169 protein-coding genes, 3 pseudogenes and 1 other annotated feature are annotated in these 192,227 nt (G+C 63.7%); of the genes and pseudogenes, 79 read left to right on the forward strand and 93 right to left on the reverse strand.

Annotated features, from left to right (window positions below):
• Positions 1-88 precede the first annotated feature (88 nt).
• From VSX60_RS02120 to VSX60_RS02135, 4 genes are all read right to left on the reverse strand, one after another.
• Complete coding sequence (locus VSX60_RS02120; RefSeq protein ID WP_327622488.1) at positions 89-622, reverse strand: hypothetical protein; 534 nt, start codon at positions 620-622, stop codon at positions 89-91.
• A 395-nt stretch (positions 623-1,017) separates the two neighbouring features.
• Positions 1,018-2,361: an NAD-dependent dihydropyrimidine dehydrogenase subunit PreA gene (gene preA, locus VSX60_RS02125; protein ID WP_327622490.1), complete on the reverse strand. Its 1,344-nt coding sequence runs from the start codon at positions 2,359-2,361 to the stop codon at positions 1,018-1,020.
• A gap of 11 nt (positions 2,362-2,372) precedes the next feature.
• Positions 2,373-3,737: an NAD(P)-dependent oxidoreductase gene (locus VSX60_RS02130; RefSeq protein ID WP_327622492.1), complete on the reverse strand. Its 1,365-nt coding sequence runs from the start codon at positions 3,735-3,737 to the stop codon at positions 2,373-2,375.
• A 186-nt stretch (positions 3,738-3,923) separates the two neighbouring features.
• Positions 3,924-5,561, reverse strand: coding sequence for a CHASE domain-containing protein (locus tag VSX60_RS02135; RefSeq protein ID WP_327622493.1), 1,638 nt, complete (start codon positions 5,559-5,561; stop codon positions 3,924-3,926).
• 195 nt (positions 5,562-5,756) lie between these two features.
• On the opposite strand from VSX60_RS02135, the gene VSX60_RS02140 reads away from it, so the two are divergent.
• The 3 genes from VSX60_RS02140 to VSX60_RS02150 all read left to right on the forward strand — a co-directional run bounded on the left by VSX60_RS02140 (position 5,757) and on the right by VSX60_RS02150 (position 7,856).
• Complete coding sequence (locus VSX60_RS02140) at positions 5,757-6,140, forward strand: hypothetical protein (RefSeq protein WP_327622494.1); 384 nt, start codon at positions 5,757-5,759, stop codon at positions 6,138-6,140.
• A 165-nt stretch (positions 6,141-6,305) separates the two neighbouring features.
• Positions 6,306-6,953, forward strand: coding sequence for an SCO family protein (locus VSX60_RS02145; RefSeq protein ID WP_327622495.1), 648 nt, complete (start codon positions 6,306-6,308; stop codon positions 6,951-6,953).
• 33 nt (positions 6,954-6,986) lie between these two features.
• Positions 6,987-7,856 carry a F510_1955 family glycosylhydrolase gene (locus VSX60_RS02150; protein WP_327622497.1) on the forward strand — a complete coding sequence of 290 codons (870 nt, stop codon included), beginning with the start codon at positions 6,987-6,989 and terminating at the stop codon, positions 7,854-7,856.
• Positions 7,857-7,949: 93 nt separating this feature from the next.
• On the opposite strand, the gene VSX60_RS02155 is transcribed toward VSX60_RS02150, so the two are convergent.
• Genes VSX60_RS02155 through VSX60_RS02195 form a run of 9 tightly spaced genes read right to left on the reverse strand, consistent with a single transcriptional unit; the run spans position 7,950 to position 15,202 of the window.
• Positions 7,950-8,735, reverse strand: a complete 786-nt coding sequence (locus tag VSX60_RS02155; RefSeq protein WP_327622499.1) for an SDR family NAD(P)-dependent oxidoreductase — start codon at positions 8,733-8,735, stop codon at positions 7,950-7,952.
• A 22-nt stretch (positions 8,736-8,757) separates the two neighbouring features.
• Complete coding sequence (locus VSX60_RS02160) at positions 8,758-9,138, reverse strand: DUF423 domain-containing protein (RefSeq protein WP_327622500.1); 381 nt, start codon at positions 9,136-9,138, stop codon at positions 8,758-8,760.
• A 31-nt stretch (positions 9,139-9,169) separates the two neighbouring features.
• Entirely contained in the window at positions 9,170-9,571 is a 402-nt protein-coding gene (mnhG, locus tag VSX60_RS02165; protein ID WP_327622501.1) for a monovalent cation/H(+) antiporter subunit G, read from the reverse strand.
• Positions 9,568-9,924, reverse strand: coding sequence for a cation:proton antiporter (locus VSX60_RS02170; protein ID WP_327622502.1), 357 nt, complete (start codon positions 9,922-9,924; stop codon positions 9,568-9,570). Before VSX60_RS02170 ends, mnhG begins: the two co-directional genes overlap by 4 nt.
• Entirely contained in the window at positions 9,921-10,394 is a 474-nt protein-coding gene (locus VSX60_RS02175) for a Na+/H+ antiporter subunit E (protein WP_327622503.1), read from the reverse strand. Before VSX60_RS02175 ends, VSX60_RS02170 begins: the two co-directional genes overlap by 4 nt.
• On the reverse strand, positions 10,391-12,049 hold the full coding sequence (locus VSX60_RS02180; RefSeq protein WP_327622504.1) for a monovalent cation/H+ antiporter subunit D: 1,659 nt from the start codon (positions 12,047-12,049) through the stop codon (positions 10,391-10,393). The genes VSX60_RS02175 and VSX60_RS02180 overlap by 4 nt, the downstream gene beginning before the upstream one ends.
• 2 nt (positions 12,050-12,051) lie before the next feature.
• Positions 12,052-12,429 carry a Na+/H+ antiporter subunit C gene (locus VSX60_RS02185; protein ID WP_327622505.1) on the reverse strand — a complete coding sequence of 126 codons (378 nt, stop codon included), beginning with the start codon at positions 12,427-12,429 and terminating at the stop codon, positions 12,052-12,054.
• Positions 12,429-12,848 carry a Na+/H+ antiporter subunit B gene (locus VSX60_RS02190; protein ID WP_206455351.1) on the reverse strand — a complete coding sequence of 140 codons (420 nt, stop codon included), beginning with the start codon at positions 12,846-12,848 and terminating at the stop codon, positions 12,429-12,431. The genes VSX60_RS02185 and VSX60_RS02190 overlap by 1 nt, the downstream gene beginning before the upstream one ends.
• Positions 12,845-15,202, reverse strand: a complete 2,358-nt coding sequence (locus VSX60_RS02195) for a putative monovalent cation/H+ antiporter subunit A (RefSeq protein ID WP_327622506.1) — start codon at positions 15,200-15,202, stop codon at positions 12,845-12,847. Before VSX60_RS02195 ends, VSX60_RS02190 begins: the two co-directional genes overlap by 4 nt.
• Positions 15,203-15,628: 426 nt before the next feature.
• Between VSX60_RS02195 and VSX60_RS02200 the strand changes: the two genes are divergently transcribed.
• Positions 15,629-17,740 carry a S9 family peptidase gene (locus VSX60_RS02200; protein ID WP_327622507.1) on the forward strand — a complete coding sequence of 704 codons (2,112 nt, stop codon included), beginning with the start codon at positions 15,629-15,631 and terminating at the stop codon, positions 17,738-17,740.
• A 44-nt stretch (positions 17,741-17,784) separates the two neighbouring features.
• Here VSX60_RS02200 and VSX60_RS02205 read toward each other — a convergent pair whose 3' ends face one another.
• The 4 genes from VSX60_RS02205 to VSX60_RS02220 form a co-directional block, all read right to left on the reverse strand.
• On the reverse strand, positions 17,785-18,717 hold the full coding sequence (locus tag VSX60_RS02205) for a cytochrome c (protein WP_327622508.1): 933 nt from the start codon (positions 18,715-18,717) through the stop codon (positions 17,785-17,787).
• Between the two features lie 46 nt (positions 18,718-18,763).
• Positions 18,764-19,222: a c-type cytochrome gene (locus VSX60_RS02210; protein ID WP_327622509.1), complete on the reverse strand. Its 459-nt coding sequence runs from the start codon at positions 19,220-19,222 to the stop codon at positions 18,764-18,766.
• A gap of 211 nt (positions 19,223-19,433) precedes the next feature.
• Positions 19,434-20,036 carry a superoxide dismutase gene (locus tag VSX60_RS02215; protein ID WP_327622510.1) on the reverse strand — a complete coding sequence of 201 codons (603 nt, stop codon included), beginning with the start codon at positions 20,034-20,036 and terminating at the stop codon, positions 19,434-19,436.
• Positions 20,037-20,177: 141 nt separating this feature from the next.
• The gene (locus tag VSX60_RS02220; RefSeq protein WP_327622511.1) at positions 20,178-21,041 is read right to left on the reverse strand and encodes a branched-chain amino acid aminotransferase; all 864 of its coding nucleotides are present in this window, start codon (positions 21,039-21,041) and stop codon (positions 20,178-20,180) included.
• A gap of 378 nt (positions 21,042-21,419) precedes the next feature.
• Between VSX60_RS02220 and VSX60_RS02225 the strand changes: the two genes are divergently transcribed.
• The 3 genes from VSX60_RS02225 (at position 21,420) to VSX60_RS02235 (ending at position 23,484) form a co-directional block, all read left to right on the forward strand.
• Entirely contained in the window at positions 21,420-21,671 is a 252-nt protein-coding gene (locus VSX60_RS02225) for a hypothetical protein (protein ID WP_327622512.1), read from the forward strand.
• Between the two features lie 263 nt (positions 21,672-21,934).
• Positions 21,935-22,597 carry a haloacid dehalogenase type II gene (locus VSX60_RS02230; protein WP_327622513.1) on the forward strand — a complete coding sequence of 221 codons (663 nt, stop codon included), beginning with the start codon at positions 21,935-21,937 and terminating at the stop codon, positions 22,595-22,597.
• A gap of 185 nt (positions 22,598-22,782) precedes the next feature.
• Complete coding sequence (locus VSX60_RS02235; protein ID WP_327622514.1) at positions 22,783-23,484, forward strand: L,D-transpeptidase; 702 nt, start codon at positions 22,783-22,785, stop codon at positions 23,482-23,484.
• Between the two features lie 90 nt (positions 23,485-23,574).
• Here the strand turns inward: VSX60_RS02235 and VSX60_RS02240 are convergent, their stop codons facing one another.
• Positions 23,575-23,814 (reverse strand): TM2 domain-containing protein, encoded by a 240-nt coding sequence (locus tag VSX60_RS02240; protein ID WP_327622515.1) that lies wholly within the window; start codon positions 23,812-23,814, stop codon positions 23,575-23,577.
• A gap of 126 nt (positions 23,815-23,940) precedes the next feature.
• Complete coding sequence (locus VSX60_RS02245; protein WP_327622516.1) at positions 23,941-25,605, reverse strand: helicase HerA-like C-terminal domain-containing protein; 1,665 nt, start codon at positions 25,603-25,605, stop codon at positions 23,941-23,943.
• 169 nt (positions 25,606-25,774) lie between these two features.
• Here VSX60_RS02245 and VSX60_RS02250 point away from each other — a divergent pair, with 169 nt between their 5' ends.
• From VSX60_RS02250 to VSX60_RS02290, 9 genes are all read left to right on the forward strand, one after another.
• Positions 25,775-26,149 carry a DUF2267 domain-containing protein gene (locus VSX60_RS02250; protein ID WP_327622517.1) on the forward strand — a complete coding sequence of 125 codons (375 nt, stop codon included), beginning with the start codon at positions 25,775-25,777 and terminating at the stop codon, positions 26,147-26,149.
• Between the two features lie 189 nt (positions 26,150-26,338).
• The gene (locus tag VSX60_RS02255; protein ID WP_327622518.1) at positions 26,339-28,054 is read left to right on the forward strand and encodes an HWE histidine kinase domain-containing protein; all 1,716 of its coding nucleotides are present in this window, start codon (positions 26,339-26,341) and stop codon (positions 28,052-28,054) included.
• 142 nt (positions 28,055-28,196) lie between these two features.
• Positions 28,197-29,642 carry a methylmalonyl-CoA mutase subunit beta gene (locus VSX60_RS02260; protein ID WP_327622519.1) on the forward strand — a complete coding sequence of 482 codons (1,446 nt, stop codon included), beginning with the start codon at positions 28,197-28,199 and terminating at the stop codon, positions 29,640-29,642.
• Positions 29,639-31,804, forward strand: a complete 2,166-nt coding sequence (gene scpA, locus VSX60_RS02265; protein ID WP_327622520.1) for a methylmalonyl-CoA mutase — start codon at positions 29,639-29,641, stop codon at positions 31,802-31,804. Before VSX60_RS02260 ends, scpA begins: the two co-directional genes overlap by 4 nt.
• Before the next feature lie 66 nt (positions 31,805-31,870).
• Complete coding sequence (locus VSX60_RS02270) at positions 31,871-32,092, forward strand: AbrB/MazE/SpoVT family DNA-binding domain-containing protein (protein WP_327622521.1); 222 nt, start codon at positions 31,871-31,873, stop codon at positions 32,090-32,092.
• On the forward strand, positions 32,089-32,475 hold the full coding sequence (locus tag VSX60_RS02275; RefSeq protein ID WP_327622522.1) for a type II toxin-antitoxin system death-on-curing family toxin: 387 nt from the start codon (positions 32,089-32,091) through the stop codon (positions 32,473-32,475). Before VSX60_RS02270 ends, VSX60_RS02275 begins: the two co-directional genes overlap by 4 nt.
• Complete coding sequence (locus VSX60_RS02280; protein ID WP_327622523.1) at positions 32,472-33,524, forward strand: magnesium transporter CorA family protein; 1,053 nt, start codon at positions 32,472-32,474, stop codon at positions 33,522-33,524. Before VSX60_RS02275 ends, VSX60_RS02280 begins: the two co-directional genes overlap by 4 nt.
• 86 nt (positions 33,525-33,610) lie before the next feature.
• Complete coding sequence (locus VSX60_RS02285; protein ID WP_327622524.1) at positions 33,611-35,560, forward strand: putative bifunctional diguanylate cyclase/phosphodiesterase; 1,950 nt, start codon at positions 33,611-33,613, stop codon at positions 35,558-35,560.
• A 214-nt stretch (positions 35,561-35,774) separates the two neighbouring features.
• Positions 35,775-36,419 carry an N-acyl amino acid synthase FeeM domain-containing protein gene (locus VSX60_RS02290; protein ID WP_327622525.1) on the forward strand — a complete coding sequence of 215 codons (645 nt, stop codon included), beginning with the start codon at positions 35,775-35,777 and terminating at the stop codon, positions 36,417-36,419.
• Between the two features lie 28 nt (positions 36,420-36,447).
• Here VSX60_RS02290 and pqqE read toward each other — a convergent pair whose 3' ends face one another.
• From pqqE to pqqA, 4 genes and pseudogenes are all read right to left on the reverse strand, one after another.
• Positions 36,448-37,590: a pyrroloquinoline quinone biosynthesis protein PqqE gene (gene pqqE / locus VSX60_RS02295; protein WP_327622526.1), complete on the reverse strand. Its 1,143-nt coding sequence runs from the start codon at positions 37,588-37,590 to the stop codon at positions 36,448-36,450.
• Positions 37,587-38,620, reverse strand: a pseudogene (pqqC, locus tag VSX60_RS02305) (pyrroloquinoline-quinone synthase PqqC). Before pqqC ends, pqqE begins: the two are co-directional and overlap by 4 nt.
• Positions 38,617-39,531 (reverse strand): pyrroloquinoline quinone biosynthesis protein PqqB, encoded by a 915-nt coding sequence (gene pqqB, locus VSX60_RS02310; protein ID WP_327622660.1) that lies wholly within the window; start codon positions 39,529-39,531, stop codon positions 38,617-38,619. Before pqqB ends, pqqC begins: the two are co-directional and overlap by 4 nt.
• Positions 39,532-39,573: 42 nt before the next feature.
• A complete protein-coding gene (pqqA, locus tag VSX60_RS22530; RefSeq protein ID WP_206455397.1) occupies positions 39,574-39,651 on the reverse strand; it encodes a pyrroloquinoline quinone precursor peptide PqqA in 78 nt (25 codons plus the stop codon).
• A gap of 205 nt (positions 39,652-39,856) precedes the next feature.
• Here pqqA and meaB point away from each other — a divergent pair, with 205 nt between their 5' ends.
• The 4 genes from meaB (at position 39,857) to VSX60_RS02330 (ending at position 43,036) form a co-directional block, all read left to right on the forward strand.
• Positions 39,857-40,867 (forward strand): methylmalonyl Co-A mutase-associated GTPase MeaB, encoded by a 1,011-nt coding sequence (meaB, locus tag VSX60_RS02315; RefSeq protein WP_327622529.1) that lies wholly within the window; start codon positions 39,857-39,859, stop codon positions 40,865-40,867.
• A 104-nt stretch (positions 40,868-40,971) separates the two neighbouring features.
• Positions 40,972-41,778, forward strand: coding sequence for an NYN domain-containing protein (locus VSX60_RS02320; protein WP_327622531.1), 807 nt, complete (start codon positions 40,972-40,974; stop codon positions 41,776-41,778).
• Positions 41,779-41,978: 200 nt separating this feature from the next.
• Positions 41,979-42,494, forward strand: coding sequence for a hypothetical protein (locus VSX60_RS02325; protein ID WP_327622533.1), 516 nt, complete (start codon positions 41,979-41,981; stop codon positions 42,492-42,494).
• The gene (locus VSX60_RS02330; RefSeq protein ID WP_327622535.1) at positions 42,491-43,036 is read left to right on the forward strand and encodes a hypothetical protein; all 546 of its coding nucleotides are present in this window, start codon (positions 42,491-42,493) and stop codon (positions 43,034-43,036) included. Before VSX60_RS02325 ends, VSX60_RS02330 begins: the two co-directional genes overlap by 4 nt.
• A 13-nt stretch (positions 43,037-43,049) precedes the next feature.
• On the opposite strand, the gene VSX60_RS02335 is transcribed toward VSX60_RS02330, so the two are convergent.
• Entirely contained in the window at positions 43,050-44,102 is a 1,053-nt protein-coding gene (locus tag VSX60_RS02335; protein WP_327622536.1) for an asparaginase, read from the reverse strand.
• Positions 44,103-44,180: 78 nt separating this feature from the next.
• Between VSX60_RS02335 and VSX60_RS02340 the strand changes: the two genes are divergently transcribed.
• Positions 44,181-44,927 (forward strand): DUF3750 domain-containing protein, encoded by a 747-nt coding sequence (locus VSX60_RS02340; RefSeq protein ID WP_327622537.1) that lies wholly within the window; start codon positions 44,181-44,183, stop codon positions 44,925-44,927.
• On the opposite strand, the gene VSX60_RS02345 is transcribed toward VSX60_RS02340, so the two are convergent.
• Positions 44,906-45,157: a hypothetical protein gene (locus VSX60_RS02345; protein ID WP_327622664.1), complete on the reverse strand. Its 252-nt coding sequence runs from the start codon at positions 45,155-45,157 to the stop codon at positions 44,906-44,908. The two genes, VSX60_RS02340 and VSX60_RS02345, sit on opposite strands and share 22 nt — an antisense overlap.
• Here VSX60_RS02345 and VSX60_RS02350 point away from each other — a divergent pair.
• The gene (locus tag VSX60_RS02350; protein ID WP_327622538.1) at positions 45,041-45,322 is read left to right on the forward strand and encodes a type II toxin-antitoxin system RelE/ParE family toxin; all 282 of its coding nucleotides are present in this window, start codon (positions 45,041-45,043) and stop codon (positions 45,320-45,322) included. The genes VSX60_RS02345 and VSX60_RS02350 overlap by 117 nt on opposite strands.
• A gap of 18 nt (positions 45,323-45,340) precedes the next feature.
• Positions 45,341-45,634, forward strand: a complete 294-nt coding sequence (locus tag VSX60_RS02355; protein ID WP_327622539.1) for a HigA family addiction module antitoxin — start codon at positions 45,341-45,343, stop codon at positions 45,632-45,634.
• 69 nt (positions 45,635-45,703) lie between these two features.
• Here VSX60_RS02355 and VSX60_RS02360 read toward each other — a convergent pair whose 3' ends face one another.
• Together VSX60_RS02360 and pcaD are read right to left on the reverse strand one after the other, a co-directional pair.
• Positions 45,704-46,762, reverse strand: a complete 1,059-nt coding sequence (locus tag VSX60_RS02360) for a 3-carboxy-cis,cis-muconate cycloisomerase (RefSeq protein WP_327622540.1) — start codon at positions 46,760-46,762, stop codon at positions 45,704-45,706.
• Positions 46,759-47,565 carry a 3-oxoadipate enol-lactonase gene (gene pcaD / locus VSX60_RS02365; RefSeq protein ID WP_327622541.1) on the reverse strand — a complete coding sequence of 269 codons (807 nt, stop codon included), beginning with the start codon at positions 47,563-47,565 and terminating at the stop codon, positions 46,759-46,761. The genes VSX60_RS02360 and pcaD overlap by 4 nt, the downstream gene beginning before the upstream one ends.
• A gap of 168 nt (positions 47,566-47,733) precedes the next feature.
• Here pcaD and VSX60_RS02370 point away from each other — a divergent pair, with 168 nt between their 5' ends.
• A complete protein-coding gene (locus tag VSX60_RS02370) occupies positions 47,734-48,684 on the forward strand; it encodes a carbohydrate kinase family protein (protein ID WP_327622542.1) in 951 nt (316 codons plus the stop codon).
• 131 nt (positions 48,685-48,815) lie between these two features.
• Here the strand turns inward: VSX60_RS02370 and VSX60_RS02375 are convergent, their stop codons facing one another.
• A complete protein-coding gene (locus VSX60_RS02375) occupies positions 48,816-49,601 on the reverse strand; it encodes an outer membrane protein (RefSeq protein WP_327622543.1) in 786 nt (261 codons plus the stop codon).
• Between the two features lie 604 nt (positions 49,602-50,205).
• Between VSX60_RS02375 and VSX60_RS02380 the strand changes: the two genes are divergently transcribed.
• Positions 50,206-50,781: a c-type cytochrome gene (locus VSX60_RS02380; protein ID WP_327622544.1), complete on the forward strand. Its 576-nt coding sequence runs from the start codon at positions 50,206-50,208 to the stop codon at positions 50,779-50,781.
• 111 nt (positions 50,782-50,892) lie between these two features.
• Here the strand turns inward: VSX60_RS02380 and VSX60_RS02385 are convergent, their stop codons facing one another.
• Positions 50,893-51,804 (reverse strand): class I fructose-bisphosphate aldolase, encoded by a 912-nt coding sequence (locus VSX60_RS02385; protein WP_327622545.1) that lies wholly within the window; start codon positions 51,802-51,804, stop codon positions 50,893-50,895.
• Positions 51,805-52,115: 311 nt separating this feature from the next.
• Here VSX60_RS02385 and VSX60_RS02390 point away from each other — a divergent pair, with 311 nt between their 5' ends.
• A complete protein-coding gene (locus tag VSX60_RS02390; RefSeq protein ID WP_327622546.1) occupies positions 52,116-52,490 on the forward strand; it encodes a hypothetical protein in 375 nt (124 codons plus the stop codon).
• Positions 52,491-53,655: 1,165 nt separating this feature from the next.
• Positions 53,656-55,152 carry a methyl-accepting chemotaxis protein gene (locus VSX60_RS02395; protein ID WP_327622547.1) on the forward strand — a complete coding sequence of 499 codons (1,497 nt, stop codon included), beginning with the start codon at positions 53,656-53,658 and terminating at the stop codon, positions 55,150-55,152.
• A 298-nt stretch (positions 55,153-55,450) separates the two neighbouring features.
• On the opposite strand, the gene VSX60_RS02400 is transcribed toward VSX60_RS02395, so the two are convergent.
• The 5 genes from VSX60_RS02400 to VSX60_RS02420 all read right to left on the reverse strand — a co-directional run bounded on the left by VSX60_RS02400 (position 55,451) and on the right by VSX60_RS02420 (position 61,823).
• Positions 55,451-55,987: a sarcosine oxidase subunit gamma gene (locus VSX60_RS02400; RefSeq protein WP_442873041.1), complete on the reverse strand. Its 537-nt coding sequence runs from the start codon at positions 55,985-55,987 to the stop codon at positions 55,451-55,453.
• 145 nt (positions 55,988-56,132) lie between these two features.
• The gene (locus VSX60_RS02405) at positions 56,133-59,114 is read right to left on the reverse strand and encodes a sarcosine oxidase subunit alpha family protein (RefSeq protein WP_327622549.1); all 2,982 of its coding nucleotides are present in this window, start codon (positions 59,112-59,114) and stop codon (positions 56,133-56,135) included.
• Positions 59,111-59,401 (reverse strand): sarcosine oxidase subunit delta, encoded by a 291-nt coding sequence (locus VSX60_RS02410; protein ID WP_327622550.1) that lies wholly within the window; start codon positions 59,399-59,401, stop codon positions 59,111-59,113. Before VSX60_RS02410 ends, VSX60_RS02405 begins: the two co-directional genes overlap by 4 nt.
• A gap of 17 nt (positions 59,402-59,418) precedes the next feature.
• Positions 59,419-60,672: a sarcosine oxidase subunit beta family protein gene (locus VSX60_RS02415; RefSeq protein ID WP_327622551.1), complete on the reverse strand. Its 1,254-nt coding sequence runs from the start codon at positions 60,670-60,672 to the stop codon at positions 59,419-59,421.
• A 242-nt stretch (positions 60,673-60,914) separates the two neighbouring features.
• The gene (locus VSX60_RS02420) at positions 60,915-61,823 is read right to left on the reverse strand and encodes a hypothetical protein (RefSeq protein WP_327622552.1); all 909 of its coding nucleotides are present in this window, start codon (positions 61,821-61,823) and stop codon (positions 60,915-60,917) included.
• A 302-nt stretch (positions 61,824-62,125) separates the two neighbouring features.
• Between VSX60_RS02420 and rpsU the strand changes: the two genes are divergently transcribed.
• Both rpsU and VSX60_RS02430 read left to right on the forward strand, forming a co-directional pair.
• Positions 62,126-62,350 (forward strand): 30S ribosomal protein S21, encoded by a 225-nt coding sequence (rpsU, locus tag VSX60_RS02425; RefSeq protein WP_327622661.1) that lies wholly within the window; start codon positions 62,126-62,128, stop codon positions 62,348-62,350.
• 199 nt (positions 62,351-62,549) lie between these two features.
• A complete protein-coding gene (locus VSX60_RS02430) occupies positions 62,550-63,464 on the forward strand; it encodes a tetratricopeptide repeat protein (protein WP_442873038.1) in 915 nt (304 codons plus the stop codon).
• Between the two features lie 104 nt (positions 63,465-63,568).
• Here VSX60_RS02430 and VSX60_RS02435 read toward each other — a convergent pair whose 3' ends face one another.
• Positions 63,569-65,341 carry a hypothetical protein gene (locus tag VSX60_RS02435; RefSeq protein WP_327622555.1) on the reverse strand — a complete coding sequence of 591 codons (1,773 nt, stop codon included), beginning with the start codon at positions 65,339-65,341 and terminating at the stop codon, positions 63,569-63,571.
• A 176-nt stretch (positions 65,342-65,517) separates the two neighbouring features.
• On the opposite strand from VSX60_RS02435, the gene VSX60_RS02440 reads away from it, so the two are divergent.
• On the forward strand, positions 65,518-66,048 hold the full coding sequence (locus VSX60_RS02440) for a DUF992 domain-containing protein (RefSeq protein ID WP_327622556.1): 531 nt from the start codon (positions 65,518-65,520) through the stop codon (positions 66,046-66,048).
• 114 nt (positions 66,049-66,162) lie between these two features.
• Here VSX60_RS02440 and VSX60_RS02445 read toward each other — a convergent pair whose 3' ends face one another.
• From VSX60_RS02445 to VSX60_RS02465, 5 genes are all read right to left on the reverse strand, one after another.
• Complete coding sequence (locus VSX60_RS02445; RefSeq protein WP_327622557.1) at positions 66,163-67,563, reverse strand: NAD(P)(+) transhydrogenase (Re/Si-specific) subunit beta; 1,401 nt, start codon at positions 67,561-67,563, stop codon at positions 66,163-66,165.
• 14 nt (positions 67,564-67,577) lie between these two features.
• Positions 67,578-67,994: a proton-translocating transhydrogenase family protein gene (locus VSX60_RS02450; protein ID WP_327622558.1), complete on the reverse strand. Its 417-nt coding sequence runs from the start codon at positions 67,992-67,994 to the stop codon at positions 67,578-67,580.
• The gene (locus VSX60_RS02455; protein WP_327622559.1) at positions 67,994-69,157 is read right to left on the reverse strand and encodes a Re/Si-specific NAD(P)(+) transhydrogenase subunit alpha; all 1,164 of its coding nucleotides are present in this window, start codon (positions 69,155-69,157) and stop codon (positions 67,994-67,996) included. The genes VSX60_RS02450 and VSX60_RS02455 overlap by 1 nt, the downstream gene beginning before the upstream one ends.
• A 209-nt stretch (positions 69,158-69,366) precedes the next feature.
• Positions 69,367-69,591: an aa3-type cytochrome c oxidase subunit IV gene (locus VSX60_RS02460; RefSeq protein WP_327622560.1), complete on the reverse strand. Its 225-nt coding sequence runs from the start codon at positions 69,589-69,591 to the stop codon at positions 69,367-69,369.
• 220 nt (positions 69,592-69,811) lie between these two features.
• Positions 69,812-70,336 carry a regulatory protein RecX gene (locus VSX60_RS02465; RefSeq protein ID WP_327622561.1) on the reverse strand — a complete coding sequence of 175 codons (525 nt, stop codon included), beginning with the start codon at positions 70,334-70,336 and terminating at the stop codon, positions 69,812-69,814.
• Between the two features lie 667 nt (positions 70,337-71,003).
• Between VSX60_RS02465 and VSX60_RS02470 the strand changes: the two genes are divergently transcribed.
• Complete coding sequence (locus VSX60_RS02470; RefSeq protein WP_327622562.1) at positions 71,004-71,849, forward strand: isocitrate lyase/PEP mutase family protein; 846 nt, start codon at positions 71,004-71,006, stop codon at positions 71,847-71,849.
• 44 nt (positions 71,850-71,893) lie between these two features.
• On the opposite strand, the gene VSX60_RS02475 is transcribed toward VSX60_RS02470, so the two are convergent.
• Positions 71,894-75,358, reverse strand: a complete 3,465-nt coding sequence (locus tag VSX60_RS02475; protein ID WP_442873039.1) for an indolepyruvate ferredoxin oxidoreductase family protein — start codon at positions 75,356-75,358, stop codon at positions 71,894-71,896.
• A 404-nt stretch (positions 75,359-75,762) separates the two neighbouring features.
• Here VSX60_RS02475 and VSX60_RS02480 point away from each other — a divergent pair, with 404 nt between their 5' ends.
• Entirely contained in the window at positions 75,763-76,380 is a 618-nt protein-coding gene (locus VSX60_RS02480; RefSeq protein ID WP_327622563.1) for a TRAP transporter small permease subunit, read from the forward strand.
• Positions 76,373-78,190 (forward strand): TRAP transporter large permease, encoded by a 1,818-nt coding sequence (locus tag VSX60_RS02485; RefSeq protein WP_327622565.1) that lies wholly within the window; start codon positions 76,373-76,375, stop codon positions 78,188-78,190. Before VSX60_RS02480 ends, VSX60_RS02485 begins: the two co-directional genes overlap by 8 nt.
• A 122-nt stretch (positions 78,191-78,312) precedes the next feature.
• Here VSX60_RS02485 and VSX60_RS02490 read toward each other — a convergent pair whose 3' ends face one another.
• Together VSX60_RS02490 and VSX60_RS02495 are read right to left on the reverse strand one after the other, a co-directional pair.
• The gene (locus tag VSX60_RS02490) at positions 78,313-78,714 is read right to left on the reverse strand and encodes a hypothetical protein (RefSeq protein WP_327622566.1); all 402 of its coding nucleotides are present in this window, start codon (positions 78,712-78,714) and stop codon (positions 78,313-78,315) included.
• 9 nt (positions 78,715-78,723) lie between these two features.
• A complete protein-coding gene (locus tag VSX60_RS02495) occupies positions 78,724-79,647 on the reverse strand; it encodes a DcaP family trimeric outer membrane transporter (protein WP_327622567.1) in 924 nt (307 codons plus the stop codon).
• Between the two features lie 282 nt (positions 79,648-79,929).
• Here VSX60_RS02495 and VSX60_RS02500 point away from each other — a divergent pair, with 282 nt between their 5' ends.
• Complete coding sequence (locus VSX60_RS02500) at positions 79,930-80,910, forward strand: helix-turn-helix transcriptional regulator (protein ID WP_327622568.1); 981 nt, start codon at positions 79,930-79,932, stop codon at positions 80,908-80,910.
• Between the two features lie 107 nt (positions 80,911-81,017).
• Here the strand turns inward: VSX60_RS02500 and VSX60_RS02505 are convergent, their stop codons facing one another.
• Complete coding sequence (locus tag VSX60_RS02505) at positions 81,018-82,136, reverse strand: TRAP transporter substrate-binding protein (RefSeq protein ID WP_327622569.1); 1,119 nt, start codon at positions 82,134-82,136, stop codon at positions 81,018-81,020.
• 199 nt (positions 82,137-82,335) lie between these two features.
• Entirely contained in the window at positions 82,336-83,442 is a 1,107-nt protein-coding gene (locus VSX60_RS02510) for a TRAP transporter substrate-binding protein (protein WP_327622570.1), read from the reverse strand.
• 280 nt (positions 83,443-83,722) lie between these two features.
• Between VSX60_RS02510 and VSX60_RS02515 the strand changes: the two genes are divergently transcribed.
• On the forward strand, positions 83,723-84,484 hold the full coding sequence (locus VSX60_RS02515; RefSeq protein WP_327622571.1) for a gamma-glutamyl-gamma-aminobutyrate hydrolase family protein: 762 nt from the start codon (positions 83,723-83,725) through the stop codon (positions 84,482-84,484).
• Positions 84,485-84,653: 169 nt separating this feature from the next.
• Here VSX60_RS02515 and VSX60_RS02520 read toward each other — a convergent pair whose 3' ends face one another.
• The 5 genes from VSX60_RS02520 to VSX60_RS02540 all read right to left on the reverse strand — a co-directional run bounded on the left by VSX60_RS02520 (position 84,654) and on the right by VSX60_RS02540 (position 89,321).
• On the reverse strand, positions 84,654-85,742 hold the full coding sequence (locus VSX60_RS02520) for a diguanylate cyclase domain-containing protein (protein WP_327622572.1): 1,089 nt from the start codon (positions 85,740-85,742) through the stop codon (positions 84,654-84,656).
• A gap of 226 nt (positions 85,743-85,968) precedes the next feature.
• Positions 85,969-87,069: a nickel/cobalt transporter gene (locus VSX60_RS02525; RefSeq protein ID WP_327622573.1), complete on the reverse strand. Its 1,101-nt coding sequence runs from the start codon at positions 87,067-87,069 to the stop codon at positions 85,969-85,971.
• Positions 87,051-87,722 carry a DUF1007 family protein gene (locus VSX60_RS02530; protein ID WP_327622574.1) on the reverse strand — a complete coding sequence of 224 codons (672 nt, stop codon included), beginning with the start codon at positions 87,720-87,722 and terminating at the stop codon, positions 87,051-87,053. The genes VSX60_RS02525 and VSX60_RS02530 overlap by 19 nt, the downstream gene beginning before the upstream one ends.
• 83 nt (positions 87,723-87,805) lie before the next feature.
• Positions 87,806-88,309: a L,D-transpeptidase gene (locus VSX60_RS02535; RefSeq protein WP_327622575.1), complete on the reverse strand. Its 504-nt coding sequence runs from the start codon at positions 88,307-88,309 to the stop codon at positions 87,806-87,808.
• A gap of 94 nt (positions 88,310-88,403) precedes the next feature.
• A complete protein-coding gene (locus tag VSX60_RS02540) occupies positions 88,404-89,321 on the reverse strand; it encodes a LysR family transcriptional regulator (protein WP_327622576.1) in 918 nt (305 codons plus the stop codon).
• A 536-nt stretch (positions 89,322-89,857) separates the two neighbouring features.
• Here VSX60_RS02540 and odc2 point away from each other — a divergent pair.
• The 3 genes from odc2 to VSX60_RS02555 all read left to right on the forward strand — a co-directional run bounded on the left by odc2 (position 89,858) and on the right by VSX60_RS02555 (position 94,329).
• Positions 89,858-90,991, forward strand: a complete 1,134-nt coding sequence (gene odc2, locus VSX60_RS02545; protein ID WP_327622577.1) for an ornithine/lysine decarboxylase — start codon at positions 89,858-89,860, stop codon at positions 90,989-90,991.
• A gap of 144 nt (positions 90,992-91,135) precedes the next feature.
• Positions 91,136-91,771: a GNAT family N-acetyltransferase gene (locus VSX60_RS02550; RefSeq protein ID WP_327622578.1), complete on the forward strand. Its 636-nt coding sequence runs from the start codon at positions 91,136-91,138 to the stop codon at positions 91,769-91,771.
• 140 nt (positions 91,772-91,911) lie between these two features.
• The gene (locus VSX60_RS02555; RefSeq protein ID WP_327622579.1) at positions 91,912-94,329 is read left to right on the forward strand and encodes a PAS domain-containing sensor histidine kinase; all 2,418 of its coding nucleotides are present in this window, start codon (positions 91,912-91,914) and stop codon (positions 94,327-94,329) included.
• 25 nt (positions 94,330-94,354) lie between these two features.
• Here VSX60_RS02555 and VSX60_RS02560 read toward each other — a convergent pair whose 3' ends face one another.
• On the reverse strand, positions 94,355-95,332 hold the full coding sequence (locus tag VSX60_RS02560; protein ID WP_327622580.1) for a WD40 repeat domain-containing protein: 978 nt from the start codon (positions 95,330-95,332) through the stop codon (positions 94,355-94,357).
• Complete coding sequence (locus tag VSX60_RS02565; RefSeq protein WP_327622581.1) at positions 95,332-96,432, reverse strand: CobW family GTP-binding protein; 1,101 nt, start codon at positions 96,430-96,432, stop codon at positions 95,332-95,334. Before VSX60_RS02565 ends, VSX60_RS02560 begins: the two co-directional genes overlap by 1 nt.
• A 150-nt stretch (positions 96,433-96,582) precedes the next feature.
• Between VSX60_RS02565 and VSX60_RS22535 the strand changes: the two genes are divergently transcribed.
• Positions 96,583-96,885, forward strand: a complete 303-nt coding sequence (locus tag VSX60_RS22535) for a BrnT family toxin (protein WP_442873040.1) — start codon at positions 96,583-96,585, stop codon at positions 96,883-96,885.
• On the forward strand, positions 96,821-97,099 hold the full coding sequence (locus VSX60_RS02570; RefSeq protein ID WP_327622582.1) for a BrnA antitoxin family protein: 279 nt from the start codon (positions 96,821-96,823) through the stop codon (positions 97,097-97,099). Before VSX60_RS22535 ends, VSX60_RS02570 begins: the two co-directional genes overlap by 65 nt.
• A gap of 35 nt (positions 97,100-97,134) precedes the next feature.
• Here the strand turns inward: VSX60_RS02570 and VSX60_RS02575 are convergent, their stop codons facing one another.
• On the reverse strand, positions 97,135-98,019 hold the full coding sequence (locus VSX60_RS02575; RefSeq protein WP_327622583.1) for a hypothetical protein: 885 nt from the start codon (positions 98,017-98,019) through the stop codon (positions 97,135-97,137).
• A gap of 248 nt (positions 98,020-98,267) precedes the next feature.
• On the opposite strand from VSX60_RS02575, the gene VSX60_RS02580 reads away from it, so the two are divergent.
• Positions 98,268-98,930, forward strand: a complete 663-nt coding sequence (locus VSX60_RS02580; protein WP_327622584.1) for a Fe2+-dependent dioxygenase — start codon at positions 98,268-98,270, stop codon at positions 98,928-98,930.
• A gap of 53 nt (positions 98,931-98,983) precedes the next feature.
• Here VSX60_RS02580 and VSX60_RS02585 read toward each other — a convergent pair whose 3' ends face one another.
• Positions 98,984-99,337, reverse strand: a complete 354-nt coding sequence (locus tag VSX60_RS02585) for a hypothetical protein (protein ID WP_327622585.1) — start codon at positions 99,335-99,337, stop codon at positions 98,984-98,986.
• A gap of 277 nt (positions 99,338-99,614) precedes the next feature.
• On the opposite strand from VSX60_RS02585, the gene VSX60_RS02590 reads away from it, so the two are divergent.
• A complete protein-coding gene (locus VSX60_RS02590) occupies positions 99,615-100,070 on the forward strand; it encodes a MerR family transcriptional regulator (RefSeq protein ID WP_327622586.1) in 456 nt (151 codons plus the stop codon).
• A 22-nt stretch (positions 100,071-100,092) separates the two neighbouring features.
• Here the strand turns inward: VSX60_RS02590 and VSX60_RS02595 are convergent, their stop codons facing one another.
• Complete coding sequence (locus tag VSX60_RS02595; protein ID WP_327622587.1) at positions 100,093-100,884, reverse strand: creatininase family protein; 792 nt, start codon at positions 100,882-100,884, stop codon at positions 100,093-100,095.
• A gap of 131 nt (positions 100,885-101,015) precedes the next feature.
• Between VSX60_RS02595 and VSX60_RS02600 the strand changes: the two genes are divergently transcribed.
• From VSX60_RS02600 to VSX60_RS02615, 4 genes are all read left to right on the forward strand, one after another.
• Positions 101,016-101,489 (forward strand): MarR family winged helix-turn-helix transcriptional regulator, encoded by a 474-nt coding sequence (locus VSX60_RS02600; protein ID WP_327622588.1) that lies wholly within the window; start codon positions 101,016-101,018, stop codon positions 101,487-101,489.
• Positions 101,490-101,601: 112 nt separating this feature from the next.
• Entirely contained in the window at positions 101,602-102,621 is a 1,020-nt protein-coding gene (locus tag VSX60_RS02605) for a LacI family DNA-binding transcriptional regulator (RefSeq protein ID WP_327622589.1), read from the forward strand.
• Positions 102,622-102,665: 44 nt separating this feature from the next.
• Complete coding sequence (locus VSX60_RS02610) at positions 102,666-103,649, forward strand: 2-hydroxyacid dehydrogenase (protein ID WP_327622590.1); 984 nt, start codon at positions 102,666-102,668, stop codon at positions 103,647-103,649.
• A 90-nt stretch (positions 103,650-103,739) separates the two neighbouring features.
• Complete coding sequence (locus VSX60_RS02615; RefSeq protein WP_327622591.1) at positions 103,740-104,183, forward strand: hypothetical protein; 444 nt, start codon at positions 103,740-103,742, stop codon at positions 104,181-104,183.
• 15 nt (positions 104,184-104,198) lie between these two features.
• Here VSX60_RS02615 and VSX60_RS02620 read toward each other — a convergent pair whose 3' ends face one another.
• The 4 genes from VSX60_RS02620 to VSX60_RS02635 form a co-directional block, all read right to left on the reverse strand.
• Positions 104,199-104,888: a GNAT family N-acetyltransferase gene (locus VSX60_RS02620; RefSeq protein ID WP_327622592.1), complete on the reverse strand. Its 690-nt coding sequence runs from the start codon at positions 104,886-104,888 to the stop codon at positions 104,199-104,201.
• Positions 104,885-105,805, reverse strand: a complete 921-nt coding sequence (locus VSX60_RS02625; RefSeq protein ID WP_327622593.1) for an alpha/beta hydrolase — start codon at positions 105,803-105,805, stop codon at positions 104,885-104,887. Before VSX60_RS02625 ends, VSX60_RS02620 begins: the two co-directional genes overlap by 4 nt.
• A gap of 444 nt (positions 105,806-106,249) precedes the next feature.
• Entirely contained in the window at positions 106,250-106,609 is a 360-nt protein-coding gene (locus VSX60_RS02630) for a cell division protein ZapA (RefSeq protein ID WP_327622594.1), read from the reverse strand.
• 20 nt (positions 106,610-106,629) lie between these two features.
• Complete coding sequence (locus tag VSX60_RS02635; protein WP_327622595.1) at positions 106,630-106,908, reverse strand: DUF4164 domain-containing protein; 279 nt, start codon at positions 106,906-106,908, stop codon at positions 106,630-106,632.
• A gap of 236 nt (positions 106,909-107,144) precedes the next feature.
• Between VSX60_RS02635 and tkt the strand changes: the two genes are divergently transcribed.
• From tkt to VSX60_RS02660, 5 genes are all read left to right on the forward strand, one after another.
• Positions 107,145-109,166: a transketolase gene (gene tkt / locus VSX60_RS02640; RefSeq protein ID WP_327622596.1), complete on the forward strand. Its 2,022-nt coding sequence runs from the start codon at positions 107,145-107,147 to the stop codon at positions 109,164-109,166.
• A gap of 158 nt (positions 109,167-109,324) precedes the next feature.
• The gene (gene gap, locus VSX60_RS02645; RefSeq protein WP_327622597.1) at positions 109,325-110,335 is read left to right on the forward strand and encodes a type I glyceraldehyde-3-phosphate dehydrogenase; all 1,011 of its coding nucleotides are present in this window, start codon (positions 109,325-109,327) and stop codon (positions 110,333-110,335) included.
• Positions 110,336-110,539: 204 nt separating this feature from the next.
• A complete protein-coding gene (locus VSX60_RS02650) occupies positions 110,540-112,348 on the forward strand; it encodes a potassium/proton antiporter (RefSeq protein WP_327622598.1) in 1,809 nt (602 codons plus the stop codon).
• 113 nt (positions 112,349-112,461) lie between these two features.
• Positions 112,462-113,658, forward strand: coding sequence for a phosphoglycerate kinase (locus tag VSX60_RS02655; RefSeq protein ID WP_327622599.1), 1,197 nt, complete (start codon positions 112,462-112,464; stop codon positions 113,656-113,658).
• Positions 113,659-113,788: 130 nt separating this feature from the next.
• Positions 113,789-114,514 carry an SGNH/GDSL hydrolase family protein gene (locus tag VSX60_RS02660; protein ID WP_442873042.1) on the forward strand — a complete coding sequence of 242 codons (726 nt, stop codon included), beginning with the start codon at positions 113,789-113,791 and terminating at the stop codon, positions 114,512-114,514.
• Here VSX60_RS02660 and VSX60_RS02665 read toward each other — a convergent pair.
• The 4 genes and pseudogenes from VSX60_RS02665 to VSX60_RS02680 form a co-directional block, all read right to left on the reverse strand.
• Positions 114,497-116,542 carry a sensor histidine kinase gene (locus VSX60_RS02665; protein ID WP_327622601.1) on the reverse strand — a complete coding sequence of 682 codons (2,046 nt, stop codon included), beginning with the start codon at positions 116,540-116,542 and terminating at the stop codon, positions 114,497-114,499. The genes VSX60_RS02660 and VSX60_RS02665 overlap by 18 nt on opposite strands.
• A 381-nt stretch (positions 116,543-116,923) precedes the next feature.
• A pseudogene (locus VSX60_RS02670) lies at positions 116,924-118,971 on the reverse strand (catalase); the annotation flags it as partial.
• Positions 118,972-119,308: 337 nt separating this feature from the next.
• Positions 119,309-119,563 (reverse strand): DUF2188 domain-containing protein, encoded by a 255-nt coding sequence (locus tag VSX60_RS02675; protein ID WP_327622602.1) that lies wholly within the window; start codon positions 119,561-119,563, stop codon positions 119,309-119,311.
• Between the two features lie 132 nt (positions 119,564-119,695).
• A complete protein-coding gene (locus tag VSX60_RS02680; RefSeq protein WP_327622603.1) occupies positions 119,696-120,706 on the reverse strand; it encodes a ligase-associated DNA damage response exonuclease in 1,011 nt (336 codons plus the stop codon).
• Between the two features lie 132 nt (positions 120,707-120,838).
• Between VSX60_RS02680 and VSX60_RS02685 the strand changes: the two genes are divergently transcribed.
• The gene (locus VSX60_RS02685) at positions 120,839-121,684 is read left to right on the forward strand and encodes a DMT family transporter (protein ID WP_327622604.1); all 846 of its coding nucleotides are present in this window, start codon (positions 120,839-120,841) and stop codon (positions 121,682-121,684) included.
• Between the two features lie 37 nt (positions 121,685-121,721).
• Here the strand turns inward: VSX60_RS02685 and VSX60_RS02690 are convergent, their stop codons facing one another.
• Positions 121,722-122,711 carry an NAD(P)/FAD-dependent oxidoreductase gene (locus VSX60_RS02690; RefSeq protein ID WP_327622605.1) on the reverse strand — a complete coding sequence of 330 codons (990 nt, stop codon included), beginning with the start codon at positions 122,709-122,711 and terminating at the stop codon, positions 121,722-121,724.
• A gap of 148 nt (positions 122,712-122,859) precedes the next feature.
• Here VSX60_RS02690 and VSX60_RS02695 point away from each other — a divergent pair, with 148 nt between their 5' ends.
• The gene (locus VSX60_RS02695; protein WP_327622606.1) at positions 122,860-125,394 is read left to right on the forward strand and encodes a ligase-associated DNA damage response DEXH box helicase; all 2,535 of its coding nucleotides are present in this window, start codon (positions 122,860-122,862) and stop codon (positions 125,392-125,394) included.
• 8 nt (positions 125,395-125,402) lie between these two features.
• On the opposite strand, the gene VSX60_RS02700 is transcribed toward VSX60_RS02695, so the two are convergent.
• The 4 genes from VSX60_RS02700 to VSX60_RS02715 all read right to left on the reverse strand — a co-directional run bounded on the left by VSX60_RS02700 (position 125,403) and on the right by VSX60_RS02715 (position 128,392).
• Entirely contained in the window at positions 125,403-125,702 is a 300-nt protein-coding gene (locus VSX60_RS02700; RefSeq protein ID WP_327622607.1) for a type II toxin-antitoxin system RelE/ParE family toxin, read from the reverse strand.
• Positions 125,695-125,979, reverse strand: coding sequence for a ribbon-helix-helix domain-containing protein (locus tag VSX60_RS02705; RefSeq protein WP_327622608.1), 285 nt, complete (start codon positions 125,977-125,979; stop codon positions 125,695-125,697). Before VSX60_RS02705 ends, VSX60_RS02700 begins: the two co-directional genes overlap by 8 nt.
• A 68-nt stretch (positions 125,980-126,047) precedes the next feature.
• Complete coding sequence (locus VSX60_RS02710) at positions 126,048-126,896, reverse strand: universal stress protein (RefSeq protein ID WP_327622609.1); 849 nt, start codon at positions 126,894-126,896, stop codon at positions 126,048-126,050.
• A gap of 11 nt (positions 126,897-126,907) precedes the next feature.
• Entirely contained in the window at positions 126,908-128,392 is a 1,485-nt protein-coding gene (locus VSX60_RS02715) for a SulP family inorganic anion transporter (RefSeq protein ID WP_327622610.1), read from the reverse strand.
• Positions 128,393-128,476: 84 nt separating this feature from the next.
• Positions 128,477-128,530 (reverse strand) — a sequence feature (sul1 is cis-regulatory element that is thought to sense ions involved in sulfur or methionine metabolism; They are found in Alphaproteobacteria).
• Between the two features lie 140 nt (positions 128,531-128,670).
• Here VSX60_RS02715 and pdeM point away from each other — a divergent pair.
• Positions 128,671-129,390, forward strand: coding sequence for a ligase-associated DNA damage response endonuclease PdeM (pdeM, locus tag VSX60_RS02720; RefSeq protein ID WP_327622611.1), 720 nt, complete (start codon positions 128,671-128,673; stop codon positions 129,388-129,390).
• Positions 129,391-129,406: 16 nt separating this feature from the next.
• Here pdeM and VSX60_RS02725 read toward each other — a convergent pair whose 3' ends face one another.
• From VSX60_RS02725 to VSX60_RS02740, 4 genes are all read right to left on the reverse strand, one after another.
• A complete protein-coding gene (locus tag VSX60_RS02725; protein ID WP_327622612.1) occupies positions 129,407-129,922 on the reverse strand; it encodes a DUF3429 domain-containing protein in 516 nt (171 codons plus the stop codon).
• An 11-nt stretch (positions 129,923-129,933) separates the two neighbouring features.
• Positions 129,934-130,827 carry a TIGR02186 family protein gene (locus VSX60_RS02730; protein ID WP_327622613.1) on the reverse strand — a complete coding sequence of 298 codons (894 nt, stop codon included), beginning with the start codon at positions 130,825-130,827 and terminating at the stop codon, positions 129,934-129,936.
• A gap of 2 nt (positions 130,828-130,829) precedes the next feature.
• Positions 130,830-131,753, reverse strand: a complete 924-nt coding sequence (locus tag VSX60_RS02735) for a sulfite exporter TauE/SafE family protein (RefSeq protein ID WP_327622614.1) — start codon at positions 131,751-131,753, stop codon at positions 130,830-130,832.
• Between the two features lie 129 nt (positions 131,754-131,882).
• On the reverse strand, positions 131,883-135,635 hold the full coding sequence (locus tag VSX60_RS02740) for a peptidoglycan-binding protein (RefSeq protein ID WP_327622615.1): 3,753 nt from the start codon (positions 135,633-135,635) through the stop codon (positions 131,883-131,885).
• A gap of 237 nt (positions 135,636-135,872) precedes the next feature.
• Here VSX60_RS02740 and VSX60_RS02745 point away from each other — a divergent pair, with 237 nt between their 5' ends.
• The 4 genes from VSX60_RS02745 to VSX60_RS02760 all read left to right on the forward strand — a co-directional run bounded on the left by VSX60_RS02745 (position 135,873) and on the right by VSX60_RS02760 (position 139,922).
• Positions 135,873-136,406, forward strand: a complete 534-nt coding sequence (locus VSX60_RS02745) for a MerR family transcriptional regulator (protein ID WP_327622616.1) — start codon at positions 135,873-135,875, stop codon at positions 136,404-136,406.
• Positions 136,407-136,647: 241 nt separating this feature from the next.
• On the forward strand, positions 136,648-138,444 hold the full coding sequence (locus tag VSX60_RS02750; RefSeq protein WP_327622617.1) for an acyl-CoA dehydrogenase C-terminal domain-containing protein: 1,797 nt from the start codon (positions 136,648-136,650) through the stop codon (positions 138,442-138,444).
• Between the two features lie 22 nt (positions 138,445-138,466).
• Positions 138,467-138,721, forward strand: a complete 255-nt coding sequence (locus VSX60_RS02755; protein ID WP_327622618.1) for a hypothetical protein — start codon at positions 138,467-138,469, stop codon at positions 138,719-138,721.
• Entirely contained in the window at positions 138,714-139,922 is a 1,209-nt protein-coding gene (locus tag VSX60_RS02760) for an acetyl-CoA C-acetyltransferase (RefSeq protein ID WP_327622619.1), read from the forward strand. The genes VSX60_RS02755 and VSX60_RS02760 overlap by 8 nt, the downstream gene beginning before the upstream one ends.
• Before the next feature lie 85 nt (positions 139,923-140,007).
• On the opposite strand, the gene VSX60_RS02765 is transcribed toward VSX60_RS02760, so the two are convergent.
• Positions 140,008-140,787, reverse strand: a complete 780-nt coding sequence (locus tag VSX60_RS02765; RefSeq protein WP_327622620.1) for an EAL domain-containing protein — start codon at positions 140,785-140,787, stop codon at positions 140,008-140,010.
• A 160-nt stretch (positions 140,788-140,947) separates the two neighbouring features.
• On the opposite strand from VSX60_RS02765, the gene VSX60_RS02770 reads away from it, so the two are divergent.
• The gene (locus VSX60_RS02770; protein ID WP_327622621.1) at positions 140,948-143,155 is read left to right on the forward strand and encodes an FAD-dependent oxidoreductase; all 2,208 of its coding nucleotides are present in this window, start codon (positions 140,948-140,950) and stop codon (positions 143,153-143,155) included.
• Positions 143,156-143,437: 282 nt separating this feature from the next.
• Positions 143,438-144,520: an SH3 domain-containing protein gene (locus VSX60_RS02775; protein ID WP_327622622.1), complete on the forward strand. Its 1,083-nt coding sequence runs from the start codon at positions 143,438-143,440 to the stop codon at positions 144,518-144,520.
• 73 nt (positions 144,521-144,593) lie between these two features.
• On the opposite strand, the gene VSX60_RS02780 is transcribed toward VSX60_RS02775, so the two are convergent.
• Positions 144,594-145,973, reverse strand: coding sequence for an L-serine ammonia-lyase (locus tag VSX60_RS02780; protein WP_327622623.1), 1,380 nt, complete (start codon positions 145,971-145,973; stop codon positions 144,594-144,596).
• 195 nt (positions 145,974-146,168) lie between these two features.
• On the reverse strand, positions 146,169-147,212 hold the full coding sequence (locus VSX60_RS02785; protein ID WP_327622624.1) for a YihY/virulence factor BrkB family protein: 1,044 nt from the start codon (positions 147,210-147,212) through the stop codon (positions 146,169-146,171).
• Positions 147,213-147,477: 265 nt separating this feature from the next.
• Between VSX60_RS02785 and VSX60_RS02790 the strand changes: the two genes are divergently transcribed.
• Entirely contained in the window at positions 147,478-148,122 is a 645-nt protein-coding gene (locus VSX60_RS02790) for a S24 family peptidase (RefSeq protein ID WP_327622625.1), read from the forward strand.
• A gap of 55 nt (positions 148,123-148,177) precedes the next feature.
• A complete protein-coding gene (locus VSX60_RS02795) occupies positions 148,178-148,882 on the forward strand; it encodes a thermonuclease family protein (protein ID WP_327622626.1) in 705 nt (234 codons plus the stop codon).
• A gap of 61 nt (positions 148,883-148,943) precedes the next feature.
• Here VSX60_RS02795 and VSX60_RS02800 read toward each other — a convergent pair whose 3' ends face one another.
• Positions 148,944-150,974 carry a glycosyltransferase gene (locus VSX60_RS02800; protein WP_327622627.1) on the reverse strand — a complete coding sequence of 677 codons (2,031 nt, stop codon included), beginning with the start codon at positions 150,972-150,974 and terminating at the stop codon, positions 148,944-148,946.
• 71 nt (positions 150,975-151,045) lie between these two features.
• On the opposite strand from VSX60_RS02800, the gene VSX60_RS02805 reads away from it, so the two are divergent.
• From VSX60_RS02805 to VSX60_RS02815, 3 genes are all read left to right on the forward strand, one after another.
• The gene (locus tag VSX60_RS02805) at positions 151,046-151,918 is read left to right on the forward strand and encodes a transporter substrate-binding domain-containing protein (protein ID WP_327622628.1); all 873 of its coding nucleotides are present in this window, start codon (positions 151,046-151,048) and stop codon (positions 151,916-151,918) included.
• A gap of 183 nt (positions 151,919-152,101) precedes the next feature.
• On the forward strand, positions 152,102-152,437 hold the full coding sequence (locus VSX60_RS02810; RefSeq protein ID WP_327622629.1) for a c-type cytochrome: 336 nt from the start codon (positions 152,102-152,104) through the stop codon (positions 152,435-152,437).
• A 40-nt stretch (positions 152,438-152,477) separates the two neighbouring features.
• A complete protein-coding gene (locus VSX60_RS02815; protein WP_327622630.1) occupies positions 152,478-152,846 on the forward strand; it encodes a hypothetical protein in 369 nt (122 codons plus the stop codon).
• A 74-nt stretch (positions 152,847-152,920) separates the two neighbouring features.
• Here the strand turns inward: VSX60_RS02815 and VSX60_RS02820 are convergent, their stop codons facing one another.
• The gene (locus VSX60_RS02820) at positions 152,921-153,604 is read right to left on the reverse strand and encodes a phosphoribosyltransferase (RefSeq protein WP_327622631.1); all 684 of its coding nucleotides are present in this window, start codon (positions 153,602-153,604) and stop codon (positions 152,921-152,923) included.
• Between the two features lie 254 nt (positions 153,605-153,858).
• On the opposite strand from VSX60_RS02820, the gene VSX60_RS02825 reads away from it, so the two are divergent.
• Genes VSX60_RS02825 through VSX60_RS02835 form a run of 3 tightly spaced genes read left to right on the forward strand, consistent with a single transcriptional unit; the run spans position 153,859 to position 158,320 of the window.
• Entirely contained in the window at positions 153,859-154,698 is an 840-nt protein-coding gene (locus VSX60_RS02825) for a universal stress protein (protein ID WP_327622632.1), read from the forward strand.
• A gap of 31 nt (positions 154,699-154,729) precedes the next feature.
• Positions 154,730-157,108: a phosphoketolase family protein gene (locus tag VSX60_RS02830; protein ID WP_327622633.1), complete on the forward strand. Its 2,379-nt coding sequence runs from the start codon at positions 154,730-154,732 to the stop codon at positions 157,106-157,108.
• Between the two features lie 27 nt (positions 157,109-157,135).
• Positions 157,136-158,320 carry an acetate/propionate family kinase gene (locus VSX60_RS02835; RefSeq protein WP_327622634.1) on the forward strand — a complete coding sequence of 395 codons (1,185 nt, stop codon included), beginning with the start codon at positions 157,136-157,138 and terminating at the stop codon, positions 158,318-158,320.
• A 196-nt stretch (positions 158,321-158,516) separates the two neighbouring features.
• Here the strand turns inward: VSX60_RS02835 and VSX60_RS02840 are convergent, their stop codons facing one another.
• On the reverse strand, positions 158,517-159,260 hold the full coding sequence (locus VSX60_RS02840; RefSeq protein ID WP_327622635.1) for a hypothetical protein: 744 nt from the start codon (positions 159,258-159,260) through the stop codon (positions 158,517-158,519).
• 521 nt (positions 159,261-159,781) lie between these two features.
• On the opposite strand from VSX60_RS02840, the gene VSX60_RS02845 reads away from it, so the two are divergent.
• On the forward strand, positions 159,782-161,803 hold the full coding sequence (locus VSX60_RS02845) for an O-linked N-acetylglucosamine transferase, SPINDLY family protein (RefSeq protein WP_327622636.1): 2,022 nt from the start codon (positions 159,782-159,784) through the stop codon (positions 161,801-161,803).
• Positions 161,804-161,908: 105 nt separating this feature from the next.
• On the opposite strand, the gene VSX60_RS02850 is transcribed toward VSX60_RS02845, so the two are convergent.
• Complete coding sequence (locus tag VSX60_RS02850; RefSeq protein ID WP_327622637.1) at positions 161,909-162,721, reverse strand: cephalosporin hydroxylase family protein; 813 nt, start codon at positions 162,719-162,721, stop codon at positions 161,909-161,911.
• Positions 162,722-163,104: 383 nt separating this feature from the next.
• On the opposite strand from VSX60_RS02850, the gene rfbF reads away from it, so the two are divergent.
• From rfbF to VSX60_RS02875, 5 genes are all read left to right on the forward strand, one after another.
• Entirely contained in the window at positions 163,105-163,878 is a 774-nt protein-coding gene (rfbF, locus tag VSX60_RS02855) for a glucose-1-phosphate cytidylyltransferase (protein ID WP_327622638.1), read from the forward strand.
• Entirely contained in the window at positions 163,869-164,933 is a 1,065-nt protein-coding gene (gene rfbG, locus VSX60_RS02860; RefSeq protein ID WP_327622663.1) for a CDP-glucose 4,6-dehydratase, read from the forward strand. The genes rfbF and rfbG overlap by 10 nt, the downstream gene beginning before the upstream one ends.
• Entirely contained in the window at positions 164,930-165,460 is a 531-nt protein-coding gene (gene rfbC, locus VSX60_RS02865; RefSeq protein ID WP_327622639.1) for a dTDP-4-dehydrorhamnose 3,5-epimerase, read from the forward strand. The genes rfbG and rfbC overlap by 4 nt, the downstream gene beginning before the upstream one ends.
• Positions 165,457-166,767, forward strand: coding sequence for a glycosyltransferase family 2 protein (locus tag VSX60_RS02870; RefSeq protein WP_327622640.1), 1,311 nt, complete (start codon positions 165,457-165,459; stop codon positions 166,765-166,767). Before rfbC ends, VSX60_RS02870 begins: the two co-directional genes overlap by 4 nt.
• A gap of 169 nt (positions 166,768-166,936) precedes the next feature.
• Positions 166,937-168,163 carry a class I SAM-dependent methyltransferase gene (locus VSX60_RS02875; RefSeq protein WP_327622641.1) on the forward strand — a complete coding sequence of 409 codons (1,227 nt, stop codon included), beginning with the start codon at positions 166,937-166,939 and terminating at the stop codon, positions 168,161-168,163.
• Between the two features lie 56 nt (positions 168,164-168,219).
• Here the strand turns inward: VSX60_RS02875 and VSX60_RS02880 are convergent, their stop codons facing one another.
• The 3 genes from VSX60_RS02880 to VSX60_RS02890 are packed head-to-tail and all read right to left on the reverse strand — an operon-like array spanning position 168,220 to position 171,471.
• The gene (locus VSX60_RS02880; protein ID WP_327622642.1) at positions 168,220-169,470 is read right to left on the reverse strand and encodes a glycosyltransferase; all 1,251 of its coding nucleotides are present in this window, start codon (positions 169,468-169,470) and stop codon (positions 168,220-168,222) included.
• 53 nt (positions 169,471-169,523) lie between these two features.
• The gene (locus tag VSX60_RS02885) at positions 169,524-170,597 is read right to left on the reverse strand and encodes a radical SAM protein (protein WP_327622643.1); all 1,074 of its coding nucleotides are present in this window, start codon (positions 170,595-170,597) and stop codon (positions 169,524-169,526) included.
• 16 nt (positions 170,598-170,613) lie between these two features.
• Complete coding sequence (locus tag VSX60_RS02890; protein WP_327622644.1) at positions 170,614-171,471, reverse strand: NAD-dependent epimerase/dehydratase family protein; 858 nt, start codon at positions 171,469-171,471, stop codon at positions 170,614-170,616.
• Positions 171,472-171,905: 434 nt separating this feature from the next.
• Here VSX60_RS02890 and VSX60_RS02895 point away from each other — a divergent pair, with 434 nt between their 5' ends.
• The 4 genes from VSX60_RS02895 (at position 171,906) to VSX60_RS02910 (ending at position 176,510) form a co-directional block, all read left to right on the forward strand.
• On the forward strand, positions 171,906-173,036 hold the full coding sequence (locus VSX60_RS02895; RefSeq protein ID WP_327622645.1) for an FkbM family methyltransferase: 1,131 nt from the start codon (positions 171,906-171,908) through the stop codon (positions 173,034-173,036).
• The gene (locus VSX60_RS02900) at positions 173,033-173,758 is read left to right on the forward strand and encodes an FkbM family methyltransferase (protein WP_327622646.1); all 726 of its coding nucleotides are present in this window, start codon (positions 173,033-173,035) and stop codon (positions 173,756-173,758) included. Before VSX60_RS02895 ends, VSX60_RS02900 begins: the two co-directional genes overlap by 4 nt.
• 691 nt (positions 173,759-174,449) lie before the next feature.
• The gene (locus VSX60_RS02905) at positions 174,450-176,153 is read left to right on the forward strand and encodes a B12-binding domain-containing radical SAM protein (RefSeq protein WP_327622647.1); all 1,704 of its coding nucleotides are present in this window, start codon (positions 174,450-174,452) and stop codon (positions 176,151-176,153) included.
• Between the two features lie 165 nt (positions 176,154-176,318).
• The gene (locus VSX60_RS02910; protein WP_327622648.1) at positions 176,319-176,510 is read left to right on the forward strand and encodes a hypothetical protein; all 192 of its coding nucleotides are present in this window, start codon (positions 176,319-176,321) and stop codon (positions 176,508-176,510) included.
• A gap of 862 nt (positions 176,511-177,372) precedes the next feature.
• Here VSX60_RS02910 and VSX60_RS02920 read toward each other — a convergent pair.
• From VSX60_RS02920 to VSX60_RS02970, 11 genes are all read right to left on the reverse strand, one after another.
• On the reverse strand, positions 177,373-178,911 hold the full coding sequence (locus tag VSX60_RS02920) for a class I adenylate-forming enzyme family protein (protein WP_327622649.1): 1,539 nt from the start codon (positions 178,909-178,911) through the stop codon (positions 177,373-177,375).
• A 141-nt stretch (positions 178,912-179,052) separates the two neighbouring features.
• Positions 179,053-180,243: an acyl-CoA dehydrogenase family protein gene (locus tag VSX60_RS02925; RefSeq protein WP_327622650.1), complete on the reverse strand. Its 1,191-nt coding sequence runs from the start codon at positions 180,241-180,243 to the stop codon at positions 179,053-179,055.
• 10 nt (positions 180,244-180,253) lie between these two features.
• Entirely contained in the window at positions 180,254-181,135 is an 882-nt protein-coding gene (locus tag VSX60_RS02930) for a nitrilase-related carbon-nitrogen hydrolase (RefSeq protein ID WP_327622651.1), read from the reverse strand.
• A gap of 79 nt (positions 181,136-181,214) precedes the next feature.
• The gene (locus tag VSX60_RS02935; protein WP_327622652.1) at positions 181,215-182,105 is read right to left on the reverse strand and encodes a glycine betaine ABC transporter substrate-binding protein; all 891 of its coding nucleotides are present in this window, start codon (positions 182,103-182,105) and stop codon (positions 181,215-181,217) included.
• 38 nt (positions 182,106-182,143) lie between these two features.
• Positions 182,144-182,866 (reverse strand): ABC transporter permease, encoded by a 723-nt coding sequence (locus VSX60_RS02940; RefSeq protein ID WP_327622653.1) that lies wholly within the window; start codon positions 182,864-182,866, stop codon positions 182,144-182,146.
• The gene (locus tag VSX60_RS02945) at positions 182,856-184,004 is read right to left on the reverse strand and encodes an ABC transporter ATP-binding protein (RefSeq protein WP_327622654.1); all 1,149 of its coding nucleotides are present in this window, start codon (positions 184,002-184,004) and stop codon (positions 182,856-182,858) included. The genes VSX60_RS02940 and VSX60_RS02945 overlap by 11 nt, the downstream gene beginning before the upstream one ends.
• Before the next feature lie 22 nt (positions 184,005-184,026).
• A complete protein-coding gene (locus tag VSX60_RS02950) occupies positions 184,027-184,677 on the reverse strand; it encodes an ABC transporter permease (protein WP_327622655.1) in 651 nt (216 codons plus the stop codon).
• Between the two features lie 187 nt (positions 184,678-184,864).
• Positions 184,865-187,288 carry a GcvT family protein gene (locus VSX60_RS02955; RefSeq protein WP_327622656.1) on the reverse strand — a complete coding sequence of 808 codons (2,424 nt, stop codon included), beginning with the start codon at positions 187,286-187,288 and terminating at the stop codon, positions 184,865-184,867.
• Between the two features lie 57 nt (positions 187,289-187,345).
• Positions 187,346-188,878 (reverse strand): trimethylamine methyltransferase family protein, encoded by a 1,533-nt coding sequence (locus VSX60_RS02960; RefSeq protein ID WP_327622657.1) that lies wholly within the window; start codon positions 188,876-188,878, stop codon positions 187,346-187,348.
• Positions 188,875-190,248 carry an MmgE/PrpD family protein gene (locus VSX60_RS02965; RefSeq protein WP_327622658.1) on the reverse strand — a complete coding sequence of 458 codons (1,374 nt, stop codon included), beginning with the start codon at positions 190,246-190,248 and terminating at the stop codon, positions 188,875-188,877. The genes VSX60_RS02960 and VSX60_RS02965 overlap by 4 nt, the downstream gene beginning before the upstream one ends.
• Positions 190,249-190,426: 178 nt before the next feature.
• On the reverse strand, positions 190,427-191,386 hold the full coding sequence (locus VSX60_RS02970; protein WP_327622659.1) for a GlxA family transcriptional regulator: 960 nt from the start codon (positions 191,384-191,386) through the stop codon (positions 190,427-190,429).
• A 183-nt stretch (positions 191,387-191,569) separates the two neighbouring features.
• Between VSX60_RS02970 and VSX60_RS02975 the strand changes: the two are divergent.
• Positions 191,570-191,897 (forward strand): annotated as a pseudogene (locus VSX60_RS02975) (transposase); the annotation flags it as partial.
• Between the last annotated feature and the right edge of the window lie 330 nt (positions 191,898-192,227).

Raw genomic sequence — 192,227 nt, forward strand, 5'->3', positions numbered from 1 at the left:
CAAATCTGATGAAACAGCCTTTCCCATGAAGCACCTCCTGCTCACAGAGAATCAAACCGAACATCAAATGGGAACCCGTCGATTCAAATTATTCGCCGGATGCTCTAGCGCTTTCGATTGCGTCGGAGGTCTGCCCTCGCAATTCCGCCAAGTCGGCTCGCGCGACCGTCACAGCGCCCTCCAATCCCAGCCACAAGGCAGCGAATTCCCGCCGCACGGCGCCGCGCGAGAGGTTTCCTTCGGAGGCCTCGATCCGGCTGAGCGGATAACGCAAGGCGCCTACGGCCCTGCGCAAATCCGGGGACACGTCGGCGGATAGAACCTGGCGAATCTCCGACATGATCGATGAAGCGGCAAGCATGATTTCGCCAGCGCTTTTGCCCTGAAGTCTGGCCTCGTCATTTTCGCTACTGTCGTCGGCCGCAGGCGAAAACCGCAATTGGATCACCGCGGTTTTTTCCTTGGCAATCTCCAGCCGACTCAGCGGGGCAGAGCCCCCGTCATAAAGTTTGCGGGCAAGCTCCAGCGAAACCAATTGCGAATCGTAGGAAAAAGCCGCGAACACAAGAGTCAGGGATGCGAAGATAAAGCTGCCGACTAGGAGTCGTAGATTGATCGACATCACCGCGATAATTCCGCCCGCTCCAACAAACCCGAACGGTCTTCCGAGAGGAAGCTTCCGAACAGCGGCGACTATGGAGCGCTCAAGTTACCGGGGGGTTACGCCACAGTCGGCGTAGTCAGCATATCCCGCTGTTTTTTCATTATCTTCACCTGCGGGTAGCGCTGGCGCCAGCATTTGCCGCGACATATTGCAATTTTCGAATTTTTTTGGGCGACTTGGATCACGATGAAAGCCGATCGATGCTATCCGATGTCATGAACCCATCGATTCCCGTCAGTTAGCGCACAATGCAGGTGGAAGACCGGTTTCACTTTCCTCATTTCGCGCGAGCGAGCGGCGGTCGATCCTGCGGCCTGATGCCGCAAGTCTGGTCGCACTCGGGGGAGCTCGGTCTACTCCGCGGCGTCGGGAAGATTGACCGGTTTCGGTGCGAACTGCATCGTTTCTTTCGCCATCGGATTGTTCGGGTGGTTCGTCCAGTTGCCGTATTCGTCCGGGATCGGCTTCTTCGTGCGCGGGTCGGTACCGGCGATCTGCTCCATGGTGATGCAGTTCTCGACCGGGCAGACATTGACGCACAGATTGCAGCCGACGCATTCGGCGTCGATCACCTCGAAATGCCGCTTGCCGTCCACCATCGCCGTGATCGCCTGATGCGACGTATCCTCGCAGGCGATGTGGCAGCGACCGCACTGGATGCACAAATCCTGGTCGATCCGCGCCTTGGTGACGTAGTTGAGATTGAGGTATTGCCAGTCGGTGACGTTGGGAACGGCCCGACCACGGAAATCCTCGATCGTGGCGTAACCGTTCTGATCCATCCAGTCGGACAGGCCCGACGCCATTTCCTTGACCACCTTGAAACCATAGGTCATCGCCGCCGTGCAGACTTGCACCGTGCCGCAACCGAGCGCGATGAATTCGGCCGCGTCGCGCCAGTTGGTGATGCCGCCGATGCCGGAAATCGGCAGGCCGCGCGTCTCGGCGTCGCGGGCGATTTCGGCCACCATGTTGAGCGCGATCGGCTTGACCGCCGGGCCGCAATAGCCGCCATGCGAGCCCTTGCCGTCGATTGTCGGCGTCGGAGCAAAATTATCCAGGTCGATCGAGGTGATCGAGGAGATCGTGTTGATCAACGAAACCGCGTCGGCGCCACCCTTCTTCGCGGCCCTGGCCGGAAAGCGGACGTCGGTGATGTTCGGCGTCAGCTTGACAATGACAGGCAGCGTCGAATGCTGTTTGCACCAGCGCGCCACCATCTCGATATATTCGGGCACCTGACCGACGGCCGCGCCCATGCCGCGCTCGCTCATCCCGTGCGGACAGCCGAAATTCAGCTCCACCCCGTCAGCGCCGGTCTCCTCGACCAGTTTCAGGATCTTCCGCCACGGCGCCTCTTCGCAGGGCACCATCAGCGAGACGATCATCGCCCGGTCCGGCCAGTTGCGTTTGACCCGGGCGATCTCCTCCAGATTGACGTCGAGCGCCCGATCAGTGATCAGCTCGATATTGTTGAGGCCGAGCAGCCGGCGGTCCGGCCCCCAGATAGCGCCATAGCGCGGACCGTTGACATTGACGATCGGCGGATCCTCGCCGAGCGTCTTCCACACGACGCCGCCCCAGCCCTGCTCGAAGGCGCGCTGGACGTTGTATTCCTTGTCCGTCGGCGGCGCCGAGGCGAGCCAGAACGGATTGGGCGAGGAAATGCCGAGGAAGGAGGTGCGAAGATCAGCCATGCTTTTGTTCCCTATGCCTTCGCGCCGACGAACGTCCGGTGGATCGCCTCAGCCGCCACCTTGCCATCCTCAACCGCAACCACGGTCAGGTCGTCGCCCCCCGAAATGCAGTCGCCGCCGGCCCATACGCCGGGCAGCGACGTGCGCCGGTCGGCATCGACCTTGATGCGGCCGAGCTCGAGCTGGATGCCTCCCCCTTCGCCATCGATACCATCCGGCAGGAAGCTCTGGCCGATCGCCTTGAAGACCTGGTCGGCTTCGAGCGTCACCGTCTCCCCCGTCCCCACCAGCCGGCCGTCCTCGGTGCGGGTCCGCTCCAGCTCGATCCCGGTGACATGGCCGCCCTCAGCCAGAATCCGCTTCGGCTGCAAATTGCAGCGGATCGCAATGCCGCGGGTCTGCGCGATCTCCTGCTCGTAGCGGGAAGCATTCATGGCTTCTTGGCCCCGACGATAGGCGATGGTCACCTCCTGGGCGCCGAGGCCCTTGGCTTGCACGGCCGCGTCGATCGCCGTCATGCCGCCGCCGATGACGACAACTCGGCGCCCGATCGGCAGCGAGGCGAGATCGGTGGTCTGGCGGAGTTCGGCAATCCAGGCGACGGCGTCGGCCGAACCCGCTTGGCTCTCGCCCTCGGTGCTGAGCGCGTTGACGCCGGCAAGGCCGAGGCCCAGAAAGACCGCGTCGAAGTCCCGGCGTAGGTCGGCGAGATGGATATCGCGGCCGAGCGCCTTGCCGGTTTCGAGCGAGATGCCGCCGATATCGAGGACGAAATCCACCTCGCGCTGAGCAAAGCCCTGCGTCGTCTTGTAGGCGGCGATGCCGTATTCGTTGAGACCGCCGGGTTTTTCCCGGGCATCGTAGAGCGTCACGTCATGGCCGTGCATGGCGAGGCGATGGGCGCAGGACAGGCCCGCCGGTCCGGCCCCGACGACGGCGATCCGCTTGCCCGTGGAGGCGGCGCGGGTGAAGGGATGCGCGCTCTTCTCCATCAAAATGTCGGTGGCGAAGCGCTGCAAGAGCCCAATTTTGACCGGCTTGCCCTCGGCGATCTCGCGCACACAGACTTCCTCGCAAAGCGTCTCGGTGGGACAGACGCGGGCGCACATGCCACCGAGAATGTTCGACGACAGGATTGTCTTGGCCGCGCCAGTCGGATTGCCTGCTTGAATCTCGCGAATGAACAGCGGAATGTCGATCGAAGTCGGGCAGGCTGTCATGCACGGCGCGTCGTAGCAAAAGTAACAGCGGTCGGCCTCGACCACCGCCTCGTGCTCCTCGAGCGGCGGGTGGAGGTCGGAAAAATTCGCTTTCAGCGTGTCGGCATCAAGGCGCTTCGCGCCGATATCGGGCCGGATCGGTCGGGCTTCGTTCATCGCGGACAGTCCCTCCAGCCAGTCACCATCGGCGACCGCGCGAGAGGCGCCCTCCCCGGTCAGCCTGATCGAGGAAGAGAATGATCCGAGTTTTTCACAAGGTCAAATTTTTTATCGTTTGGTCAAAAACCACGCCCGTCCGGCCGGCTTTCCGACGGTCGACGGCACCCGCGCGCAAGGTCCGTCTCACGCGGTCGTTTCAGCCTTGCGCAATGCCTCGTCCGTCCACGGGAAAGCGATCCGGATGCCGAGCCGATTCGCCCCCGGCCGCCGTGTGATCGTACCGCCGAGTTCGCCGGTGACGTTGATGTTGATGAGACGGGTCCCGAAGCCGCTTCGCGGCGCCAGCGACGGAGTTTCGGCGATGCCGAATTCGCACCAGTCAATCGTCACCTCACCGCCCACGAGCGCCCATCGAACCGAAAGGCTTCCGTGCAACGTAGCGAGGCCACCATATTTCAGCGCGTTGGTGGCCAGTTCATGGAAGGTCAGCCCCAACGCCTGGGCCTTCGTCTCGCTGACCTCGATGTCCGGTCCGCTGATATCGCAAGCTTCCAGCCGATCGCCGAACACCTGGCGCAGCTCTCCCGCCAAAAGATCGCCAATCTTGGCCCGCTTCCACTGCGAGCGGGTCAATATCTCCTGGGCCGACGCCATCGCGCCGAGCCGAGCCGCGTAGGACTCCAGAAAATCGTCCACCCCCTTGGCGCCGCGGGCGGTCTGGCGAGCAATCGCCAAGACCCGCGCGATCGAGTTCTTGATGCGATGGTTCATCTCCGACAGCATCAGATCCTTCTGGGCGAGATTGCGCTCGCTTTCGGCGTGCAGTGCCGCGACCGCTTCGGACCGTCGCGCCTGCGCCAAGGTCAGCAGCGCCAGAAGGACGGCGAGCAACAATCCCGCGAGCGCAAGGACAACCGCGGGAAGGACCGAGCCGATTCTCTGGAAATCAGCCGTGGGAGTCAGCCGGAAAATCCAGTCGCGACCCGCAACTTCGAGATTCCGCACCACCGCGAACTTCTCGTTGCGACTCGCGTCGGCATCGACGCGCGATGTGAATATCCGAGATCCTGGCGCCATCTCGCCGTCGAACGCCTCGACGAGCACCGGTAGGCGCGGGCTTTGCTGAAGCGCGGCGGAAAACAGATCGCCCAACCGGAAGGGCGCGTAGACGAAGCCTTGTGTCTCACCGACGGCGCCCGCCGCCTGCGCCGCTTCAGAGAAAAACGGCAGATAGATCAGAAAGCCGACCTGAGGGTTCTCGTCGATCTCCTGAACCAGGCTGACCGGAGCGGTAGCGCTCGCCTCGCCGGTGCTCGCCGCCCGCTGCATGGCTTCGCGGCGACTTGCGTCGGAAAACATATCATAGCCGAGCGCGGCGCGATTGCGTTCGTCCTGCGGCTCCAGCAGCACGATCGGAGTACGCTCGGTCTGGTCGGTCGCGGGCCAGATGTCGGCCACATCACCGTAATTCCTGCTCAGGGTTGCGCGGGCGGCCGCGTCGTCCTGCGTCGGGACGGTCAACGCGAAACCAACGCCCTGAATCCCGTCGAACCGTTCCGTCAGATCAACCTTGTCGAGGAATCGGGAGAATTTTTCCCGCCCGACCTGCTGACCCTCGACGACGAGAAAGGCGTGAGTGGCATGCAGCAGCGACAGATGCATCTGCAGACGGGCGGAGATCCGCGCCATGGCATCGTCCGCGACGCCCACAAAGCGCAGACGATCGGCGTCGCCACTCGCCTTCCAGACATGGCCAGCCAGCGCGAGACCCAAGGTCGTCACGATGGCAAACGCCAAAACCGAAAGGATACGTGTCCTCAAGCAGAGCCGCCGTTCGATCGTTTCATGCTCCCCCGCTCCGGGCCATAGCAGTGCGCCTGCCATTTGTCTCGCTCGCAGACGACGGGCTTGAACAATGATGATTCGCCGTCCACCGGTGGACGGGCGCGGTGGCCGATACGGCAACATCGAACGCCGCCCGTGCCGAGGCTGCCGACCGGCCAATTCAGGGGCGGAGTGGCTGCGGATCCGGCGTGCGTTGGCATCGGGCGCGCGAAGGGCTATATCGGCGTCATGTCGGCTCTTCGTCGGATCCTCGTCTTCACGCTTTTCCTGACCTTCGCGTTGGGAACGCCCGGCTATGGAATGCCGCCGGGCGACATGGCGGACAATGCCCTGACGGTCACGAGCGGCGCCACGACGCCGGATACATGCGACACGTGCGCGAATGACATGGCGAAATCGGTCTGCGTTTCTCCGTGCCTAGTCGTCGGCGTCCTGTCTTGTGCTGACGATTGTCTGCCGGCGGGGGCGGAAGAAGTTCCCGGTTGGATGCCCGAGCGGCCGACGCCCGACGCCATCGCCGCGCCAGACCCTTTCCCTCCTAAACTCTTCGCATAAGACGAAGCGATCGCCGCAGCCGCGGCGGTCGATGTCGACGCCCCGATGCGCCCGACGGCCCGCGATTTTCGTTGCCGTTCGGATCGTCGGCCCGACCTGATCCGGACATAGGAAACTCAGATGCGATCCATCCTTCGCCAAGCCCTGGCGGCAGGGCTTTTCGTCATGATGTCCGTGCCGCCTGCGGCAACCGCGCATTCATTGGACGATCTCCAGGCGCAACTCGGCGAGAACGAGCAATATTTTGAGCCGAGAAACGAGCCCGCTCCCGACTTTTCGCTTCAGGACGCGGCAGGAAATACGGTTCGCCTCAAGGATCTTCGTAACCAGGTCGTGGTGCTGAACTTCGTCTATACGCAGTGCCCGGATGTTTGCCCTCTTCATGCCGAGACGATCGCTCGCGTGCAGAAGATGGTGAACATCACCCCCATGAAGGATCGCGTGACTTTCGTCACGGTAACCACCGATCAGGTCCGCGATACGCCCGATATTCTCCGAAGCTATGGCGATGATCATGGGCTTGATCCGGCAAACTGGCGGTTTCTCACCAGTGGACCGGAACGACCGGAACAGACTCGCAAGCTGGCGGAAGCCTTCGGTCACAAATTCAAAGTGACGGAGGATGGCCTTCAGCTCCACGGCATCGTTACCCACGTCATCGATCAGAACGGCGTTTGGCGAGGAAATTTTCACGGCCTGGCTTTCCAGCCGGTCAACCTCGTCAGCTTCGTCAACGCACTGACCAACGATCGGGATTTGCATGACAAGCCCGCCGATCCTTCCTGGTGGACGACGTTTCGTTCGCTGTTCTGACCTCATCCCCCTGCAACTCGAATAGGAACTCCAATGAAAAACCGTACGACATCATTCCTCGCCATGGGCGCTCTCGCCGCCGTGGCCGTGGCAGGCTCCGGTTGGTCGAGCAGCCAGGCCCAGAGCATGCCAATCGCCGAGGTCTCACATATCCATGGCATTGCCGTGAATCTGTCCGACCCGTCCCGGCTTTACCTGGCAACCCACGACGGTGTGTTCCTTACCTCTCCCGACGGCACGGCCGAGAAGGTATCGAGCAACACAGACGACTATATGAGCTTCACCTCGCATCCCTCCAACGCGAACACCTTCTTCGCGAGCGGTCACCCAAAAACAGGCGGAAATTCGGGCTTTCTCGTATCGCGTGACGGCACGAGTTCCTGGGAACAGGTCTCCCCTGGCGTCAACGGGCCGGTCGACTTCCACGCCATGACCGTCAGCCCCGCCGATCCGAACGTGCTCTACGGCCTTTACGGCGAGATCCAGACAAGCGCGGATGGCGGCAAGACCTGGGAGGTGGTCGGCGCACCGCCCGCCGACATCTATGGCTTGGCGGCGTCGGTCTCAGATCCGAAAACGGTCTACGCGGCCACCGGCCAGGGCGTAATGGTCAGCCGCGATGGCGCCAAGACCTGGGAGCCGAGCGGGCCTGCCGGACAGCCGGCGAGTTTCGTCAAAGCAGCCCCGGACGGAACCGTCTACGCCTTCGTGGTCGGCTCCGGTCTGGTCAAGCTGGCGAAATCCGCAAGCGAGTGGGAGCCGATCACCGACCGTTTCGGGAACCGTATCCTCATCCACTTCGCCGCCGATCCGAGCAATCCCGACAATCTGTTCGCTGTCACCCAGCAGAGCGAAGTGATCGTCAGCAATGACGGCGGCAAGAGCTGGAAGCCGCTCGGCTGAACCAGCCCCCAAGCCGCCGGACGATTCACGGCGGCTAGGCTGCGTCCGCCGGGCGGCCGAGGAAAATGGCGGAGCGCTCGCGGGCGCTCCGCCTCAGCCCATGAACTGGCCGCCATTGACCTCGATCACCTGGCCGGTGATGTAGCCTGACAGCTCCGGGCTGGCGAGAAACAGATACGCCGGCGCGCAATCCTCGGCGGTGCCAAGGCGCTGCATCGGAATCGTCGCGGCTGTCGCCTCCAGCTTTTCCGGCGTCGAATAGCGGCGATGGAAGTCGGTCATGATCGTGCCGGGCGAAACCGCATTGACGCGGATGTTGTCCGGCGCGAGTTCCTTGGCGAGTGCCCGTGTCCAAGTCGAGATGAAGGCCTTGGAGGCCGAATAGAGCGATGAGCCCGGGCTGCCGCCGATGGTCGCCGCGACCGACGATGTGTTGACGATCGCGGGAGCTTCGGCGGCCTTCAGCGCCGGAAGGAGCTTCGTCGTCAACGCCACGACGGATCGGACGTTCAAGTCGAGGACGTGATCGTATTGCGCCCGGTCGACGTCTCCCGCCGCCACCCGGCCGCCCATCGTGCCGGCATTGTTGACGAGAACGTCGATCCGGCCGCCGACTTTGGCGAGGATCGCCTCAGCCAGGCGCTCGCCCCCCTCCGGGTCGGCAAGATCGGCGGTCAGCAGCGTCAAACGCTTGCGATCCTCTGCCGGTAAATTCGCGAGCAAGTCCTTTTCCGCATGTTCCAGACTGCGTCCCGCATGGGCAACGACATCGGCGCCCGCAGCGAGAAACGCCCGCGTGGCCGCCGCGCCAATGCCGCGTCCCGCACCGGTGATGACGACGGTCTTTCGGGCAAAGAGCGCTCGATCGAAACCATTCATGGGGATTCCTCCAATTTCGATTTCATAGTGCCGGCGGCGTCGACCGCTGCCGTGCCATTCCCACAGCGATACCAGCGATTGCCGTCACCAGCCACGCCCCGATCAGGATCATACCTCCGAGCGGCGCGGCATTGGCGAACAACCGCTCGCTCCACACGACCCGCGCCGCCAGATCGCCGGAAAACAACAGCGTTCCGGCGATGGTCAGCATCCCCGCAATGGCCGACAGGTGCGGCATCATCGGCCGCAACACAGCCAGCGCCAGCAATGCCGGCGCGTGAACCAGCGCGATCGCCGCCGCGATGGCGACAAGCCGTGTGTCGCCGCCATGGGCGGCCAAGGCGGCGCCGGCCACTCCGGCCGCGCCGAAGAGGCCCGCAAAGACGATCAGCAGCGCCGTCACGCGGCGGCATCCGTCGAGCGACCGAGCGGCATCATTGGCTCTCGCCGACGCTGGTGACCGGGCCTTGCGGCGGTGGCGCTTTCGCGACTCCCAAGGTCGGATCGACAGGAGGCATCTCGTCGAGGACGGAGCCCTCCCACATCCGATAGCCCACCGAATAGGAGGCCTTGGCCAGGAGATGGGCCGAGATTGGCGCGGTCAACAGGAAGAACACTACGGCGGCGAGCGCCCTGAGCACGACCGGCGTCTCGTCCGCGGTGATTGCGAGGGCGATCAGCAGCATGGCCGAGCCGACCGAGCCCGCCTTCGAGGCGGCGTGCATCCGCGTGTAGATATCCGGCAAACGCAGAATGCCGAGCGCGGCAACGGCAGCGAAAGCGGAGCCGGCAAGGATCAGGAGACTAGCGATGATGGTCGAGATGTCCGCGATCATGTCTTTTCGCCCGCTCTGGCTGCATTTGCGGCAGCCTGCAACTGCTCCACCCGCTCTTCCTCGGTCTTGCCCCGCGCCATGATGAACCGCGCCAACGCGACGGTCGCGAGAAAGCCGACGAGGCCGAGGGCGATCGCGATATCGATGTAGAGTGTGAAGCCGGTGTCGATGCCGATGACCGCGATGAAGCCGATTGCGACGCTGGTCAGCATGTCGAGGCCGAGCACCCGGTCGGGCAGCGTCGGCCCCATGACGATCCGGGTCACGGTGATCAGAAAGGCCGCACTGAGTAACACCAGGGCGACAGAGAGCGAAATATCGAGAGACCACCGGGCGAATTCGTGAAGGCTCATCGAAACGCCTCCAGGATCTTGCGCTCGAAACCGCCGGCGATATCCGCCTTCGTGGCTTCGGGATCGGAGCAGTCGATCGCGTGGACATAGAGGGTGGAGCGATCCTCCGAGACGTCGACGGACAGGGTGCCGGGCGTCAGGGTGATCATGTTGGCCAGGAGCGTGATCTCGAAGTCGCGGTCGACCTTCAGCGGATAAGCGAAGATGCCGGGCTTGAGGTCGGGCTTCGGTGTCAGCACCAGCACGGCCACCCGCCAGGCGGACATCAGCAGTTCATAGACGAACAGCAGGAACAGCGTGAGGATGCGGCCGGCCCGGCCGACATAGCCGACGGTGCCGACCTGCTCGCGGATCAGATACAGCGCCGCCGCGCCCAGCACGAAGCCGAAGACGAGGTTGAGCAGGGTGAACGAGCCCGAGATGATGACCCAGATCAGTGCCAGGATGAGGTTGAAGAGCGAGAGCCTCACGATCCGCCTCCGAAGACCGAGGAGAGATAGGCCGCGGGATCGATGACGCCCGCCGCCGCGCCGTCGGTCAGCCGCGCCAGCCACTCCGGCCAGACGCCGGCGGCGATGACGAAGCTGATGAGCCCGAGCATCGGGACCAGCGACAGCGCCCTGCCCGGCCCGGGCGCCTGGAACGTCTCGGCTTCGATGCGCGCGGCCTCGCTCTCGCTGGCCGCCGACTGGATCGCCGGCAGCGGTCGCCAGAAGGCCAGCGCGAAGACACGCGCGCTGGCGATGGTCAGCAGGAAGCCGGACAGAAGGATGGTGGCCGCCAGCCAAGGCATGTCGGCGGTGATCGTGGCGCGGACCAGTGCGACCTTCGGCCAGAAACCGGAAAAGGGCGGCAGGCCGGACACCGCGAACAGGAGCATCAACACCAACGCGGCGAACAGCGGGTGGCGGTGCCACAGTCCGCCCATCTCCGCCAGCGATGACGAGCCGGCCAGATACGCCGCGGTTCCGGCCGCCAGATAAAGTCCGGTCATGACGACGATCGAGTGAAGGGCGTAATAGATCGAGCCGGACAGCCCGGTCTGAAGCACCGCAGCCGCCGGCGCAGGCTCGACCACCGAAAGAGCGCTGGAAACAGCAGTCATCGAGGGCACCGCCAGCCCCGCGAGAATCGTGCCGATGCCGGCGATGACGACGTAGTTCAGAAGCCGCCGGAGATCGGTCTGCGCCAGCGCGCCGAGTGCCCCGACGAGCATGGTCAACCCCGCGATCCAGGCGATTACCGATGCGAGGCCGGCCCGCTCCGGCGGAAACAGCATCAGCAGCACGCGGATCATCGCGTAGACGCCGACCTTGGTCAAAAGCCCGGCGAACAGCGCCGACACCACGAAGCGCGGCGTGTGGTAAGAAGCGGGCAGCCAGGAATTGAGCGGAAACGCCGCGGCCTTCAGCGAAAACGCCACCAGATAGAGCACGGCGAGGGTGTAGACCGCGCCGTCATCCGGCATCTCGGCGGCCTTTGTGGCGATATCGGCCATGTTGAGCGTGCCGAAGATGCCATAGAGATAGCCGGTGGCGATCAGGAACAGCGTCGTGCCGACGAGATTGAGCATGCAGTATTTGGTCGCGCCGTCGAGCTGTTCGTGCTCGGAGCCGAGGATCAGGAGCCCGAACGAGCCGATCAGAAGCACCTCGAACCAGACATAGAGGTTGAAGATGTCGCCGGTCAAAAAGGCGCCCGAGACACCGCCCATCATCAGGAACAAAAACGGATAGAAGCCGTAGCGCCGTTCCGTCGCGCTGATCGAGGCCACGGCGTAGATCGCACAGGCGAGCGCCACGAAACCGGCGACGCTGACGAACAGCGCGCCCATCAGATCGACCGTGAAAGCAATGCCGAAGGGCGGTTTCCAGCCGCTCATCATCATCGTCTGCGGCCCCTCTGCGGCGACCTTGACGAGGAGCGCGACGTCGATGCCGAAGAGAAGCACGAAGCCGGGGATCGCCAGCCACGGATGCCAGTCGATGCGTTTTCTCAGCATCAGGAGGCCGGCTCCGAAAATGAAGCAGGTGACGACCGGCAGCACAACAAGATAGTCGGACGCCGCGACCGCACCCTTCACCATGGCTTCGGCCTTGAGGACCTCGATGTTTCCGATAGCCATGGTCAGTAGCCGAGGGGCGGCAGCCCCTGGTCCTTGGGTTCGGCGAGGCGCATCTCGTCGGTGTTGTCGGTATTGAGATCCTGATAGGCGCGATAGGCCAGCACCAGCAGGAAGGAGAAGAAGGAGAAGGAGATCACGATCGCGGTCAGGATCAGCGCCTGCGGCAGCGGGTTGGCGATCGCGCTTTCCGGTATCTTGAGATCATCCGGGATGATCGGCGGCGCGATCGGTCCGATGCGCCCGGCGGTGAAGATCAACAGATTGACGCCGTTGCCGAGCAGGACGACGCCGAGCAGCATGCGGATGATGTGCTTCGACAAGAGCAGATAGAGCGATGTGCCGAACAGGCAGGCGACGACGAAGCTGAGCGCGGTTTCCATCAGTCGCTCTCCCTCTCTTCGAGGGCCAGGGCGATGGAACTGATCGCTCCGACGACGACGAGATAGACGCCGATGTCGAAGAACAGCGGCGTCGACAGGCCGACATCGCCGCCGAGGATCGCCGGAAACGCCCACAGGCCGGTCAGGAACTTGGCGCCGACGAAGAGTGACGCCACGCCGGACAAGACCGCCATCATCAGGCCACTGGCCGCGATCGCCATCGGGTGGAAATACAAAGCCCGGCGGACCGGTGCAACGCCACAGGCGATGCCGTAGATGGCGAAGGCCGACGCGGCGATCAGCCCGCCGATAAAGCCGCCTCCTGGCTCGTTATGCCCGCGCAGCAGCACGAAGATCGAAAACAACACCATCAAGGTCGTCAGATAGGGGATGGTGAAACGGAAGATGACCGTCCTCATGGCGTCTGCTCCGTCGGATCGGGGTAGCGCTCGCCCTTACGCCCGACCCTAACGCGGATCAGCGCCAGGATGGCCAGGCCCGCCGTCATGACGACGGCGATCTCGCCCATCGTGTCGATGCCGCGGAAGTCGACGAGGATGACGTTCACGATGTTGCGCCCGTGGGCGATGGTGTAGCTGTAGCGCTCGAAGAAATCCGACAGCGAGGCGTCGAAGGGGCGCTGGGTCACCGCCAGCAGGAACAGGCCGAAGCCGGCCCCGCCAGCGATGGCCAGAACGGCGTCCGGCAGGGACTCGCGCAGCGGCCGGTGATCCGCCGCGGACAGCCGTAGCCGGGTCATCACCAGGGCCAGGATGACCACCGACAGCGTTTCGACCATGAATTGCGTGAAGGACAGATCCGGCGCGCCGAGCAGCATGAAGATCAGCGCCACAGCGAAGCCCTGAATGCCCAGAGAGACGATGGCGGTCAAGCGGTTCTTGGCGATGACAACGGCAAAGATGCCGAGGACCACGAGCCCGAGGACGGTCCACTCGTAGAAGGCCAGAGTGGGGAAGTCCGGCATGGCCGGAAAGGCGTCCATATAGATCATCGGCCCGAACAGCGCCGCGATGATCAGCACGACGGTGACCGTCATATAGATGTCGAGACGGCCCGATTGCAGGAAATTGGTGATCGCGAAGGCCCCGCGCAAAAGCCCCCGCATCGCCTGGTCGAACCCCTTGTCCGGACCCCAGCCGATCGCGGCGAGAAGATTTGCCAGGCCGGAGCGGAGCTGCGCCGCGAAAACATACAGCGTGATGCCGAGCGCGATGGTCAGCAGCGACAGCATGAAGGCAAGGTTCAGATGCGGCACCCAGCCGATCTCGATCGCGACCGGCTCACCCAGCGCGGCCGAGGCCATCGGGCTGGAGAAATTGGCGTGATAGGCACCATAGAACAGCGCGCCGAGGAGACCGAGGACGCCGAGGGTCAGGGGACCGAGCCAGATCGTCGGAGCCCCCTCGTGAGGATGATGGATCGTCTCCGGCATCCGGCCGACGAACGGCTTCAGCGCCACGACGAAGGCGGCCGCGAACATCAGCGCGTTGCCCGCGATCGCCGCGATCATCAGCGCGATGTGCCAGGGGTCGCCCTGTTCGAGCGCCGCATAGATCTCTTCCTTGGCGAGGAAGCCGACGAAGGGCGTGATCCCGCCCATCGACAAAGCGCAGAGCATCGCCGCAGTGAAGGTGACCGGCATCGCCCGGCCGAGCCCGCCGAGACGGTCGATCTCGCGCGTGTGCGCCCCGTGGTCGATCGATCCGGCGACCATGAACAGGCCGCCCTTGAACAGCGAATGGGCGATCAGATAGAGCACCGCGCCGGTGATCGCGGCCTCGGTGCCGACGCCGATCAGCATGACCAGAAGGCCGAGCGAGGCAACGGTCGTATAGGCGAGCGTGATCTTGATGTCGCTGGCGCGGATCGCCAGCAGCGCCCCGACGACCAGCGTCACCGACCCGAATAGCGGCAGGATCGTCGTCCACAGCGCGGTATCGCCCAAGGCCGGATGGAAGCGCAGCAACAGATAGACGCCTGCCTTCACCATCGTCGCCGAATGCAGATAGGCCGAGACCGGCGTCGGGGCTTCCATGGCGTTGGGCAGCCAGACGTGGAACGGCATCTGCGCCGATTTGGTGAAGGCGCCGGCGAGCACGAGAATCAGGATCGGCACGTAGAAAGCGCTGTCGCGCAACGCGTCGCCGGCGGCGAGCACCTCACTCATCGAGGACAGGCCGAGCAACTCCCGGATCACGATCAGGCCGGCGAGCAGCGCCAGCCCGCCGCCGCCAGTGATCACCAGCGCCTGAATCGCGCCGCGCCGCGCCGCCTCGCGATGGTGATCGAAGCCGATCAACAGGAACGAGGTGATCGACGTCAGTTCCCAATAGACGAACAGGGTGATGAGATCGTCGGCCACGACGAGCCCCAGCATCGCCCCCATGAACATCAGGATGAATGAGAAAAAGCGGCCCTGGTCCTTATGGCCGGCCAAATAACCGCCGGAATAGAGCACGATCAGCGTGCCGATGCCGGTGATCAGGAGCGCGAAGGTCGAGGACAGGCCGTCGATCCGGAAGGAAAACCGCACGTCGAACGATGGGATCCAGTCGAACCCGAACAGCAGTACGTTGCCGTCGGCGACGGCCGGCAGCGCCTGCAGGAAGAACAGGAAGGCGAGTGCCGGGGCGAGTGCCAGCGGCCAGCAGGCGTGCTGCTTGAAAAGACGGGTGAGGATCGGAGCCAAAGCCGCGGCGATGAACGGCAGGGCAAGCGCCAAAAATCCTGTCGTTGCCTCGATACCCGTCATCCGCGGCGCGTACTCCATCCCTCGCCTGTCGCCACCTCGCATTCGCGACGCGCCGTCCCGACTCCCTCATACGGAGAGCAGCCTTTGTGGGCAAGACTGGTTCGCCCGAAGCCTGATCCGCACCCCGTTTCTAGTATAGTGGTATGCCATACGCCACAGAAAATATCCGTGCAGCACGCGAAAAGTGTGACCCTGCCGGTATCGCATAGGCGTCAGTGATTCGGCCCGCCGACCTCGCACCCTTGGCGCCGCTGCCCACCCGGCCACGGATCGACGGCCCCGGATGGGACACGGTGCGTCAAGTCATTGGGCAACCCACGCCGCGTGCGGTTTGGCCTCTACGTCATTCTTCGCTACTATTGCGCGAAACGTCGTCCTCTTTTTCCAGCGTTCGATTCTCCCAGCCCTTCCCGCAAGTCAGGCCTGATGACAAACTCCTCCACAGCCGAATTGAAACCCACTCCCCCCCTCGCCGAGCGGCGCCCCCGGACCGACGTCCGGCATGGCCGCGAGCGCTCCGACGACTACGCATGGCTGCGGGCCGACAATTGGCAGGATGTGTTCAAGGATACGAGCGTCCTGGATAGCGAAATCCGCGAACATCTCATTGCCGAGAATGCCTATCAGCAGGAGGTGATGGCCGGCACCGAGGCGCTCCGCGGAGCGCTCGTCAAGGAAATGCGCGGGCGAATCAAGGAGGATGATTCGTCGGTGCCCGCCCCGGAGGGAGAATGGGCCTACGGCGCTTCCTTCGAGACCGGAGCGGAATATCCGCGCTTCATCCGGCGTCCCCGCTTCGGCACCGCGGCTCAAGAGACGGTGCTTCTCGACGGGCAGGCGGAGGCCGCCGATCGCGCCTATTTCTCGCTCGGTGGCGTCAGCCACTCGACCAACCATCGCTGGCTCGCCTGGACCTGTGACGACAAGGGGTCGGAATTCTACACCGTCTCGATCCGCGACATGGAGACCGGTGAGGACCTGCCGCTGCGGATCGAGGACACCAGCGGCGGCACGGTCTGGTCGGCCCGCTCGAAGGGCTTCTTCTATACGCGCCTCGACTCCAACCATCGTCCGAGCCGGGTCTATTTCCATCGCCTGGGAACCGACCCGCTCGACGACGCGCTGATCTACGAGGAGACCGACACCGGCTTCTTCATGGGCGTCGACAAGACCCAGTCGGGCGAATTCGTTGTCATCGACATTCACGACCACGAAACCTCCGAATGCTGGCTGATTCCCGCCAACAACGCGGCGGCCGAACCCCGCCTGCTGGCGCCGCGCGAAACCGGCATCGAATACAGCGTCGACGAGGGCAACGGCACCCTTTACATCCTGACCAATTGTGACGACGCTCGGGATTTCAAGATCGTCACGGCGCCGACCGACGCATCACGGCGCTCGGACTGGACCGATTTCGTCGCGCATGAAGATGGCCGTCTCATCCTCGGCCACATGGTGCTCAAGCGTCACCTGATCTGGCTCGAACGTCGGGACGGCCTGCCGCGGATCGTCGTCAAGCGGCTGTCGGACGGCGAGGAGCATGCGATCGCCTTCGAAGAGGAAGCCTATTCGCTCGGGCTGGCCGGCACGTACGAGTTCGACACCGACACCATCCGTTTCACCTATTCGTCGCTGACGACGCCGAACCAGACCTTCGACTACGATGTCGAGACCCGCGAGCGCACTCTGCTGAAGACGCAGGAGGTTCCCTCCGGCCACGACCCGGCCGACTACGTGACCCGGCGCATCTTCGCGCCGGCCAAGGACGGCGAACTGGTGCCGATCTCGCTGCTCTACCATAAGGATACACCGCTCGACGGCACCGCGCCCTGCCTGCTCTACGGCTATGGCTCCTATGGCATCGCCATCCCCGCCAGCTTCAGCACCAATGCGCTGTCGCTGGTCGATCGCGGCTTCGTCTACGCCATCGCCCATATCCGCGGCGGCAAGGACAAGGGCTTTGCCTGGTACGATGCCGGGCGGCGGCGCAACAAGGCCAACACGTTCACCGATTTCATCGCCTGCGCCGACCACCTCGTCGCCGAAAATTACACCCGGCATGAGCGGATCGTCGCCAATGGCGGCTCGGCCGGCGGCATGCTGATGGGCGCCGTCGCCAACATGGCGCCGGACAAATTCGGCGGCATCATCGCCGTGGTGCCCTTCGTCGACGTGCTCAACACCATGCTCGACGACACGCTGCCACTGACGCCGCCGGAATGGCCCGAATGGGGCAATCCGATCCTGTCGGGCGAGGACTACGAGATCATCGCGTCCTACAGCCCCTACGATAACGTCAAGCGGCAGGCCTATCCGCCGATGCTGGTACTGGCCGGGCTCACCGATCCGCGCGTCACCTATTGGGAGCCGGCCAAGTGGGTGGCGCGGCTACGCGAGGTGAAGACCGACGACAATCCGGTCATCCTGCGCACCAACATGGATTCGGGCCATGGCGGCGCCTCCGGCCGCTTCTCCAAGCTGGAGGAAGTGGCCTATATCCACGCCTTCGCGCTCAAGCTGATGGGCAAGGACGGGTAGTCCGCCGCCGCCCCACGATCAGGCGCGCGCCGGAACTGTCCGGGCTATTTGCCGGCGCTCTCAACCGCCGGCACGGCCTTTAGATAGGCCGCGATCGCCTCGCGATCCGTCGCGGGCAAACGCGCGATATTCTCCTGCACCGCCACCATCGCGCCGCCGACGGAATCGAAATCCGGCGTGAAGCCGCTTTCCAGATAATAGACGATGTCGGACGCCGACCAGGACCCGATCCCGCCCTTCGACGGGGTGATATCGGGAATACGCCCCTTGCCCTCCGGGTTCGGCGCGCCCGTCAGCCAGGCATCCGTATCCAGTCCGCCGACGCCGCCAAGGCCCCGCGGTGTATGGCACTGGCCGCAATGGCCGGGGCCTTCCACGAGATACTGCCCGGCGCGGGCCGCGTCCGAGGCGTTCTCGCCTAGATCAACGACCGGCGCCGCATCATCGAGGAAGAAGAGCTTCCACAGACCGATGCCGCGGCGGATATTGAACGGAAAGGCGAGATCGCTCGGCGGCGCTTGTCCCACGATCGGCGGCAGCGTCTTCAGGAAGGCCCAAAGATCGGCGACGTCGCCGGGCTTCATCTTGACATAGGAGGAATAGGGAAAGGCCGGATAGAGATGCTCGCCTTCTGGATCGACGCCGCGCTGCATGGCGTTGGCGAAGTCGGCAAGGCTCCAGCCCCCCACCCCGTCGGTCGGATGGGGGGAAATGTTGGGGGCGTAAAAGGTGCCAAAGTCCGTCTTCAGCGGATCTCCGCCGCCAAGATCGAGCTTCGCAGCGGCCTTTGCCTTCGACGGGGCATGGCAGGACGCGCAGCCGCCGGCCCAGAACATCCGTTCGCCCCGCACTGCGTCGCCGGATTGCTCGGGCGGCAACGTCGCCGCATCGAGCGGGTCGGGCATCGTCAGCAGATAGAAGCCGCCGGCGCCGAGGACGACACCGACCAGGACGGTGGTCAGGATGCGGTTGAGCATGTCGCCAGTGTCCGTCCCGCGCCGCGCCCCTTGCGGCTACGCGCCGTTATTTGTCCTTCTTGATGCGGAAGTCCTCGTGGCAGCTCTTGCAGTTCTCCGCCACCATGGCGAAGCTCTGCTTGAAGGCGTCGATATCCTGCGGATCGGCAGAGATCGCGGTCGCCGAATCCTTCTCGAATTTCGCGACGGCCGCCTGGAATTCTTGGGGTTTTTCCCAGATCGCCGGAGCCGCCTCGGTCTCCTCGCCGGTCTTGCTGTCCTCGGGAAAGAGCGTGCCGAACTTTTCAGCGGCCTGGTGGAAGGCCTGGAATGCCTCGGCTGCCTTGGCCGGATCGAACTCCGCCTCGCCTTTGAGCATCTGGCCCGACAGTTTGGCGGCCTTGCCGTTGCCTTCCATCAGTTCCTGCCGCTGCTTGATGGGTTCGGCATTTTGGGCAAGCACAGGCAGCGCGAACGCGGCCGCTGTCGTCGTCGCAAGGACAAGTGCGAGAGTTCTGATCTGCATTAATTCGTCTCCCGGAAGTTCATCCGCGTCTGCGGACAAGCAAGAAATATTTGAAAGCAACTTGCGGCCTGGCGCAATCGGACTTTGGTTCGGCCCCTTTCACAAAAACGTCAACGCTGCAGCTCATGGAAAAGACCCCGCAAGCTGTGCGTCTGCGGGGCCTTGATCTATCTCGCTGCCGCCATTGCGGCCAGGAGGCAGAGAACCTGCTTTAACCGGTAACGGCCTCGTAGCGCTCCAGAACGTAGTCCCAGTTGATCAGATTATCGACGAACGCTCCGAGATATTTCGGCCGGGCGTTGCGGTAGTCGATGTAGTAGGAGTGCTCCCAGACATCGACGCCGAGAATCGGCTCGGCGCCATGCACCAGCGGGTTCTCGCCGTTCGGCGTCTTCATGATCTCAAGCTTGCCGTTCTTGACGGCGACCCAGGCCCAGCCCGAACCGAACTGGCCGGCGCCGGCGGCCTCGAAATCGGCCTTGAACTTGTCATAGCCGCCGAGATCGGAGTCGAATGCCGTCTGAAGCTTGCCCGGCAGGCTCTTGCCGCCGCCGCCTGGCTTCATCCACTTCCAGAAATGGATGTGGTTGTAATGCTGGCCGGCATTGTTGAAGAGCGCCTGGTCGCTGCCGTGCGATTTCTTGACGATCTCCTCGAGCGACAGATCGGACATTCCTGCCTTTTCGGCCAGTTCGTTGCCCTTGGTCACATAGGCATTGTGGTGCTTGTCGTGGTGATATTCGAGCGTTTCCTTCGACATGTACGGGCCGAGCGCGTCGTAGGCGTAAGGAAGCTCTGGAAGGGTGAATGCCATTTGGTGCGTCTCCTTCTGGTTGGTTAGGTCTTGAGCGCAACGGGCAGACCCGGCGAGGGTTGCCCGAAACGTCAAAATTCAGCGAGGGGGAAGTTAGGGCCGACGGTTGCGTTTGCCACCGGTCGGCGTTCCAGTAAACGCTCAGCCCGCCGAGCGGGCGAATGACAAATACAGCTCACGCGCCGCCTCGTAGACGGGCCCGGGCTGGAGTTCGCGCCCCTCGATTCCGACCACCGGCACCACCTTGGAGTGGTTGCCGGTTGAGAAGATTTCGTCGGCATCGAGAAATTGGGCCACCGTCAGCGACGCCTCGACCACTTCCCTGCCCTCCTCGCGCAACAGCCCGATCACCCGCTGCCTTGTGATCCCGTCGAGGAAACAGCCGTTGGGAACCGGCGTGAACATGGTCCCGTCCTTGACCATGAAGAGATTGGACGTTCCCGTCTCCGCGACGTTGCCGAGCATGTCGAGCACCAGCGCGTTGTCGAAGCCGCGCGACTTCGCCTCCATGATCGCTCGGCCGTTATTGGGGTAGAGACATCCGGCCTTGGCCAGCGTCGGCATGGTTTCGGGCGTCGGCCGGCGAAACGGCGAGACGCCCAGCGAAAATCCCGAGGGCGCGATCATCGGCGCTTCATAGAGACAAAGGCAGAAGCGCGTCGTCTCCGGGTCGGCCGGAACGCCCATGTAGCCGCCATCCTCGGCCCAGTACATCGGCCGGATATAGACGGCGGTCTTGCCATCGAACCCTTCAAGCCCCTCGCGGGTCAGGCGCACGATTTCCTGCGGTGTCACCGTCGCCTTCAGGCCGAGCGCCTGGGCCGAGCGGTTGACGCGCTCGCAGTGCCGATCGAGGTCGGGCGCGAGGCCATCGAACCACCGCGCGCCATCGAACACGGTGCTGCCGAGCCACATCGCATGGCTGCGCGGGCCGATGAGACCAGGGTTGCCGTCATGCCACTCGCCGTCGATGAAAGTCCGCGTGCGAGTCATTTTCTGTGGCATGGCGAAGCTCCAAATTGGGCGGACGGGGACTGCACGGCGACACGATTGCCGCCAAGGCGGACTACCTACGCGTGGGAGAAGAGTATCCGTTCTGCGCTAGCGACGGCCTGGCAGCAGAGTCAACCGCTCGATAACGAAATCCATGAAAATGCGGGAGAGAACATTACGACCGCAGAAACGATTGAACCATACAATCATCGTGGAAAGGCAAATTGATTCGCCGTGCTTGAAGGAATCGAGCACGCGCCATCGCGGGGGCCGGCAATGAGGACAAGATTTCTTCGCGATCTGCATGATCAGCGCCGCTGGTGTCGCCGTCGCACGCGCCTGAGACCGGTGAAACTCGTAACGCGGTGTCACAGGTTTCTGGACGATGGAATGGTGGTTGATATATCCGATGGTGGGCTCCGCGTGCGCCGTTATTCAGGAAATCATCTGCCGTCGCAGCTGGCGATCTACGATCAGTCCGATCGAGTCTTTCGCCCAGTCGTTGTTGCGTGGCGACGGGGCGACGAAATCGGACTGCGGTTCACCGACAGCATGATTCCGGCCACCCCGCCCGAAATTGAGCGCCTGTCGGGTCGCTCGGATTGGAACGACGTCTATATCCTAAAAGGACTTCCTCTTTGAGGTGCTCTGGATGCTGACCGCCAAGTCTAGCGCGGCAAAATAAGCTGCGCCGTTTCCGGCACATCGTGGTCGTTGAGGTCCGCGGGTTACCCTGAGCGTGGACGCGGCGTGCCGGCCGGATACCCGACCATCGGCCCAGCGAAGAAGGCCCGGCTCTCGATCGGATTATCGCCGACGGCAGCGGCGACGCTTCCAATTGCCGCGACGGGTCCATATGACCGTCCAAAGCCAGAGCGTCCGCTTACACGATCAGGGAGACCCCATTGCATTCCGTCTATGTCTTCGACGCCTATGGCACGCTGTTCGACACCGGTGCCGCCGTCTCCCGCCATGCCGGTGACCTGGGAGAATCGGGCCGGCTTCTCTCCGAGATCTGGCGCCGCAAGCAGCTCGAATATTCCTGGGTCCGCGGCCTGATGGGACGGGCCGAACGGGATTTCTGGCAGCTGACGGAAGACGCCCTCGACTACGCCTTCAAAAAGGTCCCATCGGCGGACCCGGCGCTGCGCGACAAATTACTCGAGGCCTATCGCGACCTCGACGCGTTCGAGGAAGTGCCGGGGACCCTCAGAGCGCTCAAGGAGCGGGAGGCACGCCTCGCGATTCTGTCCAATGGCTCGCGCGAGATGTTGAAGCGAGCGGTGCGCTCGGCGGGAATCGAGGATCTGTTCGACGCGGTCTTCTCGGCCGAAGACTGCGGGGCCTACAAGACCGCCCCGGCCATGTACGAATTGGTGACGACACGCTTTCGGCTCTATCCGGACGCCGTGTCGTTTCAGTCATCCAATCGCTGGGACATCGCGGGGGCCACGCAATTCGGCTTCAACACCGTCTGGATCAACCGTGGCGGTGAGCCGGACGAGTATCTGGATCTGGCGCCGAACGCCGTCCTTGCGGACCTTCGCAGCCTGCCGAATCTCGTCTGATCATAGCTCGCCAGGTCATAATCGCACTTGGACGGACGCAGGTCTGTTCGCGGCTATCGCCGAGGGGCGATCAAACGGATGTGATCGAAATGGAACCGAACAACTTGGAAAGTGTTCGCACGGTAACAACAATTTACGGCTTTCTCTCGTAGGGTGGCGGCCGACAAAAAAAACAGGCTGGATAGATGACGAATAACGGCAACTCCCTCTTCACGCGTCGCAAACTGCTCCTCGGATTCGGGCTCGGCGCAGCAGCGGTCGCGACAGGCTGTACCACCGGACCGCGCGCCAAGGTGTCGGTGGCACCCTATCCCGTGGAGCGCGGGATCGAACCCAAATATGTGTCGATGTACGGGCCGGTGGTCGACGATGGATACCGGATTCCGGCCGTCGATCTGAAGCGCGTCGATCCGAAATTCTATCGTCAGGAAGTCGCTGATCCGACCGGCGAAGCGCCCGGGACAGTGGTCGTCGATACCGCGAATTATTTTGCATATGTGGTGATGCCGGGTGGTCGCGCGATGCGCTACGGCGTCGGCATCGGACGGGCGGGCTTTTCCTGGAGCGGCCGGGCCAAGGTCCAGTGGAAGAGAAAATGGCCGACCTGGACGCCACCCAGGGAGATGATCGCCCGCGAGCCGAGCCTCGCCAAATATGCGGACGGCATGGAGCCGGGTCTCGCCAATCCGTTGGGCTCGCGCGCGCTCTACATTTTCCAGGGTGGTAAGGACACGCTCTACCGTCTGCACGGGACGCCGGAATACTGGACGATCGGGACAAATTCCTCGTCGGGCTGCATCCGCTTCATGAACCAGGACGCGATCGATCTTTATGATCGTGTCAAGTCCGGCTCGCCGCTGGTCGTCACCCAGATCGGCATGGTCTGACCGGGCTATCCTGCGATCATTCCATTCGAAGGGGCGGGAGATTCTCTCGCCCCTTTTTTGTTGCGGGATCGGCTTTGTCGCAGGTCGGTATTACCGCAGGCGATCGCGCTCACGCTCCATATGGTCGACGCGGCTTTCGAGATTCTCTTCGCGCACCATACCGGGAATGAGGAACAGGTCGATCAGCTGGCCGATGCCCATAAGCCCCAGGGTGAGAAGCCATAAGAGACCGGTCCACGGCCGTCCGAGATAGAACCGGTGCAGGCCGCAGATCGCGCCGAAGCCCAGCAGCCACAAAATGTAAGAAGCGAGCGTCGACTTCCGGTTCATGGATCTTCCTTCGCAACGGTTAGCCGGGGCGAAAATGGGGTGTCGCCGGGTCGTTGGAAAGGTCGCCGGGTCATTGAGTCCTCAACGTGGCGCCGGGCGGCGCCTGAGATCTACAGTCGTGCCCGCTCAGCGACCGCGTTTGAAGCCGCCGAGCACGCCGCGCAGGATCGCCCGCGTCACGGTCGAGGCGACGGTTCGGCCTACCTGCTTCATCACTGTTTCGGTCAGCGTCTGCCGTTGGTAGCCGGACGAACGACGCCGCCGCTTCGGCGCCGACCGCCGGCGCGGCGCTTTATCATCGTCGTATTCCTCGACTTCCTGGGTATCGTCGCGCCCGCCACCGCCGAGCCCGAAATCGGGAAGCTGAAAGCCGGTTCGCGTGCGCCGCCCTTCCGCCGCCTCCGCCCGCCGCGTCGATTCACCCTCGCGGCTCGCCTTCTCCGTCTCGGCTTCGAGCCGACGTTGCTCTTCTTCCTGCCGAAGCTCGGCCTCGGCCCGGCCAACCAGCATCTCATAGGCCGACTCCGGGTCGATCGCCTGATCATACTGCCCCGCGACCGGGCTCTTGGCGATGATCGCGTCGCGCTCCGCGTCGTTGAGCGGACCCAGACGCGCCGAGGGCGGACGGATCAGCGTGCGCTCGACCATCGACGGCACGCCTTTTTCGCCCAATGTCGACACCAACGCCTCGCCGACGCCGAGTTGGGTAATCGCCTCATAGGCGTCGAATTCCGGGTTGGGGCGGAAGGTCTCGGCCGCCGTCTTCACCGCTTTTTGTTCGCGAGGCGTATAGGCACGCAGCGCGTGCTGGACGCGATTGCCGAGCTGGGCCAGCACGCCGTCCGGCACGTCGAGCGGATTCTGGGTGACGAAATAGACGCCGACACCCTTGGAGCGGATCAGCTTGACCACTTGCTCGACCCGGTCGACGAGGATCTTCGGGGCGTCGTCGAATAGCAGATGCGCCTCGTCGAAGAAGAAGACCAGCTTCGGCTTCTCGGGGTCACCGATTTCGGGCAACTCCTCGAACAGTTCCGACAGCAGCCACAAGAGGAAGGTCGCATAGAGGCGCGGATTCATCATCAGCTTGTCGGCGGCCAGCATGTTCACGATGCCCCGTCCGTCGCGGTCGGTGCGCATCAGGTCGGTGATCTTGAGCGCCGGTTCGCCGAAGAAACTTTCGGCGCCCTGCTGTTCGAGCACCAACAGCGAGCGCTGGATCGCGCCGACGGAGGCTTTGGCGACATTGCCGTAAAGCTTGGAGATGTCGCCGGCATTTTCCGAAAGATGCGCCAGCATCGCCTGCAAATCCTTGAGGTCGAGCAGCAACAGCCCCTCCTCGTCGGCGATCTTGAACGCGATGTTGAGAACGCCTTCCTGGGCGTCCGACAGGTTCATCAGGCGCGAAAGCAGCAGCGGCCCCATCTCGGAGATGGTGGTGCGGATCGGGTGACCCTTCTCGCCGAAGATGTCCCAGAACACCACCGGGTAGAAGTCGTTGTAATACGGGTCCAGGCCGATTTTTTCCGCCCGCTCCACCAGGAAGTCCTTGGCCTCGCCGCGCATGGAAATGCCCGACAGGTCGCCCTTGATGTCGGCACAGAAAACCGGCACGCCCGCTTCCGAGAAACCTTCAGCGAGGATCTGCAACGTCACCGTCTTGCCGGTTCCGGTCGCACCGGTGACCAAGCCGTGGCGATTGGCGAGCTTGAGGTCGAGATACTCGCCCTTCTTGATCGCGTCCTGCGGGTCACGGCTGCTCCCCAGAAAAATCCGACCTGTTTCCTGCATCCAGCATCCCTCGCTCATTGACCATTGGGGTTATAGCCGGCCAGCGGCTTGGAACAAGCGCGGCGAGCGATAAGCGCGCGTTCGTCGATTGCGTCGGCGATCAGGCTTTGCCAAGCTTTGCAGCAACCGGCCCCCTCTTTCCGAGGCGCGGCGGCAGGAGGAGATGTCCATGGACGAGCTGTTGGCGAAAATCGCGGCGGAGACGGGTCTTGAGTCATCCACCGCCAAGGTCGCGATCGGTCATATCCTGACCTATCTCAAGGCCGAAAGTGACGATCCCGCCGTCGGCAAGATGATTGCCGAAACGCCGGGGGCTTCGGACGCGATCGCTACGACCGGTGGCGACGACGAGGGTGGTTTCCTTGGCGCCGCGATGGGCGGCGGCATCATGGGGCTCGGTTCGAAGCTGATGGGGCTCGGCCTCGACATGGGTCAGATTCAGATCGTCGCGCGCGAACTCGCCGCCTTCGCGAAAGCCCATTCCGATCCCGAAACCGTCGATCGCGCACTGGCGTCGGTGCCCGGATTGTCGTCCTTCGTCTGACCGCGGCATCGGAAACTCTGCCAGGCTTTCACCGCATCGACCAATCTCGCCAAAAGCACTCATCCCACCAAACGGTTATGGAATACCGGCCGAGACTGACGTATGGTCGTGGGATAAACGCAGGGGTTCGTTACCAGCAGGGGCCGTGGCGCAGATCGAGGATCCAAGTGCCGCGGAATATTGTCACTGATGAGTGTCGAAGCGGACGTCGCTCGCTCGCTGCCCGACAGGCTGCGATCTTTCCTGTCGTCGCCCAGACGGGCGCGATGGGCGATGCTTTCGCGCGCCATGCGGAGACCGCCTCTCCTCGCCCATCTCGTGCTGTTTGCTCTGATCGTCCTCATTCCCGCGCTGCTGTTCAGCGCGTTTCTGGTGCTGCAGTTCTCCGAACAGCAACGTGAAATCGCGGCCGCGCAAGTGAACGATACGGCCGAAATCGTCTCCAACGCCGTCGATCGGGATATTTACGGCATGATCACCAGCGGCAAGGTGCTGGCCTCCTCGCCGTCTCTGGTAAACGGACAACTCGCCGGCTTTCACGAGCGAACAGTAGCCGCTCTCAGAACTACCGAGACCAATGCCGAGTTGATCGACCCGGCGCTTGGAGTCGTCGTTTCGACGCTGGAGCCTTATCCCCCCGCGCCGAGGAAGAGCGAGTATACAAAGACCATCGAGCAGGTGTTCAAGACCCGTCGGCCGCTGGTCTCCGGCGTGTTCTTCGGCGCGCGGGCCGACCGCTTCATGTTCCATGTCGCGGTCCCGGTGATGCGGGATCAGACGGTCACCTATGTGCTGGTGATCAACAAGGCCGCCGATGCCCTCGACGCCGTCATCGCAAATCGGAACCTGCCGCGCGAATGGTCCGCGATCATCAAGGACGCCGAAGGCCGGCGCGTTTTTGCCGCGGTAACCAGCGAGGGACGGATGGAAGCCCAGCAAGGGATTTCCTACGACAACCCGTCGATCATGGAAACGCTGGGCGCGCGAATGAGCAACGATCTCATCGAGGCGTCGACGGTCTCCAGCCTGTCCAACTGGACGACCACCGTCGCCGTGCCCAACGCCGTCATCGTCCGACCGGCACTCAGATCCTGGATACTTTTGATGAGTGCCGGGATCCTGCTTCTGCTGTTCTCGATCATGCTTGGCATCATTTTCGGCCGACGCATTGCGGCGCCGATCCTGCAATTGTCGCAGCAGGCCGAGGCGATCGGCAAGGGCGAACCGGCAATGCCGTTTGCGACCGACATCGCGGAGATCGGCGCGGTCTCGAAGGTTCTGGCGCAGGCCTCGCGCGAGCGCCGCGAGGCCGAGGAGCAGAACCGCTTTCTCATGCGCGAGATGACCCATCGCGCCAAGAACCAGTATGCGCTCATCGCCGCCATCGCCCGGCGCGCCGCAAAGGAGAGCGCCAATACCAAGCAGTTCCTGGACACGCTATCGGAGGCGTTGAGCTCGCTGGCGCGGTCCGCCGACTTGCTCGCCGGTAGCGGCTGGGAAAGCGCCATGCTGGCCGACCTCGTTGACAGCCAACTCAAGGCGTTCGGCGCCGGCGGCGAGCAAATCGAACTGGACGGCCCCGCCATTCGCCTCAATTCGACCGCAGCACAGACGATCGGGCTCGCACTGCACGAATTGGCGACAAACGCGGCCAAGTACGGCTCGCTCTCGGTTGCCGATGGAACCGTGAAAATATCATGGTCGATCGCCGAGAAGTTCGAGCTTATCTGGCGTGAAATCGGCGGCCCAACGGTCGTCGAACCCAAACACGCCGGATTCGGCACACTCATCACCCAGAAGATGACATCGCGGGGCTTGGGCGGGGCGGTCGAGATGAACTACGCCCCGGCCGGCGTCGTCTGGAAGCTGGTCGCGCCCAAAGATGCCGTCATCGCGTGCGACTAGAGCATGGAACGCCCCGTGCAGGGGACGTGAGCCGAAGGCTGCATTTCGCCGACGCCGGAGAGGCGCTATTGAGGCGGGTGCCAAAGGTCGCTTTTGGGACCGCTGCGAAGGCGAAATGCGGCGCGGCCTACAGGGAGGTGCAATGACGGCGCTGACAATCGAGACGATCGATTTTCCTCAAGCTGACGATGCCGCATGGCGGAGCCTGGTGGAAAAGGGCCTGAAGGGTCGGGATTTCGAGTCGCTTGCCGCGCGGGCCGAGGACGGTTTTACCTACGGCCCCCTGCACGACCGCAAGCGCGACGCGTCTGCGCTCGCATGCTCGACGGGCGGGCGATGGGCGGTATTCCAGCGCGTTGATGATTCCGACGCCGCGCGCGCCAATACGCAGGCGCTGGCGGATCTGGAAGGCGGGGCCAATGGTCTGTCTTTGGTTTTCGCCGGGTCGGCATCGGCACACGGATTCGGACTCCCGATGGAAGGCGAGGCAATCGCCCGCGCGCTCGCCGGCGTGAAGCTGGAGATGATCTCGCTGCGGATCGAGCCGCATATGGACGCGCGGCGCGCCATCGAGACGATCCGCACGCTGGCCAAAGATCGCGGCCAGGATTTCGAGACGCTTTCCCTCGACCTGTGTCTCGACGCGATCGGTCCGTTTGCCTTTACGGGAAGCTTTCCCGGTCCCGAAAGTGATTTTCGGGCGCATTCGGGCCGTGCCACGAAGTCGCTACGCGCGAGCGGCTTTCGCGGCCGTATCGCCGAGGCGGACGGGCGCGTCTTCCATGACGCGGGCGCAACCGCCGGGCAGGAACTCGGCGCCGTGCTGGCGACGGCGCTCTATTACCTCAGGGCGATGCTCGATGCCGGCCTCGGCCTCTCCGATGCGGCGGCGGCGATCGGCTTCACCCTGGCAGTCGATCAACGGCAGTTCGAGCAGACCGCGAAACTGCGGGCCTTGCGTCTTCTCTGGGCCAAATTGCTGGAGGAATGCGGCGATTCGGCCCCGCCCGCTGCCCGCATCCACGCCGAGACCTCCTGGCGCATGATGGCGGCCAAAGACCCGCACACCAACATCCTGCGTTCGACGATCGCCGCCTTCGCGGCCGGAACCGGCGGCGCCGACAGCCTGTCCGTTCTGCCATACACCGCCCCGCTCGGCCTTGCCGATCCTGCCGCGCGACGACTGGCCCGCAATATCCAGATCATCCTGCAGGACGAATCCGGTCTGGCGCGTGTGACAGATCCGGCGGCAGGTTCCGGCGGCATCGAGGCACTTACCGACCTGACCGCGGAGGTCGCCTGGAGCGAATTTCAGAAGATCGAGGCGGAAGGCGGCATCTTCGCGAGCCTCTCCGCCGGCGTCCTGCAAAATCGCATTCTGGACGCGCGAGCGGCCAGGGCCGTCCAACTCGCGGAGGGGAAAACCGTCATCGTCGGCGCCAACCTCTACCCGCTCGATGAGGAGCGACATCACGTTCTCCTGGGGCAGGCCCCCGGCGCCGAGCCGCCGCCACAGCCGACTGGGCAAACCCGCTGCGAGCCGCTGCGCCCATACCGAACCAGCGAGACCGTGGAGGCATCGGCGTGACCAAGGTTCCTGATTTCACCCGCATCGCGTGGAGCCGGCCGACGCAGCCCGCCCTCGCGAAGACGCTTGGCGAGTCCTTCGAGACGCCGGAGGGAATCCCGATCGCGGAGGCCTATGGCGCCGAGGATATCGCGGACCTGCCGTTCCTGGACACCTATCCGGGCATCGCTCCATACGTGCGTGGCCCCTACCCCACCATGTATGTCGAAAAGCCCTGGACGATCCGGCAATATGCCGGTTTCTCGACAGCGCAGAAGTCGAACGCCTTCTATCGCCGCAATCTCGCGGCCGGACAGAAGGGCCTGTCGGTCGCCTTCGATCTCGCCACCCACCGCGGTTACGATTCCGACCATCCGCGTGTCGCGGGCGACGTCGGCATGGCCGGCGTCGCGATCGATTCGATCATCGACATGCGTCAGCTCTTCGACGGCATTCCGCTTGACGAAATGAGCGTCTCGATGACGATGAACGGCGCGGTGCTGCCGGTTCTGGCGCTCTACGTCGCGGCGGCTGAGGAGCAGGGCGTCGCCCAGAAGGATCTATCGGGGACCATTCAGAACGACATCCTGAAGGAGTTCATGGTCCGCAACACCTATATCTACCCGCCCAAACATTCGATGCGGATCATTTCGGACATCTTCGCCTACACCTCGAAGCACATGCCGAAATACAACTCGATTTCGATTTCCGGCTATCACATGCAGGAAGCCGGGGCGACGGCGGATCTGGAACTCGCCTATACCATCGCTGACGGCATCGAATATGCCCGGGCGGGCGTCGCGACGGGTCTCGACATCGATCACTTCGCCCCCCGCCTGTCGTTCTTCTGGGCGGTGGGCATGAACTTCTTCATGGAGGTCGCCAAGCTCCGCGCGGCGCGGCTGATCTGGGCCGCGCTCATGCAGAAGAACTTCGCGCCGAAGGATCCGCGCTCGCTGTCGCTGCGCACCCATTGTCAGACCTCGGGCTGGTCGCTGACGGCCCAGGATGTCATGAACAACGCGGTCAGAACCTGCGTCGAGGCGATGGCAGCGACGCAAGGCCATACCCAGTCGCTGCACACCAACTCTTTCGACGAAGCGCTGGCGCTGCCGACCGACTTTTCCGCCCGGATCGCCCGCAACACCCAGCATGTGCTGGCCCGCGAATCCGGCACCACATCCCCGATCGATCCCTGGGGCGGTTCGGCGTATGTCGAACGGCTGACGCATCTGCTCGCGGAGAAGGCCCTTGCCCACATCGCCGAGGTTGAGGAGATGGGCGGCATGGCTGCGGCCATCGAAAAGGGCCTGCCCAAACTCAGGATCGAGGAAGCGGCAGCCAGGACCCAGGCACAGATCGATTCCGGCGCCCAGACCGTCGTCGGGGTCAACAAATTCCTCAATGATGTCACCGACGACATCGACGTGCTCTCCGTCGACAACGCCGAGGTGCGGCGCCAGCAGATCGAAAAGCTCAAGCGCCTCAAGGCCGAGCGCGACGACACCGCGACGCATGCCGCCCTGGCGGCGCTGACGGCGTCGGCCGAGCGTGGCGACGGCAATCTCCTGGAACTGTCGATCGCCGCGGCCCATGCCAAGGCGACCGTCGGCGAAATGGCTGGGGCGCTGGAAAAGGTATTCAGCCGGCATGTCGCGACGACGAAGGTCATCGCCGGCGTCTACAAAAGGGAGGCCGGCGCGATGGCGGGGCGGATCGAACATATCCAGGCGATGAGCGCGGCTTTTGCCGAGGCCGAGGGCCGCCGGCCGCGCATTCTTGTCGCCAAGATGGGCCAGGACGGCCACGATCGCGGCCAGAAGGTCATCGCCTCGGCCTTCGCCGATCTCGGCTTCGACGTCGACATCGGCCCGCTATTTCAAACGCCCGAGGAAGCGGCCCGCCAGGCCGTCGAGAACGACGTCCACATCGTCGGCGCCTCGTCGCTGGCGGCCGGGCATCTGACCCTCGTTCCGGCGTTGAAGGCGGCGCTGGAAGCGGAGGGACGCGGCGACATCATGATCGTCGTTGGCGGCGTCATCCCGCCGAAGGACGTCGACACCCTCAAGGCGGCCGGGGCCGCCGCCATCTTCCTGCCGGGAACGGTCGTCGCCGAAGCGGCCGAGGACTTGCTGCGAGCCCTTTCCCGTCACCTTGGCCATGAGAAGGCGGCGGCCGAATAGTCTCTTGCCACTCCCTTGGTTCAACATTAGTTATAACGCCAGAACCTGGAGATCGGAGGCATTGCCATGAACACCGTCATTCGCAAGATCGGCAATTCCGAAGGTGTGATCCTGCCCAGGGAGGTGCTGGAACAGGCGGGATTTGCCACCGGCGACTCTCTTGAAATCGTCCGGACTCCCGATGGCGTTCAATTGGTTCGGGCAGATTCGCCCTTCGGCCGTCAGATGCGTTCGGCCCGCGAGGGGATGCAGAAATATCGTACTGCCCTGCGTGAACTGGCGAAATGACCATTGAGTGGTTGAGCCGGGAGGTCGTGGAGGCCATTCACTACGAACAATTGTCGGAGCATGGCGGGCTCGCCGGGATCAGAGACGAGAACGCGCTGGAAGCTGCACTGGATCGGCCGCTGAATAAGGCGGCTTATGATGAGCCCGACCTTTTCGATCTTGCCGCCGCCTATTTGTATGGCATCGCTCGCAATCACCCTTTCAGCGATGGCAACAAGCGGACCGCCTATCTCGCCGCCTACGTCTTTCTCGACATTAACGGCTACGACATCACCGCCGACAACGGCATGGTCTACCAGTTCGTCATGGATGTCGCGGCTGGCGCCGTCGGCGAGGACAGCGCCGCGCGCTGGTTCCGCGATTTCACGGAAAAGCGTCGATGATCGAGGCCTATGTCCCGAGCGGTGCCAGAATGCACGCGGTCCGGGCATCGCCCGACGCAATCCCGACCGAGGCTGTCTGGATCGACCTGCTCGATCCGCATCCAGACGAAATCGCCGCCGTCGAACAGTTATGCGGCATCGACGTGCCGACCCGCGAAGAAATGGTCGAGATCGAGGTGTCGAGCCGGCTCTATTCCGAGGACGACGCCGACTTCATGACGGCCTCGGTCGTGTTCGGGTTGGACGGCGGCAAGCCGTCTTTCGCCCCGGTCACCTTCATGCTCGCCGACCGCCGGCTGATCACGCTGCGCTATAGCGCGCCGAAAAGCTTTGCAATCTACGCGACCAAGCTCTGCCGCGAGACACCGCGCCATGGTGGCGCTGCGGACAGCGGCGCCCAGCCCGGCGCCGCCGAAAAGCCGGCCGTCAGCCGCGGCGATCGGCCGCCGTCGGCGGACACGATCCTGATCGGGCTTCTCGAGACAGTGATCGACCGGGTCGCGGACCTCCTCGAGACCATCTCGGCGGACCTGGACAGCATCGGCGAGGACATCTTCTCCTCTTCGGCGCGCAAGAAGCCGACCGGCACCAAGGATTTCAAATCGCTGCTGCGGCGCATCGGAGCGGCCGGCGACCTCACCTCCCGCGCGCGGGAGGGCCTGGCGACGCTCGATCGCCTGCTCCCGTTTCTTCAGCTTGCCCTCGACCGCCGCAAATCCAGCGCCAAAGACGCCAAGCCGCGCGTGAAGGCGATGGCAAGGGACGTCCATTCGCTCAACGACTTCGTCACGTTCCTGTCCAACAAGACAACATTCCTGCTCGACACCACGGTCGGCATGATCTCGATCGAGCAGAACGCCATTATCAAAATCTTCTCGGTCGCCGCCGTCGCCTTCTTGCCGCCAACCCTGATCGCCTCGATCTACGGCATGAATTTCCGTTTCATGCCCGAACTCGGCTGGACCTTCGGCTATCCTGCCGCGCTCGCGCTGATGGTGGTCTCGGCGATCGTTCCAATGCTGTTCTTTCGGTACAAGAACTGGCTGTAGCCCAGCAACCCTGAGTGGTAAAATCTAGCATAAATTTGTTTTTAATCGTCACACTGTATTCTGGATTCCTTCGGTTGATTGGAGCGATGGTGCAGTTCGCGATTAAGAGGCTTCAGGCGATCCAGGCTGGCAGGCGCCCCGATCGTTACAAACAGATGCTCTTCGCCGACGCTGGCAATTTTGCTCGCGGGTGCGCCTTTACGCTTGTCGCTTGCATTGCGACGGCGATACAGACCGATATGCCGAGCGTCTGGGCAATCTTTGCCGCATTGAGCTTGGTAACGACCGTCCGCGTATCAGCGATCTATTATGGCGCACGGCGTGCCGACGACGACCGCGAGTCCGTCGCTATCGCGAAGCGCTTTTACGAGGTGACAGGCGTCATTCACGTCCTTCTCATCGGCGTTTGGCCGATGGTGATTTTCGCAGCTGACCAAACCTATGTCGCAGCCGAACTTTTTTCGTTCGCGACAGCCTTGTGTTTTATGACAGGCCTCGTTGGACGAAATTACGCCTCCAGAAAGCTGGTTGTCCTGCAGTTGTCGGCGGCCGGTGTCCCTATGTCCCTCGGACTCGCTTGGCAGATGGACGCATGGCACCTCCTTTTCGCTGCCCTTTTCGTGATGTTCTGCATGACCTTGCTTAGGATCGCGGACGGAATGCGGGGAATGATGGAAGAGACCGTTGCGGTTGCCGAGCAAAACTTTCATCTCGCTCACATCGACGGCCTTACCGGCTTGCCGAACAAGGGCCAGATGGTCCGTATTCTCGATACCGCGATCCATCACGGGGAGGCGATTGCGTTGCATTTCGTCGATCTCGACCGTTTCAAGCGCTTGAACGACACTTACGGTCACGCATTCGGGGATCGCGTCCTGGCCATCGCCGCGCGTCGCATGGAGGAGGTGAGCGAGGATGAGACTGTCGTATCCCGATTTTCCGGCGACGAGTTCGTGATCCTGCAGCATCTGAACGGCGAACCGCGGCAGGAAGCGACCCGCTTCGCCAATCTTCTGATCACCGCGTTAGCGAACCCGCTCTCGATCGACGGAATATCGGTCACATCGAAATGCAGCGTCGGCACCGCGCTCTTTCCCGGCGACGCTCGAACAACCGCCGAGTTGCTTCAGCGCGCAGATCTTGCGCTTTATAAATCGAAGTCCGCGGGACGCGGGAGGCACTCGCGATTCGACGCCGAGATGGAGAGCGTCGAAATCGAACGCATGAGGATCGAGTCAAATCTGCGCAGAGCGCTCGATGCAAACGAACTGACATTTGTATTTCAACCCATCGTCAATCCCCAATACGGCCGCATCAGCACATGTGAGGCCCTCTTGCGTTGGGATGATCCCGTCCATGGCGCGATTTCCCCGGCGGTTTTCTTGCCAATCGCCGAGGAAAGCGGCCTTATGCCGGCAATCACCGATTATACCATCGACATGGCATGCGCGGCGGTCGCTACTTGGCCCCCCAATAAACGGGTTGCCGTCAATATTTCACCGAGCCAGTTGAATCGCGACGACATCGTCGATGTCATACTTCGATCTGCGGCCCGCCACTCGGTCGCCCCATCGCAGCTTGAGGTCGAGATAACCGAAAATATCTTTCTCGATCGCGATCCGGAAATTTTTCGACGGCTCGATATCTTGCACGCAACCGGGATCAGACTGTCCCTTGACGACTTCGGGACCGGCTATTCAAATCTCGAATATATCACTCGGCTACCCCTCGATAAGGTCAAGATTGACCGGCGTTTCATACGAGAGGCGCTTGAGAACAACAGGGAGCGCGCCTTGCTCCGTGGCATTCTCGGCTTGGTCGAATCCATCGGACTTGGCGTAGTGGTGGAGGGCGTCGAGCGAACCGATCAACTGGAATTTCTCACTGCAGAACTACCGTCAGCGGAGATTCAGGGCTTCATTTACGGCCCTCCGTTGCGCCCCAAGATGATCCGGGATCTGCTCCTGGCCGGCCGGCCGCCCGTCCAATCGGAAAGTAACACGGCAGCCGCGAGCGCCCTCCAAACGCTTTGTTAACCCTTACCAAACATTTATTGCATCGTTACAATTTTCGCTATCGTGAATGACAAATAATTAAGCTAGACTGCCTTTGCTATTTGTAGAGGCGCAACAAATGTCCAGATTTTCGCGACGAATATCCCGCGACCCCGATAGCAATAATACCGATATCCTTGCGATAACCGATTATCATATCGCAAATAATACAAAGAGTCGGGATGATATATATCGATTGCGTTATCGATCCTACCGTAGGGAAGGAATAATATCAGAAAATTCAAGACAGTTCTTTTTCGATAAATATGATTTCGACCCCAATGCTGTTGTCTTCGGAACTCATATCAATGACTACCTTGCCGGATCAATCCGCATTCATCTGCTTTCCAAAGAGAACCCTACAAGTCCTGCGTACGACACCTATCACGATATTCTGAGTCCGCTTCTGCGGAATGCCGAAACGATGATCGATCCGAGCCGGTTCGTAATTGACCCGGAGGCCCGAACAACGCCACTCTTGCCATTCTCTGTGATCAGGCTGGCCTGTATGATGGCCGAGCATTTCGAGTCCGATTGGATGCTCGCCACCGTTCGGCCCGAGCACGCGGCGTTCTATAAGCGTTTCTGCTCGTTAGAACCGATGTCCGAGCTGCGTCCCTATCCCGGACTGAGCTGTCCACTCATGCTGCTCGGGGCACGCAACAAAGATGTCCAGGATCATGTGTTCGCGCGGTATCCGATCTTTTCGTCCACCCTTGCTGAGCGCCTTGCCTTGTTCGGTACCGAGCGGGCGATCGAGCGCTTCGGCATGGGTCCGGCCAACGATAGCGACGACAATTCTCCCCAACTTCTCCGAGAGCACTCGTCCGGACAATTGTAACGAGCGGGCAGTGCGATCTGCCTGGCTCTCATCTTTTCCGAAACCCGCGATAGGTCGCCGCGCCGGGATCGGCAACCGTCGAGGCCTCGGTCGTGGCGATCTCGCCGAGCCGTTCGTGGAAATCGGATTTGACGCAGGCGGGGTCCGCGTTCGCCGGGTCGCCGGTCAGCGCCAGCGCCTGGCAGCGGCAGCCGCCATAGTCGACATGCCGGCGCTCGCAGGAACGGCAAGGCTCCTTCATCCAGGCCGTGCCGCGATAGGCTTCGAAGGCCGGCGACGACGCCCAGATATCGGCGAGGGAATGGTCCCTCACCGACCAGAATTCCAGATGCTCGATCGTCTCGGCCGCGTGGCAGGGCAGCGCCTTGCCGGCCGGCGTCACACTCAGCGTGCGTGCCCCCCAGCCGCCGTTACAGAGCTTGGGATATTTCGCGTAGTAGTCCGGGAAGACGGCGTCGATGACGAGGGTGCCCTTCAGCCGCTCACGCGCGGCCTCGACCTCCCCGATCGTCCGGTCGACGTCCTCACGCGCGGGCATCAGCTGCGCCCGGTTCTTCAGCGCCCAGCCGTAATATTGCGTATGTGCGATCTCCAGCCGCTTGGCGCCGAAGGCGACGGCCTTGTCGATCATGTCCGGCACCTGATGGATGTTCATCCGGTGGATCACTGCGTTGAGGGTCAGCGGGAAGCCGCGCGCGACCACCGCGCGGGCGAAGACCTCTTTCTTCTCAAAGCCCCCCTTGTAGCCCGCCACCCGTTCGGTCACGCCGGCGTCGGCGCCTTGCAGCGACAGCTGGATGTGGTCGCAGCCGGCTTCGAACAGGGCGTCGAGCTGCGCCTCCGAAACGCCGATCCCCGAGGTGATCAGATTGGTGTAGAGCCCGACCTCGGCGGCGTGGCGGGTCAGTTCGACGATGTCCTTGCGGGCGGTTGGTTCGCCGCCGGACAGATGGATATGGATGACTCCGAGTTCGGCCGCCTCGGTGAAGACCCGCTTCCAGGTCTCGGTGTCGAGCTCGGACGATCGCGTGTCGAGCTCGAGCGGGTTCGAGCAATAGGTGCAGCGCAGCGGGCAGCGGTGGGTCAGCTCGGCCAACAGGCCCAGCGGCGGCTGCGGCACCGGCCGCTCTGCCCTTTCGGCGGCGGGCTCGGGAAAGACCGCCTCGTTCATAGCGTCACCATCTGCTTGTCGCGAAGGTCGATGAGGAAACTCTCGACATCCGGTCGGATCGTCGCTTCGTCCGCCGTAAACGCCTCCGTCAGCTGTCGCAGGATATCGCCGAACGTGGTCTTGCCATCCACCCGCTTGAGGATTTCCGTCGAAACCTGATCGGCGTTGAAGATGCGTTCCGGCCCGACCAGGATGAACTGGCCGCGCGTCTTGTCCTCGCGAAAGCGAACGCCATGCGGCAGTTTGGGCACCGTATCGTCGGCGATCGCGGTCATGCCGCTCCGCCCTCCTTCCGTAACCCTTCGCCCGGACGCCAGGCGTCCGGTGGGGTCAGTCCCGGCTCGACGTAGGCAAAATGCAGGGCATCGAGCTGTGCCCAGAGCACCTGGCACTTGAACCGCAAGGCGTCGAGGACGGCGCGCTGTTCCTCGGGCCGTCGGGCATTGTCGAGGCAATAGGCGAGCGCGAAATCGGAATCGCGCTTGGCCTGGACCGGCCGTTTGTCGAAATAGGTCAGCGTTTCCTTCGAGATGAAGTCGTAATGCTCCAGCATCCCCCGCACGCGAGTGCCAATGACATTTGGCGAGAATAGTTCAGTCAGCGACGAGGCGATGGCTTCCAGCAGCGTCCCCTCCTGGACGAAATGGACATAAGCATCGACCGCAAAGCGCGTACCGGCAAGAATGCCGACGCCGGATTCCACATAGGCGCGATCGAGACCGACGCCGTCGGTGAGCGCGATCCATTTCTCGATGCCGCCGCGCTGCCCCTCCTCGCCGTCATGGTCGATGATCCGCTGGCGCCATTCGCGCCGCAGTTCGGCAGTCTGCAGCCGGGCGAGAATGTAGGCATCCTTCACCGGGATCTGCGACTGGTAATAATAACGGTTGAGCGCCCAAGCCTGCACCTGCGTCTTTGTCAATTCGCCGTTCTGCAATCGCTGCTGAAACGGATGCAGATGGTGATAGCGCTCCGCTCCAATCCGCCGCAGCGCCGCCTCGAAATCCTCGCGTCCCATCATGGCTTTCATGGCACGATCTCCATCCCGTCTTTCGCCACCTGCCAACCGGCAGCCTCCACCATTTGCCGCTCCCTGGAATCCTCGATCAGGATCGGATTGGTGTTGTTGATGTGAATGTAAGTGCGGCTTGCGATTTTGAGCCCGTCGAAGGCCGCCAGGCTGCCGCCCTCGCCGGTGATCGGCATATGGCCCATCCGGCGACCGGTCTTCTGGCCCACACCGGCCTTGGCCATCTCGTCGTCGGTGAACACGGTGCCGTCGAACAAGAGTGCGTCGGCCTCCCTGACCCTGTCACGCAGCCGATCGGGGACAGTGGCGCAACCGGGGATGTAATAAGCCGTCTTGCCGTTTGCCGTCAGTCGGACACCGATCGTCATCTCGCCTTCCTCGCCGACATCGACCTCGCCTTCTTCCAGGTAGAGCGGCACTTTGCCGGGAACGGGGAACACCTCGACTTGAAGTCCCGGCACCGGCTCGAACGTCGCCCCCATCATCACCGGCCGTCTCGTCACATGCGCGGGATCGAGAACCGAAAAGATCGGGTTGTCGGCGATGACGCCGAGAACGCCAGCTGTCCCGTAGAGCGGAAACGACTGTTTCTCGCGCAAGGTCAAAAGGCCGGCGACATGATCGACATCGCCGTTGGTCACCAGGACCGCGCCGATGGGCGAGGCCCGCCGCTGATCCGCGGACGTCCCGGCGGCTGGCTGCAATGGTGGTGATCGCAAGATCTGCTCGCGCAGATCCGGCGATGCGTTGATCAGCAGCCAGTTGCGTCCGTCGGCGGTCGCGGCGATGGAGGATTGCGAACGCGCCGACACGCGGCTGTCGCCGGTCCAATAGAGCCGGCAGACATCGCACAGGCAATTCCATTGCGGATAGCCGCCGCCAGCGGCCGAGCCCAAAACGAAAAGCCGCAGGCGGGCCTCGACCCGCCCGCGGCTGTCAGGTGCTGCCACCGATTAGAATTCGATTGGCATATAGCCGTTGATTTCCATCGCAAGGCAGACTTCCGTGAGAACAGGTTTGTTCCAGGCCATGGTACTTCTCCCAAAGCATGGCGGCTGGCGATACCCGCAAAGCCGCCTTTAATCGTTGCCCACCATCGAAGGCTAGCAAACATGGCGTTCCTTCGGTAGTCATTGCCGTTCACAAGCCCCTTTTCCGGCACGAGATCGGGAGGTTTTCCCACATCCTCGACGGCGCCCGATCGGGGGCACCGACAGCCCGACCACACCGGTGATCATGACCCCTTTGCCCGATCCCGACGACCTGGCCGACCGCATCCGCAAAGGCGAGCGCGCCGCGCTGAGCCGCGCCATCACCCTGGTCGAATCGACCCGGCCCGAGCACAGGGGCGTCGCCGCCGCCGTCCTCGATCGGCTCGCCCCCGACACCGGCGGCGCGATCCGTATCGGCGTCAGCGGTGTTCCCGGCGTCGGCAAGTCGACGCTGCTCGATGCCTTCGGCTCGATGCTGACGGCCAGGGGGCACAAGGTCGCAGTGCTGGCAGTGGACCCGTCCTCGGTGCGTTCCGGCGGCTCGATCCTCGGCGACAAGACGCGAATGGCGCGCCTCGCCGTCGACAAGAACGCCTTCATCCGCCCCTCCCCCTCCTCCGGCACGCTCGGCGGCGTCGCGGCGAAGACGCGCGAGACGATGCTGCTTTGCGAGGCGGCGGGGTTCGACGTCGTCATCGTCGAGACGATGGGCGTCGGCCAGGCCGAGGTCAGCGTCGCGGACATGGTCGATCTCGTCCTGTTGTTGATGATCGCCGGCGGCGGCGATGAGCTTCAGGGCATCAAGAAGGGCATCCTCGAAGTCGCCGACATCATCGCCATGAACAAGGCCGACGGCGACAATGCCGGGCCGGCGCGGGCCGCCGCCGCCGAAATCCGCTCCGCTCTCAACATTCTGGCGCCGCGTTCGGCAGCCTGGACCGTCCCGGTGCTCGCCATCTCCGGCATGACCGGCGCCGGCCTCGACGATCTGTGGACCGACATCGAGCGCTTCCGCGACATCCACCGTCGCGACGGCTCATGGGACGACCGACGGGCCGAGCAGCAGGTGCGCTGGCTCTGGACCAGCCTCGACGAGGGCCTGCGCCGGCGCATCCTGTCCGGGGCGCGCTGGCGCGCCGAAATCGCCGCCGGGGAAAAGGCCGTGAGGAAAGGCGAACGGGCGCCGAGCGCTGTCGCCGAAGCCATCCTCGACCGGTTGGGACTGCCGGCCGAACCGACGGACACGCAAAACTGACGGCGGTCGATATTGGCCGGCACGACGGATCTTGCGGCTGGCGCCTGTCAGCGCCCATGCTCCGCCATAGATCCGTCGAGGACGAACGAGGGAAAACCACTACCATGTCTGCTTCAAGACCCGACAAGACCGATCGGCTGGCCGTGCTGATCGATGCCGACAACGCCTCCTCGCGCATCGCCGACGGGCTGTTCGAGGAGATCGCCAAGATCGGCGAGGCGAGCGTCAGGCGCATCTATGGCGATTTCTCCAGCCAGCGTTCCAAGGGTTGGGCGGACGTCCTGTCGCGCCACGCGATCATCCCGCAGCAGCAATTCGCCTATACGACCGGCAAAAATGCCTCCGATATAACCCTCGTCATCGACGCCATGGACCTTCTCCACAGCAGCCGCTTTGACGGCTTCTGCCTGGTCTCGTCGGACAGCGACTTCACCCGGCTCGCCGCCCGCATCCGCGAACAGGGCGTCGACGTCTACGGCTTCGGCGAGCAGAAGACGCCGGAAAGTTTCCGGCAGGCGTGTCGGCGCTTCATCTACACCGAGAATCTGTTGCCCGGGCGGGCCACGGCGGAGAAGGATAATGGCGACGCGCCGCCACTGGCCAAGCCGCAGCAGGCGGCGGACCTTCTCAAGCGGGTGATCGAGCAGATGGACACCGAGGATGGCTGGGTGAATCTCGGCAGTTTCGGCAAGCAGCTTCTGAACCTGTCCTCAGATTTCGATCCGCGTACCTACGGCTTCAAGAAATTAAGCGATCTGGTCCGCTCGACCAAACTGTTCGAGGTCGACGACCCGGAAGGCGGCAGCGTCGAAATCCGGCTGAAGCCGCAGGCGGCGGAAAAGCCCCGCGCCACCCGCTCCCGCAGACCGGCTAGCCGTCCCCCAAGCCAGCCAAAAAGCGACTACAGCTAAGCCTCGACCTCGATCGAACGCCGGGCCGACCGAGGCCTCGCCTCAGCGCAGGATCGCCCGCTGAAGCCTTACATAGGAGGCCCAATCCCCACACGGGCCCATATTACCTTACGTAGCGTTGAAATTTTAATTGCAATTTTTTGAGAACATGTGATGATACCGCCAAGCTCATTAACGAGGCCGCATCAGAGATGCCTGCTATGAATTTTTTATTCAGATCGTCATTTCTTTTTCTGGCCGCCTATTCTTCTGTCAGCTCCAGTAGCGCGCAAGAATCAAATTTTAGTATGTATTTTCAGGGGTCAGAGTCTGCTATTTTTGAAGCCTTAGACAATATAGAAGAAAGTGATTCCAGCGCAATGAAGCAAGAATGGAAATTTCTTGCGCCACCAGGGGAGTACTCGGAAGAACTTATCCGAAACGCTAAGCGGTTTTGCCCGGAGTGCGAGGAGATTCCGGAAGCGCCACCCTGCGAAGAAGAATTCACAACCGGCATCCAGTTGAGAGCCTCAAGTGACGAAATTTCTGGATTATTTCGCGATGAACTTTCTCCTTCTCCAATGCCCCAAAACGGTCGATTAAAGCTTTATACGGAGTTTCCCGTAGATATCCCGGATTCGTTTTATGGGCAGGTAGTTTCCGAAATTCCTTCAGCCGCTGCGCAAATTTGTCCGGACTGCGAAGATGTAGGCGGCGGCGGAGGGGAATGCGAATGAATGAGCATCATTTTCGAGAAAATATTTCTCTAATCCTTACATTTTTTATATTTGTCTTGTTTATTTTTGTATTTTCATATTTTTTCCTACTTCTCGGTTGGCAGAACATCGTTAAAGTTGACTCTGCACTACCCGAGTGCTCGTCGCCTATCGCAACATCTGAACAAGCAGCACTTTGCAAAAATAGACATAATATGAAAATTAAGGAGTATAGATCAAGTAGATTTAAATTTGAAACTGACCATAGTGCTTCCGTTTATTATTGGCAAAGATTTTCTACAATAGTATCTTTCTTTATATTTACTTCTCTCATATGTGCTGGTGTTTTTTTTGCATATATTGAATTTGATAAAGGAAAAGGTGGGGAAAATAAATTTAAAGTATCCGCAGATGGGTTGGAAATTAGTTCAGAAATAATCGGTCTTATAATATTGTCTATGTCTCTTATATTCGCATATATATATATCGACAGGATTTATCCTATTAATGATCCATCGCGGGGAGACGGCGTCGAGGCCGTTGATGTAGTTAAAGATAAGTAGGCGGAAGACGCGTCTATTGTCCCCATTGCGTCTGCGAACTCTCAACAGATGTTATTATTAGCGAGGAAGGAATTGAGACTCGTACCGCGCCGACCGTGATCTTTTCCCAGTTGCGCAACGTCTTCGACGCCAGCGTATCGAAGCGTCCGGCCAGCGCCGCGTCGTCGCGGCGAAGCGCCTTACCGATGACAGCGGCGACCAGCGCCTCGCTCGCCCGCGTCCCGCCGTCATCGATCTTCAGCGCAAAGCCAAGGCCGAGATCCGGCAGGGCGCCGCAGAAAACGCCCTCGGCCCCGGTCTTGGCGAACACCTGGCCGGGCGCGGCCTGCATCAGCTTCTCACAGGCGCGGCCAGTGCCGGACATCTCCCAGGGCGCGGCCATGCAGGCCTCGATCAGCCGGCGTCCCGCCGCCGCGCGCTCCGGGGCAATGCCCTCACCGCTGACGAGCTTGGCGAAGCCATGCGCGAAACTTTTGAGCGGCGCGGCATAGGTCGGGATCGAGCAGCCATCGGTGCCACAAACATCGTCGCCAAGTTCAGTGCCGGTCAGATCCTCGATCGCGGCCTTCGCCCTTTGCTGCACCGGATGATCCGCCCGGACATAGCCACGCGGGTCCTCGCCCTGGTGCACCGCCGTGCAGAGAAATCCGGCATGCTTGCCCGAGCAATTATTGTGCAGCACCGTCGGCTCGCCGCCCCGCCGGGCGAGATCGAGCGCGACGGGCAGATCGAACGGCCAGTGGCAGCCGCATTCGAGTGCGCGGCCGTCGAGCCCGCCCTTTGCCAACATGGCGGCTGCAAGCGTCACATGCCCCTCTTCGCCGGAATGGGAGGCGCAGGCGAGCGAAAGTTCCCGGTCGCCGAAGCCGAATGCGTCTGCCGCGCCAGTCTCGATCAGCGGGATCGCCTGGAACACCTTGATCGCCGAGCGCGGAAACACCGGCCGCGCGATATCGCCGGCTGAGGCGACGACGGCCCCGGCGCCGTCGACCAACGCGAAGGCGCCGCGATGGACGCTCTCGACCAGATCGCCACGGGTCACTTCCACGAGAACGGGGTTTTCCATCACGCACCTTGGTCCTACAACTGCCTTGAAGTGGGCGCTCTAGCAGCCGTTCCGCTTTCCCGCCACCGTCAGGACCCGATGCATCTGTTGAAATGGCTCTCCGTCGTCGTCGTGGCGGTCTATCTCCTGCCCACAGCGCTCGCCGCGCTTCTCTGGTGGACGAGCGAACGTCCCCTCTCCTGGCGCCAGGCCGACTGGAGTTCGGCGTCGCTCCTCCCGATAGCCAGCACCAACGGGGACGCGGCGCTCTACATTCTCGCCGCGCGCACCGGCGGCCTCAAGGGCGCGCTGGCCGATCACTCATGGATCGTCATCAAGGACAAGGGCGCGAGCGCTTACGAGCGTTGGGACAAGGTCGGCTGGGGGACACCGGTTCGGCGCAACAGCCAGCCTGCCGACGGGCGCTGGTATTCGAACGATCCCCGGGTCGTCGTCGGGATCACCGGCGCGCGGGCCGAAGCCTTGATCCCCAAGGTGCGCGCTGTGATCGCCGCCTACCCTTATGCCGAGCGTGGCGGCTACGCCCTCTTTCCCGGCCCGAACTCCAATACCTTCGTCGCCCATGTCATGCGCGCCGTCCCCGGCATCGACGCGACGCTACCGGCGGCGGCGGTCGGCCGCGACTACCCGTCCGAGGGGCGCTTCCTCTCGATCGACCCCGACCGCCAGGAACTGCGCCTGTCGCTCTGGGGCTATGCCGGCATCGTCGCAGGCTGGAAATCGGGGCTGGAGGTGAATTTCCTCGGCCTCGTCGCCGGCATCGATCCGTGGCGGCTGGCGGTCAAAGTGCCGGCCTTCGGGACCTATGCGCTGCTGGGGGCGTGATTATTTGCACCGTCGACTGTCAGAAAGCGATGATCTGCATTGGCAATCGCATGATCATTTGAGACTATTTGACAAGTGACAATTGTCGGCGCACACTGCCGACCCATGCACGGATGATTGCCAGCTTTCGACACAAAGGACTCCGACGCTTTTACGAGACCGGCGATGCGCGCGGCGTTCAGGCCGATCAGGTCAGACGCATTCGCCGCGTCCTGTTCGCGCTTGATCATGCCACCTCGCCGGAAACCTTCGAAGGTCTGCCGGGAATGCGTCTGCATCCTCTCAAGGGCCAGCTTGCCGGATTTTGGAGCGTGAGCGTGTCCGGCAATTGGCGGATCGTGTTTCGGTTCGACGACAGCCGGCCCGTCGATCTCGATTATCTGGATTACCACTGACGACTGGAGAAACTGACCTTGCCCCTCTACGACCCGCCCCACCCCGGCGAAATGGTGCGCGAGGAGTGCCTTGCGCCGCTCGGCCTGAGCGTCACGGAGGCTGCCCGCGTGCTCGGCGTCACTCGGCAGGCGTTGAATAACGTCGTCAACGAGAAAGCCGGGATCAGCCCTGAAATGGCGATCCGGCTCGAAAAGGCGTTTGGAGGCGAGGCCGATTTCTGGTTGCGGCTGCAAACCGCGTTCGATCTGGCGCAGGCCCGGCGACGGGAAGGCAGCATTGCCGTCGACCGCTATGTCCCGGAAAGCGCATAGCCGATTCAGCCGCGCCTTACGGAAGGCTTCCGGGCGTTTCCAACCATCTGCCTCGTCAAACGCCCATCTTCATTCCTCCCTTAGCGACAGCTGCCCGAGCAAGTCCTCCGCCGTCCGCGTCGCCGCCCCCGCGGCCAGGGCCATCTGCGGCAACAGCATCCATTCCAGCGTCCAGGCCGCGCCGGAGCGCTCGTTCTCATGCACCAACGCATGGTGCAGGCCGGAGACCAGCGTCGCGTTGAAGCGCGCCAGCGTCACCAAAACCTCCGCGCCGACCGGGTTCAGCTTGTGCGGCATCACCGACGAGCCGCCGCCGCCGGAAAGCGTCAGTTTCCCGACCTCGCTCTGCAGCGCCAGCGCCGCATCCTGCCCGAACTTGCCGAGCGCGCCGGTGATCAGCGACAGCCAGTGACCGAACTCGGCGATTCCGTCGCGTTCCGAATGCAGCGAAGCTGCGGCTGGCCAGAGGCCGAGCGCGTCCGCCACCCGCTGGACGATCGCCTCGCCCTTGTCGCCGAAATCCGCGCGGTCGCCGACGGCGCCGCCGAGCCGCAGGGCAAAGGCGCGCGGCGCGATCTCCTCGCGGCGAAGGCGACAGCGCACCAGCGGATCGGCCCAGGAGGCGAGCTTGCGCGAAAAAGGCGTCGGCCGCGCCGCCTGCATTCGGGTGTGCGCCATCACCTCGCGGTCGCCGGCCTCGATCCCCCATTGCGCGAAGGCATCGACCAGTGCTTCCAGCCGCCGGTCGAGCACCAACGACACCGCTTGCATGCGCATCGCCATCGCCGCGTCGATCGCATCCTGACTGGTCGCGCCCTTGTGCAAGCCGGCGGCAGCGGCCGGGTCGAGCCCGGCGCGCAATTGCTGAAGCAACGCGGGTACGACGACGCCATCCCGCGCCGTTCCCACGGCAAGGGCCGCGAGGTCGGGGGTGAATTCGTGTGTCCAGGCGCGAATCGCGGTGACCGCTGCCGGCGCGATCAATCCCTCCGCCGCCTCGGCCTCGGCGAGCGCGACCTCGAAGGCCAGCATCGCCTCGAGCTCCGCCGCCGCGGTGAAATAGGAATCGAGTTCCTCGTCGCCGAGCAGCGCGCCCAGAAACGAATGGGAGAAGACCGAGGCCGTCACCGGCCGGTCGCCGTGCTGAATACTTCCGCGGCAAAATCCGCGATCAGACCCGCCGTAACCTCCGGCTGCTCGATGCAGGGCAGATGACCGGCGTCCTTGACGATCTCGAAGCGCGAACCGGCAATCAGATCGGCGGTCGAGCGCATCAGATCCGGCGGGGTCGAGCCGTCCTGATCGCCGACGACGCACAGCACCGGCAGATCGATCTTCGCCGTCGCCTCAGTGTAATCGGCGTCACGCAATGCGGCGCTGCTGCCGAGATAGCCGGGCAGCGGAGTGCGCAAAAGCATGTTCGAATAGCCGACGAAATCGGGATTGGGCGGGCGGCGGAATTGCGGCGTAAACCAGCGCTCGAGGATCTGTTCGGAAATCGACCCGATTCCGTCCTTCTCGATCGCGGCGATGCGTTGGTCCCACAGTTCGGTCGTGCCGATTCGGTGCGCCGTATCCATCAGCACCAGTCCCTTGGCAAGAAGGGGATGGCGATGGGCAAGGCCTTGCGCGATCATGCCGCCGATCGACAGGCCGATGACGAGCGGGTTCGTCACGCCGAGATGGTCGATCAGGCCTTTCAGGTCGTCGACATGGGTGTCCATGGCGTAGGGCGCGGGCGTCGCCTCCGACAGGCCATGGCCGCGCTTGTCGTAGCGCACGATCTGACACGCGCCGGCGATGCGCTCGACCACAGCGTCCCAGATCCGGAAATCGGTGCCCAGCGAGTTGGCGAAGACCAGCGTCGGCCCGTCCGCGTTTCCCTCGACCCGATGGTGGATGACGATGCCGTTGACGCGCTGAAATGGCATGGATGCGGTTTCCTCCCCGATTGGACGCCGTCGATCATAGGCGTCAGCGCGCGCTATGAAAGGGTCGCGGTAGCTTTGTGCAAAGTGCGGCGCCATCTTCCCCGCTTCGGCCTTTCCTGATAGCGGCATTTGAAACCGAACGCTGGATATGGTCCGGGAGATTTCGCCATGTTTCTCAGTTGCGGCGACGCGCTGTTCGATCTGTTCGCCGAACCCGACGCGGATGTGGCGAAGATCGCCCTGTCCGGACGGGTCGGCGGTTCGCCGCTGAACGTCGCGCTGGGCCTGGCGCGCCTCGGCCATCCGGCCGGCTTCTTCACCAAGGTCTCGAGCGATCTCTTCGGAACGCGCATCCGCAGCTTCATGGCGCGCGAAAATATCGACCAGCGCTTCCTCATTCCGACCGACAGGAACACGACGCTGGCGATGGTCTCGCTCGGCGCCGACGGCTCGCCGGCCTATATCTTCTATATCGACGGCACCGCCGACCGCTCGATCGAGCCCGCCGAAGTGCCGGCGACGTTTCCCGAGGCGCTCGAGGCGATCCATCTGGCGTCCTACTCCACCGTGACCGATCCGACCGCCTCGGCGCTGGCCCATCTCGTGCGGCAGGAATCGGCCCGGCGGTTCATCTCCTACGATCCCAATATTCGCGCCTCGATCGAACCCGATCTCGACATCTGGCGGCAAAAAGTCGCCGAACTGGTGCCTTTCGCGGCCTTGGTGAAGGCGAGCGAAGAAGACCTCGATCTCCTCTATCCCGGTCGGGCTCTCGATGCCGTGATCGACGATTGGGTTGCCGCGGGCGCGGAGATGGCCGTGGTGACGCGCGGCGAGCGCGGCGCGATCGCCGCGACAAGCTCGGGCGTCAAAGCCTCGGTCGGCGGACGACAGATCATCGTTGCCGACACGGTCGGCGCCGGCGACACGTTTCAGGCGGCGCTCCTGGCCGGCCTGAAGGAACGCGGTCAACTCTCTCGCGCGGCGCTCAAGGCCGCCGACCAAGCCGGCATCGAGGAATTGCTGAGCTTCGCCGTCGACGCCGCCGCAGTGACCTGCTCGCGCCGCGGCGCCGACCTGCCGCGGCGCGCCGATCTGGATCTTCCGCCGCTCGCCTGAAAGCGTTTCTCGCGCGGCCTCAACTTTCAAGGCAGTTCTCGGAAACCAAAAAAGCCCGCCGGATCGCATGATCCGACGGGCTTTAGTCTGAAAGCCGGACGCTTGACGCGCCCGACCGACGGCAGAACGCCTTAGTTGAAGCGATAGGACGCCTTCGCCCAGATCGTGTGGAAGTCGAGATCGTTGTCGTTCGACTCCGAGGTGAAGTTCACCGTGTTGGTACCGTTGGTCCCGGTGATCGTCTGATCGTTCGAGCCGAGATTGGTGTAGAGGTACTCGACGCCGAACGAGATGTTCTGGGTGGCCATCACGTCGACACCGCCGCCGACCGCATAACCGACATCCGCGTCGTCGCCATCCTGCGTAAACGTATAGCCGGTGAAGGCGCCGCCGCTCGGCGCAGTCATCGTATTGTCGACGCCGGCATAGGCGAGACCGCCCGTACCATAGAGCAGGACGCTGTCCATGGCGTAGCCGAGACGAGCGCGAACCGTACCGAGATAGTTGATCTCGCTATTGGACGTGAAGGTCGAGCCGCCCGGCGTGGTGTAGGACCGGTTGGTCTCCGCATCGATGTAGTTGATGTCGGCGACCGCGCCGATGACGAAGTTGTTCGGCATCTGGTAGTCGTAGCCGATATGCGCGCCGCCGATGAAGCCGGCGTTGTTATCGTCACCGTTAAAGGTGCCGTTGCCGAAAACACCGGTGTTGTTGGTGTCGAAGCGCGCGCCATCGTCATCGCCACTGAAGGCGACGCCAGCCTGGCCACCGATGTAGAGGCCGGTCCACGTGCTAGTCGTAGCGACCTGCTCGATCATCATCGGTGCCGGCGCAGGGGCTTCCTCATAGACCGGGTCGGCGGCGAGCGCCGGGGTGACGAACGCCGTCGAGGCGAGAAGCAATGCAAAGCGTTTCATAACTGTACTCCATTCTGTCGCAGTCGCGACTCTCTTCCCGACGCCACGTCCGCGTGGCGCCCGGATTTCCCGACCCGGCTGGCGGGTTCGGGAGTTGATATGGTCCGTCTCCGTGCCGGAAAAATGGCAGGAATAGGTTCTCCTCCGTCGTGTTGCCGATCCGCAACGCGAATTCCGATCGGGCCCGACGTCGTGAATTATTCGTAACCTTCGGTCGTTGATTTCCTCTTAAAATCGATGGTTTACGCCAAGTTCGGCCTGACCTGGGGCGCTTAACAAACATGGCAAAGTTGTGTCGGATAGAATTCCTAGCGAATAGACGCGCGGGTTACCCGAAGGAAATCGAATTGCGCCTTGTCACGATCTGAAGCCCCGAATGCCGACGTATGAATCCCTCGTCAGTCCGCTCGCATCGCGCAATGGCAGCAGCCGAAAAATTCCATTTATACTGACAGACGGCGCGGACCGGGCGTGTTGCAATCCTTCGCAACGACGATGAATATTGAATTCTGCGGAGAAAGAACGCTGCGGCCCCGCCTCACCCGATATATAATTCATCCCGTCAACCCGCGTTAATTACGGCTCACATTTGCGTTAGCCGCGCGTGATCACCGCCGGCCCCGAAACCGCACGCACCGCCGCGGCCACACAAGCGCCGCCCCTTTCAAATGATTGCTATTGTGCGGCGCGCCTTTATATTCCCGCTAAGAAGAGCACAGCACTGCATGGAGGACTTATGCGTAATCTGATTTTGGCCGCTGGCACGATCTTGACGCTGACCATGGCGTCGGGAGCGACGGCCCAGACCGTCGGCGACGCGGACGCCGGCAAGAAGGTCTTCAACAAATGCCGAGCGTGTCACGCCGTCGGTGAAGGCGCCAAAAACAAGATCGGCCCGGAACTCAACAGCTTGGTCGGTGAAAAGCCTGGGGCAGTCGAGGGTTACAGTTTTTCGCCCGCCTTCCAGGAATGGGCAGCTGACAAGCCCGTGTGGAATGAAGCGCTGCTGACAGAGTGGCTCAGCGACCCCCGCGCTGTCGTGAAGGGCACCAAGATGGCCTTTCCCGGGCTGAAGAAGCCGGAAGATCTGACCAACGTTATCGCCTATCTCGCCGGCTTCGACGAAGAGGGCAAGGACCGCGATCCGGCCGAAGCGCTCGCTGCTGCGGCCGCGCAATAGGCTTTCGACGCCATTCTCGCACCAATCGAATATGACGGCCGCCCAAGGGCGGCCGTTGTCGTTTCAACCCGGCGTCCGCTCTACGCCGGGCCGAAGCGTTGTCGCCATCGATCAGGCGTAGACGTCCATTACCTGGTTCAGCAGTGCGATCGCCTCTTCCTTGCTGCGCTGGAACGAATTGCGGCCGATGATCGATCCGTTGCCGCCGCCGTCCCGGATGGCGCGGACCTCGTCCAGGAGCTCGTCGGTGTTCTTCGCCGCGCCGCCGGAAAAGACGACGATTCGTTTGCCCGCAAAGGCTGCCTGCATGATGTGGCGGACGCGGTCGGCGGCGGCTTCCCGCGGGATGGCGTGCTTCTCGTAGATCGGCTTCGCCGCGTCGAGGTCGATATGGGCGGTCGGCAGTTTCACCTTGATGATGGTCGCGCCCATCAATGCTGCCATATGCGCCGCATAGGCGATGATATCGAAGCCGGTTTCACCCTCCTTGGAAACCTTGCCCCCACGCGGATAGGACCAGACGACGGTCATCAGCCCGCGCGACTTCGCCTCGAGACTGATCTCACGCAGTTCCTCCATCATGTCGTAGGAGTGGTCGGATCCCGGATAGATGGTGAACCCGACGCCGACGCAGCCCAGCCGCATCGCGTCTTCGACCTTGCCGGTCAGCGCCTGGTCGCTGCCACCAACGAGGGAATTGCCGCTGTTGAGCTTGAGAATCAACGGCACTTCGCCGGCGAACGTGTCGGCGCCCTGCTCCAGAAGCCCGAGCGGCGCGGCATAGCCCGAAACGCCGGAATCGATCGCCAGTTCGTAAAGATAATGCGGGTCGTACGCGACCGGGTTGGGGGCGAAGCTGCGCGCCGGTCCGTGCTCGAAGCCCTGATCGACCGGCAGGATCACCACCCGTCCGGTCCCCGCCAGCCGGCCATGCATCAGGAGCCGTGAAAGATTGCTCTTCAGGCCCGGGGTCTCGCCCTCGTACCAGGACAGGATGTTCCGGACGGTATCTGTTCTCAGCATTCACTTGCTCCTTTGCCTCGCCGGCGGGCATCAAGAGCCTCGCCGCTTCCCATGGCTTTCTTCTGGGGCGCCGGCGCGGCGCCGTCCAGATGCATGACGGCGCCCGCGCATATTAAAATCGGTTGAAGGACCCCGCGGTGCGCGATCATGCCTTTATCCGCATCCGTTCTGCGTGGCCGTCACTCAGTTTTGCCGAGCCTTTACTCAATTGAACCAATCGTCGGTTTCCGCGTTTCCTCAAGGTGGAGGTAATCACTATGACACGCGGTGTTTCGGCATTCCCATCGCCATTCGGGGTCGATTCAGACTTGATGTTCGCCGGAATCGGCGTTGCGCAGCGTTCTCTTACGCCCGGCCATCCGGACGCCTCCGCCGCTCCCCGAGCGCGGGCCAAGCTAGCTTTCCCTGTACACCCTCGAATGCGCAGGTCAGGGCAAAAGGCAGCGGCTCAACAACGGACGGCCACCCCGTTCATTCACCACACCCCGTTCCGCCTAGGGCCGGCCGAATGGGTCCCGCAAACCGTCAAGCTCGGTCGTCGTGGTTTCCACCTGCGATCTCGTCCAGCCGATGAGGCCGGTTTGGAAGATGACGGCGTGCGTCAGAGCGAGAGCATCCTCATTCCGACCGTGATCGTCGGCGTCATTCTCGCCCTGGCGAGCTACTTCTTCAATTTTATCGGCTGACACACCGGCGCTCGCTCCCCGCAGGCCCGAGGGGTGCAGGCATACTCCTGGTGCCCGGCGCACGGTGGTAGCCGTGAAAAGTGGCCATCACGAAGGCCAGTGCGGTTGATCTGTTGTTTCAGGTCGGCGGTGACGGACCGAATCAACTTTCCCCCTCAAAGCGTATGCCGCTCGCGATGCGCGGTCTCTGTTGCATGCTTTCGGCCGCGATTTGCGTGGCCTGGCGCAAGGGGATTTCCCTGCGACATCTTGCCGCTGCGTAAGGAGTCCGATGACGGCATGGAAACCGCCATCGGCCCGTGCTTACCGTTCATTCGGGGAGCCTTTCCCTGCGAAAGGGGCGACTCTCCGCTTCAGGATTTACCTAATTGTCATTTAGTATAAGCGTCACATTGAAATATAATGAAAATAAATTATTGAGGCGACAGTCGGTATTTCTCCAAAAATAACGGATTGGTAACCAATATCTCTGATGTTCCGGCTCCATCGAACGGTGTCGCTACCGACCCCTTCCCTAAGGGTGCCCTAGCTTCGCGCCGATCGATTGAAATGAGGAAAAGCATCCGGACTATGTCGCCCCTTATGCGGCGCTTTCTCCCTACGCCCTCCTCGCGACATGAGCCTCATCTGGCGCACGATGCGCCCAGGTGAATTAAATTTAGGAACTCGGCGCAATCGTTCCGATGGCGCCAAAAAATAAGAAATCCCGCATTTTCGAGGGGCGCAGGCTATGTTGAAAAGTATCAAGAACAAGATGACTCTGCTGGGAGTCTTGGTTTTCCTTCTTGTGTCCGGAACGGCCGCGACCGGTTTCTGGATGACGGGGCAGCTCCGCGATGGGCTGGAAGAGACACTAAGGTCGTCCCAAGTCCTGCGGAACCATATGCAGGCGGACATGATGCATGACGCGCTGCGATCGGACGTCCTTGCATCTGTTCTCGCCGCGGATCCATCGGCGAATATCGACTTGGAAACGGTAAAGGCAGACGTTGCCGAGCATACCGGAATCTTTTACCAGGCTATCGCTGAAAACGGCGAGCTCGCGCAGGATCCGGAAATTCGCAAGAGTTTGGACGACGTCAAAGTGCCTATGGAGGAATATACGGCTCTCGCCGTCGACTTAACCACACTGGCCGCGAGGAATCCCACGGCAGCGATGTCGAGAATGGGCGTATTCCAGGAGCAGTTCTCGATCCTTGAGAATGCGATGGCGCACGTCGCGGAAGTAATTGAATCGGAGGCCGTTGCGGCATCGCAACGGGCGACAGCCAGTGCGGCGATCGGACGTAATTTAATGGGTACGGCGGTCGGTATTGGAACGTTGTTCGCCTTGGGTCTGACATTCTTTGCCCGGCGCTCGGTCGTCACGCCGATCCAGGAATTGGCCAGCGACATGCAGCAGCTGGTCGAGGGCCGGACGGACGTTTCGCTCAAGGGCGCCAATCGCAAAGACGAGCTCGGCGAGATTGGGCGCGGCGTGCTTGCCTTCCAGGAAGTCGTGACAGCACGGGCGCGCCGTGACGCAGACGAGGCCGAGGAGCGCCGTCGGCAGGAGATGGACAGCGCAGAGCGGGAGACGGCGACCCGGCTCGAACAGTCCAAGGCGCAAAGTTTCGTGGTCGAGAACCTGTCGCATGGGTTGGAGAATCTTTCTCAAGGAGATCTCACGGTCCGACTGGATCGCTCGTTCGCACCGGAATTCGAGCCCATTCGCATCAAGTTCAACGACAGCGTCGGCAAGCTGGAAGGCGCGATCGGCAATGTGGTGACATCGATCGGATCGATCCGGTCGGGCCTTTCGGAGATCAACACGGCCTCGAACGATCTGGCGCAGCGCACCGAGCAGCAGGCGGCGAACCTGGAAGAGACGGTTGCGGCGCTGGGCGAAGTGACGACGGCGGTGAACGAGACGGCCGACGGCGCCGGCAAGGCGCAGACGGCGGCCAGTACCGCCCGCGGCAAAGCCCAGAAGGGCGGCGAGATCGTCGGCCAGGCGGTCGCGGCAATGAGCCAGATCGAAAAGTCCTCCGAGCAGATCAACCAGATCATCGGCGTGATCGACGAGATCGCCTTCCAGACCAATTTGCTGGCCTTGAACGCCGGTGTCGAGGCGGCGCGGGCCGGCGAGGCCGGCAAGGGCTTTGCGGTGGTCGCCCAGGAAGTGCGCGGGCTGGCCCAGCGCTCGGCCGAAGCGGCGAAAGAGATCAAGACGCTGATCGCGACCTCGCGCAGCCAGGTGGAGAGCGGCGTCGAGCTGGTCACCGCGTCTGGCAAGTCGCTGGACGAGATCGTCGCCGAGGTGAGTTCGATGGCCGAGCTGATCGCGACGATCGCGGTGAGCGCCAAGGAACAGGCGACCAGCCTCAGGGAAGTCTCCGGCGCGGCCGATCAGATGGACAAGGTGACGCAGCAGAACGCGGCGATGGTGGAAGAGGCGACGGCTGCGAGCCAGACCCTGACCAACGAGACCGAGGAACTGGCGAGCGCGATGGCGCAGTTCAAGACCGGCTCGGCCGGCCAGACCTCGCGGTCGCGTTCCAATCCTGCCCAATCTGGCCGTTCCGCCACGCCATCGCGCGGCGTGCCGCAGATGAAGACCACCGGCACGGGCGGCGCCGCCCGTGCCGAACAGACCAACACCGACAGCTGGGAAGAGTTCTGAGCCCGGCCAAGACGGGACACCTCAAGCCGAACNCCAGGCCTCGCGGTCGGGTGGCAACGCCGCCGCCAACCGGGCACGGCCGGGCACGCCATCGCGCGGCGTACCGCAGATGAAGACCACCGGCACGGGCGGCGCCGCCCGTGCCGAACAGACCAACACCGACAGCTGGGAAGAGTTCTGAGCCCGGCCAAGACGGGACACCTCAAGCCGAACGCTTGACCGTTAGCGACAACGCCGCGTGTTCGTCAGAACGCGCGGCGTTTCCATATCCTGGACCCGCCCCGTGCTGCCATCGCGATCAAACCGCCGGCGAACCCGCCGCCTCGGCCAGAAATGTCCAGGCGTAATCGGAGAAGCTTCGCCAGCATTCGATCTCGAAGCGCTGCTCACCGGTCCGCCACAGGACGATCTCCGTCTTCGAGAGGATCGTCCGGCTCGCCGCCCCGACCGGAAAACTGCCAAGCCGAATGTCCTGCGGGCAGCCCGCCGCGATCACCGCCTCCGCCGCCGGTCCTTCGACCGCGATTGCGACATTGCGGTGCGACACGTCGACAACCGAGATGCCGGCGACGTCTGCAAGCCTTGCCGGCAACGGTTCGACCTCCGCCGCGTCAACGTCGGCGAGCACCAGCCACTCGTCGGGACCGAGCCAGAGGGCCGAAAGGCCGTTCGCGGTCGCGGTCGTCTTCGGACGGCTAGGAAGCGCCACGCCGAGCCTGGCTTCCACCGCCTTTAGCGATTGCGCGTCGGCGCGCAGGCTGAGGCGTTGGCGCGGGGCGATCGGCGTCAGCGTCACGCCCGGCCCGCTCGCATAGCGCCCGTCCAGCGGCGACATGCGCTGCAGGCTCGGCGAGGTGGTCACAGCGGCGGACGCTGCCGTCGCGGCAGTGGGCGGCGCGGTTTTCCTGGCCGCAGCCTTGGTCGGCTTTTTCGCCTTCGATGCCACGCCAATCGGTGTTTTCTTCGATGCCGTCTTGCGCTCAGCCATGCAGCCGCTCCCCTTCCGGATCGAAGAACACCGTGTCCGTCACCTCTACCGCGATCGTCTCTTTCGGCATCGGAACATAGAGCGTGCGGCCGATCAGGTTGCGGCCGTCCTTGACCAGCGCCAGCGCGATCGAACGTCCCATCGCGTCGGAGTGATAGGCCGAGGTGACATGGCCGAGCATGGTCATCGGCACGGCCTCGTTCGGATCGGCGACGATCTGCGCGCCTTCCTCCAGAACGGTCAGCGGGTTCGCGGTCTTGAGGCCGACGAGTTGTTTGCGGCCGGGGGCCAGGAGATCGGACCGCTCCAGCCCGCGCTTGCCGACGAAGCCCGTCTTCTTCTTCGACACCGCCCAGGCGAGCCCCGCGTCGGCCGGCGTCACCGTGCCGTCGGTCTCCTGGCCGACGATGATATAGCCCTTTTCAGCTCTGAGAACGTGCATGGCCTCGGTGCCATACGGTTCGGCACCAAGACCGCGACCATGCTCGCGCAGCCTGTCCCAGACAGCGCGGCCGTAATCGGCCGGCACGTTGATCTCGTAGCCGGTCTCGCCGGTGAATGAGACGCGGAACAGCCGGCAGGCAACGCCCATGACGGTGCATTCGGCCACCGACATGTGCTTGAAGGCGTCCGGCGAAATATCCAACCCCTCGACGAAGGGCGCGACGGTCTCCCGCGCTTTCGGCCCCTGCACGGCGATCACCGCCCATTGCTCGGTGACCGAGGTCGTCCAGACTTTCAGATCCGGGAACTCGGTCTGCCGGTAGTCCTCCATCAACTCGAGCACGCGCGGCGCGCCGCCGGTCGTGGTGGTCACGTGATAACGGTCTTCGCCGATCCTGGCGACGATGCCGTCGTCGATGATGAAGCCGGCCTCGTTCAGCATGATCGCATAGCGGCACTTGCCGATGGCCAGGCTTGCCAGCGGCGTCGCATAGATCACGTCGAGGAACTTCGCCGCGTCCGGCCCGACCACCTCGATCTTGCCCAGGGTAGAGGCGTCGAAGAGGCCCGCCGCCTCGCGCACCGTCCGGCATTCGCGGCCGACGGCGGCGTGCATGTCGGCGCCTTTCGGAAAATACCACGCCCGCTTCCAGAGGCTGACGTCCTCGAACACCGCTCCTTCGGCCTCGGCGCTGTCGTGGATCGGCGTCTTCCGGGTCGGATCGAACAGCGGCCCCTTGGCGAAGCCGGCGATGGTGCCGAACGTGACCGGCGTGAACGGCGCGCGAAACGTGGTCAACCCGACCTCTGGCATCGGACGGCTCAGTGCTTCGGCGGCAACGCCGATGCCATGGATGTTCGACGTCTTGCCCTGGTCGGTCGCCATGCCGGTGGTGGTGAAGCGCTTGATGTGCTCGACCGAGCGGAAGCCCTCGGCGACGGCGAAGCGGATGTCCTTGGCCGTCACGTCGTTCTGGAAGTCGATGAAGGCCTTGACGAATTTTCCAGCGCCGGCGGCAGGCGTCGCCCCCGCCATACCGCCGCCGAAGGGCGCTGCCCCCTCGACCGCAACCGCTACCGCTGTTCCGGCCTTGCCGGTCGCCGCGACGCTGCCAGCATTGCGGGCCGATCCGATCGTCTTCGCCAGATCGAAATCGCCCGCCGCCGCGCCGACACTGACGCAAGCCTCGGCCGACTCCGCCGGGACATAGGCCTGGAGCGCCGGATCGAAGGCGAGTTTGCCGCGCGACTGGGAGAACAGATGCACCGAGGGCGTATAGCCGCCCGACATCAGCAGCGCGTCGCAATCGAAGCGACGATTGTCCTGGCCCGAGCGCAGCTCCTCGACAGTGAAGCCCGTAATGCGCCTGGTGCCACGCACGGTCTTGATCTCGTAGCCGGCGAGAACCTCGATCCCGAGCACCCGTGCCTCGGCGGTGATGTCGGCGGGCGGTTCGGCCCGCAAATCGACGATGACCGGCACGGCGACGCCGGCCCGTTTCAGATCGATCGCCGCCGCATAGGCCGCGTCATGGGCGGTGAAGACCGCAACGTGGCGGCCCACCGCGACGCCGAAATGGTTGAGATAGAGCCGCGCCGCCCCGGCCAGCATGATGCCCGGCCGGTCATTGTCGGGAAACACCAGCGGCCGCTCGATCGATCCCGTCGCCAGCACCACATTCTTCGCCCGCACCTGCCACAGCCGTTCACGCGGCAGCGCCGGGTCGGGCTCGGACAAATGGTCGGTGACCTGCTCGGCCAGCGCCAGCATGTTGTGGTTGTAATAGCCGAAGGCCGTCGTGCGCGGCATCAAGCGAACATTGGCCATGCCCGCGAGCCGGGCGACGACGCCGTCGACCCAGTCCATCGCGGCGAGCCCGTCGATGGTCGTATCGCTCTCGCCCTTCAGCCAGCCGCCGAAGCTCGCCCCTTCGTCGCACAGGAGCACGCTCGCGCCCGCCTCACCGGCAGCCAGCGCAGCCGCGAGCCCGGCCGGGCCACCACCCGCGACGAGCACGTCGACATGTTCGAAACGGTTGGCATAATGCTCGGGGTCGGGTTTCTCGGGCGCACGCCCAAGGCCGGCAGCGGCCCGGATATAGGGCTCATAGACCCGGTGCCAGAAGGCCTTCGGCCACATGAAGGTCTTGTAGTAGAAGCCGGCGGTCAGGAAGCGCGAGAATATCCCGTTGGCGCCGCCGATGTCGAAGCCGAGCGAAGGCCAGCGGTTTTGGCTGATAGCTTCGAGCCCGTCATAGAGCGGCTGCATGGTCGCGCGGATATTGGGCTGGCGGCGGGCGTCGTCGCGGCAAATCTCGACCAGCGCGTTCGGCTCTTCCGGACCGGAACCCAGGATGCCGCGCGGCCGATGATATTTGAACGAGCGACCGGTGAGATGCACGCCGTTGGCGAGGAGTGCCGAGGCAAGCGTGTCGCCCTCCAGCCCCACATAGCGTTGGCCGTCGAAGCGGAACTGGATGCGGCGAGCGCTGTTGAGGCGGCCGTGCTCGGGAAGCCGGAAGCGGCTCATCGTCCACCCTCCCCGACATCGGGCTTCGGCGCGCCGGCTTCGTAGAAAGCGAGGAATTTGTCCGACACCGAATGGCGCGCGGCGTTGAAGAAGCGCCCGCAGCCATGGATGTGGCGCCAGCGTTCGAAGACGACGCCGCGATTATTCGTACGCAGGTAGAGCGCCTCGGCGACGGCGCGTCCCGGTTTCCCGTCTGCGGCCGGTCGCGCGATATGCGCTTCGCCGGCGTGGCGGAACTCGAGCTCTGGTCGGTTTTCCTGGCAATAGGGGCAATGGATCAGCAGCATGGAAACGATCCCTGCGGTCAGTGCGCGACGGCGGCGGCTGCCGCCTCGTCGATGAAGCGGCCTGTCTCGAAGCGGTCGAGGCTGAAGGCGGCGTTGATCCTGTGCGGCTCGTCACGGGCGATGGTGTGGGCGAAAACGTGGCCGGAGCCGGGCGTCGCCTTGAAGCCGCCGGTACCCCAGCCGCAATTGACGTAGAGCCCTTTTACCGGCGTCTTCGACAGGATCGGCGAGCGGTCGGGCGTCACGTCGACGATGCCGCCCCAGGAACGCAGCATGCGCATGCGGCGGAACATCGGAAACATCTCCGAAATCGCGTCCACCGTATGGTTGAGGATGTGCAGGCTGCCGGTCTGCGAATAGGACGGATACTGGTCGGTGCCGGCGCCGATGACGAGTTCGCCCTTGTCGGATTGTGAGACATAGGCGTGGACGGTGTTCGACATGACCACGCAGGGAAAGCAGGGCTTGACCGGTTCCGACACCAGCGCCTGCAGCGGAAAGCTCTCGATCGGCATCCGGACGCCGGCCATGTCCATGACCACCGAGGTGTTGCCGGCCGCGACGACGCCGATCTTCCTTGCGCCGATGAAGCCGCGTGTGGTCTCGACGCCGGCCACGGATCCGTCGGCGCTACGCCTTATGCCGGTGACGGCGGTATTCTGGATGACGTGGATACCGCGCGCCGACGCCGCCCGTGCATAGCCCCAGGCGACAGCATCATGGCGAGCGGTGCCGCCGCGCCGCTGCAGCGCGCCGCCCACCACCGGGTAGCGCGTGTCCCTCGAGATATTCAGCGGCGGGCAGTACGCCTTGCACTCTTCCGGCGTCAGCCACTCGTTGTCGACGCCGTTCAACCGGTTGGAGTGGACATGGCGCTTGGCGACCTGCACGTCGTGGACATTGTGCGACAGCATCAGGACGCCGCGCGGGGAAAACATGACGTTGTAGTTGAGGTCCTGGCTCAGCCCTTCCCACAGCTTGACCGCATGGTCGTACATGGCGGCCGACTCGTCGTAGAGATAATTGGAGCGGATGATCGTGGTGTTGCGGCCGGTATTGCCGCCGCCGAGCCAGCCCTTCTCGATCACCGCGATATCGGTGATGCCGTGTTCCTTGGCGAGATAGTAGGCAGTGGCGAGGCCGTGGCCGCCGGCCCCGACGATGACGACCTCGTATTGGCGGCGCGGCTCGGGCGATGCCCACTGCTCACCCCAACCGGAATGGCCGCGCATCGCCTCGCGCGCAATGGCAAAGGCCGAAAATTTCCGCATCTTTCGCCTCGCGTCCTAAAACCTGGCGTCATTCGACGACGGCTCGCTCTGATGTAGCGCTCCGCCGCCGCCTCCGGCAACCCGCCCCGACCCTGGACCTTCAGCGGTCATCGCGTCTTCATCGATGTTTACCGAGGATGGGGCGTCACCATGCTCGAATCGCGACAACCGGTGACGCACAGTCGAAGCAGGTACGGCACACTGCGCCCGCCTGCTTCGACCATTCAAACTGCGTTTCCGGATTAGACCCGGCTGGCGATATGCAATCCTCTTGGGCGCCCGAGGAGACCTCCGAGTGCGCCCACGATCAGACCGAGAGCCAAGGCGACGAATGCCGCGAACGAGGCGGCGGCCACTGCGCGGGCCGCCGCATCAGCGGCGACCCGGGCCTCCCGCTTGGCGCTGTCGTAAGTCTGCTGGAGTTGCTGAAGCCGCTGTTCCGCCTCTGCCAGCGGGACTCCCGCCTGTTGCGCGATGGCCCGGCTCGCGGCCTGACGCTGGTCTTGAGTCGCTTGCTCGCCAAGGCCGGTGAGAACGGTTGCGACCATTGTCGCGCTATCCGGCGCAACCGGCGTCGGCTCGACTGCGGCCGGCAGCCCCTCACCCTCTCCGGCTGGCTCGATCGTGGCCGGCGGCACAGCGCCGGCACGCGGGCGCAACGCCTCGTCCGCCGCGCGGTTCAACGATCTGTCGGACATCGTATCAGGAGACAGCGCGGACGACGCCTGCGCCAAACCCTGGATCGAGCCACCGATCGCACCGAAGGCGGCACCGAGGACGGCCGAGGCGCCGCTGGTCAACAAAAAGACGACCAGAAGCGTCGACGTCGCCCAGGTGACAACGCCATGGAGGATCGCATCGGTTTTGGACGAGCTGCCGGCAAGTCGGCCGGCGGCATAGGCACCGACGAAGAGGCCGGTCAGCACGACGGCGACGGTCCACAGGCCGCCGACGGATGCAAACGTGTTGCCGTCGAAGCTCTCCGCTCCGTTCGGATCGATGGTGGCAAGGCCGATGCCGAGCCCGAGCAAGCCCAGCATGAATTGGATGGCGAGGGCCAACAACGCACCGGCGATGATCGCGCCCCAGGATATCCGCCTGAGGCCGTCCGTCGCGACGACCGCCGCGCGCTCCCGTCTGATCTCGTTCATGTGTTGAATAGCCTCCTGCCAGTGTCTCGCGCGACCGCGCCCCGCTGCCGGGCAGCCGTCGCGCGACACCCTATCATCGAATGCGCGTGAAACCGCGCGGCGGCGGCAAGGTTCCCTTCCCCACCCGCTCGCATCGATATGCTCACGACCGCGGCGAGCACCGGACCTTGTGGCCCCTTCCCAGTCCCTCGACAAAGTCCTTCCAACCTGCTATGGGCCTGCCGGATTTCGCGGAATTGCTTCCAAGTTATCGATCTATTGTTCAAACTACCGCCCACCACACGTCAGAAATGGAACATCCAGTGCTGGTATCTGTCCGCGACAACAACGTCGACCAGGCTCTCCGTGCCCTCAAGAAGAAAATGCAACGCGAGGGAATCTTTCGCGAAATGAAAATGCGCAATTTCTTCGAAAAACCCTCGGAGAAGCGGGCCCGGGAAAAGGCCGAGGCGGTCCGCCGCGCCCGCAAGCTGGCGCGCAAGCAGGCCCAGCGCGAAGGTCTGGCGAGCGGCGGCCGCAGTCACTAGGGCATCGGCGACAATAGCGGCGCGCTGCGCCATTCTTTCGGCGATTTGAGGTTGTAACGGAGGCGGTCGAGGCGCGAGTCTGCCGCCTCTTTGCGTATGGGTCAGCAAGAGTCCATAAGATCAATCCGGGCCATGCGGTCCGGGCCGGTCAGATGGCCGATGACCGGCCTGATTCGTCTCTCGAGGGAATAATTCATCGATGCCGCAGCCTCTGAGCCTTGTCACCCGTGCGTTCGCACGCGGTCCGATTACACGCCCCACGGTGATCGAACCGGGGGGGCGAGTCGCAAAAACAACTTGGCGCACCGCTGCGGTGCTCGGCCTGATGACGGTTCTCGCTGCGTGCCAGTCGACATCGGACGGACCGGCCGTCACGGCGATCGCCCTCGATCAAAATCAGGGGCTTGACCAGAACATCGCCTCGCTGACCCAGACCGTCAGTGCCAATCCCCGCGATCCGGAAGCCCTCAACGTTCGGGGTACGGCCTATGGGCGCGCCGGCAAATACGACGCCGCGATCCAGGATTTCACGACCGCCCTCCAGCTCGACCCGAATTTCTATCAGGCCTACGCCAACCGCGCGCTCGTCTACCGCCAGATCAACCAGCAGGCGAAGGCCGTCCAGGACTACAGCGCGGCACTCCAGATCAATCCGAATTACGATTCGGCTTATATCGGACGCGGCAACGTCTACCGGGTCGCCGGCCGCAATCGTGAGGCGCTCATCGATTTCCAGCGGGCGATCGACCTGAACACCACCGATCCGCGCGCCTATCACAACCGCGGCCTGCTCTATCAAATCGACGGCCAGCACAAACAGGCGATCGAGGATTTTTCGACGGCGATTTCGTTGCAGGCCACAGCGCCCGAGCCCTATTCCGGGCGCGGCGTCTCCTATCTCGCGCTCGGCGACGAGGAAAACGCCTTCACCGATTTCAACACGGCGCTGAAGCTCGACGACAAGAAGGCCGAGTACTGGACCAACCAGGCGCTGGTCTACGAACGCAAAGGCGACCGTGGACGGGCCTTAAAGTCCTATTCCCGTGCCGCGCAGCTCGATCCGAAATACCAGCCGGCCAAGGACGGCATGGCGCGCACCAGAGGCGGCGCCTGAGCCGGATGGGCAACGCCGGCTCGCCGCCCAGCCCGCTCAGAGCGGCTGGCCGCACGTTTACGCGACAACCTCTGGGGCGTCCGAGGCATCGTCCGGAGGACCGGTCAGCGGTCGTCGAGGGCCATCGCCTCTCGCAGCACCTTGACGTGCTCCGGGCCGTGACCCGAGCGATAAGCGTCGGCGATCTCGCCGGACAGGAGTTCGGCCTCGACGTCGCAGTCCCAATAGAGGGTGTGGGTAAAGAAGCGGGTAGCGCCCGGGAACACCGGGTTCGGCCGGCGTATCCGCACGGGACGATCGCGGATGCCGAGGCCCATGCCGGGTTCCGCCTGACTTCCCTCCGCCGCCGGCTTGCCCTGTACCGGACCCGATACGATGTCGCCCCGCCATACCCGGAACGGCGAATGACGGTCGTAGATGTTCGTCCAGCGCGTGGCGGCGAACATGGCCGCGTGGTGAGGAAGACCGTCAGGCGCAACTTTTGCCACATTTCTCGCATGCGCGCCGTCGTCGCCTGGTTGGTATCGAAAATCGCATGTACCTGGTCCATTCGACAACGGCGGCGACGTCGCAATCTGCCGTTCCTCAACGAGCTTCTGGAGGCGATCCACATCCCGCGCGAGCAGAAATTCGGCATGGGTCAACGGACAGCCCAGGGTGATAAAATCGCTGATCCGCCAAGTAAGCGGACCGTCATCGGAAGAGGCCGCGCTCTCAGCGGCCATGGCTCGCGAAACCGCGCGCTGTAATTCTCGATAGGTCGAAAGCACGGCCTCATCGTGCAGGTCCGGTCCTGTCTCCAGAAACGTAACAAGATCTCCGAGCGCACTGTGGACGGGTTGTTCCATCGGACGGTCACGGCTCGGGCCAGCCTCCAACCAGAAAAGCCGGAGAAGATCATAAGCGATGATCGAGCCCAGGCTGTGGCCCACGACGACGATGCGCTCATATCGTTCGGGCTCCTCGAGTCCCTTTTGGTCCGACTCGCCCGCCCCCTCGCCTTCCTTCGGCGTCGCCGGCGGGGCTTCGCGGTGAAGCGCCCGCAATAGAGCAAGCCCCCGCTCGCGGATTTCCCGCCGCTTTTGCACCGTATCGGGTTCAGACCGCACGTAGCGAGCCACATCGCCGAGATACGGCACGACGAGCTGATGGACGAGGATGCCGATCGCACTCGACAGCAGGAGCATGACCACGCTCACGGTCAAGATCGACTGCCAGGGTAGAAGAAATCCAATGCCCACGAAGGCAAAGGCGGCAGCCAGTAGGATAAAGCCCCCAGACAAAACCGTCCTGCGCTTCTCCCGCAAGAGTCGTTTCGCCAGGACATAAAAAAGTCCGCCGGACACGACCGCGCCCACGACGACCCCGGTCTCGGTCTTCGTCGTCCAGCCGGCTTCCGCAGAGGAGCCATTTGCAACGTCGACTGTCGTTTTCACCAGCCCAGAACTGAACACGCCGAACAGACCCTCGGCCGCCAAGGCGACCGTCAGGAGCGTGACTACCCACAGCCACACCCACGCCCACCACACATCGCTCGGCACGTGGTGCGGCCAGCGCAACAGCAGTCCAAAGATCCAGGCCCGCAGGTGCTGCAGGGTCGTTCCCTGCATGATGTCGGCCCAGTAGAATTCGTAAAAGTCTGTCCGCACACCATTGTCGGCCGAGGTGGTGATGCGGGACAGTTCGGCCGATCCGGTACGGGAATCGGGCACGACCCAGTACTTCCTGCATTCACCCGCCTTCCTCCGGTCGGCGACCCACACCGCTTCAACGAAGGAGCGCAACGTCGCCATCGGCCGTTGCTCGCCCATGCCATGGATGACCACCACTGCCTGCCGATGTTTCGCCGCCCCGGCCTCTTCCGTCGCGTCCGTCATTCGAGCCACCCCGCATATTCTTACGTTAGGTAATCATGATTTTGCGCGCCCGGCAATCGCCCGGGCAGCGGATTTGGCCCGGGCTGCCCCGAAAAGACCACATCCCGGGCACGGAACCTCCCGCCCTCCCGGGACTTCCTTCCCCCGAAGTGGATAACCCACGAAAGGACCATCCCATGAAAACCATTTTATCCTCGCTGGCGCTTGCCGCCGCCTTCGCCACGACCCCGCTGCTTGCCTCGGGCGCATCGGCCGAGACCAAGGTCGGCGTCCTTGGCTGCAACAGCGACGGCTCGACCGGTTTCATCGTCGGCTCGACCGACAACCTGGTCTGCGAATTCACGCCCGCGGAAGGCGGCGCGCCTGAACTCTATGCGGCGACGCTCGACAAGTTCGGCCTCGACGTCGGCGTCACCGGCCGCACCGTGATGACCTGGGCGGTCGTCTCGGCGGACGGCACCCTGTACACCCCCAACAGCCTGGCCGGCACCTATGTCGGTGCGACGGCTGACGCGTCCGTCGTTGTCGGCGGCGGGGCCAGCGTTCTCGTCGGCGGCAACAACGACAGCTTTTCGCTGCAGCCGGTGAGCGTGCAGGCCCAGGAAGGCATCAACGCAGCCATCGGCGTGGCGAAGTTCACGCTCGCGCCCGCCGTTGCCGTGGCCACGCCGCCGGCCGCCGTGGTCGTCGTTCCGCAGCCGAAATAACGCGGTCGTCGCTAACGCCGCCGCAGAAACGAAAAAGGCCTGCCACACCCGGCAGGCCTTTTTCATGACAGGGAAACAGCGGGGACGATGCCCTCGGCCGATCGGCGTTGGTGGTCAGTCGGCAAGCGCCTTGACGATGTCCTCGACCATCTTCTTGGCGTCGGAGAACAGCATCATGGTGTTGTCCTTGTAGAACAACGTATTGTCGATGCCGGCATAGCCCGAAGCTAGCGAACGCTTGATGAACAGGCAGGTCTTTGCCTGATCGACATTGAGGATCGGCATGCCGTAGATCGGCGAGGCCTTGTCGTCGCGCGCCGACGGGTTGGTCACGTCGTTGGCGCCAATGACGAAGGCGACGTCGGTCTGGGCGAATTCCGAATTGATGTCCTCGAGCTCGAACACGTCGTCATAGGGCACGTTGGCTTCAGCCAGGAGAACGTTCATGTGCCCCGGCATGCGGCCCGCCACCGGATGGATGGCGTATTTGACCTCGACGCCCTCGTCCTTGAGCTTGTCCACCATCTCGCGCAGCGCGTGCTGAGCCTGCGCCACCGCCATGCCATAGCCCGGCACGATGATGACCCGGCCGGCGTTCTTCATCAGATACGCCGCGTCCTCGGCCGAACCCTGCTTGACCGTGCGATCGCCGAGATCGTCGACGCCCGCCGGCCCGCTCTCACCCCCAAAGCCACCGAGAATGACCGAAATGAAGGACCGGTTCATGCCCTTGCACATGATGTAGGAGAGGATCGCGCCGGAAGATCCGACCAGCGCGCCGGTGATGATCAATGCCAAATTTTGCAACGTAAACCCGATACCGGCGGCTGCCCAACCCGAATAGGAGTTCAGCATCGAGACGACGACCGGCATGTCGGCGCCGCCGATCGGAACGATCAGCAACACGCCGAGCGCCAGCGCGACGATAACGATGAGCCAGAACAGCACGTGGCTCTGGGTGATCGCGAAGGCCACGACCAAGGCGACCATCGCCACGCCAAGGGCGATGTTGATGACGTGGCGTTGCGGCAGCATGATCGGCTTGCCGCTCATGCGTCCGTCGAGCTTCAGGAAGGCGATGATCGAGCCGGTGAAGGTGATAGCGCCGATGGCGACGCCGATCGACATTTCCACCAGTGCCTGGGCATGGATGTCGCCAACCGTGCCGATGCCGATGGCTTCCGGCGCGTAGAGCGCCGCGGCGGCGACCATCACGGCCGCCAAGCCGACGAGGCTGTGGAAGGCTGCGACGAGCTGCGGCATCGCCGTCATCGGGATGCGCTTGGCGGTCACCGCGCCGACGCCGCCGCCAATGGCGATGCCGAGGACGATCAGCACCAGCCCGCCGAAGGACGGGCCGGCCAGAAGCAGCGTGGTGAGGATGGCGATCCCCATGCCCACCATGCCGTACAGATTGCCCTGGCGGCTGGTGGTCGGGTGCGACAGGCCCCTCAGCGCCAGGATGAACAGGACGCCGGAGACGAGATAAAGGAAGGCGGCAAAATTCTCGGACATGATCTGCTACCGCCTCACTTCTCTTTTTTCTTGTACATTGCCAGCATGCGCTGGGTGACGAGGAAGCCGCCGAAGATGTTCACCGAAGCCAGAACCAGCCCGATGAATCCGAAGGTCGTGGCCATTCCCGACGCCGAGATGCCGACGGCCAGAAGCGCGCCGACGATGATCACCGAGGAGATGGCGTTGGTCACCGACATCAACGGCGTGTGCAGCGCCGGGGTCACCGACCAGACGACGTAGTAGCCGACGAAGATCGCCAGCACGAAGATCGCCAGATGGAAGACGAAGGGGTCGATTCCGGTCGCTGCGCCGACCGCTTCAGTGATGCCGGAGCTCATCAGCCCTTCCACACCGGAGCGGGCCTCGCGAATGGCGGCACCAGCCTCGTTCAGCTGCTGCAGCGTGTTGCGAATGGTCTCGTTTTCCATCACGCCTCTCCCTTGGCCGTCTCGGCTGCGCCGTTATCGCCGGAGCCCGCGGCCGGCTCCTTGGCGAAATTCGGATGCACCACCTTGCCGTCGCGCGTCAGCAGCGTCGCCTGCACCAGCGGATCCTCGAAATCGATCTTCAGTGCCTTGGTTTCCTTGTCGATCATCGTCTCCAGGAAACTCGAAAGGTTCTTGGCGTAGAGCAGCGACGCACTGGCGGCGATCCGGCCCGGAACGTTGAGATGGCCGACGATCTTCGCCGGCCCCATCTGCACGACCTTGCCGGCTTCGGCGCCCTCGACATTGCCGCCGCGCTCGACGGCGAGGTCGACCACAATCGAACCCGGCTTCATCGATTCGACCATCGCCTTGGAGACCAGCCGAGGCGCTGGCCGGCCAGGAATCAGGGCGGTGGTGATGACGATGTCCTGTTTGGCGATGTGCGACGCGACGAGTTCGGCCTGTTTGGCCTGATACTCTTTCGACATCTCCTTGGCGTAACCGCCGGCCGTCTCCGCCGCCTTGAACTCCTCGTCCTCGACCGCGATGAATTTGCCGCCGAGCGACTCGACCTGTTCTTTTGCAGCGGGCCGCACATCCGTCGCGGTCACCGCGGCGCCGAGACGCTTGGCCGTGGCGATCGCCTGGAGACCGGCAACGCCGGCGCCCATGACGAAGACGCGCGCGGCGGGAACGGTCCCGGCCGCGGTCATCATCATCGGAAACGCCCGGTCGAATTCATACGCCGCGTCGACCACGGCCTGGTATCCGGCGAGATTGGCCTGGGACGACAGGATGTCCATGGATTGCGCGCGGGTGATGCGCGGCATGAATTCCATGGCGAAGGCGAGGATGCCGGCCTCGGCCATCGCCTTGACCTCCTCGTCGCGACCATAGGGGTCCATCGTCGCGATCACCACCGCGCCCGATTTATAGGTCTTCAGTTCAACGGGCGAAGGCCGGCGCACCTTGAGAACGATATCGGCATTGGAGGCGTCCTTCGCCGTGCCGATCGCGGCGCCAGCCGCCTTGAACGCATCGTCGGTGACGCGCGAGCGCTCCCCGGCCCCCGCTTCCACGGTGACGTTGGCGCCCAGACCCGTCAGCTTCTTCACGGTATCGGGCGACGCCGCGACCCGGGATTCCCCGTCGTCGCGTTCCATTGGCACGAACAATTTCAACTTGGAACGCCTCCCCTCAAACCTTTAGCGCCCTGCGTCCATCCGGATGCGCAAAGGCCGCTTCATGTCGAATCGCTGGATGATTCTATCCGACGATCTTATCCGAAAATCGGTTGCAATCACCGGGTGCATCTTATGGCCACGCTTGGCATGGCCATAAATTCCTGCCGTCTCTCCCGCCGGCAGGCCGCCTATCGAGCGACGAAATAGGCGATCGCCAGGAGCACGACAAAGCTCAGGATACCGCCGAGAAACCCGCCGCCCAGCATCAGGCCCACGGTCATGCCGACGAGAATGGCGACCGAGACGATCGTGCCCCATTTGAACATCGCGAGAAACAGAGCATAGGTCCGCTCGTGCTCCGGATAGTCCATATCGGCCGGATTGGTGGTGTCGTAATTCGGCAGTTCGGCCACGTGACGGCTCCCTTGTCGTCCTGTTTCTTCGGCACATACACGATATCGCGCGGAACTGGCAATGCCGCACGGACGCCTCATTCCAGCGATGCGACCATGTGAAAGCGGCTGCGGCCACGGTGGCAGCCCCGTGGAACGTCACTTGTGTACGGCGTCGGGCGCGCTGCTTGGCCGCGCCCGCGTTCAGGAGATGCGGGCGCGCGTGAATCTACCAATCCGCTCAGTGAACGGCGCCTTCACCATCGATCACCGCCGCGGCGTCGGAAAAACCGAATCCGGCCCGCACCATCGCCGCTACGTCACGGTCGCGCCTCTCGGTGCGCTCCCGCAGACGGTACGGACCAAGCCGCCGCCGCTTCGCGTAGGCGGCAGCCGCGTCGCGTTCGCTGGTGTCGTCCTTGGCCAGCAGCATCTCGACGAGGTCGCGGCCGACGCCCTTTTCCGAGAGCTTCGCAGCCGCCATGCGCTTGGACGTCCCGCGCCGGCGCAGGCTCGCCAGGCGCGCCTCCGCGAACGCCTGGTCGTCGACGAGTTTCAACTCGACGAAGCGGGCTACCGTCGCGTCGATGAGATCGCCATAGACGGCGGGGTCCTCGCCAAGTGCATGGGAACGCCGCATCACCTTGCGCTCCAACACCCGGCGCAAATTTGCCGTGGTCGAGGCATAGCGTTCGAGATAATGCGCCGCCGCCCGGAATAGCCATTCGGGCGTGACCGGCTTCGGCTTGAAAGGCCGCTTGTCCATGCCGTTTCTATACGAAGCCCGGCTGTTCTGGCGCAATGGGTCTGGCGCACCCGCATCGTTCTAAAAGGGAGAAGCGATTTTCGGATGAAAGGTGCCGCCCGTCAAAGACGACAGCGCCGCTCCGAGCTTCCCGGACAGGGGGCTAGGCGCGGCGCACCGTGACTTCAGGCGATGGCTGAATTTCTGCTTCGTTCAGCGCGAATTACCAGCCGCGTGCAGACCGGATTTTTCGGCCGCGTCGAGGCGCCGCAATTGCTCGCGCAGCGGTGCCGGTATGCGTTCGCAGACGACGAATGTGGGGAGATTCCGCAAATGGCGCGAAACCTCTGCCTGGCGACGTCGATTGACGATCGTTCTTGCCAGTTCAGACATTGAAATACCTTTCCCCTGCCGGATATGACTGGGTTGTGTTGCTGACTAAACAACTCCCAAACGCCGCAAAAGTTCCGAAACGCCGCCGAAAACGTCCTTGCGACGCAACGTCACATCCGCGAAGTGGCCGAAACGGCATTCCGCCGCTCGCGCGAATGCAAACCTGCGGGTCGAGATCGACAGAAACGGCCGTCTCTGCGTAAGGTTCAGCTTGCATGATCGCGGATGATCATGCGGGCTTCCCGCCGACTTTGCTTGAGTCGCGACATCATCCGAAACGGCAATGGGCACCTGCATGACGTCCTTGTCCCGCCGACATCAGACCTTTCAGGACCTCCATCAGGCGGGCTGTTTCGTCATACCCAATCCTTGGGATGCCGGTTCGGCCCGCATGATGGCCGCTGCGGGCGCCAAGGCACTCGCCACCACGTCGGCCGGCTTCGCCTTCACGCTCGGCCGGCCAGACATGGGCCATGTGACGCGCGACGAGGCGCTCGCCCATGCCGAAACGATCGTCGCGGCGTCCGACCTGCCGGTCTCGGGCGATCTCGAAAACGGCTTTGCCGACGATCCCGGCGACGTCGCCCAAACGGTTCGTCTGGCTGCCGAGGCCGGCCTGTCGGGCGGCTCCATCGAGGATACGCGGATGGCGCCGGGAAACCCCGCCTACCCGTTCGACCTCGCCGTCGACCGCATCCGCGCCGCGGCCTCGGCCGTCTCCGCGCTGGGCCGCCCCTTCGTCCTGTGCGCCCGTGCGGACGGCGTGATGAACGGCAGTTACGACCTCGACGAGGCGATCCGCCGCATAAAGGCTTTCGAGACGGCGGGCGCCGATCTTCTCTACGTCCCGGCGCCGCCCGGGATCGATGAACTGCGCCGGGTGCTCGGTGCCGTGTCGAAGCCGGTCAACGCACTCGCGGCCGGACTGCTGCAGCGTCTCTCCGTCGCCGAATTCGCCGCGCTCGGCGTCCGCCGCATTTCGCTCGGCTCGACGCTTGCCCGCGTCACCCATGCGGCGATCCGCGATTGCATGCGCGAAATCGTCACAGAGGGCCGTTTCGCCGGCCTGGAAGCGGCCGTCGCCGGGGCGGAGATCGATGCGATGCTCAAGGCGGGCGCCGGCGAGACCGACGCGATCTGACAGGGCGGGAGAACCAGCACGTCGCGGATATGCTCGTCCGCCCCCTACTCCGCCGCCTCAGCCACGCGCTCCACCCCCATAAACGCGGCCTCGGCCTCCTTACGCCGCGTTTGGGCCTCTACCGCGAAGCTCCGGCGAACGATGCCGAACCCCTTGAGCGTCTCCGGCCAGCGCGCCAATGCCACAGCCGCTTCGTAATTGCCCGACGACAGCCTCGCCAGGATGCGATCGAGGCTTGCTTCGTAGAGCGCCCGGTCGGTGCGCTCGGCCCTGCGCTCGGCGGAGAAACGGAACGGATCGAAGGGCGTCCCGCGCAGCCGCTTCATCGCCGCCAGGAGCTTGAAGCCGATCATCATCCTCGGGCCAAAGGCGCGTTTTTTCGGCCGGCCGTTCGGCCCGTCCTCGCCCATGATCGGCGGCGCCAGATGGAACTCCAGCCGGTCGTATCCAGAGAACCGCTCGCCGAGTTGCGCGGCGAAGCCGCCATCGGTGTAAAGCCGCGCCACCTCGTATTCGTCCTTGACGGCCATCATCCGATAGAGCTGCCGCGCCGCCGCGTCCGTCAGTTCACTGCGGTTCGGCGTGACCTTGGCCTCGGCGGCCCGGATCGCCGCGACGCGGTTTCGATAGATCTCGGCATAGGCGTCGTTCTGATAGGCGGCGAGTTCCTTTTCCCGCCGCGCGATCGCTTCGTCCAGGGTTTCGGAAAGCCGCCTGTGGTCGAGTCCGGACGACGCCGCGTACTCGGCCTCGGTCGCCGGGCTGTTCGCCGGATCGTAAGCAATCGCCCGCCCCCATTCAAACGCGTCGAGATTGGCCTCCACCGCGACGCCGTTCATCTCCAGCGCCCGTCGGATCGCGGCGCGCGAAACCGGCAGCGCGCCGGTCTGCCAGGCCAAGCCCAGCATGAGCATGTTGGCAAATATGGCGTCGCCGAACAGCGCGACCGCGATCTTGTCGGCATCCGCCACATGGGTGCGCTCAGTGCCAGCCGCCTCGCTCAAGGCCGTCAGCAGCCGCCGCGTCGGAAACGAGAAATCGACATTGTGGGTGAATTCACCGGACAGCGTCTCGTGGCTGTTGACGACCACGTCGGTCGCCCCCCGGCTGATCGCCGAGCGGACCTTGGCGGACGCGGCCGTCACCATGTCGCAGCCGATGATCAGCCGCGCGTCGCCCGCCGCGATCCGGATCGACTTGACGTCGTCCGGGGTCGGCGCGATCCGCACATGGCTCATCACTGCCCCGCCCTTTTGCGCCAGCCCAGCCATGTCGATGATGCCGGCGCCCTTGCCGTCGAGATGCGCTGCCATGCCGATGATCGCGCCGATGGTGACGACGCCGGTGCCGCCGACACCGGTGATGATCACCCCCATCGATCGATCGAGTTCGGCGAAAGCGGGCTCCGGCACGTCGGGAGCGGCGGCCTTGCGACGCTCGCCCTTCTGCAACTGGCCGCCGTGGACCGTCACGAAGGACGGGCAGAACCCCTCAAGGCAGGAGAAATCCTTGTTGCAGGCCGACTGGTCGATCTGCCGTTTGCGGCCAAACTCGGTTTCGACCGCCGTCACCGCGACGCAATTGGACTGGACGCCGCAATCGCCGCAGCCTTCGCAGACCCGCTCGTTGATGACGACGCGCCGGTTCGGATCGGGAAATTTGCCGCGCTTGCGGCGGCGGCGCTTTTCGGCGGCACAGGTCTGGTCGTAGATCAGCACCGTCAGCCCCTCGGTCGCGGCCAGGTCGCGCTGCACCGCATCGAGGTCGGAGCGGTGATGGATCGTCGCACTCGCCGGCAGTCGCGGATCGCCCCGGTGCTTGTCGGGATCGTCGGAGACAATCGCAAGCTTCCTGGCGCCCTCGCCGGTTATCTGATTGGCGATCGCCGCGACGGTCAGCCCGCCCTCATGCGGCTGCCCGCCGGTCATCGCGACGGCGTCGTTATAAAGGATCTTGTAGGTGATGGTGGCGCCAGAGGCCGCCGCCGCCCGCAGCGCCAGCGCGCCGGAATGGTTGTAGGTGCCGTCGCCGAGATTCTGGAAAACGTGGCCGCGGGTAGAGAAATGGTGCTCGCCGACCCAATTGGCGCCCTCGCCGCCCATCTGGGTGAAGCCTTCCGTCGCGCGATCCATCCACAGCGCCATGTAGCTGCAGCCGATACCGGCATAGGCGCGCGATCCCTCCGGCACCCGCGTCGAGGTGTTATGCGGACAGCCGGCGCAGAAATACGGCGTGCGGACGGCGATCTCGGACATCTTCGCGGACGTGCTGGTCAGGGTTTGGAGGCTTGCGACCCGCGCGACGAGTTGCTCTTGCGGCGTGCGGGCGAGGACCCGGCGGCCGATCGCGACGGCGATGTCGTTGGAGTCGAGCGATGCCTTCGGCGAAAACAGCGTCGCACCCTGTTCGTCGACTTTGCCGACAATCGCGGGTGCATTGGCCGTGCCGTAGAGAATTTCCTTGATCTGCGGCTCGACCAGGCCGCGCTTTTCCTCGACCACGATCACCTGCTCGAGCCCGTCGGCGAAACGGCGGATAAAATCGGCGTCGAGCGGCCAGGGAACGCCGATCTTGCCGAGCCTGATGCCGAAATTTGCCGCCGCGACCTTGTCGATCCCGAGGCTCGACAGCGCCTGCTCGACGTCGAGCCAGGATTTGCCCAGCGACAGAATGCCGATCTTCGGGCTCCGCCCCCCCGAATGGGCGATCCGGTCGAGCCGGTTCGCGGCGAGAAACGCGCGCGCGGCCGGCAGCTTGAAGTCGTGGAGCAGCGCCTCCTGCTCCAGCGGGTGGGCTGCACGGCGGATATTGAGACCGCCCGGCGGCATGGCGAAGTCGGGCAGGCTGACGGCGACGCGATCGAAATCGGAGCGCACCGTTGCGGTCGATTCGATGTTGTCCTTGACGCATTTCATCGCCGTCCACAGGCCCGAGAAGCGCGACAGGGCGAAGGCAATGAGGCCGTAGTCGAGGATTTCCTGGACGCCGGCCGGGTTGAAGATCGGGATCATCGCGTCGACGAAGGCGAACTCCGACTGATGCGCCGTGGTCGAGGATTCGCAGGTGTGATCGTCGCCCATCAGCGCGAGGACGCCGCCGTTCCTCGACGTACCTGCCAGATTGGCGTGGCGGAACGCATCGCCGGACCGGTCGACGCCCGGCCCCTTACCGTACCAGATGCCGAAAACGCCGTCGTGGCGACCCTCACCGCGGATTTCGGCCTGCTGCGTGCCCCATAGTGCCGTCGCTGCCAGATCCTCGTTCAAACCCGGCTCGAAGACGATCTTGTGCCGCTCGAGCACTGCTTTCGCGCGGGCGAACTGCTGGTCGAGGCCGCCGAGCGGCGAACCGCGGTAGCCGGTGACGTAGGCCGCCGTATCGAGCCCGGCGAGCCGGTCGCGCTCCGCCTGCATCAGCGCCAGACGCACGATCGCCTGCGTCCCGGAGAGGAAAACGTTCGGAACGGTGAGATCATACTTGTCGTCGAGCGAAACCGAGCGGTCGATCATGGAGCGAATGTCCTCCCAAGGAGGATGCGAGCCACGCCTGCGGCCGTCATCCCAAGCGCTTTGTCTTCCTTACCGTTTTGAGGCGCGAGGGGGCCGACGTCAAAGGTTTTTCCTCACGTTCCCGTGACGAACCGGCTGTGGCGCGCAACGATCCTACTCCTCGACGCGGTGACCGTGGCTGTCCGGTGGAGGTGAAGCGCGGCGCGACGCGGCTCGCGCCCTTGCACAAGGCCCCGAAATTACTTAACCACGACCGACTTCCCGGCGCCGGAACTGCTGGCCCGAACTTGCGGATCGCGGCGCCATCGGCGCTGTCCGGAACGGGATGACATGGCGTTCTTCGCCGCGTTCGAACCGCGAGCGCGACCGAAGCATCCGGGGGCACCAGGGGAGGATCGTGCCGGATGTCGGCTCTCATGGCTTTTTCGCGCGGCATCGACTGGCTGACGACCTTTCTTGGTCGCGCCGTCTCTTGGCTCATCCTCGTCGCGGTTCTCGTCAGCGCCGGCAACGCCGTCATGCGCAAGGCATTCGACATGAGCTCCAACGCCTGGCTCGAACTGCAATGGTACCTGTTCGGTGCGGTTTTCCTCCTGGCCGCGGCCTGGACGCTCAAGGTCAACGAGCATGTGCGCATCGACGTCGTCGCGGCGCATCTGTCGAAACGAACGCGCGACTGGATCGATCTGGTCTGCCACGTCCTGTTCCTGCTGCCTTTCGCCGGGCTGATGGTCTATCTCGCCATTCCTTACGTCCAGCTCTCCTACCGCCAGCAGGAGGTGTCGGCGAATGCCGGCGGACTGATCATCTGGCCGGCCAAGGCGCTGATTCTCGCGGGCTTCATTCTCCTTCTCGCCCAGGCGCTCTCCGAGATCATCAAACGGATCGCCGTCCTCCGCGGCGTAATCGAGGAACCATCGCCACACCACGATCTACCGCCCGCTGTCGAGGATGTTCTCGAGATGGAAGACGAAGGAATCCAGGCCACTCGCGACGACCAGCGGGTGCGGCGCGATGATTGAGTTTCTCGCGCACAACCTCGCGCCGATCATGTTCGTCAGCGTTATGGCGATGCTGCTGCTCGGTTACCCGGTCGCCTTCACCCTCGCCGCGGGCGGCCTGTTCTACTTCGTCATCGGTGTCGAGTTCTCCGAACTGTCGCCGCAGATCACGCTGTTCTGGACCCTGCTCGGCGCGCAGCCGGATCGGGTCTTCGGGATCATGTCGAACGACACCCTTTTGGCCGTGCCGTTCTTCACCTTCATGGGATTGGTTCTCGAACGCTCGCGCATGGCCGAGGATCTGCTGGAGACGATCGGGCAACTCTTCGGCCCGGTGCGCGGCGGCCTCGGTTACGCCGCGGTCCTCGTCGGCGCGCTGCTGGCCGCCACCACCGGCGTCGTCGCCGCCTCTGTCATCGCCATGGGGCTGATCTCGCTGCCGATCATGCTGCGCTACGGCTACGACCGGTCCTTCGCCACCGGGACGATCGCCGCCTCCGGCACGCTCGCGCAGATCGTGCCGCCGTCGCTGGTGCTCATCGTCATGGCCGACCAGCTCGGTCGCTCGGTCGGAGACATGTATGTCGGCGCGCTCTATCCGGCGCTGCTGATGATCGGGCTGTATCTTCTCTACACTTTCGCGGTGACGATCATGCGGCCTGACGCAGCACCGGCACTCCCGCCTGAGGCGCGCACACTCGGTGGCGGCGTCTGGTCGCTGATCGCCATTCTGCTCGCGGCGGTCATCATTACCGTCGTGACCTGGTACACGGTCTTCGCCGGTTTTCGCGACGAAGTCCGCGATGTCTGGGCGGTGACGACGGGTGTCGGCGTCGCCTACGCCGTCGCGCTGTTGAACCGCGCTTTCGGCCTCGGCCTGTTGTCGCGGCTGGCCCAGCAGGTGGTCATCGTGCTGATTCCGCCGCTGGCGCTGATCTTTCTCGTTCTCGGCACCATCTTTCTCGGCATCGCCACCCCGACCGAGGGCGGCGCGATGGGCGCGACCGGCGCACTGGCCATGGCTTTCAGCAAGGGTCGGCTCACGCTCAAGGTTCTGACGCAGGCACTGGAGTCCACGGCCAAGCTATCCGCATTCGTCCTCTTCATTCTGATCGGGGCGCGCGTCTTCGGCCTGACCTTTTACGGCATCAACGGCAATATCTGGATCGAGGAGTTGCTGCTGGCGATCCCCGGCGACGAATACGGCTTCCTGATCGCCGTCTCGATCCTTATCTTCATTCTCGGCTGCTTCCTCGATTTCTTCGAGATCGCCTTCATCCTGATCCCCTTGCTCGCTCCCGTCGCGGAGACGCTCGGCATCGACCTGATCTGGTTCGGCGTGCTGATCGGCATCAACCTGCAGACCTCCTTCCTGACGCCGCCCTTCGGCTTCTCGCTGTTCTATCTGCGCTCGATCGCGCCATCCGGCGCATGGTTCGACAAGGTCTCCGGCCGCACTATCGACGGGGTGAGTACCCCGGCGATCTACAAGGGGGCGCTGCCGTTCATCCTCATCAACGCGTTGATGATTGCCATCGTCATGGCGTTTCCGGGGTTGGTCACGCGGTACAAGGGAGACGTCAGGCCGCCGATGGACCCGGCGGAATTCCGCCTGCAAATTCCCACTTTCGGCGGCGAAGGAGGCATGAGTCTGCCTCCGCTCGGCGGCAACTCGGGGTCGGGGCAGTCCAACAATGCGTTCGGCCTGCCGCCGCTCGGATTGCCCGGCACCGCCTCAGGGACGGCGTCGGCGCCCGACGCGACCGCCCCCGCGCCGCCGACCGAAGGAAACGCACCTGTCGATCTGTCGCAACCGCCCGCGTTCCAATAGGTCTGTCGGCGGGACAGCGGACAAGGAAAAGGCCCGGGACGGTTTGTCGTCCCGGGCCTATTTTCGACAGCGTGAACACCACCGGCACCAACCGGCGGCGACAGTCCCGCCCCGGGGTCGTGCTAGAAATCCATTTGCACGGAGGCCTGCAGCCGGACAGCGTCGTCGTTGGCGCCGCTGGCATCCTGCCGATCGCCCCAGATCACTTCGCCCCCATAGGTGATACCCTCGATCGGCTTCCAGAACAGCGAGCCATGCACGGTGTCGACGCTCTCCAGATCGGTGGGCGCGAAGGTGTCCATGAACTCCGTGCGGCCGAAGACGAGGCCGGCGGAAAGCTGCTCCGTCAACTGCTGGCTGAGGCCGGCGGTGACGCCATAGGCTTCGATCGTGTTCACGTTACCGGCCGCGTCGACGAAGGCGTCCTGCCCGAAGCCGTTGACGAGGTAGCGTCCGACGCCATCCCCATAAGTAAACGAGCCCAGCAGCTTGCCGCCCTCCCAAATACCCGCGTTGCCGGACACATTGACGCCTCAGCCAAGCTCGTCGTCGCCGATGCTGTTCGGCGAACCGAGATAGCGGCCGACGCCGGCCAACTTGATCAGCCCCCAGTCGTCGGCATAGGTCAGCGCGGCGGTAACGTCTGGCGCGACATCGACGCCGGCGCGAATACCGAGATTGATGCTTTCGGAAATCGGCCCCGCCGCGTTGCGGCCGCTGAATTCGGAGTTCTCCACCGAAGCGGAAAATTTCAGCCTATCGTAGATCGGCGTCGTATAACGAAACTGAGCCTGGCGGATGAAAGGAATACCGGCAGGACCGTTGAAGTCGACAGTCGTCGGGTAGCTTTCGATCGGCATGAAATTGCTCCAGGTCTGGCCGACCAGAACCGGACCGACGGTGCCATAGGCATGGCGCAACCGGAACGGGCTCGAATTGGAGAACACCTCGTTGCCTCCACCGCCGAAGAAATCGCCTTCCACATGGGTCTTCAGCGGCCCCCAGGCGGTCGGCGTACTGGTCTTGACGGCAAGCCGGCTCTGACGGGCATGGGCCCGGAAGCGCTGCTCGTCGGGCCCCGACGTGGAGATGGCTTCGGGGACGAACACGTCGCCGGTGGCTTCGTCGACGTCATAGATGAAATCGCCTTTGACATAGCCGGAGATCTCGACCTCGGTGTCGGTGCCGGGCAACAGGAAGGTGCCCAGCTTGCTGCCCGGCCTGAAGCCTGCGCTCTTGTTGGCTTCGACGTCCTTTCGGGTCCCCGCCTGCTGCGTCTCCAGCTGCTCGATCCGCTTGGCCATCGTCGCCATCTGCGCCCGCATGGCGCGGATCTCGTCGGCGCTGCCCGCCGCGGCCGTTTGCATGGGAAACAGCGCGAACAGCGCTGCCGCGGCAACGGATGTTCTCGCCCAGGTCATGATCCCTCTCGTCTCGTCCTTCGTCTGGCCGTACATTGGAATTTCCCTTCCCCTCCGATTGACGCCGACAACGGCCAAGCGACCGATTTCGCAGCGAAACCGAGCCTAGGAACGGAGGATCGATGTCGTCTTTGCCCGCAGGCGACAAAGTCATTGTCTTGTCGCGCCAGACGCCACAGCCGTAACCGCCCGCTCGACGCTGCGATCAAAATGCAACACGGTCGTGTGAGCGGCATCCGATCGGCGCTTACGGTGTGTTAGCTTCGGACGATCGGAGTTCGCGACGGCAATGGATGCAGATCGCGGGAGGGCTGGCCCATGTCTCGTGTGGTATTCGATTCGTCACAGGTCGAACCTCGGCGACAATTCGAGCTTTTCTACCAGAACGTCCGCAGCAACGTGATCTGTGTGACGCCGGAGAGGCTGGACAGTGCGGAGGGTTTTCGCACGCGCGTGCTGTCGCACCGATGCGGAGCGAAGTCAGCGCATGTCATCGAAGCGCCGAGCCACTCGGCCAGCCGGACCCGTTCCGACATCAGGAGCTTCGATCCGGAAGAAATCCATGTCAGTTATATGGTCACGGGAGGTCGCCGGATCGTGTTCGACGACATCGACGCGGTGATTCCGCCAGGCCGGCTGTTCGCCGCCGACAGCCGCGCGCCGTTTCATCTCGGGCGCACCGGCGAGGACTACCGGGGTGTCAAGCTGGCCTTGCCGCTTGCCGACATGAAACCGAACGATTACCAGCGCTGCCGTTTGGCACCCGAGCGGCTGAAGGCACACCGTCTGCACGACGTGCTGTGTTCGACCTTCCGCGCCTTGGACGGCAGCTTTGCCACAGCCGGCGACGCCGAACTGTCGCTGCTCGTCAGCGTCGCGGAATGCCTCGTATCGGTCATTCTGCGAGACGATCGTCCCGATTCCATCGACGACCGCTGGGCGGTCGCCTTTCGGATCATCGAGCTGGAAATCGATCGATCGCTGGCCGATGCCGAGTTCGGCCTGTCCCGTATTTCCCGGCGCCTCGGCTTGTCGAGTCGCTATGTCCAGCGGGTGATGCTGCGCCACGACACGGCGTTTTCGACGATGCTACGTGAACGGCGCATGGATTTCGCTCGTGGCCTTCTCTCCGACACTAACCGAAGCATCGAAGCGATCGCGTCTGCGAGCGGCTACAGCGAGCTCTCAGCCTTCTACAGGGCGTTCAAGCGGTGTTTCGGCGTCACGCCGGGCGAATTTCGGGAGGCCAGTAGCGGGCGACAGATCGCCCGGCGTTCGGAGCCCGCGACCGCGGATTGATTCGGCAAAAGCGCCCGGCGATCGAGAGGGCCAACACAGCTCCAAGAGCGGTTCGGGACGAAATCATCCCCGGGCCAGTGCCGTTTTCGCCTGGACCGGCGCTGTATTCAGAGCGCGCCCTCGCGCTGCTTGATCATCATGAACGTATCGAACGTGTATTCGGAGAGTTGTGCCCACAGATAGGCGTCCTGCTTGAAGGCGTTCTGGCTTTCCAGCAACGTCCGATAGTCCTCGTTCGATGCCGAGATCTCGTCATGGACCTCTTTCGCCGCCTCGAAGCTCGCGTTCATGATGTCCTGGCTGAACGGCCGCAATTGCGCGCCCTCGGCGACGAGCCGCCGGAGCGCGGCGGGATTGCGGTAATCGTATGAAGCGAGCATCGATGCATTGATCGCCTGGCAGGCCGATTCCAGCATCGCCTGATACGCCTTCGGCAGCGCGTTCCACTGTTCGAGGTTGAACATCATGTGGAGTGCCGCGCCGCCCTCCCACCAGGCCGGGTAATAATAGTACTTCGCCACCTTGTAGAAGCCGAGCCGCTCGTCGTCATAGGGGCCGACGAACTCGACCGCGTCGAGGGTGCCGCGCTCCAGCGCCGTATAGATGTCGCCCGCCGGGATCTGCTGCGGAACCACGCCGAGTTTTTCCACGACCTTGCCGGCAAGACCGGCGATCCGCAGCTTCAGCCCCTTCAGATCGTCGAGCGTGTTGATTTCCTTGCGGTACCAGCCGCCCATCTGGGCACCGGTGTTGCCCGCCGGCAAGGCGTAAACTCCAGACTTGGCATAGAATTCGTTCAACATGTCGTTGCCGCCGCCCTCGTAGAACCAGGCGTTGAGCTGGCGGGCGTTGAGGCCGAACGGCACGGCGGTGCCGAAGGCAAAGGCCGGGTTTTTGCCGACATAATAATAGGAGGCGGTGTGGCCCATCTGGACGGTGCCGTTTTCCACCGCGTCGAGCACCTGCCCGCCCGGAACGATCTCGCCGGCCGCGAACAATTGGATGTCGAACTGGCCGTCGCTCGCCTCTTTCACATAGCGCACCAATAATTCCGAGGCGCCGAAGATCGTGTCGACGGACTTGGGAAACGACGAGATGCAGCGCCAGTTGACCTTGGGCTTTTCCTGAGCGATGGCCGGCGCGGCCAGAGTGGCCGCTCCCGCACCAAGTGCGCCGGCACCCAATGCGCCCTTGGCGGCGCCGCCGATGAATGCGCGTCTGTCCATGGATGTCTCCCGAAAATGTAAGCACCGCCTCGCAGTCGGCATGCGTCCTCGCAGGCCGGATTTTCCCGCCCCCGTTCCTGAGAACCGTAAGCATCAGTGACGGAAGTGCAAGACAGTCTCTCGCGCCGCCGCCTCTTCTTCAACAAAAAATCCCGAGGCGTCGCCCCGGGATCGCTGCTTGCCGATAACGATTGGGCGGCTACATCGTGCCGTTGCGCTGCTGGATCATCATGAAGGTATCGAAGGTGTACTCCGACAGCTGCGCCCATAGATAGGCGTCCTTCTTGAACGCCAGCTGGTTCTCGTAGATCTCCTTGAACTTCGGATTCTCGGCGGAAATCTCGGCATAGGTCTCCTTGGCCGCGTCGTAGGAGGCCTGCAGGATCTCCTGGCTGAACGGGCGCAGCTGGGCGCCGTTCTGCACCAGTCGCCGGATCGCGGCGGGATTCTTGAAGTCGTAGGAGGCCATCATGTCGGCATTCGCGGCTTGGCAGGCCGAGCGCACAACCTCCTGGTAGTGCTTCGGCAATTCGTTCCACTTGTCGAGATTGACCATCGTGGCGAGTGCCGGTCCGCCTTCCCACCAGCCGGGATAGTAGTAGTACGGCGCGACCTTGTAGAAGCCGAGCTTCTCGTCGTCGTAAGGCCCGACCCATTCGGCCGCGTCGATGACGCCTTTCTCCAGCGAGGGATAGATGTCGCCGCCGGCGATCTGCTGCGGCACCACGCCGAGCTTCTCGATGATCTTGCCGCCCATGCCGCCGATCCGGATCTTGAGACCCTTGAGATCCTCGAGCGTATTGATCTCCTTGCGGTACCAGCCGCCCATCTGCACGCCGGTATTGCCGCAGGGCAGTCCGTAGAGCCCCTGAGTGGCGTAGAACTCGTTCATCAGCTTGTCGCCGTCGCCATAGTAGAACCAGGCGTTGGTCTGACGGGCGTTGAGGCCGAACGGCACCGCGGTGCCGAGCGCGTAGACCGGATCCTTGCCCCAGTAGTAATACGACGCGGTATGGGCCATCTCGACCGTGCCAGCGGCCGCGGCATCGGCAGCCTGCAGGCCCGGAACGATCTCCCCGCCAGCGAACACCTGGACGTCGAACTGGCCGTCGGTCGATCCCTTGATATAATTCGCCATCGTCTCGGCGCCGCCATAGATCGTGTCCAGCGACTTCGGGAACGAGGACGTGCAACGCCACGTAATCTTGGGGTTTTCCTGCGCGATGGCGGGCGCGGCCAGCGTCGAAGCGGCGGCGGCGCCGAGCCCGACTCCCCCGGCCTTCTTGATGAATGAACGACGATCCAAGAAAATATCCTCCCATGCTCGACCGCCGCGACGGCCGCCGGCTTTCCGGCGTTCACCCAAATTCGCGGCGGGCAGGGAAAAACGCTAGAACATCCGACCTTTCAGGTAAAGAAAACTTGGCGTGCAATGTAAATTACAATAATTACTTATAATAAGCCAGATGTACGATGAATTGCGCGTTCAGCTGCTCCACAGGCCAGCCTTGGCATAGCGGATCGACAATCGCGCGGCGGCTTCCTACATCGGCACCGCCAAGACACATCGAAGAAAGCAGCCATTCATGTCCGCCGTTCCGATCCTCGTCGCCGTCCCCGCCGACGTCCGCGACTTCGACAATTATCGCTGGCACGCGACGCCGGACACCTATCTGAAGGCGCTGACCCGTGTTGCCGAAGCTCTGCCGATCATTGTGCCGGCGCTGTCGAGCGAGTTCGAGGTCGCGGCACTGCTCGACCGTGTGGATGGCCTGATGCTGACAGGCTCGGCGTCAAACGTGCATCCGGATCGTTACGGCGTGCCGCCGAGCCAGGCGCACGAACCCTTCGATCCGGATCGCGACCGGCTGACCGAGGCGCTGATCCGCGGCGCGATCGACAAGGGGGTGCCGCTGCTCTGCATCTGTCGTGGGCATCAGGAACTCAATGTCGCGCTCGGCGGAACCCTGGCCACGGAAATCCAGGAGATCGAAGGCCGCATGGATCACCGGGCAATACCGAACAAGGAACAGCGCGAACGCTTCGCCATCCGTCATCCGGTCGCGGTTACGCCCGGCGGGATGCTTGCCGGCATTGTCGGAAAGCCCGAAATTCAGGTGAATTCGGTGCATCGTCAGGCGATCGACCGTCTTGCCGACGGCCTGACCGTCGAGGCGACGGCGTCCGACGGGACGGTCGAGGCCGTCTCCGTCCAACCAGCCCGCGCCTTCGCGCTCGGGGTCCAATGGCATCCCGAATACTGGGCCGAAACCGACAAGACCTCCGCCGCGATCTTCAAGGCCTTCGGCGACGCCTGCCGGGATTATACCGCCGGCCGGGGCGGCTAGCCGATCGCCGCTAAGACGGTGGCGCAGACCTTCGCGCGTTACGGTGAAAGCGGATCGATCCGGTCCGATTGCATCGACACGATCGACTCTCCGGCGTTCGAACGAAAGGGACGCGTCGGTGTCGGGGGCGAAACCTCCGCCTCGTCCGGCCCAACCCAAACCGCCTGTCTCAGCCTGGGCACGCCCGCCGAAAGCCCCGGCGATCGGTTCCCATCAGCCTGATCGGGGCAGCGGCACCAGGCGGCGGCGCAGGGTCCGCGGTCGTTTGCATCATGGCCGGCTCGAACATGCGGAACGTGTTTCGGCCCGCGGCCTTGGCGGCGTAGAGGGCGGCGTCGGCATGGATGAACAGCTCGGACGGCGTCCATGCATCGACGCGGGCGATGCCGACCGAGGCGCCGAGTTCGAGCGAATGGCCGCAACGATCGACAGGCCTGCTGAGAGCCGCCACAATGGTCCCGGCGAGTTCCTCGATCGCGCGCTGATCGAGATGAGCCCCGAGCAGGACCCCGAACTCATCACCGCCGATCCGTGCAACAAGCTCTGCCTCGCGACAGGCTTTCCCAAGCCGCTGAGCGACCTCCGTCAGGCACTGGTCGCCGAGCGCATGACCATAGGTGTCATTGACCTGCTTGAACCCGTCAAGGTCGACCAGCATGAGGGCACCGATCGGATTACGGTCGGCCTCGCACCCGGAGATATCTGAAAGCCTGGACTGGAACTGGCTCCGGTTACGCAGCCCGGTCATCACGTCGAACTCCGCCAGATACCGCATCTGGTCCGAAATGATTTTCTCTTCGGTGATATCCTGCTTCATCCCGAAGATGCGGACGGCGGCGTCGTCGTCGTCGCACTCGACGGTGGCGGTGATCCGAATCCAGCGAAGCCGACCTTTCATCGTGGTGATCTCGGCGTCGAGACTGAACCCGCTGCGCTCTTCGAGCGCCCGACTTCGCAACATCTCGAGCGTCTTGCGCGAAGCCTGCGGATAACATTCCAGGATCTCGGTCCGATCCAGCGCCGATCCGCGTGGAAGCTCGAAGATGTCGTAGACGACATCCGTCCACACCAACGTCTGGTCCTCAAGGTTGCATTCCCAGACACCGATGCGGGCAGCGGCGGAGGCCCGCTCGAAGATTTTCCGGCTATGCGCAAGGGCAGCAGTCTGCTGTTTGATCAGCAATGCCTGGGCATCCAGCTTGGCCTGCTGGCGCGCGATAATGACCTCATCGCGCCGGCGGACCGAAATCGACGTCATTTCGCCTGCCAGTGGAACCTATGGACACCCGAGCCGCGCGGCATACTCGATCCTGCGGCAACGTCCTGGATTCCGACAGCATGAGGCATATTCGAGTCCTACAACCTTCAGTGGCATCTCGCTTCCGAAGGGTAAGACAGAGTCGGTTAAGACTTTCTATCGCCCGTATCGCTCAAGCTGCCTGCTGGTCGGAAACGATCCCGGTACCGGCCAGCTCTCTTCATGCTTAAGCTGTCTGCAGCGCGCCGCCGAGCAACAGCAGGCCGACAATCACCAGAAACAGAGCGCCGACGATTTCCAGTGTGGTCCCTACGGCCCGGCCGAGCGTTCCACCACCGCTAGCTTTCAACGCAAACCCCTTGGCGAAAACGGCGACGCAAGCGATCGCGGACACGGTGAGCGCTGTCCCGATCGCCATGGCGAAAACCGACAGGATGCCGCCGAGATAAAGACTATTGATCAGGGCGAAAGTCAGGACCACGATCGCGCCGGAACACGGGCGCAACCCGACCGCGAACACCGCCGCGGCGGCCGTGCCGAGCGTCATCCGCCCGCCGAGATCTTTGGGGTTGGGAATATGCGCCCGACCGCAGCCGCAGGTATCGTCATCGTCGGTGCAGGTTCCGGGCGCGAACGCCGCCGAAGCAGGCCGCATCAACGGCGACCCTCCCCTGGCACCCGCGCCGGGCGCGGCGAAAGCGAGCCCCCCCGCCGCATCGGCCTGCTTTTTCGCAAGGCGCGCCGGCGCGAAGGCCAGCGCTCCGGCTGTGCGTCGCCCACTACTGACCAGACGCAACAGCTTGCGGGTCAAAAGCCACGCCCCGAAGAGGACGATGAGCGCATAGGAGGCGATTTCCAGCGCGTCGGTCGCGTCGGTCATCGACACCGCGGTGCCGCGCAGCACGTACCAGCCGACCCCGACCAGCGCGAGCGCCGACACCGCCTGCAGCAACGACGAGACGAAGGACAACAGGATTCCCCGGCGCAGCTCCACCTCGTTGGCTAGCATGTAGGACGAGATCACCGCCTTGCCGTGGCCGGGACCGGCGGCGTGGAACACCCCGTAGGCAAAGGACAGGCCGACCAGGAAGGGCAACGCCGAGCCATCCTGTTTCAATTGGATCAGGGCCTGACGCAGCGCGGTGAAGAACTCGCGCTGATAGCTGGCGATCTGGGTGAAGATCGGACCGAAGAGACCGCCGGACGGTTGCGCGGTCACCTCGGCGCTGCCGATTCCGAGCGAGGATTTGGCCAGGGCCGGCTCGGCGATCAAGACGGCCGCGAAAACAAGCACGGTGCCGAGGCCAATCAGCTCGCGGGCGCGCATGTCACCTCCAGCCGGGCCGCCAGGACCTTGGAATAGTTGACGCCGTCGTCGGGAATCGTTTCGTCCGGGGCCAGCGTCGCAACCGACGCCAGCCACTGCTTGGCGGCTTCGTCCTCGTCCGGCACGAGGAATTTCTTCACGCAGATCTTCGGCATGTCGACGAGCTGGAAATCGCCTTCGCTGGCAAAGTCGAAGGCGACGAAAAAGGTTTCGTCGAAGTTGGAGACCGTCAGCTTGTCCTTGGCGAGGTCGACCGGTTCGCCGGCCTTCATCTCGAAGAACATCAAAAGCTGGTTGTTCTCCCAAAGCATGAGGATTTCGTCCGGCGGCGCCATCGTCACGTCGCGGCCGCCGGCTTCCACGAAGGTGTAGAAATTCCACTCGGCGATCGATTCCTTGACGGTCGCTCCGACCTCGGCGAGTTCGTCGTCGTCGAGGGTGCCGTTGGCGTTCTTGTCGAAATCGACGATCACCGAGGAGGAAAATAGCTCATCCATGCGCCAGATGTTGCGGATCGCCGCAAGCTGACCGTCCGGGGTGCCGACGATTTCGATCTTTGCCTCGGCGAAGACGTGCGGATGGGCCGAGGCAGCCCCGGTGCCCAGTAAGGCAGCGGCGATCCCCAGAACGCCTGCCGTGACACGATGATGCAAGGCCGTTCCCCTCCGAATTCGTCGGAATCTGAAACAGCATAAGAATGGCCGAAGTTTGAACGAAGCGCTTGTTTCGTCACCGGTCAGCGCAGGACGAGGACCTGCGCGCCGATATTCACCCGCTCGAACAGATCCTTGACGTCGGCATTGCGCATCCGGAAACACCCGGCGGATGCGGCGCTGCCGATCGAGTTCGGAGAGTTGGTCCCGTGGATGCGGTAGGCGCCCCAGCCGAGATTCAGCGCTCGTTCGCCCAGCGGATTCTTCGGTCCCGGTCCGACCGATTGCGGCAGGCTGGGGTTCTTCTCGCGCATCGACGGCGTCGGCGTCCAGGTTGGATGATCGCGTTTCTTGGAAACCCAGCTCTTGCCGAACCACTGCTCGCTCGGCTTGCCGACGGCGATGTCGTATTCGAGCGCCTTGCCGGGCCCGGTGAGCAGGTAAAGCTTGCGCTCGCCGGTCTTGATGACGATCGTGCCGGGATCGGCCTCGACAGCGATGGCTGTTTCGCGGCCCTGGCCGACCGCTTCCGATTTGGCGAGAACCGGACCGGACAGGGCGGCGAGGACGACGGCCGTGACGGCCAAGAGAAGCGGTCGGTGGGACATGCGGCGAAGATAGCGAAAGTCTGCTAAAGTCGGGTAAAGGCCAAGCCGTCGATTGGCTCGCGTCACTGTCCGTTCAACCGCCGTTCCGCCGCTTCGAATCGCACTTCTTGAACCAGTCCGCCAGATAGTCGACGAACAACCGCACCCGCGCCGGAAGATGGCGGCGATGCGGGAAGACCGCGTAGATCCCCGCCTCGCTCGGCATGTAATCGTCGAGCACCGTCACCAGTCTTCCCGCCTCGATGTCCTTGCGGATGACGAAGCTCGGGCTCAGCGCCAGACCGAGGCCGGCAATCGCCGCTGCACGCACGGTGACCGGGCTGTTGGCGGTGAATTTTCCCGACACGGTGACCGGGATCGTCTCCTTGGTTTCCGGATCGCGGAAGATCCAGTTGGAGAACATCCGCGAATTGGAATCGATCACCGCCGGAAAGCCGGCGATCTGCGAGGGGTGCGTCGGCCGGCCAAGCCGCTTCAACAGGTCCGGACTGCCGACGATGGCGAAGTCGAGCGAGGCCAGTCGCCGGGCGATCATCGCCGAATCGGCCAGCCGGGTCATGCGGATCGCGACGTCGAAGCCTTCCTCGACCAGATTGACGAAACTGTCGTCGAGATGGATGTCGAGCCCGATGTCAGGGTGGTCCTTGGCGAAGTCGACGAGGCTGAGCCCCAACTCGGCGTCGCCGAAGGTCCGGGCCGCCGAGACGCGAATCGTCCCCTTGGCCTCGCCGGTCGCTTCGCGCGCCTCCTCGTTGAGGCTTTCGAGATCGGCGAGGATGCCGGAAGCACGCGACAGATAGACCTCCCCAGCCGCCGTCAGGGCGATCTGCCGGGTGGTCCGGTTGATCAGAAGCACGCCGAGTTCGTCCTCCAACTCGCGCACATATTTCGACAGAAGCGCCTTGGAGCGTCCGGTCTTGCGGGCCGCCGCCGAGAATCCCTGGTTCTCGATGACGGCGATGAAGGCGCGCATCCGGGTCAGCGTATCCATTCGGGCACCTTGCTCCAGGCTTGTGATTGTGGCCGCCGGACAACGCCGACGATCCTTCCTGCTACGGGAACGGTCGAAAAATCAATCGGGGAGATCTTCCCCCTTGTTTATGACGGATCACCGGCATACATCGCATCTCGCCCCAAGTCGCACGTGCCTGTGGGCGTCCCCCGGTCCTCAAATGCGAGGGTTGCCGGGACGGTACCTGGACGTAACACATCCAGTCGGTTTTGCGAGCTTCGCGAGATCGAGGACGCCTTGAAGCAACGACGGTCCGGGCCTTTCTGGTCTCTCCTGGTCTCCAAAGCCGGGAATACTGAAGAGGCACACCATCCTTGCCTGAAGTGCGGCGGGTCCAAGCCCACCAAGCCATGGCAGACTGATTACCGGAGACGGACGTTCCGCGTTCGCATCCGGCCATCGTCGCGTCTCGCAAGAGGCCGTTCGGAGGGTCGCTATCGGCTGTCCGCGGCATTCTTGCAGTCGCTCCTCGTCGATTTTCCGATCCGCAAGGATCGGGTCAATGGGAGAGCCCAATGGCCACGCAGCGCATCCTCGATTTCCTCGCCACCCGACGACCGGATGGCCCCTGCCTCGTCGTCGACCTCGACATCGTCGAGGACAATTTCAACGCCTTCCGCAAGGCACTGCCCGATTCGGCGATCTTCTACGCCGTCAAGGCCAACCCGGCGCCGGAAGTCCTGCGCCTGCTCGCGTCGCTCGGCTCCAACTTCGACTGCGCCTCGGTCGCCGAGGTGGAGATGGCGCTCGAGGCTGGCGCGACGGCCAAGCGCATCTCCTACGGCAACACCATCAAGAAGGAACGCGACATCGCCCGCGCCCACGCGCTCGGTGTGTCGCTGTTCGCGGTCGATTGCGTCGAGGAGGTCGAGAAGATCGCTCGCGCCGCTCCCGGCGCCCGCGTGTTCTGCCGCGTCCTCACCGATGGCGAGGGCGCCGAATGGCCACTGTCGCGCAAGTTCGGTTGCGTTCCGGCGATGGCGATCGACGTGCTGGTGCATGCCGACGCGCTCGGCCTCACCGCCACCGGCGTCTCCTTCCATGTCGGCTCGCAACAGACCGACACCGAAGCCTGGGATTCGGCGATTGCCGACGCCAAATACGTCTTCGGGGCGTTGGCCGAAAAGGGCATCGTGCTGACCCTCGTCAACATGGGCGGCGGCTTCCCGACCCGCTATTTGAAGGACGTGCCGACCGCGAGCGCCTATGGCCAGGCGATTTTCGCCAGCCTGCGCAAGCATTTCGGCAACCGGTTGCCGGAGACGATCATCGAGCCGGGCCGTGGCATGGTCGGCGACGCCGGCGTCATCAAGGCGGAGGTCGTGCTGGTGTCGAAGAAGTCGGCCGAGGACGCCAATCGCTGGGTCTATCTCGACATCGGCAAGTTCGGCGGTCTCGCCGAGACCATGGACGAAGCGATCCGCTACCCGATGGTCACGAAGCATGACGGTGAGCGAACGGAACCGTGTGTCATCGCCGGCCCGACCTGCGATTCGGCGGACGTTCTATACGAGAAGACGCCCTACCCGCTGCCGATCTCGCTGACGGTGGGCGACGAAGTGCTGATCGAGGGCACCGGCGCCTATACGACCACCTACGCCTCTGTCGCCTTCAACGGCATCGAGCCGTTGCGCGCCTACGTGATCTGAGGCGCCGCATGAGAACTCGATTGCGACGACGGAGCCTGTCGCTCCGAAGCTGACGCCCGGCGCCGCCGCACCGGGCGTTTCGCCCGCGCGCCGCGGCATTGCCCGGCCGTTCCCTTCCGCCTCCTGTCGATCAGTGGGAGTTTTATGTCCGCATTCCTTCATGCCACGGCGTTCGAGGCTGCCGCGCCGCTGTTTTCGATCGTTCGGGAAACCGGCCGGCACGTCGCCGCGCGCGAAATCCTCCTTGACGCCGCGATGGGTCCCGGCCGCAAGCGCAAAGCGTCCGAGGCGCTCCGGCGTGGGCGGCGGCCGGCGGTCGATCTCGCCTTCGCGGCGATCGCCGCCGACGGTCGCCTGGTCGGAACCGTGCGGCTGTGGGGCATCGCCGCCGGCCAACGCGACGGCGACGATGTCCCGGCCCTCCTCCTCGGCCCGCTCGCCGTCGATCCGAGCTTGCACAAGGCCGGCATCGGCGGTGCGCTGATGCGCCATGCCACCTGCAAGGCCGCGCGGCTCGGCCATGGCGCGGTCCTGCTCATGGGCGATCCGGAATATTACGGTCGCTTCGGCTTTTCGAGCGCGGCCACCGCGAATCTCGCCATGCCGGGGCCGTTCGAGCCACACCGGTTGCTGGCTCTGGAAATCGCGCCGGGACATCTTGCTGGCGCCGCCGGAACATTGGCGCCGACCAGCCGGAGGCAGCCTTCTGTAATCACTGGCGATACCGGCAGGCACGACCGCTTCACGCGACCTGTCAACACAGCGAAATACCGTCGATAGTCATTCAAAATTAATAGCTTGCGTGTGGCGCCCTTGTTCCTCATTGCATGAAATGGCATAGGCAACGATCAGGGGACATCGATAAGGGTTTGGGGGCGGGGGACGCCCGACTTCCTTGACCTGGCAGGGGACGGATCCGGATGGAACTGGCCAAGGACGACCGGCTGGCCTCGGCCCTCGCGGAGAACGCCGCGTTGCGTCGACGGTTGTCGGAGTTGGAAGCCGGCGGCGACGATGCTGCGACCCGGCTCGACACCGCGGTGGAAGAGATCGCCGGCCTGAAAAAGGCCTTGCACCAAACCGAATCTCGCTATCGCCTCATCGTCGAGAGCGCCGTCGACTACGCCATCATCGCGGCCGATCTCGACGGCGTCGTGACGACCTGGAACGACGCCGCGGAAGCAGTTCTCGGCTGGTCCGAACGCCAGATCGTCGGCCGACCGATCGCGACCATCTTCACCCCCGAGGACGTCGAGGACGGCATTCCCGAGCGCGAAATGCGCATTTCGCTGAGCATGGGCAAGGCAAGCGACGAGCGCTGGCACCTCAAGGCCGATGGTTCGCGTTTCTTCGCCAGCGGCGAAATGATGCCGCTCTACGGCGACGACGAGAAGCCGGCCGGCGTCCTCAAGATTCTGCGGGACCGAACGCGTGAGCGTAAGGAGCGTGAGGAACTGGAGGCTAGCCAGGAGCGGCTGCACCTCGCGCTCGAGGTGTCGGAACTGATCGGAACCTGGGATTGGGATATTCCGGGCGACAGTGTCTATGTCGATGCGCGCTTTGCGCGCCTGTTCGGTGTCGACCCGGCGCTTGCCGACAAGGGTGTGCCCATCGAGACGTTTCTGCGCGGCGTTCATCCGGACGATCTCGACCGGGTCAGTGCGATGATCAAAACCGCCGCCGAGACAGCTTCGCCCTATGCGCAGGAATACCGGACTGTCGATGTCGATGGCGCGGTTCACTGGATATTCGCGAAGGGTCGTTGCTTCCACGATAGCGCCGGAAAGCCGCTGCGCTTTCCCGGTGCGATCGTCGATCGCACCGCCGAGCGGGCGCGTGAGGCGCGGCAGGCAGCACTTTTGCGGCTCGGCGACGAACTCATTCTCGGCGAGGCGCAGGTCAGCCACACCGCCAAGGCGCTTCGGATACTCGGTGAAACACTCAGCATTGCCCGGGTCGGCTACGCCAGTGTCGACGGTGCCGAAACGGCCGCGACGATCTCCAGCGAATGGACGGCGGACGGCGCGACGCCGCTGTTGGGAACTTTTCCGCTCGCACGCTTTGGACCTGATTTTGTAGAGGAGTTGCGCTCCGGCCTGGTCGTCATCGAGAACACGGTCGAGCACGCCGCCTCGCCGGCGATCAAGGAGGCGTGGTCGGAAATCGGCATCGGCGCGCTCGTCAATCTGACCGTCGTCGAAGGAGGCCGGGTTCGGGTCATCCTCTATCTGCACGCCGCCGAGCCCCGGCAGTGGAGTGATGAGGAGATCGCCTTCGTGCGCGATGTCCTGAACAGATCCTGGGCCTTCACTCAGCGCCGACAAACCGAACAGGCCCTCATCGAGGCGGAGCGACGGCTTCGTCTGGCCCAGGAATCGGCTGCGATCGGCACTTTCGATTATGATCTGCGAACCGGCGTGCTCTTATGGGACGATCGTGCACGCGCGCTGTTCGGCCTGCGGGCTGGGGTGCCTGTCAGTTACGAGGATACCTTCCTGCCTGGACTGCATGCCGATGACCATGAACGGGTTGCGGCCGCCGTAACCGCCGTGCTCGATTCCACCTCCAGCAGCGAATACGATATCGTCTATCGCGCCATCGGGCTTGAGGACGGTGTCACCCGCCACATCCATTCGAGCGGTCAGACACTGGTCGAGGATGGACGGACCGTGCGCTTCGTCGGGGCGATGCGCGACGTAACCGAGCAGAAGGAATCGGAAGAGCGCCAGCAGATGCTGACGCGCGAGCTCCAGCATCGCGTGAAGAACACGCTCGCCATGGTCAATGCCCTCGCCAACCAGACGCTGCGCCGGGCCACCAACGTCCAGGACGGGCTCGCCGCCTTCTCGGCGCGGCTGATCGCGCTGGGCCAGGCGCACGACATCCTCACCCAGACGAGTTGGACCTCGGCGCCGATCGCGGCGATCGTCGCCAATTCGCTCAAGACCCACCAGCCGGAGGACGAGATGCGGATTTCCGCGTCCGGTCCCGATCTGCGGCTGACCGCGCGGCAGAGCCTCGCGCTGGCGCTCGGTTTGCACGAACTCGCCACCAACGCGACCAAATACGGCGCGCTATCCAACGACAGCGGCCATGTCACGATCAAATGGGGATTGGCAGTCGTGGGAGGAACGCGGCAGCTCACCTTCACTTGGCGGGAGATCGGCGGTCCGCCGGTCGAAGCGCCGGAGACGCGCGGCTTCGGCTCACGGCTGATCGAACAGGCGATGGCGGCCGAATTCGGCGGCGAGGTCAAGATCGACTATCGCCCCGAGGGCATCGTCTGCACGATCGAGGCGGCGGTGACGGACGAACCGGCCGAGGACGAGCAAGCGTAGAGCATCTGCATCCACCTGCGCCGCCTCACCCTGCGATGTCGATCACGCCGGCTTCGCCAAATTCCGACCCGAAGGCGAGCAGGCGGCCGTCGCCGCTCCAGGCCATCGTCCTGACCGGGCTCGCCCCGCCCCGCCGCAGCAGCGCTTCCTTGGAATCGGCGAAGCGCACGGCCAGAATCATCCCATCGCCATAGCCGATCGCCAACATGTCCTCGGCCGGATGGCAGGCTACGGCGGTGACCATCGTGTCGCCGCGCGTGCCCAGTTCCAGCGGCGCCTTGCCCATCGGCCCATCCTTGCCGGAGAACGGCCACAGGATCGCGGCCGGCGCGCCCGAGGTCGCCAGGAACTTGCCCTTCGCCGACCAGGACCAGTCCTTCACCTTGGCCGGGTAGCCGGTCATTTTCATGTGCTTGCCGTCATCGATCCGCCAGCCATGCAGGGCATTTTCCTGCATGACCGTTATGAGGAAGCGTCCGTCGGGCGAAAAATCGATGCCCAGATGCGCGCCCTTCCATTCGAGCGCGGCCGGGGCGGCGTCGGTCGCGGGAAAGAACAGCGAGGCGCCGTCGTAGCGGGCGGTCGCCGCTCGAATCCCCTTCGGCGCGAAGGCGATATCCTCGACCGTGCGCTCATGGCGGATTTCCTTGAGCGCGCCGCCGCCAAGCCGGACATAGGCGGTCTTGCCCGAGGCGAAGCCCACCGTATCCCTGGGGCCGCCGGCAACAGAAGCGATCCATTTGCGGCCGATCGAGGCGATCTCGCGCGCCGCGCCGCCGCCGTCCACCGACACCACGCGGCCGTCCTCGCCGCCGGTCAGAAGCCGCCGGCCGTAAGGATCGTAGCGCGCCGACAACAGCCCGCCCGGATGCGCCTCGACCACCCGCTCGCCGCCCGCCGGAAACCGTACGGTGCCATCGGCCACCGCGAAAACCGGCTGATCCTTCAAGAAAACCGCCGTCTCGACAAAATCGGAGAACTCATAGGCCGCGATCGACGGCATCAGGCATTTTCCCGCTGACGTGCCGCACACGCCTCGAACTCGGCGGACAATTCTTCGGCGTCGAGCTCGCGGCCGATGAACACCAGCCGGCTCTCGTGCTTTTCGTCGTCGCGCCATGGCCTTTGGTGATCGCCCTCGACGATCATGTGGACGCCCTGCACGACGTAGCGGTCCGGATCGCCGGCAAAGGCGATGATGCCTTTGAGCCGCAGGATGTTCGGCCCCTGCTCCTGGGTCAGCGCCTGGATCCAGGAAAAGAATTTTTCGCTGTCGAGCTCGCCGCCACGCAGCGAGACCGATTTCACCGTCACATCGTGCAAGGGCGAAGCCGCATCATGGTGGTGGTGGTCGTGGCCGTGATGGGCATGGCCGTGGTGATGGTGATCATGATCGCAGTCCGGGCCGCAGGCATGGTCGTCATGGGCGTCTTCCGCGCCGGTGAGAAAATCTGGATCGTCGTCGAGCACGCGCTTGAGATCAAAGGCGCCCTGCCCGAGCACCCGCTTCAGATCGATGCCGGCCCGTTCTGTGCGATGGATCACGGCCGTGGGATTGATCGCGCGGACCGTCGCCTCGACCACCGCGAGTTGCTCCGGGGTGACGAGATCGGTCTTGTTGAGCAGCACCACGTCGGCGAAGGCGATCTGATCCTCGGCCTCGCGGCTGTCCTTGAGGCGCAGCGGCAAATGCTTGGCGTCGACCAGCGCGACGACGGCGTCGAGCTTGGTCTTGGCGCGCACGTCCTCATCCATGAAGAAGGTCTGCGCCACCGGCACCGGATCGGCGAGCCCCGTCGTCTCGATGATGATCGCGTCGAAGCGACCCTTACGGCGGGTCAGTCCCTCGACGACGCGCACAAGATCGCCGCGCACCGTGCAGCAGACGCAGCCATTGTTCATCTCGTAGATCTCTTCGTCGGATTCGACGATGAGGTCGTTGTCGATGCCGATCTCTCCGAACTCGTTGACGATCACCGCGTATTTGCGACCGTGATCCTCGGACAGGATGCGGTTGAGCAGCGTCGTCTTGCCGGAGCCCAGATAGCCGGTCAGGACGGTGACCGGGATCTGCGCGTCGGCCTGGTTGGCGGTATCGGACATCAGAGTCTCCCTCGTGGACCGGCCAACGATATAGGCGCGTCCGATCGCGAATGCACGGGGTTGCTTGGTGTATTCAAACTGTATATACGATTCATGGACGATGTCCTTCAAGCTCCCGAATTCCATTGCCAAAAATCCATGAGGCCACCGATGGAGTTTGAATGGAATGAGGAAAAACGCGGGCAAGTGCTTCGCGAGCGCGGTGTCGACATGGTGCGCGCGGCCAGGATTTTCGAAGGCTTCTGCGCTCAAAAAGAAGATCGTCGCGAGGAGTACGGAGAGAAGCGCTTCGTCGCGATCGGCCTCGTCGAAGACGAATGCTTTGTCCTGGTTTGGACTCCCCGCGGGAACAAACGCCGTCTGATTACGGCATGGAAGGGTGGTCGCGATGAGCGACAAGACTATGAAGACAGCCACGCTGGAAGAAATCCGCGAAATGGATCGCCGGGGTGAACTGCATCACAATCCCGATGCCCCTGAAGGCCCCAGCCTTGGCGCCGACTTCTGGAAAGACGCCGAGCTTGTCTATCCCGAAGCCAAGACGCCGATCAGCCTGCGCGTCGACAAGGACGTACTCGACTGGTTCAAGGCCGAGGGCACCGGCTATCAGACCCGCATGAACGCAGTCCTGCGGAGCTTCATGGAGGCAACGCGGCGGAAAGCGTAGTCTATGGGGCCGGCGGCTTGGCCGGCCCCAAATGCCTAAATCGCAGAGGCGGCCAACTCCGCCTTGGCGACGGCCGCGCTGAACGCGCCGCTGTCCATCAGACCGTCTTTCGATGGGACAGGAGACGGAAGCGCCTCCTTCAGCGACGACAGCGCCGCGTTCAATCCCTCGGCCGCTTCCGCCGGAATACCGCCCGACAATCCCTGCATGACCGAATCGGCCGCTCGCACGAAGCCGTAGGCGTCCTGGTACTCGGCCAATTCTTCGACCTTGCCGTCCTTGACGCCTTCCTCGTATTCCTGCGCCGCCTCGCGCAACAGCGCCACCACTCCAAGCACCTTCGCGCTGGGGTCGATTCCCTCTCCGGCCACGTCGATCGCCTTTCGGGCTTCGGCGATCTTGGTCAGCGCGTCGGCCGAATTGGCCGGGTCGCTGGCTTCCATCGTTTCAAGGGTCGCCTCGAACTCCGGCACACTTCGGGCCTCGAAGGCCGCTTCCAGGGCTTCGTAGTTCTCCTTCAGCGGATGCTTGAGATGCGGAGCTGCCATCTCGGTCTCGCCCGCCTCGAGCAGTGCCTCGGCCGCCATCAGATGGCCGCGCATCTTCGAAAGCTCGGCGAAATAGGCCGCGTCGTCAGTCTTGAGATCGACGGATCCACCGCCTTCACCTCCTTCGCCACCCTCACCGCCTTCGCTAGGCTTGCCGCTCTCGCCGCTCTCGCCGCCCTCGCTGGCGGCGCTTGCCTCGCCACTTTCGCCGGCCTCGCCCGCTTCCTGCGTGTGCCCGGCCTCTCCGGACTCGCCGGCTTCCGCGATGCGATAGCCGCGCTCGGCGGTCTCCTCTCCGGCATAAAGCCGCGGACCGGCGTCCACCAGTCCGGTCGTTGCCGTCCCGGCCGAGGCCGCGGATCCGGCCAACACGAAGGCTCCGACCCCCATCCAAATTTTGCGACGATGATTCATACTTGCTCCTTCAATCTCGGTCTCGAGCACGCCAAAGTGTTGCCCGCCCGCTTTTCCCGTGCCACAAGACAATCTCCGGCGTCTATAGAAAAATAGAAGAAATCTTAAGAAATCCATTCTTTAGAATCAATCTAAATTTCTGATTGGAATTATTCAAAAGAATGAGAACTCCACCGGCTTCATGATAATCCAAGTAAGGATCGATAATGTATTTGGTAATTGGCGACGTTCTCAATCAGAACGAGGTAAAAGATGCGTGTGTGGTGCTCGACGCGGCCCAATTCGTCGACGGACGGGCCACCGCCGGGTGGCATGCGCGGGCGGTCAAGAACAATCTCCAGGCGGGGCGCGGCGACAACGGGGTCGACACCCTGCGCGCGACGCTTGCCAAGCGCATCGAAGCGAACGCCCTGTTTCGCATGTTTGCTCGGCCGAGCCGGCTGACCCCCCTGATCCTTTCCCGCTACGAGCCCGGCATGGCGTATGGCAGTCACGTCGACGATGCCATGATCGGAGGCATTCGGACCGACATCTCCTTCACGCTGTTCCTCGACGACCCGGAGACGTACGACGGCGGCGCGCTGATCATCGAAACCACCGCCGGCGAGGAAGAGGTCAAGCTCGCGCCTGGCCAATTGGTCGCCTATCCCTCGACCACCCTCCACCGTGTCGACCCGGTGACGCGCGGCACGCGCCGGGTGGCCGTGGGCTGGGCGCGCAGCCAGGTCCGGCACGCCGAACAGCGCGAAATCCTGTTCGATCTCGACACCACCGTCGAGGAGCTGCGGCACGCGGACGTCCCACGGCAAACCCTCGACCGGGTGATGAAGACGCGGTCGAATCTCCTGCGGCGCTGGATCGAGAGCTGAACCGGTTCCGCCGATCGCGGCGCACCTGAATGGGGGCGATCAACCAGTGAGTCCTATTGATCGTTACGCGACGTTTCGTTTCGGGCTGGGAGAAACTGGCGGCTCAGCCCCCACAAGAAGACCGCGAACAGCAAGTGCGGCACGGCGGAAGCCACGACGAGCTTTGGACTGACGGCAAGGCCGAAGAAGCCCCAGCCCACGAGAGGAAAGAAAAACAGCAGGACCAGTATCCAGAGCGCGAAGGCCAACCAGAACGCCCGCATAAACGTCAACTTGTCTCGGAACAGCAGGACATAAACGGCGGAGAGCAATGTGACCCACGCCGTGTGGAACAGCAGTCCGACAGGTAGCGGCAGGTCCGCTCCCAGCAAAGTATTGGCGAAGGCCAATCCCAGCGGCTTGGGCAAGGGCGACACTCCGGTTGCTAGGCCCGCAAACATGATCGCTCCGGTCAGCGCCGCGACGGCTAGCCCAATCCCGACGGTTTTCGTCCATTCTGCTGTCGTAAGATGGTGAAGGCGCATTGTGATCCCCTGTTAATTCGCTGGCCAAACGCTCGGTCCGGCGGAAACGGTAAATGGTCGCATCCGAGACAGACGGACGCTGACCGGCAGTATTTCCTCGATGTAGGATCTGGAGTAACTCTAGGTTCAAGGGGCTGAGACGAATTTCAAGGGAGTGGTCATGGCGACGACAGGAAAATCGCTTGCGATCGGTGCTCTGGCCCGGCTGGCCGACTGCAGTGTCGACACGGTCCGTTACTATGAAGGGCTGGAGCTCTTGCCGCACGTGCCGCGTGGGCCTGGGGGCCACCGACAATACGGGGGCGAGCACGTTCGCAGATTGCGGTTCATCCGCCGCACGCGAGACCTCGGCCTGAGCTTGGCGCAGGTGCGCGGCCTCATCGTGCGGACTGGAGGCGATGCTTACGACTGCGGCGAGGTGCGGTTGCTGTTCGGTGCGCAGATGGCCGATGTGCGGCGGCGCATCTCCGAGTTGAAGGATCTGGAACAGACTCTGCAAGCCCTTCTCCAAGGCTGCAGCGATGCGGAGCTGAGCAACTGCCGGGTCATCGAAGCAATGCTCTCGGGAGAGGCGCAGCCGACTGCCGTTTGCTGCTCCGGCGTGGCCGACACGTGATTTCCAAGCCGCGCAGCAGCTTTCAGCGCAACCGCGACAGATCGAAGGCCAGCACGTCGTCGAGGAACTCCACGAACGCTTTTGCCTGATAGTCGGCGATTGCCGCGCCGATTGCCGCCGTCGCCAGCGATGCGTTGCCGACGACCCCCGCCGGATTGAGATCCCCTGCCATCCAGCCGAAGCCGAGCCGGCCATGCGCCCGCAGCCGTTTGGCGGATTCGCCGAGTTCGCTCTGGAGCGAGGCGAAATCCCGCACCGCGCCGGTCCGCACGAGCTCCGGCCGGAAATGCAGCATCAGCGATGTCTCCACCGCGCCGCCATGAATGCCGGTGGCGACCTCCGTGGCCGGCAGCAAGCCGTCCGGAATGCCGAAGCGCAGCCAGGAGCAGGTCGCGGCCAGCACGCCATGCGCCTTACGTAGTTCCAGCGCGGCGGTGTCCATCACCGGCGTGTTGCCGCCATGGGCGTTGACGATGACGAGACGACGAAAGCCGTTGGAAGCGAGCCCCTCGCCGATTTCGATCAGGGCCGTCGTCGCCGTCCGCCAGTCATAGCTCAGCGTGCCAGAAAGCCGCGTATGTTCGGTGGACTTGCCGATCCGAATCGTCGGCAGAAACGTCACCGGGCGCTCCGCCGGCAGCATTGCCAGCACTGTCTCGACCATCGCGTCGGCCAGCATCGCATCGGTGCCGAGCGGCAGATGCGGCCCATGCTGCTCCACGGCGGCGATCGGAATCACCGCGACAGCCGTTTCGAGCGACACTCGGTCGGCCGCGAGTTCCTCGCTCGTCATCTCCTCGTAGCGTGGCCGCATGGTCGATCCTCGTGATGAGCCTGGTATGTTTGGCCCGTAGCGATGTTCCTGGCATGAGGGTAACGGGCAAACAAGGTGGACAACATAGCGGCACTTCGTCATTTTGCCCCGCGAAGAGGGATTGGGACAAGATGGCGGGGAAGAAGCAGAGGAAGCGGTCGGCGACGACGCATCTCGGCGTCGCCGCGCGCATCGCGCGGACCGCTCTGGCGGGACGTCTAGCGACGCTCGATCTCTATCCCGGACAGGACACGGTTCTGCTTGCAATCAGCGAAGAGGACGGCATGTCCTTGCGCGAATTGGCCGAGCGCCTGTCGGTGCGGCCGCCGACGATTACCAAGACCGTGACCCGCCTGATCGCTCAAGGTCTCGTCGAGAAACGGGGTTCCGAGCGCGACGGGCGCCAGAGCCACGCGCATCTGACCGACAAGGGCGCAGCCATCGTCGATGCGGTGGGCGCGGCGCGAAAGGCCGTCGATCGCGCCGCGCTGGCCGGCTTTTCCGGCCGGGAGCGCAAGACGCTGCGCAAGCTGTTGCAGCGTATGGCACAAAACCTCGCCGACACCGGCGCGACGCCGACAAGGGACATCGCGTCGGGTGATTGAGCCGGCACCCGCACCGTTCCTTGCGGCGAAAGCACCGGCAGGGCTTTGCGCGACCGCCAGTGTTTGCCATAGATCGACGCGGCATCAGTGGAAACGGGAGGAACGGTCTTAGGTGGCGCAAAAGGTCAAACTCTCGACGATTGCGGATTCGCTGGGTCTTTCGACCGCGACCGTATCGCTGGCCTTGCGCGACAGCCCTCTGGTCGCGGAGGTCACGCGCGAACGCATCAAGCATGCGGCGCGCGATCTCGGCTACATCTACAACCGGCGCGCTGCCTCGCTGCGGACGTCGAGATCTGGCATTCTCGGTGTCTGCGTTCATGACATCATGAATCCGTTCTTCGGCGAGATCCTGAAATCCGTCGAGGATGAGCTCGACCGGCGCCGCCAGACCTTCATCCTGTGCAACCATCACGACGAACTGGCCAAGCAGCGCTCGTTCGTCGATACGATGCTGCAACTTGGTGCCGACGGGCTGATCCTGTCACCGGCCATCGGGACACCGGCCAGCGACATCCACCTGGCCGAGGAAAACGAATTGCCGGTGACGCTGATCGCTCGCACGATCGAGGGCTCCGGCGTCTGTGGCTTTCGCGGCGACGATTCCTACGGCATGGGGCTCGCGGTCGACCATTTGATCGGGCGCGGCCACCGCTCGATCGCGATGATCGGCGGCACGGCGATGACCTCGACCGGGCGCGATCGGGAGGCCGGCTATCTGGCGGCGCTGACGCGCGGCGGCATCGAATTCCGCGACGAATGGCGCATCAAAGGCCCGCGTGACCGCCATTCCGGCTTCGACGCCGTGTCCGCTTTTCTCGCCATCGAGAACCGCCCGACCGCGATCGTCTGCTTTTCCGATCTCGTCGCGCTCGGCGTCATGTACGGCTTGTCGCGCGCGGGACTGCGGCCGGGTGTCGACGTCGCGGTGATCGGTTATGACGACATCGATGAGGCGGTGATCGCGACGCCCTCGCTGACCACCGTCGCGAACGGCCAGAGCGAGGTCGGGCGGCGGGCGGCGGGCGCCTTGCTCGACCGCCTCCAGGGCCAACCGGCGAACGAAGAGACCATCCTCATCACCCCGGAACTCAAAATCCGACAGTCCAGCGAACTCGCCTGGCCGGACTGACCCACCACAATTCTTCGATCCACACTTTTTCCAAGGGAGCCCCCATGTCCGACCTGTCCTCCGTGACCATCCTCGTCCCCGGCAAACTGAACCCCGATACGCTCGATACGCTGAAGACCACCTTCGATGTCGAGCATGTTCCTGATCGCGATGTGTCGAAGCTGAGCCAGGACCGCCGCAACGCCGTACGCGGGATCGCGCTGATGGGCGCGGTGCCGGCCGCCATGATGGATGCGCTGCCCAACCTTGAGATCATCGCCAATTTCGGCGTCGGCTACGATGGCGTCGATGTGAAGCACGCGACTTCCAAGGGTGTCATGGTCACCAATACCCCCGACGTCCTGACCGATGAGGTCGCCGACACGACGCTCGCCATTCTCCTGATGACGGTGCGCGAACTCTACGCGGCGGAAAAGCACCTGCGCGAGGGGCGGTGGGAGAGCGAGGGCAACTACCCGCTGACTCCGATGACGCTGCGCGGGCGCACCGCCGGCATCATGGGCCTCGGACGCATCGGCCTGGCCATCGCCCGGCGCCTCGAAGCCTTCGGCGTGCCGATCGAATATCACAACCGCTCGGAGCGGACCGATGTCACCTATCGCTACCATCCAAGCCTGGAAAGCCTCGCCAGTTCGGTCGATACGCTGATTATCGCGGCCCCCGGCGGCGCGGCCACCGAGCGCGCTGTGAATGCCAAAGTCCTGAAGGCGCTCGGGCCTGACGGCGTCGTCGTCAATATCGGCCGAGGCACGACCATCGATGAGCCGGCGCTGATCGAGGCTCTCGAAAACGGAACAATCCGTGCCGCCGGCCTCGATGTCTTCGAGAAAGAGCCGCACGTTCCCGCCCGGCTGATCGCATTGCCCAACACCGTGCTGCTGCCGCATGTCGGTTCCGCGTCGCGGCACACGCGGGGTGCGATGGGCGATCTCGTCGTCCGTAACCTGACCCATTGGTTCCAGGGACAGACGCCGGTTTCGCCGGTAACGGAATCAGTGAAAGCGGGCATCCTCCCACGCCAGGACTGAACGCTTCGATAACGGTCGCGATCCGCGTCAACCTTCGCTTAAGGTTCTAGGAAGCATAATGGTCCCGAACAATTTCGTGAGGGAACCGATATGAACTTTGCCGCGACGGCCTTTGGGGCCGGAATTGCCGCTTCCGTCTTCGTCGCCGGCCTGCAGGGCGCAACGGTCACGGCGACGGAGCCGGTCGCTGGCGTAGCGACCCTCGCGGCCACGGCAATGGTTTCGACCGCTGCCGCGGACACGACTCGCCTGAACGCCGTGCGTTTGATCGACCTGCGCAGCGGCGCAACCTGCAAGATTGCGGCGAGCCCAAACCTTGAGGCCGGCTTTGCCAACGCTCCGATCGGCCCGGATTGCGCCGGCTCGCCCACCCTGCAAAGCGTCTCGCAATGGCGCTCGTCGCGCGATGGAACGCTCGAGATGGCCGACAGCGAAGGCCGGACCCTGATGCGTTTCATGCCAGGCGACGGGGTGCTGTTCGAGTCGATCTATCCGTCCGACGCCATGGTGACCATCGTCCCCGCCAGAGGATAAGTTGCCGCCTCGCCCCTATTGCCCGGCGACAAGGCTCTCGCGCATCTCCGCCAGCCCGCGCCGCTGGCGACCCTCAGCGTCGAAATTCTCCGGCGCCAGCCAGGCATCGAAGCCGGCTTTGACCGTCGGCCAGCCGCTGTCGAGGATCGAATACCAGGCGGTATCGCGATTGCGGCCCTTGACGATCATGTGCTGGCGAAACAGCCCCTCGTAGCGAAACCCTAGCCGCTCGGCCGCCCGTTTGGACGGCTGGTTGCGATCGTCGCATTTCCATTCGAGGCGCCGGTAGCCCATTTCGTCGAACACCCGGCGCATGATCAGGTAGAAGGCTTCGCTCGCTGCCCGCGACCGCTGCAAGGACGGGGCAAGGCAGATATGGCCGATCTCAGTGACGCCGTTCGCCGCATCCGTGCGCATCAGCGCGGCAACCCCCTCCGCCCGACCGGTTGTCAAAGGCAAGATGGCGTGAAACCGGATGTTGTCGGCGAGATAGGTGGCTTCCGCCCAACTGCGGAATACGGCCTCGTCGGCGAACGGCCCGTATGCCATGTGATCGAAGATACTGCCCTGGCCATCTTCGGCCAAGGCCGCGAACAGCGCGCCGAAATGGCGATGGTCGACGATCGGCTCCACCTTGACGAAATGCCCCGCGATCGGTTGCGTCCCTGGAAATCCCCGGGCGGCGAAGTCCGTCAGCGCGCTCACCGCGCGTTCTTCCGTATGAAATTGAGCGTCTCGTCGCGGATCGCAGTATCATTGAGCGGGATGGCGGTCGCGAAGGCGGTGATCGCCCCCAAATGATCGACGCCTGGATAGATCGTTTCGGTCACCGAACCGCCTGAGGCGCGCATTTTCGCGGCCAGCGAGCGGGTGTTCTTCGGGTCGACCGTCGTATCGTCGGCGCCGGCGATCAACAGCATCGGCGGCTCCCCGCCGTCGACGAAGTTGACCGGCTGGCTCGCGGCGCGCTGCTCCTCTGGGAAGATCAGCTTGTAGCGCTCTTCCGTCAGCGGCAGGAAATCATACGGACCGGCAAGACCGATAAAGCCTGCGAGGTTTTGCGAGGCCAGCTTTTCCCTTGCCAGCCAGGTCTCGTCAGTGGCCAGCAGGCCGGCGATCTCGGCGCCGGCCGAATGACCCATCAGGAAAAGCGGGTGCGAACCGCCCGGCATGGCGTAGGCGCCACCGCGCACGGTCCTGGCAATTCGCGCCGTTGCCTTGGCGGCGTCCTCGATGAAGCCGGGAAATCGCACCTCCGGATAGTGGCGATAGTCGGGGATGGCGACGATGACGCCCTCGCTTGCCAGCGACTGGCCGACAAACAGATAGAGGTCCTTCGATCCCGAATCCCAGCCGCCGCCATAAACGAAGACAACGAGCGGCGTGTCCGGCGTCACCGTCGCCGGAATGTAGAGGTCGTAGGTGCCGCTGTCGCCGGGCATATAGCGAATGTCTTCGACGACGCTGTAGCCGTTGCCGCTGGTCGCGGCATTGAGCACCGCCGCGCAACCGGAAATGGCAAGCGCGGCGACCGGCCCCACCAGTGAGGCCACAACGGCAGGCCGGAAGCGGCTTTTCTGGCGGACGGCAGGGATGGCGGCAGGGGATTGGACGTTGCTCATGAAAGCGGAACTAGAGCGTCGGACGACAATAGGAACGCGTTCTGCCAGCGGGATTTCGTGACAAGGTCGAGGGGATCGTTGCGGGTCGTAGCGGCGCTACGGCCAAGACGGGCCCCGATGGAATTGGCCCGAAAGCTCCTGGCCCACCGATCGCCCCGCGCCGAATGGTGCGGAAAGGTCGATCGGCAGGTTTGCAAGCCTGCCGTTTGCCGGAGGCAAACAGGCGGGTGGGTTTCCGGTCGCCGGGCGCCCACTTTGTCGGCCGGCTCGACCGTAGCGCCGCTACGCTCGTCGCCGCCCTCCGCGTGGATCACCGCGGCGAACCGAGAAACAGAACCGCGTCCATATTGTTGTCCGACGCTCTAGGGTCGCGTCGCGCCGCAACAACGATCAAGCCTCGCAGTGATGCCTGCGGCACGGCGTCGCCGTCCCGTAGCGCTTCGCCTAACGGTCGCCAAGCCGCGCGCCGAGCCGCTCCAGCGCTTCCGCCGTCTCGTTAAGGCTATCGACGAAACGGGTGCGGTCCTCATGCCGCGCACCGTCGAATTCTTGGGACCGAGCGGAATGTTCGGCGATTTCGCCCTCGAGTTCGCGAATCCGCCGCCGGGCCTCGAACAATTCGTCCGAGCCCATGATGGCGGCCATGACCATCAGACGGAGATCGTCGATCTGTCCGAAACTTTGCCTCAGCTCGGCGATCCGGCCATCGACCTCCGCAGCGAGAGTCGTCAGGTGAGCCTCCTCCCCCTCGCCGCAAGCCATGCGATAGGTCTTTTCGTCGATAGTGACGACGATCTGTGGCATTCGACCTCTCTCCGCTGTCCCTACTTGTGGCGTTCGAGAACGCCGCGAACCCGTTCCATCGCGTCGACGAGTCGCTGCGAGACCTCACGGTTGGCGCGATCGAGCCGTTCGCCCCGCGCCAACGCCGCGTCGAGTTCGCGCGCCAGCCGGCCGCGGTCGGCCGTCATACGTTGAATCTCGGCTTCGCCGCCCCGCAGGAACGATTCCCGCTCCTCACGCTCCTCGACGGCGTGTTCCAGCCGCTCGATCGCGGTCCGAAGGCGCAGACGCGCCGTCTCGAACGGATCTTCCGACGACATCGCGTCGTCCCCCTGACACCAACCTGCGGGCAAAGCCCGGTTCTGACATATGCCTTCCGCGAATGCGCGTATGGCCCTTCATGGTCTAGCGTTTCGGGCTGGCCATGGAAAGCGCCGCGGTGGCGCGATCCCCCGATCCGTCGCGCCAGGATGCGGTCTTCGTTTGTTGACAGTAGCATAGCCATGTGATGACTGCCGCGCGTCACGGCCGTCAGGCCGTCAATCGGAGCGCCTTGATGACAACACCCGACCAGCATCGCCAGATGGCCAACGCCATCCGGTTCCTGTCGGCCGACGCCGTCGAGGCGGCCGGGTCGGGTCATCCGGGCCTTCCCATGGGCGCGGCCGACGTCGCCACGGTGCTGTTCACCCGCTTCCTGACCTTCGATCCGCGCGATCCCGACTGGGCCGACCGCGACCGTTTCGTGCTGTCGGCCGGGCACGGCTCGATGCTGCTCTACAGCCTCCTGTATCTGCTCGGATACGACGACATCGACATCGACCAGATCAAGAATTTCCGCCAGCTCGGCGCCGAGACCGCGGGACACCCCGAATTTGGCCATGCGGCCGGAATCGAGACCACCACCGGACCGCTCGGCCAGGGTCTCGGCAACGCCGTCGGCATGGCGATCGCCGAGCGCGTCATGAACGCGCGCTACGGCGACGGGATCGTCGACCATTATACCTACGTGCTGGTGGGCGACGGCTGCCTGATGGAGGGGATCAGCCAGGAAGCGCTCACGCTCGCCGGCCATCTCAAGCTGAGCAAGCTCATCGTCCTGTGGGACGACAACGGCATCACCATCGACGGCGAGGTCGCGCTGGCCGATTCGACGGATCAGGCGGCCCGTTTCGCGGCGAGCGGCTGGAATACGGTTCGCTGCGACGGGCATGATCCTGAGGCGATCGCCGAGGCGATCGAGGCGGCCAGGGCGAGCGAGCGGCCGACCCTGGTCGCCTGCAAGACCACGATCGGCTATGGCGCGCCGACCAAGGCCGGCACCGCCAAGGTACATGGATCGGCTCTCGGGCCGAAGGAGCTTGCCGCAACCCGCGAGGCGCTCGGCTGGGACCATGAGCCATTCGAAGTTCCCGCCGAGATCCGCGACCAATGGCGGATCGCCGGGCTGCGCTCCAGCACGCGCCGCAAGGAATGGCAAAAACGCTTCGCCGAGATCGATGCCGAGATCCGTGGCGATTTCGAGCGGCGGATGCGCGGCGATCTACCGAGCGGTTTCGTTCAGGCCATGCAGCGCTACAAGCGCGCGCTGAACGAGGAGCGCCCCACCGTCGCCACCCGCAAGGCTTCGGAAATGGTGCTCGAGATCATCAACGGCGTGGTGACGGAGACGATCGGCGGCTCGGCCGATCTGACCGGCTCCAACAACACCCGCACCAGCCAGACCGCCGCCATCGTTCCCGGCGACTATTCCGGCCGCTTCGTCCATTACGGCATTCGCGAGCACGCCATGGCCGCGGCGATGAACGGCCTGGCGCTGCATGGCGGCGTCATCCCCTATTCTGGCACGTTCCTGGTATTCTCCGACTATTGCCGCGGCGCGATGCGCCTGTCGGCCCTGATGGGCCAACGGGTCATCTATGTGATGACGCATGATTCGATCGGCCTCGGCGAGGACGGGCCGACGCACCAGCCGGTCGAGCATCTCGCCTCGCTCCGGGCGATGCCGGTGATGCAGGTGTTTCGTCCAGCCGATGCCGTCGAGACGGTGGAATGCTGGCAGCTCGCGCTGGAATCGCGCCACGCGCCCTCGGTGCTGGCCCTCAGCCGCCAGGATCTGCCGGCCTTGCGGCTCGACAAGCACGACGAGAACCGCAGTGCGCGGGGCGCCTACGAGATCAGCCCGGCCTCGGGCGAGGCGGAGGTGACGATCTACGCCACCGGATCGGAGGTCCAGATCGCCATGGAAGCGCGCACGCGTCTCGAGCGGGACGGCGTACACACCCGCGTCGTTTCGGTGCCGTGCTTCGAGCTGTTCGAGCAGCAAAGCCCGGAATACCAAGCAGCGATCCTCGACCACGGCACCGTCAATGTCGCGATCGAGGCCGGAATCCGCCAGGCTTGGGACCGCTTCATCGGGCGCGACGGAATCTTTATCGGCATGACCGGCTTCGGCGCCAGCGGCCGCGCCGCCGATCTCTATGAGCACTTCGGCATCACCGCGGATGCCGTGGTCGCCGCCGTCGAGGCGCGTCGCGGGTCGGAGCGTCCGGAGGAGGACGATGATGGCGAGCGCTAGCGAGCACCGCCCTTACGGCATCGAAAATCAGCGTCCGCATAAAAAAAGCTGACCGGGCCGAATATTGATCCCGACCGCCTGCTTCTGTACAGCCCAAGGTGACCGCGACACCCCCGCGACGTTTGCCGGCAGGGCGCGCCATCGAAGGAGACGGATCAATGACAGTTCGCGTTGCAATCAATGGCTTCGGCCGCATCGGCCGCAATGTGTTGCGGGCGATCGTCGAATCCGGACGGACCGACATCGAAGTGGTCGGCATCAACGACCTGGGCCCCGTCGAGACCAACGCCCATCTGCTGCGCTACGATTCCGTGCATGGCCGTTTCCCGGCCAAGGTCACCGTTGACGGCGACACCATCAGCATCGATGGCGGCAAGCCGATCAAGGTCACCGCGATCCGCGATCCCAAGGATCTGCCCTGGGGCGACCTCGGCGTCGACGTCGCCATGGAATGCACCGGCATCTTCACCGCCAAGGACAAGGCGTCCCTGCATCTGGAAGCCGGCGCCAAGCGGGTGCTCGTCTCCGCCCCGGCGGCCGGCGCCGATAAGACCATCGTGTACGGCGTCAACCACGACACGCTGACCAAGGACGATCTGGTCGTCTCCAACGCATCGTGCACCACCAACTGCCTGTCGCCCGTCGCCTACGTCCTGAATGAGCTCGTCGGCATCGAAAAGGGCTTCATGACGACGATCCACTCCTATACCGGCGACCAGCCGACGCTCGACACGATGCACAGCGATCTCTATCGCGGCCGCGCCGCCGCCATGTCGATGATCCCGACCTCGACGGGCGCCGCCAAGGCCGTCGGCCTGGTGCTGCCGGAGCTGAACGGCAAGCTGGACGGCGTCGCCATCCGCGTGCCGACCCCGAATGTCTCCGTCGTCGACCTCAACTTCATCGCCAAGCGCGAGACCTCGATCGAGGAAATCAACGCGGCGATCAAGGCGGCCGCCGACGGCAAGCTGAAGGGCATTCTCGGCTACACCGAGGAGCCGCTGGTCTCCATCGACTTCAACCACGACAGCCACTCCTCGGTCTTCCACATGGATCAGACCAAGGTTCTGGACGGCACCTTCGTGCGCATCCTGTCCTGGTACGACAACGAGTGGGGCTTCTCCAACCGCATGTCAGACACCGCCGTCGCCCTCGCCAAGGCGCGCTAACGGCCGGGTGGACAGGCGTGGGGCGGGGGGCCTCCCGCCACACGCCTGTGGCATGTAAGTTTAAACTCTGAACGCGACGCTTCCCCCGATCCGGTCATAGAACCCATATGGCGACGGTCCAGATACCGGAAAGCTCGCGATTTCACGTAGCGGCGGTCGCGCGCGGGGTTCGTCTCGCTGTTCCAAGGCTCTGATTTCCAGCCGATGCTCGAAACGCTTTACCTCGCCATCATCGTCGGCACCGTCCTGATCCTCATCGCGGCATTTTCGAGCCTGCTTGCCTTCCGCTTCGGCGCGCCGCTCCTGCTGCTATTCCTGTCGATCGGGTTGTTGACCGGCGTCGACGGCATCGGCATCGACTTCGACAATGCGAACCTCGCCTATGTCGTCGGGACGTTGGCGCTTGCCATCATCCTGTTCGATTCGGGCTTCGGCACGTCGCTGCAGGCTTTCCGGCAGGCGGCCGTGCCGGCGATCACCCTGGCGACCTTCGGCGTGCTGTTGACCGCCGGCCTTTTCGGCGTCGCCGCCTCCTATCTCCTCGATCTGCCCCTGATCGAGGGCATGCTCCTCGGCGCGATCGTCGGCTCCACCGATGCGGCGGCGGTATTCTTCCTGCTCCGGGTCGGCGGCGTCATCATCCGCGAACGCGTGCGCTCACTGCTGGAGATCGAATCCGGCACCAACGATCCGATGGCGATCTTCCTTACCATCGCGCTCGTCGAACTCCTGGCCTCCGGCACCGGGCTCGAGCAGCTCGGAGTCGACGTCCTGCTCGGCTTCGCCCAGCAGATGGGCCTCGGCATCGTCTTCGGTTTCGGCGGCGGCTGGCTGATCCGGACCCTCGTCGGCAAACTAGCGATCGACCGCGGGCTGCTGCCGGTGTTCACGCTGACGCTGGCCCTGCTCATCTTCGGCGTGACCGGAGCGCTGGGTGGGTCGGGCTTCCTCGCTGTCTACATTTCCGGCCTGTATGCCGCCAACAGCGGCCTGCGCAATACCGTCAGCCTCAAGCGTTTCCAGGATGGGCTGACGTGGCTTGCACAGATCGTGATGTTCCTGATCCTCGGCCTGTTGGCGACGCCCTCGCAGTTCGGCGAGATCCTCCTGCCGGCCATCGGCCTCGCCGCATTCCTGATCTTCGTTGCCCGACCCGTGGCGGTGTGGCTCTGCCTGCTGCCCTTCGACTTCCAGCGTCGCGAAAGCGCCTTCGTCTCGTGGGTTGGACTGCGCGGTGCGGTGTCGATCCTGCTCGCCATCGTTCCGCTGATCGGCGGTCTCGACGACGCCCGGCTGTTCTTCAACACCGCTTTCATCATCGTTCTCGCTTCGCTGCTTGTGCAGGGTTGGACGCTCGCCGTGGTTGCCCGGCGGCTCGGACTCATCGTACCGCCGCGGATCGGCCCCATCGAAAAGTTCGAACTGGAGCTTCCCGGTACGCCCGATCACGAACTTCTCTCCTACCGCGTCGTGCCCGACAGCCCGGTGGAACGCGGCGAACGGGTGCCACGCTGGGCGCGACCGTCACTGGTGATCCGCGACGGACGATCGATGCGATACCAGTATGCCGGGCGACTTCGATCCGGCGACACCGTCTATCTGTTCATCTCGCCGCGCTATCCGCCGCTGCTCGACCGGCTGTTCGCCAGCCCCGCCACCGTTCGGCCCGACGACGCGGAATTCTTCGGCGAATTTTCGGTCGATCCGGCGGCTGCCGCCAAGGATCTCGCCAACGCCTACGGAATCCACCTCCAGGACAACGAAGCCGACCTGTCGATCTCCGACATGATGATCCGCCGGCTTGGCGGGCGCGCCGAATACGGCGACCGGGTGGCCGTGCCGCCGATCGAACTGATCGTGCGCCAGACCGGCGTCGACGGGGCCGTCGTCGATGCCGGTCTGTCGCTGGAGCCGGAGAGCCGGCGCGGCGGCGGCATCCCCCTGTTCCTCAACCTGAAAGACATCATCCGCCTGCTGCGCCGCGTCAGCGGCCGTGGCGCTGCAAAGCCCTGAGCCGGGCAGCCCGCGCCCGATGTCCCGGCATCTACAAACATGGATTGTTGCACTATAGCCCATCGTAACACCGACGAGCCGCAGCGGCGGCCGACATGAATGGAGGACCTCTCATGACCACGCAGTTCAAGACGCTCGACGACGCCGATGTCGCGGGCAAGCGCGTCCTCCTCAGGGTTGACCTCAACGTACCGATGCAGGACGGCAAGGTCTCCGACCGGACCCGCATCAGCCGTATCCTGCCGTCCATCCGCGAAATTTCGGACAAGGGCGGCCGGGTCATCCTGCTGGCCCATTTCGGCCGGCCGAAGGGCAGGCCGAATCCCGAGATGTCGCTGGAGCCTCTGACGCCGGTCCTGTCCGAAATGCTCGGCATGCCGGTCGGTTTCTCCGACGATTGCATCGGGCCCATCGCGGCCGGCATCGTCACCGGGCTCAAGGACGGCGACGTCGTGCTTCTGGAAAACACCCGTTTTCATGCGGGTGAGGAAGCCAATGACGAGGATTTCGTCAGCCGCCTCGCCTCGCTCGGCGATATCTTCGTCAACGACGCCTTTTCCGCCGCCCATCGGGCGCACGCCTCGACCGAAGGCCTCGCCCGGCATCTGCCGTCCTATGCCGGTCGCACCATGCAGGCCGAACTGGAAGCACTCGAACAGGGCCTTGGCGATCCCGCCCGGCCGGTCGTCGCCGTCGTCGGCGGCGCCAAGGTGTCCACCAAAATCGACCTCCTCTCGAACCTCGTCAAACGGGTCGACGCGCTGGTTATCGGCGGCGGCATGGCCAACACTTTCCTCGCCGCGCAAGGCAAGGACGTCGGCAAGTCCCTGTGCGAGCACGATCTGGCCGACACGGCTCGGGCGATCATGGCGACGGCGAAAGACGCCGGCTGCGAGATCGTACTGCCCGTCGATGCCGTCATCGCCCGCGAGTTCAAGGCGGGCGCGGACAGTGAGGTCGTCTGGGTCGATGCGGTTCCGAACGACGCGATGATCCTCGACGCCGGGCCCGAGACGGTGAAGGTGGTCAGCGCTTGGCTCGACAAGGCGAAGACGCTGGTCTGGAACGGCCCGCTCGGCGCCTTCGAAATCCCGCCCTTCGACACGGCGACGATGGCTGCGGCCCGCCACGCGGCGGAACGGACCAAGACCGGCGAGCTCACCTCCGTCGCGGGCGGCGGCGACACGGTCGCCGCGCTCAACCAGGCGGGCGTTGCCGACGATTTCACCTACGTCTCCACGGCCGGCGGGGCGTTTTTGGAATGGATGGAGGGTAAACCGCTGCCCGGCGTCGAGATTCTCAAGGCCTGACGCGAAAATCGCGACGCTCCAAGGGCTCGAAAGACGAGGCGCGTGGCTATATCTTCTGCCACGAGCCACATCTAAGATCAGCGGAGCCCGGTCTGCCGTGTCATTTCAAACTGCCTCTCTCTCCTGGTTGATGTTTCCGGTCTATGTCTGGCAGGGCATCGGAGTCCGCCGCCGCGTCGAGCGCATGCCGCCGCCAGACGGCGCTGTCACCGGTTTCTTAGGCACTGAGGCAATCCGCGACACGGCGATCCGGCTGCTGGTCATCGGCGACAGTTCGGCCGCAGGCGTCGGCGTCGCCAATATCGAGGACAGCCTCGCCCCGAAGCTGGCGGAACGGCTCTACGCCCTCACCGGCCTGTCGGTGTTCTGGCGGACGGCGGGCTCCAACTCCGCCGTCTCGGCCGAGGTGCGCGACCATGTCGTGCCCAATCTCGCGCGCGAGGCGTTCACCCACATCGTCCTGATGATCGGCACCAATGACGCCAAGAATTTTCACGGCGCCCGCAAGTTCAAGAAGGGCTTCGGCGGCCTCCTCTACGCGCTGAAGGCAAAGTGGCCGGAGGCGCGCATCGTCTGGTCGCCGCCGGTCGACCTGAAGCGCGTGCCGGCGCTGCCGCGCGGCCTTGCCCATGTCTTGGAACTGCGCGCCCGGATCATCCGCCGCATGGGCGCGCGGCTGTGCGTCGAGCGCGGCGCGATCGCCTCGACGTCGCTGCCCCGGGTCGAGCCGGCGGGTTTTTCCCGCGACGGTTTCCACGCCTCGATCGAGGGCTATGCCTATTACGCCAACCATCTGGTCGGCTACGTGCTGGGGGACCGCTCGCGGGCGGACGAGACCTCAGGCGCTCTCCGCTGAACGCTTGCTGCGATCCGCCGACCGCGTGGAGGATTGCAACGGATCGAGGATCTGTGTGTCGAGCGGTGCCTCCCGGCGTTCCTCCAGATCCTTCATGGTCAAGGTCATCCGCAGGCCCGCGGACGTTATGTCACGCTCAACCGTCGCGTCGAGTTGATGTGCCATCGCCTTGAGCATGACCGAGCCGAATCCGCTCGTTTTCCCTTCCGAATCCGACTTGTCGTCGGGCGGCACCTTCGAGCGTTCGGCCCACACCAGCGTGACGACGCCGCTCGCCGTGCGTTTCCAGGTCACGTCCACTTCACCGCCTGAACAGCCCAGAGCGCCATATTTCGCGGCGTTGGTGGCTAATTCGTAGAGGATCAGGCCGATCGGCGTGACGTTGGACCTGGAAACCGTCAGGGGGTCGCCGGCGATATTGATCCGGAAGTCATCGGTGTTTGCATAGGGTTCGAGCACGCTTTTGACGATCGACCCCAGCTGCGATTCCGTGGCGCCTTGCGTATCGGCGTGGGCGCGGGCCAACGCGTTGATGCGGCCGCGCGCCTCGTCGGCCACCTCCTGCGGCGTGGTCGCGTGGCTCGCGGCTAGCGCAACCAGTGACGAGGTCATCGCGAACAGGTTCTTGACGCGGTGATCCAGTTCATGCGCCAGCATGCTGGTGTTGCGGTTCGCTTCCTCCAGTTCGCGATTGGAATGGGCCAGTTGCTCGGTTCGCTCATCGACGCGCCGCTCGAGAACGCGGCCCGCCTCCCGTAACTGCCCGGTCAACTGCTCGTTCTCCCGCCTGTAGTCCCGCAGCCAGCTCGTCGCCCGTCGCATCGCCCGGCCCGTATCGGCGAGTTCCTTCATCCGCATGGACGGTAGCGGCGTGTCGTCGAACTCGCCCTTGGAAATATGGCTCGCCTGCGCGGCCAGAGCCTTGATCGGCTTGGTCAGGGCACGAGCGAGGAGAGCGCCAAAGAGCGCGGTTATCGCGACGACGATCGCGACTACCAACAGCCCGATATTGCGGACCCGCTGGAGCGGACTCAAGATATCGCGCTCCGGCAGATAGGTTATGACCACCCATGGCGTGCGCGAACCAGAGAGACGCCGCACCGCACCGCGCCAGTTCTCGCCCTGCGCTGTGAAACGTGTGAGCCGCGTCTCGCCAGGATCAAGATCCACCAGACCGCCTGGCAGGCTGGCAACCGCTTGGGCGAGCGCCGGATCATCGATCTCGGTCACCTTGGCAAAGCGCTGCTGCCCCTTGCCATCTGCGGCGCGAACGAATGACGCATCACGGTGAGCAATCACATCCCCGGTCTGGGAGACAATTGCCGCCGAACCATTCTGGCCGACCTGCAAACCATCTAGGAATTGCGATAGCGCGCCGATCTCGATGTCGATGCCGACCGCGCCGCGCATGGTCATGCCATCCTCGCCCAGGACGGGCGTGGCGACGGTGATTCCCGGGCGTTGCGAGGAAAAGAAGATGTACGGATCGGTCCAGACGACCTCCCTTCCCTCCATGGCTCTCAGATACCAGGGGCGGGTGCGGGGATCGTAGGTATCCGCGTCATCCCGGCGCCGCGAGACACGGCGCAACTCGTCATCGAAATAGTCCAGTTGCACGGAGCGGACGGGGTCGGTCTCGATCCATTTGGTTCGATACGTCGCACCCTCGACCGTGTCGTCGCGGCTGACATAGACAAAGGATCCGTCCGTCGCGCCGTAGAAGATGCCTGCGAAATCCTTCCGCGCGCGCAGAACCTCATAAAGGTATCGCGTGAGAATCGCTCGGTTGTCGGTCTGAACGACCGCCCGCTCGGCCAGTCTTTGCGAGAGAGTAGCCGCGTCATCGGCGGGGTTCAGGAAATTTTCGGTAAACCGGGTGGTGTCGTGCGCGACCCTTTCCGTCAGCTGTTCGGCATAGGACAGAAGCACGCTTTGGGACGCGAAGTAGGTCAACGCCAGCACGGCCAGCAACGCGGCGACCTGCAGGCCCACCAGCGTCGATGTCAGAACCGTTCGACATGACCACATCCCCAGGTCTCTCCTGTCCGCCAATCAAGAGGCAGGAGTGTGAACGGGCGAGAGGCGAACTACAAGGCAGGGTGTCCGAAGATTCGCCGTGGCGAAGAGTTATCGAAAGCGGCAATGGCAGGCTGCCCCGAAAGCCTCTTGGATATGTTTCAGAACTACGCGCCAAAGGCTCAGGAGTGCCTTAAAGTCGTATCGCGATGAAGCGACACCCGATTTTCGCAGGTTTGATCGTTTGAGCACACCAAGGACGTTGATTCTGCAACGTTTTTAACGGCCACCGGAGACACTCCGATGAACCGTTGATGGGCAGGCGGTGACGCTACGAGGGTTGGGGTCCGGCGGAGCGGCGCCAGCGCCCAGATATCCGGCGCTGGCGTTCTCTCAGGCCGCCTTCACTTTCGGTTCGCGCTCCCAATGGCGCAGCGCGCGGCAGCTCTCGACAAAGCCCTGCGCATCTTCTGGCGCACCCAGTTCCATACAGCCCTTGTCCAGATCCGACGCGATGCCGGTCTTCTCCAATAGCGTCATGACGTCCGGCGAATAGGCCATGAATTTGCAATGAGCGAAAGCGTCGGTAACAAAGTCCCTGGCCGGGGCGATCCTGGTCAGCAACTCGGCGCCCTCCTTGCTGGCCAGCACCGCTACCGCGTCGTAAAGTAGCGAGGGGCCTCCATCGACTTTTTGCTTGGCCTCGATCCAGCTGCCATCGCTTGCCTTGACGCCGCCCACCATCGGAGCCACGACCTCGAACATCGCGCCCTCGGCCTCGATCGCCGACTTCAACGCCTTGAACAGGTCGGCGTCGACGCCGTCCGTAACAAGCACGCCCAGCTTACGTCCCTTCAGGCTCTTCGGCCCATTGAGCAGAATGGACAGCTTCGGTGACGTTTTCAGGTCCATCTTGGTCGGCCTTGCGGCGTCGGCGGCCTCCGGCATTTTCTTCAGACGAAGACCGTCCCCAACGCTCTTGGCCAGGTCCTCGTCCACATTGAGCAGATGCGCGACCATCCGCATCCGGATGGCCGTGGTCTCGACTTTCGACAGCTCGAAGATGAAAGCGTCGGCGATGTGGTTCTGCTCGGTCCCCGTCTGGGACAGGTAGAACTGGCGTGCCTGACTGTAGTGGTCGGCGAATGTCTCCGAGCGGACCCGGCGCTTTTCGCCCACGACATCCTCGGGGTGAGAGGACAAGCCTTTTTCCGGCGATTCACGCGGCCCGCCCATTTCCCCGCCCCACGAGTTCGGCTCGTAGTTGGCCCGACCCTTCGGGTTGTGCATGGCCATGTGGCCGTCCTGCTGGAAGTGATGGAACGGGCAACGCGGCGCATTCACCGGAATATGGGGAAGTTTGGGCCGCCGAGCCGCTTCAACTGGGTATCCAGATAGGAGAAGTTGCGCCCCTGCAGTAGCGGGTCGTTGGTAAAGTCGATGCCTGGCACAACATTACCGGTCTGGAAAGCGACCTGCTCGGTCTCCTGGAAGAAATTATCGACACAACGATTGAGCGTCATCTTGCCGACGATGCGGATCGGCACTTCCTCCTCGGGAATAATTTTCGTGGGGTCGAGAACGTCGAAATCGAACTTCTCCGCGAAACTCTCGTCGAAGAGCTGCAAGCCGAGTTCCCATTCAGGAAAATCACCCATCTGGATCGCATCCCAGAGGTCGCGACGATGAAAATCGGGATCGGCACCGTTCAATTTGAGTGCCTCATTCCAGACGACCGACTGCAGACCCTGCTTAGGCTTCCAGTGAAACTTGACGAAGGTGGATTTTCCCTCGGCGTTGATCATCCGGAAGGTGTGGACGCCGAAGCCTTCCATGAAGCGGAAGGAGCGTGGAATCGTCCGGTCGGACATAATCCACAGGGCCATGTTTATCGATTCAGGCGTGAGCGAAATGAAGTCCCAAAAATTGTCATGCGCCGTCTGCGCCTGCGGGAATCCACGGTCTGGCTCCTGTTTGGCGGCATGGATGAGATCGGGGAACTTGATCGCGTCCTGGATGAAGAACACCGGGATGTTGTTCCCGACGATGTCCCAGTTTCCCTCCTTGGTATAAAATCGGCAAGCGAAACCACGCACGTCCCGCGCCAGATCGGCTGACCCCTTGTTACCGGCCACTGTCGAGAACCGGACGAACATATCGGTTTTCTCGCCAGCCCGCTGAAAGATATCGGCACGCGTGATGTCGGAAAGCGACTCGTAGGTCTCGAAGGTTCCATGAACCCCGAATCCGCGCGCATGGACCACCCGCTCGGGAATTCGCTCATGGTCGAAATGGAAGATCTTTTCGCGGAAATGCTGGTCCTCCATCAGCGTCGGCCCACGCTGCCCGGCCCGCAAGGAGTTCTGGTCGTCGGCGACAGGAACGCCGCCTTGGGTTGTCAATACCGGTACATCGCCGCCGGCGACCTGGTGGATCCGCCCCCTGCGCCGCGTTCAAATTCGACGCCGCCGAGCTCGATAGCGCCTCTGGCCTTCTTGCCGGAATTCTTGCTCATTTCATCACCCCATTTCGTCGATCGTGGCAGCGCGGCGGTCAGGAGAATCAGAACGCAGCTTGCAGACCTCAAACTCCGGAGTTCGCGCTGCGTTCCGTAACGAATGGATAGCCAACCTTCCAATACGATCCGACTGTCGAGAGCCGCGGCGTGGTTCAGAACGAGTGCGCCATCCCCGGCGCGAGAAGCCTCGAATCTTGGGCCGCGCCGGCGCACGAGGCGGGACCTGACCGCCGGGGTAGGGATGGCCGCGGGCTAATCCGTCACTGCGCCCCGGCAGTATCCTCAACGTCGGTTTCCGGACGGTCGTCGCCTTTGGCGATTTCATCGTGCCAGTTTCCGTCGGCGTCCTCGTAGCGGATTCCGATCGTCTCGCCTGCCGCACGCTGCCGCGCCGCGGCGCTCCGAGCGGCAAAGAGCGCCCGATCATGGGTCGGGAAAGTCTCTGAAAGAACATCCTGAACCTTGTAGGCCCAGCCGCCGTCGTGCCGAACAACCTCGTAGTGAACCTGGGTCATGGAACTCCTTCCTGCGTTTCCGGGACTGTCTCATTCGCAAACGTGAGGATACACCGATGCGTTCCTGCATCCACGAACCTCGGCAGATAAAACGCGCACCAGGCTTCGAGCGTCCGGCGTCATCACGCGTCGCTACTCCGCCTCGTCCTCGTAGCCGACCAGATGCAGCGGTCGCGCGCGCAGCTGCCGCAATTCGCACCAGCGAACCAATGCCTCCTCGCGGCCGTGGGTCACCCAGACCTCGTCCGGGGCGATTTCCTCGATCGTTTCGGTCAGTTCGTCCCAATCGCAGTGGTCGGAGATGATCAGCGGCAGTTCGACGCCGCGCTGGCGAGCGCGCTGGCGCACCCGCATCCAGCCGCTGGCGAAGCACGACACCGGATCGGGAAACCGCCGCGCCCATTTGTCGGCAAAGGCCGAGGGTGGCCCAACGATGATGGCGCCGGCGAAATCGCCCTTGCCGCCCCCTTCCACCGTCGCCGGCCGCAATTCGCCAAGGTCGATACCCTCGCTCCGGTAATAGTCGCAGAGCTTTGTCAGCGCGCCATGGATGTAGATCGGCGCATCGTAGCCGGCCTCGCGCAAATGCTTGATGACGCGCTGCGCCTTGCCGAGAGCATAGGCGCCGACGAGATGGGCGCGCTCGGGAAACTGCTCGACTGATTTCAAGAGCTTGGCGACCTCGTCGCGGGTATCGGGATGGCGGAAGACCGGCAGCGCGAAGGTCGCCTCGGTGATGAACACGTCGCAGGCGACCGGCTCGAAGCCGGCGCAGGTGGGGTCCGGCCGACGCTTGTAATCGCCGGAGGCGACGATCCTGAGGCCCTTGTGCTCGACGGCGATCTGCGCCGAACCCAGCACATGGCCGGCGGGATGAAAGCTGACAGACACGTCGCCGATCCGGATCGTCTCGCCAAGCGCAGCGGTCTGACGTTCGGCGCAAAACGCCTCGCCATAGCGCAGCGCCATGATGTCGAGGGTCTGCCGGGTCGCCAGAACGCTGTCGTTTCCCGGCCGCGCGTGATCGGCATGGCCGTGGGTGACCAAGGCGCGAGCGACCGGGCGCACCGGATCGATATAAAAATTGCCGGGCGGGCAATAGAGCCCTTCGGGCGTCGGGTGGAGGAGGTCGTCGGGCTTCATTGTCGACGACAGATAGCGCCGTGAGCGCCGTCAGAAAGCGCCCGGCGGCGGCGCTCGCTGGACGGTGATTGGCGCAGGCCCACGTTTTCCGGCGATAGTGCGCGCCGATCCACCCGATTCGGCAGGCGGCCCATGTCATCGACGTTCTGGCTCACGACGCTTGCGATGATCGCCTTCGCCGGCAATTCGATCCTTGCCCGGCTGGCGCTCGGCGACGGCGCCATCGACGCCGCCGGATATACCGGCGTGCGGCTCGCGTCCGGCGCGGCGGTGCTGGCGCTGCTGCTCGTCAACGCCAACCGCAAGTCAGCTCCGACGGTCCGGCTGCCGGGCGGCTGGCCCTCGGCACTGGCCCTGTTCGTCTACGCCGTGGCGTTTTCCTATGCGTATCTGCAGCTCGGCGCGGCGGTCGGCGCGCTGGTGCTGTTCGCCTCCGTGCAGGCGACGATGATCGCATGGGGCCTGATTCGAGGCGAACGGCCTGGCCTTTCAGAGATCGCCGGACTGACGATCGCCTTCGCCGCTTTCGTCTACTGGATCGCCCCCGCGCTGGTGACGCCGGCTCTCCTCGGAACCGTCCTGATGATCGCCTCGGGCGTCGCCTGGGGCGTCTATTCGCTACGCGGACGCGCGGCCACCGACCCGATGGGCGAGACCGCCGGCAACTTCATCCGCACCGTGCCGCTGGCGATCCCGCTGATCGCGCTCTCCGCGTTCCAGAGCGGCATGACGACCGCCGGAATCGTCATCGCCATCGCCTCCGGCGCGGTTACGTCGGGCTTGGGTTACGTCCTCTGGTATCGGGCGCTGCCCGGCCTGACGGCGACGCGTGCGTCCATCGTGCAGCTCACCGTGCCGGTGATCGCTGCGCTGGGCGGCGTATTGTTTCTCGCCGAGGCGCTGAACCTGCGCTTCGTGCTGGCGGCGACGCTCATTCTCGGCGGTATCGCGCTGGCCCTGCTGGTAAGGAAGCGTTAATCGTCGCCTCCTTCACCCGAGAGCGGGACCGACGGCTCTATCCTGGAGCTGACCTCGTTCGATATTCCGTCGGCTCCTCCTGGGTGGGGAGCGCGCAACGGTTATGGATGTCGGTCGCAGCAATTGCGGCGTGCCCCATGGCGACGACGATCTGGTCGAGCCCGCGCACAACCGCGCCGGCGGCGTAGAGCCCCTCGACGTTCGTGTGGTTGTGTTTATCGACGGTCAACGCCCCGTCTGCGTCATGTTCCGCGCCGAGAGCCACGGCCAGTTCGGATCGCAGCGTCAGCCCCAATGCCGAATAGATGAGATCGAACCGGTGTTCGGCTCCGCTTTCCAACCGTATCGCGGCAATCCGGTCACCCTCGACCCGAAGCTCGCCGATTGGTTCAGTCACGACCTTCACCCCGTGTCGGTTGGCCAATTCCCATTCCTCGCCACCGAGCTCCATCGGGACGCCGAGCGTCAGGAAGGTCACATCACGCGAATAGGTCCGCGCCACGAATGCGGCTTCGCCAAGCCCCCGCGCCCCGCGCCCTATGACGGCGATCGCCTTGTGCTGGGCTTCGTAGCCGTCGCAGATCGGGCAATAGCGCACCAGTCCGCGTCGCACCGCATCGGGCACGTCAGGCAGGTCCGGCTCGATGTCACGGGCGCCGGTCGCGAGCAGAACGTTCCGGGCCGTCACGTCGAAGGACCGACCTTTGGCACCCGGCACGACCTCCACGTGGGCGTGAAAAATACCGTCGTCACGCTTCTCGAGGCGCACGACCTTGCCTTCGGCGATCTCCGCTCCGTAATGGCAAGCGTGCGCGCGCTCGCGCACCAGAATCTCGCGGCCGGTGATGCCTCGTTCGAAGAAGGGAATATTATGGCTAGTCGGTATCCAGGCGGCTCTGGGATCACCCGCGTCCACGATCAGGCTGCGGCGCTTGAAGCGGGCAAGATAGAGCGCCGCCGTCAGGCCCGCCGGGCCTGCTCCGATGACGAGGCAGTCGAGCAAGGTGTCAGAATCGGAGACGGGCATCGCAGGCTTCCTGGTTTATGGCGGAAAAGGGTGATGATCGGGCGGGCGCACCGCGCAAATGGCCACCCGTCCGAGAACGTCAACAGCCGAACCGGCACCGAACCAGCGAGCAGCTGAGGTGCGGGTTTCTGAGGGATCGGTCCGGATCATGACAGCCAGGAGCAAACTCCCGGGCGGCACGCAGCCCGACGGCGCGGCCTCGCTGCCCGAACCGTTCCTCGACTGGTTCGCGCGAAACGGCTGGTCGCCGCGACCGCATCAGCTTGATCTTCTGGGGCGTGCCGAGGCCGGCGCCTCGGTGCTGCTGATCGCGCCGACCGGTGCCGGCAAGACGCTCGCCGGCTTCCTGCCCTCGCTCGTCGACCTCCACCGGCGCGCGCCCACGAAGCCGGGCACGCGGCCGCGCGGCGTCCACACGCTCTACATTTCGCCGCTGAAGGCGCTCGCAACCGACATCCGCCGCAACCTGGAAAGGCCCGTCGCCGAGATCGGCCTCGACGTTTCGCTGGAAACACGCACCGGCGACACCTCGCAGGTGCGCCGCCAGCGCCAGAAGCTGAAGCCGCCGGACATTCTTCTGACCACGCCGGAGCAAGTCGCGCTGCTGCTGGCCGCCAAGGACGCGCGTGGGTTCTTCTCGGATCTTCGCTGTGTGATCTTCGACGAATTGCACTCGCTGGTCACCTCGAAGCGCGGCCATCTCCTGTCGCTCGGTCTGGCGCGATTAAGACAGCTTCGGCCGGACCTTCAGACCATCGGCTTGTCGGCGACGGTCGCCGAGCCCGACAAACTGCGCCGCTGGCTCGTCGCGCAGCCCGCGGACGCCGCCCCGATGGCGGACCTGATCACGGTCGAGGGCGGTGCCAAACCCGACATCACGATCCTCCAATCCGAGGAGCGCGTGCCCTGGCAGGGGCACGGCGCGACCTACGCCATGAAAGAGGTCTACGAGGCGATCCGCGCGCACCGGACAACGCTGTTGTTCGTCAACACCCGCAGCCAGGCGGAGCGGCTGTTCCAGGAACTCTGGCGGATCAACGACGAGACACTGCCGATCGCGTTGCATCACGGCTCGCTCGACGTCGCCCAGCGCCGCAAGGTCGAGGCGGCGATGGCCGCTAACCGGCTGCGCGCCGTCGTCGCGACCTCGACGCTCGATCTCGGTATCGACTGGGGCGATGTCGACCTCGTCGTCCATGTCGGCGCGCCGAAGGGCGCGTCCCGCCTCGCCCAGCGGATCGGCCGTTCGAACCACCGCATGGACGAGCCCTCCAAGGCGATCCTGGTGCCGGCCAACCGCTTCGAGGTGATGGAATGCCAGGCGGCGCTCGACGCCAACTATCTCGGCGCGCAGGACACGCCGCCGCTGAGGGACGGCGCGCTCGACGTGCTCGCCCAGCACGTCCTTGGCATGGCCGTCGCCGAGCCGTTCCGCGCCGATGACCTCTATGGCGAGGTGACGACGGCCGCTCCCTATCGCGATCTCGACCGCGAGACGTTCGACCGGATCGTCGATTTCGTCGCCACCGGCGGCTACGCGCTCAAGGTCTACGAGCGCTACGCCAAGATCAAGCTGACCGAGGATGGCACCTGGCGCATCACACACCCGCGCGTCGCCCAGCAATACCGGATGAACGCCGGCACGATCATCGAGGCGCCGATGCTCGCCGTCCGGCTGATCCGCCGCAAGACGCGGAGCGCGATCGGCCGCGGCGGCCCTGTGCTCGGCAAGATCGAGGAAGGCTTCGTCGAGAGCCTGGCGATCGGCGACACCTTTTCCTTCTCCGGCATGGTCCTGCGCTTCGAGGGCATTCGCGAGAACGAATGCTATGTCTCGAAGACCGTCGCCGAGGACGCCCGGATCCCGGCCTATGCCGGAGCGAAATTCCCGCTGACCACCTATCTGGCCGAACAGGTGCGCGCCATGCTCGCCGACCCGGCCCGCTGGGGCGCGCTTCCCGAGCAGGTGGCGCAATGGCTGGCAATCCAGCAGCGCAAGTCGGTCATTCCCGGGGCGAACGACCTGTTGATCGAGACCTTCCCGAACGGCCAGCGCTTTTTCATGGTGCTCTATCCCTTCGAGGGACGTCTTGCCCACCAGACCCTTGGCATGTTGCTCACCCGCCGGCTGGAGCGGGCACGCGCCAAGCCGCTGGGCTTCGTCGCCACCGACTACGCGGTCTCGATCTGGGGCAAGGGCGATATCGGCGCGATGATCGCCGACCGAAAGCTCTCGCTCGACGCGCTCCTCGACGAAGACATGCTCGGCGACGATCTGGAAGCCTGGATGGCCGATTCCTGGCTGCTCAAACGCACCTTCCGGCAATGCGCGGTGATTTCCGGGCTGATCGAAAAGCGCCATCCGGGCCAAGAGAAGACCGGGCGGCAGATGACCGTTTCGGCCGATCTCATCTACGACGTGCTGCGGGCGCACGAGCCGGACCACATCCTGATGCGGGCGACCTGGGACGATGCGGCGACCGGGCTTCTCGACGTCCGGCGCGTGTCGGACCTTCTCGCCCGGATCAAGCACCACATCGTTCACAAAAATCTCGACCAGGTCTCGCCGCTGGCCGTGCCGATCATGCTGGAGATCGGCCGCGAAAGCGTCATGGGCGAGGCGCGCGACGAGGTCTTCGCCGAGGCGATGGAGGCGGAGCTGGTTCGGGCGGCGCTGGGGTGAGTATTCGGTCAACTCAGATCGATCGAAGGAAGATCGCGAGCTCCGTGGACAATCCGAACAATCTCGACCTTGTCGCTGTCGACTTGGAAAAGCACGAGGAACGGCGGAACCGACAGGACGCGAACGCCCTCCGCGATATCCGGCCGTGCAACGCCCATTTCGGGAAAAAGGGCCAAGCGGATAATTCGCTCACCGATGCGGTCGATTTGTCGGTCGGCGGCAAGCGGGCTGTCCAAGGCGATATGGAGCCAGATTTCGATCAAATCCGCTTCGGCGTGCGGCCTGCGGACGATCCGGCGTTCAGCCATCCGTACCGGGCCGGCGGCGCACGAGGATATCCTGCCCCTTCGCCTTGATCGCGTCTAGATCGAGAAGCTCGGGCTGGCCGCTGGCAAGCCCTTCCTGCCATTTGCGCCGCAGCCGCGTGGCATCGGCGGTCTGCGCGTGGCGCTTGTCCTGCCAATCGCGCAGAGCTTCGTGCATGATCTCGTCGGTGGAGGCGTAATCGCCGCTGGCGACGGCCGTTCGCAGCGCCTCGGCCTCCTCGGCGGGCACGACAATCGATATCTCCTTCACATCGGCCATCACGGCAGCTCCCGTTTGGTCAATCCTAACGGCAGAAGGCGGGACCTGCCAAGCAGGCTTCCCATCGCCTACCTGAACATCAGCACCGGCCGAAGGCAGGCACGGACGATCTCGCTGGTCGTCGAGCCGATCAGGAAGTTGCGGATGCGCGAGTGGCCATAGGCGCCCATGACGATCAGATCGACGTCGTCGCGCTTCACATGGGCGGCGATCACTTCGTCGGGCTCGCCCTTTTCCAGCGTCGCGGTCACGTCGTAGCCGGCCTCGCGAAGGCGCGCGGCCGCGCGGTCCAGCCGCTCGTCGGACGGTTTCGACGACACCATGACGAGTTCGCAGGCCGCGCCCTTCAAAAGCGGGCTGGCGACGAGATGGTCGATCGCCTTCGTCGCACTCGGGCCGCCATCGAAGGCGACGATAAACCGGCGAATCGGCCGAAAGGCGCGCGCGGCGACGAGAACCGGCTTTGTCGAGGCGCGCAGCACCCGCTCCAGATTGGAGCCGAGATGCAGCTTGGCGAAATCCGCCGCCTCGCCGCGCTTGCCGATGATGACGAGATCGGCGTCCTTTTCGAACTCGATCAGCGTGTCGACGACATCGCCGGAGCGCAGCCGCTCCTCGACCGCCGAGACGCCCTTTTCGTTCAGGCGCGCGCCGGCCTCGGCCAGCACCAGACGGCCGCGTTTGCGCGCCAGCTTGCCCTTCTGCTCGTCGAAATCGGCGAGTTCCTTGAGCAGCGTCTCGCGCTCGCCGAGATCGAGATTGCCGGACAGGTCGGCGGGCGCCGAGGGAGTATCCCGACGGCCGATGATATGCATCAGTTCGACCGGGGCGCCGAGCCTGTCGGCGGCCCAGGCAGCGTTGTCGCAGACGCTCTGGGTGTATTGCGAGCCGTCGACCAGCGCGAGAATCTTGCTCATACCGTCCTCCCTCAGTGCCCTGGCAACTCGTCCAGCGCGCCCGGCTTATCATGCACGCCGAGACGATCAACCAGCGTGCTGCTCGCCTCGTTCATGCCGAGCACCTCGACGTCGGTGCCTCCGCGACGGAACTTGATCACCGCCCGGTCGAGCGCGCCGACCCCGGACAGGTCCCAGATATGGGCGCGTCCGACGTCGATGGTCACCTTGTCGACGGCTTCCTTGAAGTCGAACGCAGCGACGAAATCCTCGACCGAGGCGAAGAACACCTGACCCTGGACATGATAGGTCCGGTGCGTCCGATCATCCGACAACTTCGATGTCACAGCGAAGATCTGCGAGACCTTGGAGGCGAAGAAGATGCCCGACAGCATGACGCCGACGAGAACGCCGATGGCCAGATTGTGGGTCCACACGACGGTGATCACGGTGGCGAGCATTACCGCGCTGGAGCGGCGCGGATGGGTTCGCAGATTGACGAAGGAATCCCAGCTGAACGTGCCAATCGACACCATGATCATGATCGAGACAAGCGCCGCCATCGGGATTACCGCCACCCAATCGCCGAGCGCGACGATGAGGAACAAGAGCGTCACGCCCGCGAACAGGCAGGACAGCCTTCCGCGACCGCCGGATTTCACGTTGATGACCGACTGGCCTATCATCGCGCAGCCAGCCATGCCGCCAAAGAAACCGGTGACGGTGTTGGCGATGCCCTGCCCGTAGCATTCGCGGTTCTTGTCGGAGCCTGTGTCGGTCAGATCGTCGACCACGGAGGCGGTCATCAGCGATTCCAGCAGACCGACGATCGCGATCCCGGCCGAATAGGGCAGGATGATGCGCAGCGTCTCCAGCGTCAGCGGAACGTCGGGCATGAAGAAGTAGGGCAGCGTCGAGGGTAATTCGCCCATGTCGCCGACGGTGCGCAGATCGAAGCCGAAGAACAGCGACACGGCGGTCAGCACCACGATGGTGACCAGCGGCGAGGGCACGGCGGTGGTCAGTCGCGGCAGGAGATAGATGATCGCCAGCCCCGCCGCGACCATGACGTAGGTCATCCACGGCACACCGACCAACTCGGGAATCTGGGCGAGGAAGATCAGGATCGCCAGCGCGTTGACGAAACCGGTCATCACCGAGCGCGAGACGAAGCGCATGGCGTCGCCGAGGCGCAACAAGCCAGCGACGAGCTGCAACAGGCCGGCGAGGATCGTCGCGGCGAACAGATATTGCAGGCCGTGATCGGCGACCAGCGTCACCATCAGGACGGCCGTCGCAGCGGTCGCCGCCGAGATCATGCCAGGTCGGCCGCCGAAGATCGCCGTCAGCACGGCGATCGAGAAGGAGGCGTAGAGCCCAACCTTCGGATCGACCCCGGCGATGATCGAAAAAGCGATGGCCTCGGGGATCAAGGCCAGCGCCACGACGAGACCAGAGAGGAGATCGCCACGAACGTTGCCGAACCAGTCGGCATAAAGATTGCGAGTCGAGAACATCGGCTCCGAAGACATCTGGACGCCAAATCGCCGCGGCGGACCGGGCGACGGTGCCGCGGAACGGTTCGGTCAGTGTGGCGTCTGGATTGGCCGGGGGATCGGCGCCCGGCATAGCCACCCGCGCGGAGCGGGTCCTTATGTGCGGTGCACTCATCGCCGATCGCGGCGCTCAAATCAACCCATGCCGTTGCGAGACGCTGCGTCGCCTTGCCTTTGCCCGAATGAATGGTTCGATAGGAACGAAACGCGAATCACCGGACGATGACGGATCACTGCGAATGAATGCGCTAGCGCGGCGGATGCGGCAAACCGAATGCGAGGGGCTGGAAACGACTCTTTCCGGCGCGGCGGTCGTCTGCGACCCGTCCGGCGTCCTTTACGCGCCGTCGGAGCGCCTGCTGGTCGTCTCGGACTTGCATCTGGAAAAGGGCGCGGCCTTTGCTCGCCGGGGCAGTTTTTTGCCGCCTTACGACACCGCCGCTACCTTGGCGCTGCTCGGTTCAGCGCTCGCCCGCTACGACGCGCGGCGGGTCATCTGTCTCGGCGATTCGTTCCATGACCGTCATGGCGCGGCCTTCATGCCGGCCACCTATCGCGAGACTCTCGCCCGCCTGATGGCCGGGCGCGAGTGGATATGGATCACCGGCAACCACGACCCCGAGCCGCCGGCGCGGATCGGCGGCGAAACCCTGGCGGAGATCGCCGTCGGGCCGTGGCTCTTCCGGCACGAGCCGAGCCGGGACTATCGAAGCGGCGAAGTCGCCGGGCATCTGCATCCGATCGCCCGCGTCGCCGGCGCGGGCCGCTCAACGCGCGGCGCGTGCTTTGCCAGCGACGGCAACCGGATGATCCTGCCGTCCTTCGGCGTCACCACCGGCGGGCTCAATGTGCTCGACCGCGCCTTTCACGGCATGTTCGACCTTCGGTTCGCCAAGGCCTACGTGATCGGTCTGGCGCGCATCTACCCGATCGGTTTCCGCGCGCTCTGCCACGGATAAGACGCTCGGATACGCCTCAAAAGGTCGCGGCAAAGGCGACGAGCTGGCACAGAACCACGACGGCGGTGAGGACCAGCCGCAGCCGGCCGAACCAGGGGGGCAGTTCGCGCCGCCGCGCCGCGAGCATGTCCCACGCACCTTGCAGCGCGAACGCCGCCGCGAGACCGGCAAAGATCCAAGGGCTCGGCACGAACAGCAAGATCCAGCCGGCCAGCGACGGCAGTACCGAAAGGATCAGCACGCGGCGCCGATGCGCGTGCGACACCATTCCGATCCCCCAGCGGATGCCGCCGAGAAAGGCGAGGATCGTCGCCGAATAGCCGGAAAACGCCAGGACGAGCATCGGATAAGCGATGAACGACCGGCCGGCATAGGCGAAGATCACCGCCATCAGCACAAAAGGAACCAGTCCGAGGACGCCGAGCGTCCACGCCGTCTTGTGGGAAGCATAGACCGACGCGGTGGAAGCGGAGAGGGTTTCGGCGACCTGTCGCGCCGACCGATCGGGCGTTTCTAAATCTGTGTTCGTCATTGACGAGTAAACTAATCGCGCTTGAAAACGATCCGTCCGAACCATCCGGTGAAGATCGCCAGCGCCACCGCGAACAGCCCATAGAGAAAGCCGTAGCGGGTGGCGAAATCGTCGATCAGGCTCTCGAGACCCGTCTTGACCACGACCAGCGCTTCCGAATCGCCGCGAATGAACACCCCGCTGCGGAACAGATAGGCGCGCACCGTATGCCGGCCGACCGGAAGATCGGCGGGGAGCCGCAGATCGGCGCGAAACAGCGTCGGACTGACGAATTCGACACTGCCGAAGCTCTGGTTGTAGAGGCCGGACTCCATGCGGATCCGGCGTAGCGCGCTCGCATATTGATCCCGGTTGACCACAGGGTCGCCCTCGCCGTCGACAGCGGATTCGCCGATGATCACCTGGCCAACCGGTTCGGTGACTATCGCCGCGCCCACGGTCTCGGGATCGCGGATGTTCAGCCGCAAATCGTCGATCCCAAGGGAAAGGCTGACGCGCAGGCTCTCGCGCGTGATATCGGACAGCGGGCGGGTCGATGCGAGCGCATAGGATTCAGGCGAAGCGTTGAAGGTTTCCGACCCCCGGTTGATCCATATTCCGAGAGTACGCTCCTTCTTGCGCACCACGACCGGCCGGCGCGGACCGACGAGTGCGACGACGATATCGTAGCGTTGTTGCCGCAAGAGACGGGCATCGGCGTTGTCGAGCGCCCCGAAGACCACGAGCCGCGCACCGGTAAAATTCGACGTGATGGCGATCTCGTTGGTCGACAGGCCGATTTCGAAACTTTCCACCTGTTGCGCTCTAGCCGGGACAAGCAGCGCGACAACCGCCGCCAGCGCGGCCGCAATGCAGCCGGACGATGGGCTGAGGCGGTGCGTGCGAGTGCGTTGACGGCCGGTCATCCTCACTCTCCAGTGGGCGAGCTGATGGAATAAAATTCGGTTGGCGTAATCACCAGTTCGAAGCCGAGACGCAGACCGACGGCCAGGACGAGCAGGGCAAGCAGGGCTCGCAGCTGGTCGCCGCGCAGCCGCCGCCCCGCCGCGGCGCCGAATTGCGCCCCGACTACGCCGCCGAGCATGAGGAGGAAGGCCAGCACGATGTCGATGGTGAAATTCGTCGCCGCCTGGAGAACCGTGGTGACAGCGGCCGTGAAAATGATCTGGAACAGCGACGTTCCGATCACGACGTTGGTTGGGACCCGCAAGAGGTAGATCAGCGCCGGCACCATGATGAAACCGCCGCCCACGCCCATGATCGCGGCAAGGATGCCGATCAAAAAGCCGAGGCCCAGCACCGGGATCACCGAGACATAGAGTTTCGAGCGCTGGAACCGCATCTTCAGCGGTAGCCCGTGCACCCAATTGTGCTTGCCCGAGCGACGAAATTCGCCGCTGCCGCCGCCCGATACCCGTCGCATCGACTGGATGCTCTCAACCAGCATGAGCCCGCCGACACCGCCGAGGAAAATGACGTAGAGAAGCGAGACGACCAGATCGAGCTGGCCGATTCGGCGCAGCAGGGTAAACAACGCCACGCCGGCCACCGAGCCGAGGGCGCCGCCGACGAGAAGCACGCCGCCGAGCTTCAGGTCGATCGTCCCGCGCTTGTAATGGGCGAGCGCGCCGGAAAACGACGATGCGATGACCTGATTGGCGCCCGTCGCCACGGCGACCGCGGGCGGCACGTTGTAGAAGATCAGGAGCGGCGTGATCAGAAATCCGCCGCCAACCCCGAACATGCCGGAGAGAAAGCCGACGGCCGCCCCCATCCCGATGAGGACCAGGACATTGACCGAAATTTCCGCAATCGGAAGGTAAAGGTTCACGGCGGGTCGGCTCTTTGCTCGAAGGAGCCAGAAAGACAAACGGGTCCAACCGTCTTGGCCCGAACCCCCGCGCCTGTCAAACGCCGATGTGTGTCAAGGTCAATGGCGCGGCCGTTGACCCTGTGGGCGTTAGCCGTCCTTGCGCGCCAGAAGAGCGCGGATCAGCGCCTCGTTGATGTCGCCGCTGGGCTGTAACCCCGCTTCCTTCTGGAACGACTTGATTGCCTCGGTCGTCTGCGCGCCGGCGATCCCATCGGGAGCCCCGGGTTCATAACCGAGTTTGATCAAGATCGCCTGAATGTTGCGGACGGCCCGGGTCATGTCGATCGAAGACGTTTGGATCGGGTCGTTTTCCTTGTCGGTCCACTCTTTCGGCATCTCGACCGTGTTGACCGTTTCGTCGCGCGGTTTCGGCTTGAAGGTCGCGACCTTCGCTTCGGCCAGTTTGCTCTGCGCCGGCGTCAAGGATTTCTTGATTTCGTCCCGCTTTCGCCCGGCGTCTTCGTCGCCCGCCGCCGCGACGATGGAGAACCATTTGAACGATTCAATGAAATCGACTTCCACGCCAGCGCCACGCGCGTAGAGAATGCCGAGATTGTACTGGCTGTCGGTCATTCCGAACTCGGCGGCGTTCTCGAACCAGCGTGCCGCCAGTTTCGGGTCGGACTTGCCGTCGACACCGGTCGCGTAGAGAACGGCGAGGTTGTGCATGGCGCGCACATTGCCTTGGTTTGCCGCCTTCACATACCAGTCGCGCGCCAAAGAGGTGTCGCGAGTGACGCCGTTGCCTTTCTCGAAAAGTGTGCCGAGACTGTATTGCGCCGGCGCAAAATCGCGTTCGGCCGACGCCATGAACCACCTCGCCGCGGCTTTGGCGTCCGGTTCGTCCTTGCGCCCCTCCATCAAGCGCAACCCGACTTCGAACAACGCTTTCGGGTCACCATCACGGGCCGCGCTAGCGAGTGCCTCATTACCAATGGTTTCCGGCATGGAAGGGATCGCGGAGCCCGCGGCCGGCGCCGTGCCGGCCTGTGCCTCCAGGGAGCGGCTCACCAGCGAATCCTGCATGGCGTCACCACCGGCGGGCGCGCGGGCTTCACCCGCCCCTGCCGGCCCGGCCGGTTCGCTGTTCTCGGCCTGCGATGCGGGCAAAGTGGCGGTCGGCAGGACGAGCCCGTCCGGCATCGTCGACGGCGTCGCGACACCGGATGCCTGCTTCGCTCGCGTATCGTCGCTCGACATATCCGCCGTGGCGGCGACGGAGGCGGCGGGCTTCCCGGTCGGTGCGGACGGCTTGGCCGCGATAATGGACGGTCCGGATTCGTCATCGGAACCCGGAATCGACGTCAGCGCCTGGCCGAGCGGCAAGGCCATGAGCGCCAGAAGCACCGCGCCAATCGCCAAAAGGATCGGCTTGCGGCGACGCGAAATCATGTCGGTGAGGCTGACCTTGCCGGCCGCGGTGTGCGGCTCCGGGCCATCGAGGCTTTCGGCCTCGGCCGCCGCCGCCATGGCCGCGCGGCGGGCGGCGGCGATGAAGTCGGCCTTGCCGTCTGGACCGCCATCCTTCGAACGACCCGCCTGTTGCGCCCGAACCCGCTCGAGCAGCGCCGTGATGTCGGGCGTGCCCGATCCGATCGCCAGCGGCCGGTTGGCTTCCGGTGTATCGAAAATGTCGGCGGCATCCAGAGACGGCGCTTCCATGGCGCTATGGGACGTGGCCTGCTCGCGGGTTTCGACATCGGCGTCGAACAGCATCAGTTCGGGATCGTCGCCCCGCCGTGGGAACCGCGCGGCGGGATCGGCCGTGTTGCTCGCGACCGCGGATTTTCTCCCCTTCAGGGTGCGCGCGAGAACCCCGCGCAGACCTGAAGCCTCGGCGGCCATGGCGGATGTCGCGGCCGCGTCGGTCGGGGCGGCCGGCGGATTTCCGAGGACCACCGGTTCGTCCCGGCGTGTGCGCCCCTTGCCGGTAATCTCGCTCTCGATCTGATCGATGCGCTCGACGAGCTTCAGCAACGTGGAATGCACGGTGCGGAAAAAATCTTCCGATTGCGCGCCGCTGTCTCGCGACAAGGCTTCCAGCGCGCGCAGATCGTCGGAAAGACGGGCGACGTGTTCGCTCTGTCGAAGATCGCCGCTTTCGATCATCTGACGAACCGCCTCGTCGGCGGCCGTGCGTGCCGAGACGATGATATCCTCGCGGTGTTCATCGAGCCGGCGCTCGATGTCGGCGAGACGTTGGTCGAGTTCGGGATCGCCGATCGCCGCCGGCATGCCGTTCTCGCCGATCTTTTGCGACAGCCGCGCGATCTGGGTTTCGAGAGCCTTGACCATCTCCTCGTCGACCCGCGGCGCGGAGACCTCTTCCAGTCGCTCTGCAAGAGACTGCAGGCGGGCTTCCAACGCCAAAGCCTTGACGGGGTCGCCGTCGCCCGCGCTGACGAGAGTTTCAAGCTGCAGCGAGAACCGCTCGATCCGCTCGGCCAATTCCTGCGCCGCATTGTCGCTGGACAGCGCCTCGATCCGATCGGCGAGTTCGCCGATGCGATCCGACAGAACCGTCGAATCGCCGTCTTCGGCGAGTTCGTCGACCCGGGCGGTGAGAGATTGAAGACGTGCCTCGATGCGTTCGACTGGGCTCATGTCGATCGTCGGCGTGCGGTGTGCGGCCGCCATGATCGCACGTGAGATCTCGTCGAGCCGTTCATCGAGCAGGGCGAAGTGATCCAGGTCCAATTCGTCCTGCTGGCGCTTGGCCAGAGTCTCGATGCCGACCGCCAGGGTATGGACCCGCCTTTCCAGCGGCGCGATGGCGAGGGTTTCCGGCAGTTTGGCGAGAGCGGCCTCGAGCTGCTCCATCCGTTCGCCCATCGCTTCGATCTTGCCTTCGATCTCGCGCGAGGCGAATCGGTCCTCGAGTGCGCCCCAGCGTTCCTCGACGGCGCGCATGGACTTTTCGGAGGCGAGCGTCTCGAGCTTCTCGCGCAGATTGTTCATCTCGGTCTTCAGGAGATCCGACAACCCGGCCCCCTCGCCTGCCGCCGGCGCCGCCAGATATCGATCCTCGAACTCGTCCCAGCGGCGCTCGACCGCCTTGACTTGCTCCTCGCTCGCGAGCGTGCCGAGCGATGTGCGCAAACGCTCCAACTCGTCCTTCAACTCGTGCCTGGCCTTGCTGTCATCTTCCGATTGTCCGGCAAGCTTGGTCTCGAACATGTCCCAACGGCGACTGACGGACTGGACGCTCTCCTCGCGCGCCGTGTCACCGACCAGACCGCGGATCGCTTCTAGTTCCTCACGCAGCGAGCGGACCGTCTCGTGATCCACGCCATTGTCGACCATTCGGGTCAGGCCGTTGTCGACCTTGGATATCTCGGCATCGATTCGGTCAGCACTGGCCCGTTCGGCGATCATCTTGCGCAGATCGTCGAAGGCCGCCCGCATGTCGTCGAAACGCGGCTGCAGACTCTGTGTCATGTCGTCGCGGAGTTCCGCACGCAGCCGCTCAAGCTGTTGGGCAAGGTCCGCCATTGCCGCGGAACCTGCGTCGTCGCCCTTGGATACGCCGTACCCCTCGGCCGACGAGCGTTGCCGCGCTGGCCCAGCTTCAGGCTCCCCCGGCTCGCGCTCCAGCATCTTCTGCCGCATCACGATCTGGGACACTGCGTCCGAAAAGGTCGGACGGGCGGCTTTCGTGAGACCGCCGGCCTCCGCCGGGCCGGGCACCGGTGTCTTGCCGCCCGGCCGCTCGCGCTCCTGCTTGGCTGCCGTGACGCGCGAGAGCCGCTGCTCAAGTTCCTCCAGGGTACGGCTGAGCGCATCGAGCGAGGAAGCCTCCTCCGGCTTCCGACCGTTTCCCTGTCTTGTGTGATCGGCCATCTCAGCTTTCCCGGTCGGCTGGAGCCCCGTGATCGGCTCGGTCTCGTCGGCACGTGCTCGCGCGGTAAGTTCGAAAAACTGACCCGAACATGGTAAATGATCGGTTAACGCAATTACGATCTCGTTAGGGATTAACCGCATAAGCCGGCCCGAAACTGGACCGGGAATTGACGCAGCGTCTTGTAACAGCCTCATTTAAAGCGATATTCAGTTCCGGTGCGGGTCCAGCGGCCCCGTTTGACCGCGCTGCGTCTTTGCGAAGTGCGTTCTGGAAATTTGCGCGAATACGGAAATCTGCTCATGCCAAACTTGAAGCCAGTCGAAACGGCGGACGAAGAGTCTTCCGTCGACATCGATTTTCTGCTGGGCCGAAGCCAAGAGGCCGCCTCCCAAAAGTCAGTGTTCAAAATCGGCGATCTTTCGAAGGAATTCGGCGTCACCTTGAGAACACTGCGGTTCTACGAGGATCGCGGCCTGCTCTCACCGGAACGCCGTGGCACCACCCGGCTTTACAGCCGCCGGGACCGAACCCGGCTCCGGCTCATCCTGCTGGCCAAAACATTGGGCTTCTCGCTCACTGAGGCGAAGCAGCTCATCGAGATCTACCACCAGCCCAACGGCAAGCGGAAGCAGATCGAGGTGGCGCTGGAGCGCTTCGAGGAGCAGCAGCAAATCCTCTACGAACAGCGGGATGAAATCGAGGATTCGATCCGTGCGATGACCGTATCGATCGACCATTTGCGCCAAAAACTGGGCGAATTGGACGCCTGATCCGTCCCGCTCGGCATCGGCCTGCAACGATCCGTGAAGCTGGGTGAGCCGATTCCGATCGAATCTCCCCATAGCCACAAACGGGCGCGACCGCCTTACGGCGCGCCCGCATAATCTCTCACACTGGTGTATGATAAGAGAGCCAGCCGGCGCGCCCGGCGGCGAAGACGTTGGCACTCTTATTGACGTTTACGTAAAAGATATCCATACCGTCTCCGACCGACCGCGACGGAGGAATGACATGCCGACCTATCAGGCGCCCATCGAAGATACGCTGTTCGTCTTGAACGACCTGCTCGGCTTTGAACGCTACAGCAATCTTCCGGGATTCGCCGAGGCCTCGCCGGACATGGTCGAAGCGATTCTCGGCGAAGCCGGGCGCATTGCCGGAAAAGTGCTGCAACCGCTCAATCAGCAGGGCGATCGCGAGGGTTGCCGCCGCTCCGACGACGGTTCGGTGACGACGCCGGCGGGCTTCAAGCATGCGTATGAGACGTGGCGCGAGGGCGGCTGGGGAAGTCTCGCCTTCGACCCGGCCTATGGCGGCCAGGGCCTGCCGCACACGCTAGCCACTGCCGTTGGCGAATACATGTCGGCCGCCAACATGGCCTTCGCCATGTATCCCGGCCTGACAGCCGGCGCCATCGCGGCCATTTCCTCCCACGGCACCGACGAGCAGAAATCGACCTACCTGCCGAACATGATCGAGGGATCGTGGACCGGCACGATGAATTTGACGGAGCCCCATTGCGGCACCGACCTCGGCCTGCTGCGCACCAAGGCAGTCCCGCAAGACGGCGGCGGCTACGCCATCACCGGCCAGAAGATCTTCATTTCCGCCGGCGAGCATGACCTCGCCGAGAACATCATCCACCTCGTTCTCGCCCGGATCGAGGGTGCGCCCGAGGGGGTCAAGGGTATCTCGCTGTTCATCGTGCCGAAGTTCGTCCTCGACACGGAGGGTAAGCCCGGCCGGCGCAACGGCGTCGTCTGCGGCTCCATCGAGGAAAAGATGGGCATCCACGGCAACGCCACCTGCGTCATGAACTACGACGACGCCACCGGCTATTTGATCGGCGAGGCCCACAAGGGCCTTCGGGCGATGTTCACGATGATGAACGAGGCGCGGCTGGGCGTCGGCGTGCAGGGGCTGGCCCTGTCCGACGTCGCCTATCAGAACGCTGTCGCCTATGCCCGCGAACGCACCCAGGGCCGGTCCCTGTCAGGCGTCAAGGCGCCCGACAAGAGCGCCGATCCGATCATCGTCCATCCGGACATCCGCCGCATGCTGATGACCATCCGCGCGATCAACGAGGCGGGCCGCGCGCTGGTGCTGTGGACGGCGCTGAAGGGCGACCTGTCGCATCGCTCCGCCGACGCGGCCGAGCGCCAGGCGGCCGACGACTGGATGGGTCTGATGACGCCGGTGATCAAGGGCGTCCTGACCGACAAGGGCTTCGACAATGCCGTCATGGCCCAACAAGTCTATGGCGGTCATGGCTATATCGGCGAATGGGGCATGGAGCAGTTCGTCCGCGACGCGCGTATCGCCCAGATCTACGAAGGTGCCAACGGCATCCAGGCGCTCGACCTCGTCGGCCGCAAGCTCGGCCTGAATGGCGGCCGGGCGGTGCAGGCCTTCTTCGCCGAGGTCAGCCAGTTCTGCGAGGAAAATCGCGGCGACGAGCGCATGGCGCCGATCACCAAGGCGCTGAAGAAGGGCCTCAACGACCTGCAGCAGGCGACCATGTGGCTGATGCAGAACGCCATGGCCAAGCCCGACAATGCCGGCGCGGCTTCGACCGACTACATGCATCTCTTCGGCCTCGTGGCGCTTGGCTATATGTCGGGCCGCATGGCAAAGATCGCCGAGGAGAAGATTGCCGCGGGAGCCGACGGGCAGACGGCGTTTCTGGAGAAGAAACGCATCACCGCCCGGTTCTTCATGGAACGGCTGATGCCGGAGAGCGCCGCCCATCTCGCCCGCATTTCGTCCGGGGCCGAGGCGATGATGGCGCTGGAGGCCGACGCGTTCTAACCTTCGGCGCGAGGAGACCGAGATGCCGACCAAGCGCCTGCCGTTGCCGAAGCAAGTGTCCGTCGCGCTGACGGAGGAGGCCTATGATCGACTGCGGGCACTGAATTCGGACCATGGCCTGTCGAACAATTATCTCCTGACGGTGCTCTTGTCGCGCCTCGACGATTATGCCGACCCGGACCGGCTCGCCTGGGTCTTCGACGATTTCATCTCAGAGTATGGTGCGCCGTCGCCTGGCGGCATGGGCGCCCGCAAACCGGAGAAACCCGATGGCTGAAGCCTTCATCTACGATCACGTCCGCACACCCCGTGGCCGCGGCAAGAAGGATGGCGCGCTGCATGAGGTGCCGGCCGTGCGGCTCGGCGCGAAGGTTCTCGAGGCGGTGCGCGAGCGCAACGGCATCGACACCAAAAACGTCGACGACATCATCTTCGGCTGCGTCGATCCGGTCGGCGAGGCCGGCTCGGTGATCCCCAAGGCATCCGCCTTCGAGGCCGGTTACGACTTTGCCGCCCCCGGCATGCAGATTTCGCGCTTTTGCGCGTCCGGTCTCGACGCGGTCAATCTCGCAGCGGCCAAGGTCGCGCAGGGAGCCGACGACATCGTCATCGCCGGCGGCGTCGAGTCGATGTCACGGGTCGGCATGGGCATGTCCGGCGGCGCCTGGATCATGGACCCGTCGGTGGGCATTCCCTCCTACTTCATGCCGCAGGGTGTCTCGGCCGACCTCATCGCGACGAAATACGGCTTTTCCCGCGACGACGTCGACGCCTATGCCGTGGAAAGCCAGAAGCGCGCCGGCAAGGCCTGGGACGAAGGCCGCTTCGCCAAGTCCGTCATCCCTGTCAAGGACCAGAACGGCCTGACCATCCTCGACCGTGACGAACACATGCGCCCGTCCACCGACATGCAGTCGCTCGGCAGCCTCAACGCCTCCTTCGCCATGCATGGCGAAATGGGCGGCTATGACGCGGTCGGCATCCAGGCCCACCCCGAGATCGAGGCGGTGAACCACGTCCACCACCCCGGCAACTCGTCGGGCATCGTCGACGGCGCGGCTGCAGTGCTGATCGGCTCCAAGGCTGGTGGCGAGGCCCTCGGCGTGCGGCCGCGGGCCCGGATCAGGGCCTTCGCCAATATCGGCTCGGACCCGGCGCTGATGCTGACCGGCCCGGTGGACGTGACGGAAAAGCTGCTCAAGCGCTCGGGCATGTCGCTGTCGGACATCGACCTGTTCGAACTGAACGAAGCCTTCGCGGCGGTGGTGCTGCGCTACATGCAGGCCTTCGATATCGACCACGACATCATCAACGTGAATGGCGGCGCCATCGCCATGGGGCATCCGCTGGGGGCGACCGGGGCGATGGTGCTCGGCACCGTCCTCGACGAGTTGGAACGTCAGGACAAGAATTTCGCGCTGGTGACACTGTGTATCGGCGCCGGCATGGGCACGGCGACGATCATCGAGCGGGTATAGGATGCGCAAAGGTTCCGAGAAAGGCGCCCTTGTTCTCATCGACTTTCAAAGTCAGTCTCCGGGTCGCCCGATCTCGAACGAACGCTCACGCGTAATGGTGGCGCATGACCTGCGTGCCGACGTCCGGGCCGATAGCGGGCAGCGCCTCGAAGGCCGGCTTGGCGAAGTAATAGCCCTGGAAGAGCTTCACGCCCGCCGCTTTCAGGTTGACGAATTCGGCTTCGGTCTCGACGCCTTCGGCCAGAACCTTAATGTCGAGCTCACGCGCGACGAACAACATCGCCGCGATGATTGCCTGGCGAGCGCGCGAGGTGTCGATGCCGCGCACCAGCTTCATGTCGATCTTGATCAGGTCGGGCTGGAAGTCGGCGAGAAGCCCCAACCCGGCATAGCCGGCACCGAAGTCGTCGAGCGCCGTGGTGAAACCCATCCGGCGGTATTCGGCGATAATGTTCTGGAGGTGGCCGATATCGGCCACCTTCTCGTCTTCGGTGAACTCGAACATGATCGAATCAAGCGGAAAGTCGGCTTTCCGGGCGGCGGTCAATGTCGCGCGAAGGCAAGCTGCCGGCTCGTAGACGGCATTCGGCATGAAGTTGATCGACAGCTTGGTTCCGCTGCCCGGCGTGAACAGTCGGCTGGCGAGTTCGATCGCCTTCACCCGGCAGGCCTGGTCGAATCGGTAACGCTGCTCAGGCTCGACCTTGGACAGGATCGCGTAGGCGCCCTCGCCCGAAAGACCTCTGACCAGCGCCTCGTAGCCCCAGACCCGCTCGGTCGCGACATCGTAGATCGGCTGGAATGCCATCGAGAATTCGAAATCGAGCGGACGGGACGTTTGGCACCCCTCGCATGTGGCGGTCATGGTTTCGGTTCCTCACAGTGGCCGATCGTCCTAGATCCCTACCAAACAACGGTTTCGCAATTCTGAAAACACGATCGCCTTGTCCGGCCCGATGCGACTGGCAGACAAGAATTTCCTCAGCCGGCAATCGATGCCGGCAGACAAGACCGGGAGTGGACCAATGAGCTACGAGAACTTCACCGTCGAAACCGATGCTGACGGCATCGCGCTGATCACTTGGGACATGCCCGACCGGTCGATGAATGTCTTCACAGCGGCGGTGATGGACGAGATCGACCGCATCGTCGATCAGGTCGTCGCCGAGGCTGCGATCAAGGGCGCCGTCATCACCTCGGGCAAGACCGGCTCCTTCACCGGCGGTGCCGACCTCAAGATGCTGTCCGGTATGTTCGCACGCTTCGAGGCCAAGAAGCGCGAGGATAAGGACGCGGCGATCCAGGAACTGTTCGACGGGGTCGGACGCATGTCCTGGCTCTGGCGCAAGCTGGAGACCTGCGGCAAGCCCTTCGTCGCGGCGATCAACGGCACCTGCATGGGCGGCGGCCTCGAACTCGCCTTGGCCTGTCACGGCCGCGTCGCGGCGGCCGGCGCCAAGATGGGCCTGCCGGAGGTCAAGGTGGGGATTTTCCCGGGCGCCGGCGGCACTCAGCGCGTGCCGCGCCTGACCGACACCCAGTCGGCGTTGCAGATGCTGCTCAAGGGCTCGACCCTTTCGGCCGAGAAGGCCAAAGGCATGAAGCTGATCGACGCGGTCGTGCCCGCAAGCGTCCTCGTCGCCACGGCCCGGGAGATGCTCAAGGCCGGATTGTCGCCGGTTCAGCCCTGGGACCAGAAGGGCTTCAAGCTGCCATCCGGGCCCGTCTATTCGGCGCAAGGGGCACAGGTCTGGCCGGCGGTCGCCTCGCTCTACCGCAAGGAGACGGGCGACAATTATCCCGGTGCCCGCGCCATCGTGAAATGCGTCTATGAGGGCCTGCTTTTGCCGATCGACGCGGCGCTGCGGGTCGAGCAGCGCTACTTCACCGAGGTTTTGCAGACGACGGAAGCGGCGATGATGATCCGATCGCTGTTCGTCTCCATGCAGGAGTTGAACAAGGGCGCGCGCCGGCCGGCAAACGTGCCCGCCTCGCAGTTGAAGAAAATCGGTATCGTCGGCGCAGGATTCATGGGCGCCGGCATCGCCTATGTCGCGGCACAGGGCGGCCTCGACGTGGTGCTCATCGACCGCGACCAGGACGCCGCCGACAAGGGCAAGGCACATTCCAAGACGCTGATGGACAAGCTCGTCGGTCAGGGCCGCGCCACCAAGGAACAGGCCGAGGCAGTCCTCTCGAAGATCACCGCTACCCCCGACTATGACACGTTGAAGGATGCTGATCTCGTCGTGGAGGCAGTGTTCGAGGACCGCGACGTCAAGGCCGAGGTGACCCGCAAGGTCGCCGCCGTCCTGCCGAAAACCGCGGTCTACGCGTCCAACACCTCGACGATCCCGATCAGCGGTCTTGCCGAAGCCTTCGACGATCCGGAGCGCTTCATCGGCATCCACTTCTTCTCACCGGTCGACCGGATGATGCTGACCGAGGTGATCCTCGGCGAAAAGACCGGTGACAAGGCGCTGGCGGTCGCGCTCGATTTCGTGCGGGCGATCAAGAAGACGCCGATCGTGGTCAACGACACCCGCGGCTTCTTCGCCAATCGCTGCGTGCTTCGCTACATGTCTGAGGCCTACGACATGCTGGTCGAGGGCATTCCGCCGGCGATGATCGAGAACGCGGCGAAGTTCGCCGGCATGCCGGTTGGGCCGCTCGCCCTCAACGACGAGACCGCCGTCGATCTGTCGCTTCGGATCATGAAGGCGACCATGCGCGACATGGGCGACGATTCCGTCGACCCGCGTCATTTCAAGCTGGTGGAGCAGATGAACAGCGATGGCCGGCTGGGTCGCAAGGCCAGCAAGGGCTTTTACGATTATCCGGCCAAGCCCGCCAAGAAGTCGCTGTGGCCCGGCCTCAAGCAGATGTTCGAGCAGCAGCCGGCCGACGGCATCGACTTCGAGGAATTGCAGCAGCGCTTCCTCGCGACCATGGCGCTGGAGGCCGCCCGCACCATGGAGGAAGGCGTCGTCGTCGATCCGCGCGAGGCCGATGTCGGTTCGATCCTTGGTTTCGGCTACGCGCCCTACACCGGCGGCACGATCAGCTACATCGATGGCATGGGCGTCAAGGCCTTCGTTACGCTCTGCGACAAGCTGGCGGACCGCCATGGCGAGCGTTTTCGGCCGACGCCGCTGTTGCGGGAGATGGCGGACAAGGGCGAGAGCTTTTACGGTCGCTTTCCGCCGAAAACGCCCCAGGCGAGGGCAGCCTGAGGCGAGCGCCAGGCCGGGACGATGACCGCGCGTCTACGGCGATCCGGCGCTGCCTCGTGGCCCAACCGAGCCGGCTGTCGGGCCGAAAAACGCAAAAAGAGTCGGCTTGCCGGCGAATTTGAGTCGCTCAGACCCCTGATTGGCCATAATTCGCGGGTTTAACCTTCGCCTAGGGATATCGCGCATGGCAGGCCAAACGGGCCTGTCGAGAGATTGCGACCTTGAACCGGTGCGGCGGATGAACGTCCGGCCCGAGAGGGGGGTCGGCAAGGAGACGTCTCAATGACGACAGGGGATGGATTGCAAAGCGGGGGACGCGCGAGCGAAGCTGAGCTGTTGAAGCGGCTGGCTGAGCGCCGGACCGACTTTGAGCAGGCGCAGGCTGAAACGCGTGAAAGCGCAAGTTTCGCGCGCTTTTTCTCACGCCGTAAGCCGGCTGCGGGACCGACTCAGAACAAGGCGAACCGTTGGGAACCTCGTGAATCGGTGGGCGGTCTGCGGCGCCGACCGGTCGCTGCGTATCTGACGATGACGCTCGTCTCGGCGGTGGCTGTGGGCGCCGTCGCGCTGCTGGCCATGTCTTCGGGCGGCGATGCCGCCTCCAACGGCCCGGCGGCGATGACTGCTCGCGCTCCGGCGGCGGAAAGCGCGGCAACAGCCGCGGCCTCGGCCGCGCGCACGCCTGTCGAGGCAGCGATGGCGTCGTCCGCCAGCGACACGCGGGCGGCGGCGCTGGAGACCCCAGTTGAGTTGGCGGTCGAGCCGGTCGCGGTCCCCGCGGCCGAGACCGATGGGCGGCTTCGCCCCACCACTGAAGATCTCCCGAAGAGTGCGGCCGAGGCTCCCGCGCCGTCGAGCGATGCGGTGGCGGTGGCGCTTGCCCTGCGTCTGCCTTCGGCCCCGAGCGAAGCCACCACCGGCATGTCGGCGGATCTTTTGACGACCGGAAGTATCACGTCCCTCGTCGGCCAGCGTCCGATCGTCAGTGCGCCGGTCGGCGCGGATGGAACGCCCGATATGGCACGTTGGGCGATCCCGGAGACCGATCCTGTCAGCGAGCCGACGGCAGGCTATGACGCGGCAGAAATCGCCGCGTTGGAGACGACGGCCGAGGAACCCGCGGCGATCGAGGCGGCGGCGGCTGGCACGAACGCGGAGACCCCGACCGAGCCGGAGACCAAGTCGACGGCCAGCGTCAAGGTCGCGGTCAACCTGCGGGCCAAACCGGACAACGGCGCCAAGGTGATCGCCGTGCTGCCCAAGGGACGTACGGTCGAAGTCCACGGTTGCAAACTGTGGTGCGAGGTTTCCGCCGACGGCAAGCGTGGCTTCGTCTTCAAGAGCTTCGTCAGCCGCAAAGGCTGACCTTTCGAACCAAGATTGTGCTTCCCCATCCGGGACCTGTTTGAACGCCCCAGATGTCAGGTCACAAGCCACCTCAGCAAAGCGTGACGTTCACGGCGAGGCCGCCGAGGGCGGTCTCCTTGTATTTCTCGCTCATGTCGACGCCGGTCTGGCGCATGGTCTCGATGACGCTGTCGAGCGAGACGAAGTGCGTGCCGTCGCCCTTGAGGGCCAGCCGCGCGGCGTTGATCGCCTTGACCGCGCCCATGGTGTTGCGCTCGATGCAGGGAATCTGGACAAGCCCGCCGATCGGATCGCAGGTCAGCCCGAGATTGTGCTCCATGGCGATCTCGGCAGCGTTCTCGACCTGCCGGGGCGTTCCGCCGAGGACAGCGCAAAGCGCGCCCGCGGCCATCGAGCAGGCGACGCCCACCTCTCCCTGACAGCCCATTTCGGCCGCCGAGATCGAGGCGTTCTGTTTGTAGAGCGCCCCGATCGCCGCGGCGGTCGCCATGAAATCCACGACCCCCTCATCGGACGCGCCGTGAACGAAGCGTTCGTAATAGGCGAGCACCGCTGGAATGACGCCAGCGGCACCATTGGTCGGCGCCGTGACGACTCGTCCGCCTGCGGCGTTCTCCTCGTTGACCGCCAAGGCGTAGAGATTGACCCAGTCGAGCGTCGTCAGCGGGTCCCGCAAGGCTCTTTCTGGGCGTTTCAGAAGTTCGCCGTGAAGCTGCTTGGCGCGCCGCCGGACCTTGAGACCGCCCGGCAGAATCCCTTCCATGCGGCAGCCGCGTTCGATCGATTCGAACATGGCGTCGCGGATGGCGAGAATACCATCGCGGACCTCGGACTTGGAGCGCCAGGTTTCCTCGTTGGCGAGCACCAGTTCGGCGATCGACAGGCCTTTGGCTTCGCAGATTTCCAGAAGCCGGTCGGCGGAGCCGAATTCATAGGGCGCCCGGGCGTTGGTCAGGACCGGTGCCTCGCCGGCGGCGTCTTCGGCGGACATAACGAACCCACCACCGACGGAGTAGTAGTCGGCGGTATCGATCTCGGTCCCCGCCGCGTCGAAGGTGGCAAAACGGATGCCGTTGGAATGGTGGGGCAGCCGCTCGCGCTTGAGCATCAGCAGTTCCTCGCCGTCCCGAAAGACGATGCGCTGCCCGCGATCGAGCTGCAACTCGCCCTTGTCGCGAATATAGACGTAGAGATCCTCCGCATCGTCCGGATCGAGCGTGTCGGGCTTGAGCCCGGCCAGGCCGAGCATCACCGCCTTGTCGGTGCCGTGCCCCTTGCCGGTCAGCGCAAGCGAACCGTAGAGTTTGACGACGATCCGCGCCGCCGCGCCCTTCAGCCCGCGATCGTCAAGGCGATCGAGGTAGCGCCTGGCCGCCCACATCGGCCCGACCGTATGCGAGGACGACGGGCCGATCCCGATCTTGAAAAGCTCGAAAAAGCTGACGGACATGAGGCCTCCAGAAAAGACGAACTCGGAGGGAGCCGAGCATCCCCCTGTGTGGGGATGGTCCGCGGCCACGCCGAGCATTGCGCCGCTTACACCATCAATGCGGGCGCCCCCGTCTGGTTTGCGACGAATCCGACGCGCGGGCGACCCGACCGGACTGCCGGGAAGGAAGCGGGCTGGGGACGCCGACCAAGACGATCAGCCGAAAAACCCACGCTTCTCAGCGGTCGGATCGGGATTGCGCCGCGAACTCTGCCCTACCGTATCCGCCACGCGCGCACCGCGGGTACCGATGGGTTTGGCCGGCGGCTTGGTCGTGTCCTGAGCCGTCTGATGCTCCATCTCGGCGTTGATCTCCGCGCCGATGATAAAGATCAGCGAGGAAATCCAGACCCACATCATGAAGCCGATCACGGCGCCGAGGGAACCGTACATCGCGTTGTAGTTGGCAAAGTTCTGGAGATACCAGGAAAAGCCGATCGAGGCGGCCACCCAGACGACGGCCGCCAGCACCGCGCCGAACAGCACCCAACTCCAGCGGGCGCGATTGCGGCTCGGTCCATAGCGATAGATCAGGGCGATCGCCACCACGATCAGAAGGAAAACCACCGGCCAGCGCATCGCGGCGATCAGGGTTTCGGTGAAACCGCGCAACCCAAACAACGCCATCACCACCGGAACCACGCCGACCATGGTGATCAGAACGATGCCGATGAAGATCGCGCCGAGGGTGAAGCAGAGCGCGATGAGATTGAGCTTGATGAAACTACGTCTTTCGCTCTCGCCATAGGCGACGTTCATCGCCTCGAACAGCGTCTTGATGCCGTTATTGGCGCTCCACAGCGCGAACAGGGAACCGAAAATGAAGCCGATCGACAGGGAGGACGGTTTCTGATTGACCAGATTGTCGAGTTGCGCCTGAAGAAGTTCGGTGCCGGCCTGTGGCAGGAAACGGCCGGCAAAGGCGATATGCTCGCTGATCGTCGCCGGATCGTTGACGTAGCCGTAAAGCGAGACGAACACCGCGAAGGCCGGAAATAGCGCCAGGAGCAGATAGAAGGTTGCCCCCGCCGCGATCAGCATCACCCGATCCTCCCAGAACGAGTGATAGATCCTGAGGAGAATATCCTTCCAGCCCTTCCAGGGAATCGAGAATGGCCCGGCGGCCTCGCGGCCCCGGCCAGGTTCACTGGCCCGGCGGCGCATCTCGTCGCTGGCGTGTGCCATGAATTTGCCGTCCATCCGCCGATCCATCCTCCTGTTCGACCCCGCGCCCTCTCGCCGCGACGGACTGAACCGGTCGGTCATAGAGAAAACCTGTCTCAGGAATAGCATAATCTCGATGTGGTTCCGGCCGAACCTTTCGTCGCACGAATTCTTTGCGCTTGGGGATAGCCGCGCTATTTTCCGTGAAATTTGACGTTGCGATATGGACAAGGTCCGCTCGGCACTCTATGAGCGTTCAAGGTATATATTCCTTTGTCGCTGTCGCCACGAGTCCCGCACGATGTTTTCGCATGACCGGATCTGGGCCGCCATCGACGCCCTCGCCGCCCGCAACCAGCTATCGGCCTCCGGGCTGGCGCGGCGCGCGGGCCTCGATCCCACCACTTTCAACAAGTCGAAGCGAAATGCCGGGGACGGACGACCGCGCTGGCCATCGACGGAATCCCTTTCCAAGGTCATCCATTCGACGGGCACGAGCCTGGAGGAATTCACAGCGCTGGTTCGCGGCAGTGGGGACGAACTGTCGCCTACGCGCGGAACCGCCAGCGTGCCGTTGCTCGGCTTCGCCCAGGCCGGCACCGGTGGCTATTTCGACGATGCCGGCTTTCCTGTCGGTCAGGGCTGGGACGAAATTTCGCTACCGACGACCGGCGACGAAGCCGTTTATGCGCTGGAAGTGTCCGGCCATTCGATGATGCCGCTTTATCGCGACGGCGACGTCGTCATCGTCTCGCCGAGTTCGTCGGTCCGCCGCGGCGACCGGGTCGTCGTGCGAACCCGTGACGGGGAGGTGATGGCGAAGATCCTGCAACGCCGAACCAGCCGCAGCATCGAACTCGGCTCGGTCAATCCCGACTATCCCGACCTCCATTTCGCGGTCGACCAAATCGAATGGATGGCACGGATACTCTGGGCCAGCCAATGAGGCGGTCCGTGTTGCTAAAACCTGCGGGCCGGCCGGCGGATGCCCGCTGTCCGGCATGATTCGCGCGCTGTTCATCGCAGCGGCGCTGGTCGCACTGGTCGTGCTCCTTATCCGTCTCTCGCCGCTCGGCGAGCGCGGAGCAGCAGAGCCCGGTGCACCGCAGCAGATTCCAGCCGGCGAGAACGCTTCCATCGAGAACCCGCCAGATTCCGCGGATCGGCCAGCCCAAGCTGATTCAGGAACGCCCTCCGTTGTCGCGCCCGACCGCGATGTGACGCCCGGCGGCTTTACCCGCGGTCAACGCGCCGGCGAGGCCTTCGACCGCCTGCCGCCGCGCCGGCCCCTGTCAACGCCGGCGGTCGAGGAGGACGAGACGCCGAGGAGCACGCGGCAGGTGCTGCTTCCTCGCCCGGTCGCCGTCGACGCGGCCCATCTGAAAATCGGCGACGGCACCATCGTCCTTACGGGCATCGACCCGCTCCCGCTCGGCGAGACATGCGAAGCGGACGCCGGCGCCTGGCCCTGCGGCATGCGGGCCCGAACGGCGCTGTGGGGGTATCTGCGCTCCCGCGCGGTCCGCTGCCAGGCACCGGAAGATTTCGGCCGGAAACCGGAGACGATCGAGAGCGCCTGTACCCTGCAAGGCAACGACGTCGGCGCGTGGATCGTGCGCAATGGCTGGGCGAAAGCGGTCACCGGCGGCCCCTATGAGGACGCCGAGACCGAGGCCCGGCAGGAGCGCCGCGGCGTCTGGCGATAAGGACGGCTGCCGGCGGCGTCAGCAACTGCGGCGCCATTCCCTGCGCCGACCTGTTTCGCCCTCAGTCCTCGCCGAAATGCGGTTCGAGCCGATACCGCGCGTCACCGGGATCGGCTCGCGAGCGAATATCGTGCGGAGTCTTTTCCCATTGGTGTGGTGCGCTGACGAGTTGCCCGAGGGCGCGCAGCGCGGCGACTGCAATCAGCAGCCAATAGAGGTAGAGAAGCGGGTAATATTTGACCAGCACGCCCCGCTCCCTGGCATCAAGGGCACCGATCGACAGGGCGATGAACGCGGCATAGCCGCCGACCGCGTTGAACAGGTCGAGCGCGAAGATAAGCCCCTGATAAGCGCTCGACAGACCGTTGGTCGCAAAGCTCGCAAGCGACAGGATCGCGAGGGCGAGAAATACCGGATGGGCTAGCGCCGAGGCCAGCATCCCGACGAAGAGCAACTGGAAGACGACGAAGTTGCGCAGGCCGATTTGCCGCCGGAGTATGCCCGGCTGGCGCATATGGACCAGCCAGGTCTGCGCCCAACCCTTCGTCCAGCGGGTTCGCTGCCGGTGCCAAACCGCCCAGCGCTCGGGTGCGTCTTCCATCGTCGGAGACGATAGCGTCTCGACCCGGTATCCGGCGCGATAAAAGCGCATGCCGAGATCGGCGTCTTCCGTGACATTGTGGGAATCCCACCCCCCAATCTCGATCAGGCGGCTGCGGACGAAATGGTTCGACGTGCCCCCAAGCGGAACCGGAAAGCCATGTCCGGAAAGCCAGGGCAGAAGTCGGCGGAACAGCGCTGCATATTCCAGCGCGAAGATGCCCGCCAGCCAGTTGTTCGCGCCGTTGCGCACGACAAGCGGCGCCTGAAGGCAGACGAGATTGGCCGGCCCCTGACGAAACCGTCCAAAGGCCTCGCGCAATTGGCCCGGGTCCGGTTCGTCCTCGGCATCGTAGAGTACCAGGAACTCCCCCGCGGTGAGCGGCAGGGCGTAATTCAGCGCCTTCGGCTTCGTGCGGGGTTCGCAAGCCGGAATCACGACCACCTCGAATTGCGGATGACCGGCGATGGCGCGTTCGACCGCGCGGATCGTCGCCGCGTCGTCGCCCTCGCAGATCAGCTTGATCTCGATCCGGCTGACCGGCCAGTCGAGTTTGCTCAAGGCCCGCACCAGACGGTCGACCATTGCCGCTTCGTGATAGAGCGCGACGAGGACCGAATAGAGTGGCGGCGGCTCGTCTGATCGCGATGACGCGTATGCGTCCGCGGGCGGCGGCTGCCGACTGATCGCGGCGGCGAGCCGGATGGTGAGACAGGCGGCGAACAACACGCCCGCGAGGGGATGCAGGATCGCAACCGTGGCCCCAGGCGCCGAGAACAACGCCAGAAGCAACAGGCCGAATGCCAACATGAGGCCGATCGCCTGGCCTGCTTCCAGAACGGTGCGAGCCGACTGACGAGGCTGCTCGGCGGCAAGACTGAGGACGGCGGCATCGAGACGCTGACGTTCGCTCTGTCGCGCCATGGCCGATTTCACATCGGCCTCCGTGGTCACCCGCGCCCTGTCCTTCACCTCCGGCCAGCGCCACAGGAACTCCGCCGTCCGATCGAGACCTTCGAGCTTTGGCAGCAGGAACAGCTTCGTCCTCAGCTCATCGTCGCAGGTCTTGACGAGGCGCGGCAAGGCCACCGTCTTGCAACGCTCGGCGCCGATGATCCGGTTGCCCGGGGCGATCCCGTCGAACGGGACATCAAGCGCTTCGGCCATGGCGGCGGCGACAGTCTGCGCATCGGCGGCCCCGCCGGCGACGATTTCGGCCAGGAGATCGGTGCCGTTTCGCTTCGCCGCGGATCGCGCGGCCCGGATCGTCACGGTGTCGAGGCCGAGGGCGGCCAGCACGCCCTCGCACAGACCTTGTCGAGAGCGCCTTGCGGTTGCCACCGTTTTGGGCGACAGCGGGAAACGGATTGGGGATCGCGCTCCGTCACCGAGCGACAGCGTCGGAAAGACGGCGGGTTTGGCGGCGTACGCCGACGGGAGTTGCAAAGGATCGTCGCGCAATCGGGCCACCCGCTCGAGTTCGCGGCGCACGTTTGCGAACTTCGGCAGTCACGGCGCCCTCTTTCATCTTGAGCGAGCGATTACGCAAGGGAAACAAACTTATGAGAGAAAATTTCTCGCTCCGGTTGCTTCTTGTTTTGGTTCTGGCGCTGGCGCCTGTCCTCGGCACCGGCCAGCTTCGCTCCGTGGCCGCCGAAATGGAGACGGTGTCGATCCCCAACTTCTTCGACCAGCGTCAGCGTATGACGAAACCGCAGCTGGACGGCCGCCAGCGAATCCGCTTCCTCACAACCACCGACTATCCGCCGTTCAATTTCCTCGATCCTCGGGGGCGGCTCGCGGGATTCCACGTCGATCTCGTCCGGGCGATCTGCGAGGAATTGGACGTACTGTCGCGTTGTCAGATCGAGGCAATGGCTTTCAAGGACCTCGTGCCTGCGGTGAAGCGCGGCGACGGCGACGCCATCGTGGTCGGTCTCGCGATGACGCCCACAACCCGGCAGGAACTAGCCTTCACCGAGCCGTATTTCCGCTATCCCGCCCGCTTCGTGACCCGCAAGGACCACCAGTTTCAGGAGCCGGTCGCCGAGGCAACAGCCGGCAAGAGCATCGGGGTGGAAGAAGGCGGCGCCCACGCGGCGATGCTGGGGGCGTTTTTTCCATCCGCCGCGCCGCGCCCCTTCGCCACCCGCCGCGATGCGCTGGAAGCACTGAAGAACGGCGAGATCGACGCATTCTTCGGCGACGGCGTCGGCCTATCCTTCTGGCTCGAAAGCGATTCCGCGGCCGATTGCTGCGTGTTCTCGGGCGGCCCTTATCTGTCCGACCGCTTTCTCGGCGAGGGCCTCGCCATCGCCGTCGCGCCCAACGATCGCGCACTGGCCCGCTCGATCGACTACGCCATCGGCCGGATCGTCGAGAAGAAGGGCTTCTCGGAGCTTCTTCTGCGTTATTTTCCGGTCAGCGCATTTTAGCCCTCCCCCGTCGTTTCATCTCGGCAGATCGAGGGAGCCGACGCGCGGCTCACCAGCCCGCGCGACGGCGCGCCCACCCCCTGATCCGGCGGCGAGATATCTCGTCGGTTTGATCCGCATCAAGATCAAGGTCCTTCGGCGCTGCTAGCGTGGCGGTCTACGAAGGAGGATCGGGAGACTGGGATGCGACAAAAATCAGGACTGGCATTCGCCACCGCCGTGGGAGTGGCCCTGCTCGCGCCGGCCCTCGCCGCCGCCCAGTCAGCAGAGGAGATCGCCCACGGATTGGCGCTGGTCGAGGACAATTGCGTTCGCTGCCATGGCATCGGCAAAGCCGACAAGAGTTCGCATCCCGACGCACCGGAATTTCGCACGCTGTCGAAGCGCTATCCCATCGAAGCGCTTGGCGAGGCATTCGTCGAAGGAATCGTCACCGGCCATCCCGACATGCCCGAATTCATGGCGACGCCGGTCCAGACGGCCGCGATCATCGCCTACATCGACGGCATTCAGGAATAGAGCTCGTACTCCTTCCGGCTCCATGAGAAAGTAACCGATCATGAATCTCAACAGCATCCACATGGAACTGGCCCGCGACCGCGAGAATCCCGAGGGCAATGCCCACAGAGGCTACGAATTCACGGCGGCGCTGACGCCGGACGGCCATCTCGACCCGGAGGCCTGGAAGACGGCGCCGGAGCGCTTTACCGTGACACGGTTTTGGGACGGCGAACGCACGGCGCTCGGCACGCTCACCTATCGCAAGGGCGAATGGGTCTTCGACTATGACTACGAGGCCGACGCCGACGACGAACCCGGTTACCGGTTTGCCCAGCATGTCTTCCGCGAAGGCGAGTATGTCTCCATCGATGAGCCCGGCCTGGGCCTGCGTACCTTCAAGATCATCTCGGTGCGGCCGGCCGTGTAGATACGTGACGAGCGGATGTGCGACCGCGTCTCGTGGCTCGTTCCGATAGCGCCTTCCTATCGTCGGCTGACCTATCAGCCGCCGGGCTGTTCGGACGTCTCGCGGCGCGCCGCGTCCAGCATGGCAACAACTTCGTCGTCGCCGACCTGATGAAAGTCCCGGTAGTGAATGCCGATGGCATAAAAAGGCTCCGGGGTCGTCAGGCAGACCAGATCGTCGACGAGCGGCCGCAGCGCCACCAGCGTCTCGCGCGGGGCCACCGGCACGGCCAACACCAGACGGGCGGCACCGCGGCGGCGCAAGCCGATGAGCGCTGCACGGACGGTGGCGCCGGTGGCGATGCCATCATCGACGAGGATCGCCGTCCGGCCGGCCGTCGGGACCGGCGCGCGCCCTGCCAGATAGGCGTCCCGCCGCCGGGCGATCTCCCGCAGCTCCTTGTCGGCGAGCTTGTCGAGTGTGGGCTCGTCGAGCCCGGCCAGCCGCATCACGTCGTCGTTGCGCACCACCTCGGCACCCTCGCCTTCGCCCTCGACGATCGCCGCGGCGGCGAGTTCGGGCTGCCACGGCACGCCGATCTTGCGCACGATCAGCAGATCAAGCGGGACCGCAAGCTTTCGCGCGATCTCCAGCCCCACAGGTACACCACCGCGCGGTAGGGCCAACACCACAGGATCGGCGAGTTCCATCCCAGCCAGCCGATCGGCAAGCAGACGACCGGCCGTAGCGCGATCTGGAAAAGGGACTGGCTCGTTCATTGCGGACCTTCCGCTGTCAGGCCTCCGCTGCGATCGGCGCGAAGCGCCTGGGCGCTTGAACTGTGTGCGATACTGCCGGGCAACCAACGCTGCCTTGCGCCACGTCAATCAACCGTGCCCACAGCGAATAAAGCGACGGCCCCCAGCCACGATTGAGCCAGATCAAGGAGCCCATTTCGTGATCGGATAAACGGGGTCAAGCCGCAATCCGTTGACGCATCAGGCAGCGGCTGCCGACATTTCGGAGAAACGCGATGTTCAAGACGATACTGGTCTGTTTGGGGTCAAAGGATCGCGCCGAAGCGCTTCTGGACGTCGCTCTCCCGCTGGCGGAGCGCCATGACGCGCATCTGGTCGGGCTGCATGTGGTTCCCAGCTTTTCGAACTACGCCGGCGGCATGACCCCGGCGGAGGTTCCGGTGGAATTCTTCGAGGAGAACCGCCGCTTGATGCAGGCCGAAGCCGAGGCGATCGAACGCATCTTCGCGGAGCGGACGCGCTCGGCCGCGATCAGGAGCGAGTGGCGTCGCGAGGAGGCTACCAGCCCGAACCAGCACCGTGTCTTCAACCGGCACGCCATGTGCGCCGACCTTGTCATCGCCGGGCAGGCCCGCGACGCCGAATGGGGCGGCGGCAATATCCTGGTCGATCTGGTCATGGGATCGGGGCGGCCGGTTCTGCTTGTCCCATATGCCGGCCGGTTCGACCGCATCGGCGATCGGGTTATGCTGACCTGGAACGCCACGCGCGAGGCCGCACGAGCCGCCTTCGACGCCCTGCCGATCCTGAAAGACGCAAGCCATGTCCGCGTGCTGGCCATCGACCCCAGCGAGGATCGGTCCCATACCGGCCTGGCAGCGGCGGACGATCTCGCCGTCACCCTGGCAAGGCACGGGGTCAAGGCGGAGGCGGCAACCTCTTTCAGCGACACGATCTCGGTCGCCGACGACATCCTGTCGCGTCTCGCCGACGACGGCTCGGATCTTTTGGTGATGGGCTGCTTCGGCCATTCCAGGGTCCGGGAGATGCTGTTCGGTGGTGTGACGCGCCACGTCCTGCGCCATATGACGGTTCCCGTCCTGATGTCGCATTGACTGCGGCCGGAAAAACGGAAGAGTCCGAGTGATGACCGACGCCGAATTCGACGTTCTCGATCGCTACTGGCGGGCGGCGAACTATCTGTCGGTCGGCCAGATCTATCTGGTCGACAATCCGCTGCTGCGCGAGCCTCTTCGGCCCGAACACCTCAAACGTCGCCTGCTCGGCCATTGGGGCACCACGCCCGGCCTCAACTTCGTCTACGTCCACCTGAACCGGGTGATCCGGGAGCGGGACGTCTCCGTTCTCTACGTCTGCGGTCCCGGCCATGGCGGTCCGGGAATGGTCGCCAACACCTGGCTCGAAGGCAGCTATTCGCAGATCTATCCCGACATCTCCCAAGACGCCGAGGGCATGCGCAAGCTGTTCCGACAGTTCTCGTTTCCCGGCGGTATTCCCAGCCATGCCGCGCCGGAAACGCCGGGCTCGATCCACGAAGGCGGCGAACTCGGTTATGCCCTTGCCCATGCCTATGGCGCGGTCTTCGACAATCCCGACCTGATCGCCGCCTGCGTGATCGGCGACGGCGAGGCGGAGACCGGAGCGCTCGCCGCCTCCTGGCATTCGAACAAGTTCCTGAATCCGGCGAGCGACGGCGCCGTGCTGCCGATCCTGCATCTCAACGGCTACAAGATCGCCAATCCGACCGTGCTCGGCCGCATGGGCGACGACGAGCTTGCCTGCCTGTTCGAAGGTTATGGCCACGATCCCATCTTCGTCGAGGGTGATGATCCGGCCTTGATGCACCGCAAGATGGCCGCCGCCTTCGACCGGGCCTTTGGGCGCATCGCCGAAATCCAGGCCGAGGCGCGGTCCGGCAAGGCCACCGGGCGTCCCGACTGGCCGATGATCGTGCTCAGGTCTCCGAAAGGCTGGACCGGACCGAAGGAGGTCGACGGCAAGAAGGTCGAGGGTTTCTGGCGCGCCCACCAGGTGCCGGTGGCACAGGTCCGCGACAATCCGGAGCACCGGTGCATCCTCGAGGACTGGATGCGCTCCTACGAACCGGAGGAGCTTTTCGACGAGGCGGGCCGGTTGCGGCCGGATCTGGCCGATTTCGCGCCCCAGGGCGAGCGCCGGATGGGCGCCAATCCCGTCGCCAATGGTGGCCGGCTCAAGGTCGATCTCGACCGGCCGGATGTCGGCGACTTCGCCGTCGACGTGACGCGGCCCGGTGGCGTTCAAGGCGAGGCGACGCGAGTGCTGGGCCAGTATCTGCGCGATCTCATGGTGCGCAATCGCGACGCGCGGAACTTTCGTCTGATCAGTCCGGACGAGGCCTCGTCGAACCGTCTCGACGCGGTGTTCGAGGTCACCGAGCGGGTCTGGATGGAGCGGATCGAACCCTATGACGTCCATCTCGCCCGCGAGGGCCGGGTCATGGAAATCCTCAGCGAGCATCTCTGCCAGGGTTGGCTGGAAGGCTACCTCCTCACCGGCCGGCACGGGCTGTTCGCCTGCTACGAGGCCTTCGTCCACATCGTCGATTCCATGTTCAACCAGCACGCCAAATGGCTGAAGGTCTCGCGCGAGATTGAATGGAGGGCGCCGATCGCGTCGCTGAACTATCTTCTGACCTCGCATGTCTGGCAACAGGATCACAACGGCTTCAGCCATCAGGATCCGGGTTTCGTCGATCTCGTCGCCAACAAGAAGGCCGATGTCGTCCGCCTGTATTTCCCGCCCGACGCCAACACGCTCCTATGCGTCGCCGACCACTGTCTCGGGACCTATGACCGGGTGAACGTCATCGTCGCCGGCAAGGCGCCGGCGCCGCAATGGCTGACCATCAAAGAGGCGAAGGCCCATTGCGACACGGGGATTTCCGCTTGGCCGTTCGCCTCCAACGTCTCGGCGGATCAAACGCCCGACATCGTCATGGCCGCGGCCGGCGACGTGCCGACCATCGAGGCGTTGGCGGCCACCGCCCTTTTGCGCGAGGCGCTGCCGGAGCTTAAAATCCGTTTTGTCAACGTGATCGATCTGATGGCGTTACAGCCAAAGGAGCGGCATCCGCACGGCCTCGACGACGCCGCCTTCGACGCGCTGTTCACCCGCGATCGGCCGGTGATCTTCGCCTATCACGGCTATCCCTATCTCATCCACCGCCTGACCTATAAGCGCGCCAACCACGACAACATCCACGTTCACGGCTACCAGGAGGAAGGCACGACAACGACGCCCTTCGACATGGTGGTGCTCAACGAATTGGATCGTTTCCATCTGGCGATCGCCGCCATCGCGCGGCTGCCGGATCGCGGCGGAGCGGCCGGCGGAGAAGCGATCGAGCAATTTCGCCAGCGACTTGCGGCGCATCGGGCCTATATCGTCGAGAATGGCGAAGACATGCCCGAAATCCGCGACTGGTCCTGGCGATACCAAACGACTTTGGACGCGGCGGAATAACCAGCCTTCCAGCCTGTCTGGTGAACGATGACGAGCGACGCTGTCCTCTGTCTGAACGCCGGCTCATCGAGCACGAAGTTCGGCCTTTTCCGGATCGGCCTATCGGATTGGCCGTCGCTGGTGGCCCGCGGTCAGTTGAAGCGCGGTAAGGAGGAAATTCGTCTGGAGGCCCGGGGCCCCGACGGCAGCATCGCGCTCGACGAGATTGTGGCGGACGACGCGGCCGATCCGCAGCGCGCCTATCAGCGGCTTCTCGACTGGGCTGACGATCTGGCGCGACCAGGGCGCCTCGCTGCGGTCGGCCACCGGATCGTCCATGGCGGCACCGCGTTCACGGGACCGGTTCGGCTCACAGCGGAGACGATTTCCTCAATCGAGGGTCTGACGCCGCTGGCTCCGCTGCACCAACCACTGGGGCTGAAGCCGGTGCGCGCAATCGCCGGTCTGCGGCCGGACCTTCGCCAGACCGCCTCCTTCGACACGGCGTTTCATAGCTCGATCGCGCCGCAAGCCGCACGCTACGCCCTGCCCCGGCGGCTCGAAGCGGAAGGTATCCGCAAATATGGCTTCCACGGCTTGTCCTACGATTACATCGCCCATCGGCTCGACGATCGCTGGCCCGGTACCACTGCGAAGAAGACGGTCGTCGCCCATCTCGGCGCCGGCGCCAGCCTGTGCGCGCTAAAGGACAGCAAGAGCGCCGATACGACGATGGGCTTTTCGACCCTCGACGGCGTCGTGATGGCCACCCGGTGCGGTTCGCTCGATCCGGGCGTGATTCTCTATCTTCTCAAGGCGAAGGGTTTTACGCCTGAGGCCATCGAACATCTGCTCTATTACAAATCCGGGCTGCTCGGCGTTTCCGATCTGTCCGGCGACATGCGCGAGCTTCTCAAAGCCGACACGCCGCCAGCCCGTGAGGCGATCGACCTGTTCGCCCTCAGCGTCGCGCGCCAGGTGGCCGTGATGGCGACGAGTCTCGGGGGCCTTGAGCGTCTGGTCTTCACCGGCGGGGTCGGCGAGAATCAGCCCGGCATCCGCGATGCCATATGCCATCATCTTGTCTGGCTCGGCCTTGCGGTCGATCCGGATCGCAATCGGGCCGCCGTGGAGCGGATCGACGCGCCGGACAGTCGCGTCGAAATCCTGATCGTTCCGACCGACGAAGAGGCCGTCATCGCCCGCGACGCGGCGAGGTTGCCGGTCGGCTAAAGAGGTAGCCGAACTTCTTGCAGCAGTAGGTGTGCAAGTCCCCGAGGCCCACGGACGGCTTTTCGACTTGGATGTCACGGTTCATTGCGGCGGCAAGCTAAATCAGTGTATCGTCAGGGTGGAAGCGCAACATCGAAATACGAAACCACCTCCACTCGATATATATCCGTCCCATGACTGCCTTCCTATTTACCACCTATATTCCAGCGACTCCCCAATTCGAACGGAGGAATAATTTATCTCCCCCTTCCACGATAACAATATGTATCGGAAATATAACAAATATTTTCATTATAAATAAACCCGGTCTGTATCGTAAATAATAGTTATTTCTAGGATTTTTTCCTCCATTATACTCTCGATATGAATATAGATCTGCTCCGTTGCTGACCAAAAAATCCGCGACCTGCTGCCCCGTGCAATTCGCGCCCGCCAGAGCTTGATCGAAAATTGCCTTGTAGCGAATCCCGATATCTTTCAGATATTCGTCCATGTTTTGAAGCGGTTCCGAGGCGAGCGCTTCGGCACACGTCACGCTCGGGCCCGCAACCGGCGGATTTCCGGCGCCGTTTTCCTGGTCTCGCGTGTCGGCCTGGCTCGGAACGATGCCGGTTTCCTCGCCGCGCTGCTCATCCGGTATCAGCTTCGGCGCCGTCGCTTTATCGGTTTCCACCCGTCCCAGGCCGGCGGCCCCGGTGTCTCGCAGTTCGTCCCCGAATGCAGTCGTGGTGAGTGGGGCAACCGACGCGATCGGTCCCAGCCCCAGGAGGACGTACCCCACGAGACAGATGGAGACAATCCGGCTCCGCGTCACTGCGCGCGACCCGGTCCCCGCCGGCGTCGATGCAGGACGACGCTTTGCGAACTTCGCGCCGATATCCACGCCATCGCTCGCAAGCTTTCGTCTGAGAGGACCATAAGGATCGAAGTCGATCGACATCTTTATTCCTCACTGTTCCCGCGTGGCACGGCGGAATTGATCCGACAGCGGCTTCAGGAGATATGACATCGCCAGATCGGGCGCTACCGCATCCACATCGAGCGTTGGTCAGTTCTATGGATTTCATTGGGACGTGGCGCACCCGACAGGATGAAATTGGGCAATGGACCTTGGAGGTGGCGCATTGATGCCGGCCTCATTGGAGCTGCTGGTTTCCCCTGGTCGATCCGGGCGGCATCGCTGCGCGAACCGCCAGCGCAAAGCTCGGCGAATGCCAGCAGGCGAAGGGCCGGTGCCGCGTCCTTTGTCGTCCTGGCCAGACGCCGAAATATCGAGCCGTCGAAATCGCCGCGCAGCGGGAATGGGCATTGCCATGGCAAACTTCCGTTTGACACAGTGATTGAGAATTCTACCGGCTCGGGATCCCCAAGAGCGTCACGCTCCATGCTCGGTGGTATGGGTCAAGTCGACACGAATTACAGGGTGATAACTGCCTCATGCGATTGAATCTCGATAGGCTGATGGGCCAGGCCAGCAAACTTCGACGAAAGGGCGATCTGGCGCAGGCCAGTCAGCTTTATCTGACAATTCTCGAAGCGTATCCCGGAAACCAGCGCGCGTCGAAGGCGCTCGAACAGCTGCGAGCTGAGGCCATCGATCCGCCAGTGGAAACGTTGAGGGATTTGGAATCCCTATATCAGAAAGGCGAATTTGCCGGCGTCGCGGAGACGGGCGAGCGGTTCGCGCAGGACTTTCCACGGTCTTGCACCCTTTGGAATATCATTGGAGCGGCAAACCAGGCTCTCGGTCGAACCCAAGCCGCGGAGGAGAATTTTCGCCGAGCCCTCGACATCAATCCGCAGGACGCCGATGCACACAACAATCTTGGGGTGATCCTCAAAGCCCAGAATAGAACCGGAGAAGCACTCGAAAGCTATCAGCGCGCCACGTTGTTCAACCCGAACCACGCTGACGCTCTCGTGAATCTGGGAAATCTTGTCAAAGATACGGGTCACGTTGATGACGCGCTGACCTACTATGCCAAAGCACAGCGAATAAACCCGGGCGATGCGGCGATATACTACAATATTGCCGGGACACTTCAAGAAAAAGGTGAGGTAGAGGAATCCGTCCGTCACTATCTTCGAGCGCTCGAACTCGCTCCCGATTACCAAAAGGCGCGAGCGCAGCTTTTGCACCAGCTGGCGCATCTGTGCGACTGGGATCGACTGCAATCCTTCAGCACGGGCACGGCGACCCTGGGGATCGTCGGCGAGCCGGTCGAGCCGTTCGCTTTGTTGTTCCTGGAAGACTCGCCCTCGCGCCAGCGTATCCGCTCGGAACGGTTTGCCGCTAAGAGGTTCGAGGCGAGCCCCCTCCCCATACCGATTCGGACTGACGTTCCGCGGAAAAACTTGCGCATCGGTTATTTCTCAGCCGATTTTCACAGCCACGCGACCATGTATCTTCTCTCCCAAGTCCTGCTGGGGCATGATCGAAGTTCGTTCGAGATTTACATCTATTCCTATGGCACCAAGCAGGACGAATGGATCACGCCCACCCTGAAGAACGCCGTTACCCGTTTTCAGGATGTGCGGGAATTGTCCGATCTTGATCTGGCCGGCCTCGCCCGTCGTGATGCTCTCGACATCGCCGTCGATCTGAAAGGCTATACGCGGAATTCGCGGTCTGGCATTTTCTCGCACCGCCTGGCGCCGATCCAGATCAGTTATCTCGGATATCCCGGTACGATGGGCGCCCGCTTCATCGATTACATCGTGGCGGATGACGTGGTCATTCCGCCCTCGCACCGTGAACACTATACCGAGAACGTCATATACCTTCCCCATTCGTATCAGCCGACCGACAATAGCAGAGAAATTCCGGACAAGCCGTCGAGCCGCCAGCAATTCGGGCTACCGCCAGACGGCTTCGTCTTTTGCTGCTTCAATGCGACTTACAAGATCACCCTGCGCGAATTCGCCATCTGGATGCGCCTTCTCGACAAGGTCGATGGAAGTGTTCTTTGGCTGTTGCGATCCAACAAGTGGGCAGAAGCGAACCTCCGTGCGGCGACCAGGACGCACGGAATCGATGAATCACGGCTCGTCTTCGCGGAACGGCAGCCGCATCTTGAGCATCTGGCGCGGCACCGGCATGCGGATCTTTTCCTCGACACGTTCAACGTCAATGCCCATACGACGGCAAGCGATGCTCTATGGGCCGGGCTGCCGATCGTCACGAGAATGGGCGAGCAATTCGCGGCAAGAGTGGCCGCGAGCGTCTTGCATGCCGCGGGGCTTCCAGAACTCATAACTGATTCAGACGAGGCCTATGAGATGCTCGCCCTCGACCTGGCGACGGATCGATGCAAGCTCGACGCGATCAAGCAGAAGCTTTCCGACAATCGTCTCACTCAGCCGCTGTTCGACAGCAGACGCTATACGAAACATCTGGAAGCTGCCTATCGGCAAGCCTGTCAGCGCTATATCGACGGCAAGTCAGTCGACACGATCCGGGTGGAAGACGATAGGGCGGGGTGATTGCCCAGACGGCAGATCGATCTCGCGATCGCAGCGACCGTAAGATCGGCCAACCGCACCTGGTTGCCCGGCGTACATTGCAATCCGCAAGTACTACAGGGCGTTTCAGACACGCCTCAGAAAGCCGTCCGGTGAGGCCGTGATCATCAGCTTGTGCTCGATGTCCTTGTCGGTCTCGAAATGCAGGGGGTGGCCGTCTCGGCCACTCCGTTCGGTGGTGTTCAGCGCCTCCATGTACTCCCAGACCGCTGTCTTGGGGTTGTTACCTTTGCCCCATGGACGATCGGCGCACATGTCCGCGGGAAGATTCTCCACGCCGCTGTCCCAAACCACGCAATAACACCCCCTGGACGTCAATGGGGCATACAGTTCAAGCTCCTCCAGAACATGCGCGTGGGTGTGATTGGAGTCCAGGAACACCATGACACGCTCAGAGCCATCGGCATGAGCGTAAATTGCCTCTGCCGACTCCCGCGAAGTGGACGACCCCTCGAGCAAATGGATCATGCGTCGCAGCGGATGGGCATCCAAGCCTTCGCGGTTATGCGCTCTGATGTCGATATCGACACCGACGACCTTGCGCCGGCTCGCCTTCGGGTCGATCACGGTCCCGGCTTCGACTGCATCGCAATAATCGAGCAGCGCCAACATCGAGGCGCTCATGATCAAGGATCCGCCGTGAGCAATGCCGGTCTCGACGATCAGGTCGGGGCGGCACGCCCAGATCAATTCCTGGATGGCATAGATGTCCTGAGGCACCTGAATGATTGGCCGTCCAAGCCAGCTGAAATTCTGCGCGTAGCGATGCCGGATGGCCTCGCGAATCCAGATATTGCTCAGTCCGATAAAGTCGCGGTCTTCACCGGCATCGCGGATATTCGACGCCACGAAATTGCGAAACTGTTCAGCGGGGTCCATCTCGTCTCCAATCGGCACGCATTCCGAGGCGTCCTGTCGGCCCGGGCAGGCCCCTGCAGTAAGGCGAATCGGCGGCAACGCACAAGCGGATGCTTCAAGGGCCAGGCGCGACTTCGGTCACGGTCGGGCGGAGAGGAGTAGGGCCCCCGGTGGCGATGGCGGCTACCGCGACGTCGGCAATGGTTGTCGACAGGCACTTGCCGCCATCTGGAATCGACGAAACCGCCGTCCGTCCGGCTTATCATCAGGCCCACACAAGCGAGTCTCCCTTAAGTCAATCAGGTGATTCTCGGGGACTTCTGGCAGATTTTGATGCAGCGTCATTCACCGTTTTCATCTGTAGCGCCATGCAAATCGGCGCATGCAGAAGCCCGGAATAAGGCATGAAAGTCGTTATCCTGGCGGGCGGCCGCGGCTCGCGACTGGCCGAGGAAACCTCGGTGCGGCCGAAGCCGCTGGTGGAGATCGGCGAAAAGCCGATCATCTGGCACATCATGAGCATCTACGCCCATTTTGGCTTCAAGGACTTCATCGTCTGTGCCGGCTACAAGGGCTACCAGATCAAGGAATATTTCGCGAACCTCGTTCTGCACCACAGCGACGTCACGGTAGATCTCGGCCGGAACCTGATCCACTATCACCAATCGGACAAGCTCGATTGGCGCGTCAGCGTGATCGACACCGGTCTCGACACTATGACAGGCGGGCGGCTGAAGCGCGCCAAGCCGTATCTTACGCCGGGCGAGCCCTTTTGCATGACTTATGGCGATGGGGTCGCCGACGTGGACGTGGCCCGCGAAGCTGCGTTTCATCGCGCGCACGGGCTCAAGGCGACAATGTGTACCGTGGCACCACCCGGCCGTTTCGGCACGGTCAATATCGAGGGCGAACGCGTCTCGGCCTTCGTGGAGAAGCCCACGGCCGACACGCAACGCATCAATGGCGGCTTCTTCGTCCTGCAACCGGAGGTGCTCGATCTCATCGAGGGCGACGGCACGGTATGGGAGAGCGGGCCGCTGGAACGGCTGGTCGCCGAAGGCCAACTCGCCTCCTTTCGCCATGATGGCTTCTGGCGTCCCATGGACACGCTGCGCGAGCGTATTCACCTCAACGAAATGTGGAATGCCAGCGCCGCGCCATGGAAGGTTTGGACGTGACCGGATTCTGGACCGGCCGCCGCGTCCTCGTCACCGGTCATACCGGCTTCAAGGGCGGCTGGCTCTCTCTGTGGCTGGAACGCCTAGGGGCGCAGGTGACGGGCATTGCCCGCGCGCCCGAGACCGAGCCGGCGCTTTATTACCTACTTGGCCCCTGGAACGGCCAAGACCATCATCTCGCCGACATCCGCGATCTCTCGGCGCTGGCGCCGCTGGTAAAAACGGCGCGCCCGCAAGTGGTGTTTCATCTGGCTGCCCAGCCGTTGGTGCGGCGGTCCTATGCCGAGCCGGTCGAGACCTTCGAGACCAATGTCATGGGCACAGTGAACCTTCTTGAGGCCATACGTGGGGCACCGGATGTGCAGGCGGTGGTGGTGGTGACCACCGACAAGGTCTATGCCCATCGCGATGATGGTCGTCCGTTTGACGAGGACGACCGGCTTGGCGGCAATGACCCCTACAGCTGCTCGAAGGCCTGTGCCGAACTCGTCGTCCAGGGTTTCCGCGACAGTTTCTTCGGTTCGGGCGGCCCGGCACTGGCCACCGCCCGCGCCGGCAATGTGGTCGGCGGCGGAGACTGGTCGGAGGATCGACTGGTGGCCGATTGCGTGCGTTCGCTCGAAGCGGGGAGGCCCGTCCATCTACGCGCGCCGCGCTCGACCCGGCCCTGGCAGCATGTGATTGAGCCGCTGGCGGGCTATCTGAAACTGGCGCAGGCGCTGACGGAGGAGCCGGCCCGCGCGCCGCAGGCTGTGAATTTCGGTCCGGACCCGGATCAGTCCGCCACGGTAGCCGAGATGGCGGAGCGGCTCGCCGCCGCTTGGGGCGCTGCCGAAGCCTGGCTTGCCGACGAGGGACCGCATCCGCCCGAGGCGAAGGCGTTGCGTCTGCGCTCGGATCGCGCCGCCGAGGCACTGGGCTGGCGACCCCGCCTATCGCTGGACGAAACCCTTACTTGGACCGCCGACTGGTATCGCGCTCACCGCGCCGGTGCCGACATGCGCGGATTCACGACGACGCAGATTGCCGCCTATGAAGAGCGGGCGTCGCGATGAGATTCATTGAGACGAAGGTGGCCGGCGCCTGGGAGATCGAGATCGAGCCACTCCCCGACGAGCGGGGTTTTTTTGCGCGCGCGTTTTGCGCGGAAACCTTCGCGGCGCGAGGGCTGATGGATCGATTCGTTCATGCCGACATCTCCTTCAACCCCTCCCGGGGCACGCTGAGAGGGATGCATCTCCAGGCTCCTCCGAGGGCTGAGATCAAGCTCGTTCGCGCCGTGCGCGGCCGAATTTTCGATGTCGCCGTGGATCTGCGACCGCAGTCGCCGACCTATCTCGGCCATGCCGCCGTCGAACTCGACGCGAGCCGCTGGAACGCCCTCTATGTGCCCGCCGGCTGTGCCCACGGGTTCCTTACCCTCGAAGACGATTGCGAGGTCCTCTACCTCGTCTCCGAGATCTACGCCCGCGACCTCGCCCGCACCTTCCGCTGGAACGATCCCGCCTTCGGCGTGAACTGGCCGGCCGAACCCCAGATCATCTCGGCCCGTGATGCCAATGCAGAGGACTTCAAGCCATGAACGCTCCCTTCGATCCCGCAAAGCTGCCTGCCAGCGCGCCCACCACAGTCATGGAGGCGCCGTCCGATGTGACGCTCAGCATCTGCGTCCCCACCTACAATCGCGCGCGCTTCCTCGAACATCTCTTTCCGCATCTGGCCGAGGCGAGCCAGGCCTTCGACTTCACCTATGAAATCGTCGTCTCGGACAATGCTTCGCCGGACGATACGGCCACCGTGGTCGAGCGCTTCCAGGCGGACGGCTTGCCGATCCGCTATTTCCGTCAGGAAGAGAACAAGGTTCTGTCCAATCTCCTCAGCGCCTTCCACCATGCGCGGGGACGCTATCTCGTCTATCTGGCGGATGATGATCTGATCGTCCCGGAGGCGCTGGCCGACAACATCCGCTTCATGCTGGCCAATCCGGAGATCCGGGCCTGCTACACCCCGTGGGACATCTACGACGATGTGAACAAGGCCTCGCATCAGTTGTTTTATCAGCTGGATAGCGAGCTCGCTGTCTTCCATCCCGGTCAGGAGGTAGATCTGCTCAATATGCTCGTCAAAAATCACATCATCCCGGAGATCGCGATCTACCGGGCCGATGCCGTGCGCTGCATCGTCTCGGCGCCACGCTTCTGTTACTGGGCGTTCAGCTACCTCGCCGCGATCGCCGCGCAAGGGCCGATCGCCTTCCGGCAGATGCCCTACTACCGCTCGGTGACACTGTCGCCCGTCATGCCCAACCGATCCCAGGAAGGGACCGCCGACAACCTGTCCAACTGGGACAGCTTCCGAGGTGGCATCGAATACATGATTTTCAGCCTACTGCGCCGGCATAACGTTACCCCCGACGCGGAATTACGGCTGGCGTTCCGCGACATGGTGGACAGCTTTCTGCAATTGCGTATGCGCGTGACCTTGAGACTGTGGCTGGGCCGCCGGGATTATATCCGCGCCTATGAAATCCTCTGCCGCCTGAACTATCTCAACCCCAACGCGATCGAGGGGATCGACAATCTGGAGAAGCTGTCGCCGTTGATCATGGCGCAGACGCTGGCGCGCCTCGCCAACGGCATCGCCGGAATCGACCGCGTAGTGCTGGCCGGTATCGGCGACAGCGATGCCGTCGGGACCATGTTGCGGGATCTGGGGCTGGAGGAGCGTATCCGGGTTGAAGCCGCCTCGGATGCGCCTGACGAAGGCGCCCGGACTGGCTGCCTTGTCTTCATTGGACAAGAGAATCTGCGCCAGGATTTTGTGGATCAAGGCTATGAATCTGGGCTCATCGTCAGCGAAAGGAATATCAGCGCCAACATTCTGATCTAAGCAACTCCTTGCCCGCTGGCTGAACACCTCTTCCACGCTCTCACAAGCCGACTCGTGTCCGCTTGCCGCCGCGGCTAAAGTCGAGCATTGACCGACCAGCCACATCGGTGGCGCCGGACCGCATTGGAGGCGAACGAGTGAGATCGACCCGACGCAATGGAGCGATCTGGTGAACTGCAGGCACTGCGGCGGCGCCCTTCGTCTGCCGTTTCTCGATCTCGGCAGCGCTCCGCCCTCCAACGCCTACCTCACCGAAGAGGCGCTGCGGGAGCCGGAAATCTGGTTCCCACTGCGGCTGCTGGTCTGTGGCAGCTGCTGGCTCGTGCAGACCGAAGATTACGCCGGCCGCGCCGCACTGTTCACCGATGACTACGCTTATTTCAGCTCGTTTTCGTCTTCCTGGCTGGCGCATGCCAAGCAATATGTGGGAACGATGGTCGCACGCCTCGGCCTCGGAGCTGAAAGTTCGGTCGTCGAGATCGCAGCCAATGACGGCTATCTCCTGCAATATGTCGCCGCCGCCGGTATCCCCTGCTATGGAATCGAACCGACCGTCGGCACAGCCGCATCGGCGCGCGTCAAAGGACTCGAGATCATCGAGAGCTTCTTCGGCAACGCCCTGGCCGAAACCTTGGTCGAGCACGGCCGACAAGCCGACCTCATAACCGCGAACAACGTGCTGGCGCATGTGCCGGACATCAACGACTTCGTGGCAGGTTTCGCCAAGTTGCTGAAGCCGAGTGGCGTTGCGACATTCGAGTTTCCGCATCTGCTAATGATGGTGCGGGACAACCAGTTCGATACCGCCTACCACGAACACTATTCCTACCTGTCACTGACGGTGGTGGAGCGAATCTTCACCCACAACGGACTGTTGGTTTTCGACGTCGAGGAACTGCCGACCCACGGTGGCAGCCTGCGGGTCTTCGCCCAGCGCCGCGATACGGCCATCCATCCCGTGTGCGCATCCGTTCCGGCGCTACGGGAGCGGGAAGCAAACGCGGGCATGAGCGACGCCGATTTCTATCGCGGTTTTCAGGTCGAGGCCGAGCGGGTCAAGGACGATCTGACGCGCTTCCTGATCGATGCCAAGCGCCAAGGCCTCAGCGTTGGCGCTTATGGCGCAGCGGCCAAGGGCAACACACTTCTCAACTTCGCCGGCGTGAAACGCGACCTTCTGCCCTATGTCGTGGATAAGAACCCAGTCAAACAGGGACGGTTCATGCCCGGCAGCCGCATTCCGATCGTCTCGGAAGATCATTTGCGGGAATCGCGGCCAGACCGTGTCCTGATCCTGCCCTGGAACCTCGCCGACGAAGTCACCGCCCAATTGGCTTACATCCGCGCCTGGGGTGGCGCCTTCGTTACTGCCGTGCCGAGGATAAACCTTATCTGACGGGTCGCGGAGAGATGCTGTCGGCGCAAGCCCAGCGCATCCGAGTCAGAGGACGCTTACGACGCGACGGTTCGCGTCTCGTCACGCCGGTGCGACGTCTGCCATGGTTCAGATCCGACCGAGGGGGCGAGGCTTGGGTCGTCGGGAAAGCAGGCGCGAAAATGACCAATGCTGCCCTTCGATCGGCTTTCGGAGAGCAGATGCGCGCTGTCCCTCCTTCCCGCTTCTTGCGGGTCCGCGCGTAAGCTGGAGAGGAACCAGGCGCGCGAATCGCGCCCCAGAGCTGCGACAAAATCACGGCGCTGGCGGGGGTAGTCGGCCAATCGTGCATAGGTCTCGGCGAAGACGCCCAGCGTTTTCGCGGGCGTGCGCGACCTTGCCATGTCGGCAGCCGCCGCGGCTCCCAGCTCCGCCACCTCGCCGGCGTTTTGCCGTATCCGGTCGAGCAACGACGCGCACTGGGCGACATCCCCCACGACGAAGCCGTTACGGCCATGGCGCACGATACTTCGTTCGGCCGGGTTATCCCACACGATGGGCGTAGCTCCCATCGACATGGCTTCAACCAGTGCGTTCTCGCCGGTGCCGTAGTGGCCTGGGCTCAGGAGATAAAAGAAGACGTCGATCCCTTTCAGGACCGCACGCGGATCTTTGGCATAGCCCTCGAACCGAATTCTCTCGGGATATCGCATAGCGGCGGCGCGGGCTGCGACCTCCCCCGTTGGGTCAAGGTGACCCCACATGGCGACGCGAATGTCACCGTCCATTGCATCGATCACATCGAAAATAGCCGGGTGCATTTTGATGAAATCGAGCGTGCCGAGATAGCCATAGCGCAAAGGGTGTCGGGGACTCACCCGGCGCTTGGGCGAGGCGAAGCCGAAGCCCGAATTGGCGATGCCGAACGCCTCCGGGCGTGCCTCCACCAACGGCAAGAGATTGGTCGCTTCCAGTGAGCAGGGAGAGGTGAAGAGCGTACGATCCGCCTCAGCCAAAAGGCCGGCCGGAATGAGCGGCTGGCCAAGACCCGAAATATGGACCCACAGCGCCAGACGCATCGCCGGGAGGGGTGTAGTGGCGAGCGAATGATAGACAAGGGGATGGTTCCACCACTCCACTTGCACCACATCCGCCGCTTCCACCAGATCGCAAAGCCGCTTGCTGCCGGGGCGGACAACAATGTGCCCGCCGGCCTCCGCGATGCGCCTGACGAAAGTGGTGTCGCGCGGCTCTTCCAGGAGAACGTATGTATGGCACAGGTGATGCCCTCCGTCCGCAGGCTCGTCTCGGCTGGCTTCGGCCAGCACGGCGTGGGCCTTGCCGACGCCGCCACCAAGATGGGCGCAGATGTGGAGGATGTTCACTCAGCCGCTTCCAACATGGGCCGCCGTCCGCCGGGCGCCGCGATCGCAGGATCGAGCGTAACCTCTGCTTTGAATTTGGCCAGAAGCTCGACTCGATAGGGATCGATATTGTCCGGAAGGCAGTGACTGAGTTGGCCGCAACCGCTGCAGACGTTATTTTCGCAACGCTTGCCTTCCAAGTGCTGCAGGCGCAGCGCGTTCATAGCGTTGGAATTCCATATCGCCTTCATCGACGTCGTCCTGACGTCGCCAATGATCAGCTTGCGCCCCCAGTCGAGAAAGCAGGAACTGACGAGGCCGTCGGCATTCACCGAATAACCATAGAAAATGTAGGGACAGGTCTGCGTCGTCGCGACCGGCTGCTGGTAGATTCCTTGGGTAATCTTGACTCCCGTGTGGGCTTCGATGTCGAATTCCGGCCAGCAAGGCGCGAAGTTTTCAATGAAGATGCGATCGCAATGATCGCCGAAGGTGTCGAAGAATTCCTGCCGCTGCGCCTCGGTGATCAACTCGCCGGGGATCTTGACCACCACTTCGCACTGACCCTTGTTGGCGTAGAGCCATTTGACGTTCGTGACGAAGCCTTCGAAGTCGAAATCGAAGCCAGTGAAGCGCCTGTATTGCTCGCGCGTCATGCCATCGACGGAAATGTTGATCTTGTCGAGGCCGGCTTTCAGTACCGGGCCGAGGCGGTCCGGGGTCAGGAAGGTTCCGTTGGTGGTGGTGTCGATATAGTCCACATACCCGCTCGCCTTGGCATAGGCGATCATGTCGGCGAGGCGCTTGTTCAGGAACGGCTCGCCGTCCTTATATAGCCGCAACACCTTGATGGGTTTCTCAAACTCGGCGAGATCGTCGACGATCTTCGTGAATACGTCGAACTTCATGGCGCCCTGGTAGCGACCGGTCTCGCGGATCATGTCGCGATGACCGGTGGGGCAGAACGTACACTGGAAATTGCACGAACTGGCGGGATCGACGAAGACGACGAAGGGCGTCTCGAGCGGAATGACGGTCTCGAGCGCCGTCCGGTCGTCGAGGTTTATGCGTGGCTTGATCTCTGCCTTCATGAATTCGGACTTGTCCTCAGTTTCCGGCCGACACCAGGTTGCACACTCCGACGACCACCGTCGGATCTCCTGGCCGCGGCTCGGCGGCGCCAAATTCCAGCAGGTCACGGCGCCCCATTGCGTCCGCCACGCGCTCGGCGAGCTGCCGAACGGTAACGGCGCGACCAGAGCAGATGTTAATTGCGCCAGGCTGGCCTGTGTCAACCACCTGCGCCACCATGGCACCGGCTGCGCGGACATCGAGAAAATCGCGTAGCTGCGTGCCCGATGAGAGCCGGGCCACCTGGCCGCGATCGATCTGCTGGCGGACATAAGCGGCGAGACGACTGGGGTGCTCCCCCTCGCCATAAAGATAAAACAGCCGCGCCCATGAGAACGTGGTGCCGGTCCCGGCGAAAAAAGGCTGGAGGATCTGGAGCAGGGCGAGCTTTGCCGTAGCGTAGAGTGTCGTTGGTCCGAGCGGCGAGTCGCTGCTCAGATGCGCAGATGGCAGCGCATATTCGAAGCAGGTCCCGATGCCGATGACGTGGCCGACACCGGCAGACGCGGCCCCACGCGCCAGCGCCAGGCTGCCACGAACGCAATCGAGGTTTTCCGGCGCGTGGAGATAAATGCCGGGGGTCGCAAACCATGCCGCATGGATGATGGCGTCCACCCCGGCGCTCGCCTTAGACCAGAACGCCGGCTCTTCCGCGAACAGGTCCTCGGTCTCGATAATGTCGGCTTCTGCGGCCAGCCGGCCGCCAGTGCCAGTGCGCAGCACCACCCGCACGCTGTGGCCGTTCTCGCTCAACGCGCGGTGGATTTGCCGTCCGACGAAGCCAGTGGCGCCAGTGAGCAAAACTGTCTTGGCGGGAAGCGAGCCCGGCCGCATTGAGGCGGGACAGTCGGTATCGGGCCGAGGTTCAGTCTGCATGGCGGCGCTGCCGTTCGCATTGCTGTATCGTGATCACACTGCCACCGGTCAGATGGCTCATGGCGGGAATCACTGTGGCCACCGCGCAAGCGCCACAAGGTTTGCGGCAGGGAGCGCGTTCAGGGTGCCGTTCGGTAGACTGCGGCGACAAAAGCCGCAGATTGATGACGCCGTATAGCCCGCCGAGCCTGGGAACTCCAGGCGGAGCGGTCAAATGCGCGAGAAAGGGATTGGGCCGAGGTGCGGCAGCGTAATTGGGAGAACCGGCTGTCGCGGCTGCGCGAAGAATGGTGGGTGGCGTGACCTCTGTTTGCCCCGCTGCATCCCCCGGTCGCGATGACCGGGTCAGCCGCCATTTCGACACCATGCCTGATTCCAGCGGAGCTTCTGCTTTGCTCCGGGCGGTCAATGCTGCCGCGCCCGGCGGCAGTCCCGTGGTGCCCGGCAACCGTCCGCTCTGGCTCTATGGTGCCGGCGATCTGGGTAAGCTGGCCCGCAGTCATCTCGATGCGGTCGGCCAGCCCATCGCAGGCGTTGTCGATCGCAACGCCGAGGCGCATGCAAACGATCCGGCCTGGGCCGGCATCCCGGTGCACGCGCCCGAGACCGTGCCGAAGGAGGTGAAGGCGAAGGCGTTGCTCGCAATCTCCATCGTCACAAGCCCCTACGCGCCTTTGCACAAAGTGCTCAACGACCAGGGCTGGACCACATGCGTGCCCGTCTATGACGTGGCCGAGGCGTTCCGCGACAGCCATCCACTGAGCAATGGCTGGTTCGCCTCTCAGCTCTCCGAGCTGGAACTGGAAGAAGCCGGCCTGGTGCTGGCGGCCTTCGCCGACGATGCTTCCCGGGCGCATTACCTGCGCTTTGCCGCTTGGCGTCTCGGGCGGCAGGAGTGGGACTTCGCAGGTGCCCCGGTGGTCCCGCGGGAGCGCTTCTTCATCCCCGAGATCAAGGCGGCCCTGCGCCCCGACGAACGCTTCCTCGATGCTGGCGCCCACCATGGCGGCGTGACCGCCCGCCTGCTGGCGGAAACCGAAGGTGTCTTCTCGACGGTCTGGGCCGTGGAGCCCGACGAGGCCAGCCGGGCCGGGCTCCGATCCTATGTCGAAGGGCTTCCTCCGCAGCTGCGGGACCACATCCATGTGGTCGACGCCGTGCTTGGCGCGCGGCGCGAGCCGGTCCGCTTTCATGATGGTCTCGGCTATGCATCGCAGATCGCCGTTACAGGTCAGGCTCTGCGCTCCAGCGAGCCCTTGGACGACCTGGACCTCGACGTGACATTCATCAAGCTGCATCTGGAGGGGGCGGAGCTCGCCGCTCTTATCGGCGCGCGGGAGACGTTGCACCGGTGCCGACCGCTCGTCGCGCTGACTGTCTATCACGATGCTGCCGGCCTGATCGAGACGCCGCGCTGGCTGGTGCGGAACCTGCCCGATTACGCAATTTTCATGCGCACCCATGCCTGGTGCGGCACAGGCGCCGTGCTCTATGCCCTTCCCAAAGAGAGGCTCGTTCCATGACCGTATCGGCCGCCGCCAATCGTTTCGTCATGGATCTCGGCATGAACAATGGCGACGACACTGCCTACTATCTCGCCAAGGGGTACGATGTCGTTGCGCTGGAGGCGAACCCGCGACTCGCCTTCGCCGGTCGCGCACGGTTTGCCCCCGAAATTGCCGCCAAGCGTCTGACGCTCGTCGAAGCCGCAATTTGGAAGACGTCCGGCATCGTGACCTTCCATGTCAATGACGACAACGATCATTGGAGCAGCATCGAGCCCGGTTGGGCGGGGCGCGACGACACGGCGACCCACCCGGTGGAAGTGCCCGCCGTGACTCTCGGCGACCTGTTCAAGCGCCATGGCTCGCCGTTCTACCTGAAGATCGACGTCGAGGGCGTGGACGGGCTGGTGCTGGACCAATTGCGGGAGCAACCCACCAAGCCTTCCTATGTGAGCGTCGAGGATTGCCGCTTCGGATTCGACTACATCGAAACACTGGCCGCTGCTGGGTATGACGGCTTCAAGCTGCTGGATCAGTCTACGGTGGGGGAGATGCGGGATACGGAAATCGACTACGACTTTCCCGCGTCATCCTCAGGCCCCTTCGCCGAGGATGTGCCGGGCCACTGGTTGGCCAAGCGGGAGTTCGTTGACCTCTATGCGAGGACGGTGCGCGACCGGTCGGGGCGCCGACTCGCACCGAGGACAAACTGGTGGGATATCCACGCGGCACGGCTCTGAAGCCGGGATCGACGCGAACGACCGCGAGCCGTTCGGTCCTGCATCAGAACTTCGTCAGGATGACCGAGCGCGTAGCCTTCAGCTACAATGGGAGAGAAGATCGCATTCGACCGCCACCGCCATCCCCCCCCCCTCGCGCCAGGAGGGACGGAGGCCGCGCCCATTTGACCCGGCCGACCGTAAAACCATGTCTGCCGAACGTCACGCAGGGATACGTCCCCTTTGGTCCGGACGCGAAGGTTCAGCGTCACACCAGCCTGTCATGCGACCTGACATCAGGCGCTTGCCGTCGAACTGGGGTCGTCGGCCCCGGTGTCTTTCCCAATCTGTCGTCCGACACGGAGCAGGCAGCGATCGCATCGGAGCCATCCGCCATGCCGCCTCCGAAGCGACAGATGTTCCCCTCAGGGGCGGAGCCGTTCTCGCCGGCACTTCCGCCGACCTCGTCATTTTCGCGGTGTTGTTTCGCAGTCGATTGGACCGGTCCGCTCGGTCCGCGGTACGCCGAAAGGCGATGGACGGGGCGGGGCAAGCCGCGCATGGTGCGGCCATCAGGAGCGGCGACCGGGTCTGACGATCATGGCAGTAGCGACGCCGTGATGTGTGCCCAACCGCTGATCGCAAGTCGGACGTGGACCATGCCGTGGCTCCAGGCCATCACCGCCCCTCCAGGACATCGGGAGTCCGACCAGTGAAAAAGCTGCTCTTCATCATTCCCCCCTATTTCAACGCGAACGACTATCTCGACAAGCATCGCGCGGCCGTGCTGCCCGCCTTCACGATCCCCTACGGGATCCTGTCGATGGAGGCCTATCTGGTCAAACACTGCGCCCAGCTGGGCGGCATGCGATTGCTGGATCTCAATGTCACGCTCAAGCGGCTGGTGGAAACGCGGACGGTCGATGCCCACGAGGCCGTCTTCAATGCCGAACTGCAAGCGGTTCTGGAGGATTTCCAGCCCGATATCGTGGGGATTTCGGCGCTGTTCAACTCGTCGTTCGGATATATCCAGCGGCTGGTCAAAGTCGCCAAGGATTTCGATCCCGGCATCCTGACGATCGCCGGCGGCGGGCTGCCTTCGGCGGCCTACAAGTTGATGCTCGACACCTGTCCGGATCTCGATGCCATCTGCAAGGGCGAGGGCGAACTGCCGCTCAAGGCGCTGATCAATTCAGACGATCCGGCTGAGGTCATCGCGAACCATCGCGCCTGGGTCGACCGGCCGGCGATTGCCAGGGGCAAGGCGCCGGCCCACGATTTCATCGCCGATCTCGACGACATCCCACCGATGAACTATTCGATCATCGATCTCGACAACTACAACCAGCGCGGGATCGACAAGCGCTACACCGACCAGCCGAAGCGGGAAATGGCGATCCACACCTCTCGCGGCTGTCCATTCCTGTGCGTGTTTTGCTCCAATCCCTCGCTGCATGGCCGCGATGTCCGCTTCATGTCGGTCGAACGTGTGGTCGCGGATGCCAGGCGCATGCGCGACGATTTCGGCATGACCGTTCTCATGCTGGAGGACGACCACTTCTTCCATGACAAGGAGCGCGCCAAACGGCTGCTGCGGGAGCTGGCAAAGCTCGACATCCGCTGCGAGTTTCCCAATGGCGCCGCAGTCTATGCGATCGACGACGACATGGCTGAACTGCTGGCCGCAGCTGGGGTCTCGGCGGTGGCATTGGCCGTGGAATCGGGGTCTAACCATGTGCTCAACAACATCATCAAGAAGCCGCTGAAGAAGAAACTGATCAGGCCCGCGGTCGAAGCCTTGCGCAAGCACGGTGTGCGATCGCATGTGTTCATCGTCACCGGCCTGCCCGGCGAGCTTGACGAGCACCGGCAGGAAACGCTGGAGATGCTGCTGGAAAACGGGTTCGACTGGATCCACGTCTACCTCGCGATCCCGATTTTTGGCAGCCGGCTGTATGATATCTGCGTCGAGAACGGCTATATCGAAAACACCGGCAATGAGAATTTCGTCGCGACCAAATCGGTGATCCGGGCGCCGGGAATCGACCCGGTGAAGCTCGAGGCCTTTGCCTACGAAACCCAGCTTCGGGTGAATTTCGTCGAGAACTACAACATCAAGATCGGGCGGCATGACATCGCGCTCCACTACATGAAGAACGTCGTCGACAAATATCCCGATCACGGCTTCGGCCACTTGTACGTTAGCCAGTGCTATGCGGCGCTCGGAGACCAGGAGCTGGCGCTGGAGCATGCGGCCAGCGCACGCACCATCTTCGACACCGACGACTGGTGGAAAGCCCTCGCTATCAAGCATGGGTGCGACTATCGGCGCATCATCGATGCGGTCGTCGACGAACAGCCGCTGCCGCCAGTGGCTGGTTCGGCCAAGCCAATCGTGGAAATGGCTTCGGTGTGATGGCGGCTTTCCTGTCCCCGTATTCCTCGGCCGAAGGAGGATCATGTTACCGTGTCCTGTCCCGCGATCGTCGCCCCCGGCGCTTCGAGGCGGTCCAGGCATCGCTGCGCAGCCGTAACCCGAAGCTTTCATCTCCTCGCATACTTACGGGTCCGATTGCTGCGCATGGAGGAAGAGCTGGCGAACGCGCGACAACGGATCAGCCGCCTGATGACGGTGATGGAGCGCGGTCTCATCGAAGCGTTCGATCCCGATCTCGCAGCGAAGCTTTCTGCGGAAGCAACTCACAATGACGGAGGGCGGGCCGTACCCACTGGGAGTCAGGAATGGTGCAGCCGACAGGGTTCGAACCTGTGACCTTCGGCTTCGGAGGGCGACGCTTCATTCGGCTGACCTACAGGGTCGCAAACCCGGCCGGCGATGTCGGACCCGCGTCTATCGCAACGTTCGCGCCGAAGATCGAAAACAGTACCGTCAAGGACCACTTCTGTCCGGATGGTACTTCCGAATTTGGAGCTGATCAATATGGACGAGGCCCGTCACACGGACCGTCAACTCCGATTGCTGCATACCGATAGACACCAATAGGATATGATAGATTATTATCTATTTATCAATGCGTTATAGCGTATCGTGGCGTGCCTTCGGATACTGCCGGAGGAGCGAAAATCACTCCCATTCGATTATTTTTTTCGACCTAAACATCTGTTTTAATTGCACAAAATTTATTTTTAGCCGGCATATACCGTGAGCGAGACCGTCAAAAAGTTAGCCTCTTGAATTTGCAGGTTTTTTTGGAACGGTGCCGACTTTAAAAATTCTGTTAACTATCGACATCTATCGGCCATTTCACGGGTGTCTTGAACGGCGAAAGTCGAACGTCACCTTTTAATAAAGTACCGTCAAAACCGACAAACTCAATACGCTCACCTCGATCCTGGATCGATGGATCGCGGGCGTTGGTGCGCGAGAACTACGCGGACTTCGGGCCAACACTTGCCTGCGAGGAGCTGATTGAGCGCCGCCAGATCGCAGTCAGCAACGAGACGCTACGCAAATGGATGACCGATGCCGGCCTCTGGATGTCCCGCCGCGAGCGCAAGGTTGCTGTCAGCAACTCGACCCCTACCGCAGAACCCTCGATGATCGCCGCACCGGTGATGCGGTCCTACAGTGCTATGAAAGGTGCAGACGCCATCAGCGACGCTACACCGCCGAGCTACAGCATCCGTTGGCACACGACCTCGAAGGCGCCCAGCAGTTCGCGCTTCAGAACCTTGCCGCTGGGATTGGTGGGCAGTTCGTCGACGAATTCGTAGCGCTTCGGCCGCTTGTAGGACGCCAGATCGTCGCTTGTCCGGCAATAGGCATCGATCGCCTCGGCCGACAAGTCGGGATCGCTGCGGACCACCACCGCCGTCACCGTCGCGCCCCACCGATCGTCCGGAAGACCGATCACCGCAGCCTCCCTAACCCCCGGACAGCGGTAGAGAACCTCCTCGACCTCGCGCGGATGGATGTTTTCGCCGCCGGAGACGATCATGTCGTCGGCGCGTCCATGAAAGTAGTAAAACCCATCGGAATCCTTGGAAAACAGATCACCGGTGTAGACCCAGCCGGCCTTGAGCTTCTTCTGCGTCTCGAACGGCTTGTTCCAGTAGCCACTCATCGCCTGTGGCCCGCGCACGATCAACTGGCCGATCTCGCCGCTCGCCACCTGCTCGCCCGGCGCCACCTCGCGCGAAGGATCGTCGCGGATCACCCGGCATTCGGTGATCAAGGTCGGCTTGCCACAGGAGCCGAGCTTGGCGAGAGCGTCGTCCGGGTGGAGAAGCAACGCCAAGCTCGCCTCGGTCATGCCGTAGCCGTTGAAGACGCGCGGGCAAAGCTCGGCGAGAACCCGTTCCATCACAGCCGTCGAAATCGCCGAGCCGCCGGTCGTCAAAAGGCGCAGGCTCGATAAGTCGAATTCCTTGAAACCTGGGTGAAACAGCATCTCCTGGAGCTGCGTCGGGACGGCGAAGAGCGTGGTGATCCGATCCGTCTCGATGGTCGCCAGCGTCTTTTCCACTTCGTAGCGCCCAAGGACGACGTTGGTGCCGCCCACCATCATGTGCGGTATGAAATAGGCCTGCATGCCACCAACATGATAGAGGGGCGCGATATGGAGGGCGTTGTCGCGGTGGTTGAGACCATATTCCATCACGCAATTCATCGCGATGGACAGGTCGTTGCCGTGGGTGTGAACCACTCCCTTGGGCTTGCCGGTCGTTCCGGACGTATAGACCAGAGCCGAGATGTGCGAACCGTCGAGGCTCGGATAGATCTCCTCGCGCTCGTGTGTCTCTTCGGCCAGCGTCTCGAAATGGTGGTGGCCCCGCGGGATGTTCGCTTCATCGTAGGCACAGCCGATGAAGTCATGGACCGAGCGGATTTGAGCCTGGATCTTCAGCGCGTTCCGGGTGAGATTGCGGCCATAGATCAGCACCCGCGCGCCCGAATCCTGGATGACGTAGGCCGCCTCGCCCGCCGCCAGCCGATAATTGAGCGGCACGGCGACCGCGCCGAGAAGCTGGCAGGCGAAATAGGTCGTTACGGAATTTTCCGAGGTGGAGACGTAAAAAGCGACCCTGTCGCTCGCCCTGACGCCGATGTCGGAAAGCGCCTGGGCGAATCGGCGGATACGGGCGAACCATTCGGCGTAGGTCCACCGCCGGTTCTCGAAAATGAGGGCCGGATGGCCTGGGTAGCGGTCCACCGACGCTTCGAGCNGGCGAACCATTCGGCGTAGGTCCACCGCCGGTTCTCGAAAATGAGGGCCGGATGGCCTGGGTAGCGGTCCACCGACGCTTCGAGCATACGGGCGATATTCACTGGGATCGTCTTTCCGTCTTGAACATCAGAGATTCGGCTTGATCGTCGGCATCTCGCGGGCGGCGATCAGGTATTTGCACATCTCGGACGTGCCGCCGACGATCGGCAGGGCGCGGGCATCACGGTAGATCTGTTCCGCCCTTCCATACTGCCGGGTGATACCGTCGCCGCCGAGGATCTGTACGGTTCGATCCGCGCAGAAGGTCGCCGTCTCGGTGGCGACCAGTTTGGCCTGCGCCGCCTCGCGCATCAGCGCCTTTCCGTCGAGGCCGGCGTCATACATTTTGGCAGCCCGGTAGGTCAGCAATTCCGCGGCGTCGATCCGCCAGCTCATCTCGGCGATCATGTCCCAGATGAGCTGCTTCTGCCCCAGCTTCTGCCCGAAGGCGTCGCGTGTCTCCGCGTGCTCTCGCGCGATATCGAAGGCCGACCGCGCGACGCCGAGGCTGGAGCCGCCGAGGATGACGCGCTCAAAGTTGAAGGCGCCCAGCATGATACGAAACCCGCCGCCGACCTCGCCGAGGAGGTTTTCCTCCGGCACGCGCACGCCGTCGAGCGCGACCTCGCCGACAACGCAGCCGCGCCGCCCCATGAAGTCGTAGCTGCGTGGGAAGGAAAGACCGGGCGCATCCGCCGGCACGGCGATCGCGGACATCCCCTTCTGCGGCGCCACGCTGGGATCGCTGATCCCCCAGACGACGTAGATGTCGGCTTTGCCGGCATTGGAGATGTAGCGCTTGAAGCCGTCGATGACCCATTCGCTCGCCGCCTCGTCGAAGCGGATCGTCGTCTCCATGCCGGCACTGTCGGAACCGACATTCTTCTCGGTCATGCAGATCGAGCCGACGGCTCGGCCCTCCAGAATCGGCAGCAGATAACGCTTACGGATATCCGGCCGTGCGTGACGATGAAGCGGAAAGGCGCAGGACAGCGCCGTCGCGATCGTCGTCTCGAAGGCGTAGTTGAGCGCCGCCGCCTCCTCGGACACGATGGTGGCGTGGGTCAATCCGGAAGCGGAAAGTTCGCCACGATACAGGTCGGCGAACATCAGCTTCATGTAGCCGGCCTCGCCGAGCGCCCGAACGGCTTGTTTCACCGCTTCCCAGTCCTGCCGGCTCTCGATGGCATCGGCGCGCGGGGCGAGTTCCTCCGCGAAAAACCGCCGGATCTCATCCCGAAAGCCGCGATCCTCGTCGGTCAGAAGGAAATCGCGCATCCTATGCTCCTCAGCCACCGACGCGGATGAAATCGGGAACGCCGAGTTGTTTGACCAGGCGTTCGGTTTCGCGCAGGACGAGGTCGATGTTGGAATCGCGTACGGTGGGCAACTGGCGCCGCGCCCGGCGCACCTGATCATAGTCGATCTCCGCCATGATCATTCTCTCTCCATCGTCCGCCACCGCCAGCTCGGCGCCGAACGGGTCGACAATGCGCGAGCCGCCCCAGAAGGTCAGATCCTTTTCGACGCCGCAGCGATTGGCGAGGATCGTCGGGGCGCCGTACATCATCGAATAGAACTTCGCCGTCAGCTTCCAGCCGCCCGGATTGTCGAATTCCGCGCCGACGGCCTCCACCCCGGAACTGATCGGTGCGATCAGAAGAGTCGCGCCATGCAGGAAGGCGAGATGCGTCAACGCGGGATTCCAGAGATCGGCGCAGATCAGCAATCCGGCCCGCCAATTCGCGTCGAGGGTGTAGGTGTCGACAAAACGGCCATTGGCGAAATGCTTGCCTTCCTCCAACTGGCCATAGGTCGGAAGATTGACCTTGCGGTGGATGTATTCCAGCCCGCCGCGATAGAGGCTCGCCGCGGCGTTGTAGAATTGCGCGCCGGGTCCCTCCTCGATCAGGCCGACGACCACGCGCATCTCCCCCGCGGCCTCGGCGAGCCGTATCAGTCGTGGGTCGTGACGGCTCATCGCCGCCTCAAGCAGACTGTCCGGACCCTGATGGCCGACCAGCGAGAGTTCCGGGAACACCAGCAGATCGACACCGGCGCGGCGGGCGTCCGCTATCCAGTCGAGATGTTTGTCCACATTCGCGTTGGCGTCGCCGATGACGCTTGCGATCTGCGCAACCCCGGCATTGACGATCAATTTGGAATTCACAACAGGCTCACCGACGACACCGTACCCACAACGGAAGTCGGGGCGGCACGAGCGCCCCGACGGTTTCAACACTCGCCGTTCAGACGAGGTTATTCTCTTTCAAGAAGGTTTCGGCAACCTCCTCGATGCTCTTCTTCTCGACGTCGACCTCGGCGTTGAGTCTGGCCATTGTGGAATCGTCGAGCTTCTCGGCGATGGAACTCAGCTGTGCGTCGAGTTCGGGGGACTCGTCCAGAACCTCTTTCCGGACCACCGGGGCCAAGGCGTAGGAGGGGAAATAGCCCTTGTCGTCCTTCAGCGTGACGAAGTCGAAGGCCGGAATGCGGCCATCGGTGGCGAAGACCAGGCCGACGTCGACCTCGCCGTCCTTCAGCGCCTGATAGACAAGGCCTGAATCCATCCGCTTGATGTCGGAGCGGGGAAACTCAAAGCCGTAGGCTTCCTGCAGCGGCTTGAGACCGTCGGGTCGCGCATAGAACTCGGCGTTCGAGGCCAGCGTCAGGCCCGAATCCTCGTTCACCTTCGTGGCCAGGTCGGACAGGCTTTCGACGCCCTTCTCTTCCGCGTCCGCCCTGCGCATGGCGAGAGCGTAGGTGTTGTTGGCGTCGGACGGCGCGAGCCACACGAGGCCCTTCTCGGCATCGAGTTCCTTGACCTTCTCGTAGGTCTCGTCCGGTCCGAGCTTCTCCTCGATCTTGTTGTAGGTGATCAGGGAGGTGCCGGTATATTCCCAATAGACGTCGATCTGGCCGTTTTCCATGGCTTGACGAACCGCCGCCGAGCCCATGCCGGAGCGGTTGTCGACCTCGTAGCCTTTCGCCTCGAGGAACTGCGTGGTGATTTCGGCGAGCAATTGCTGCTCGGTGAAGTTTTTGCCGCCGACGACGATCTCCTCGGCCGTTACCGCGTTGGTCGAGGCGAGCGCGAGGAGGCCGCCGGCTATCAAGGCTTTTAGGGGTTTGTAGAACATTTGGTGGTTCCTCCTTGTTGTTTGGGCGTGCGCCCATCTCAGCGAAGCGGATTCACGCCGCGTGGAATGAGCCAGTACTGCGTCTGGCTCATGATGAAATCGACCAGGACGGCGAGCGTGGCCGTCGGCAAGGCTCCCGCGAGAAGCATGCCGGTCTCCATCAGATCGATGCCGGTGAAGATCAGCTCGCCGAGCCCGCCGCCGCCGATCAGGAAGGCCAGCGGCGTGGTGCCGACATTGATCGCGAGCGCCGTGCGGATGCCGGAGAAAATCACGTAAAGCGCGTTGGGGATCTCGACGCGCCAGAGAATCTGCGACGGCGTCATGCCCATCCCGCGTGCGGCTTCTTTGAGATAGGCCGGCACCGCCAGAAGGCCGGCATAGGTGTTGCGGATGATCGGCAGCAGCGAGGCGACGAAGAGGCCGAAGACCGCCGGCGTAAAACCGATGCCGAGCAGCGTCATCGAGAGAGCCAGCACCGCCAGCGTCGGAATCGTCGTGCCGACATTGAAGATCTGCATGATCGTCTCGGCCGCCCCCGCCATCGCCGGCCGCGACAGCCAGATGCCGGTCGGAATGCCGATAAGGATGGCAAGGCTCCCCGACACGCCGACGAGAACCACGTGCTGCCGTGTCAGGTAGATAATGTCGGCCCAGTAGTCGGCGATGTTGGCGATTAGTCCGACATTCGTCACCCAAACCCCCAGCGCGAAGGCGAGAGCCAGGCCGGCGAGCAGTGGAAGGCGGCTTTCAGCGGCCATGATGCGCCTCACCGCCGTTGGCCTTGGCGCGATAGGTTTCGCCCAATACCCGTTTGATGTTCGATTGGGTGATGACGCCTTGATATGTGTTAGCTGCGTCGACGCATGCCACCCAGCTCCTGTCGTGGGTGAACATTTCGGAGACGACGGTCCTCAGATCGGCATTCTCCCGTACCGTCGTCAGCAACGGCGCCGTGACTTCGGCGACGTTGCCCCCGTTCTGGGTGGCCGTCTCAATAGTCAGATATCCCGTCGGGCGTTTTTCGGCGTCGAGGACCACCGCGAAATCCATCTCCCGCTCGCGCATGATGGCGGCGGCGTCGGCGGTGGTCGTATGCCGGGAGACAACCGGCGCCTCGGGGTCCATGGCCTCGGCGGCCGTGACCAGACGCAACCGCTTCAGCGTCCGGTCCGCGCCGACGAATTCGGCGATGAACTCGTTTGCAGGATGCGCCAGGATATTGTCTGGATTATCGTATTGCTCGAGTTTCCCGGCGCGGAAGATGGCGATCTTGTCTCCCATCTTCACCGCCTCGTCGATATCGTGGCTCACGAACATGATCGTCTTGTTGAGTTCCGCCTGCATCTTCAGGAACTCGTCCTGGATAATCTCCCGGTTGATCGGATCGATGGCGCCGAACGGCTCGTCCATCAGCATCACCGGCGGGTCGGCGGCCAGGCCGCGAATGACGCCGATCCGCTGCTGCTGCCCGCCGGAGAGCTCCTTGGGATAACGCTTCAGGAACTGGGCCGGATCGAGCGCCACGAGTTCCAAAAGTTCCGCGGCGCGCTTTCGGGCCTTGGTCATGTCCCAGCCGAGAAGCTTGGGAACGACGCAGATATTCTCCTCGACGGTCATGTTCGGAAACAGGCCGATCTGCTGGATCACGTAGCCGATCCGGCGGCGCAGCTCGACCGTGTCGATCTTGTCGGTGTCCTCGCCATCGATGTAGACTTTACCGGAGGTATGGGGGATCAGCCGGTTGATCATCTTCAACGCGGTCGTCTTGCCGCAACCGGAAGGTCCGAGCAGGATGCAGATCTCGCCCCGCGGCACATCGAGATTGATGCGGTCGGCGGCGACGATCGGCCCGTTCGGCGTCTCGAAGACCTTCGTCAGATTCTCCAGCCGGATCATCGTTCGCTCCCCCCTTCCAAGTTCATTGCTCGACACCTTTCGGGGTTAGGCGCTTCTGCACCCACAGGAGGGTGTAGTCCGCAAGGATCGCCAGGAGGCTGACGGCGAGCGCGCCGGTGATGAGCTGGCGCGGATCGGTCTGGCTGATGCCGCGCGAGATCAGCACGCCGAGACCGCCGGCTCCGATATACGCAGCGATTGCCGCCACTCCGATATTCATGACAACCGCGGTTCTGACGCCGGCCATGATGACCGGCACGGCGAGCGGAATCTCAACACGCCGCAGACGCTGTGCGGACGTCATCCCCATACCTCTGGCTGCTTCGCGCAGCGCCGGGTCGACATTGGTAATCGCCGTATAGGTGTTCCGGATGATCGGCAGCTGCGAGTAGAGCAGGATGGCGATCACAGCGGGCAGATAGCCGATCCCCTGTCCGATGATCGAAAGGACCGGGATCAGGAGGCCGAAGAGCGCGATCGAGGGCACGGTGATGATGATCGAGGCGACATAGAGTACCGCGTCGGCGACGGCCCGGTTCTGGGTAATCGCGATCCCGATCGGGACCCCGGTGAGAATGGCGAGCCCCACCGCCACGCCGACGATCCAAAGATGCTCGATGCCGAGTTCGATGATCGTGTCGATATTGTCGATGATGAACTCGATCGTCTCCATGCTGATCGCCTACCTCCCGCGACTTACTTCCCCGCAGCAGAGAAATGAAAGCCGACGTTTCTCTGTAAACGGCTCATCAAGGATGCCGCCCCTCCTTTGCCTATCCTAATCATGCTTTGCCTCCGGACGCATCCGCTCGGCCGGATTTGCTTGCGTCAACAAAGCTTTGCGCCAACGACACGTCGCCTCAACCGCGGATGCGGCCCTGATTGGCGTCGAACAGCGGCACCGGTTGGATGCGCGCCGCCAGCCTCTCGCCGAGCAATTCGATCTCGAACCCGTCGCCGTCGGCGATTTCCTTCGGCACGTAGCCCATCGCCATCGACACCGACGAGCCGTGCGCGTAGCCGCCGGACGTCACCCAGCCCCGCACCGCGCCGCGATGCCAGATCGGCTCGTCGCCGATCACTTCCGCGTCCCGCGCCTCGACAGTGAAAGCCCGTAGCCGCAAACGACCGCCGCTCGCGCGCTCCTCAATGGCTGCGGTCTTGCCGATGAAATCGGCCGGCTTGCCATAGGCGACGAAGCGGTCGAGCCCGGCTTCGAGCGGACCGTAGATCGGCCGATATTCCCGCAGCCATGACCCATAGTTCTTTTCAAGCCGCAGTGCGTTCAAGGCGCGCGAGCCGAACAGCCCGATCCCGAGCGGTTCCCCCTCCTCCATCAGCTTGAGAAAAACAGCCCGTTGGTATTCCGGCCGCATCCAGATCTCGTAGCCGAGATCGCCGGTATAGCTGACCCGCCCGACGAGGCAGGGCGACATGCCGACGTCCATCCTGCGAATGTCCATGAACTTGAAACTCGTCGCCGAAACGTCCTCGCGAACGAGTTTCCGCAACAGCTCGCGCGACCTGGGCCCGGTGATCGCCAGCCCGGAAAGCCCGCCGCCATGCGCCTCGATCCGCACCGAACCGTCCGCGGGCAGATGCGTCTCGAACCATCGCATATGGTACTGCTCGGCCGCCCCCGAGCCGGTGAGGAACCAACCGGCCTTCCCAAGATTGGCCAGGGTGAAGTCGCCGATCAGCCTGCCGTCCTCTTTCAGCATCGGCGTCAGAGTCATCCGCCCCGGCTTCGGGAGGCTCGCCGGCAGCAGCCGGTCGAGCCAGGATTCCGCGCCCGGTCCACCGATCGTGTAGTTGGCAAAGCCCGAGATTTCCGAAAGCCCGACCGCTTCGCGGACCGTCAGGCATTCTCCGGCCACATGCTCGAAATCCGACGACCGCCGCCATGAGAGCTCATCGCGGACGCCTTTCGGCGCGAACCAGAGCGGTACTTCCAGACCATGGGACGCGCCCCATTGCGCGCCGCGGGCGGACAAGAGGTCGTAGATCGGCGTCGTCTTCAACGGCCGGCCAGCGGTAAGTTCCTCGTTGGGGAAGCGGATGGAGAAGCGCCGCGCGTAGTTCTCGCGTACTTTGGCATTGGTGTAGGCAGGGCTCGCCCAGTCGCCGTAGCGCGCGATGTCCATCGCCCAGACGTCGAAGCCCGGATCGCCCTCGATCATCCAATTGGCGAGCGCAAGCCCCACGCCACCGCCCTGGCTGAACCCGGCCATTACGCCGCAGGCCACCCAGAAGCCCGGTCGGCCGCGCACCGGCCCGACCAGCGGATTGCCGTCCGGCGCGAAGGTAAACGGGCCGTTGATGATCTGCTTGATGCCGGTCCGCTCGAAAGCCGGAAAATGTTTGAAACCGACTTCCAGCGAGGGTGCGATGCGGTCGATATCCGGCTCCAGCAGCTCGTGGCCGAAATCCCACGGTGTTTCAACCTCGGCCCAGGGTTTGCCGGCCTTCTCGTAGGTGCCCATCAGCATGCCGCCGCGCTCCTGGCGCAGATACAATTCGCCATCGAAGTCGATAGCGTGAATGATTTCGCGGCCGGTCTTCCTATTCCACTCGGCGACCTCGGGCATGTCCTCGGTGATCAGGTACATGTGCTCCATGGCCAGGACAGGCAGTTCGACCCCGACCATGCGCGCGACCTCGCGGGCCCACAGTCCGCCGGCGTTGACGACGTGCTCGGCGACGATCTCGCCCTTGTCGGTGATCACCCGCCAGTATCCGTCCTCGCGCTGGACAAGGTTCTCGACCTTGGAGAAGCGATGGATTTCGGCGCCCAGTTTCCGCGCGGCCTTGGCATAGGCGTGGGTGACGCCGGAGGGATCGAGATGTCCGTCGACGACAGTTCGCACCGCCCCGACGAATTGCGACGGATCGAGCAGCGGCATCAGTTCGCCGGCTTCCTCCGCCGAGATTTCCTCCAGCTCGATGTCGAGATAGCGGCCCTTGGCTACGACGCCGCGCAGCCAGTCCATCCGCGCCTCGCTCGCCGCCAGCATGACGCCGCCGGTCAGATGCACGCCGGTCGCTTGGCCGGACAGATCCTCGATCTCCTTGTAGAGGTCGATGGTGTATTTCTGCAGCTTGGCGACGTTGGGGTCACCGTTGACCGTATGCATCCCGCCGGCCGCGTGCCAGGTGGAGCCGGAGGTCAGCTCACTGCGCTCCAGCAGGACGACGTCCGTCCAGCCGCCCCGCGCCAGATGGTAGAGCACCGAGCATCCGATGACGCCGCCTCCGATCACGACTGCCCGAGCGTGTGATTTCATCGGCGCCTCGCTCCTGTTCCTACGCGGCTCATTCGATTCTCCCAGTCGCGCGAAGATTCATGGCTCCCCCGCCCCGATGTCTTCCTTGCGCCGGGCGACATAGGCTTCCAACGCCTCGCCAACGGCCGGGTCGATCACTGGCTCCTGATATTCGGCGAGCGCCCTTTTCCAGATGTCCGTGGCGCGGCTGGTCGCGTCCTTGGAGCCGGATTCGGTCCAGCTCCCGAAGTTCTGCCAATTGGACAAGAGCGGCTGGTAGAAGGCGGTCGAATAGCGCTCTAGCGTATGCGGCTCGCCGAAAAAGTGCCCGCCGGTCGAAACGCCGGCCAAGGCGTCGAGCGCCAGTTCCGCCTCGTTGACCTCGATCGGCTTTAAAAATTCGATCATGTGCTGGATCATCTCGACGTCGATGATCAGCTTCTCGAAGGACACCGTCAGCCCGCCCTCCTGCCAGCCGGCGGCGTGGTAGACGAGGTTGCCGTGGCCGAGAATCGCGCCCCACAGCGCCATCAGCGTCTCGTAAGCGCCCTGCGCGTCCGCCGCGTTGGAGGCACTGCCGGGCGTCGTGCGATAGGGCAGACGGTAGCGCCGCGCGAGCTGGCCGCTGGCGATGTTGGCCTTCGTGTTCTCGGGCGTGCCGAAGGCCGGGGCGCCGGAGCGCATGTCGACATTCGACGTGAACGCCCCGTACATCACCGGCGCGCCGGGATTGACGAGTTGCGTCAAGACGACGCCGAAGAGCGCCTCGGCGTTCTGCTGGGCAAGCGCGCCGGCGAGCGTCACCGGGCTCATCGCCCCCATCAGCGTGAACGGCGTGATCGCGGCGGACTGGCCGAATTCGGCCATGGTCATCAGCCCCTCGGCCATCGCCTCGTCGAAACGGCGTGGCGAGTTGACGGAAATGATGGTCGTGATCCCCGGATCGGAGCGCATCTCGTCGACGGTCATACCGCGCGCGATCGCCATCATCTCGATGCCGTCGAGCGCCCGGCCACGGCCGATGGCAGTGGCATGGAAGCACTTGTCCGTCAGCGTCAAATTGGCAAAATAAGTGTCGAGGTGGCGCGAATTTGCTGGTAGCTCCATCGGCGCGCAGACCTGGTTGCCGAGCATGTGGATGCAGTTGAAATGCTGCGCCAGTCGGACGAGGTCGCAATAGTCCCGATAGTTTCCCGCCCGCCGGCCGCGCTCCATGTCGTGAACGTTCGGCGGCCCGGCGACGAGGGTGAAATTGATGCTGACGCCGCCCAGAACAATCCGTCGGGCCGGATTGCGCGGCGTCAGCGTATAGACCGATGGCGCCGTTTTCACCGCCTCCTCGACCAGGCCCCGGTCGATCCGAACGTTCGCTGTTTCCTGGTCGACAGTCGCGCCGGCCTTGGCGAAGAGGGCGAGTGCGCGCGGGCTCATCACCTCGATGCCCATCTCTTCCAGAATTCGCATCGAGGCGAGATGAATCGCCTCGATCTGATCGTCCGAAAGGACGGCCATCGGCGGGTAAGGATTGCGGACAGGGCGGAGCGGCAGTTGCGGAAGAGTCGTCGCGGTCCGGCCCCGACTCTGGCTGCGCCGCGCGCGTGTCCGGCTCATGCCGTCTCTCGCAGGTTCGGGACGAGTCGCGGTTCGCTGGCCTCGGGTGGCCGCGAAATCGCTTCGAGAAGCGGCGTCACCGAGGCGGCCTCGTCGAGATTGGCCACCAGATCCTCGACCGCGCCGACACGCTCGCCGAGGCCCGAAACCGCCATCAGGGCGTGGAATTTCTCGGCAATCTCGCCATCGCTCAAAGGCGTGTCGGCATCGCCGCGAGCGGACGCCGGCCCGGAGCGCACGATCGAGCCGTCCTCCATGTGAAGCTCGATCCGCGCCCAGCGCTCAGCGGGAAACCTGGCATTGAACGCCGGGTCTTCGACGAGCCGAACGGCCTCGGACAGACGCAGAATCTCCGGATCCCGAAGCGCCGGACCGGAGATTTCCGCAGGTCCGACGTCGCCCTTGACAAGGGCCGCCGCGATCGAAAAGGCGAGACTATACTGCGCTTCCTCTGTAGTGGCGGGACGCGCCTTTGCGAGCCGCGAGGCCTCGTGAAACGTGTGGACGGTGATGCCTGTGATCCGCTCGCCCGCGGCATTGGTGGCGGCCAGCGCCTGAAGCCCGGCTTCGATCGCCGGCTGGGCCCAACGACAGACCGGATAAGGCTTGAAATAGCATTCGAGGATGCGCCAGCGGCTTCCAAGATCGTCCCATATATCGGCGACTTCCTCGGCTTCGGCCGTCAGCGCTGGCGCGCCGGTGAAGCCGTCGCGGGCGAGATAGGCGGCGCTGACGCCCGCCATCGCGCCCCAGCCCGATCCGTCCTTGACCATCGTCGGATGGTCGATGCAGCGCATCATCTGACTGCGCGGTCCGTGATATTCGGCGATGCCCATCGCCTCGCGCATCCGCGTCCGGCCCAGCCCGAGGACACGGCCGCACAACGCGGCGGCGGCAACTGCCACCCAGGCACCGGACGTGTGATAGTCGGCCGCCGTGCGATGCAGCGCGATGCCAGCGCGAATGGCGATCTCGTAGCCTAGCGCAATCAGAGTCAGGAATTCGGCGCCGGTAACACCGCCTTCGGCCTCGGCGACGGCGGCGATCGCCGGGAACAGGCCGCAGCCGGCATGACCCTTGGTCAGCGGATGGCCGTCATGGGCATCGAAGGCATCGATGGTCATCGCATTGGCGAGGGCCGCGCCGGCAGGGCTGACGCTTCGGCCGTCGAAGAACAGCGACGCGCCGACCTCGCCCGCTGCGAACTGGCTCCGCGCATGGCCGCGCGCGATCCTCGAAAGCTCAGTGGCCGAGCCCGCTGCGGCGACACCGACGAGGTCGAGCAGGCATCGCCGCACCTGCACCGCGACGGCATCGGGAATGTCTCGGCGCCGCGTCGACGCCACGAAGTCGATGGCCGAAGAATCCATGCCTCTGCGCTCCTCTCAGTGCGCGATTTCGACGGAACCGGGTTGGAGGCACGTCGGGCGCGTCGGTCCCGAACGGTCTGTCGAGAGAACGACATCTTCGAGAGTTGAGGACGTTCGGGCTATCGCAAATCCGACACCTTGATAGGGCGATACGTCCGGCGCGCCACAAGCCTGGTCTTCAATCAAACCGAGAATTACGCCGGGAGGCATTCGGCGCCTTGCCGAAATGGCTGCGATAGGCGGCGCTGAACTGCGAATGGCCGGCGAACCCGGTCATCTGGGCAATCTCGATCAGAGGAAGATTGGTGTGGATCAAGAGCTCGTGGGCCTTTTCCAACCGCCGCGCCCTGTAGAAATGCAGCGGCGAGCAGCCGAGCCAGGCCTTGAAAAGCCGCTCGAGCTGCCGCGGTGGCGTTTCGGAAAGGGTGGTGATGGCACCGATCGACAAGGGCTCTTCGATGTTCGCCAGCATCAGCGTGACGACCTTTTGCAGCGAGGGCGGCAACGTGACGAGACGATCGAGGGCGCCGGAGCGCTGGGCCTCGGACGGTTCCCTGATGCGGTCGATCTGGAACTGGTTGCCGACGGCCCGCGCAAGACTCCCCCCATGTGTCTCGGTAATCCGGTGCAGCATCATGTCGGCGCTCGCAAGCCCCCCTGAGGAGGTATAAAGATCCTTGTCGAAGACGAAGAGCGCGTTCTCGGCGCGGATCGCGGGGAATTCCTGCTGGAACGCGGGCAGATACTCCCAATGGACGGTGCAGCGCGCATCCCGGATGATGCCGGCGCGGGCCAGAATGAACGTTCCGCCCGAAATCGCACCGAGCTTGATGGTCTGCTGCCGCATGCGCTGGAGCGCGGCGTTGATTGCCGGCCGGCCGGCCGGGTCGGTGTCGGTGCCCGCGCAGGCGAAGAGATAGTCGAGCTTAGGGAACTCGCGGATAGAGCCGCAGGTCGAGACAGTCATGCCGTTGGAGGCACGGACCTCGGCTCCGTCGAGGCTGAGATAGCACCAGGAATAAGCATCCCGACCGAGCTGACGGTTGGCGCTGCGCAGGGGCTCGATTGCCGCCGCAAGGCTCATCATCGAAAAATTCTCGACGAGAAAGAAACCGATCCGCTCCGGCTCTCCGCCCATTTGCAATTCCTTTCGACAGCGGCATGGCTATCTTTCCGGAGAAGATAGCCATGGCCGCTTCGCGGCGGCAAGCCGCTCCTGCCGCTCCACCACAGACGGGCCGGGAGTTTGCCGTTTCGCAGGCCGCGTTCATTCCGCGCCAGAAATCGTCACTTCGCAGCAAGTCGCCAGCGGCTTGGGAAGATCGAAGGCATCGGCCCTGTCACGGCAACAGCCTCGATCGCCGCCGTGGGCGATAGAAACTGCTTCAAGAACGGCCGTCAGTTCGCGGCCTAGCTTGGCCTGGTGCCGAAGCAGCGATCCAGTGGAGGGCGAGTCTGCCTGTTCGGCATCAGCAAACGTGGCGATCGGTAACTGCGTACACTGATGATTCATGGCACTCGCGCCGCTTTAAGCCGGGCTGGCCGGCAAGCAGGATCCGCGAAGCCTCTGGCTCGGCAAAATGCGGCAACGGCGGCACCCCAACGTCGCGGCCGTTGCGCTTGCCAACAAGAATGCGCGGATCGTGTAGGCTATATTCTCGGGCGACACAGCTTACGAGCCCGCGCGGTCGGTGAAGGCGGCCTGAGGCGAAGCGGACGCCGACACGATCCTCGCCTGCTGCCAGCATGGGTCAAGGATTACTGCGAAATCCACCCGCACTCCGGCCTGAAGTTCCGATCGCCTCGGGAGTTCATCCGCCTCAGTGCCTAATCCAACCGCCGACTGTCCGGCGAAACGGGGTGCACTCCAGGATGAGCGGCAGCGTCAATTACGATAAGCGCCTGCGGTCGAGGTCGAAGGTTTCCTAATTGTCGCGCGAGGTCAAGGTCAGGACTGCGCGTCAATTAGGATGAGCGGT

The sequence above is a fragment of the Aurantimonas sp. A3-2-R12 genome, from assembly GCF_036016755.1.
Classification (GTDB): Bacteria; Pseudomonadota; Alphaproteobacteria; order Rhizobiales; family Rhizobiaceae; genus Aurantimonas; species Aurantimonas coralicida_A.

Excerpts from the sequence above, each read along its gene's own strand:
- VSX60_RS02765 (WP_327622620.1), bottom strand. The coding sequence starts at position 140,787 with ATGACCGCCACATGCGAGGGGTGCCAAACGTCCCGTCCGCTCGATTTC.
- mnhG (WP_327622501.1), bottom strand. The coding sequence starts at position 9,571 with ATGATCGCGGACATCTCGACCATCATCGCTAGTCTCCTGATCCTTGCC.
- pdeM (WP_327622611.1), top strand. The coding sequence starts at position 128,671 with ATGAATGCGCTAGCGCGGCGGATGCGGCAAACCGAATGCGAGGGGCTG.
- VSX60_RS02870 (WP_327622640.1), top strand. The coding sequence starts at position 165,457 with ATGAACGCTCCCTTCGATCCCGCAAAGCTGCCTGCCAGCGCGCCCACC.
- VSX60_RS02685 (WP_327622604.1), top strand. The coding sequence starts at position 120,839 with ATGTCATCGACGTTCTGGCTCACGACGCTTGCGATGATCGCCTTCGCC.
- VSX60_RS02820 (WP_327622631.1), bottom strand. The coding sequence starts at position 153,604 with ATGAACGAGCCAGTCCCTTTTCCAGATCGCGCTACGGCCGGTCGTCTG.
- VSX60_RS02660 (WP_442873042.1), top strand. The coding sequence starts at position 113,789 with ATGTTTCCGGTCTATGTCTGGCAGGGCATCGGAGTCCGCCGCCGCGTC.
- VSX60_RS02190 (WP_206455351.1), bottom strand. The coding sequence starts at position 12,848 with ATGAGGACGGTCATCTTCCGTTTCACCATCCCCTATCTGACGACCTTG.
- VSX60_RS02595 (WP_327622587.1), bottom strand. The coding sequence starts at position 100,884 with ATGCGGCCACGCTACGAGGAGATGACGAGCGAGGAACTCGCGGCCGAC.
- VSX60_RS02770 (WP_327622621.1), top strand. The coding sequence starts at position 140,948 with ATGAGCTACGAGAACTTCACCGTCGAAACCGATGCTGACGGCATCGCG.
- VSX60_RS02955 (WP_327622656.1), bottom strand. The coding sequence starts at position 187,288 with ATGAAATCACACGCTCGGGCAGTCGTGATCGGAGGCGGCGTCATCGGA.
- VSX60_RS02780 (WP_327622623.1), bottom strand. The coding sequence starts at position 145,973 with ATGTCCGTCAGCTTTTTCGAGCTTTTCAAGATCGGGATCGGCCCGTCG.
- VSX60_RS02515 (WP_327622571.1), top strand. The coding sequence starts at position 83,723 with ATGTCCGCCGTTCCGATCCTCGTCGCCGTCCCCGCCGACGTCCGCGAC.
- VSX60_RS02215 (WP_327622510.1), bottom strand. The coding sequence starts at position 20,036 with ATGGCATTCACCCTTCCAGAGCTTCCTTACGCCTACGACGCGCTCGGC.
- VSX60_RS02710 (WP_327622609.1), bottom strand. The coding sequence starts at position 126,896 with ATGAGCAAGATTCTCGCGCTGGTCGACGGCTCGCAATACACCCAGAGC.
- VSX60_RS02395 (WP_327622547.1), top strand. The coding sequence starts at position 53,656 with ATGGGCGTATTCCAGGAGCAGTTCTCGATCCTTGAGAATGCGATGGCG.
- VSX60_RS02485 (WP_327622565.1), top strand. The coding sequence starts at position 76,373 with ATGATTGAGTTTCTCGCGCACAACCTCGCGCCGATCATGTTCGTCAGC.
- VSX60_RS02400 (WP_442873041.1), bottom strand. The coding sequence starts at position 55,987 with ATGTCGCCGCTGGACGGGCGCTATGCGAGCGGGCCGGGCGTGACGCTG.
- VSX60_RS02650 (WP_327622598.1), top strand. The coding sequence starts at position 110,540 with ATGCTCGAAACGCTTTACCTCGCCATCATCGTCGGCACCGTCCTGATC.
- VSX60_RS02950 (WP_327622655.1), bottom strand. The coding sequence starts at position 184,677 with ATGGAGACGATCGAGTTCATCATCGACAATATCGACACGATCATCGAA.
- VSX60_RS02810 (WP_327622629.1), top strand. The coding sequence starts at position 152,102 with ATGCGACAAAAATCAGGACTGGCATTCGCCACCGCCGTGGGAGTGGCC.
- VSX60_RS02795 (WP_327622626.1), top strand. The coding sequence starts at position 148,178 with ATGATTCGCGCGCTGTTCATCGCAGCGGCGCTGGTCGCACTGGTCGTG.
- VSX60_RS02220 (WP_327622511.1), bottom strand. The coding sequence starts at position 21,041 with ATGCCACAGAAAATGACTCGCACGCGGACTTTCATCGACGGCGAGTGG.
- VSX60_RS02320 (WP_327622531.1), top strand. The coding sequence starts at position 40,972 with ATGTCTGCTTCAAGACCCGACAAGACCGATCGGCTGGCCGTGCTGATC.
- VSX60_RS02260 (WP_327622519.1), top strand. The coding sequence starts at position 28,197 with ATGACGGCGCTGACAATCGAGACGATCGATTTTCCTCAAGCTGACGAT.
- VSX60_RS02730 (WP_327622613.1), bottom strand. The coding sequence starts at position 130,827 with ATGACCGGCCGTCAACGCACTCGCACGCACCGCCTCAGCCCATCGTCC.
- VSX60_RS02625 (WP_327622593.1), bottom strand. The coding sequence starts at position 105,805 with ATGAGCAACGTCCAATCCCCTGCCGCCATCCCTGCCGTCCGCCAGAAA.
- VSX60_RS02340 (WP_327622537.1), top strand. The coding sequence starts at position 44,181 with ATGCATCTGTTGAAATGGCTCTCCGTCGTCGTCGTGGCGGTCTATCTC.
- VSX60_RS02945 (WP_327622654.1), bottom strand. The coding sequence starts at position 184,004 with ATGATCCGGCTGGAGAATCTGACGAAGGTCTTCGAGACGCCGAACGGG.
- VSX60_RS02430 (WP_442873038.1), top strand. The coding sequence starts at position 62,550 with ATGCCGCAGCCTCTGAGCCTTGTCACCCGTGCGTTCGCACGCGGTCCG.
- VSX60_RS02350 (WP_327622538.1), top strand. The coding sequence starts at position 45,041 with ATGATTGCCAGCTTTCGACACAAAGGACTCCGACGCTTTTACGAGACC.
- VSX60_RS02760 (WP_327622619.1), top strand. The coding sequence starts at position 138,714 with ATGGCTGAAGCCTTCATCTACGATCACGTCCGCACACCCCGTGGCCGC.
- VSX60_RS02435 (WP_327622555.1), bottom strand. The coding sequence starts at position 65,341 with ATGACGGACGCGACGGAAGAGGCCGGGGCGGCGAAACATCGGCAGGCA.
- VSX60_RS02825 (WP_327622632.1), top strand. The coding sequence starts at position 153,859 with ATGTTCAAGACGATACTGGTCTGTTTGGGGTCAAAGGATCGCGCCGAA.
- VSX60_RS02970 (WP_327622659.1), bottom strand. The coding sequence starts at position 191,386 with ATGGGCGGAGAGCCGGAGCGGATCGGTTTCTTTCTCGTCGAGAATTTT.
- VSX60_RS02540 (WP_327622576.1), bottom strand. The coding sequence starts at position 89,321 with ATGGATACGCTGACCCGGATGCGCGCCTTCATCGCCGTCATCGAGAAC.
- VSX60_RS02525 (WP_327622573.1), bottom strand. The coding sequence starts at position 87,069 with ATGCGCGCCCGCGAGCTGATTGGCCTCGGCACCGTGCTTGTTTTCGCG.
- VSX60_RS02965 (WP_327622658.1), bottom strand. The coding sequence starts at position 190,248 with ATGGATTCTTCGGCCATCGACTTCGTGGCGTCGACGCGGCGCCGAGAC.
- VSX60_RS02750 (WP_327622617.1), top strand. The coding sequence starts at position 136,648 with ATGCCGACCTATCAGGCGCCCATCGAAGATACGCTGTTCGTCTTGAAC.
- VSX60_RS22535 (WP_442873040.1), top strand. The coding sequence starts at position 96,583 with ATGGAGTTTGAATGGAATGAGGAAAAACGCGGGCAAGTGCTTCGCGAG.
- VSX60_RS02550 (WP_327622578.1), top strand. The coding sequence starts at position 91,136 with ATGTCCGCATTCCTTCATGCCACGGCGTTCGAGGCTGCCGCGCCGCTG.
- VSX60_RS02830 (WP_327622633.1), top strand. The coding sequence starts at position 154,730 with ATGACCGACGCCGAATTCGACGTTCTCGATCGCTACTGGCGGGCGGCG.
- VSX60_RS02885 (WP_327622643.1), bottom strand. The coding sequence starts at position 170,597 with ATGAAGGCAGAGATCAAGCCACGCATAAACCTCGACGACCGGACGGCG.
- odc2 (WP_327622577.1), top strand. The coding sequence starts at position 89,858 with ATGGCCACGCAGCGCATCCTCGATTTCCTCGCCACCCGACGACCGGAT.
- VSX60_RS02570 (WP_327622582.1), top strand. The coding sequence starts at position 96,821 with ATGAGCGACAAGACTATGAAGACAGCCACGCTGGAAGAAATCCGCGAA.
- VSX60_RS02835 (WP_327622634.1), top strand. The coding sequence starts at position 157,136 with ATGACGAGCGACGCTGTCCTCTGTCTGAACGCCGGCTCATCGAGCACG.
- VSX60_RS02120 (WP_327622488.1), bottom strand. The coding sequence starts at position 622 with ATGTCGATCAATCTACGACTCCTAGTCGGCAGCTTTATCTTCGCATCC.
- VSX60_RS02665 (WP_327622601.1), bottom strand. The coding sequence starts at position 116,542 with ATGTGGTCATGTCGAACGGTTCTGACATCGACGCTGGTGGGCCTGCAG.
- VSX60_RS02910 (WP_327622648.1), top strand. The coding sequence starts at position 176,319 with ATGGAGGAAGAGCTGGCGAACGCGCGACAACGGATCAGCCGCCTGATG.
- VSX60_RS02280 (WP_327622523.1), top strand. The coding sequence starts at position 32,472 with ATGATCGAGGCCTATGTCCCGAGCGGTGCCAGAATGCACGCGGTCCGG.
- VSX60_RS02840 (WP_327622635.1), bottom strand. The coding sequence starts at position 159,260 with ATGTCGATCGACTTCGATCCTTATGGTCCTCTCAGACGAAAGCTTGCG.
- VSX60_RS02170 (WP_327622502.1), bottom strand. The coding sequence starts at position 9,924 with ATGAGCCTTCACGAATTCGCCCGGTGGTCTCTCGATATTTCGCTCTCT.
- tkt (WP_327622596.1), top strand. The coding sequence starts at position 107,145 with ATGACAACACCCGACCAGCATCGCCAGATGGCCAACGCCATCCGGTTC.
- VSX60_RS02925 (WP_327622650.1), bottom strand. The coding sequence starts at position 180,243 with ATGCGCGATTTCCTTCTGACCGACGAGGATCGCGGCTTTCGGGATGAG.
- VSX60_RS02495 (WP_327622567.1), bottom strand. The coding sequence starts at position 79,647 with ATGTACGGCCAGACGAAGGACGAGACGAGAGGGATCATGACCTGGGCG.
- VSX60_RS02465 (WP_327622561.1), bottom strand. The coding sequence starts at position 70,336 with ATGGACAAGCGGCCTTTCAAGCCGAAGCCGGTCACGCCCGAATGGCTA.
- pqqE (WP_327622526.1), bottom strand. The coding sequence starts at position 37,590 with ATGAACGAGGCGGTCTTTCCCGAGCCCGCCGCCGAAAGGGCAGAGCGG.
- VSX60_RS02255 (WP_327622518.1), top strand. The coding sequence starts at position 26,339 with ATGAGTGTCGAAGCGGACGTCGCTCGCTCGCTGCCCGACAGGCTGCGA.
- gap (WP_327622597.1), top strand. The coding sequence starts at position 109,325 with ATGACAGTTCGCGTTGCAATCAATGGCTTCGGCCGCATCGGCCGCAAT.
- VSX60_RS02470 (WP_327622562.1), top strand. The coding sequence starts at position 71,004 with ATGACGTCCTTGTCCCGCCGACATCAGACCTTTCAGGACCTCCATCAG.
- VSX60_RS02235 (WP_327622514.1), top strand. The coding sequence starts at position 22,783 with ATGACGAATAACGGCAACTCCCTCTTCACGCGTCGCAAACTGCTCCTC.
- pcaD (WP_327622541.1), bottom strand. The coding sequence starts at position 47,565 with ATGCCATTTCAGCGCGTCAACGGCATCGTCATCCACCATCGGGTCGAG.
- VSX60_RS02600 (WP_327622588.1), top strand. The coding sequence starts at position 101,016 with ATGGCGGGGAAGAAGCAGAGGAAGCGGTCGGCGACGACGCATCTCGGC.
- VSX60_RS02740 (WP_327622615.1), bottom strand. The coding sequence starts at position 135,635 with ATGGCCGATCACACAAGACAGGGAAACGGTCGGAAGCCGGAGGAGGCT.
- VSX60_RS02385 (WP_327622545.1), bottom strand. The coding sequence starts at position 51,804 with ATGCTGAGAACAGATACCGTCCGGAACATCCTGTCCTGGTACGAGGGC.
- VSX60_RS02420 (WP_327622552.1), bottom strand. The coding sequence starts at position 61,823 with ATGAACGAGATCAGACGGGAGCGCGCGGCGGTCGTCGCGACGGACGGC.
- VSX60_RS02150 (WP_327622497.1), top strand. The coding sequence starts at position 6,987 with ATGAAAAACCGTACGACATCATTCCTCGCCATGGGCGCTCTCGCCGCC.
- VSX60_RS02500 (WP_327622568.1), top strand. The coding sequence starts at position 79,930 with ATGTCTCGTGTGGTATTCGATTCGTCACAGGTCGAACCTCGGCGACAA.
- VSX60_RS02615 (WP_327622591.1), top strand. The coding sequence starts at position 103,740 with ATGAACTTTGCCGCGACGGCCTTTGGGGCCGGAATTGCCGCTTCCGTC.
- VSX60_RS02555 (WP_327622579.1), top strand. The coding sequence starts at position 91,912 with ATGGAACTGGCCAAGGACGACCGGCTGGCCTCGGCCCTCGCGGAGAAC.
- VSX60_RS02655 (WP_327622599.1), top strand. The coding sequence starts at position 112,462 with ATGACCACGCAGTTCAAGACGCTCGACGACGCCGATGTCGCGGGCAAG.
- VSX60_RS02790 (WP_327622625.1), top strand. The coding sequence starts at position 147,478 with ATGTTTTCGCATGACCGGATCTGGGCCGCCATCGACGCCCTCGCCGCC.
- VSX60_RS02195 (WP_327622506.1), bottom strand. The coding sequence starts at position 15,202 with ATGACGGGTATCGAGGCAACGACAGGATTTTTGGCGCTTGCCCTGCCG.
- VSX60_RS02705 (WP_327622608.1), bottom strand. The coding sequence starts at position 125,979 with ATGGCCGATGTGAAGGAGATATCGATTGTCGTGCCCGCCGAGGAGGCC.
- VSX60_RS02590 (WP_327622586.1), top strand. The coding sequence starts at position 99,615 with ATGGCGACGACAGGAAAATCGCTTGCGATCGGTGCTCTGGCCCGGCTG.
- VSX60_RS02630 (WP_327622594.1), bottom strand. The coding sequence starts at position 106,609 with ATGCCACAGATCGTCGTCACTATCGACGAAAAGACCTATCGCATGGCT.
- VSX60_RS02725 (WP_327622612.1), bottom strand. The coding sequence starts at position 129,922 with ATGACGAACACAGATTTAGAAACGCCCGATCGGTCGGCGCGACAGGTC.
- VSX60_RS02610 (WP_327622590.1), top strand. The coding sequence starts at position 102,666 with ATGTCCGACCTGTCCTCCGTGACCATCCTCGTCCCCGGCAAACTGAAC.
- VSX60_RS02415 (WP_327622551.1), bottom strand. The coding sequence starts at position 60,672 with ATGCGGAAATTTTCGGCCTTTGCCATTGCGCGCGAGGCGATGCGCGGC.
- VSX60_RS02285 (WP_327622524.1), top strand. The coding sequence starts at position 33,611 with ATGGTGCAGTTCGCGATTAAGAGGCTTCAGGCGATCCAGGCTGGCAGG.
- VSX60_RS02275 (WP_327622522.1), top strand. The coding sequence starts at position 32,089 with ATGACCATTGAGTGGTTGAGCCGGGAGGTCGTGGAGGCCATTCACTAC.
- VSX60_RS02335 (WP_327622536.1), bottom strand. The coding sequence starts at position 44,102 with ATGGAAAACCCCGTTCTCGTGGAAGTGACCCGTGGCGATCTGGTCGAG.
- pqqA (WP_206455397.1), bottom strand. The coding sequence starts at position 39,651 with ATGGCCTGGAACAAACCTGTTCTCACGGAAGTCTGCCTTGCGATGGAA.
- VSX60_RS02785 (WP_327622624.1), bottom strand. The coding sequence starts at position 147,212 with ATGGACGGCAAATTCATGGCACACGCCAGCGACGAGATGCGCCGCCGG.
- VSX60_RS02130 (WP_327622492.1), bottom strand. The coding sequence starts at position 3,737 with ATGAACGAAGCCCGACCGATCCGGCCCGATATCGGCGCGAAGCGCCTT.
- VSX60_RS02205 (WP_327622508.1), bottom strand. The coding sequence starts at position 18,717 with ATGCTCAACCGCATCCTGACCACCGTCCTGGTCGGTGTCGTCCTCGGC.
- VSX60_RS02520 (WP_327622572.1), bottom strand. The coding sequence starts at position 85,742 with ATGACGTCGATTTCGGTCCGCCGGCGCGATGAGGTCATTATCGCGCGC.
- VSX60_RS02445 (WP_327622557.1), bottom strand. The coding sequence starts at position 67,563 with ATGTCCGAGAATTTTGCCGCCTTCCTTTATCTCGTCTCCGGCGTCCTG.
- VSX60_RS02270 (WP_327622521.1), top strand. The coding sequence starts at position 31,871 with ATGAACACCGTCATTCGCAAGATCGGCAATTCCGAAGGTGTGATCCTG.
- VSX60_RS02245 (WP_327622516.1), bottom strand. The coding sequence starts at position 25,605 with ATGCAGGAAACAGGTCGGATTTTTCTGGGGAGCAGCCGTGACCCGCAG.
- VSX60_RS02325 (WP_327622533.1), top strand. The coding sequence starts at position 41,979 with ATGAATTTTTTATTCAGATCGTCATTTCTTTTTCTGGCCGCCTATTCT.
- VSX60_RS02695 (WP_327622606.1), top strand. The coding sequence starts at position 122,860 with ATGACAGCCAGGAGCAAACTCCCGGGCGGCACGCAGCCCGACGGCGCG.
- VSX60_RS02815 (WP_327622630.1), top strand. The coding sequence starts at position 152,478 with ATGAATCTCAACAGCATCCACATGGAACTGGCCCGCGACCGCGAGAAT.
- VSX60_RS02675 (WP_327622602.1), bottom strand. The coding sequence starts at position 119,563 with ATGACCCAGGTTCACTACGAGGTTGTTCGGCACGACGGCGGCTGGGCC.
- rfbF (WP_327622638.1), top strand. The coding sequence starts at position 163,105 with ATGAAAGTCGTTATCCTGGCGGGCGGCCGCGGCTCGCGACTGGCCGAG.
- VSX60_RS02775 (WP_327622622.1), top strand. The coding sequence starts at position 143,438 with ATGACGACAGGGGATGGATTGCAAAGCGGGGGACGCGCGAGCGAAGCT.
- VSX60_RS02345 (WP_327622664.1), bottom strand. The coding sequence starts at position 45,157 with ATGATCAAGCGCGAACAGGACGCGGCGAATGCGTCTGACCTGATCGGC.
- VSX60_RS02890 (WP_327622644.1), bottom strand. The coding sequence starts at position 171,471 with ATGCGGCCGGGCTCGCTTCCCGCCAAGACAGTTTTGCTCACTGGCGCC.
- VSX60_RS02635 (WP_327622595.1), bottom strand. The coding sequence starts at position 106,908 with ATGTCGTCGGAAGATCCGTTCGAGACGGCGCGTCTGCGCCTTCGGACC.
- VSX60_RS02455 (WP_327622559.1), bottom strand. The coding sequence starts at position 69,157 with ATGGAACGCGACGACGGGGAATCCCGGGTCGCGGCGTCGCCCGATACC.
- VSX60_RS02240 (WP_327622515.1), bottom strand. The coding sequence starts at position 23,814 with ATGAACCGGAAGTCGACGCTCGCTTCTTACATTTTGTGGCTGCTGGGC.
- VSX60_RS02935 (WP_327622652.1), bottom strand. The coding sequence starts at position 182,105 with ATGTTCTACAAACCCCTAAAAGCCTTGATAGCCGGCGGCCTCCTCGCG.
- VSX60_RS02715 (WP_327622610.1), bottom strand. The coding sequence starts at position 128,392 with ATGTTCTCGACTCGCAATCTTTATGCCGACTGGTTCGGCAACGTTCGT.
- VSX60_RS02480 (WP_327622563.1), top strand. The coding sequence starts at position 75,763 with ATGTCGGCTCTCATGGCTTTTTCGCGCGGCATCGACTGGCTGACGACC.
- VSX60_RS02200 (WP_327622507.1), top strand. The coding sequence starts at position 15,629 with ATGACAAACTCCTCCACAGCCGAATTGAAACCCACTCCCCCCCTCGCC.
- VSX60_RS02805 (WP_327622628.1), top strand. The coding sequence starts at position 151,046 with ATGAGAGAAAATTTCTCGCTCCGGTTGCTTCTTGTTTTGGTTCTGGCG.
- VSX60_RS02560 (WP_327622580.1), bottom strand. The coding sequence starts at position 95,332 with ATGCCGTCGATCGCGGCCTATGAGTTCTCCGATTTTGTCGAGACGGCG.
- VSX60_RS02330 (WP_327622535.1), top strand. The coding sequence starts at position 42,491 with ATGAATGAGCATCATTTTCGAGAAAATATTTCTCTAATCCTTACATTT.
- rfbC (WP_327622639.1), top strand. The coding sequence starts at position 164,930 with ATGAGATTCATTGAGACGAAGGTGGCCGGCGCCTGGGAGATCGAGATC.
- VSX60_RS02450 (WP_327622558.1), bottom strand. The coding sequence starts at position 67,994 with ATGGAAAACGAGACCATTCGCAACACGCTGCAGCAGCTGAACGAGGCT.
- VSX60_RS02180 (WP_327622504.1), bottom strand. The coding sequence starts at position 12,049 with ATGGCTATCGGAAACATCGAGGTCCTCAAGGCCGAAGCCATGGTGAAG.
- VSX60_RS02580 (WP_327622584.1), top strand. The coding sequence starts at position 98,268 with ATGTATTTGGTAATTGGCGACGTTCTCAATCAGAACGAGGTAAAAGAT.
- VSX60_RS02375 (WP_327622543.1), bottom strand. The coding sequence starts at position 49,601 with ATGAAACGCTTTGCATTGCTTCTCGCCTCGACGGCGTTCGTCACCCCG.
- VSX60_RS02690 (WP_327622605.1), bottom strand. The coding sequence starts at position 122,711 with ATGCCCGTCTCCGATTCTGACACCTTGCTCGACTGCCTCGTCATCGGA.
- VSX60_RS02440 (WP_327622556.1), top strand. The coding sequence starts at position 65,518 with ATGAAAACCATTTTATCCTCGCTGGCGCTTGCCGCCGCCTTCGCCACG.
- VSX60_RS02700 (WP_327622607.1), bottom strand. The coding sequence starts at position 125,702 with ATGGCTGAACGCCGGATCGTCCGCAGGCCGCACGCCGAAGCGGATTTG.
- VSX60_RS02475 (WP_442873039.1), bottom strand. The coding sequence starts at position 75,358 with ATGATCGACCGCTCGGTTTCGCTCGACGACAAGTATGATCTCACCGTT.
- VSX60_RS02505 (WP_327622569.1), bottom strand. The coding sequence starts at position 82,136 with ATGGACAGACGCGCATTCATCGGCGGCGCCGCCAAGGGCGCATTGGGT.
- VSX60_RS02185 (WP_327622505.1), bottom strand. The coding sequence starts at position 12,429 with ATGGAAACCGCGCTCAGCTTCGTCGTCGCCTGCCTGTTCGGCACATCG.
- VSX60_RS02755 (WP_327622618.1), top strand. The coding sequence starts at position 138,467 with ATGCCGACCAAGCGCCTGCCGTTGCCGAAGCAAGTGTCCGTCGCGCTG.
- VSX60_RS02680 (WP_327622603.1), bottom strand. The coding sequence starts at position 120,706 with ATGAAGCCCGACGACCTCCTCCACCCGACGCCCGAAGGGCTCTATTGC.
- VSX60_RS02210 (WP_327622509.1), bottom strand. The coding sequence starts at position 19,222 with ATGCAGATCAGAACTCTCGCACTTGTCCTTGCGACGACGACAGCGGCC.
- VSX60_RS02225 (WP_327622512.1), top strand. The coding sequence starts at position 21,420 with ATGGTGGTTGATATATCCGATGGTGGGCTCCGCGTGCGCCGTTATTCA.
- VSX60_RS02390 (WP_327622546.1), top strand. The coding sequence starts at position 52,116 with ATGTTCGCCGGAATCGGCGTTGCGCAGCGTTCTCTTACGCCCGGCCAT.
- VSX60_RS02410 (WP_327622550.1), bottom strand. The coding sequence starts at position 59,401 with ATGCTGCTGATCCATTGCCCCTATTGCCAGGAAAACCGACCAGAGCTC.
- VSX60_RS02145 (WP_327622495.1), top strand. The coding sequence starts at position 6,306 with ATGATGTCCGTGCCGCCTGCGGCAACCGCGCATTCATTGGACGATCTC.
- VSX60_RS02900 (WP_327622646.1), top strand. The coding sequence starts at position 173,033 with ATGACCGTATCGGCCGCCGCCAATCGTTTCGTCATGGATCTCGGCATG.
- VSX60_RS02405 (WP_327622549.1), bottom strand. The coding sequence starts at position 59,114 with ATGAGCCGCTTCCGGCTTCCCGAGCACGGCCGCCTCAACAGCGCTCGC.
- VSX60_RS02850 (WP_327622637.1), bottom strand. The coding sequence starts at position 162,721 with ATGGACCCCGCTGAACAGTTTCGCAATTTCGTGGCGTCGAATATCCGC.
- VSX60_RS02940 (WP_327622653.1), bottom strand. The coding sequence starts at position 182,866 with ATGGCCGCTGAAAGCCGCCTTCCACTGCTCGCCGGCCTGGCTCTCGCC.
- VSX60_RS02845 (WP_327622636.1), top strand. The coding sequence starts at position 159,782 with ATGGGCCAGGCCAGCAAACTTCGACGAAAGGGCGATCTGGCGCAGGCC.
- preA (WP_327622490.1), bottom strand. The coding sequence starts at position 2,361 with ATGGCTGATCTTCGCACCTCCTTCCTCGGCATTTCCTCGCCCAATCCG.
- VSX60_RS02155 (WP_327622499.1), bottom strand. The coding sequence starts at position 8,735 with ATGAATGGTTTCGATCGAGCGCTCTTTGCCCGAAAGACCGTCGTCATC.
- VSX60_RS02565 (WP_327622581.1), bottom strand. The coding sequence starts at position 96,432 with ATGTCCGATACCGCCAACCAGGCCGACGCGCAGATCCCGGTCACCGTC.
- VSX60_RS02960 (WP_327622657.1), bottom strand. The coding sequence starts at position 188,878 with ATGAGCCGGACACGCGCGCGGCGCAGCCAGAGTCGGGGCCGGACCGCG.
- meaB (WP_327622529.1), top strand. The coding sequence starts at position 39,857 with ATGACCCCTTTGCCCGATCCCGACGACCTGGCCGACCGCATCCGCAAA.
- VSX60_RS02370 (WP_327622542.1), top strand. The coding sequence starts at position 47,734 with ATGTTTCTCAGTTGCGGCGACGCGCTGTTCGATCTGTTCGCCGAACCC.
- VSX60_RS02250 (WP_327622517.1), top strand. The coding sequence starts at position 25,775 with ATGGACGAGCTGTTGGCGAAAATCGCGGCGGAGACGGGTCTTGAGTCA.